The organism is Nocardia sputi (genome assembly GCF_023501985.1).
Map to the genome: position 1 here is coordinate 1 of NZ_JAMFLC010000018.1, position 224547 is coordinate 224547.

General features: G+C 68.5%; 205 protein-coding genes and 2 pseudogenes. 110 read left to right on the forward strand and 97 right to left on the reverse strand.

What is annotated here, in order from left to right; genetic code table 11:
- Window positions 1–184: 184 nt before the first annotated feature.
- Together M8859_RS22900 and M8859_RS22905 are read right to left on the reverse strand one after the other, a co-directional pair.
- A complete protein-coding gene (locus tag M8859_RS22900) occupies window positions 185–829 on the reverse strand; it encodes a DUF1003 domain-containing protein (protein ID WP_159920404.1) in 645 nt (214 codons plus the stop codon).
- A gap of 85 nt (window positions 830–914) precedes the next feature.
- Window positions 915–2195, reverse strand: a complete 1281-nt coding sequence (locus tag M8859_RS22905) for a magnesium transporter MgtE N-terminal domain-containing protein (RefSeq protein ID WP_159920406.1) — start codon at window positions 2193–2195, stop codon at window positions 915–917.
- 62 nt (window positions 2196–2257) lie between these two features.
- Between M8859_RS22905 and M8859_RS22910 the strand changes: the two genes are divergently transcribed.
- Genes M8859_RS22910 through M8859_RS22920 form a run of 3 tightly spaced genes read left to right on the forward strand, consistent with a single transcriptional unit; the run spans window position 2258 to window position 4304 of the window.
- Entirely contained in the window at window positions 2258–3214 is a 957-nt protein-coding gene (locus M8859_RS22910; protein WP_159920408.1) for an HpcH/HpaI aldolase/citrate lyase family protein, read from the forward strand.
- A 12-nt stretch (window positions 3215–3226) separates the two neighbouring features.
- Complete coding sequence (locus M8859_RS22915; RefSeq protein ID WP_159920410.1) at window positions 3227–3718, forward strand: YflT domain-containing protein; 492 nt, start codon at window positions 3227–3229, stop codon at window positions 3716–3718.
- A gap of 4 nt (window positions 3719–3722) precedes the next feature.
- Window positions 3723–4304, forward strand: a complete 582-nt coding sequence (locus M8859_RS22920) for a suppressor of fused domain protein (protein WP_195069546.1) — start codon at window positions 3723–3725, stop codon at window positions 4302–4304.
- A 12-nt stretch (window positions 4305–4316) separates the two neighbouring features.
- On the opposite strand, the gene M8859_RS22925 is transcribed toward M8859_RS22920, so the two are convergent.
- A complete protein-coding gene (locus tag M8859_RS22925) occupies window positions 4317–5384 on the reverse strand; it encodes a magnesium and cobalt transport protein CorA (RefSeq protein WP_249644802.1) in 1068 nt (355 codons plus the stop codon).
- Between the two features lie 84 nt (window positions 5385–5468).
- Here M8859_RS22925 and M8859_RS22930 point away from each other — a divergent pair, with 84 nt between their 5' ends.
- The 4 genes from M8859_RS22930 to M8859_RS22945 all read left to right on the forward strand — a co-directional run bounded on the left by M8859_RS22930 (window position 5469) and on the right by M8859_RS22945 (window position 9882).
- Window positions 5469–6323 (forward strand): PHP domain-containing protein, encoded by an 855-nt coding sequence (locus tag M8859_RS22930; RefSeq protein ID WP_159920414.1) that lies wholly within the window; start codon window positions 5469–5471, stop codon window positions 6321–6323.
- Entirely contained in the window at window positions 6320–6586 is a 267-nt protein-coding gene (locus tag M8859_RS22935) for a hypothetical protein (protein WP_159920416.1), read from the forward strand. The genes M8859_RS22930 and M8859_RS22935 overlap by 4 nt, the downstream gene beginning before the upstream one ends.
- 51 nt (window positions 6587–6637) lie before the next feature.
- Window positions 6638–8179 (forward strand): FAD-binding protein, encoded by a 1542-nt coding sequence (locus M8859_RS22940; RefSeq protein WP_249644803.1) that lies wholly within the window; start codon window positions 6638–6640, stop codon window positions 8177–8179.
- Between the two features lie 506 nt (window positions 8180–8685).
- On the forward strand, window positions 8686–9882 hold the full coding sequence (locus M8859_RS22945; protein ID WP_159920420.1) for an NAD(P)-dependent malic enzyme: 1197 nt from the start codon (window positions 8686–8688) through the stop codon (window positions 9880–9882).
- A 16-nt stretch (window positions 9883–9898) separates the two neighbouring features.
- On the opposite strand, the gene M8859_RS22950 is transcribed toward M8859_RS22945, so the two are convergent.
- The 4 genes from M8859_RS22950 to M8859_RS22965 are packed head-to-tail and all read right to left on the reverse strand — an operon-like array spanning window position 9899 to window position 13331.
- Window positions 9899–10615 (reverse strand): ABC transporter permease, encoded by a 717-nt coding sequence (locus M8859_RS22950; RefSeq protein ID WP_159920422.1) that lies wholly within the window; start codon window positions 10613–10615, stop codon window positions 9899–9901.
- Window positions 10612–11277: an ABC transporter permease gene (locus M8859_RS22955; protein WP_159920424.1), complete on the reverse strand. Its 666-nt coding sequence runs from the start codon at window positions 11275–11277 to the stop codon at window positions 10612–10614. Before M8859_RS22955 ends, M8859_RS22950 begins: the two co-directional genes overlap by 4 nt.
- A gap of 9 nt (window positions 11278–11286) precedes the next feature.
- On the reverse strand, window positions 11287–12435 hold the full coding sequence (locus M8859_RS22960; RefSeq protein ID WP_249644804.1) for an ABC transporter ATP-binding protein: 1149 nt from the start codon (window positions 12433–12435) through the stop codon (window positions 11287–11289).
- A gap of 11 nt (window positions 12436–12446) precedes the next feature.
- Window positions 12447–13331, reverse strand: coding sequence for an ABC transporter substrate-binding protein (locus M8859_RS22965; protein WP_249644843.1), 885 nt, complete (start codon window positions 13329–13331; stop codon window positions 12447–12449).
- A 240-nt stretch (window positions 13332–13571) separates the two neighbouring features.
- Between M8859_RS22965 and M8859_RS22970 the strand changes: the two genes are divergently transcribed.
- The 3 genes from M8859_RS22970 (at window position 13572) to M8859_RS22980 (ending at window position 17112) form a co-directional block, all read left to right on the forward strand.
- Window positions 13572–14465: a glycine betaine ABC transporter substrate-binding protein gene (locus tag M8859_RS22970; RefSeq protein WP_195069541.1), complete on the forward strand. Its 894-nt coding sequence runs from the start codon at window positions 13572–13574 to the stop codon at window positions 14463–14465.
- A gap of 443 nt (window positions 14466–14908) precedes the next feature.
- Window positions 14909–15616 carry a PadR family transcriptional regulator gene (locus M8859_RS22975; RefSeq protein ID WP_195069584.1) on the forward strand — a complete coding sequence of 236 codons (708 nt, stop codon included), beginning with the start codon at window positions 14909–14911 and terminating at the stop codon, window positions 15614–15616.
- Between the two features lie 11 nt (window positions 15617–15627).
- Window positions 15628–17112, forward strand: a complete 1485-nt coding sequence (locus tag M8859_RS22980; protein WP_195069540.1) for a DHA2 family efflux MFS transporter permease subunit — start codon at window positions 15628–15630, stop codon at window positions 17110–17112.
- Window positions 17113–17154: 42 nt separating this feature from the next.
- Here the strand turns inward: M8859_RS22980 and M8859_RS22985 are convergent, their stop codons facing one another.
- The 6 genes from M8859_RS22985 to M8859_RS23010 all read right to left on the reverse strand — a co-directional run bounded on the left by M8859_RS22985 (window position 17155) and on the right by M8859_RS23010 (window position 24883).
- Complete coding sequence (locus tag M8859_RS22985) at window positions 17155–17781, reverse strand: Uma2 family endonuclease (RefSeq protein ID WP_195069539.1); 627 nt, start codon at window positions 17779–17781, stop codon at window positions 17155–17157.
- A gap of 100 nt (window positions 17782–17881) precedes the next feature.
- Window positions 17882–19495, reverse strand: coding sequence for a molybdopterin-dependent oxidoreductase (locus tag M8859_RS22990; protein ID WP_195069538.1), 1614 nt, complete (start codon window positions 19493–19495; stop codon window positions 17882–17884).
- Between the two features lie 171 nt (window positions 19496–19666).
- Window positions 19667–21460 carry an AMP-dependent synthetase/ligase gene (locus M8859_RS22995; protein WP_159920440.1) on the reverse strand — a complete coding sequence of 598 codons (1794 nt, stop codon included), beginning with the start codon at window positions 21458–21460 and terminating at the stop codon, window positions 19667–19669.
- 118 nt (window positions 21461–21578) lie between these two features.
- Window positions 21579–22496 (reverse strand): alpha/beta hydrolase, encoded by a 918-nt coding sequence (locus M8859_RS23000; protein WP_159920442.1) that lies wholly within the window; start codon window positions 22494–22496, stop codon window positions 21579–21581.
- 12 nt (window positions 22497–22508) lie between these two features.
- Window positions 22509–23357 carry an SDR family NAD(P)-dependent oxidoreductase gene (locus M8859_RS23005; RefSeq protein ID WP_195069537.1) on the reverse strand — a complete coding sequence of 283 codons (849 nt, stop codon included), beginning with the start codon at window positions 23355–23357 and terminating at the stop codon, window positions 22509–22511.
- Entirely contained in the window at window positions 23354–24883 is a 1530-nt protein-coding gene (locus M8859_RS23010; protein WP_195069536.1) for a flavin-containing monooxygenase, read from the reverse strand. The genes M8859_RS23005 and M8859_RS23010 overlap by 4 nt, the downstream gene beginning before the upstream one ends.
- A gap of 70 nt (window positions 24884–24953) precedes the next feature.
- Between M8859_RS23010 and M8859_RS23015 the strand changes: the two genes are divergently transcribed.
- The 6 genes from M8859_RS23015 (at window position 24954) to M8859_RS23035 (ending at window position 33824) form a co-directional block, all read left to right on the forward strand.
- On the forward strand, window positions 24954–25586 hold the full coding sequence (locus tag M8859_RS23015) for a TetR/AcrR family transcriptional regulator (RefSeq protein ID WP_159920448.1): 633 nt from the start codon (window positions 24954–24956) through the stop codon (window positions 25584–25586).
- 111 nt (window positions 25587–25697) lie between these two features.
- The gene (locus M8859_RS23020) at window positions 25698–27818 is read left to right on the forward strand and encodes a nuclease-related domain-containing protein (protein ID WP_249644844.1); all 2121 of its coding nucleotides are present in this window, start codon (window positions 25698–25700) and stop codon (window positions 27816–27818) included.
- 346 nt (window positions 27819–28164) lie between these two features.
- On the forward strand, window positions 28165–28299 hold the full coding sequence (locus M8859_RS36935; RefSeq protein ID WP_255466127.1) for a hypothetical protein: 135 nt from the start codon (window positions 28165–28167) through the stop codon (window positions 28297–28299).
- A gap of 763 nt (window positions 28300–29062) precedes the next feature.
- Window positions 29063–31747: an ABC transporter permease subunit gene (locus M8859_RS23025; protein ID WP_195069534.1), complete on the forward strand. Its 2685-nt coding sequence runs from the start codon at window positions 29063–29065 to the stop codon at window positions 31745–31747.
- Complete coding sequence (locus M8859_RS23030) at window positions 31744–32520, forward strand: ABC transporter ATP-binding protein (RefSeq protein WP_249644805.1); 777 nt, start codon at window positions 31744–31746, stop codon at window positions 32518–32520. Before M8859_RS23025 ends, M8859_RS23030 begins: the two co-directional genes overlap by 4 nt.
- A gap of 32 nt (window positions 32521–32552) precedes the next feature.
- Entirely contained in the window at window positions 32553–33824 is a 1272-nt protein-coding gene (locus M8859_RS23035; protein ID WP_159920456.1) for an ABC transporter substrate-binding protein, read from the forward strand.
- A gap of 115 nt (window positions 33825–33939) precedes the next feature.
- Here the strand turns inward: M8859_RS23035 and M8859_RS23040 are convergent, their stop codons facing one another.
- From M8859_RS23040 to M8859_RS23065, 6 genes are all read right to left on the reverse strand, one after another.
- Window positions 33940–37671, reverse strand: coding sequence for a multifunctional oxoglutarate decarboxylase/oxoglutarate dehydrogenase thiamine pyrophosphate-binding subunit/dihydrolipoyllysine-residue succinyltransferase subunit (locus M8859_RS23040; protein ID WP_249644845.1), 3732 nt, complete (start codon window positions 37669–37671; stop codon window positions 33940–33942).
- A gap of 175 nt (window positions 37672–37846) precedes the next feature.
- Complete coding sequence (locus M8859_RS23045) at window positions 37847–41719, reverse strand: ABC transporter ATP-binding protein (RefSeq protein ID WP_249644806.1); 3873 nt, start codon at window positions 41717–41719, stop codon at window positions 37847–37849.
- A gap of 52 nt (window positions 41720–41771) precedes the next feature.
- Complete coding sequence (locus M8859_RS23050; RefSeq protein WP_159920462.1) at window positions 41772–42554, reverse strand: ABC transporter permease; 783 nt, start codon at window positions 42552–42554, stop codon at window positions 41772–41774.
- Entirely contained in the window at window positions 42551–43540 is a 990-nt protein-coding gene (locus M8859_RS23055) for an ABC transporter ATP-binding protein (RefSeq protein ID WP_159920464.1), read from the reverse strand. Before M8859_RS23055 ends, M8859_RS23050 begins: the two co-directional genes overlap by 4 nt.
- The gene (locus tag M8859_RS23060; RefSeq protein ID WP_159920466.1) at window positions 43537–44268 is read right to left on the reverse strand and encodes a hypothetical protein; all 732 of its coding nucleotides are present in this window, start codon (window positions 44266–44268) and stop codon (window positions 43537–43539) included. The genes M8859_RS23055 and M8859_RS23060 overlap by 4 nt, the downstream gene beginning before the upstream one ends.
- 125 nt (window positions 44269–44393) lie before the next feature.
- Entirely contained in the window at window positions 44394–45419 is a 1026-nt protein-coding gene (locus tag M8859_RS23065; RefSeq protein WP_159920468.1) for a glutathione S-transferase family protein, read from the reverse strand.
- A 38-nt stretch (window positions 45420–45457) separates the two neighbouring features.
- Here M8859_RS23065 and M8859_RS23070 point away from each other — a divergent pair, with 38 nt between their 5' ends.
- Both M8859_RS23070 and M8859_RS23075 read left to right on the forward strand, forming a co-directional pair.
- Window positions 45458–46252 carry an enoyl-CoA hydratase/isomerase family protein gene (locus M8859_RS23070; protein ID WP_159920470.1) on the forward strand — a complete coding sequence of 265 codons (795 nt, stop codon included), beginning with the start codon at window positions 45458–45460 and terminating at the stop codon, window positions 46250–46252.
- 92 nt (window positions 46253–46344) lie between these two features.
- Window positions 46345–47592: a class I adenylate-forming enzyme family protein gene (locus M8859_RS23075; RefSeq protein WP_249644807.1), complete on the forward strand. Its 1248-nt coding sequence runs from the start codon at window positions 46345–46347 to the stop codon at window positions 47590–47592.
- Window positions 47593–47599: 7 nt separating this feature from the next.
- Here the strand turns inward: M8859_RS23075 and M8859_RS23080 are convergent, their stop codons facing one another.
- Entirely contained in the window at window positions 47600–48346 is a 747-nt protein-coding gene (locus M8859_RS23080; RefSeq protein WP_195140943.1) for a tyrosine-protein phosphatase, read from the reverse strand.
- 414 nt (window positions 48347–48760) lie between these two features.
- Here M8859_RS23080 and M8859_RS23085 point away from each other — a divergent pair, with 414 nt between their 5' ends.
- Window positions 48761–49243 (forward strand): TetR family transcriptional regulator, encoded by a 483-nt coding sequence (locus M8859_RS23085; RefSeq protein ID WP_159920476.1) that lies wholly within the window; start codon window positions 48761–48763, stop codon window positions 49241–49243.
- 46 nt (window positions 49244–49289) lie between these two features.
- On the forward strand, window positions 49290–50468 hold the full coding sequence (locus M8859_RS23090) for an amino acid deaminase/aldolase (RefSeq protein ID WP_159920478.1): 1179 nt from the start codon (window positions 49290–49292) through the stop codon (window positions 50466–50468).
- Here M8859_RS23090 and M8859_RS23095 read toward each other — a convergent pair.
- Together M8859_RS23095 and M8859_RS23100 are read right to left on the reverse strand one after the other, a co-directional pair.
- Complete coding sequence (locus M8859_RS23095) at window positions 50438–53812, reverse strand: AAA domain-containing protein (RefSeq protein WP_249644846.1); 3375 nt, start codon at window positions 53810–53812, stop codon at window positions 50438–50440. The two genes, M8859_RS23090 and M8859_RS23095, sit on opposite strands and share 31 nt — an antisense overlap.
- Window positions 53813–53928: 116 nt before the next feature.
- Window positions 53929–55722: a DEAD/DEAH box helicase gene (locus M8859_RS23100; protein WP_159920482.1), complete on the reverse strand. Its 1794-nt coding sequence runs from the start codon at window positions 55720–55722 to the stop codon at window positions 53929–53931.
- 62 nt (window positions 55723–55784) lie between these two features.
- On the opposite strand from M8859_RS23100, the gene M8859_RS23105 reads away from it, so the two are divergent.
- Both M8859_RS23105 and M8859_RS23110 read left to right on the forward strand, forming a co-directional pair.
- The gene (locus M8859_RS23105; protein WP_223520998.1) at window positions 55785–56639 is read left to right on the forward strand and encodes a carbon-nitrogen hydrolase family protein; all 855 of its coding nucleotides are present in this window, start codon (window positions 55785–55787) and stop codon (window positions 56637–56639) included.
- Window positions 56640–56651: 12 nt separating this feature from the next.
- The gene (locus tag M8859_RS23110; protein WP_159920486.1) at window positions 56652–57275 is read left to right on the forward strand and encodes a phosphoribosyltransferase; all 624 of its coding nucleotides are present in this window, start codon (window positions 56652–56654) and stop codon (window positions 57273–57275) included.
- Window positions 57276–57281: 6 nt separating this feature from the next.
- Here the strand turns inward: M8859_RS23110 and M8859_RS23115 are convergent, their stop codons facing one another.
- Genes M8859_RS23115 through M8859_RS23135 form a run of 5 tightly spaced genes read right to left on the reverse strand, consistent with a single transcriptional unit; the run spans window position 57282 to window position 61149 of the window.
- Window positions 57282–57806, reverse strand: a complete 525-nt coding sequence (locus tag M8859_RS23115; protein ID WP_159920488.1) for a gamma carbonic anhydrase family protein — start codon at window positions 57804–57806, stop codon at window positions 57282–57284.
- 57 nt (window positions 57807–57863) lie between these two features.
- Window positions 57864–58679 (reverse strand): ESX secretion-associated protein EspG, encoded by an 816-nt coding sequence (locus M8859_RS23120; RefSeq protein WP_159920490.1) that lies wholly within the window; start codon window positions 58677–58679, stop codon window positions 57864–57866.
- Window positions 58676–59971: a WXG100 family type VII secretion target gene (locus M8859_RS23125; protein WP_159920492.1), complete on the reverse strand. Its 1296-nt coding sequence runs from the start codon at window positions 59969–59971 to the stop codon at window positions 58676–58678. Before M8859_RS23125 ends, M8859_RS23120 begins: the two co-directional genes overlap by 4 nt.
- Window positions 59964–60398 (reverse strand): hypothetical protein, encoded by a 435-nt coding sequence (locus M8859_RS23130; protein WP_159920494.1) that lies wholly within the window; start codon window positions 60396–60398, stop codon window positions 59964–59966. The genes M8859_RS23125 and M8859_RS23130 overlap by 8 nt, the downstream gene beginning before the upstream one ends.
- 34 nt (window positions 60399–60432) lie before the next feature.
- Window positions 60433–61149, reverse strand: coding sequence for an alpha/beta hydrolase (locus tag M8859_RS23135; protein ID WP_223521006.1), 717 nt, complete (start codon window positions 61147–61149; stop codon window positions 60433–60435).
- Between the two features lie 106 nt (window positions 61150–61255).
- On the opposite strand from M8859_RS23135, the gene M8859_RS23140 reads away from it, so the two are divergent.
- Window positions 61256–62167: an SMP-30/gluconolactonase/LRE family protein gene (locus M8859_RS23140; RefSeq protein WP_249644808.1), complete on the forward strand. Its 912-nt coding sequence runs from the start codon at window positions 61256–61258 to the stop codon at window positions 62165–62167.
- A gap of 102 nt (window positions 62168–62269) precedes the next feature.
- On the opposite strand, the gene M8859_RS23145 is transcribed toward M8859_RS23140, so the two are convergent.
- The gene (locus M8859_RS23145) at window positions 62270–63256 is read right to left on the reverse strand and encodes a helix-turn-helix transcriptional regulator (RefSeq protein ID WP_249644809.1); all 987 of its coding nucleotides are present in this window, start codon (window positions 63254–63256) and stop codon (window positions 62270–62272) included.
- Between the two features lie 97 nt (window positions 63257–63353).
- On the opposite strand from M8859_RS23145, the gene M8859_RS23150 reads away from it, so the two are divergent.
- A complete protein-coding gene (locus M8859_RS23150) occupies window positions 63354–64502 on the forward strand; it encodes an epoxide hydrolase family protein (protein ID WP_159920502.1) in 1149 nt (382 codons plus the stop codon).
- A gap of 179 nt (window positions 64503–64681) precedes the next feature.
- Here the strand turns inward: M8859_RS23150 and M8859_RS23155 are convergent, their stop codons facing one another.
- Window positions 64682–65374 carry a hypothetical protein gene (locus tag M8859_RS23155; RefSeq protein WP_249644810.1) on the reverse strand — a complete coding sequence of 231 codons (693 nt, stop codon included), beginning with the start codon at window positions 65372–65374 and terminating at the stop codon, window positions 64682–64684.
- Window positions 65375–65580: 206 nt separating this feature from the next.
- Here M8859_RS23155 and M8859_RS23160 point away from each other — a divergent pair, with 206 nt between their 5' ends.
- Both M8859_RS23160 and M8859_RS23165 read left to right on the forward strand, forming a co-directional pair.
- Entirely contained in the window at window positions 65581–66753 is a 1173-nt protein-coding gene (locus tag M8859_RS23160; RefSeq protein ID WP_195069525.1) for an acyl-CoA dehydrogenase family protein, read from the forward strand.
- 9 nt (window positions 66754–66762) lie between these two features.
- Window positions 66763–67887, forward strand: coding sequence for an acyl-CoA dehydrogenase family protein (locus tag M8859_RS23165; RefSeq protein ID WP_249644811.1), 1125 nt, complete (start codon window positions 66763–66765; stop codon window positions 67885–67887).
- A 40-nt stretch (window positions 67888–67927) separates the two neighbouring features.
- Here the strand turns inward: M8859_RS23165 and M8859_RS23170 are convergent, their stop codons facing one another.
- A complete protein-coding gene (locus tag M8859_RS23170; protein WP_195069524.1) occupies window positions 67928–68362 on the reverse strand; it encodes a hypothetical protein in 435 nt (144 codons plus the stop codon).
- Window positions 68363–68654: 292 nt separating this feature from the next.
- Between M8859_RS23170 and M8859_RS23175 the strand changes: the two genes are divergently transcribed.
- On the forward strand, window positions 68655–68936 hold the full coding sequence (locus tag M8859_RS23175) for a hypothetical protein (protein WP_159989276.1): 282 nt from the start codon (window positions 68655–68657) through the stop codon (window positions 68934–68936).
- A gap of 88 nt (window positions 68937–69024) precedes the next feature.
- A complete protein-coding gene (locus M8859_RS23180) occupies window positions 69025–69855 on the forward strand; it encodes a GNAT family N-acetyltransferase (protein WP_195069523.1) in 831 nt (276 codons plus the stop codon).
- Here M8859_RS23180 and M8859_RS23185 read toward each other — a convergent pair.
- The 3 genes from M8859_RS23185 to M8859_RS23195 all read right to left on the reverse strand — a co-directional run bounded on the left by M8859_RS23185 (window position 69852) and on the right by M8859_RS23195 (window position 74618).
- Window positions 69852–71555, reverse strand: a complete 1704-nt coding sequence (locus tag M8859_RS23185; RefSeq protein ID WP_308221225.1) for a serine/threonine-protein kinase — start codon at window positions 71553–71555, stop codon at window positions 69852–69854. The genes M8859_RS23180 and M8859_RS23185 overlap by 4 nt on opposite strands.
- Window positions 71556–71558: 3 nt before the next feature.
- Window positions 71559–73352 carry a serine/threonine-protein kinase gene (locus M8859_RS23190; protein WP_195140938.1) on the reverse strand — a complete coding sequence of 598 codons (1794 nt, stop codon included), beginning with the start codon at window positions 73350–73352 and terminating at the stop codon, window positions 71559–71561.
- Window positions 73353–73478: 126 nt separating this feature from the next.
- Window positions 73479–74618, reverse strand: a complete 1140-nt coding sequence (locus M8859_RS23195; RefSeq protein WP_236565278.1) for a serine/threonine-protein kinase — start codon at window positions 74616–74618, stop codon at window positions 73479–73481.
- A gap of 123 nt (window positions 74619–74741) precedes the next feature.
- Here M8859_RS23195 and M8859_RS23200 point away from each other — a divergent pair, with 123 nt between their 5' ends.
- The 8 genes from M8859_RS23200 (at window position 74742) to M8859_RS23235 (ending at window position 83388) form a co-directional block, all read left to right on the forward strand.
- Window positions 74742–75512, forward strand: a complete 771-nt coding sequence (locus M8859_RS23200; protein ID WP_159920520.1) for a deoxyribonuclease IV — start codon at window positions 74742–74744, stop codon at window positions 75510–75512.
- 442 nt (window positions 75513–75954) lie between these two features.
- Window positions 75955–76887, forward strand: a complete 933-nt coding sequence (locus tag M8859_RS23205; RefSeq protein ID WP_159920522.1) for a TauD/TfdA dioxygenase family protein — start codon at window positions 75955–75957, stop codon at window positions 76885–76887.
- A 130-nt stretch (window positions 76888–77017) separates the two neighbouring features.
- Window positions 77018–78238 (forward strand): CaiB/BaiF CoA transferase family protein, encoded by a 1221-nt coding sequence (locus tag M8859_RS23210; protein WP_159920524.1) that lies wholly within the window; start codon window positions 77018–77020, stop codon window positions 78236–78238.
- On the forward strand, window positions 78235–78402 hold the full coding sequence (locus M8859_RS23215; protein ID WP_159920526.1) for a hypothetical protein: 168 nt from the start codon (window positions 78235–78237) through the stop codon (window positions 78400–78402). The genes M8859_RS23210 and M8859_RS23215 overlap by 4 nt, the downstream gene beginning before the upstream one ends.
- A complete protein-coding gene (locus M8859_RS23220; RefSeq protein ID WP_195069522.1) occupies window positions 78399–79319 on the forward strand; it encodes a hydroxymethylglutaryl-CoA lyase-like TIM-barrel protein in 921 nt (306 codons plus the stop codon). Before M8859_RS23215 ends, M8859_RS23220 begins: the two co-directional genes overlap by 4 nt.
- 74 nt (window positions 79320–79393) lie before the next feature.
- On the forward strand, window positions 79394–80170 hold the full coding sequence (locus M8859_RS23225) for an ABC transporter ATP-binding protein (RefSeq protein ID WP_159920530.1): 777 nt from the start codon (window positions 79394–79396) through the stop codon (window positions 80168–80170).
- Between the two features lie 34 nt (window positions 80171–80204).
- Window positions 80205–82733 carry an ABC transporter permease gene (locus M8859_RS23230; protein ID WP_159920532.1) on the forward strand — a complete coding sequence of 843 codons (2529 nt, stop codon included), beginning with the start codon at window positions 80205–80207 and terminating at the stop codon, window positions 82731–82733.
- A 178-nt stretch (window positions 82734–82911) separates the two neighbouring features.
- Complete coding sequence (locus M8859_RS23235; protein ID WP_195069521.1) at window positions 82912–83388, forward strand: iron chaperone; 477 nt, start codon at window positions 82912–82914, stop codon at window positions 83386–83388.
- 42 nt (window positions 83389–83430) lie between these two features.
- On the opposite strand, the gene M8859_RS23240 is transcribed toward M8859_RS23235, so the two are convergent.
- The 4 genes from M8859_RS23240 to M8859_RS23255 all read right to left on the reverse strand — a co-directional run bounded on the left by M8859_RS23240 (window position 83431) and on the right by M8859_RS23255 (window position 91079).
- Entirely contained in the window at window positions 83431–84588 is a 1158-nt protein-coding gene (locus tag M8859_RS23240) for a VWA domain-containing protein (RefSeq protein ID WP_159920536.1), read from the reverse strand.
- Window positions 84589–84787: 199 nt separating this feature from the next.
- Window positions 84788–87115 carry a DUF5682 family protein gene (locus M8859_RS23245; protein WP_159920538.1) on the reverse strand — a complete coding sequence of 776 codons (2328 nt, stop codon included), beginning with the start codon at window positions 87113–87115 and terminating at the stop codon, window positions 84788–84790.
- The gene (locus M8859_RS23250; protein ID WP_159920540.1) at window positions 87112–88212 is read right to left on the reverse strand and encodes an ATP-binding protein; all 1101 of its coding nucleotides are present in this window, start codon (window positions 88210–88212) and stop codon (window positions 87112–87114) included. The genes M8859_RS23245 and M8859_RS23250 overlap by 4 nt, the downstream gene beginning before the upstream one ends.
- On the reverse strand, window positions 88209–91079 hold the full coding sequence (locus M8859_RS23255; RefSeq protein WP_249644812.1) for an SWIM zinc finger family protein: 2871 nt from the start codon (window positions 91077–91079) through the stop codon (window positions 88209–88211). Before M8859_RS23255 ends, M8859_RS23250 begins: the two co-directional genes overlap by 4 nt.
- Before the next feature lie 436 nt (window positions 91080–91515).
- Here M8859_RS23255 and M8859_RS23260 point away from each other — a divergent pair, with 436 nt between their 5' ends.
- The 4 genes from M8859_RS23260 (at window position 91516) to M8859_RS23275 (ending at window position 95421) form a co-directional block, all read left to right on the forward strand.
- Window positions 91516–93960, forward strand: a complete 2445-nt coding sequence (locus M8859_RS23260) for an AAA family ATPase (protein WP_249644813.1) — start codon at window positions 91516–91518, stop codon at window positions 93958–93960.
- 7 nt (window positions 93961–93967) lie between these two features.
- On the forward strand, window positions 93968–94456 hold the full coding sequence (locus tag M8859_RS23265) for a hypothetical protein (protein ID WP_249644814.1): 489 nt from the start codon (window positions 93968–93970) through the stop codon (window positions 94454–94456).
- A 281-nt stretch (window positions 94457–94737) separates the two neighbouring features.
- Entirely contained in the window at window positions 94738–95127 is a 390-nt protein-coding gene (locus M8859_RS23270; protein WP_195069518.1) for a YchJ family protein, read from the forward strand.
- A gap of 18 nt (window positions 95128–95145) precedes the next feature.
- Window positions 95146–95421: an Rdx family protein gene (locus M8859_RS23275; protein WP_159920550.1), complete on the forward strand. Its 276-nt coding sequence runs from the start codon at window positions 95146–95148 to the stop codon at window positions 95419–95421.
- Between the two features lie 22 nt (window positions 95422–95443).
- Here the strand turns inward: M8859_RS23275 and M8859_RS23280 are convergent, their stop codons facing one another.
- A complete protein-coding gene (locus M8859_RS23280; RefSeq protein WP_195069517.1) occupies window positions 95444–95671 on the reverse strand; it encodes an FmdB family zinc ribbon protein in 228 nt (75 codons plus the stop codon).
- A gap of 418 nt (window positions 95672–96089) precedes the next feature.
- On the opposite strand from M8859_RS23280, the gene M8859_RS23285 reads away from it, so the two are divergent.
- On the forward strand, window positions 96090–97685 hold the full coding sequence (locus M8859_RS23285; RefSeq protein ID WP_249644815.1) for a carboxylesterase/lipase family protein: 1596 nt from the start codon (window positions 96090–96092) through the stop codon (window positions 97683–97685).
- A 149-nt stretch (window positions 97686–97834) separates the two neighbouring features.
- Here the strand turns inward: M8859_RS23285 and manB are convergent, their stop codons facing one another.
- Genes manB through rfbD form a run of 3 tightly spaced genes read right to left on the reverse strand, consistent with a single transcriptional unit; the run spans window position 97835 to window position 100765 of the window.
- Window positions 97835–98914, reverse strand: a complete 1080-nt coding sequence (manB, locus tag M8859_RS23290) for a mannose-1-phosphate guanylyltransferase (protein ID WP_159920556.1) — start codon at window positions 98912–98914, stop codon at window positions 97835–97837.
- Window positions 98915–98960: 46 nt separating this feature from the next.
- Window positions 98961–99857, reverse strand: coding sequence for a glycosyltransferase family 2 protein (locus M8859_RS23295; RefSeq protein WP_195069515.1), 897 nt, complete (start codon window positions 99855–99857; stop codon window positions 98961–98963).
- A gap of 11 nt (window positions 99858–99868) precedes the next feature.
- Window positions 99869–100765: a dTDP-4-dehydrorhamnose reductase gene (rfbD, locus tag M8859_RS23300; RefSeq protein ID WP_195069514.1), complete on the reverse strand. Its 897-nt coding sequence runs from the start codon at window positions 100763–100765 to the stop codon at window positions 99869–99871.
- A gap of 148 nt (window positions 100766–100913) precedes the next feature.
- Between rfbD and M8859_RS23305 the strand changes: the two genes are divergently transcribed.
- From M8859_RS23305 to M8859_RS23315, 3 genes are all read left to right on the forward strand, one after another.
- A complete protein-coding gene (locus M8859_RS23305; RefSeq protein ID WP_195069513.1) occupies window positions 100914–102407 on the forward strand; it encodes an LCP family protein in 1494 nt (497 codons plus the stop codon).
- A gap of 3 nt (window positions 102408–102410) precedes the next feature.
- The gene (locus M8859_RS23310) at window positions 102411–103133 is read left to right on the forward strand and encodes a TIGR03089 family protein (RefSeq protein ID WP_195140615.1); all 723 of its coding nucleotides are present in this window, start codon (window positions 102411–102413) and stop codon (window positions 103131–103133) included.
- Between the two features lie 136 nt (window positions 103134–103269).
- Window positions 103270–104571, forward strand: a complete 1302-nt coding sequence (locus M8859_RS23315) for a cytochrome P450 (RefSeq protein WP_249644817.1) — start codon at window positions 103270–103272, stop codon at window positions 104569–104571.
- On the opposite strand, the gene M8859_RS23320 is transcribed toward M8859_RS23315, so the two are convergent.
- Both M8859_RS23320 and M8859_RS23325 read right to left on the reverse strand, forming a co-directional pair.
- The gene (locus M8859_RS23320) at window positions 104572–105276 is read right to left on the reverse strand and encodes a response regulator (protein WP_159920568.1); all 705 of its coding nucleotides are present in this window, start codon (window positions 105274–105276) and stop codon (window positions 104572–104574) included. It lies immediately after the preceding gene.
- Window positions 105273–106844 (reverse strand): sensor histidine kinase, encoded by a 1572-nt coding sequence (locus tag M8859_RS23325; protein WP_321212359.1) that lies wholly within the window; start codon window positions 106842–106844, stop codon window positions 105273–105275. The genes M8859_RS23320 and M8859_RS23325 overlap by 4 nt, the downstream gene beginning before the upstream one ends.
- Before the next feature lie 122 nt (window positions 106845–106966).
- Here M8859_RS23325 and M8859_RS23330 point away from each other — a divergent pair, with 122 nt between their 5' ends.
- Window positions 106967–108331, forward strand: coding sequence for a cation:dicarboxylate symporter family transporter (locus M8859_RS23330; RefSeq protein ID WP_159920570.1), 1365 nt, complete (start codon window positions 106967–106969; stop codon window positions 108329–108331).
- A gap of 114 nt (window positions 108332–108445) precedes the next feature.
- Here M8859_RS23330 and M8859_RS23335 read toward each other — a convergent pair whose 3' ends face one another.
- Window positions 108446–108661, reverse strand: coding sequence for a DUF4287 domain-containing protein (locus M8859_RS23335; protein ID WP_159920572.1), 216 nt, complete (start codon window positions 108659–108661; stop codon window positions 108446–108448).
- A gap of 191 nt (window positions 108662–108852) precedes the next feature.
- Here M8859_RS23335 and M8859_RS23340 point away from each other — a divergent pair, with 191 nt between their 5' ends.
- The gene (locus tag M8859_RS23340) at window positions 108853–110322 is read left to right on the forward strand and encodes a phytoene desaturase family protein (protein ID WP_159920574.1); all 1470 of its coding nucleotides are present in this window, start codon (window positions 108853–108855) and stop codon (window positions 110320–110322) included.
- 47 nt (window positions 110323–110369) lie between these two features.
- Here M8859_RS23340 and M8859_RS23345 read toward each other — a convergent pair whose 3' ends face one another.
- The 7 genes from M8859_RS23345 to M8859_RS23375 all read right to left on the reverse strand — a co-directional run bounded on the left by M8859_RS23345 (window position 110370) and on the right by M8859_RS23375 (window position 116906).
- On the reverse strand, window positions 110370–111296 hold the full coding sequence (locus M8859_RS23345) for a cation diffusion facilitator family transporter (protein WP_159920576.1): 927 nt from the start codon (window positions 111294–111296) through the stop codon (window positions 110370–110372).
- Between the two features lie 75 nt (window positions 111297–111371).
- The gene (manA, locus tag M8859_RS23350) at window positions 111372–112592 is read right to left on the reverse strand and encodes a mannose-6-phosphate isomerase, class I (RefSeq protein WP_159920578.1); all 1221 of its coding nucleotides are present in this window, start codon (window positions 112590–112592) and stop codon (window positions 111372–111374) included.
- Window positions 112592–113794, reverse strand: a complete 1203-nt coding sequence (locus M8859_RS23355; RefSeq protein ID WP_159920580.1) for a tobH protein — start codon at window positions 113792–113794, stop codon at window positions 112592–112594. The genes manA and M8859_RS23355 overlap by 1 nt, the downstream gene beginning before the upstream one ends.
- Window positions 113795–113912: 118 nt before the next feature.
- On the reverse strand, window positions 113913–115289 hold the full coding sequence (locus M8859_RS23360; protein ID WP_195069507.1) for a phosphomannomutase/phosphoglucomutase: 1377 nt from the start codon (window positions 115287–115289) through the stop codon (window positions 113913–113915).
- Window positions 115290–115340: 51 nt separating this feature from the next.
- Window positions 115341–115721 carry a DUF3499 domain-containing protein gene (locus tag M8859_RS23365; RefSeq protein WP_159921259.1) on the reverse strand — a complete coding sequence of 127 codons (381 nt, stop codon included), beginning with the start codon at window positions 115719–115721 and terminating at the stop codon, window positions 115341–115343.
- A gap of 322 nt (window positions 115722–116043) precedes the next feature.
- Window positions 116044–116523, reverse strand: coding sequence for a metallopeptidase family protein (locus tag M8859_RS23370; protein WP_167477524.1), 480 nt, complete (start codon window positions 116521–116523; stop codon window positions 116044–116046).
- Between the two features lie 149 nt (window positions 116524–116672).
- A complete protein-coding gene (locus M8859_RS23375) occupies window positions 116673–116906 on the reverse strand; it encodes a WhiB family transcriptional regulator (protein ID WP_195069580.1) in 234 nt (77 codons plus the stop codon).
- Window positions 116907–117397: 491 nt separating this feature from the next.
- Here M8859_RS23375 and cofD point away from each other — a divergent pair, with 491 nt between their 5' ends.
- From cofD to lpqB, 13 genes are all read left to right on the forward strand, one after another.
- Complete coding sequence (gene cofD / locus M8859_RS23380; protein WP_159920584.1) at window positions 117398–118396, forward strand: 2-phospho-L-lactate transferase; 999 nt, start codon at window positions 117398–117400, stop codon at window positions 118394–118396.
- On the forward strand, window positions 118393–119739 hold the full coding sequence (locus M8859_RS23385; protein WP_159920586.1) for a coenzyme F420-0:L-glutamate ligase: 1347 nt from the start codon (window positions 118393–118395) through the stop codon (window positions 119737–119739). The genes cofD and M8859_RS23385 overlap by 4 nt, the downstream gene beginning before the upstream one ends.
- A 37-nt stretch (window positions 119740–119776) precedes the next feature.
- Window positions 119777–120295, forward strand: coding sequence for an NUDIX hydrolase (locus M8859_RS23390; RefSeq protein WP_195069505.1), 519 nt, complete (start codon window positions 119777–119779; stop codon window positions 120293–120295).
- Window positions 120296–120490: 195 nt separating this feature from the next.
- Window positions 120491–121738: an alkane 1-monooxygenase gene (locus M8859_RS23395; protein WP_159921263.1), complete on the forward strand. Its 1248-nt coding sequence runs from the start codon at window positions 120491–120493 to the stop codon at window positions 121736–121738.
- Window positions 121735–121908: a rubredoxin gene (locus M8859_RS23400; protein ID WP_159920590.1), complete on the forward strand. Its 174-nt coding sequence runs from the start codon at window positions 121735–121737 to the stop codon at window positions 121906–121908. Before M8859_RS23395 ends, M8859_RS23400 begins: the two co-directional genes overlap by 4 nt.
- On the forward strand, window positions 121905–122087 hold the full coding sequence (locus M8859_RS23405) for a rubredoxin (protein ID WP_249644818.1): 183 nt from the start codon (window positions 121905–121907) through the stop codon (window positions 122085–122087). The genes M8859_RS23400 and M8859_RS23405 overlap by 4 nt, the downstream gene beginning before the upstream one ends.
- A 40-nt stretch (window positions 122088–122127) precedes the next feature.
- Window positions 122128–122748: a TetR/AcrR family transcriptional regulator gene (locus tag M8859_RS23410; protein WP_159920592.1), complete on the forward strand. Its 621-nt coding sequence runs from the start codon at window positions 122128–122130 to the stop codon at window positions 122746–122748.
- 191 nt (window positions 122749–122939) lie between these two features.
- The gene (locus M8859_RS23415) at window positions 122940–124076 is read left to right on the forward strand and encodes an alkane 1-monooxygenase (protein ID WP_223521076.1); all 1137 of its coding nucleotides are present in this window, start codon (window positions 122940–122942) and stop codon (window positions 124074–124076) included.
- 55 nt (window positions 124077–124131) lie between these two features.
- Window positions 124132–125616, forward strand: coding sequence for an adenosylhomocysteinase (gene ahcY, locus M8859_RS23420; RefSeq protein ID WP_159920596.1), 1485 nt, complete (start codon window positions 124132–124134; stop codon window positions 125614–125616).
- Between the two features lie 145 nt (window positions 125617–125761).
- Window positions 125762–126409: a dTMP kinase gene (locus M8859_RS23425; RefSeq protein ID WP_195069504.1), complete on the forward strand. Its 648-nt coding sequence runs from the start codon at window positions 125762–125764 to the stop codon at window positions 126407–126409.
- A 78-nt stretch (window positions 126410–126487) separates the two neighbouring features.
- The gene (mtrA, locus tag M8859_RS23430; RefSeq protein WP_159920600.1) at window positions 126488–127165 is read left to right on the forward strand and encodes an MtrAB system response regulator MtrA; all 678 of its coding nucleotides are present in this window, start codon (window positions 126488–126490) and stop codon (window positions 127163–127165) included.
- Entirely contained in the window at window positions 127162–129189 is a 2028-nt protein-coding gene (gene mtrB / locus M8859_RS23435) for an MtrAB system histidine kinase MtrB (RefSeq protein ID WP_372492934.1), read from the forward strand. The genes mtrA and mtrB overlap by 4 nt, the downstream gene beginning before the upstream one ends.
- Window positions 129186–131009 carry an MtrAB system accessory lipoprotein LpqB gene (gene lpqB, locus M8859_RS23440; RefSeq protein WP_159920602.1) on the forward strand — a complete coding sequence of 608 codons (1824 nt, stop codon included), beginning with the start codon at window positions 129186–129188 and terminating at the stop codon, window positions 131007–131009. The genes mtrB and lpqB overlap by 4 nt, the downstream gene beginning before the upstream one ends.
- Window positions 131010–131117: 108 nt before the next feature.
- On the opposite strand, the gene M8859_RS23445 is transcribed toward lpqB, so the two are convergent.
- Both M8859_RS23445 and M8859_RS23450 read right to left on the reverse strand, forming a co-directional pair.
- Entirely contained in the window at window positions 131118–131504 is a 387-nt protein-coding gene (locus tag M8859_RS23445) for a VOC family protein (RefSeq protein WP_195069577.1), read from the reverse strand.
- Window positions 131504–131800: an ArsR/SmtB family transcription factor gene (locus M8859_RS23450; RefSeq protein ID WP_195069503.1), complete on the reverse strand. Its 297-nt coding sequence runs from the start codon at window positions 131798–131800 to the stop codon at window positions 131504–131506. The genes M8859_RS23445 and M8859_RS23450 overlap by 1 nt, the downstream gene beginning before the upstream one ends.
- A gap of 163 nt (window positions 131801–131963) precedes the next feature.
- Between M8859_RS23450 and M8859_RS23455 the strand changes: the two genes are divergently transcribed.
- Entirely contained in the window at window positions 131964–132608 is a 645-nt protein-coding gene (locus M8859_RS23455; RefSeq protein WP_201295149.1) for a ComF family protein, read from the forward strand.
- Window positions 132609–132790: 182 nt separating this feature from the next.
- A complete protein-coding gene (gene hpf / locus M8859_RS23460) occupies window positions 132791–133522 on the forward strand; it encodes a ribosome hibernation-promoting factor, HPF/YfiA family (protein ID WP_370523772.1) in 732 nt (243 codons plus the stop codon).
- Window positions 133523–133685: 163 nt separating this feature from the next.
- Here the strand turns inward: hpf and M8859_RS23465 are convergent, their stop codons facing one another.
- The 3 genes from M8859_RS23465 to M8859_RS23475 are packed head-to-tail and all read right to left on the reverse strand — an operon-like array spanning window position 133686 to window position 135407.
- Complete coding sequence (locus tag M8859_RS23465) at window positions 133686–134210, reverse strand: zinc metalloprotease (RefSeq protein ID WP_159920610.1); 525 nt, start codon at window positions 134208–134210, stop codon at window positions 133686–133688.
- A gap of 47 nt (window positions 134211–134257) precedes the next feature.
- Window positions 134258–134695 (reverse strand): hypothetical protein, encoded by a 438-nt coding sequence (locus tag M8859_RS23470; RefSeq protein ID WP_195069501.1) that lies wholly within the window; start codon window positions 134693–134695, stop codon window positions 134258–134260.
- Between the two features lie 10 nt (window positions 134696–134705).
- Entirely contained in the window at window positions 134706–135407 is a 702-nt protein-coding gene (locus M8859_RS23475; RefSeq protein WP_159920614.1) for a helix-turn-helix domain-containing protein, read from the reverse strand.
- Window positions 135408–135714: 307 nt separating this feature from the next.
- On the opposite strand from M8859_RS23475, the gene M8859_RS23480 reads away from it, so the two are divergent.
- Complete coding sequence (locus tag M8859_RS23480; RefSeq protein ID WP_195069500.1) at window positions 135715–137007, forward strand: acetyl-CoA C-acyltransferase; 1293 nt, start codon at window positions 135715–135717, stop codon at window positions 137005–137007.
- Window positions 137008–137071: 64 nt separating this feature from the next.
- On the opposite strand, the gene M8859_RS23485 is transcribed toward M8859_RS23480, so the two are convergent.
- The 7 genes from M8859_RS23485 to M8859_RS23515 form a co-directional block, all read right to left on the reverse strand.
- A complete protein-coding gene (locus tag M8859_RS23485; protein ID WP_159920618.1) occupies window positions 137072–137242 on the reverse strand; it encodes a hypothetical protein in 171 nt (56 codons plus the stop codon).
- A gap of 145 nt (window positions 137243–137387) precedes the next feature.
- Complete coding sequence (gene bluB, locus M8859_RS23490; RefSeq protein WP_249644849.1) at window positions 137388–138008, reverse strand: 5,6-dimethylbenzimidazole synthase; 621 nt, start codon at window positions 138006–138008, stop codon at window positions 137388–137390.
- A 115-nt stretch (window positions 138009–138123) separates the two neighbouring features.
- Entirely contained in the window at window positions 138124–139380 is a 1257-nt protein-coding gene (locus tag M8859_RS23495; protein ID WP_195069499.1) for a fatty acid desaturase family protein, read from the reverse strand.
- A gap of 99 nt (window positions 139381–139479) precedes the next feature.
- Window positions 139480–140916, reverse strand: coding sequence for a fatty acid desaturase (locus M8859_RS23500; protein WP_249644819.1), 1437 nt, complete (start codon window positions 140914–140916; stop codon window positions 139480–139482).
- A 45-nt stretch (window positions 140917–140961) separates the two neighbouring features.
- Entirely contained in the window at window positions 140962–142119 is a 1158-nt protein-coding gene (locus M8859_RS23505) for a ferredoxin reductase (RefSeq protein WP_159920626.1), read from the reverse strand.
- A gap of 124 nt (window positions 142120–142243) precedes the next feature.
- Window positions 142244–142819 (reverse strand): DUF6912 family protein, encoded by a 576-nt coding sequence (locus tag M8859_RS23510; protein WP_195069575.1) that lies wholly within the window; start codon window positions 142817–142819, stop codon window positions 142244–142246.
- Window positions 142820–142829: 10 nt separating this feature from the next.
- Window positions 142830–144248: a WS/DGAT/MGAT family O-acyltransferase gene (locus M8859_RS23515; RefSeq protein ID WP_159920629.1), complete on the reverse strand. Its 1419-nt coding sequence runs from the start codon at window positions 144246–144248 to the stop codon at window positions 142830–142832.
- Between the two features lie 952 nt (window positions 144249–145200).
- Between M8859_RS23515 and secA the strand changes: the two genes are divergently transcribed.
- Both secA and M8859_RS23525 read left to right on the forward strand, forming a co-directional pair.
- A complete protein-coding gene (gene secA, locus M8859_RS23520; RefSeq protein ID WP_159920631.1) occupies window positions 145201–148065 on the forward strand; it encodes a preprotein translocase subunit SecA in 2865 nt (954 codons plus the stop codon).
- A gap of 115 nt (window positions 148066–148180) precedes the next feature.
- The gene (locus tag M8859_RS23525) at window positions 148181–148558 is read left to right on the forward strand and encodes a YybH family protein (RefSeq protein WP_159920633.1); all 378 of its coding nucleotides are present in this window, start codon (window positions 148181–148183) and stop codon (window positions 148556–148558) included.
- Between the two features lie 6 nt (window positions 148559–148564).
- On the opposite strand, the gene rsgA is transcribed toward M8859_RS23525, so the two are convergent.
- The 3 genes from rsgA to M8859_RS23540 form a co-directional block, all read right to left on the reverse strand.
- Window positions 148565–149446, reverse strand: a complete 882-nt coding sequence (rsgA, locus tag M8859_RS23530) for a ribosome small subunit-dependent GTPase A (protein ID WP_195069498.1) — start codon at window positions 149444–149446, stop codon at window positions 148565–148567.
- A gap of 116 nt (window positions 149447–149562) precedes the next feature.
- Window positions 149563–150855: a 3-phosphoshikimate 1-carboxyvinyltransferase gene (gene aroA, locus M8859_RS23535; RefSeq protein WP_159920635.1), complete on the reverse strand. Its 1293-nt coding sequence runs from the start codon at window positions 150853–150855 to the stop codon at window positions 149563–149565.
- 218 nt (window positions 150856–151073) lie between these two features.
- Window positions 151074–152582: an aldehyde dehydrogenase family protein gene (locus M8859_RS23540; RefSeq protein WP_159920637.1), complete on the reverse strand. Its 1509-nt coding sequence runs from the start codon at window positions 152580–152582 to the stop codon at window positions 151074–151076.
- Between the two features lie 166 nt (window positions 152583–152748).
- Between M8859_RS23540 and M8859_RS23545 the strand changes: the two genes are divergently transcribed.
- The gene (locus M8859_RS23545) at window positions 152749–153549 is read left to right on the forward strand and encodes an SOS response-associated peptidase (RefSeq protein WP_159920639.1); all 801 of its coding nucleotides are present in this window, start codon (window positions 152749–152751) and stop codon (window positions 153547–153549) included.
- Window positions 153550–153720: 171 nt separating this feature from the next.
- Here the strand turns inward: M8859_RS23545 and M8859_RS23550 are convergent, their stop codons facing one another.
- Window positions 153721–154035, reverse strand: coding sequence for a hypothetical protein (locus tag M8859_RS23550; RefSeq protein WP_159920641.1), 315 nt, complete (start codon window positions 154033–154035; stop codon window positions 153721–153723).
- 73 nt (window positions 154036–154108) lie between these two features.
- A complete protein-coding gene (gene ybaK / locus M8859_RS23555) occupies window positions 154109–154603 on the reverse strand; it encodes a Cys-tRNA(Pro) deacylase (RefSeq protein ID WP_159920643.1) in 495 nt (164 codons plus the stop codon).
- 296 nt (window positions 154604–154899) lie between these two features.
- Between ybaK and M8859_RS23560 the strand changes: the two genes are divergently transcribed.
- Window positions 154900–155532, forward strand: a complete 633-nt coding sequence (locus M8859_RS23560; protein WP_195069574.1) for a sigma-70 family RNA polymerase sigma factor — start codon at window positions 154900–154902, stop codon at window positions 155530–155532.
- A gap of 20 nt (window positions 155533–155552) precedes the next feature.
- Window positions 155553–155819: a mycothiol system anti-sigma-R factor gene (gene rsrA / locus M8859_RS23565; RefSeq protein ID WP_159921271.1), complete on the forward strand. Its 267-nt coding sequence runs from the start codon at window positions 155553–155555 to the stop codon at window positions 155817–155819.
- A 77-nt stretch (window positions 155820–155896) separates the two neighbouring features.
- Here the strand turns inward: rsrA and M8859_RS37710 are convergent, their stop codons facing one another.
- Window positions 155897–155971 carry a 50S ribosomal protein bL37 gene (locus M8859_RS37710; RefSeq protein WP_022597109.1) on the reverse strand — a complete coding sequence of 25 codons (75 nt, stop codon included), beginning with the start codon at window positions 155969–155971 and terminating at the stop codon, window positions 155897–155899.
- 90 nt (window positions 155972–156061) lie between these two features.
- Between M8859_RS37710 and M8859_RS23570 the strand changes: the two genes are divergently transcribed.
- Together M8859_RS23570 and M8859_RS23575 are read left to right on the forward strand one after the other, a co-directional pair.
- Window positions 156062–156277: a biotin/lipoyl-binding carrier protein gene (locus M8859_RS23570; protein WP_159920645.1), complete on the forward strand. Its 216-nt coding sequence runs from the start codon at window positions 156062–156064 to the stop codon at window positions 156275–156277.
- A gap of 22 nt (window positions 156278–156299) precedes the next feature.
- Window positions 156300–157814 (forward strand): sensor histidine kinase, encoded by a 1515-nt coding sequence (locus M8859_RS23575; RefSeq protein ID WP_159920647.1) that lies wholly within the window; start codon window positions 156300–156302, stop codon window positions 157812–157814.
- A gap of 554 nt (window positions 157815–158368) precedes the next feature.
- On the opposite strand, the gene M8859_RS23580 is transcribed toward M8859_RS23575, so the two are convergent.
- Window positions 158369–158623: a WhiB family transcriptional regulator gene (locus tag M8859_RS23580; protein WP_011211115.1), complete on the reverse strand. Its 255-nt coding sequence runs from the start codon at window positions 158621–158623 to the stop codon at window positions 158369–158371.
- 253 nt (window positions 158624–158876) lie between these two features.
- Complete coding sequence (locus M8859_RS23585; RefSeq protein ID WP_249644820.1) at window positions 158877–159821, reverse strand: diacylglycerol/lipid kinase family protein; 945 nt, start codon at window positions 159819–159821, stop codon at window positions 158877–158879.
- A 222-nt stretch (window positions 159822–160043) separates the two neighbouring features.
- On the opposite strand from M8859_RS23585, the gene M8859_RS23590 reads away from it, so the two are divergent.
- Window positions 160044–160436 (forward strand): hypothetical protein, encoded by a 393-nt coding sequence (locus M8859_RS23590; protein ID WP_249644850.1) that lies wholly within the window; start codon window positions 160044–160046, stop codon window positions 160434–160436.
- Here the strand turns inward: M8859_RS23590 and M8859_RS23595 are convergent.
- The 6 genes from M8859_RS23595 to M8859_RS23620 are packed head-to-tail and all read right to left on the reverse strand — an operon-like array spanning window position 160415 to window position 165891.
- The gene (locus M8859_RS23595; RefSeq protein ID WP_236565279.1) at window positions 160415–161122 is read right to left on the reverse strand and encodes an endonuclease V; all 708 of its coding nucleotides are present in this window, start codon (window positions 161120–161122) and stop codon (window positions 160415–160417) included. The genes M8859_RS23590 and M8859_RS23595 overlap by 22 nt on opposite strands.
- A 5-nt stretch (window positions 161123–161127) precedes the next feature.
- Window positions 161128–161646, reverse strand: a complete 519-nt coding sequence (locus tag M8859_RS23600; RefSeq protein WP_159920653.1) for a GNAT family N-acetyltransferase — start codon at window positions 161644–161646, stop codon at window positions 161128–161130.
- Window positions 161643–162248 carry an acid phosphatase gene (locus M8859_RS23605; RefSeq protein ID WP_159920655.1) on the reverse strand — a complete coding sequence of 202 codons (606 nt, stop codon included), beginning with the start codon at window positions 162246–162248 and terminating at the stop codon, window positions 161643–161645. Before M8859_RS23605 ends, M8859_RS23600 begins: the two co-directional genes overlap by 4 nt.
- A 48-nt stretch (window positions 162249–162296) precedes the next feature.
- Window positions 162297–162833, reverse strand: coding sequence for a nitroreductase/quinone reductase family protein (locus tag M8859_RS23610; RefSeq protein WP_159920657.1), 537 nt, complete (start codon window positions 162831–162833; stop codon window positions 162297–162299).
- A 40-nt stretch (window positions 162834–162873) separates the two neighbouring features.
- The gene (locus tag M8859_RS23615; protein WP_159920659.1) at window positions 162874–164103 is read right to left on the reverse strand and encodes an Rv3212 family protein; all 1230 of its coding nucleotides are present in this window, start codon (window positions 164101–164103) and stop codon (window positions 162874–162876) included.
- Window positions 164104–164130: 27 nt separating this feature from the next.
- Window positions 164131–165891 carry a DEAD/DEAH box helicase gene (locus tag M8859_RS23620; protein ID WP_283779985.1) on the reverse strand — a complete coding sequence of 587 codons (1761 nt, stop codon included), beginning with the start codon at window positions 165889–165891 and terminating at the stop codon, window positions 164131–164133.
- A gap of 461 nt (window positions 165892–166352) precedes the next feature.
- On the opposite strand from M8859_RS23620, the gene M8859_RS23625 reads away from it, so the two are divergent.
- From M8859_RS23625 to M8859_RS23635, 3 genes are read left to right on the forward strand one after another with little or no spacing between them, the layout of a single operon-like run.
- Complete coding sequence (locus M8859_RS23625) at window positions 166353–167210, forward strand: SCO6745 family protein (protein ID WP_223521108.1); 858 nt, start codon at window positions 166353–166355, stop codon at window positions 167208–167210.
- Window positions 167211–167267: 57 nt separating this feature from the next.
- On the forward strand, window positions 167268–168323 hold the full coding sequence (locus M8859_RS23630; protein WP_195069491.1) for a polyhydroxyalkanoate synthase family protein: 1056 nt from the start codon (window positions 167268–167270) through the stop codon (window positions 168321–168323).
- Window positions 168324–168350: 27 nt separating this feature from the next.
- Entirely contained in the window at window positions 168351–169043 is a 693-nt protein-coding gene (locus M8859_RS23635; protein ID WP_249644822.1) for a ferritin-like fold-containing protein, read from the forward strand.
- A 6-nt stretch (window positions 169044–169049) separates the two neighbouring features.
- Here the strand turns inward: M8859_RS23635 and M8859_RS23640 are convergent, their stop codons facing one another.
- Window positions 169050–169886 carry a helix-turn-helix domain-containing protein gene (locus M8859_RS23640; RefSeq protein ID WP_159920665.1) on the reverse strand — a complete coding sequence of 279 codons (837 nt, stop codon included), beginning with the start codon at window positions 169884–169886 and terminating at the stop codon, window positions 169050–169052.
- A 102-nt stretch (window positions 169887–169988) separates the two neighbouring features.
- Between M8859_RS23640 and M8859_RS23645 the strand changes: the two genes are divergently transcribed.
- Entirely contained in the window at window positions 169989–170528 is a 540-nt protein-coding gene (locus tag M8859_RS23645; protein ID WP_159920667.1) for a YceI family protein, read from the forward strand.
- A gap of 275 nt (window positions 170529–170803) precedes the next feature.
- Window positions 170804–171031, forward strand: coding sequence for a DUF3107 domain-containing protein (locus M8859_RS23650; protein ID WP_159920669.1), 228 nt, complete (start codon window positions 170804–170806; stop codon window positions 171029–171031).
- 79 nt (window positions 171032–171110) lie between these two features.
- Here the strand turns inward: M8859_RS23650 and fasR are convergent, their stop codons facing one another.
- Window positions 171111–171776 carry an HTH-type transcriptional activator FasR gene (gene fasR / locus M8859_RS23655; RefSeq protein ID WP_159920671.1) on the reverse strand — a complete coding sequence of 222 codons (666 nt, stop codon included), beginning with the start codon at window positions 171774–171776 and terminating at the stop codon, window positions 171111–171113.
- 464 nt (window positions 171777–172240) lie between these two features.
- On the opposite strand from fasR, the gene M8859_RS23660 reads away from it, so the two are divergent.
- The 4 genes from M8859_RS23660 (at window position 172241) to M8859_RS23675 (ending at window position 177092) form a co-directional block, all read left to right on the forward strand.
- The gene (locus M8859_RS23660; RefSeq protein WP_236565305.1) at window positions 172241–173230 is read left to right on the forward strand and encodes a DUF3152 domain-containing protein; all 990 of its coding nucleotides are present in this window, start codon (window positions 172241–172243) and stop codon (window positions 173228–173230) included.
- Window positions 173231–173456: 226 nt separating this feature from the next.
- Window positions 173457–174641: an adenylyltransferase/sulfurtransferase MoeZ gene (gene moeZ / locus M8859_RS23665; RefSeq protein WP_159920675.1), complete on the forward strand. Its 1185-nt coding sequence runs from the start codon at window positions 173457–173459 to the stop codon at window positions 174639–174641.
- A gap of 91 nt (window positions 174642–174732) precedes the next feature.
- Window positions 174733–175584 (forward strand): TIGR02569 family protein, encoded by an 852-nt coding sequence (locus M8859_RS23670; RefSeq protein WP_249644823.1) that lies wholly within the window; start codon window positions 174733–174735, stop codon window positions 175582–175584.
- 341 nt (window positions 175585–175925) lie between these two features.
- Window positions 175926–177092: a CHAP domain-containing protein gene (locus tag M8859_RS23675; RefSeq protein ID WP_159920679.1), complete on the forward strand. Its 1167-nt coding sequence runs from the start codon at window positions 175926–175928 to the stop codon at window positions 177090–177092.
- Window positions 177093–177382: 290 nt separating this feature from the next.
- Here the strand turns inward: M8859_RS23675 and M8859_RS23680 are convergent, their stop codons facing one another.
- The 4 genes from M8859_RS23680 to M8859_RS23695 all read right to left on the reverse strand — a co-directional run bounded on the left by M8859_RS23680 (window position 177383) and on the right by M8859_RS23695 (window position 180291).
- Complete coding sequence (locus tag M8859_RS23680; protein WP_249644824.1) at window positions 177383–178582, reverse strand: Cmx/CmrA family chloramphenicol efflux MFS transporter; 1200 nt, start codon at window positions 178580–178582, stop codon at window positions 177383–177385.
- Window positions 178583–178859: 277 nt separating this feature from the next.
- Window positions 178860–179402, reverse strand: a complete 543-nt coding sequence (locus tag M8859_RS23685) for a hypothetical protein (protein WP_195069488.1) — start codon at window positions 179400–179402, stop codon at window positions 178860–178862.
- A gap of 152 nt (window positions 179403–179554) precedes the next feature.
- A complete protein-coding gene (locus M8859_RS23690; RefSeq protein WP_249644825.1) occupies window positions 179555–179884 on the reverse strand; it encodes a hypothetical protein in 330 nt (109 codons plus the stop codon).
- Between the two features lie 5 nt (window positions 179885–179889).
- Window positions 179890–180291, reverse strand: coding sequence for a hypothetical protein (locus M8859_RS23695; protein ID WP_249644826.1), 402 nt, complete (start codon window positions 180289–180291; stop codon window positions 179890–179892).
- Window positions 180292–180453: 162 nt separating this feature from the next.
- On the opposite strand from M8859_RS23695, the gene M8859_RS23700 reads away from it, so the two are divergent.
- Both M8859_RS23700 and M8859_RS23705 read left to right on the forward strand, forming a co-directional pair.
- Window positions 180454–181329, forward strand: coding sequence for a helix-turn-helix domain-containing protein (locus tag M8859_RS23700; RefSeq protein ID WP_249644827.1), 876 nt, complete (start codon window positions 180454–180456; stop codon window positions 181327–181329).
- Window positions 181326–181535, forward strand: coding sequence for a DUF397 domain-containing protein (locus M8859_RS23705; RefSeq protein WP_195069484.1), 210 nt, complete (start codon window positions 181326–181328; stop codon window positions 181533–181535). The genes M8859_RS23700 and M8859_RS23705 overlap by 4 nt, the downstream gene beginning before the upstream one ends.
- A 133-nt stretch (window positions 181536–181668) precedes the next feature.
- Here M8859_RS23705 and M8859_RS23710 read toward each other — a convergent pair whose 3' ends face one another.
- Window positions 181669–182091: a hypothetical protein gene (locus M8859_RS23710; protein WP_195069483.1), complete on the reverse strand. Its 423-nt coding sequence runs from the start codon at window positions 182089–182091 to the stop codon at window positions 181669–181671.
- A gap of 238 nt (window positions 182092–182329) precedes the next feature.
- On the opposite strand from M8859_RS23710, the gene M8859_RS23715 reads away from it, so the two are divergent.
- From M8859_RS23715 to M8859_RS23740, 6 genes are all read left to right on the forward strand, one after another.
- Window positions 182330–182845, forward strand: coding sequence for a DUF3558 domain-containing protein (locus tag M8859_RS23715; protein WP_249644828.1), 516 nt, complete (start codon window positions 182330–182332; stop codon window positions 182843–182845).
- Window positions 182846–182859: 14 nt separating this feature from the next.
- Window positions 182860–183243 (forward strand): hypothetical protein, encoded by a 384-nt coding sequence (locus M8859_RS23720; RefSeq protein WP_249644829.1) that lies wholly within the window; start codon window positions 182860–182862, stop codon window positions 183241–183243.
- Between the two features lie 291 nt (window positions 183244–183534).
- The gene (locus M8859_RS23725) at window positions 183535–184047 is read left to right on the forward strand and encodes a DUF3558 domain-containing protein (protein ID WP_249644830.1); all 513 of its coding nucleotides are present in this window, start codon (window positions 183535–183537) and stop codon (window positions 184045–184047) included.
- Window positions 184048–184062: 15 nt separating this feature from the next.
- Window positions 184063–184446 (forward strand): hypothetical protein, encoded by a 384-nt coding sequence (locus M8859_RS23730; protein ID WP_249644831.1) that lies wholly within the window; start codon window positions 184063–184065, stop codon window positions 184444–184446.
- Window positions 184446–185780, forward strand: a complete 1335-nt coding sequence (locus tag M8859_RS23735) for a hypothetical protein (RefSeq protein ID WP_249644832.1) — start codon at window positions 184446–184448, stop codon at window positions 185778–185780. Before M8859_RS23730 ends, M8859_RS23735 begins: the two co-directional genes overlap by 1 nt.
- A gap of 11 nt (window positions 185781–185791) precedes the next feature.
- Window positions 185792–186559 (forward strand): ESX secretion-associated protein EspG, encoded by a 768-nt coding sequence (locus M8859_RS23740; RefSeq protein WP_249644833.1) that lies wholly within the window; start codon window positions 185792–185794, stop codon window positions 186557–186559.
- Window positions 186560–186723: 164 nt separating this feature from the next.
- Here M8859_RS23740 and M8859_RS23745 read toward each other — a convergent pair whose 3' ends face one another.
- Window positions 186724–188205: an MFS transporter gene (locus M8859_RS23745; RefSeq protein WP_159920711.1), complete on the reverse strand. Its 1482-nt coding sequence runs from the start codon at window positions 188203–188205 to the stop codon at window positions 186724–186726.
- 179 nt (window positions 188206–188384) lie between these two features.
- On the reverse strand, window positions 188385–189056 hold the full coding sequence (locus tag M8859_RS23750; RefSeq protein WP_159920713.1) for a FadR/GntR family transcriptional regulator: 672 nt from the start codon (window positions 189054–189056) through the stop codon (window positions 188385–188387).
- Window positions 189057–189121: 65 nt separating this feature from the next.
- On the opposite strand from M8859_RS23750, the gene M8859_RS23755 reads away from it, so the two are divergent.
- The 6 genes from M8859_RS23755 (at window position 189122) to M8859_RS23780 (ending at window position 197182) form a co-directional block, all read left to right on the forward strand.
- Window positions 189122–190375 carry an MFS transporter gene (locus tag M8859_RS23755; protein ID WP_236565282.1) on the forward strand — a complete coding sequence of 418 codons (1254 nt, stop codon included), beginning with the start codon at window positions 189122–189124 and terminating at the stop codon, window positions 190373–190375.
- Window positions 190376–190728: 353 nt separating this feature from the next.
- Complete coding sequence (locus M8859_RS23760) at window positions 190729–192192, forward strand: nitrate/nitrite transporter (RefSeq protein ID WP_159921285.1); 1464 nt, start codon at window positions 190729–190731, stop codon at window positions 192190–192192.
- 28 nt (window positions 192193–192220) lie between these two features.
- Window positions 192221–194746: a nitrite reductase large subunit NirB gene (nirB, locus tag M8859_RS23765; RefSeq protein ID WP_195069479.1), complete on the forward strand. Its 2526-nt coding sequence runs from the start codon at window positions 192221–192223 to the stop codon at window positions 194744–194746.
- A gap of 64 nt (window positions 194747–194810) precedes the next feature.
- Window positions 194811–195212 carry a nitrite reductase small subunit NirD gene (nirD, locus tag M8859_RS23770; protein WP_159920717.1) on the forward strand — a complete coding sequence of 134 codons (402 nt, stop codon included), beginning with the start codon at window positions 194811–194813 and terminating at the stop codon, window positions 195210–195212.
- 6 nt (window positions 195213–195218) lie between these two features.
- Window positions 195219–196460 carry a uroporphyrinogen-III synthase gene (locus tag M8859_RS23775; RefSeq protein WP_159920719.1) on the forward strand — a complete coding sequence of 414 codons (1242 nt, stop codon included), beginning with the start codon at window positions 195219–195221 and terminating at the stop codon, window positions 196458–196460.
- The gene (locus M8859_RS23780) at window positions 196457–197182 is read left to right on the forward strand and encodes a sirohydrochlorin chelatase (RefSeq protein ID WP_159920721.1); all 726 of its coding nucleotides are present in this window, start codon (window positions 196457–196459) and stop codon (window positions 197180–197182) included. The genes M8859_RS23775 and M8859_RS23780 overlap by 4 nt, the downstream gene beginning before the upstream one ends.
- A 181-nt stretch (window positions 197183–197363) precedes the next feature.
- Here M8859_RS23780 and M8859_RS23785 read toward each other — a convergent pair whose 3' ends face one another.
- Complete coding sequence (locus tag M8859_RS23785) at window positions 197364–198128, reverse strand: SDR family oxidoreductase (protein WP_159920723.1); 765 nt, start codon at window positions 198126–198128, stop codon at window positions 197364–197366.
- A 468-nt stretch (window positions 198129–198596) separates the two neighbouring features.
- On the opposite strand from M8859_RS23785, the gene M8859_RS23790 reads away from it, so the two are divergent.
- The gene (locus tag M8859_RS23790; RefSeq protein WP_249644834.1) at window positions 198597–201452 is read left to right on the forward strand and encodes a TIR domain-containing protein; all 2856 of its coding nucleotides are present in this window, start codon (window positions 198597–198599) and stop codon (window positions 201450–201452) included.
- Window positions 201453–201491: 39 nt separating this feature from the next.
- On the opposite strand, the gene M8859_RS23795 is transcribed toward M8859_RS23790, so the two are convergent.
- Window positions 201492–202505 carry a GlxA family transcriptional regulator gene (locus M8859_RS23795; RefSeq protein ID WP_249644835.1) on the reverse strand — a complete coding sequence of 338 codons (1014 nt, stop codon included), beginning with the start codon at window positions 202503–202505 and terminating at the stop codon, window positions 201492–201494.
- 141 nt (window positions 202506–202646) lie between these two features.
- Here M8859_RS23795 and M8859_RS23800 point away from each other — a divergent pair, with 141 nt between their 5' ends.
- Entirely contained in the window at window positions 202647–203558 is a 912-nt protein-coding gene (locus M8859_RS23800; RefSeq protein WP_159920729.1) for an NAD-dependent epimerase/dehydratase family protein, read from the forward strand.
- A gap of 22 nt (window positions 203559–203580) precedes the next feature.
- On the opposite strand, the gene M8859_RS23805 is transcribed toward M8859_RS23800, so the two are convergent.
- Window positions 203581–204462, reverse strand: coding sequence for a sigma-70 family RNA polymerase sigma factor (locus M8859_RS23805; RefSeq protein ID WP_159920731.1), 882 nt, complete (start codon window positions 204460–204462; stop codon window positions 203581–203583).
- A gap of 239 nt (window positions 204463–204701) precedes the next feature.
- On the opposite strand from M8859_RS23805, the gene M8859_RS23810 reads away from it, so the two are divergent.
- From M8859_RS23810 to M8859_RS23825, 4 genes are all read left to right on the forward strand, one after another.
- Window positions 204702–205874 carry a serine hydrolase domain-containing protein gene (locus tag M8859_RS23810; RefSeq protein ID WP_249644836.1) on the forward strand — a complete coding sequence of 391 codons (1173 nt, stop codon included), beginning with the start codon at window positions 204702–204704 and terminating at the stop codon, window positions 205872–205874.
- Window positions 205875–205908: 34 nt separating this feature from the next.
- Window positions 205909–206355 (forward strand): DoxX family protein, encoded by a 447-nt coding sequence (locus M8859_RS23815; RefSeq protein ID WP_249644837.1) that lies wholly within the window; start codon window positions 205909–205911, stop codon window positions 206353–206355.
- Between the two features lie 49 nt (window positions 206356–206404).
- Window positions 206405–206914, forward strand: coding sequence for a carboxymuconolactone decarboxylase family protein (locus M8859_RS23820; RefSeq protein ID WP_195140637.1), 510 nt, complete (start codon window positions 206405–206407; stop codon window positions 206912–206914).
- Between the two features lie 271 nt (window positions 206915–207185).
- Window positions 207186–208163: an alpha/beta hydrolase gene (locus M8859_RS23825; RefSeq protein ID WP_159920739.1), complete on the forward strand. Its 978-nt coding sequence runs from the start codon at window positions 207186–207188 to the stop codon at window positions 208161–208163.
- Window positions 208164–208181: 18 nt separating this feature from the next.
- Here M8859_RS23825 and M8859_RS23830 read toward each other — a convergent pair whose 3' ends face one another.
- Window positions 208182–210362 carry a hypothetical protein gene (locus M8859_RS23830; RefSeq protein ID WP_195069468.1) on the reverse strand — a complete coding sequence of 727 codons (2181 nt, stop codon included), beginning with the start codon at window positions 210360–210362 and terminating at the stop codon, window positions 208182–208184.
- A 508-nt stretch (window positions 210363–210870) separates the two neighbouring features.
- Between M8859_RS23830 and M8859_RS23835 the strand changes: the two genes are divergently transcribed.
- A complete protein-coding gene (locus M8859_RS23835) occupies window positions 210871–211200 on the forward strand; it encodes a TfoX/Sxy family protein (protein WP_195069467.1) in 330 nt (109 codons plus the stop codon).
- Window positions 211201–211206: 6 nt separating this feature from the next.
- Here M8859_RS23835 and M8859_RS23840 read toward each other — a convergent pair whose 3' ends face one another.
- Together M8859_RS23840 and M8859_RS23845 are read right to left on the reverse strand one after the other, a co-directional pair.
- On the reverse strand, window positions 211207–212910 hold the full coding sequence (locus M8859_RS23840; RefSeq protein ID WP_249644838.1) for a metallophosphoesterase: 1704 nt from the start codon (window positions 212908–212910) through the stop codon (window positions 211207–211209).
- Window positions 212911–213098: 188 nt separating this feature from the next.
- The gene (locus tag M8859_RS23845) at window positions 213099–213797 is read right to left on the reverse strand and encodes a TetR/AcrR family transcriptional regulator (protein WP_223521163.1); all 699 of its coding nucleotides are present in this window, start codon (window positions 213795–213797) and stop codon (window positions 213099–213101) included.
- Between the two features lie 194 nt (window positions 213798–213991).
- On the opposite strand from M8859_RS23845, the gene M8859_RS23850 reads away from it, so the two are divergent.
- The 3 genes and pseudogenes from M8859_RS23850 to M8859_RS23860 all read left to right on the forward strand — a co-directional run bounded on the left by M8859_RS23850 (window position 213992) and on the right by M8859_RS23860 (window position 216276).
- The gene (locus M8859_RS23850) at window positions 213992–214450 is read left to right on the forward strand and encodes a nuclear transport factor 2 family protein (protein WP_159920747.1); all 459 of its coding nucleotides are present in this window, start codon (window positions 213992–213994) and stop codon (window positions 214448–214450) included.
- A gap of 164 nt (window positions 214451–214614) precedes the next feature.
- Window positions 214615–214911: pseudogene (locus M8859_RS37895) on the forward strand (transposase); the annotation flags it as partial.
- Between the two features lie 933 nt (window positions 214912–215844).
- Window positions 215845–216276, forward strand: a complete 432-nt coding sequence (locus M8859_RS23860; protein ID WP_159920751.1) for a nitroreductase/quinone reductase family protein — start codon at window positions 215845–215847, stop codon at window positions 216274–216276.
- Here M8859_RS23860 and M8859_RS23865 read toward each other — a convergent pair.
- Together M8859_RS23865 and M8859_RS23870 are read right to left on the reverse strand one after the other, a co-directional pair.
- Complete coding sequence (locus M8859_RS23865) at window positions 216262–216708, reverse strand: hypothetical protein (protein WP_249644839.1); 447 nt, start codon at window positions 216706–216708, stop codon at window positions 216262–216264. The genes M8859_RS23860 and M8859_RS23865 overlap by 15 nt on opposite strands.
- A gap of 264 nt (window positions 216709–216972) precedes the next feature.
- The gene (locus M8859_RS23870; RefSeq protein ID WP_195069464.1) at window positions 216973–217626 is read right to left on the reverse strand and encodes a TetR/AcrR family transcriptional regulator; all 654 of its coding nucleotides are present in this window, start codon (window positions 217624–217626) and stop codon (window positions 216973–216975) included.
- 74 nt (window positions 217627–217700) lie between these two features.
- On the opposite strand from M8859_RS23870, the gene M8859_RS23875 reads away from it, so the two are divergent.
- The 4 genes and pseudogenes from M8859_RS23875 to M8859_RS23895 all read left to right on the forward strand — a co-directional run bounded on the left by M8859_RS23875 (window position 217701) and on the right by M8859_RS23895 (window position 221949).
- Window positions 217701–218294 carry an ester cyclase gene (locus M8859_RS23875; RefSeq protein WP_159920757.1) on the forward strand — a complete coding sequence of 198 codons (594 nt, stop codon included), beginning with the start codon at window positions 217701–217703 and terminating at the stop codon, window positions 218292–218294.
- Between the two features lie 18 nt (window positions 218295–218312).
- Window positions 218313–220940, forward strand: coding sequence for an AAA family ATPase (locus M8859_RS37320; RefSeq protein WP_372492935.1), 2628 nt, complete (start codon window positions 218313–218315; stop codon window positions 220938–220940).
- Between the two features lie 26 nt (window positions 220941–220966).
- Window positions 220967–221149: pseudogene (locus M8859_RS23885) on the forward strand (transposase); the annotation flags it as partial.
- A gap of 353 nt (window positions 221150–221502) precedes the next feature.
- Window positions 221503–221949 carry a cupin domain-containing protein gene (locus M8859_RS23895; RefSeq protein ID WP_159920761.1) on the forward strand — a complete coding sequence of 149 codons (447 nt, stop codon included), beginning with the start codon at window positions 221503–221505 and terminating at the stop codon, window positions 221947–221949.
- Between the two features lie 56 nt (window positions 221950–222005).
- Here the strand turns inward: M8859_RS23895 and M8859_RS23900 are convergent, their stop codons facing one another.
- Genes M8859_RS23900 through M8859_RS23910 form a run of 3 tightly spaced genes read right to left on the reverse strand, consistent with a single transcriptional unit; the run spans window position 222006 to window position 222734 of the window.
- Window positions 222006–222215, reverse strand: a complete 210-nt coding sequence (locus tag M8859_RS23900; RefSeq protein ID WP_159920763.1) for a hypothetical protein — start codon at window positions 222213–222215, stop codon at window positions 222006–222008.
- Window positions 222212–222454 (reverse strand): hypothetical protein, encoded by a 243-nt coding sequence (locus M8859_RS23905; protein ID WP_195138886.1) that lies wholly within the window; start codon window positions 222452–222454, stop codon window positions 222212–222214. The genes M8859_RS23900 and M8859_RS23905 overlap by 4 nt, the downstream gene beginning before the upstream one ends.
- On the reverse strand, window positions 222447–222734 hold the full coding sequence (locus tag M8859_RS23910; protein WP_249644841.1) for a hypothetical protein: 288 nt from the start codon (window positions 222732–222734) through the stop codon (window positions 222447–222449). The genes M8859_RS23905 and M8859_RS23910 overlap by 8 nt, the downstream gene beginning before the upstream one ends.
- 470 nt (window positions 222735–223204) lie before the next feature.
- Here M8859_RS23910 and M8859_RS23915 point away from each other — a divergent pair, with 470 nt between their 5' ends.
- From M8859_RS23915 to M8859_RS37325, 3 genes are read left to right on the forward strand one after another with little or no spacing between them, the layout of a single operon-like run.
- Window positions 223205–224089, forward strand: coding sequence for a helix-turn-helix domain-containing protein (locus M8859_RS23915; protein ID WP_236565285.1), 885 nt, complete (start codon window positions 223205–223207; stop codon window positions 224087–224089).
- A complete protein-coding gene (locus M8859_RS23920; protein ID WP_195069462.1) occupies window positions 224079–224285 on the forward strand; it encodes a DUF397 domain-containing protein in 207 nt (68 codons plus the stop codon). Before M8859_RS23915 ends, M8859_RS23920 begins: the two co-directional genes overlap by 11 nt.
- A gap of 37 nt (window positions 224286–224322) precedes the next feature.
- Window positions 224323–224460, forward strand: coding sequence for a DUF397 domain-containing protein (locus M8859_RS37325; RefSeq protein ID WP_249644842.1), 138 nt, complete (start codon window positions 224323–224325; stop codon window positions 224458–224460).
- Window positions 224461–224547 lie beyond the last annotated feature (87 nt).

The window sequence follows — 224547 nt, forward strand, 5'->3', positions numbered from 1 at the left end:
CGGCGCCGACACCCCCACCGGCGACTGCACCCCCGAACCACTCACCACCACACCAGCAACAACCAAAGCCGACACCGTTATCGGAGCAGATACACGCATTCGGCCACACCCAATCCCTCGACGTCGTGGGAGCGGCCGTCCGGGACATCCCCTGTCCGGGCCGCTCTGGACAACGTTGTCCAGGTTACCCACCAGTCAGGTCGTTGTTCGGTATTTCCGGTTGATCACTGGTTACCGAAGGGGGAATAGGTGCTGTAGCGGGCTTTCTGCCGGAGCTTTTTTTGCGGCCGCCCTTTCCGGAGCTTTCGATCTCGTGAGCCGGGGATTCGGCGGACTCGATCCGGTCCAGAATCCCTTTCAGCTCTTCCAATTCCCGGCGCAGGTAATCGCGGGTGGCCACTTCGCCGACCGCGATGCGTAATGCCGCCAGTTCGCGGGCCAGAAACTCGGTGTCCGCCTTGGTTTGAGCGGCCCGCATCCGGTCCTCCTCCAGGGCGACCCGGTCCCGGTTGTCCTGCCGGTTCTGCGCGAGCAGGATCAGTGGCGCCGCGTAGGCGGCCTGGGTGGAAAAGGCCAGATTCAGCAGGATGAACGGGTACGGGTCCCAGCGCAGCGCGACCACGAAGACGTTCAACAGGATCCAGACCAGCACCAGGATCGTCTGGACCGCCAGGTACCGCCCGGTGCCCAGGAATCGCGCCACCCGCTCGCTGCTGCGGGCCAATGCCTCGGCGTCCCACTCGAACCGGAACCGGCCTTCCACCGGCGTCTCCAGACGCTGGCGCGCCCTGCTGGGACCGAGCCGCCCGCCCGGGTCGTTCTCGGTCATGCTCCGTCCTTCCGGGCGCGAGCGCTCCTGTGGGCCCGGCCGCTCACACTGTGCCGTCCGGGGGCGTGCGCGGGGTCCCGCGTGGTCATGCCGAGCCCCTCTCGTCGGTCTCTGCCTGGTCGCGCCAGTCCTCGGGCAGCAGGTGGTCGAGGACGTCGTCGACGCTGACCGCGCCGAGCAGGTGGTTCTCCTCGTCCACCACCGGTCCGCAGACCAGGTTGTAGGTCGCGAAGTACCGGGTCACCGCGGCCAGCGGAAGTCCGGGGCGCAGCGGCGACAGGTCGGTGTCGAGGATGCCGCCCACCAGGTGGGCCGGTGGTTCGCGCAGTAATTGCTGGATGTGCACCGAACCCAGATAGCGCCCGGTGGGCGTCGCGGTGGGCGGACGGACCACGAACACCATGGAGGCCAGCGCGGGGGTCAGGTCCGGGTTGCGCACCCGCGCCAGCGCCTCGGCCACCGTGGTGGACGGTGTCAAGATCACCGGCTTCGGGGTCATCAGGCCGCCCGCACTGTAAGGAGAGTGCTCGAGCAACCTGCGCACCGGTTCGGACTCCTGCGGGTCCATCAAGGCGAGCAGCGATTCGGCCTCGCCCTCGGGCAACTCGCCCAGCAGGTCGGCGGCGTCGTCGGGGTCCATCGCCTCCAACACGTCGGCGGCCCTGCGCACCTCCAAGTGGCTGAGCAGTTCGACCTGCTCGTCGTCGGGGAGTTCCTGCACCACGTCGGCCAGGCGCTCGTCGTCCAGCGCGACGGCCACCTCGATCCGCCGCTTCTCCGGCAGCTCGCGCAGTTGTTGCGCCACGTCGGCCGCGCGCATGCCCTCGAACTGTTCCAGCAGCTGGGTGACGTCCTGCCCCGGCCGGTCGATCTCGTTGGGCGTCAGGCCGGACACGACGGTCCAGTCCACGACGTGCACCGTGCGCCTGCGGCCGAGCCTGCGGTGCCCGCGCACCGCGACCCGGGTGACCAGCCAATCCCGGGACCGGGTCTGTTCGATGCCCAGATCGGTCACATGGACGTCCACGCCCGCCAGATCCGGCAGGTCGGGGTCCTCGACCCGCACCATCGAGTCGACGATCTGCGCCAGAGCGAGCATCTCGCCCGGTCGCTGGGTGAAACGTCGCAGGCTGACCGTCCCGGTGTTCAGCGTGACCACCCCGGGTTCGATCGCCGTGACCCGCAGGATCGGCACGAAAATACGCCGCCGGGTGAGCAATTCGACGACCAGGCCGTGCACGCGGGGCTGCCGGCGATCGGAGCGGACGGCCACGACGACGTCACGTATCCGGCCGATAGACTCGCCGTCCGGTCCCAGCACCGCCAACCCGGCCAGCCTGGCGACGTACACCCTGGTAGCTGCCATGCTGCCAGGCTAGAGGTTCGCGGGCGGGTGTTCGCACCCCGCCACGATCGACGGGAGTGATCATGAAGCTGCGCCGTTCGGTGCTCGCCTGTCCGGGCAGCAACCCGAAGATGATCGAGAAGGCCAAGACGTTGCCCGTCGACGAGGTGTTTCTCGATCTGGAGGACGCGGTCGCGCCGGTCGCGAAGGCGCAGGCGCGGGCGAACATCGTCGCGGCGCTCAACGACTCCGGGTGGGGAGCGCAGCTGCGCGTGGTCCGGGTGAACGACTGGACCACCGAATGGACTTACGCCGACGTCATTTCCGTGGTCGAGGGCGCGGGCGCGGCGCTGGACGCGATCCTGCTGCCCAAGGTGACCGACGCGGGCCAGGTGCGCGCGCTGGACCTGCTGCTGACCCAGCTGGAGAAGGCCTGCGGCCTGGAGGTCGGCCGGATCGGTATCGAGCCGCAGATCGAGAACGCGCTGGGGCTGCGCAACATCGACGCGATCGCCACCGCCGCCTCCCGGGTGCAGACCCTGGTCTTCGGCCCGGCCGACTTCATGGCCAGCATCAACATGCGCACCCTCGTGGTCGGCGAGCAACCGGAGGGCTACGACACCGGCGACGCCTATCACCACATCCTGATGACCATCCTGCTCGCCGCCCGTGCCCACGGCCTGCAGGCGATCGACGGCCCGTACCTCCAGATCCGGGACGTGGAAGGCTTCCGGCGGGCCGCCGCGCGCACGGCCGCGCTCGGGTTCGACGGCAAGTGGGTGCTGCACCCCGGGCAGATCGAGGCGGCGAACGAGATCTTCAGCCCGCGCCAATCGGACTACGACCGGGCCGAGGAGATCCTGGACGCCTACGCCTTCCACACCTCCGCGGCGGGTGGCGCGCGCGGCGCGGTGATGCTCGGCGACGAGATGATCGATGAGGCCAGTGCCAAGATGGCCCAGGTGATCGCGGAGAAGGGTCGAGCCGCCGGAATGACGCGCACCACGCGTTTCACACCACCGCGGGTTGCGTCGGAATAGCAGAATGGAACCATGACGAATCCCTTGGGGAACTCGAGCCGTGCGCGGCAGGGCCTCCCGACGCCCCCTTCGGGCTGGCCGGTCGGCTCCTACCCGACCTATGGCGAGGCGCAGAAGGCGGTCGACTATCTGGCCGACAACCAGTTCCCGGTGCAGGACGTGACCATCGTCGGCGTCGACTTGATGCAGGTCGAGCGGGTGCTGTATCGGCTGACCTGGGGCAAGGTGATCGGCGGCGGCGTGGTGTCGGGCGCCTGGCTCGGCCTGTTCCTGGGTCTGCTGCTGAGCCTGTTCACCACCAGCGGCGCGTTCGGCCCACTGCTCGTTGGCCTGGTCGGCGGCATCATCTTCGGCGTCATCTCGACCTCGATCCCGTACGCGGCGACCAAGGGTCAGCGCGATTTCGCGTCCACCATGCAGTTGGTGGCCGGCCGCTACGACGTGCTGTGCGATCCGAAGTCGGCCGAACAGGCGCGGGATATGCTCGCGCGGCTGGCGATCTGACGCAATGGAAGTGCTGGAGAAGGTCCGCACCGAGGTGCTGGGCCATTTCGGCGTGGACGCCGCGAGTGTCGACGCCGCGTCGGTCACTTTCCTGGGCTTGGAGCCGATCGAGATCTTGCGCATCGTCGACGGCGACCTGGTGCATTACGTGACACTGGGCGGCAGTAGGCATCCGATGGGCGATCCCACCGCCGTGCACGCCGATCCGGTGCGCGGCCCGCGCGCGGAACTGATCCTGACGCTGCGGTCGGGCGTCGGCGCCAATTCTGGCCTGGCCAAGTCGCTCGGCGTGCTCGCCGCCGCGCCGGTCGTGGAAGGTGTTGTGCTGCAAGCGGACGCGTTGATGGACCTGGGCGAGCCGATGTGGCGCGACGCGCCGTTCACCGCGGTTCTGCTCGGCGACAGCGACATCCCGGCCGTGGCGCTGCCCGAACCGGCCGAGCCGGTGCGGTATTTCGCGGTGACGCCGGTGACCGCGACGGAGGCGGCATGGGTACGGGTCCGCGGCGCGCAGGCGTTGCGGGAGGCCTGGCAGGAGGCGGGAATCGACGTGCGCGACCCGAGACGCGGCGCCGCCAGCCTGTGATCCGTCGCCCGGCTACAGCCACTTGTTGCGGCGGAAGGTGAAGAACAAGCCCGTGCAAATGGCGAGGATGATCAGCCACACCGCGGGATAACCCCACACCTGATGCAATTCGGGCATGTGGTCGAAGTTCATCCCGTAGATGCCCGCGATCATCGTCGGCACCGCCGCGATCGCGACCCACGCCGAGATCCTGCGCATGTCGGTGTTCTGTTGCACGCTGATCCGGGCCAGAGCGGCGCTGATCAGCGCGCTCAGCGCCTCGTCGAAGTCGTTGATCCGTTCCGCCACGGCGGCATGCTGCTCGGCGACGTCCCGTAGATAGCGCCGGACCTCCTCGGGCACCGGCAGATCGAGTTTGTGACCGAGCTGTTCCAGCGGCACGGCGAGCGGATTCACCGCGCGCCGCAACTCCACGACCTCGCGCTTGAGCTGGTAGATGGATTCCACGGTGACACTGCCGCGCGGGGTGAAGATCTCCTCTTCCATCTCGTCGATGTCGTCCCCGACCGACTGGGCCACCTCGATGTAGGAGTCCACCACCCGGTCGGCGATCGCGTGCAGCACCGCACTGGGGCCGAGCCCTAGTTGCGCCGGGCTGGCCTCCAACGCCTTGCGCACCTCGGCGAGCCCGGAGTGCTCACCGTGCCGGACTGCGACCACGAACTCGGGCCCGGTGAACACGATGATCTCGCCGGTCTCCACGATCTCGCTGACGCTGTCCCGTTCGTGCTCGACATAGCTGACCGTGCGCAGCACCAGCAGCAGCGAATCGTCGTAACGTTCCAGTTTCGGCCGCTGGTGCTGCTCCAAGGCGTGTTCGGTGGCCAGTTGGTGCAACCCGAGCGCGTCGGCGATATCGGCCATCTGCGTGCGGTCCGGGTCGTGCAGCCCGATCCAGACGAATCCGTTCTCCTCCCGGGCCCTGGCGAGGGCCGCCTTGTGGGTGAACCTCCCCGGCAGGCACTCGCCGTCCACGTACACCGCGCAGTCGACGATCGCCTGCGCCGTCGGAACCGGGATGAACCGCTGCTCCGGCCGCGATGGCGTCCGGCCGGACCCGCGAAGCGAAAAGGACGGCACGCTGACGATGCTACGTCGCAGCAGGATGCGGGATCATCGCCTGCGCGTGCGGGAGTACCTCGCCGCACTGTAAGACTTGAAGGCGTGCGCATCGACCTGCATACCCATTCGACCGCGTCCGACGGCACCGACACTCCGGCCGAACTCGTGCGGAACGCGGCCGCCGCGGGCCTGGACGTCGTCGCGATCACCGATCACGACACCACGGCCGGATGGGCGGAAGCGGTCGAGGCGCTCCCGAAGGGGATGACGCTGGTCCGCGGTATGGAGATGTCCTGTGTCGGCCTGGGCGAGGACGGCTGGCCGGTGCCCGTGCATTTGCTGGCCTACCTGTTCGATCCGACCCACCGCGGCTTCGCCGAGGAACGCGAGCGGCTGCGCGCCGAACGAGTGGAGCGGCTGCGCGCCATGGCCGAGCGCATGGCGGCCGACGGACTGCCGATCGATCCTGATGCCGTGCTGGCCTCGGCCGGACCCTCCGCGGGCCGCCCGCATCTGGCCCGTGCGCTGGTCGCCGCCGGTGTGGTGCCGAGCGTGGACGCGGCGTTCGACGAATTGCTCGCTCCGCACGGCCGCTACTACGCCGAGAAGGCCGACACACCGTTGCGTCGTGCGGTGCGGATGATCGCCGGCGCGGGCGGGGTCAGCGTTCTGGCGCACACCAGGGCGCGCAAGCGGGGCAGGCTGCTGGCGCTCGACGACATTCGCGAGCTGGCCGCGCTCGGACTCGGCGGCCTGGAGATCGCGCATCCGGACCACTCCGCGGCCGACCGCGAGCTGCTCACCGATCTCGCCGCCGAACTCGGCCTGCTCACCACCGGTTCGTCGGACTACCACGGCGCGAACAAGACCATCCGGCTCGGTGAGTTCACCACCGAGCAGGCGCAGTTCGAGAAGCTGGTCGGCAAGGCATCGGGCGTGCCGGTGATCGCCTCGTGAGACTGGTGCGCGGACTCAGCGGCATCGTCGCCGGGGGCACAGTGGTGGGCACGCTGGTGGTGGTCGGCGCCGCCGTCGTCGCGGACCGGCGCGGGTTCCCGGGCCCGGGCGGCGAATCGGTCGCCTGGCATGTGGCCGCCGCGGTGGTCGCCCTCGCGGCGCAGATCTATTCGGATCGACATCGGGGTTCGGCCGCTTTTATCGGATCCATGGTTGTTTTTCTGGCTGCTGGACTTTTGCTGTGGACGCAATGGTGGAGCTGACAATCCCGCTTTGGTTGCGGACGGATGAATTGTGGCCGAACATTTTTCTTTGTGACTGAAATCGAGACGGACGTACTGGTTATCGGCGGTGGTCCCGCCGGTATCCAGGCGGCCGTCTCGGCCGCTTCGACGGGTGCCACCGTCGTGCTGGTCGACAAGGCGCGATGCGGGTCGAGCGGACCGACCGCGTACAACACGATCTCGTTGTGGCACATCCCGCCCGGCCCCGCCCGGGAGGAGGCGGTGCGGCGCGGGCACGCGCACGGCGGCGGGCTGGGCGACCCGGACATGATGCACCGCGTGCTCGAGGAGACCCACCAGCGCGTCGAGCAATGGGCGCGGTGGGGTTATCGGATCGCCGGTGATCCCAAGCTCCCGGCGGCGCGGCGAATCTGTCTGGACGGCCCCGCTCACCTGCGTCGCATGCGCCGCAGGGTGCGCGAAGCAGGGGTGCGTGTGCTCGATCACCATCCCGCCTTGCGGTTGCTCGTCGACCGCGACGGTGTGGTGGCGGGCGCCGCCGGGCTGAGCAGTCAGGACGGGTTCCGGCGCTGGACCGTGCGTGCCGGCGCGGTCGTGGTCGCCACCGGGGGCTGCGCGTTCCTGTCCGGCGGCGCCGGCACCGACGTGGACACCGGCGACGGTCTGTTGTTCGCCGCGGAAGCGGGCGCCGAACTGTCGGGGATGGAGTTCTCTTGTGCCTACAGCTTGATCGCGCCGGGGAAGCCCGAGGCGACCGCACTGCGGAGTCTCGCGCTGCGCTTCGCCACTCTCTACGACGAATCCGGCGCCGAGCTGCCGGGACATCGCTCGGCGGCGCTCGCGGCCGTCGCCGAAGGTCGCCGGGTATTCGCCGCACTGGACGACGTGCCGACCGCCGTTCGATCCCGGCTGGCGCGTCACGGACTCGCCGACCGCGCCGAGCGGGTGCCGCTGCGTGCGGTGCTGGACGGCACCGTGCGCGGCACCGGGGGACTGCGCGTCACCGGACCGGAGTGCGCGACGACCGTCGCGGGCCTGTTCGCCGCGGGGGACGTCGCCAGCCGCGAGTCGGTCACCGGCGCGGTCAGCGCCTACGGCGGGCTGGGCGCGGCGTGGGCGATCGCCTCCGGCGTCTGGGCCGGTACGAGCGCCGCGAAGTTCGCCCGCGCCGCAGATCAGCGCGCCCCGGCCCGCGAGGTGCCGGGAGCCGGGCTCGACGCCGTGGCCCGGATCGATCCGCGGGCGGTGATCGGTCTCGTGCAGGAGCACACCCTGCCGCTGCGACGCAGCTATTGGCGCAGCGCGGGCAGCCTGCGCGACAGCATCGGCGAACTCGACGGGATGTGGCCCGGCGCGGAATTCGACCTCGGCGGCAGCGGTGCCGACCTGCTGTATGCCCGGCAGGCCGCCGCCCTGCTCGCGGTGGCGCGATGGACGAAATACAGCGCGTTGATGCGCACGGAGAGCCGCGGCATGCACCGCAGGACCGATCATCCCGGCCCGACCGACCGCTGGCGGGTGCGACTGGTATCGGGCGGCGTGCGCAACGTGTGGGTGCGCCCGGATGTACCGTGGACGACGCCGGAGCAGTCCCGCGATATCGTCGCGTGAGGACGGGCCTACGCAGCGTAGCCGCGACCAGGTCTCACACCCTCGATGTCACAGGCCGTGCGACTGCTCACCGTTTGGCGCCCGTGAGCGGCGAGTTTCCCCTTACGTGAAGGTAATTCCGGCCCCCTAACGTTGGATGATGGAGCGCGACACGGCCCAGCGGGTAACCGGTTTGGCAACTCGCCCACCGGGCTGGCAGAATGTGTCGGATTCCTTACCTCCGCCACCGCCGGGTGAGGGAATCACGGAGGTCTCCAACTCGCCGACGTACCGTCGCGACCCACGAGATCACACCGCTTGTTCTATCCGGGCCCACCCGTCCGGTTCTGCTCCGCGGATCAGTGCCGCGCCCCGCCGTCGAGATATCGGCAAGCCGTGTTCGCTCGCTCGCAGCCGCCTCGAAACACACCGGTCAGCGCACTCGATGAGCGTAGTGAAACGACTTATACCCATTACCCGGTGGTAACCGTCCCCCGGTTTAGCCCGACCCGAGCAGGAGTGAAATCGTGTCACCTGTGACTGACGCACCGAATTCCACCGCAAGCCTGTCCGAAATCACAAACGACGAAATCTTCGCGGGACATCTCGGCGGCAAGCTCTCGGTCGAACTCAGTGCGCCCTTGGAGACCCAGCGCGACCTCTCGATCGCCTACACCCCGGGGGTCGCACAGGTCAGCCGCGCGATCGCGGAGGACGAGGCGCTGGCCAAGCGCTACACCTGGACCGATCGGCTCGTGGTCGTGGTCAGTGACGGCACCGCCGTGCTCGGCCTCGGTGACATCGGCCCGCGCGCCTCGCTGCCGGTGATGGAGGGCAAGGCGGCGCTGTTCAAGAAGTTCGCCGGGCTGGATTCGATCCCGATCGTGTTGGACACCAAGGACGTCGATGAGATCGTCGAGACGCTGATCCGCCTGCGCCCGAGTTTCGGCGCGGTGAATCTGGAGGACATCTCCGCGCCGCGCTGCTTCGAGATCGAGAAGCGCGTCATCGAGGCGCTCGACTGCCCGGTGATGCACGACGACCAGCACGGCACCGCCATCGTGGTGCTCGCGGCCCTCAACGGCGCCGCCAAGGTGCAGGGCCGCGGCATCGAGGGGCTGAAGGTCGTGGTGTCCGGCGCGGGCGCCGCCGGTGTCGCGTGCACGAACATCCTGCTCGCCGCGGGCGTCCGGGATGTCACCGTGCTCGATTCGAAGGGCATCGTCAACTCCGAGCGCGGCGACCTCAACGAGGTGAAGGCCGAGCTGGCCACCCGCACCAACCCGCGCGGTCTCGCCGGTGGCGCGGCCGAGGCGCTGGCGGGCGCCGATGTGTTCCTCGGCCTGTCCGCCGGTCTCATCGCCGAGGAGCTCATCGCCTCGATGGCGCCGGAGTCGATCGTGTTCGCCATGTCCAACCCGGACCCGGAGATCCACCCCGAGGTGGCGCGCAAGTACGCCGCGATCGTCGCCACCGGCCGCAGCGACTTCCCGAACCAGATCAACAACGTGCTGGCGTTCCCCGGCGTCTTCAAGGGCGCGCTGGACGCGGGCGCCCGGCGGATCACCGAAGGCATGAAGATCGCCGCCGCCGACGCCATCCTGAGCGTCGTCGCCGACGAACTCGGTCCGGACAAGATCGTCCCCAGCCCGCTGGACCCGCGGGTCGCCCCGGCCGTCGCCGAGGCGGTCGCGGCCGCCGCCCGTGCCGAGGGCGTCGCGTAACGTCACCGCACAACGATCAGCTGAAAGGCGCCCGCTCTGCCTCGAGCGGGCGCCTTTTCGGTTCGATGAGCCGCAACCGACCGGTTCCCGGTGCGCAGGCCCACACGGCGAACGCCAGCAGGCCGTCCAGCACCATCGCCAGCATCGCAACCAGCAGCGCACCCACCAGCACCCGGTCGTACCGGTAGAGGCTGATGCCGTCGAAGATGTACCGGCCCAGACCGCCGAGGTTGACGTAGGCGGCGATCGTCGCGGTGGCCACCACCTGGAGGGTGGCACCGCGCAGGCCGGTGAGCAGGATGGGCAGCGCGTTGGGCACCTCCACCCGGAACAGGATCTGTCGCTCGGTCATGCCCATGGCGCGTGAGGCGTCCACGACATCGGCGGGCACGTTCGCGATTCCGGCGTACGCGCCCGCCAGCAGTGGGGGAATGCCCACCGTGACCAGGGCCAGCAGTGGCGGGATCAGGCCGAGGCCCAGCAGCAGCACCAGGAACGTCAGCAGACCGAGGGTCGGCAGCGCGCGCATGGCGTTGGCGAAGCCGACCAGCACCGCCGCTCCGCGCCGGGTGTGCCCGATGACCAGGCCGAGGGGGACCGCGATCACCGCCGAGACGGCGATGACCAGGAAGCTGTACCACAGGTGCTGGGCGATGCGGGTCCCGATTCCGGACGGACCGCTCCAGTTGGCGCCGTCGGTGAAGTAGTGCCAGGCGTCGAGGAAAAGATTCATGCGGCGCCTTTCGCCTTCGCGCTCTCGGCACCCGCGCGCACCCACGGCGTCGACCAGCGGCCCACGGCGTACACCGCGCGGTCGGCGACCAGCGCGAGTGCGAGCGTCACGATGATGCCCGCGATGATCTCGTCCGGGTAGTCACGCTGGTAGCCCTGGGTGAACAACTTGCCAAGTCCGCCGACGCCGATCAGCGCGCCGACCGACACCATCGCGATATTGGTCACCACCACCACGCGCAGGCTGGACACGAAGACCGGCACGGCCAGCGGCATGTCCACGGTGAGGGTGCGCCGCAGCGGCCCGTAGCCGACCGCGTCGGCGGCGTCGAGCACCGCGGCGGGCACCGCGTCCAAGGCGGCCGGGACCGCGATCACCAGCAGCGCCGTCGAATAGATGGTGAGCGCGATGATCACGTTCAGCGGATCGATGGCCGAGATTCCCACCAGCGGAGGAATGATCACGAACAGCGCCAGCGACGGAACGGTGTAGGCCAGGCTCGCGGCGGTCACCGTGACCCGCCGCAGCCACGACACCCGCCGTACCAGCGCGCCGACCGGGATCGCGATCACCAGAGCCAGGAGCAGCGGCGCCAGCGCGAGATAGAGATGGGTCGCGGTGAATCCCATGATCTCCGGGAAATTCTCGACGAGATATCGCATCGCACTCGCTCACGTCACTTGTTCTTCGAAGAAGTGCCGGTTGCGTTCGGCGTCTTCGCGCGCGCGTTGCCCGGCCAGCTGCGCGAGCACCTCGGTGGCCAGCACGCCGCCACGGACCGCGCCCTCGTCGTCCACGGCTACGCCGATCCCCGATGGGGAGGAGATCGCGGCGTCCAGGGCCTGGCGCAGGTCACCGGTCGGGGTGAACAGTGAGCCGCCTGCCGACATGCTGTCGGCCAGCGCGCGACCCGCGCGCAACCCCTCGACCCCGGTGACGTCCATCCACCCGACCGGCTTGTTCCGCGCGTCCACCACCAGCACCCACTCGCCCGCGTCCAGCCGCATCCCGCGCACTTCGTCGGCGAGGGCCGCCCGGATCTCATGCAACGGAACATCGTTCGCGGTTCGGAAGGACAACCCGCGGTAACCGCGGTCACGGCCGACGAAGTCGGCGACGAAATCGGTGGCAGGCTGCGCCAGCAGGCGTTGCGGCGGATCGTTTTGCTGCAGCACACCGCCGCGACCGAACACCGCCACGCGATCGCCGAGCGTGATCGCCTCATCGATGTCATGGGTGACGAACACGATGGTCTTGTGCAATTCGGCTTGCAGCCTTTGCATTTCGACCTGCAATTCGGCCCGCACCACCGGGTCGACGGCACTGAACGGTTCGTCCATCAGCAGGACCGGCGGGTCCGCGGCAAGCGCGCGGGCCACGCCGACGCGCTGCTGCTGACCGCCCGACAGCTGTGCCGGGTATCGCCCGGCCAGCGAGCGGTCCAGACCTACCCGGTCGAGTACCTCGAGCGCCGCGGCGCGGGCCGCTCGGCGGGAGTCCCCACGCAGCACAGGCACGGTCGCGACATTGTCCACGACCGTCCGGTGTGGCAGCAGGCCGCCGCTCTGGATGACGTAGCCGATCCCGAGGCGCAGCCGGACCGGGTCGACGGTCGAAGTGTCTCGTCCCGCGATGGTGATCGTTCCCGAGGTCGGGACGATCATGCGATTGATCATCCGCATCGAGGTCGTCTTCCCGCAGCCGGAGGGGCCGACGAACACGGTGAACGATCCCGATTCGATGCGCAGATCGAGGTCGGTGACGGCGTGGGTGCCGTCCGGATAGATCTTGCTGATACCGGAGAACTCGATATCGGACAACGAATTTCCTCCTAGGCCACCGGCTTGTTCAGCCCTTTGGCGGCGACCCAGGCCGCGGCGGCGGCCTTCGGCTCGGTCTTGCCCGCGCCGGAGACCGCCTCGTTCAGTTCGATCAGCTCGGCGGTCGTGAGCTGGGCCGATACCGCGTTCAGCGCCGCGAGCAGCTTGTCCGACTTCTTGCTCGCGTTGAACAGCGGAACGACGTTCTGCGCGGGGAAGTTGTGCTTCGGGTCTTCCAGCACCACGAGGTCGTTCTGCGCGATGGCGGGGGAGGTGGTGAAGATGTTGGCCGCGGTCACCTGGCCCTCGACCAGCGCGCGCACCGTGGCGGGACCGCCGCCGTCGGCGATCGGCACGAAATTGTTCGCGGCGATGGCGAGGTCGTAGTTCTTCTTCAGCCCGGGCAGTCCCCCTGCCCGCTCCTGGAATTCGGCGGGCGCGCCGAACTTCACCTCTGCCGAGTGCGGGGCCAGATCCGCGATCGTGCGCAGGTTCCAGCGCTGGGCGGTGGCGCGGGTGACCACCACGGCGTCCGAATCCTGCCCGGGCGCGGGTGTACCGATGGCGAGATCGGAACCGAGCGCCTTGCCGAGCGCGCTGTCCACGTCGGCCGCGCTGGTCGCGGTGGCGTTCTTGTCCAGGTACTGCAGCAAGTTGCCGGTGTACTCGGGGATCACCGAAATGGCGCACTTCCGCAATGCCGGTATGTAGGCTTCGCGGCTGCCGATGTCGAGCTTGGTGTCGACGGTGAATCCATTGGCGCGCAATACCTCCGCGTACACGTTGGCCACGGTCTCGGACTCCGGGAAGTTCGCCGAACCGACGATCAATCCGTCCCCCGAACAGCTGCCGCCGGTGGCGAGCGGATCGGAAGTGCCACAGGCCGAGAGGACCATCGCGACGGCGAGTGCCGAGGAGGCGGCGAACACTCGGGCGGCGCGCAGCGTCACGCGCAGAGCGGGGCGCCGGGGCGCGGCGGCGGCGGTGCGGGTGGATTTCACGGCAGTCCTTCCGACATGACGGCGGTGCGCGATCTCGGCTCCGCACGGCCGCCGGTACATTCTGGGTGTCCATACTGCCCGCTTGCGGGTCTTTGTGTCGGCCGTGTCGATTCGTCGGAGAGGTGGTGGCGCCGGATGGTGTCGGCCCCGTCACAGCGGGTTCTGGCTCGCTTGCTGGTCGTCGCTTCCGTCGCGCTGGTGGTGTCCTGCGGGAACGACGAATCGCCCGCGCCGTCGATCACCGTCGGCGCGGGCGATTCGGTGGAGTCCTCGGTGCTCGCCGAGATCTATGCGGGCGCGCTGGCGCGTACCGGCGCGCGCACCGCGGTCGCTCCCCGTCTCGGCGGCCGGGCGGACTACCTCGCCGCGCTCGACGCCGACCGGGTCCAGGTGGTCGGTGAGCACGCCGGGGCGTTGCTGGCCCACTTCGACGAACACGCGTCGGTTCGCCTGCCGAAGGAGGTGGCGAGCGCGGTGAGCGCCGCACTGCCCGAGGGGCTGGTGGTCTCCGACCTCGCCGACGGCGCCGATCTGCGGCCGCGGGTGCTGCTCACCGCGCAGGCGGCGGCGCACGACAAGGTGCGTTCGGTGGGCGATCTCGCGCCACACTGTGGTGCGCTGACCGTCGGTGTGGCAGCCACGCCGGGCCTGCTGCCGTCTGCGGGCAAGGATCGCGTCACCGGATGCGACTTCGCTGCCACCGTAGCGTTCCCCGACCCGGCTGCGCTGCGAAAAGCGCTGCTGGCCGGTGAGGTCCAGGCCGGTTTGCTGAGCGGTCCACTCGAACTGGCGCCCGGCGCGGCGGACGGTCTGACCGTGCTGTCCGACGATGGTTATGCCGTGCGGGCCGAGAACGTCCTGCCGCTGTTCCGCAAAGGTCTGCTGGACCAGCGACAGATCAAGAAGCTGAACTATGTGGCGGGCGAGCTGACGACGGACGAACTGGCAGCCATGATCCGTCGTGTCCGGGACGAGGGCGCCGCGCCGGGGGACGTCGCGCGCGCCTGGTTGGATGACCACGCGTTGTAGATGTTCGTCACCCGGCCGACTCGCCCTCGATGGGGGCCGGGTATTTACACCGGCCGCCGAGGCGAGTGCTGTCGGAAATCGAGCGATAGATGTCGCATGCGACAATGCCGCTGACCTGAGGCTGGGCATAGTGTTCTCACTGGGTTCGTAGACGGCCCGGTGACATCCTCGCCCCGCTCCCGCACCGGCAATGGCGCCGATACGGGTCGCCGACGTTGTCGACCTTGCGACGGGGCGGATCGAGAGGCCATCGAGAGATCACACCTCGATGGCCTCTCGTCGTTTGTGTGTGCACTATCACCGGTCGCACAGCCTTGTCCGGCGGTTGTTCCGCACCGTATATTCCGCGTGGAATATTTCGCACGGAGCATGCCGGCGTCGCCCGCTGATGTCCGGGCAGCGAGCAGGCTCGGCGCTTGTCGAGACCGAGAGGTGATCAGGTGATGGGGCAAGGGCAGGAGCATTCGACGGTGACGCCGTTGGGTATCGCCGTGCTCGCGCTGCTCGAGGAGCGGCCCATGCATCCGTACGAGATGTTCCAGACGCTGATCGCGCGGCGGGAGGACAAGCTGGTCAAGGTACGGCCCGGTTCGCTGTATCACACCGTGTCCCGGCTGGCCGATCAGGAACTGGTCCGCGCCGAGGGCGTCGATCGAGCCGGAAACCGGCCCGAACGCACCACCTACCGGATCACCGGGCGCGGCAAGGACGCGCTGCGTAACCGGATCGCCGAGATCGTGCGACGACCCGTGCCGGAGTACCCGATCTTCCCGGTGGCGCTGGGTGAATTGCACAACCTGCCCAAGCCGGAGGCGATGGCGCTGCTGCGGGAACGAATCGGCGTATTGGAAATCGAACTGGCCGACACCGACATGCTGAGCGCGTGGGCCGAAGAGCACGCCGTTCCCCGCCGCTACTGGATCGCGCTGCCCTATCTGCGGGCGATGCTCGCCGCCGAACTCGCCTGGGTCGTCCAGTTCACCGGCGAGTTGGACAGCGGCGCACTCGAATGGGAGGACTTCGCCCCGGCGACCGGCGCCCGCTCCGACGACGGCGACACCGGGTCGGTGGCCGGATCCACCGCATCGCGGTCGGTGCCGGGCGGCGCCGAGGCGAACTCCGTGCAGAGCTTTTCGAATAATCCGAGTTAGGAACGAACTACATGTCCACCCAACGCAATCCGTGGCCGGCGCTGCTGGCGCTCGTCGTCGGCTTCTTCATGATCCTGCTGGACATGACGATCGTCGCCGTCGCCAATCCCGCGATCATGACGAGCCTGCACGCCGACATCTCGCAGGTGATCTGGGTGACCAGCGCCTACCTGCTCACCTACGCGGTGCCGCTGCTGGTCACTGGGAGGTTGGGTGACCGATTCGGGCCCAAGAACATCTATCTGATCGGCTTGGCGGTGTTCACCGCCGCGTCGCTGTGGTGCGGATTGTCCGGCAGCATCGGCATGCTGATCGCCGCGCGCGCGGCACAGGGCATCGGCGCCGCGCTGATGACACCCCAGACCATGGCCGTGATCACCAGGACCTTCCCGCCGGACCGGCGCGGCGCCGCCATGGGTCTGTGGGGCGGCGTCGCGGGGCTGGCGACACTGGTCGGCCCGATCCTCGGCGGTGTGCTGGTGGACGGTCTCGGCTGGGAGTGGATCTTCATCGTCAACGTTCCGGTCGGCATCGTCGCCTTCGCGTTGGCGGTCTGGCTGGTGCCCGCGCTGCCGACCCATGAGCACAAGTTCGACATCGCGGGCGTGCTGCTCAGCGGCATCGGCATGTTCCTGCTGGTGTTCGGTATCCAGGAGGGCAACAGCTACGACTGGTCGTTGCGTATCTGGTTGCTGATCGGCGCGGGCATGGTCGTGCTCGCGGTATTCGTGGTCAACCAGGCCAGGAACAAGGGGGAGCCGCTGTTGCCGCTGAGCCTGTTCCGCGACCGCAACTTCGCGCTGTCGAATGCCGCGATCGCCGCGATGGGCGCGGCGGTGACCTCCCTGATGGTGCCGACCTACTTCTACCTGCAGGCCGTGCGAGAGATGTCACCGACCGAGTCCGCGCTGGTCTTCGCGCCGATGGCGATCGTGACCGGCGTCGCGGCCCCACTGGTCGGCAAGTTCGCCGACCGGCTGCACCCGAGGACCGTGCCCACCATCGGCTTCGGTCTGTTCGCGCTGTCGGTGTTCTGGTTCGCGGCGCTGATGCGACCGGACTCGTCGCTGGCGTGGTTCTTGGTGGCCGCAGGGCTGGCCGGCTTCGCCAACGCCTGCATCTGGGCTCCGCTGGCGACCATCGCCACCCACAACCTGCCGGTCCAGCAGGCCGGCGCCGGCGCCGGCGTCTACAACACCACTCGTCAGGTGGGCTCGGTGCTCGGCAGCGCGGCGATCGGCGCGCTGGTGGCGGCCCGTATGACGGCGAACGGGCTGGGCGGCGGCCCGGTCGCCGAGGGCGGCGCGGGGCAGGGCCCGATCCCGGAGGTCGTCGAAGTTTCCTTCAGCACCGCGCTCAGCCAGTCGACCCTGCTCCCGGCGGCCATCCTGCTCCTCGGCGTCGCCGCCTCGGCCCTGTTCATCCGCCACGGCGCGTCCGCTCGCGCCGGTGCACCGGGCTCGGTGAAACCGGTCGAGGCCGATCTCAGCAGTTGAGCCGTCGATGATGCCCGTCCGGAGGATGTCTCCGGGCGGCCATCAGCGTGCCAGCACTCCGAGTCTGCCCCAATCGATTTTTATCTCGATCGGTACATCGATGACAGTCGGTGTATCGGTCGGCTCCAGCTTCATATGCGGTCGATACTGACCGAGTACATGGTCGAGCACGTAGACCTCGATCGAATCGACGCGATTGTTCGACACCCAGGCGATCCAGTACCACGGGATCCCGGCCAGCGCATACTCCGCGAGCTTGTCGGCCGTGTCCACACGCTCGGTGCCTGGGGAAACAACTTCGATCACCAGCTTGACCAGCGAAGCGGGCAACGGCCGAAGTTCGGGCGGGGCACACTCGAACAGTGCGATGTCCGGCCGCCGAATCGTCACCCTCGGCAGCTCCCACAGCAGCACATCGAAATCCATATCGACGTCCAAGCAGCCATCACGGTATCGGTTGACGTGAGCTTCGGCAGCGGTCTCGACGAAGTCGGCTATCCGGCGAGCGGACTTCTGATGCGGCCGCGTAGGCGCCTCCGCGCGCACGGCTTCCCCGTTCACCACCTCGACCAAACGGCAGAAATTCTCGGGAAGCTTCTTCCAGATCTCCAACGTGATCGGCGCCGGCTGCAGGTTCTCTTCACGAGCCCAATCCAGAATCTCGGACAATGCCCCCTCCTCGAACGGCCGACGACTACCGGACCCGCTCGATCCTATCGGGTCCATGAGCGTTCACTGCCTGTCACTACGGACCATCCCGCGATCCGAGTCAGCCCACGCTGACCGTGACCGAGGGGTGGCCGGTGGCGCCGTCAGGAATCACGTCGCGGCGTTCGGCGGTCTGGGTTTCGCCGGTCGCGTCGGTGGCGCGGGCGCGGATGGTGTGCGGGCCGGAGGTGGCGTCCCAGTCGAAGACCCACTGGCGCCAGGTATCGGTGGATTGTTCCGCGGAGAGACGAGCCTGCTGCCAGGGGCCGTTGTCGATCTGAACTTCGACCGCGCGGATGCCGCGATGCTGTGCCCACGCGACACCGGCGACCGGAACGCGGCCGGGCTGGAGGCGACCGCGGGCGCGGGGGGTGTCGATGCGGGTGCCGGTCTTGATCGGGCCGAGCGCCGACCAGCCGCGACGGGTCCAGTATGCGGTGGCGCGGTCGAAACGGGTGACTTCCAGTTCGGTCACCCATTTGGTGGCCGAGACGTACCCGTAGAGACCGGGCACGACCAACCGGGCCGGGTAGCCGTGCTGCACCGGCAGGGGTTCGCCGTTCATGCCGATCGCGAGCAGAGCATCGCGTCCGTCGGTGAGCGCCGCCAGCGGAGTGCCCGCGGTCCACCCGTCGGCGCTGCGCGAGAGCACCATGTCGGCGTCGGGGTGCGGCCGGGCCTCGGCGAGCAGTTGATCCACGCGGTAGCCGAGCCAGCGCGCGTTGCCGATCAGGTCGCCGCCGATCGGATTCGACACGCACGCCAGCGTGACCATGCGCTCCTCGATCGGGCGGCTCGCCAGATCCGCCCAGCTCAACCGGATTTCGCGGTCGACCATGCCGTGGATGCGCAGCTCCCAGTCGTCCTTGGACACCTGCGGAACGATCAGCGCGGTATCGATCCGGTAGAAGTCGTCGTTCGCGGTGAGATACGGCGTCAGTCCTGGGAGACGAAGATCCACGCCGGGCGCGAGAGGCTCGCTGGGGGCGGTCGGCTCCGGCAAGCGCACGGCGGCGCGCTCACCGGAAACGTCGCCGCGCCGCGCGCCGAGCATTCGTCCGCCGACCCCGGTGACCACAGCCAACCCGCCGGCCACCAGCAAACCCTGCAGGACCTGCCTTCGTTCCGGCGACCGACGCTGCGATGTGCCGATGACGGACGAGGCGTGGTCCCGGCCCGGTCCTGTCGGCGCGGCTTCGTCCACGGCGAGTTCGCCTCCGTCCGAGCGGGTCTCGGCAGATGACTCTTCGATCGCCACGTCGATGCGACGGGTCAGCGCCCGCAGCGCATAGATGCCCACGGCGACGCCGACGACAGTCGGCAGCGCGGCGGACAGACCGCCGCGCGCGACGGCCGCCCACACCGCGACCACCCCGAAGACGACGAACAACCACGACCCGGCGGCGCGGGTTGTCCGTTCGATCGCTCCTGCCACTGCGGCGACCAGCACCGCGATAGCACCCATGACCAGGTACAGCACGGCCTTGTCGTTCGTGCCGAACGTGGTGATGGCCCACTCGCGCAACCCGTCGGGCGTGTGGTCGACCACCGCCGAGCCGAGCGCGTTGAGCGGAGCGCGGTCGGGGCCGGAGAAAGCCGCGAACAATTCGGCCACGCCCAGCGCCAGTCCCGCCGAGACGACCCCCGCCACCACGCGCAATCGCAGATCGGCCATGGAATCGAGACTACTGCCGGTCGGCCCCCGCGGCCGATGCCCGAAGGACGATCACCACGTCGGTTACCGTCCCGTTCCGGCGCCCGATCTCTTCGGATGCGGCTGTGGCACCTCCGCACACGCGAAAGGCGCTGTCCGCGAACAGTTCGCCGACAGCGCCTTCGGCGTTGCTCAGTGGTAGATGCTCGCCACGTCGTCGGCGTGCTGCTTCATCACGACCGCGCGCTTGAGCGACATCTTCGGGGTGAGCTCGCCGGTCTCCTGGGTCCAGTCGATGGTCAGCAGACGCGTCTTCTTGATCTGCTCGGCGTGCGAGACCTTCTTGTTGGTCTCGGCCACCGCCGCGTTCACCTCGGCGAGCAGATCCGGGTTTTCGATCAGCTTCTCGATCGGGGTATCGGCGGGCAGGTTGTGGCGTTCCTTCCAGCCCGGCAGCGACTCCGGATCCAGCGTGATCAGCGCGCCGATGAACGGCTGGCCGTCGCCGACCACCATCACCTGGCTGATCAGCGGATGCGCGCGCAGCGAGTCCTCCAGCAGCGCGGGGGAGACGTTCTTGCCACCGGCGGTGACGATGATCTCCTTCTTGCGGCCGGTGATGGTGATGAAGCCGTCGCCATCGATCGCGCCGAGGTCACCGGTCTTGAACCAGCCGTTCTCGAACGCGTCCTCGGTGGCCTCCGCGTTGCCCCAGTAGCCGCTGAACACGACCGAACCGCGCAGCAGCAGCTCGCCGTCCTCGGCGATCTTGGCGGCGTGGCCCTCGATCGGCCGCCCGACCGAGCCGACCCGGATGTGTTCCGGGGTGTTGACCGCGATGGCCGCGGTGGTCTCGGTGAGACCGTAGCCCTCATAGATGGTCACGCCGACGCCGCGGAAGAAATGGCCGAGCCGCGCACCGAGCGGACCGCCGCCGGAGACGGCCGCCTCGCACTGGCCGCCGAGCGCCGCGCGCAGCTTGCTGTAGACCAGCTTGTCGAACAGGGCGTGCTTGAGCTTGAGGCCGACGCCGGGGCCGCCGTTGTCGAGCGACTCGCTCCACGCGATCGCGGTAGCGGCGGCTGCGTCGAAGATCTTGCCCTTGCCGCCGTCGTGCGCCTTCTGTTTGGCGCTGTTGAACACCTTCTCGAACACCCGGGGCACCGAGAGGATGAAGTGCGGGCGGTAGCTGCCGAACTGCTCGACCAGGGTGGACCAGTCGGCGGTATGCGCGACGATCACCTTCGCGTCGAACGCGGCCAGCGCGACGGCGCGGGCGAAGACATGCGCCAGCGGCAGGAACATGAGGGTCTTCTTGCCCTCGGTGACGTACTTGTGCAGCGCGATCCGGTCGGACTTGGACTCCGCGTACAGGTTCGCGTGGGTCAGCATGACGCCCTTCGGGCGGCCCGTGGTGCCCGAGGTGTAGATCAGGGTGGCCGGCGACTGCGCGCCGACCTGAGCGCGACGGTCGTGCACGGCCTGGTCGTCGGTGTCGGCGCCGCGGCCGATCAGTTCGTCCAGCGCGCCCTTGTCGATCTGCAGGATCTCCCGCAGGTCCGGCAGCGACCCGGATTCGATCTCGTCGATCACCTTGCGGTGCTTGTCGCTGTCGAGGATCAACAGCTTGGTGGCCGAGTCCTGCAGGATCCACTTGGCCTGCTCGGCGGCGGAACTGTCGTAGATCGCGACGGTGCAGCCGCCCGCGGCCCAGATGGCGAAATCGAGGACGGCCCACTCGTAGCGCGTGGGGGCCATGATGGCGACGCGATCACCGAGTTCCAGACCCGAAGCGATCAGGCCTTTCGCCACGCCGGTAACGGTTGCCGCGAACTCGGCGGCGGTGACATCCCGCCAGCCGCCACTGCCGTTCGGCACGTTGAACAGCACCGTGTTCGGCGACTGCTCGGCATGGCGGAAGACGTTGTCGGAATTGTTCGCGTCATCCGGAATGGTGTAAGAAGCCGGGACTTCGAACTCTCGCATCAGTGCCCTTCCACGTGGGTTTACTCGCCAGTAATCTACGACACCTGCGCCGGGGCCGTGAGGTCGACCACCGAAATCGCCTCCGTACATCACCGCAGGGTAGGGACCCGCACGGGTCTCATCCTAGTTCGCGCAGGTCCGCCGGTTGAATCGCTTCGCGAAGGAACCCGGCGAGTTCGCCCAGCGCGGCCGCGGCGGGCGCCGCCAGGGCGGCCTGCAGCTGTGCGACGTGCCACAATCCCTTGCTCTCGGTGAAGCGGACGTGCACACCCGCCGCGCGCAGTGCGGCGACCAGTGCGACGCACTGGTTGTGCAGCAGTTCGCTGACGTCCACCTGCACGTAGGTCGGGGGCAGGCCACGCAGCTCGCCGGTCAGCGGGGCGTAAGCCGGATCGGCCGAGTCGCCCTCGCCCAGGTAGGCGGCAGCACAAGCGCGTGACCACGGCTTGTTGATCACCAGGTCGCGTTCTCGCTCCGGGATCTCGTTGGGGTCGGCCCACGGTGCGATCAAGCCGAGAGCGGCCGGGGTCTGCCCGTGCCGGGCGATCAGGCGTTGCGCCAGCGCGAGCGACAGGCCGCCGCCCGCGGAATCGCCGGAGACGGCGATCCGGCCCGGCTGCAAGCCCGCGCTCGCCACCAGTTCCAGGAATGCCGCCTCGGCGTCGTCCAGGGCCGCGGGAAACGGGTGCTCCGGCGCGAGGCGGTAGTCCAGCACGTAGACCGCGTAGCCGGTGTCTCGCGCCAACCGGGCGGCCAGCGAGCGGTGCGTCGCCAGTGAGCCGACCGCGTAGCCGCCCCCGTGGAGATAGAGGACCGCGCCGTCGTCGGACGTGTCCGCGAAACCGATCCGCTCGGCGGGCCTACCGCCCAGCCGCAGCGGCCGCACGACGGCGCCCGCGGGCAGCAACTGCGCCCGCGAACTCACGTCGAGTAGCCTGCGCTGCATCGGAAACGGCAACCGCTTGTTCAGCGTGACCCGGAAGATCGGATTCAACACCGCCCGCGCGAGGGGCAGCGGAAGGTTCATGTCTCGCATCGCCGTTCCTCGTCAGGGCAGGAAGCGGCGTTCGACGTTGGCCGCGATCCGCTGGTAGCCCGACGCGGTCACCCGCACGAACAGATCCAGCAGCTTGGCCTCCCAGCCGATCAGCACGCGGCCGTGCCCCTTGCGCACGCCCTCGGTAATGGTCTGCGCCGCCATCTCGGCGGTGTGGATGGCCAGTTTCTTGTCGAACATCGAGGCGGCCGACTTGCTGTCGATGCCCTCGGCGTAGGTGGCGTTGCGCGCGACCGCGGTCTTGATGCCGCCGGGGTGCACACAGGTGACCCGCACCGGATGCCGCGCGACCAGCATCTCCTGGCGCAGCGACTCGGTGAAGCCGCGCACCGCGAACTTCGCCGCGTTGTAGGCGCTCTGGCCGGGGATCGCGATCAGGCCGAACAGGCTCGACACGTTGACGATGTGGCCGTCGCCGGACTCGATGACCATCGGCAGGAACGCCTTGGTGCCGTTGACGACACCCCAGAAATCGACGTCCATCACGCGCTCGAAGTCCTTGTACTCCGAACGGATGACCTCGCCGTGGTGGGCGATGCCCGCGTTGTTGTAGACCTGGTGCACCGTGCCGAAGTGCGCTTTCACCGCGTCGGCGTAGAGGATGACCGCTTCGCGTTCGACCACGTTCACGCGGTCGGACTTCACCTGCGCGCCGAGCTGCTCGCAGCGGCGCGTGGTCTCGGCCAGGCCCTCGACGTCGATATCCGACAACGCCAGTTTGGCGCCGCGCCGGGCCAGATTCACCGCCAGCGCGCGGCCGATCCCGGAGCCCGCTCCGGTGATCACACAGACCTTGTTCTTGAAGTAAGCGTCGTTCTTGAAGTAAGCGTCACTGCTCACGATGCCACTGCTTTCAAATCGGCTCGGGAAATGGAGATGTCATACGCCGCCACGTCGAAAGTCCTGGTGAGCCTGCGGAATTCGAAGGTCCAGTCCGGCCACAGCGTGGTGTTGTTGCCGTGCTTGTCCAGGTACCAGCTCGAGCACCCGCCGGTCAGCCAGACGCTTCCGGCCAGCTTCGCCTGCAGTTCGGAGTTGTAGGCATCCTGCACGTCGCGGCGCACTTCCACGGTACGCAGGTCCAGGCGGTCGATGGTGGCCAGTGCGTCGGCGATGTAGTTGATCTGCGATTCGATCATGTACACCATCGAGGTGTGCCCGAGGCCGACGTTCGGACCGAGCAGGAAGAACAGATTGGGGAAGTTGGCGATCGAGGCGCCCTTGTAGCCCTGCTGGCCGATCTCGTCGAACACCTCCGACAGCGTGCGGCCGTCGCGGCCTGCGATCGTGTCGTAGGTCGGCGAATCGGTGACGTGGAAGCCGGTCGCCACGATCAGCGCGTCGATCTCGCGCTCGGTGCCGTCCTCGGTGACGATCGAGTTCTTGCGCACTTCGGCGATGCGATCGGTGACCACGTCGACATTGGGTCGTGTCAGCGCGGGGTAGTAGTCGTTGGAGATCAGCATTCGCTTGCAGCCGATCCGGAAGTTCGGCGTGACCTTGGCGCGCAGTCGCGGATCGCGGATCTCGTAACGCAGCTTGGCCTTCGCGATCGCCTCGAACAACTGCATGAACGCGGGGAACTTGGCCAGGCCGACCACTTGGGTCTCCCGTGCGGCATAGATCGCCGCGCGAGATAGTCGCTGCAGACCCGGCACGTGCTTGAAGGCCAGTCGCTCGGCCTTCGTGTACGGGCGGTCCAAACGCGGCAGCAGCCACGGCGCGGTGCGCTGGTAGACGTCCAGATGGCCGACCTTCGGGGCGATGGCGGGCACGATCTGGATGGCCGACGCGCCGGTGCCGATGATGGCGACCCGCTTGCCGGTGAGGTCGGCGTCGTGGTTCCAGCGGGCGGAGTGGAAGATCTCGCCTTCGAACTCTCCGATGCCCTTGATGTCCGGCAGCGCGGGCTCGCACAGCGCGCCGACCGCCGAGACCACCGTGTTCGCGGTGAAACTGCCCTTGCTCGACTCGATCTCCCAGAGCGCGGTCTCGTTGTTCCAGCGGGCGCTGGTCACGTCACAGTCGAAGATGTGCTTGTCGCGCACGTCGTAGCGCTTCGACGCGTCCTGGATGTACTGCTGGATCTCACCTTGGCGGGAGAACGACCGCGACCAGTCCGGGTTCAGCGCGAACGAGTACGAGTACAGGTGCGAGGGAACGTCGCAGGCCGCGCCGGGGTAGGTGTTGTCGCGCCAGGTGCCGCCGACATCGCTGCCGCGTTCCAGCACGAGGAAATCGTTGCGACCCTGCTGGGTCAGCCGGATGGCCAGACCCAGACCCGCGAACCCACTGCCGATGATGATCGTCCTGGCGTGGCGCGTGGGTCGACTGGCGACAGCTTTGTCTGTGACCTTGCGACTCATATAAAGCAGCCTACGGCGCTATTGAGCACCAGTCAACAGTGTATTGACTTCCGTTCAGTAGGATGGGCCGGTGACCACAACCCAGCCAGACGCCCCCAAGCGCACGCGGCTCAGCCCCGAGGAGCGCCGGGAGCAGCTGATCACTCTGGGTGCCAAGATGCTCGGTGAGCGCGCCATCGAGGACATCTCGGTCAGTGAGATCGCGGCCCAGGCCGGCATCTCCCGCGGGCTGCTGTTCCACTACTTCCCGACCAAGCAGGATTTCCAGCTGGCGATCGTGCACCACGCCAACGCCGAGCTCCTCGAACGCGTCGCCCCCGACCCGAGCCTCGGTCTGTTCGAGATGCTGCGCGACTCCATCGAGCGCTACATCGAGTACGTCACCGAGAACCGCACCTCATATCTCGCGCTCCTGCGTGGCCCCACCAGCGTCAGCCCCGAGCTGGCTCCGTTGGTCGACCAGACGCGCGACGCCATCATCGGCATCATCCTCGCCGAAACGCCGGTGCCCGTCTCCGAGTCCGACCATCCCCGCCTCATGCTCGCCATGCGCGGCTGGATCGCGTTCGTCGAGGAGTCCACCCTCACGTGGTTGCGCACCGAGCCGATTCCGCGTGAACAGCTCATCGATCTCTTGGTCGAATCCTTGATCGCCATAGCGTTTTCGGTCGACCCCGCTTTGGCGGCGGCATTGCGCAGCTGACCGCGGGCCTTCGGCCCCGGCTTACGGCGAAGTGAGCCGTGGTGGGCCGAGGGTGAGCCCCGTCACCACCCTCTGTCGCCACGCTGTCCGTAGCATGCCCTTTTGTCGCCAATGCCCTGCTCTTACAGTGCCTTTCGATTTTGTACCGCGTGCACGGGCGCATACCTTTGGGTGGTCGATGGTGTGGGACGGCGATGGAGGCCGCCGATGTTGGTCATCAATGAGCGAACGACGGCGCCGCGCTCCGAGCAGCGTGTGCTCCACTGGATGCGGAACTGGACCGGACAGTACGTCATTGTGGGCCTGGCGATCTCCGGGTGCTACTTACCCGACCGCGACCGCAAGGGCGAGACGCAGGAAGCCGATCTGGTGGTGATCACACCGCGGGCCGCGGTGGTGATCGAGGTGCGCGACACCGTGCCGGAAGCCACCACCGGCGTCCTCTCGGTACAGGCCAACGGACGGTGGCGACTGTCCGGCTTCGCGGGCGACCCGATGCGGGTGCGCGACAACGACAGCAGCCCGTTCGATCAGGTGACCAGCAACGTCGTCAACCTGCAGGCGCTGGTCCGCAAACACCACGCCGAAGCTTCCGTCGACGGGTTGATCGTCGTGGTTCCGCCCGACGAATCGTCCCTCACGCTGAACATCGAATCGCGTCGCCGCGGTTGCGGAGTAGTGCTCGGAGCCGGCGCCGTCGACCTCCGTGCCTGGTTCCACCGCACCGCCGGACGCAAACTCGTCTGGACCGCCGAACGCACGCACACCCTGCTCGCCGATTTGAACCTGGGCGATCAGGTGACCGTCGATGATCTGGTGGCGGACGGTTTCCCGCCGGAACAGAAGTTGCGGGCCGGGACGCTGGCGGCGCTGGACAGCGTCACGCGCAGGACGCGTGCGGTCGACGGCAGCCATTCTGTCGGGATCTCGGAAAAGGCTGAGGGACCGGAAAGTTCGGACGCGCCGTCAACGGAAAGCGTTCTCGAGTCGTCGGACGTGGCACCCCTTGCTGCGCAACCGACAGCATCCGAGCACTCGGAGCGCGATGTCGAGCCGGACGAAGTCGATCGAATAGCATCGGGGCCAGAACGATCGACGCCGCCGTTGTCTGCGATGCCCGCGCGGCCGCGAACCGACGCTTCGGAGCCCGACGCCTCGGAACCTGATATCAAGGAACCCGAAGTCTTGGAGCCCCTGCCGCCGACGCAAGGCAGTGCGCAAAGCGGACAGCACGTGAACGGATCCTTGTCGACGGCTCAGCAGTCGGTCGAATACGTGGACGTGCCCGACGACACCGCCGAGGTGGCCACGGCACATCCCGCGCAGATTTCGCCCGATGCGCGGACACGACCGGCCGAACCGGACCCTTTCGCACCGGAATTCCTCGCGCCGGAACCCGCAACGTCGGAGCCCGCGTTGCCGAGTACGACCGTCCACCCCGATCTGGACGATCGCGAAGAAACGCACCACTCGTCGTCCTCTCCGGAGCATGCGCAGCCGCGCGGATCCGTGGAGGTGCCAGAAGATGACCACGCGCAATGGACAGCGAAGCCGCCTCGCTTCGAAGGCAGGCTCGCGGTGCGACCCGCGCGAGAGGAACCTGTCGAGCCCGAATCCTATGCACCGGAACGCTCCGCAACAGGATTCGTAGCGTCGATACGGCCCGTCGCGGCCGAGCCCCACGCACCGGAACCAACAGAATCCTCGCCCTCCGGCGAGGCACTCGATCCGGCTGCACAATCAGCGCCCGAACCGTCGTCGTTCACGGATAGCTGGTCGTCGTGGATCGAACCCGCTCCCGATCGACCACTTCCCCCGCGCCCCACACCGGCACCTCCGCCGAACCGCCCCCCATCGTGGTCCACGCCCAGTCCCCAACCTGAGCCATTGCGCCGCCCCTCGCCAACCACTGTCCTCGAGCGCCGCCCACGAATCGCGGACCTCCGACGCATAACCACCCTGCCCGCACGTACCCCCGGCCGCCCATCCGAGAAACCGCAGTCACGCGGCCACCGCTCTCAACAGATCGCCGCGGTGGCACTGATCGTGCTCGTCATCGGCACCATCTGGGTACTGGCCGCCTCCTGCTCGACCCCGACAGGCGGCGCTGTACGACCGTCACAAGCCCCCGTGCCCATCACAGAGGAAGTTCCTCCACCGCCGACCGCCACGGAAACCCCGGGCCGCATGAACCTGCTGCCTTTGTGTACCCCGCTCACGCCCAAGTGCTGACTTCTGTTGCCGGGCACGCGGGGCCCATGCTTCTCCATCACGATCTTGGCCTGCTCGCTCGCGCCATCGGCGTCACCGAGCGCGGTGGCGATCGGTGAATCCCGCAAAGACTCGAGGCAGTCCGCGGCCTCCGGACGTGGCGTCTTCACTGGATCCTTGACGTGATCCGATACGCGGCCCACGCGCGGCGGTACCAGGCGAAGCCGGAGGCTGATGAGGTGACCGCGCTGCTCCGCGCCTTCTCGGACTCGTCGGTTCCCGTGCCGCGCGCGACTGAGTTCCAGTATTGGTCGGTCAGTACCGGGACCTGCGGCGGCAAGCGCCGTTTTGTGTGAGTGTCGGTGCGATGGAGGTATTCGTCGTCTCCGACGACCTGTCGGGCTTTCTCAATGTCCGCCGCAGCCTGCTGATTCCCACCGCGGAGGCGCAGCGTGAATTCCTGCGGCGGCATACTCCGCCACGAAAAGCGCTGGCACCGTAGCGTAGCCGCCTGGGTTTCAGGACGGCACCGAACCTTTGGATGATGCGGGCGTCGGTTACGCTGCGCGAAGGCGCCCTCGTAGCGTCGCCGCGCTCGGAACTGTGCACAGAGGTCGGTTTCACATCGGAAAGCCGTGCGAGGAAACGGCCATAGACGACGCACTTCTCCGCCGTGACAGTTCGGCCCAGTCAGGCGTGAACGGTCGTGCTCCGGAAACGTGAAGCCGGGCCGAACCACTCCGCCGGAGGGAGTGATCTGGCCCGGCTTTCGGATCAGGGACTACCAGTTGGCTCGAACGCTTCGGCGATGATCTCCACCTGTTCCACCGTGGACCTTGCTGGCCCCCGGGGAGCGGGGCGACATGGGCGCGGCGGGAGATACGGCACGCAGTTGGCCGTTCGGCAGATAGCTGAACTCGGCGGCTGAACCATCGACCTCGCCTTCCGACTTACGTTTTGGTCCTGTCGAATTCTGTTGCGAGGCAGAAGCCAGGGGATTGCCTGGCGTGGCGCGGGACAACGATCAACACTGACTGGCACGCGTTGACCCCAGTGCGTGTCATCTGTTCATCGAACACCGGAGACGGCATGAACAAGTCGATCGTCCAGTTGCTCCTCGATAGGGCCATTTATACCAAAGAGCGCTGACACCCCTTTCGTGTGAGGTGGTCACGCGATAAGCAGCCGACCCGGTCGGGCCGGACTGCGCCGACGCCTCCGCACGGTCTCGCCGTGTCGATGATCAGCGAAAATTGGAGTACATCATGGCAGATCTCTTGCCGTTCGTGATCGCGGGAATCGTATCCGGCTCGGTCTATGGACTGGCCGCGGTGGGTTTGGTGCTCACTTACAAGACGTCGGGAGTCTTCAACTTCGCCCACGGTGCCATGGCTACGGTGTCGGCGTACGCGTTCTACACATTGCACGTTGTCAATGGCGTCGCCTGGCAGCTGGCCGCCGCGATCTGTGTTCTCGGCGTCGGTCCGGCCTTGGGGTTGGCGCTAGAGTTGCTGGCCCGTGTCGTCGACCGGGCGACAGTGGAATTGCGAATCGCCGCGACGGTCGGCATTCTGCTGGTTGTCGAGGCGGGGGTGACGCTGTTCTACGGGCGGACGACGACACGCATCGTTCCGATCTTTCTGCCGCAGGGCGGATTCGCCGCCTTCGGTGTGCGGGTGCAGTGGTCGGATGTCACCACGTTCGGGGTCGCGGTAGTCGCGACCGCCGCGTTGTCGGCCGCGCTGCGGTTCACGCGACGCGGCATCGCCATGCGTGCGGTCGTGGGGAATGCGGCCTTGCTGGACCTGGCCGGAACCAGCCCGGCCGGCACGCGACGATGGGCCTGGTGTGTCGGCACGGGGTTGGCGTCGCTTTCCGGCGTGCTGTTCGCGCCGTTGATTCCGCTCGATCCCATGCAGTTGACGTTGCTGGTCGTCCAGGCGTTCGGAGCGGCGGCCATCGGCCGATTCACCAGTTTGCCATGGACTTTCGGCGGAGGACTGCTCATCGGGGTGCTGGCCGCGCTGGCCACTCGCTACTTCACCACCGGGCTCGCTGCGGGAGTTCCCGCCGCATTGCCGTTCTTGGCGCTGTTCCTCGTATTGCTGGTGATGCCGCGTCGGTACCTGGTGGACCGGGACCGGGCAGTCCGGCGGATCCGATCCGGCTGGACTGCTCCGCCACTGTTGCAATCCGTTGGCGGGGCCATGGTGTTCGTGGTGCTCGCGCTGGTTCCCTCATTCGCGGGCATCCACCTGACGGATTGGACCGTGGCCCTGGCGATGACGCTCGTCCTTCTGTCGCTCGGCCTGCTGGTCCGGACGTCTGGCCAGGTCTCGCTGTGCCACGTGGCGTTCACCGCGATCGGCGCCTGCGCGTTCTCGCACTTCGCTGTCGATTGGGGGTTGCCCTGGCCGCTCGCGCTCATCGGTTGCGGACTCGTCGTCGTGCCGATCGGTGCGGTGTTGTCGATTCCAGCCATTCGCCTCAGTGGCCTGTATCTGGCGTTGGCGACCTTCGGATTCGGCGTCGTGCTGCAAGTGATGTTCTACTCCCAGCCCTATATGTTCGGCACCAGTGGTCTCGGCCTGAAGATGCCGCGCCCCAGCGTATTCGGGCTCGACTCCGACCCGGCGTTCTACCGGCTCGTGCTGGTGCTGGCCACGGTGGGCACCCTGCTGATAGTGGCGCTGGACAAGAGCAGGCTGGGACGATTGCTCCGGGGTCTGGCCGAATCGCCGACCGCCTTGCGGACCAACGGTGTCACGATCGAAGTCACGCGCGTTCTCGTCTTCTGCGTTTCGGCATTCCTAGCGGCGTTGGGAGGCGCACTCGCCGGAATGGCCCGCACCACCGCCTCGGCGATCGATTACCCGCCGCTGCTGTCGGTCACCTATTTCGCGGTCATCGTCATCGTGGTGGGCCGGGAGCCGTGGTATTCGCTGCTGGCCGCGGCGGCGCTGGTCCTGGTGCCGTCCTATGTCGCGGTCGCCGGGATGTCGCAGTGGCTCCAGGTCGTGTTCGGCATCCTGGTGGTGCTTCGTGCCGCCACCGCGAGCCGCCTGGAGGTACCCGGACCGATCCGGTCCTGGCTGGACAGCGCGTTTCGCCGCGATCGGTCATCGGCGGTCGTCGCGGCGGAAACATCCACCGCGCAGCCCGCAGCGGAGCTGGCGGTTCGCGATCTTTCGGTCCGCTTCGGTGGTGTGGTAGCCGTCGACGGCTTCTCGTTCGCGGCACGCACCGGGCGGATCATCGGGCTCATCGGCCCTAACGGGGCGGGCAAGACCACCACGTTCGATGCCTGCACCGGACTCGTCCAGGCCAGCGGCGAGGTGCGACTGCAGAACCGGGTGATCAGCCGAGCGTCGACCGCACACCGGGCGCGGCTCGGCATCGGGCGAACCTTTCAGCGGACAGAGCTGTTCGATTCCCTTACCGTCGCCGAGAACGTCGCGATAGGAGCCGAAGGCCCACTTGCCGGGGCGAACCCGCTGGCCCAATTGGTCGCGGCCCCTGGGCACTACCACAAGACGCGCACCGCCGCGGCCTCCGCCATGGCGTTGTGCGGTATCGAATGCCTCGCGCATTCTCGTGTCGGCGCACTGTCCACCGGGCAGCGAAGACTGGTGGAACTCGCCCGATGTCTTGCCGGGCCGTATCGGATCCTGTTGCTCGACGAGCCGAGTGCGGGCCTCGATCGTTCGGAGACCGCGCTCTTCGGGCAGATCCTGCGGCATGTCGTCGCCGCACGCGGCGTCGGAATCGTCCTGGTCGAGCATGACATGTCGCTGGTGCTCGAGATCTGCGACGAGATCTTCGTACTCGACTTCGGTCACCTGATATTCCGGGGCTCGCCCGCGCAGGTCCGGGCTTCGGAGGTGGTGCAGCACGCCTACCTCGGCGAGCCGGTCACCGTCGAGCGCAGGCTGGAGGAACCCGTAGCATGAGCGGCACCGATTTCGCACTCGAATTGCGTTCGATCACAGCCGGATACGGCTCCACGATCGTCCTCAATGACGTCGACCTGGCCGTTGCGCCTCGGTCGGTCGCGGCGTTGCTCGGGCCGAACGGCGCCGGAAAGTCGACGCTGCTGCGGGTGGCCTCGGGGCTACTCCGAGCTCGATCGGGGACTGTGGCGATCGGCGGGACCGACCTGACCCGCGCTCGCCCTGCGCGCCGTGCCCGCGCGGGCCTGTGCTTGATCCCCGAGGACCGAGGGATATTCGCGGACTTGACGGTCCGGGAGAACCTTCGCCTGCTGACACCTCCGTGGCGCCGAGGTGGCGCCGACGAGGCTCTCGATGTCTTCCCGGCGCTGCGGAGGACGCTTGATCAGCGGGGAGGCTCGTTGTCGGGCGGGCAGCAGCAGATGCTGGCACTGGCTCGCGCCTGGCTGGCCGATCCGGCGGTCGTCCTGCTCGACGAGGTGTCCATGGGCCTGGCTCCGCTGGTCGTGGACGAGATCTTCACGGCGCTGCGCGAACTGCGTACCACCGGCGCGGCGATCGTGTTGGTCGAGCAGTACGTCGACCACGCCCTGACGATGGCCGACCACGTGGTTCTGCTCAGCCGCGGCACGGTCGCGTTCGCCGGACCCACCGCGGACATCGACCGAGATGCCGTGCTGCAGAGCTATCTCGGCATGGACGGCGAACGCACAGACTTGCCGGCATCGCCGGCGGGACACCCACCCGGAACTGTTGCCGGGCCATGGGCGTAGCGAACATCCGGTATCCACAGAGGAGTGGAGCAATGAAGAAGAGAAGGTTTCTGTGGTGCGTGGCGCCGGTGCTGGCGGCAGCGCTCGCGCTCACGTCGTGTTCCGCCGACTCGACGAACGACGGGTCCACATCCATCGGCCCGGTGAAGGTGTCCGACGGCGGGCTCACGGGCGACCCGATTCTGATCGGGTCGATTTGCAGCTGCACCGGCCCGGCCGCCGGATCAGTGGGACGCGCCGGCGACGTGCTGCAGTCGTGGGCGTCGTGGGTCAACGATCGTGGTGGAATCAATGGGCACCCGGTCAAAGTCATCTCCTACGACGACGAGCAGAATCCGGCCACGGCGCTGGCCGTCGCGAAGAAACTGGTCGAACAGGACAAGGTTGTCGCCATCGTCGGCCAAACCAGCCTGGTCAGTTCGAGCTGGCAAAGCTACGTCGCCGGCAAGGGCATTCCGGTGATCGGCGGTCAGCCGGTCGATGCCCCGTTCATCACCGATCCGAACTTCTTCGCCTCCGGCACCACGCTGCCGGTGCTGATGCTGGGCGAGGTGGCCCAGGCAAAGAAGGCGGGCGCGAAGACCCTCGGCGTCTTCTATTGCGCCGAGATCCCGGTCTGCGAGCAACTGCCGCAGATGCTCGAGCCGATGGCCGAACAGGCTGGTCTGGGATTCGCAGCGGAGAAAGTCGCGATCGCCGCGCCGAACTACATCGCTCCCTGCCTGACATTCAAAGACAAGGGTGTCGACGCCTTGTTCTCCGCTGTCTCGGTCGAGGCGATCTCGCGTATCGCGGCATCGTGTGCGCAGCAAGGTTATAAACCGGTGCAGGCTCCTCTCGGCACGGCCCTCCAGAAAGGGTGGGCGAAGGACCCGAATTTCGAGGGCAGCATCTTCGCGAGCTCCAACGCGCTGTACACCGACGAATCCATCGCGGCTGTCAAGGACTTCAATGACGCCCTCGACAAATACATTCCGGGGCTTCGGGATAGCGCGGACTTCAGCTCACCGCTGCTGTGGCCGTGGGCAGGCGGGCAGTTGTTCCTGGCTGCGGCAAAAACCGCCAACCTCTCCCCGTCTTCGACGAGCGCGGATGTGATCAAGGGGCTGCGCGCACTGCGCGACGAGACTCTCGACGGTCTCGCTCCGCCACTGACCTTCCCGGAAGGCAGACCGGCGTTCCCGTTGTGCTATTTCACCGGAAACACCAAAGGCGGTGCATTCCATTCCGACAACGGTGGTAAGCCGACGTGCATCGACGAGGCTACTGCCGCTGCGCTGATGAAAGCGCTCGCGCCGTCCTGATCGTCGGAACTGGCCAGGCCCCGGCTTTCAGGCCGGGGCGTGGACTCCTTGGAAACGCGAAATCGGGCCGAATCGCTCTGTGGAGAGTGATTCGGCCCGATTTCAGGGTCAAGGACTACGCCGTCGGTTCGAACGCTTCGGCGATGATCTCCGCCTGCTCCACCGCGTGGACCTTGCTGGACCCCGAGGACGGGGCCGACATGGCGCGGCGGGAGATGCGGCGGAGTTTGCCGAGGCGGTCGGGGAGGACTTCCGGGAGGTTGAGGCCGAAGAACGGCCAGGCGCCCTGGTTGGCCGGTTCCTCCTGGACCCAGGCGATGTCGGTGGCGTTGGGGTAGCCGCCGAGTGCCTCGTTCAGGCGGTAGGTGGGCAAGGGATAGAGCTGTTCGACGCGCACGATGGCCACGTCTTCGCGCTTCTGCTTGGCCTTTTCGGCGGCGAGCTCATAGTAGAGCTTGCCGCTGGTCATCAGGATGCGCTTGACCTTGGCCCGGTCGCCGATGCCCTGCTCGTAGGCCGGCTCGTCGAAGACGGAGCGGAACTTGCTCTCGGTGAAGTCCTTCAGATCCGAGACCACGGCCTTGTTGCGCAGCATCGACTTCGGGGTGAAGACGATCAGCGGGCGGCGGATGCCGTCCAATGCGTGGCGGCGCAGCAGGTGGAAGTAGTTCGCCGGGGTGGACGGCACCGCGACGGTCATCGAGCCTTCCGCGCACAACTGCAGGAAGCGCTCGATGCGGCCGGAGGTGTGGTCCGGACCCTGCCCCTCGTGGCCGTGCGGCAGCAGCAGCACGACGTCGGAGAGCTGGCCCCACTTGGCCTCACCGGAGGAGATGAACTCGTCGATGATCGACTGCGCGCCGTTGACGAAGTCACCGAACTGCGCTTCCCACAACACCAGGGCGTTGGGGTTGCCCAGCGAGTAGCCGTATTCGAAGCCGACGGCGGCGAATTCGCTCAGCGCCGAGTCGTGCACGGCGAACCAGCCCGGGTTCTCGCTGCCGATGTTGTGCAGCGGGGTGTACTCCTCGGCGGTCTTGCGGTCGATGATCACCGCGTGCCGCTGGGTGAACGTGCCGCGGCGAGAGTCCTGACCGGTCAGGCGCACCGCGCGACCCTCGTCGATCAGGGTGCCGAACGCGAGCAGCTCGGCGAAGGCCCAGTCGACCTTGCCCTCGTAGGCCATCTCGCGGCGCTTCTCCAGCACCGGCTTGACGCGCGGGTGCACGTTGAAGCCCTCGGGCACGTGCAGGAACGCGTCGCCGATGCGCTGCAGGATGTGCTTGTCGACGGCGGTCACCACGGACGCGGGCACCGGCTGGTCGCCTTCGACCGATTCGCTCGGTCCCGGTGAGTATTTCTCCAGCTCACGAACCTCGTTGAACACCCGCTCCAGCTGGCCCTGGTAGTCGCGCAGCGCGTCCTCGGCCTCTTTCAGCGAGATGTCGCCACGGCCGATCAGGCTCTCGGTGTAGGCCTTGCGGACCGAGCGCTTGGTGTCGATGACGTCGTACATGTACGGCTGGGTCATCGAGGGGTCGTCGCCCTCGTTGTGTCCGCGGCGGCGATAGCAGATCATGTCGATGACGACGTCCTTGCGGAACTTCTGCCGGAAGTCGACCGCCAGGCGCGCCACCCAGTCGCACGCCTCGGGGTCGTCGCCGTTGACATGGAAGATCGGCGCGCCGATGAACTTCGCGATGTCGGTGGAGTACTCGGTGGAGCGGCTGTTCTCCGGCGCGGTGGTGAAGCCGATCTGGTTGTTCACCACGATGTGGATCGTGCCGCCGACCCGGTAGCCGCGCAGGCCACCGAGGTTCAGGGTCTCGGCGACGACGCCCTGACCGGCGAACGCGGCGTCACCGTGCAGCATCAGCGGCACGACCGAGTAGCCCTCCGGCCCGTCGCCCTTGTCCAGCAGATCCTGCTTGGCGCGGACCAGGCCCTCCAGGACCGGGTCGACCGCCTCCAGGTGCGAGGGGTTGGCGGTGAGCGAGACCTCGATCTCGTTGTCACCGAACATCTGCAGGTAGGTGCCCTGCGCGCCGAGGTGGTACTTCACGTCGCCGGAGCCGTGGGTGGCGGCCGGGTTCATGTTGCCCTCGAACTCGGTGAAGATCTTCGAGTACGGCTTGCCGACGATGTTGGCCAGCACGTTGAGCCGGCCGCGGTGCGGCATGCCGATGATGACCTCGTCGAGGCTGTGCTCGGCGCACTGGTCGATCACCGCGTCCATCATCGGGATGACGGCCTCGGCGCCCTCGAGCGAGAAACGCTTCTGCCCGACGTACTTGGTCTGCAGGAAGGTCTCGAAGGCCTCCGCGGCGTTCAGCCGGTTCAGGATGTACTTCTGCTGCGCGACGGTGGGCTTGGCGTGCTTCTGCTCGACCCGCTCCTGGATCCACTGCAGCTGCTCGGGATCGAGGATGTGGGTGTACTCGACGCCGACGTGGCGGCAGTACGCGTCGCGCAGAATCGACAGCACGTCGCGCAGCTTCATCTGCTCCTGGCCGTGGAAGCCCGCCACGTTGAACGTGCGGTCGAGGTCCCACAGGGTCAGGCCGTGCTGGGTGACGTCCAGGTCCGGGTGGCTGCGGAACTTGTCCTTGACCAGCCGCAGCGGATCGGTGTCGGCCATCAGGTGGCCGCGGTTGCGGTAGGCCGCGATCATCTCCAGCACGCGCGCGCTCTTGTCGACGCCGCGTTCGCGGATGTCCTTGCGCCAGCGGACCGGCTCGTAGGGCACGCCGAGACCGTGGAAGATCTCATCGAAGAAATCGTCGGAGATCAGCAGCTGGTGGATGGTGCGCAAGAAGTCGCCGGACTCCGCGCCCTGAATGATGCGGTGGTCGTAGGTGGAGGTGAGCGTCATCAGCTTGCCGACGCCCAGTTCGGCGATGCGCTCGTCGCTCATGCCCTGGAACTCGGCGGGGTACTCCATCGCGCCCGCGCCGATGATCGCGCCCTGACCGTTCATCAGGCGGGGCACCGAGTGCACGGTGCCGATGGTGCCCGGGTTGGTCAGCGAGATGGTGACACCGGAGAAGTCCTCGGCGGTGAGCTTGCCGTCGCGGGCGCGGCGGACGATGTCCTCGTAGGCGGTGTGGAACTGGCCGAAGGTCATCGCTTCGCAGCCCTTGATGGCCGCGACGACCAGCGACCGGTTGCCGTCCTTGCCGGGCAGGTCGATGGCGAGGCCGAGGTTGGTGTGCGCGGGGGTGACCGCGTGCGGCTTGCCGTCGACCTCGGCGTAGTGCCGGTTCATGTTCGGGAAGGCCTTGACCGCCTGCACGATGGCGTAGCCGAGCAGGTGGGTGAAGGAGATCTTGCCGCCCCTGGTGCGGGCGAGGTGGTTGTTGATGACCAAGCGGTTGTCGATCATCAGCTTGGCCGGGATGGCGCGCACGCTGGTCGCGGTGGGAATGCTCAGCGAGGCGGCCATGTTCTTGGCCACCGCGGCGGCGGCGCCACGCAGCACCTTGGATTCGTCGGCAGCGGTGTCGGCCTGCTTCGGGCCGGAGGTCGGCGCGGCGTTCGACGTCGGCGCCGGGGTGGTCTGCGGGGTGCGCGCGGTCACCGCGGCCGGTTTGGCGGGGGCGGGCTTGGCAGCAGCCGGGGCGGGCGCTTTCGGGGCCGCGGGTGGGGCGGGCTTGGCGTCGGCGGGCTTGGCGTCGTTGCGCGTGGCGGCGGGCTTGGTGGCCGTTGGAGCCGGTGCGGGAGCGGCAGCCTGCGCGGGCGCGGGCTGGCTGTTGCCGGAGTCGCCACTCGCGTCAGGCGTGTAGTCGGCCAGGAACTCGTGCCAGCTTTCGTCGACCGAGGATGGGTCTTGCTTGAACTTCTGATACATCTCGTCGACTAGCCACTGGTTCTGTCCGAACTGGGAAGTTGAGCTGCTCACAGCAGGTGTTCGCCTCTTTTCGTTCTTCGCGCTGCGACGTTTGTGACGTGCCCGGCACGGGGATCAGCGGATTGCGCGCCGATGCGCCCTATCTGAGGATAGGCCCAGCAGCAAATCGGCGGATTCACTGACCACCCGACACCCCCGACCCTATTGGTGATGACCCGGCGTCACCCGAGAATATTCCCTCCGACGACTGCGCCGCTGCCCAGAGCCGGGCATACGGTCCACCCGCCTCGAGCAACTCCGCGTGGCAGCCGAATTCCACGATCCGCCCGTGGTCGACCACGGCGATCCGGTCGGCCCGCGCGGCCGTGCCGAGCCGGTGCGCGACGATCACCGTGGTCCGGTCCCGGCTCAGCGATCGGCTCGCTGCCAGCACCGATGCCTCGGTGTCCGGGTCGAGCGTCGCGGTGGCCTCGTCGAGCAGCAGCAAGTCCGGAGCGACCAGTTCCGCGCGGGCCAGCGCGATCAGCTGCCGCTGCCCCGCCGACAGGCCGCGGCCTCGCTCGCCGACCGGCTGGTTCAGCCCGAGCGGGAGGGCGGCGATCATCTCCGTCGCACCCACCGCGGCGGCCGCGGCGGTGATCTCCTCGGGGGTCGCGGATGGTTTCCCGAATGCAATGTTGCTCGCCACGTCCCCGGTGAACAGGTGAGCTTCTTGCGGGACGATGCCCAGCCGGGAGCGGTAGTCGGCGAGGCGGTAGTCGCGGACGTCGGCGCCGTCCACGCGGATCGCGCCGTGGTCACTCGCGATCACCGAGGCTCTGTTTTTCGCCATCGCGGGACCCAGCGGGTCCGGTACGGCGAGATTGCCCGGCTTCCCGGGATGCCCGCCGGGCTCCCGTGGCAGGTCGTAGAGCCGCGCCAGCAACTTGACGACGGTCGATTTGCCCGCGCCGGTCGGCCCGACCAGAGCCAGGGTGGAACCGGCCGGGATGCGCAGCGAGACTCCGTCCAGCGCCGGGACACGACTGCCCGCGTAGTGGAAACGGACATCGTCGAAGCCCACGTCACCGCGCAGTCCCGCGGCGATCGGCACCGGGTGGGCCGGATCGGCGGCGATCGAGGACGGCGTGCGCAGCAGGTCCCCGATCCGGCGCAGGCCGACCCTGGCCTGCTGGTAACTGTCGAAGACCTGGGACAGCTGCAGGATCGGCACGAACAGCAGCTGTAGATACAGCACGAACGCGACGAGGGTGCCCGCGCTGGTCGCGCCGGTGGCGACCTCGCGCGCGCCGAAGAACACCACCACCGCCAATGCCACGTCCGCCCATCCGACGACGAACGCGAAGTACGACGCGATCGCCCGTTGGGCACGCAGCCGGCTGTTGCGATACCGCTGTGAATACTCGGCGAAGCGACGGGCGGCGCGCGGCTCGTGCCGATTGGCCTGCACCGCGCGCAAACCCGTCACGTTCTCCTGGAAGTCGGCGTTGACCGCCGACACATGCTCCCGCGAGACGGTGTACGCGGTGGATGACACCCGCCGGAACAGCACGGTCGCGACCACGAGGGCGGGCACCGTCGCCAGCACGGCGATGGCCAGCGAGACATCGATCACCAGCAACGCGACCGTGATGCCGACCAGCGTCAGCAGGCCCACCAGGCTGGTGGCGACGCCGGTCTGCAGGAAGGTCGACAGCGCGTCGACGTCGGTGGTCATCCGGGTCATGATCCGTCCGGACAGCTCGCGTTCGTAGTAGTCCAGACCGAGCCGTTGCAGGTGTGCGAAGCTGCGGACCCGCAGGGCGAACAGCACCCGCTCCCCGGTGCGCGCGGTGAGCAAGGTGGTGGCCGCTGCGACCGCCCAGCCCGCGGTGACCAGTACCGCGCCGAGCAGCGTCGCGCGGACCAGCGCGGCGGCGTCGTCGTCCAGCACGCCGCCGTCGATCGCGTAACGCACCAGCGGCGGGAAGGCGATCGCGATCGCCGCGTCCGCGGCCAGCAGCGCCATCACCGTGAGCACCAGCCTGCGGACGGGACGCAGCAGGCGGGTCAGCCGGAAACGCGGATCCGGCTCGCGCAAGCGCCGCGCGTCCTGGGCCGGTTGCTCGGTGGCGGGTGGCAGCGCCTCGATGATCCGGCGCAGTTCGGCCGTCTCGCTGATGTCGGCCGCCGCGGCGCCGAAGCGACGACCGGCGGGACCATCGCCGGCCCGGCCGTTCGAGACTGCGATCGCCTCCGGCTCGGGAGTGGGGTGCGCGGCGGGAGCGGATAACCGGATAACCCGGTCGGCGTGGGCGAGCGTCGACTCCCGATGCGCGAGGATCACCGTGGTCCGTCGGCCGTCGCCGGGCAGCGCTTCCAAGATCGCGGCCTCGGTGACCGCGTCCACCGCCGAGGTGGCGTCGTCGAGCACCAGGATGCGCGGACGCGCCAGCAATGTCCTGGCCAGCGCGATGCGCTGGCGTTGGCCGCCGGAGAGCGTGAGACCGCGTTCGCCCACCACCGTGTCGTAGCCGTCCGGCAATTCGGCGATGAATTCGTCGGCCGCCGCCTGGACGGCCGCCTGCCTGATCTCCTCGTCGGTCGCGTCCGGTCGCCCGAGCGCGATATTGGCCGCGATCGTGTCGGAGAACAGGAAAGGATCGTCGAAGACGACGCCGATGGCGGCGCGCAGGTCGGCGGCGCGCATGTCGGCGATGTCGACGCCGACGGTCTCGGCGGTGCGGGTTGTGGCGCGCGAACTCTCGTGGGCGCCGGTGAACGCGTCGGCGGTGTCGGCTCGCGAGGCCGCGTACGCGGGGACGTCGTCGGTGAACAGGCGGATGCTGCCCGAGTCGGGCGCGTAGAACCGGGGGAGCAGCAGGGCGAGCGTGGACTTGCCCGAGCCCGCCGGGCCGATGACCGCCACCGTCTCGCCGGGCCGCACCCGCAGGTCCAGTTCGCGCAGAACGGGCCGGTCGGGATCGAAACCGAAGCTCACCGCGTCGATCTCGATGCCGAGCGGTCCGTCCGGCAGCTCGACCGGGCGATCGGGGTCGGCGATGACCGGCGCGGTGTCGATCACTTGGAACACCCGCTCGGCCGCTGCCCTGGTGAGCTGAGCCATGACGATCACCGAGGAGAGGATGCGCGCGGTGCCGGTCATCACGGCGACGTAGGCGGCGAACGCGACGAAGGTGCCGATGCCGATGCTGCCGTGCAGCGCGAGCAACCCGCCGATCGCGATGACCGCGACCATCCCGATCTGGGGAATCGTCGCGACGGTCGGTGCGAATCGGGTGTCGATCCGCGCGGCGCGCATTCGCTCCGCGAACAGCTCGCGGCCGTGCCGCTCCAGCTGGTCGACCATCCGCGCTTCCTGGCCGAAGCCTTTGACCACCCGCACCCCGGTGACCGTCTCCTCGACGTGCTGGGCGAGATCGGCGGCGCGTTGCTGCGCGGACCAGGTGGCCGCGTGCAGGCGCGGTCGCATGCGATAGACCACCAGGCCGATGGCGGGCACCACCAGCAGCGCGACCGCGGCGAGCGGAGGGGACAGCCAGATCATCACCGCGGCGGCGAGACCGAATTCCAGCAACGCCATACCCGACAGCGGCACCATCGCCATCAGGCCTTGGACCAATTGGAGATCGGTGATGGATCGCGACACCACCTGGCCGGTGCGCAGGGTGTCCTGCTTGACGCCGTCCAGCCGCTGCAGGGAGCCCAGCAGGTTCACCCGCAGCGCGTGCTGTACGTCCAGGGAGAGCCGCCCGGCCAGCCAGCGCCGCCCGAATCCGGCCGCGGACCGGCTCACGGCCAGTATCAGGAGCAGGCCCGCGACGGCGCTGATGGCCCCCGTGTCACCGATCCCCGCCGCGTCGATGGCGCGTTTGGTCAGCAACGGTCCCGCGGTCTCGATGACCGCTCCGCCGAGCACCGCCGCCCCGAGGCCGGCCAGCACCGCGCGGTGCGGCAGGCATTCGGCCCACAGCCTGCGGATCCATCCCGGTCTGCGTCCCCCGTCCACGTCGCCTGTTCGCCCCCTCTGTCGTACCGCGTTCGTCATCGACGGTACCGACACCGACCGACAGCCCGTTGTTCCCGGCTGGGCTTTCGGGTCACAGGTCGCGGGTGCGCAGGCTCCACCAGCTCGCGGCGCCCAGCCCGATGGTCCACAGGAGCAGGACCACGACGGCGGCAGGGGTGGGCGCGAGGAAATCACTGTCGGGATAGGAGCCGACGGCCACGGTGCCGACGGTGGCGGAGACGGGCAGCACGGTGACCACGCCCGGGATGCCGAGACCGCGCGCGATCAGCCAGATCAAGGGTTCCGCGAGCAGGATCCAGCCGAGCAGTGAGGTCACTGCCCGAGTCGAGGAGCGCAGCAGGATGCCCGCGCTCGCGCCGATCAGCGACCAGCAGACCGCGGCGAGCAGTCCACCGCCGAGCACCGCGAACAACTCCCCGGTGACGGCGACCTTGCCCCGTCCGACGCCGAACAGCGCGCCGAGGGAGACCAATTCCACCGCCACCGCGGCCGCCAGCGCACAGCATCCGATGACCAGGAATTTCGCTGCGGCGAGCCGGTCGCGGTCGGCGGTGAACAGCGCGGTCACCGCCATGCTGTGGTACCGGTACTCCGACCCGGCGGCCACCGCGCCGAAGACCGTGGCCGCCAGCACGACCATGGCGAGGCCGATGTACAGCCCGATGGTCGACGCGCCGGTGGCCGGCTCGCCGCGCGGATTCGGCGGTCCGGCCAGGGCCGCCGAGGCGATACTCGCCAGCAGCGCCACCGCGACCAGCGCCCCGGCCAGGATCGGGCCGCGCGGCATCGTGACGAGCTTGCGGACCTCGGAATTGACGTTCGGCACCAGGTCCGCGGGCAGGATGGTGATCATCGTGGAATCCCGTAAGGCATCGGCGAGGGTTGCTGGAATCCGGGCGTCGCGAGACCCGGATACTGCGGAGCGGGCGCGGCCGTGGCTCTGGTCAAGGACGCGAGTACGCGATCGGGATGAATCGGGTCGGGAACGATGCTGTCGATCCGCACCTGCGCCGAGAGCGCCGCCGCCCGGATCTGCGCTTCGCTCGCCTCGGCGACGGCGAGGCGACCGTCCGGCCGGATCACCGCGTCGGTGAATCCCTGCGCCGCGAGCATGGTGGCCAGCGCGATGGGAGTGGAGGCCGCGACGACCAGTCGGTCCGGATGCCCGCGCCGCAACCGCGCCGGGGTGCCCTGGTAGACCACCGCACCCTGGCTCAGCACGATCAGCTGGTCCGCGCCCGGCAGAACGGCGCCGAGGCTCTCGCTGGTGAGCAGGACACTGCCGCCGCGGCGGGCGTGCTTGCGCAGGAAATCGTGCAGCCAGCCGCGTTCGGCGGTGTCGAGCCCCTCCATCGGCTCGTCGAGCGCCAGCAGCGGTGGGTCGCCGAGCAGCGCCGTGGCCAGGGCCAGCCTGGTCTGCTGCCCGATCGACAGAGCGCCGATCTTCGTCGCCGCGTGCTCGTCCAAGCCGACCAGCTCCAGGACGTCCGTCACGCGGCTGTCGAGGACTCCCGCCGCGGCGGCGTAGATCCATAGGTGGTCTCGTGCGGTACGGACCGGATGCAACCCACGTGGGGCGAGGACGCCGCCGATCACACTCGCCGAGCCCGCGGCGTCCCGCCGGGAGCCGGGGCCGCCGACGGACGCCGATCCGGCGGTGGGGACGAGCAGCCCGAGCAGCGCCCGCACGATCGTGGTCTTACCCGCGCCGCGCGGACCCACCAGCGCGGCGACGGCGCCGGCGGGCACGGTGAAGCTGACGTCCGTCACGGCGGTCGCCAAGTCGTACTGCTTGGTCAATCCCCGGACCGCGAACGCGATCGGCCGCGCCCCGCTCATCGTGGCGTGGCCGGGGGTCGCGGCTTCGCCGGGTCGATCGCGGTGAGCGGATCGGCGTCGATGACCATGTGCCGGTCGGCGGGCCAGGTGGTCGGCGCCGTCCCGAATGCCTTGCGCGCGTTGTTGATCGTGGCCTTGCCGAGCGCGCGGTTGCCCGCACCACCGATCACGGCGCCGATGCCCGCGGGTAGCACTTTGCCCGCCATCAGCGCGGCGCGCTTGGTGATGAACCGGACGATGAACCGCTTCAGCAGCGAATCGTTCATGCTCGACAGGCCGGGAATCCGGTTGGCGAAGGCCGTGCCCCAGTTCTTCGCCGAGGTGCCGACGCTCTTCTGCACGATCTGCATGCCGCTCTCGCCGAGCACGACGGCCAGCACGAGTGCCCTGCGCTGTTCCTGATCTTCCGGCGATATGCCGTGCACCGAGGCCACCGCCAGGGTGAAGACCGCCGAAGCCTCCATGAAGAAGGTGGTCTCGGCGCTGACCGCGGCGATGGCCGCGACGGTGCCGACGCCGGGGAACGCCGCGGTCGCGCCGACGGCGCTGCCGCTGCCGGTCACCGCGAGCAGGTACTGCTTCTCCAACCGCTCGATGATCTGCGCGGGACTCTCCTCGGGGTGGGAGCGGCGGATTCGGTCCACGTACTTGGCGACCGCGGGGGCCTGCAGGCGGGACCCGGTGTCGAGCAGTTCGACCACCGTCTTCTCGAACGCGCCTTTGAGCATCGGCGGCATCCTCCTCTTCCGGTCTGCTGGGTAGAACTGTATGGCACCGGTTGCCGTCAGCTCGTCATGACAACGAAGTACCCAGCCGGATCGGTTCCACCGGCGGCTGCCCGAGTTATGACCGGCTACGCGGGGGTGTGGACCGCGGGCACGCGTTCGGCCGACGGCGGAGGGGGCGGCGGGGTTCCGTCGCCGAAGGGCCTGCCGCCGAGTGTTTCCCGGCCGTGCGGGGTCTGCCAGTTCTCCAGGTCCGGGCCCTTGGGAACGATGCCGGTCGGGTTGATGTCGCGGTGCACCACGTAGTAGTGCGTCTTGATCTGCCCGAAGTCGATCGTGTCGCCGAAACCGGGAGTCTGGTACAGATCGCGCGCGTACGCCCACAGCACCGGCATCTCGGCCAGCTTGGACCGATTGCACTTGAAGTGCCCGTGGTACACCGCGTCGAAGCGGACCAGCGTGGTGAACAGCCGCACATCGGCCTCGGTGATCGTGTCGCCGACCAGATAGCGTTGTGTGGCAAGGCGTTCCGACAGCCAGTCCAGGCGGCGGAAGAGCCGGTCGTAGGCGGCGTCGTAGGCGTCCTGCGCGCCGGCGAACCCGCAGCGGTAGACGCCGTTGTTGACATCGCGAAACACCGCGAGGTTGACCTCGTCGATCTCCGCGCGCAGCGGTTCGGGGTACAGCCGGGGTGCGCCGGGCCGGTGGTGATCGGTCCACTCGGTGGAGAAGTCGAGCGTGATCTGCGCGTAGTCGTTCGTGACGACCTGCCCCGTCGGCACGTCGACGATGGCGGGCACCGTGATGCCCCGGGGGTAGTCCGGGAAGCGCGCCAGGTAGGCGTCGCGCAGCCGGGGTATGCCGAGTACCGGGTCGACGCCACCGGGGTCCAAGTCGAAGGTCCAACTGAGCTTGTCGTGCGTCGGACCGCACAGGCCCAGCGAGAGCACCGGTTCGAGCCCGAGCAGACGCCGCACGATCAGCGTGCGGTTGGCCCACGGGCAGGCGCGCGCCGCGACGAGCCGGTAGCGTCCCGGCTCGACCGGGTAGCCGTCGCGGCCGTCGGCCGTGATGCGGGTGGTGATGTAGTTCGTGTCCCTCTTGAACTCGCCGGGCTCGACGTAGGAACCGCTTGCGCTGGCCGACTTGGTCACAAGGACAGTCTTCCAGATCGACCTCGTACGCTGACCGGATGAGTGACACGAAGGCCACGCGCCTGGAGCGCGAGTTCACCGACGGCGGCGCGGAGGTGGCGACCCTCACCCTCGCCCATCCGCCGCTCAACCTCTTCGATCGGGCGATGCTGGACGCGCTGACCTCGGATATCGCCGAGCTGTCGGCGCGGCCGCCGCGCACGGTGCTGCTGCGCGCCGAGGGCAAGGTGGTCTCCGGCGGCGTCGACGTGCACGTCTTCGACGGTCTGACACCGGAGCAGGGAGCCGATTTGTGGCGCACCCTGTTCGCGCGGATCATCCATCCGCTGGAGGCGCTGCCGTGCCCGGTGGTATTCGCCGCGCACGGGCTGACCCTGACCGCCGCCTTCGAGATCGCGCTCGCCTGCGACATCCTGCTCGCGGCGCCGAAGGCGAAGTTCGGGTTGGTGGAGATCGTGGTCGGGCTGACCCCGTCGATGGGTGGCCCGCAGCGCCTGGCCGAACGAGCGGGCTCGGGTCGGGCTCGCGAGTTCGTGATGACCGGCGACCTCTACGACGCGGCGACCATGGCCGAGTGGGGGGTGGTGAACGCCGTGCACGACGACCTCGACACCGCGGCGCGAGCGCTGACCCACCGGCTGGCCGAGGGCCCGACGAAGGCTCACGGGGCGACCAAGAAGATCATCGAGGCGTGGCGTTCGGGCGGTGTGGCACATGCGGATTCGGTGACGCCCGAAGTGTCCGGCGCGCTGTTCGACACCGAGGACCTGAAGGGCGGTGTGCGCAGCTTCCTCGAGACCGGTCCGGGGAAGGCGCGCTACGCGGGGCGGTGACAGCTGGGACACGTTCATCGCCTATTCCAGCGAAGTTGTGACATGCGTCATATAGTCGCAGTGCCTGATACCTCGAGGCATGCGGAGGACGAATGTCGCAGTTGCTCGTCGAATATCCCCTCACCAGCCCGCACGCCTGGGACAACCCGCTAGCCCGGGGCGCCGACGGGGTGCTGCGCTACGGAAACCTCACACCCGCGCTGACCGAACTGCTCGATCTACAGGTGCACGCCTTCGGCACTCGCGAAGCCGTGGTGGAGGTCGGCGGCCCGCGCCTGACCTACCGTGAGCTGTGGCACTCCGCCTCCCGCATCGCGGGCGGCCTGCAGGAGCACGGCATCGGGTACGGCGACCGGGTGGTCATCCGCATGCCCTCGGGCGCTCGCTGGGTGCAGGCGTTTCTCGGCGCCTTGCTCAGTGGCGCGGTGCCGGTGCTGGTGCACGACAGGCTGCCCGACGCCGTGGCCGAGCGCGTGATCGTCGACAGCCGTGCGGATTTCGTGCTCGGCCCCACAAGCGTCGAGACCGAGTTGCCCGACGGGGCCGCCTACATCGATGACGGTGCGGCGCTGGGCGACCTGGCGCTGCTGTGCTACACCAGCGGAACCTGCGCGCCCAAGGGCGTGGAGTTGACCAACGAGAATCTGCTCTCCGCCGTGCGCTCGGTGGTCGCGGCGCTGGATCTGCCGACCGACGGCTTGCGCAACCTGGTGCTGCTGCCGTTGGCGCACGCCAGTGGCTGCGTCGATCAGCTGTTGCCGACCTTCGCGGTGGGCGGCACCGTGGTGCTCACCAGGGACGCCCGCGGCTTGGCCGAAGCCATCACCGCCGAGCGGATCGACATGGTCTGCGCGACGCCGCGGACTTTCGCGGACCTGTTGCCCGAACTCGTGGAACTGCGCGCCGAGGGATTGTGCACCGAGGGCATCGCGCGGATCAGCAAAGCAGGCCATCGCTCCGCGTCCCCGGTCGCGCCGGTCGACCTCACGGCCGGCCTGCGTGGCGTGTTCCCCGCGGCTCGGCAATGGTCGGTGTGGGGCGCGACCGAGACCAGCGGCATCGGTCTGGCAGTGGACGACGCCGAGCGGGCGGTGGACCCGTCCGAGGCTGCCGCGGTGCTCGGTTTCCCCTTCGGCGGAACGGAATTGGCGCTGTGGGGCCCGAAGGCGACGACGGGTCACGGTGAACTGCTGTGCCGCGGGCCGAATGTCACCCCGCGCTACTGGAACGACCCCACCACGACCGCGGCGCGCTTCACCGGAACCTGGTTCCACACCGGCGACCAGGTGACCATCGGCGCCGACGGATTGGTGCGCAAGGAAGCGGCGCCGGTCGAGTGATCCGCTCTCACTCGAGCATTCGTTCGCGCAGCCGCGCGAGCAGCGCGGGCGTCAGCCCGACGGTCGCGAGATAACCGTGCAGGTCGCCGTGCGCCTCGCGCATCGACGCGGTGGCGATGTCCAGGTACTCCTCGCGCACGCCGAGCAGGTCGACCGAGATCTCCTCACCGCCGAGCAGTTTGGTCGTCATGATGGCGCGCAGCGCGGGGATGGCCCCGTTGCTGAGCATGTAGTCGGCCTGTATGTCCGCCTCGGTGACACCGACCGCGCGCAGCAGCGTCGCGACGGCCCAGCCGGTGCGGTCCTTGCCCGCCGCGCAGTGCACCAGCACGGCGCCTTCGCCGCGCACGATGGACTCCGCGAGCGAGGCGATGGCGGCGTGCGCCTCGGGCAGTGCCGGGAACATCCGGTAGACCTCGAGCATGTGCGTATAGGCCGTCTGCGCGGTCGCCTCGTGCGGCGGCGCCTCGGCCATACGCGAGTCGAACGGGGTGACGGTCAGCCGGACGTCCGTGGGCAGCAGGTCTGCGCCCATGTGGTCGATCTCGCGCTGTCCGCGCAGGTCGTGCACGTCGCTGACGCCCAGTTCACGCAGCGCGGCGTGGCCTGCCTCGTCGAGTCCGCTCAGCTGGGCCGAGCGCAGCAGGACGCCGGGACGAACCTTGGCGCCGTCGTCGGTGCGCAGCCCGCCGGTGTCGCGGAAGTTGAACGTGCCGGAGAGAAAGTACTGATCGGCGGGGGGCGAGAGAGTCACCGATCCAGGCTATCGGTCTCGCGGAACGAAAAGGTGTCGATAGCGGATCGAACCCCCCACGGTAAGCGTGCCCGATTCGCCTGATTAAGATGTGGCATTCGCCACAGAATTTGGGCAGCCCGCGGCTCGAACCGTACCGTAGTCCACGGTCTGCCGAGCGTCGGGTGGCGCCGAGATCCACCGTCATAGCGGGATTTTAGGGTGATACGGCCTGATCGCAGCCCGATCCCGGTTGGGTAACAAAACATTCTTTCAGTCCGGAAATACCCATCGAAGCCGTTCTCAAACCCCGGAAACGCTCTACCATTGGTGATCGTTGGACCGGGCAGCCCAGGTGTTTCCCGATGTTGCCCGCCCTGTTCAGCGAGTCGCGCCGTCGGAGGTGCGCGAGTTCTTTCGCCGAGGGAGTCGTCGTTGAGCGCACGAGGAGAAGTAATAACAGAAATCCGGCTACGGCCGGCTGTCACCGAGGCTGTCGAGGCCGCGGCGGCCACGCTCGATTACCGGGGTCTGCGCGCGCTGCGGGTGCTGCTGCATGCCGGGGTCAGTGCCTACTGGCCGCTGGTGAAGGCCACTCCGGACAAGCAGATCAAGTCCTATGAGATGACGCTGCAGGCGTTGCGCGCGCGGTGGAACGGCGAGCGTGACTGCTTCCCGGACCCGATCGCGACGGAGTTCTACCGCGACAAGGACGCGGAGGTCACCGCGTTCCTGCGGTTGTGCGCCGAGCGTTCGGGAACGCAGTGGCTGGAACCGGTGGAGGCGATCGCGTGCAACGTCGTCTCGATCGTCCAGGGCACAGTCTTGCGCTGGCTGGCCGATTGCAATGACGAGACCATGCTGGTGGTGCTCGATGAGATGGTGAGCGGACTGGCCGCCAAGGCCACGGAACTCTGAACCGAAATACTGGACGTTTGACCAGTTTGGTGGTTGAGTTGTCCTGGTGACCGAGACGTCGCCGATCGCGGGGCTGCACGCGGCCACCGCGGAACTGGACCCGCCGCTGGCCGCCCTCGACCTGTCCACCCTGCGTGCGAACGCCGCCGACCTGGTGCGTCGAGCTGCGGGCACTCCGGTGCGCGTGGCCAGCAAATCCGTGCGCTGCCGCGCCGTCCTCGCCGAAGTCCTCGGCGCCGACCTCACCGCCGCGGGCGGCTTCGCGGGCATCATGTCCTACTCCCTGCGTGAGGCCCTGTGGCTGGTGCGCCACGGTGCGCGCGATGTCCTGCTCGGCTACCCGAGCGTGGACCGTGCGGCACTGGCGGAACTGGCGGCCGACGACATTCTGCTGCGCTCGATCACGCTGATGATCGACGACGCCGCGCAACTCGATCTGATCCGTTCGGCCGTCGGCACCGACCGGGTGCGGCCCCGGGTATGCCTGGACGTGGACGCTTCCCTGCGCATCGGCCCGCTGCATCTGGGCGTGCGCCGTTCCCCGGTCCGCACTGCGCTACAGGCGGCGAGCCTGGCGAGCGAGGCACTGCGGCGTGGCTTCGACGTGGTGGGCGTGATGACCTACGAGGCGCAGATCGCCGGGCTGCCGGACTCGAATGTCGCGGTGCGTTTGGTGAAGCGCGCTTCCGCGGGGGAGATCCGCAAGCGCCGGGCCGAAGTGCTCGACGCGGTCCGCTCGGTGACCGGCCTGCTCCAGATCGTCAACAGCGGGGGCAGCGGGTCGATCGAGGTCAGCGTCGCGGATCCGGACGTCACCGAGGTGACCGCGGGATCCGGGCTGTACGTGCCGACGCTGTTCGACCACTACCGGTCGTTCACCCCCAGGCCCGCGCTGTATTTCGCCACGCCCGTGCTGCGACGGCCCGCTCCCGGTATCGCCACCGTCTTCGCGGGCGGCTACATCGCTTCCGGCCCCGCCGGGCAGTCGCGGGTGCCCAAACCGGTGTGGCCGCGCACGGTGAAGCTGCTCGGCACCGAGGGCGCGGGCGAAGTACAGACCCCGCTGTCGGGCGCCGCGGAACTCCGGATCGGCGACCGGGTGTGGTTCCGGCACGCGAAGGCCGGTGAACTGTGCGAGCGGTTCGAGACGGTGCACCTGGTCGACGGGGACGGCTCCCGAGTCGCGGTGCCGACCTATCGGGGCGAGGGCGTCTGCTTCGGCTGACCCGCGTCGGCCAGCCGTAGGAACGCCGCGAGATCGGTGAGCTCGTCCGGGGTGCCGGGCAGGTACTCGGTGAGCAGCGGGGAGCGGATGACGATCGCCTTCCACATTGCGCGGCACAGCACGTGGCTCGAGCTGCGCGACAACAGCGACGGCATGCCGTAGGGAGCGTCGGCGGGACTGGAGGTGGCCATCGACAGCAGCACCACCGCCGCCTCCCGGCCGCGGAACCGATCCGGCGTGCCCACCAGGACGTCCTCGATTTTCGCGCGGGCCAGCAGGGTGCGGATGCGCCCGACCTGAGCGGCGTACGGCGCGACCACGAAGATGTCGTGCGGGTGCAGCCTGCGGGTGGTCGCTCCGATCGTCCAGGACATGCCGAGCAGCGCGCGGACGCGGCGCACCACTTCGCGTGCCTCCGCCGGTGACTCGGTGGCGTTGCCGTAATGCTCCACCAGGACGGTCTGGACGCCGGGCTCCTCGCCGTCCAGACGCCGGGCCAGCGTGACGGTCTCGTTGGCGCGCAGGCGGCCGTCGTAATACAGGCGGGAGACGGGGTCGCACACCGCGGGATGCATCCGCCAGGTGCGGTCGAGGAAATAGCCGCGCTCGGCGGGCAAGGTTTGGCGTCCCTCGGCGAGCCAGCCGAGCACGGAGTCACCGACCGGGGCCGGGTGGACGCCGCGAGCGGCCGACGGCGCCGGGTCGCCGAGCAGCAACAGGTTGCGCGCGCACGCCGCGACGGACACGGTCTCGGCCAGCGGGAAGCGGCCCGCGTCGGCGACCACGAGCAGGTCGAGGGAGATGTGGGGCACCAAATCCTCGTTCGCGAAATCGGCCGGGTCGCCGCCGAGGACGCAACCGCTGATCGCGTTGTCCAGGAATCGCGGATAGCGGGCGGCGTCGATCACGACCCACTCCGGGGCGAGGGTCGCCGCGTCCTTCTTGGCGACCAGTTCCGGCAGCACGCCCGCCCGCACGATCGCGTCGAGCAGGTTCTCCACGATCGATGGTTCTCGCGCGACGATGCCGATCCGCCATTTGTTGCGAGAGATCAGCCGCTCCAGCACCCGGGCGGCGGTCGCGGTCTTCCCGGTGCCCGACGGGCCCTGCACCGCGACGTAGGAGTGGTCGAGGGCGCACAGCGCGGCGGTGATCGCCGCGGCGTAGTCCCCGTGCACCTCGGGCAAGCGGACGTCGCCGAGAAGCCGGGGCGGGCGGCGCGCGAGGATGTCGAAGACGGCCGCGCGCGGCGTCTCCGGCAAGGTCATCAGCAACTGCTGCGCCGCGAGTTCGATGGCCGCTTCGGCATTCTCGTCCCAGGCCGGGAGGCCGGGCGCGATCGCGGAGGGCAGTTCGTCGTAGGGCTCGCAGCCCGCGGGCAGCAATTCCTCCAGCCGGACGGTGTCGTCGAATTCGGTGTCCACCGAGCAGCCGAGCACCGTCGCCTTCGCGGTGGCCCGCCGACCCGCGCCGGTGGCCATGCCTGCCGCTGTCGGCCGGTCGTAGAAGGTGTAGACGGTGGTGCCCGGTGTCAGGGCGCTCGGGCCGGGGGCGCCGCTGGGCCCGGTTCCGATCCGGCCGGTCAGGGTCAGATAGCGCCGCATCGTCGGGCGGTCGGGGCGGCGGTGCCACTTGGTGTCGACCGTGCCCCAGTCGGCGACCAGAACCCCCGGCGCGTCAGCCCATTCCTCCACCGGATGGCTGAGCCGGTCGGCGTGCGCCCACCACAGCGGCTGCCGCTCACGGCGGTGATAGCCGAGCGCTGCGGCCATCAGCGCGGCGGGATGCAGCGGATCACCTTGCGCGGCAGCGTATTCCGCGAGGGCAGCCTCCAGCGACGACGGCCGGGACGAGGGGACCGGTTCGGGCTCGCCGGGGACCGCCGCGGTGCACCACGTGTCCGTCCGGCCCGGCGGGCGGATGGCGATGCGCTGCTCGGCCGCGCGGTCGAGCAGCCAATCGCGCAGCCGCAGCACGGTGTGACAGTCGTGTTCGGCGGCGGCCGAACCCGTCGCGGCGGGAATCAGCCGTCGCAGCCCGCTCAGACGGTAGGACGACTCGCCGACGAGCAGCGCGCCGCGGACGATCGGATACAGATCGACGAGCACGCCTCCGCACAGCAGCTCGTCCACGAGTTCCTCGTTGACGCCGTGCCGTCCGGTGCAGCGCAGCAGCGCCGTCCGCACGGTTGCGGAGTAGTGGTAGACGTGCAGGTCCGGGTAGATCCGGCGGCGCTGCGTCAGATAGTCCAGCACCTGCTCGAGCACGCGGCGTTCGCCGGCGGCCCGCCCGGATCCGCTCGAGCCGACCGGCCCGCGCAACGACAGATGCACGGTGTCCGGCCCACCGACCTCGATGGTGAGCGGAGTGCCGCCGCCTCCCTCGACGGTGAGCGAGAGATCGCCGGGGGAGGGCGTGGGCAGCGCCGCGAGCGCGTCCGCGTCGAGCAGTGCGTACGTGGGCTCACCCGAAACTTCCCGGCGCAGTTGGATTTCCGCTTGCCTGCGCAGCGCGGACACGGTGCGCGGCGACACACCGGGCGCCGTGACCTCGGTGGTGGACAGCCGATCGATGGTGTTCACACCCGCTTCGCGCAGCCGGGCCCGAGCCGCCGGCGGCATGCCGGCCACGAGCAGCAGGTCGCGCGCGGCCGACAGCGCGGGGACGCAGGCACGGCAGCGGCCGCAGGCCAGATATCGGGGATCACCCCACTGCACCGGCAGCAGTTCGCCGAGCTTCTCGTCCACGATGCGCTCCACCCGGCGCCTGCGCGCCCGATACAGCGGAAGCAGGTCGCTCAGCGCCCGTGCGCTGCTCTCCTCGCCCAGATGCAAACGGACCAGCGGCGCGGTGAGCGCGCCGGAGCGGTCCAGAGCGTCGGCGCAGGCGGCGAGTTCGAGCGCGGCGCCTACCCGGTCGGCGGTCGTGGACGCGACGCCGTGCACCGTGTAGCGGACCCGATGTTCCGCCCGCACCAGGAAGTCGCCGGAGCAATGGAAGCGGCCGTCGAAGAAGGTCGCGTTGCGCACCACGTGCGCGCCGGAGCGCAGAGCGGCGACCGTGCCGGTGTGCGCGGCCGTCAGTGCCGCGACTTGCCGTCCCGGATCGCCCGGTTCGTCCGGCGGCCGGTCGATCTCGGCCACCGCGCCGCCGAACCGCGTGCGGTAGTCGTCGAGAAGGCGTTGCCGTAGGTCATCGGTCCCCGGCTCGGGGGCCTGGTCGAAGTTTCCGGGTTCGGCCGGGATGGTGCCCAATTCGGCGTCGAGAGCGCGCAGCAACGCGAACTCGCAGTGCGCCGCGCGTACGAGATCGACGGTGCTGCAGACGACACGATCACCGAACACGAACAAACGCGGCCCTCCTGTGTCTTCGCGGGACACCCGCTACCGGCGTGCGCCGAATTACACACGGACGGCAACACTGTAGCTAGCGCGCCTGACCTCGGTGTGCCCTCCCCGGATCAGGAACGCGGCTTACGGCGCTCCAGTCGCTTGACGCCTTCGCGTTCACGGCGCGGACCGCGGCTGAACGGGCGCTGCTGCGGCGGCCCCTGATCCAGTTGCAGCTGGATGAGCACACCACTGATCCTCGTGCGCCGCAACGCCTCCAGCGTTTCCTCCGGCAGCTGCGCGGGCAGCTCCACCAAGCTGTGGTCGGGACGGATGCTGATGTGCCCGAAGTCGCTGCGGCGCAGGCCGCCTTCGTTGGCGATGGCGCCGACGATCGCGCCCGGCACCACGCGATGCCGCTTACCGACGCTGATCCGGTAGGTCGCCAGCTCGGTTCCGGTCGCCCGGTGGTGCGTGCCGCCGGCCTGGCGCTCCTCCTCGAACCGCCGTGGGGGACGTTCGCGCGGCGCGCGGTCGCGCTGCGGGCGCTCGACCGGCTCCGGCTCGGGTTCCATGAAGAAGTTGTCGCCGTCGTAGGAGCCGATGGCCAGCGCCGCGGCGATGTCGGCCAGCGGGATGTTGTGCTCGCGCTCGTAGTCCTCGATCAGCTTGCGGAACAGCGCGAGATTGGAGGAGGCGAGGTTCTCGGTGATGGTGTCGCCGAACTTGGTGACGCGCTGGGCGTTGACGTCCTCCACGCTGGGCAGCTGCATCTCGGTCAGCGGGTGCCGGGTGGCCCGCTCGATCGACTTGAGCAGGTGTCGCTCGCGCGGCGCGACGAACAACAGCGCCTCGCCGCTGCGCCCGGCCCGGCCGGTGCGGCCGATCCGGTGCACGTAGGACTCGGTGTCGTGCGGGATGTCGTAGTTGACCACGTGCGAGATGCGGTCCACGTCCAGCCCGCGTGCGGCGACGTCGGTGGCTACCAGGATATCGAGCGCACCGGACTTCAGCTGCCCGATGGTGCGCTCGCGCTGGTTCTGCGCGATATCGCCGTTGATCGCGGCGGCGGAGAATCCCCTGGCGCGCAGCTTCTCGGCGAGCTCCTCGGTGGCCTGCTTGGTACGGACGAAGATGATCATCGCCTCGAACGACTCGACCTCGAGCACCCGGGTGAGCGCGTCCAGCTTGCGCTGGTGGGAGACCTGCACCCAGCGCTGGGTGATGTTGGTGGCCGTCGAGGTCTTCGCCTTGACCGTGATCTCGACCGGATCGTGCAGGTACTGCTTGGAAATCTTGCGGATCGCGGCGGGCATGGTCGCGGAGAACAGCGCCACCTGCTTGTCGGTGGGCGTATCGGCGAGGATGCGCTCGACGTCTTCCTGGAAGCCCATCTTCAGCATCTCGTCGGCTTCGTCGAGCACCAGGTACTGCAGCTGCGACAGGTCGAGCGTGCCCTTCTCCAGGTGGTCGATCACCCGGCCCGGCGTGCCGACCACGACGTGCGCGCCGCGGCGCAAGCCGGACAACTGCACGCCGTAGCTCTGCCCGCCGTAGATGGGCAGTACGTGCAGGCCGGGGATGTGCGCGGCGTAGCGGCCGAACGCCTCGGCGACCTGGATCGCGAGTTCACGAGTCGGCGCGAGCACGAGGGCGCGCGGGCTGCGGCCCGTGGGCTGCAACCCCATAAGGATCGGGATGGCGAACGCGGCGGTCTTGCCGGTGCCGGTCTGCGCGAGACCGACGACGTCGGCGCCGGAGAGCAACGGCGGAATCGTCGCGGCCTGGATCGGCGAGGGCGATTCGTATCCGACATCGGCGATGGCCGCCAGGATGCGGTCATCGATCCCCAGATCGGCGAAAGACGGGCCGTCAATGTCCCTGTCGTTGTCGCCAGGAACGCTGTCGACCTGATTGGTGCTCATTGACCAGGAGTTTACTGCCTCGTGCTGGCCGTCCCGGTCACCGCCCCAATACGGTGAGACCTATGCAACTGGACAACGCGCCCGCGCATCGAGACGCGACGCCGAATCGGCTGGACGTGGCGGTCGTCCAGTTCGCCCCCTCCACCGACCCATCGGCCAACGTCGCCGCGGTCGCGCGACACGTGCGCACGGCCCGCGAGCGCGGCGCGCGCGTGGTCGTCGCGCCGGAATACTCGATGTTCGCCGTGACCCGCCTCGACGAGCGGGTCGTCGCCGTCGCCGAACCGTTGACCGGCCCATTCGTCACCGGTCTCGCCGATATCGCGCGCGAGTCCGAAGTGTTCCTGGTCGCCGGAATGGTGGAGCAGGTCGCGCCGGGCAGCGACCGCATCCGCAACACGCTGGTAGTGCTCGGCCCCGACGGCTCCCTCGTCACCCGCTATCGGAAGGTGCACCTCTACGACGCGTTCGGCCACCTCGAATCCGACGTGGTCGAGCCGGGCGCGATCGAGGCTCCGGCCACCTTCACGGTCGCCGATGTGACATTCGGCATGCAGACCTGCTTCGATCTGCGCTTCCCGGAAGGCGCGCGCCGGGTCGCCGCGGCGGGCGCGCAGGTGCTGCTGTTGCCCGCCCAATGGATTCCGGGACCGGCCAAGGTCGATCAGTGGACCACGCTGCTGCGGGCGCGCGCCATCGAGAACACCGTGTACGTCGCGGCCGCCGATCAGGCCGCGCCGCGGGGCGCGGGAGCGTCGATGATCGTGGATCCGACCGGCTCGGTGCTCGCCGAACTCGGCGACGAGCCGGGCGTGCTGACCGCCGGAATCGACCTGGCGTACCTGAACGAGGTGCGCACGAACAACCCGAGCCTCGCGTTGCGTCGATTCGCGATCACCGAGCGCGGACCGGAGTAGCGTTCGGAATCGATGGTCTACACCGATCGGACCTCGGCCGGTCACGCGCTGGGTGCGCATCTGGAACACCTACGCGCGTCGAACCCGCTGGTGCTCGGTCTACCGCGCGGCGGAGTGCCGGTGGCCGCCGCGGTGCGCGAGGTGATCGGCGGCGACCTCGACATCCTGCTGGTCCGCAAGCTGGGTGTGCCGTGGCAGCCGGAGCTGGCGATGGGCGCCGTCGGGGAGGACGGGGTGCGGGTCCTGAATCCGGACGTGTTGGCGCACACCGGGTTGTCCCCGAAGCGGGTGGACTCGATCGAGGCGCGGGAGCGCACCGAGCTGGAGCGGCGCAGGCAGGTGCTGCGCGGCGCGGTGCGCCCGATCCCGCTGGCGGGGCGCACGGTGGTGATCGTCGACGACGGCATGGCGACCGGCGCCACCGTCGTGGTCGCCTGCCGGGTCGCGCGGCTGCACGAGCCCGCACTTGTCGTGGCCGCGGTCCCGGTCTCCTCCACGGAGGCGATGCGCCGGGTCGCCGACGAGGCCGACGAGGTGGTCTGCCCGTGGGTGCCGCGCTCGCTGGGCGGCGTCGGCGGCGCCTACCGTGATTTCCACCAGTTGGAGGACGCCGAGGTCACCGCGCTGCTGTGCTGACGGCGGTCAGATCTCGGCGATGCCCTTGCGGTGGCGCTGTGCCAGTTCGGCGTAGAAGCCCGGGTTGAGCCGCACCCACATCTGCGCCTGGGTGCCCTCGATCGGGCGTTTCACCTCGGCGGGGGCTCCGGCCGCGAGCACGCCGTCGGGGATCTCGGCGCCCGGCGGGACCAGCGAGTGGGCGGCGATCATGCTGCCCGCCCCGATCTTGGCCAGGTCCAGCACCGTGGTCCCGTTGCCGACGATGGCCTCCGCGCCCACCGCGGCCCCGTGGAACACCACGCTGTGCGCGATCGTCGCGCCGGGACCGATCTCCATCGGCACGTCCGGCGGCACGTGCAGCACCGCGTTGTCCTGGATGTTGGCGCGTTCCCGGATGACGATCGGCGCCAGGTCCGCGCGCAGCACCGCGCCGTACCAGATCGAGGCACCCGCCTCGACCCGGACGTCACCTATCAGGGTCGCCGTCGGTGCGACGAACGCCGTCGGATCGACCTGCGGCCGTTTGCCTTCGAATTCGTAGAGTGGCATTCGTACACCGTATCGGTGGTGCGCAGGCCCCACACCCGCGGTGACCCGCCGTGCCGTTCAATGCCCGGCGTAGGCCGTCGACGTGCGGGCGGCCGCGGTGACGAGCGGGCGCAGGTGGGCGGCGAGGCTTTCCGCGGTCACCGCGACGACGTCGACGTCGGTGCCGGTTCGTATCGCGTAGCGGCCATCGGCGATGACGTCGATCCAGCACAGCACGCCGAACGGACGCAGCTCGCCCTCGCCGCGGCGGGCGGAGACCACCATCTGGCCGATGCCTTCACGCGGTTGCTTGAGCAGTCTGCGGATCCGGGCCGGAGTGGACGGCCCGGCGACCGGAACGGTGACCAGGTTGCGGCTGTCCTCGCCGACCTGGGCCAGGGGAGCGGTCAGCCGCGGGAGAGTGCCCGGGGTGTTCTCCGGAAGCATCGAGACGATCCGTGCGCAGAGGCTTTTGGAGCTGCCCGCGAACAATCGCACGTCGCCGCCGCGGTCGATCGTCGCGCCGGAGCGTTGCGCCGCGACCACCGCGATGTTCCCGGCGGCGGCTCCGAGGATGCGGATCGGGCGTGCCACCTCGCTCTGCGCCGTAGGGAGGACGAGCGGCCCGCCGTTCCCGCACGGTGCCGGGTCGGGCGCCGCGTCGCGCTGACCGAACACCTCGATCCGCAGGTCCGGCTGCGCGAGAACGCGTAGCGCCGCTTCCAGGTCCGCGTCCAGTACCTGATCGCACCAGCGATCGAGCGCCGGAAGTTGCGCGGCGCGTTCGCCGGTGTCGCGCGCCGACAGGCGCACGGCGAGTGGATATGGGATGCGATCACCGTCGGTGCGTGACCAGGCCAGCGCGAACTGGTCCGGGGTCAGCGTCCAGTTCACTCGTACTCGGTCCACTCACCGAGCACGGGTGGCGTGGTCGGATCGAGTGACCCGATGAGTTCGCCGCCGTCGTCGGAGGGCTCGAGGAAGGTGAGATCGTCGAGGTCGTATTCGTCGTCCTCGTCATCGATCGGCGCCGTGCGTGCGGTCGCCGCGCCCGCGGCCACGCTCGAACCGGCGCGCGGGGTGTCGACGGCGGCCAGCGCACCGCCCATCAGACCGCCCATCGCGCCGGCGCCGAGACCGGTGACCGCCGCGTCGCCGCTGTCGTCGTTCTTGCGCCGCTCGTCGCGCTTGCGCTGTTCCTCGGGCGGAACCTGGCCGCCCACGCCGGGCACCGTCGGCACGATCGTCGGCTGGCCGGCCGACGCGGGCGTGGTGGTCGGCCCCGACGCGCTCGCGGACGGCGCGGTGCGCAGAACGGAGGCGGCCGCCACCGTCGGAAGCGGGGCCGCGGCGGGTGCGACCCCGGGCGCGGTGGACGCCGGTATTTCGCCCGGGACCGTGGCGCCCGCGGGTGTGACAGCGGCGGCGGAGGTCTCGGGGCTGTCCGTGGTGGGTGTCTGATCGGCGGGCGCAGCGCTGACGTGCTGCTCCGCCGCCCCGCTCGGCTCCTGCGGGTGCGTGCCGAGCGGCATCGGCGGTGCGTCCGGCGCGGCCGGAGTGGTTCCGGTGATCTTGCTCGTGGGTGTGGCGGTGGGCGCTGTGGCTGCCTGCTGGTCCGTCTCGTCGGGGAAGGCGGGCACGTCGGTGCCGGTCTGGACGAATACGCCCGCGTAGATGTCGTTCATCGCGCGCACGACGTCCTGGCGTGCGTGCTCGCTGGCCTTCTGCCCCTCGACATTGCTCGTCGCGCGGGACGGATCCAGCAGCGCTCCCGCCAGATCCGGTGCGTCCGCCGAAGGCTCGGACACTGCGGCCCGCAGCGCTTCCGCCGCGTCGCTCGCCTGCCCGAGGCGCTGGGAGACCACCGCGAACACGTCGGCGAGGTCTTGACCGCTCTGCTCGAACACGCGCACCACCGCGTCCGCGTTCTTCGCCGCGGAGCCGCGCCAGCCGTCGGCGATGGCCGCGCGGATGCCGGTGTGCGCTTGGAATATGGCGTCGGCGAGGTGCGCCGCGGCATCGCTCCAGGCCTGCTTGCCGCCCGCGAGCACCGCCGGATCCAGCAGCTGTACCTTGGCGTGGATCTCCGTGTGTGTGAGGTTGTCGAACATCTCGACGTTCGGCGCGTAAGCGGGGTCGGTGCGCCGGTGGGTGGCCCGCTCGCCGGCGCGCGGCATCTCACGCATGCGCGGCTCCCGTCACGTCGATCCGTTCGACCGCCAGCGCGAGCGCCTGGTCGGCCTGCTGGTAGGCGGCGGCCGCGGCGCGGAAGGTCTGGGCGAGTTCCCGTGCCGCGGTGGCGTATTCGCTCAGCCGCGCGATCGCGCCGTCGGCCTTGCGTTCGAAACCGGCGCGCAGCGCGTCGCCGGAGGCGAATCCGCCGAAGCCGGGCAGCGAGGTGGCGGCGCTCAGGACGCGGATCTGTTCCTCGACCCGATCGGCGAGCAGCTCGTACTGGCGGGCGCATCGTTCGTGCGCGCCGTCGGCGACCAGCAGGCCGTCGATCCACAGTGAGCCGTCGTCGACCGCTCGGTTCAGCGCGGCGATATCGACATCGGGTGCGGTGACCTCCGCGGGTGGCTCTCCGCCGAACCCGTTCTCCTGCGATGGCATATGCGCCGTCCCCCTTCCTCGTCCGAAGAGCGGTTCACGGATGTCGTGCCAACCCCACGACGACACCCTGCATCCAATCCGCGATGTCGGCAGTGACCCGCGCGTGCACCGGCTCGTGCAGCAGGTCGTGCCCTGCGTCGGTGTACTGCCGTAAATCTACCGATTCGTGGCGGCTAGTCCAGACCCTGATCGCATCGATCGGCGCGCGCCGGTCGTCTACGCCGTGCACGGCCAGCACCGGAAGTTCGCGCGGCAGCGGCGTTCCCGGCGCGCCGGGCGCACCGCCGCCCAGCGCGCGCGGCGGGACGCCCGACAGCACCAGGCCCGCCAGCGTGTGCACGGGCAAGGCGGGCCGCAGCGGGTAGTCGCGCTCCAGAACCATCGAATCCGAGGTGGCAACGGACGAATCCGGCACCGCAGCGCCGAGTATGCCCAGCGCGGTGACCGCGCCGAGCGAGTGGCCCATCAGGATCAGCGGTAGGCCGGTACCGGCCAACTCGACCAGCCGCACCGCGTCCGCCACCAGCTCGGCCAGGGTGCCGGGCCGGTGCGGATCGCCCTCGCTCAACCCGTGCCCGGAGGTGTCCAAGGCCCACACCTCCGCCCCCGCGGGTTTCAACGCGCGGGCGAACCGGTGGTAGTGGCTGCTGTGCTGACCGGTTCCGGGCAGCAGAACCACGGTGTACAGGGGACTTTCGATCGGCCACCGCCGATAGTGCATCCGGCCGCGCCTGCCGTCGAAAAATGGCATGCACCGATAGTGCCAAAGATCGCCTCCCGAATGGGACCGCACGATTTCGTGTCGAGAACAGTTAAGATGCGCGGCGACCACCCAGACCGAGCCCGAGGTGCCCGCGTTGCGAAGACTCCGCCGTCGAGGCGCCTTTCTCTTGCCCGCCGCGGCGCTGGCCTTCACCGGCGCACTCGCGCCGGTCGCAGCCGCCACGCCGCCGGTCGCCGCCTGCGACCCCGCCTCGGCGGTCACGGCGGTTCCGGCGCAGGCGCCCGTGCTCGACTGGTCGGAGAACCTCGGGTACGACGCCCAGGGCAACCTGTGGGTCTCCCGGCTCTACCGCAACGAGGTCCAGCGCTACGACGCCTCGGGCGCGCTGACCGCCACCGTCGCGGTGGAGTTCCCCGGCGCGGTCCGGCTCGGTCCCGACGGACTGCTGTACGTCGTCTACGGCGACGCGCCGGTCAGTGTCGTCCGTCCCGGCGGCGTGATCCGGTTCGATCCGGCGGCGGCCGTGCCGAAGCCGGAGGTCTTCGTCTCCGGCTTCACGATGCCCAACGGCGCGGCGTTCGACCCGAGCGGCAACCTGTACGTCGCGACCTTGTCCGGCGTGGTGAAGGTCCGTCCCGACGCGTCCATCGATGCCGCGTGGGGAGCGCCGCTGGCCGGACTGGCCGCCAACGGCGCGGCGGTGCACGACGGCACGCTCTTCGTCACCGCCAACGGTGGCCCGCTCGGCCGCATCGTGCGCATCCCGCTCACCGCGCCCGCGTCCCGCAGCACCGTCGCCGACCTGTCCTCGCGGCTGCCCGGTCTGCCGGATTTCGCCGACGACCTCCTGATCGACCCGGCCGGAATCCTCTACGTCACCACCCTTACCGGCCAATTGGTCCGCGTGGACCCCACCACCGGCGCCGCTTGCTCGGTCCTGAGCACTCAACCCCTGACCGCCGTCGCCGCCGTCCCCGGCCATTCGGACCAACTGATCGCCACGACCGAATCCGGCGCTCTCCTGCGAATCGACCTTTCCCGCTGACCTGTCCCGTACCCACTGCGCGGTGGTGCTCCCGCATAAGTGGTCAGGTGGGAGCTCCCCAGGTCAGGTGACTGCCCGAAATATTCTGAGCGCGGCTTCGACTCAGGTGCCGGTGTTGTCGCCGGGGTCCGTGGGGATCGCACGCTCGGCGCGGCGGGCGATGGCGCGCACGTGGTCGATCAGTTCCGGCGGCTCGTGAACCCGGAATTCCGCTCCCAGCCCGAGGAGCCGGTGCGCCAGCCATTCCAGCGCGTCGTCCCGTAGGACATCGATCCGGCACGTGCTCGCATCGATCGCGACGACCTCGTCCGGGCCGTCACCGAGGCGTCCCGCGACCCGGTCGGCCGAAGCGTGGATGGTCACGCGAAGCCGGAGGGCCGGTGTGCCCCAGTCGGTGCGGCGGCCGGTCACGTAGGCGGCGGCGTCTGCGGCGGGCAGGGGGCGCGGGGTGAATCTGGCGGCGGTGGGCTGCGGGCTGTCGATCCGGTCGACGCGGTAGACGCGCCAGCCGGCGCGGTCGAGGTCGTAGCCGACCAGATACCAGCGCCGCCGGGCGGGAACCAGGCCCACCGGCTCGGTATTGCGCCTCGTCTCCGTGCCGGCCTCGTCGCGGTAGACGAATCGCACACGCTCGCGGTTGGTGACGGTCGCCGCGAGCGTGGCGAGCATTTCGGGGTCGACGGCGGGTCCGTCGCCGGTGAGTGGGGTGAGCGCGGCGCCGAGCACCCGTACCCGGCGCCGCAATTTCGCGGGCAGCACCTGCTCCACCTTGGACAGCGCCCGGACCGAAGCCTCTTCGATCCCGGCCACCGCCGAGCCGGCGGCGGCGCGCAACCCGACCGCGATGGCGACGGCCTCGTCGTCCTCCACCAGCAGCGGCGGCATCGCCGCGCCCGCCACCAAGCGGTACCCGCCCGTCGCCCCGAGCGTCGCGGTCACCGGATAGCCGAGTGCGCGTAACCGGTCGATGTCGCGGCGCACCGTGCGGTCGGTGACGCCGAGGCGTTCGGCCAATTCGCTGCCCGGCCATTCCCTTGGGGTCTGCAGCAGCGACAGCAGACGAAGCAGTCGCGCGGGAGTGTCGTTCACGCTGTCCAGAGTCGCAGACATCTAGGACCTGGTTCGTCCTAGATGACTCTTACCGTCGTTGTCGTACCGCAGGACCGACCGGCAAGGAGCCGAAGCCATGACCGACAGCTCGACCGAAATCCGCCCGTTCCGCATCGAGATCCCGCAGGCCGATCTGGCCGATCTGCACGACCGGCTCGCCCGCGCCCGCTGGTCTGCCCAGCTGCCCGGCGCGGGCTGGGATCGCGGCGTGCCGGTCGACTACCTGCGCGAGCTGGCCGAGTACTGGCGGACCGGATTCGACTGGCGTGCCCAGGAAGCGAAGCTCAACGCGTTCCCGCAGTTCAAGACGCGTATCGACGGCCTCGACGTGCATTTCCTGCATGTGCGTTCGCCGGAGCCGGACGCGACGCCGCTGCTGCTCACCCACGGCTGGCCGAACTCGTTCGTCGAATTCACCGAGACCATCGGCCCGCTGGCCGACCCCCGCGCGCACGGACTCGATCCGGCGCAGGCCTTCCACGTGGTTGTGCCCTCGATTCCGGGGTTCGCGTTCTCCGAAGGGCCGCGTGAGCCCGGCATGACGCCGGGAAAGGTGGCCCGGATGTGGCTGACGCTGATGGACCGGCTCGGCTATCACCGCTTCGGCGCGCAGGGCGGCGACCTCGGCGCCTATGTGGCGCCCGAACTCGCCATCGCCGCGCCGGACCGGGTGATCGGGGTGCACCTCGACGGCGGGATCGGGCTGCCGAGCGAGGCGGATGTGCCCACCATGACGCCGGACGAACGCGCCGAGTGGGACCTCATGCAGCAGTGGATGAGCGGCGGGGTGGACCACCACGTCCTGCTGCGCGACGCCCCGCAGACCTTCGCCCACGCCTGGACCGACTCACCCGTGGGTCTGCTCGCCTGGATGATGCAGAAGTTCACCGAGTTCGCTCCGCTCGCCGACCGCGTCGAGGACGTGATCAGCCGCGACCATCTGCTGACCAACATCAGCCTGTACTGGTTCACCGACACCGTGGCCGAGTCGTCCTGGCCGATGTACAACGGCCTCGGTGACGGTGGATTCGCCTGGCCGAAGGGGCAGAAACTGGTGCCGACCGGCACCTACGGCGGCGGCTCCGCGCTGATGCGGCGCCTGGCCGAACGGGACAACACCATCGTGCACTGGCCGGAGGGCAACACCGGCAACCACTTCGTCGCCATGGAATGCCCGGAGGCGCACGTCGCGGACATCCGCGCGTTCTTCGCCGGGCTGCGGTAAGGGGCGCGCTCCTGCGGCTCGGCGCGCCCGTCGCACGCAGTCACGGCGTTGCGGGAAGGCCTGTGCAGGGACCGGTATCCGGGCGTGGTCTCTGCGGCACACCAGCCGCTACCCACTGTCCGGACCGGCTCGAACTGCTCGAGGCCGGTCGGGCGCCGCGCAAGTGTGCGCGGCGACTCTCAAGGGGTCGGTTCCCCGGAGCCACTCGGGGCCGGCGCCGGTGCAGGCGCGGCGGGCGGCGGGACCGGGTGGTCCGGGACGGTGAACAGGCCGACGGTGGGAGTCATCACACAGTGTGCGAACGGGTAGTCGATGATGCCCCACATGGAGGCGAGCACCGTGCCGTGTCCGCTCGCGACCGTCTTGGACAGCGACGGCAGGCGGTACTCGGTGACATCGTCGAGCGGGTCGATGCCGCTGGCTCCGGTGTTGACGTTCACCCACGCGACGACGAGCCCGGAGGCCAGCGGCGCACCGGAGTGCGAGGGGGTCGCGCTGAACCGCAGCTCACCGGGCCCGACGTTCAAGTCGCGGCCGTTGCCCGTCCCGTCGGTGGTCGCGGCCGCGATGATCGTGGTGATCGGCCCGTTGCTGCCGCAGCCGAAGGTGGGCGCGGCGTAGGAGAACGGGGTGAACACGCTGGAGACCTCACGCAGGTGCGCGGCGTCGATCAAGCCGGCGTATCGCGTGAGCGCGGCCACGCCCTCCTGTGCGGTCGGGTCGGCGCCGGCGATTTCGGTCAGATGAGCCAGGCCGGAGTCCACCGGCGCTTGGGCCTGCTCGGCGGTGGCCGGTGCGGAGAAGGTCAGGGCCGCGCCGATGCCGAGGGATGCCGCGGCGGCCGCGGCGCGTGCGATGGTCCTGCCGTTCACTCGTTCTCCTCGATACCGAACCTGGTGGGGCCCCGACCCACGTGCAGCAACGTACCAGCTCGCCGCTACCGCCGTCCCGGGGAGCGGCGCCCTTTTCGGCGTCGCGAACGGCATCGGCCGCCTGTCCGTTGTGATCCAGTCGACAATGGAGGATTACCGAGGGGTAGGTTTGACTCGGAAGTTACGAGACACGCAGGGAGATGCGTATGAAACTATCCTTGTCCCCCGACGACGTCGCCTTCCGCGACGAACTGCGCACGTTCTATCGGACCGAGATCCCGGCCGACATCCGTGAGCGGGTCCGGGACGGCCGTGAGCTGTCCCGCGACGACATCGTCACCGCGCACAAGATCCTCAACGACCACGGTCTCGCGGTGCCGAACTGGCCCGTGGCGTGGGGCGGCAAGGACTGGACGCCGATGCAGCGCCACATATGGCAGGACGAGATGCAGCTCGCGTCGGTGCCCGAGCCGCTGACGTTCAACGCGCAGATGGTCGGCCCGGTGATCGCCCACTTCGGCTCGCAGGAGCTCAAGGAGCGTTTCCTGCCGCCCACCGCGGCGCTGGACATCTGGTGGTGCCAGGGCTTCTCCGAGCCGGACGCGGGCTCCGACCTGGCCTCGCTGCGCACCACCGCTGTTCGCGACGGTGATTCCTACATCGTCAACGGCCAGAAGATCTGGACCACGCTGGCCCAGTACGCGGACTGGATCTTCTGCCTGGTGCGCACCGACCCCAGCGCGCCGAAGAAGCAGGCGGGCATCTCGTTCCTGCTGTTCGACGTCAAGTCGCCCGGTGTCACCATCCGCCCGATCAAGCTGATCGATGGCGGGTACGAGGTGAACGAGGTCTTCTTCGAGAACGTCCGGGTTCCCGCCGACCAGCTGGTCGGCGAGGAGAACATGGGCTGGACCTACGCGAAGTTCCTGCTCGGCAACGAGCGCACCGGCATCACCGGCGTCGGCCGCACCAAGGTCAAGATCGGCGTGGCGAAGCAGTACGCGGCGCAGATCAAGTCGGGCGACGGCACTCTGCTGGAGGACCCGGTGTTCGCGGCGCGGGTCGCGGAACTGGAGAACGAGCTGCTCGCGCTGGAGCTCACTCAGCTGCGGGTGGTCTCCAACTCCGCGGACGGCAAACCGAATCCGGCCTCCTCGGTGCTGAAACTGCGCGGTTCCGAGCTCCAGCAGGCAGCCACCGAGCTGCTGCTGGACATCGCGGGGCCGGATGCCATCCCGGTGGGCTCCGGCGACATCGCCTCGCCCGGCTGGGCGCAGCGCAGCGGCCCCGCCTACCTGAACTACCGCAAGACAACCATCTACGGAGGCTCCAGCGAGGTGCAGCGCACCATCATCGCCTCCACGATCCTCGGATTGTGAGGCGCCACCATGGATTTCGATCTCACCGATGAACAGGTCATGCTCCGCGACACGGTCCGTGACCTGCTCACCCGCAACTACGACGCCGAATCGCGGCTGAAGGTCGTCGACTCCGAACTGGGTTGGAGTCGCGACGTATGGCGTCAGCTCGCCGACCTGGGCGTGCTCGGCCTGAGTTTCGCCGAGGAGGACGGCGGGGTCGGCGCCGGTCCGGTGGAGACCATGGTCGTGCTCGAGGAGGTGGGCCGCAGGCTCGCGCCGGAACCGATCCTGGACGCGGTGCTGGTGCCCGGCGGGCTGGTCGCCGCGGCGGGCAGCGCCGAACAGCGGCAGCGGATCCTTCCCGAGGTCGCCTCGGGCACGAAGCTGCTCGCCTTCGCCCATGCCGAGCCGGGAGTGCGCTGGCCGTCGACCGAGCAGGCCACCACCGCTTCGGTGCAGGGTGATTCGTACACGCTGACCGGTGTGAAGAACCCTGTCCCGCACGGCGACAGCGCCGAGGAGTTGGTGGTCAGCGCCGCGCTGCCGGACGGCGGTGTGGGGCTGTTCCTGGTCGCGCCGGACGCGCCGGGTGTGGTGCGCAAGCCCTACCGCACGGTGGACGGTCAGCGCGGCGCGCAGCTGGAACTGACCGAGGCGCCCGCCGAGCGGCTCGGCGAGGCCGAAGCCTCCGAGACGATCGCGTCGGTGCTCACGTACGCGCAGGCAAGCCTGTGCGCGGAGTCGATCGGCGCGATGGAAGAGGCGTTGCGGCTGACCGCCGATTACCTCAAGCAGCGCAAGCAGTTCGGCGTCACCCTGTCGAAGTTCCAGACGCTCACGCAGCGGGCGGCCGACATGTACGTCTCGCTGGAGCTGGCGCGCAGCATGAGCCTGTACGCCACGGCGTCGCTGGCGGACGGGGCCGACAACCCGGTGATCGCCTCACGCGCACGGCTGCAAGTGGGCCGCGCGGCTCGGCACATCGGGCAGGAGGCAATCCAGATGCACGGTGGCATCGGCGTCACCGCGGAGTACCCGGTCGGCCACTATGTTGCCCGGCTGACCGCGATCGAGCGCACCCTCGGTAGCGGACTCGAGCACCTGCGGGTGCTCAGCTCCCGGGTCGGCGAATACGAGCTGCCCGAACTGTAAGGGGTGCGGCGGTGGTGCGCGCGTGGCGCACCACCGCCTGTCACTCGTCTTCGTCGTCGGGGGTCGTCCGCAATTGCGGGGGCGCCTCTTCCGACGAATCGTTCGTGGGCGTCCGCGCGGCGGACGGTGGCCTCGGTTCCTCGGGCGGAGCGGCCTGCGAAGTGTCCTCGTGTGGGTTTCGCGGGGAGGGCTCGGCGGAGGTGCTGCTCATGAAACCCGCGAACGGGGTCGGCCGCTGCTGATTGGCGGGGGCTACCCGCCAGGTGGGCGAGGGCGGGATGACGACCTTGGGTGTCGTCGGGCCGGTAGTGCTTTCGCGGACCACGGGTTCGGCGTACTCGCCCGCCTTCAGCGGCGGTGGCGGCACGTAGGTGTCCTGTCTGCCGACGCCGCAGGCGCCGATCAGAATCAGCCCGATGGAAACCGCTCCGGCGGCGATTACCGGACCGGCGATCTTGGTCCTGCTGCTCTCCATCGGTGACGCTCCTCGTGTGTCTCGAGTGGACTCACCTTACTCGAGGCAGCTCGGCCGAGCGAGGCGAGTGGTCGCTGGGTATACGCCGGGACGGCGCATATAAAACGGTCCTCATTCAGATATCGAATTGGTCTCTTCGGCGTGTCGCGGGCACGTGTCGCTATCTTCCGGCGTCCCGGAGTCGTAGCGTGTGTGAGCAAAGTTACGCGTGAGACGCCGGTTTCAGGATGAGAGACACGTTGTGTGAGAACGTGATAGTGGTTCTCTGACCGGCGTCATCGAGGAGTAGATGATGGGAGCTTACTCGACAGCGGCGCAGCGTGGTTCATCCCACGCCGCAGAGGATGCGGTGTCGGCAACGGCGCAGCATCCCGCGTCGAACCAGCAGGCACGCACGCTGTCCACGATTCTGTCGCGGACGCTCGCCTGGTTGATCTTCATCGGCGGACTCGTCGGGGCGGTGCTCGGCATCGCCGGGCTGCACGTCGAAATCACTGTCGCCGGGCTCATTCTGGCGTGCACCGCGGGACTGGTCCTGCTCAAACTCCGCGCCGGAGGCAGCGAAGCGGACTGAGAAACCGGCCGGTCGCACTGGTGGCCGGTACGGTGCCTGGCGCGAGAAACGCGGACGCGCAACACTTCAGGCGCCTACCGTGATCCGCATGAGGATCGAGATCACCACCGACGCCGCCGAGTTCCGCTCGGTCGCGGGGTCGTTTCTGCTCCGCGATCCGCTGCGGCACACCGTGATCACCACGAGTGTCGCCAACCACGTCACGGGCATCGACGCCCCCTCCGAGGCATCGCGCTTCGTCTCGGTCCACGGCGAGGATGGCTCGGTCGTCGGCGCCGCCATGCGCGTGGCCGGCCGTGACGTGTATCTCGGCGCGCTACCGCCCGACGGCATTCCCGCGGTGGCTCGTGCGCTGGCCGACGTGGTGCCCCAGAGCGCGGGCGTCGAGGGCATCGTCGAGGACGCGACCGCTTTCGCCCAGCACTGGTCCGGACTGCGGGGTAAAGGCTTCCACCGGTCGTACGTCACCCGGCTGCACCGGCTCGGCGCGCTGCGGATCCCGGACGTGGCCGGAGCGCCCCGCCGAGCCGGGGATTCCGATGTCGCGCTGTGCCGAGACTGGTCGATGGCCATGAACCAGGAGTCCGGGACGCAGTCCGGGCTGGACGAAGCCGCTATCCGGCGCCGCGTGGAAACGGGCCGCTGGTGGTTGTGGGAACGAGATGGGGAACCGGTGAGCCTTGCCGCCCATCAGATTCCGATCCAGGGTTGGTCACGGATCGGGCCCGTCTACACCCCGCCGGACGCGCGCGGGCACGGTTACGCCAGTGCGGTCACCGCGCACGTCGCCAAGCTGCTGCGAGCCCAGAGCCTGGATGTCTGCCTGTTCGCCGACATCGCCAACGCCACGGCCAACCGGATCTACCGGTCGATGGGCTTTCATCCCACCCATGAGTTCGCCCACTACGTCTTCGACTAGCCCTCGGCCCGGACGGCCCCGCGGGGCCGCGGTGAACCGCGCGAACACCGGCGCGAGGCTCGGCGGGCGGGAACTCGATTCAGCGGCGCGGATTTCCACCAGTCCATGAACTCGGCGTGGGTGGCGATGAACCCGGTGCTGTACATCAGCATGGCCGCGCGGCCCGGGTCCGAGGAGAACGCGGTCACCATCCGCGGCCGGAGATTTCGGCTGTCGCGCAAGGTGTAGTTCGTATAGCTGTGGCCGCTGTCGTTGGTAGCGGTCGCGCGATCGTTGGCAGGCAAGGCATCGAGAACCGCCTGAGCGTCGGCGGGGGAGCCGTAGAGGTAGAAGTCGAAGGACGCCTTGTTCTGCCCGCCGAAGCAGCTCCACATCGCCACCCACGCGCCGAAGCCGGGGTCCTCGTGGTCGCTCGTCGCCGGGGAATCCGGTGCGTGGGCGAAACAGCCCGCTTTGTGGTATCCGGTTCCGGAGTGCACCAGGCGCTGGGCGGAGGTCTCCGGCAGCATGTCCGGGAACGCGGCGCTCAGCTCGGCCGCGCGGGCGCCTATCGTGGCTCGATCCGTGGTGGCGGAGACGGTCGTCGGCGGATGCCTGGTAACCGGTGGCGCGGTGGCGGCGGTGTGCTGCGGGCGCTCGGTCGTCGTCGGTCCGGCGGAGCTGGGGGAGCTGACGCTGCTGAAGACGACCGCGACGATGACGACGGTCAGGCCGAGCACGAACAGCAAACCGAGCCAGCCGCCCACCGAAGCGTGCCAGCGGGAACGCCGTGCCGGGCCGAGATAGGCGCGTGCGGGACGTTGCGGGATCTCCGCGTCGGTCCGCGGCGGCGGCCGGTTCGGCAGGGGCGGCGGCGGCCACGGCGCCGCGGTTGCGGTCAGGGCCTGCCACGCGGCGACGGCGAACTCGGTGCAGGAGTCGAAGCGATCTGCCGCGTGTTTGGCCATCGCTTTGGCCAGCACGGCGTCCAGCGCCGGCGGCAACCCGTGCCGCGACCTGCTGACCGGTGGCGGCGGTGCGCTGAGGTGGCCTTGGATCACCGCCACCGGATTGGTGGCGTCGAACGGCACGGTGCCGGTCAGTAACCGGAACAGCGTGCAGGCCAGCGAATACTGGTCGGCGCGGTGATCCAGCGGCGCGCCGGACAGCTGCTCCGGCGCGGCGTAGGCCAGTGTGGCGGTGAAAGTCCCGGTCTGGGTGAGCCGTCCGGTGTCGTCCCGGAATCGGGCGATGCCGAAGTCGCCGAGAAAGACGCGCTCCTCACCGCCCTCGCCGCGCTCGAGCAGAATGTTCGCCGGTTTCACGTCGCGGTGCAGCACGCCGCGGCTGTGCGCGAAGTCCAGCGCCTTGGCGGTTTCCGCGATGATCTGTACCGCCCGCAGCGGCGACAGCGTCCATGCGTCCAGCGCCGCGGCGTCGGTGCCGTCGATGTAGCGCATGGAGATCCACAGCCGATCGCCTTCGACGCCTCGGTCGAACACCGGGACGATGTTCGGGTGGTCCAGCCGCGCGACGAGATCGGCTTCCCGCTCGAAGCGGGTACGGATCTCCGTGTCGTCGAACAGCTCCGGGTTCAACAGCTTCATCGCCGTCAACCGGGGCAACCGCGGATGCCGCGCCAGGTACACCGATCCCATCCCGCCGCGGCCGAGCAGGCGTTCGATGGTGTATCCCGCGAAGACCTCACCGGTACGTAGCACGGGTCAGTTCAGCGGAGCCGAGCGCCACCAGCGCAGCAGCTCGTCGATGGTGGTGTGGCTGAAGCCGTCGGTGTACATCAGGTATTGGGTCCGATCCGGATCACTGGTGAACGCGGTGACCATCTTGGCGCCGTCGTCCACGTACTTGTAGTTGGTGTAGGACTTTCCGCCGTTGGTGTCCGTCGACTTGGTGGCCGAGGAGGGCAGGCCCTTCAGCACCGCCTGCACGTCGGCCGGGGTCTTGTAGGCGTAGATGCGGTAGTACGGATCCTCGTTGTTGCCACCCTTGAAGCAGCGCCACTGCGCGGCCCAGTCGCCGAAATCCGGCTCGCCCTTGGACGGCGACGGTGGCGAACTCGATGAGGCCAGCCAGCATTCGGCGCCGTTGTACCCGACATCCTCGGTCTTGGAGGCGGGCACCATCCGCGGGAACTCCGCGCTGACCGACTCCGGGGTCGCCTCGACCAGGTTCGGCTTCACCGCCGAGGTGGTCGTGGCGCCCGCGTTGTTCGACCCCGAATCCGAGGTCGCGCCGATGATGCCGAGCACAACCAGGATCAGCACGACGACGCCCACCGCCGAACCGACGATCAGGCCGGTGTTCTTCTTGGGCGGTGATCCGGCCGAGGGATAGGTGTGCGCACCGTGCGGCGGCGCCGGCGGGGCGCCGAAGGCGGAGAACCCGGATTGCTGGTGGGAGTAGGGGTTGGTGGCCGTCGGGTGCGGCCCGGAGTTCACCACCGGAGTGGGCGGTGCGGGCGCGGCCGACGCGGCGAGCGAGGTGGGCCCGCTGGTATGCGGAGCGTGCGTCTGGTGCCCCGGGCCGCTGACGTAGTGGCCCACCGGATACGGCGACCCGGTAGTCGGGATCTGCGGCCCCGTGGTCGGGCGCGGCCCGGTGGTCGGGTGCGGTGGACCGGTGACCGGGCGGGGACCGCCCACCACCGGCATCGATGGCGCGCTCGACCCGGTCAGCGCCTGCTTGGCGGCTGCGGCGAACTCCGCGCAACTGCCGTACCGGTCGTCGGGCCGCTTGGCCATCGCCTTGGCCAGGACGCCGTCCAGGGCGAACGGCAGTCCCGGCCGGACACTGCTCAGCGCGGGCGGCGCTCCTTGCAGATGTCCTTGGATGACCGCGGCGGGGTTCGTCGCGGAGAAAGGGCCCGTGCCGGTGAACAACCAGAACAGCGAGCAGGCCAGCGAGTACTGGTCGGAGCGGTGATCGAGTGAGACGCCGGTGAGCTGTTCGGGCGAGGCGTAGGCCAACGTCGCGGTGAAGGTGCCGGTCTGCGTGAGGTGACCGGTGTCGTCGCGCAGCCGGGCGATGCCGAAGTCGGTGAGGTAGACCCGCTCACCACGACCCGCGCTGGAGCGGGCCAGCAGGATGTTGGCGGGTTTCACGTCACGGTGCAGCACCCCGCTGCCGTGCGCGTAGTCCAGCGCGTCGGCGGTCTCCTTGATGATCTGCACCGCGCGTTCGGGCGGCAGCGATCTCGGTTCCACCGAGGCGGCGTCGATGCCGTCGATGTACTGCATCGAAATCCACAGCTGCTCGTCCTCGAGGCCACGGTCGTAAACCGTGACGATGTTGGGGTGATCGAGCTGGGCGACCAGATCCGCCTCCCGTTCGAACCGCGCCCGCACCTCCTTGTCGAAGAACATCTCCCGATTCAGCAGCTTCAGCGCGGTCATCCGCGGCAGCCGCGGATGTTTCGCCAGATATACCGAACCCATGCCACCGCGCCCGAGTTGCCGCTCGATGACATAGCCGGCGAAAACGTCACCGCTGGCCAGCATGACTGCTCCACTTCCCGCCGCGCGCCGGGACCCACCGGCGAACAGGCGTACAGCATAAGAACGCGCGGTCCGGGATGGGCCCGACCACGGAAAACATCGAAACCATAGCAGTAGTCGCGCCCCCGCCTATCGGTCGTCGAGTGTGGTGACGCGCGGGCGATCGACGGAAACCGGCCCGCCCGGCGGGGGCCGGGGGTCCGGCGGTTGCTGGTGTGGCCGCACCGCCGATCCCGGGCGTATGGGCAGATTCGGCAACTCGATGAGGCCGGGATGAACGGGGCGGCGCGGCGGCGGAAAGCTCGGGCGCGGGGTAGGCGGCGGAGGTGGTTGGGGCCTCGCACGGGGCTGCGCGGGCGGCATCCGGTGCATCGGCGCGGGCGGGTGCCCTTCGGGGTGGATGCCGTGCAGCGGTGTCGCCCGGTGCCCGCCGGGATATCCGTGAAGGGCATGCTTGGCCGCGGCGGCGAACTCGGCGCAACTGGTGAAGCGATCCGCGGGCCGCTTGGCCATGGCACGTGCCAGCACCGGATCCAGCGCGGGCGGCAGGCCCGGACGCATCCGGCTCAGCATCGGGATCGGCGCGTGCAGATGGTTGTCGACCACGGCCGCCGGATTGGTGCCCGGATACGGCGGCGCGCCGGTGAGCAACCAGAACAGCGTGCACGCCAGCGAGTACTGATCGGCGCGGTCGTCCAGCGGCTGACCGATCAGTTGCTCCGGCGCGCCGAAGGCGAGGGTCGCAGTGATCGTGCCCGCCGAGCTGATCGTGGTCTCCGCGCCGCGGATACCGGCGATACCGAAATCGGTGAGCAGCACCCGCTCCGGCTGCCCGATCGGCGCCTTGGCCAGCAGGATGTTGGCCGGTTTCACGTCGCGGTGCAGCACCTGGTTGGCGTGCGCGTAATCGAGCGCCGCGGCGGTGTCGGCCACGATCTGCACCGCGCGTCCGGGAGCGAGCACGTCGACGTCCGCGCAGGAGGCGTCCGAGCCGGGCACGTACTGCATGGAGATCCACAGTTGCCGGTCCTCCGCGCCGCGATCGAACACCGTGACGATGTTCGGGTGGTCGAGCCGCGCGACCAGATCGGCCTCGCGCTCGAATCGGCGGCGGCTGTCGGCATCGGCGTACAGATCCCGTTGGAGCAGCTTCAGCGCCGTCATGCGGGGCAGCCGAGGATGCCGGGCCAGGTACACGGTGCCCATACCGCCATGGCCGAGGACGCGTTTGATGACGTAGCCCGCGAACACATCGCCGGTCTGCAACACCGTTACACCCCCTTGTCGAGTGAATCGCGCGGACACTATCCATGTATCTCGCCGAACCGTCGGGATGCAACAGTCGCAGCGCAACCTCGATGGTTGTCGGTAGCAGCCAGTACTGTGGCGCGCATGCGCATTGGAGCACATGTCCGGCTCGACAGCGACCCGATCGGTTTCGGGGAGAAGCTCGGCGCCGACGTCATCCAGATGTTCGTGGTCGATCCGCAGAGCTGGGACAAACCCACCCCGCATCCGCGGACCGAGGAGATCCTCGCGAGCCCGATCGAGGTCGTGGTGCATTCCTCCTATCAGATCAACGTCGCTAGCCTGAACAACCGGCTGCGCATGCCCTCTCGCAACGCGGTCGCGCAGCAGGCGAAGGCAGCCGCCGAACTCGGCGCCTTCGGCCTGGTGGTGCATGGAGGGCACGTGCGTTCCGACGCCGAACTGGACACCGGAATCGACAACTGGCGCAAGTTGTTCGAGCGGCAGCAGGACAAGGGCGGTTTCGCGGTGCCGATCCTGATCGAGAACACCGCGGGCGGCAATCACGCCATGGCCAGGCATTTCGACTCCATCGCCCGGCTGTGGGACGCGGTCGGCGACTACGGCGCCGGTTTCTGCCTGGACACCTGCCACGCCTGGGCGGGTGGTGAGGAACTGGTCGGCGTCGTCGACCGGATCAAGGCGATCACCGGACGGATCGACCTGGTGCACCTGAACTCCTCCCGCGACGAGTTCGACTCCGGCGCCGACCGGCACGCCAACTTCGCCGATGGCACCATCGACCCGCAACTGCTCGCCGAGGTGTGCCGGACGGCGGGCGCCCCCGTGGTCCTGGAAACCCCGGCCGACGGACTCGCGGAGGATCTGGCGTATCTGCGCGAGTGCTGTGTTTGATGTGCAGCGCCTGCGGCGCATGCGCTTCGGTCGCTGGGACGCGAGACGGGCCGCGAACAGCGCTCGTAAGACTCGCACCCGACGGGGCTGGGTCTGCTTCGGTTGTATCGAGTCTGTGGGCCGGTGCGGCGGGGAGCGGTCTTGCGGTGCTGTGCGCGGTGTCGCGGGTGGGATGAACGGTGCTGGTACGGCTTGTACTGGACGGGGCTGGGTCTGCTTCGGTCGTCTCGAATCTGTGGATCGGTGCGGCGAAGACCGATCTCCCGGCGCTGTGTCCGATGTGCGGTGGGTGAACGGTGCTCGCGGGACTCGCGCTGGACGGGTCCGGGCTGCTCCGCTCGTCCCGTGTTGTGATCAGTGCGACGAAAACCCTGGTCGGCGGGGTGGTTTCGGTGATGTGCTCCAACGAGCAGTAACCGATCTCGACAGCGAAGGTGATCTTATGACGGTCGCACCCGCCACCCCATCCACAGCCTCGGTGACCAGGCTCGGCGCCCGTATCGGCGCGCGAATCGACAACGTCCGGCTCGGTGGCGATCTGGACCCGGTCACAGTCGAGGTGATCCATCGCGCGCTGCTGGAGCACAAGGTCATCTTCTTCCGCGGGCAGGATCACCTCACCGAGGACGGGCAATACGAGTTCGCCCAACTGCTCGGCTCACCCACCACCCCGCACCCGACGGTCACATCGCACGGTGTGAAGAGCCTGGCGATCGATTCCGAGCACGGCCGCGCCAACAGCTGGCACACCGACGTCACCTTCGTCGACCGCATTCCGAAGGCGTCCGTCCTGCGCGCGGTTCAGCTGCCGCCCTATGGCGGCGCCACCACCTGGGCTTCCACCGTCGCGGCCTACGAGTCGCTACCGGAGCCGCTCGAGCGCCTCGCCGAGTCTCTGCGAGCCGTACACACCAACGTGTACGACTACGCCGCGCGCACCGGGGAGCAGCCGCAGCCCAACGCCGCCGCCTACCGCGCGGAGTTCGAGTCGACCTACTACGAAACCGAGCACCCTGTGGTGCGCGTGCACCCCGAGACCGGCGAGCGGGCGTTGCTGCTCGGCCACTTCGTCAAGCATTTCGTCGGGCTCTCCAGCGCGGAGTCGCACGCCCTGTTCCGGCTGTTCCAGGACCGGGTGACCCGTCTGGAGAACACCACCCGCTGGAACTGGGCGCCCGGCGACGTCGCCATCTGGGACAACCGCGCCACCCAGCACTACGCCATCGACGACTACGACGACCAGCCGCGCAAGCTGACCCGCATCACCCTGGCCGGCGACGTCCCGGTCGGCGTCGACGGCTCGCCGAGCACCGTTATCGCGGGCGACGCCGAGCACTACTCGATCATCGAGGACACGCGGCTGGTCGCGTCCTGAGCGGGGCCCGCATGGTTGCCGGGCGCGAGCCCGGCTATTGAGGGGCCATGCGGTGTCCTGGATCCAGCCGCGAACACGCAGCGCCGCGGGCGCTGCAAAAACCAGCACAGCATGGTCCACACTTGTTGCCATGAGTATTCGGCCGCTGGACGGGGTGCGCGTCCTGGAACTCGGCAACTACATCGCCGCGCCGACCGCCGGGCGCATCCTCGGCGACTTCGGCGCCGAGGTGATCAAGGTGGAACGCCCGAAAGCCGGGGACGAGCTGCGCAACTGGCGGCTCTACGGCGGTGACACCTCGATGCTCTTCCGGACGATCAACCGCAACAAGAAATCGATCACGCTGGACCTGCGTACCGAGGCGGGACGTGGCATCGTGCTCGACCTGATCCGGCGCTGCGACGTGCTGCTGGAGAACTTCCGGCCCGGGATGCTGGAGAAGTGGGGCCTGGGTCCGGAGGTGCTGAACGAGGCGAACCCGGATCTGGTGATCACGAGGATCTCCGCCTACGGGCAGACCGGCCCGCTGTCGGATCGTCCCGGTTTCGCGGCGGTGGCCGAGGCCGTCGGCGGCCTGCGCGAACTGGTCGGCGACCCGGACCGTCCGCCCGTACGGACCGGTGTCTCGATCGGGGATTCCATCGCGGGCATCTACGCCGCGTTCGGCACCGTGATGGCCCTGTTCCAGCGCGAACGCCGCGCCGAGGGGGACGCGCCGGTCCCGCTGCCCGAACGGCTGATCGACGTGGCGCTCAACGAGGCGATCCTGTCGGTGATGGAATCGCTGGTGCCGGACTATCTGGCCTACGGGATCCAGCGCGAACGCGTCGGCGGACGGATGGAGGGCATCGCCCCGAGCAACGCCTACCCGTGTTCGGACGGGACCAGCATCATCATCGGCGGCAACGGCGACGCCATCTTCCAGCGCTACATGGCGGTCATCGACCGGCCCGATCTGGCAGCCGACCCCGAACTCCAGGACAACGCGGGTCGCTGGCGCCACCGCGAACGCCTGGACGCGGCCATCGGCGAGTGGACGGTGCGCCATACCCGAGCCGAAGCGTTGAAGCTGCTGGAGGCCGCCGGGATCCCGTGCGGCCCGATCTACACGGCGGCCGACATCGTGGCCGACGAGCAGTATCGAGCGCGCAACATGATCCAGCCGTTCGCTGTGGACGTCGGCGCACCGGAGCCGAAGGTCGTCGGCTTTCCCGGCATCGTCCCGGTGATCGGCGAGCAGTCCCTGCCCATCCGCTCCGTCGGCCCCGACCTGGGGGAGCACACCCGGGAGGTGCTGACCGGGTTGCTCGGCATGAGCGAGGCCGAGATCGATGCGTTGGAGGCGCGATGAGCACGCAGCCGCACGACCGCAGGCGACCGGAGGGCCGTAGTGCCCGGGAACCGCGCACGCCGGGCAGCAGCAGGCCCGCCGTGCAACCCAATCCGACCGGGGCCGGGGAGAAGCCGTGGGGCGGCGTGATGTGCGGCCACCACCGAGCGCGGGAGCAGCGATGACCGCGCCGGTGCTGCGCGACGTCACATTGCGCGACGGCCTGCAGCTGACCGGCAAAATGCTGCCGGTGCAGCGCAAGGTGGACATCGCGCGCCGCCTGCTCGCGCTGGGTGTGCCCGCACTGGAGATCGGCTCGATGGCGCGCCCGGACCTGGTCGCGCCGATGGCGAACACCATGGAACTGGTCGCCGCGCTGACCCCGGAGGAACTGCGCCACTGCTGGGTGTGGGTGGCGACGCCGCGCCACGTCGAGAAGGCAGCCGCGGCGGGGGTGCGCAACTTCCAGTACTGCTTCTCGGTCTCCGACGCGCACAATCGGGCGAACATCGGACGCGACACCGAGGACAGCGTCGCCGCCATGCCGGACGCGGTGCGACTGGCCCGGGAGGTGCACGGGTCCATCCAGCTGTGCTTGGCAACGGCTTTCACCTGCCCCTTCGACGGTCCGGTCGACCCGGAGCGAGTACTGGCCATCGCGTGCGACCCACGCACCGAGGGCGCCGACGACATCGTCCTGGCCGACACCCTCGGACAAGCTCATCCCGGCCAGGTCGCGGCGCTGGTCGCCGCGGTGCGGGACCGGACGCCCCCGCGCCGCGTCGTCTTCCACGGTCACGACACCTGGGGAATGGGCGTGGCCAACACCCTCGCCGCGGTCGCGGCGGGCGCGGACATGGTCGACGGCGCGCTCGGCGGGCTCGGCGGCTGCCCCTTCGCACCGGGAGCGAGCGGCAACACCGCCTCTGAGGACATCCTGTTCGCCACCAGGCCGGAATGGTTCACCCCCGCGACGCTGGCCGCACTGGTGAACATGTCCGAGGAGTTGCTGGCCGAACTCGGCGAACCCAACCGTTCGCGCGCACTCGAAGGCGCCCGCTCGAAAGCCTCGGCCTTCGAGTGGGTCGTGGGTGAGGCCTGATCAACCCAGCTCCGAATCCAACACAGGGTTTTCCCTGATGGCATGTGGACGCGAAGCCGGTAAGACTGGACGGCATGACTTCGCAAGCCTTGGGCGCAGATACCGCGGACATCGCGGCACCGACCGATGTCGCGGCCCACGCTATCGACCTGACCAAGGTCTACGGATCGGGTGACACGCAGGTCAGGGCATTGGACGGAGTGTCGGCCGAGTTCGCCAAGGGCGAGTTCACCGCGATCATGGGCCCGTCCGGGTCGGGCAAGTCGACCCTGATGCATTGCCTGGCCGGGCTCGACAGCGCCAGCTCCGGCGCCGTCCGCATCGGCGACACCGACCTGACCACCCTGTCCGACAAGCAGATGACGCGCCTGCGGCGGGACCGGATCGGGTTCGTCTTCCAGGCGTTCAACCTGGTGCCGACGCTCACGGCGCTGGAGAACATCACGTTGCCGCTGGACATCGCCGGGCGCGAGCCCGACCAGGAGTGGCTGGACACGGTGTTGAAGCGGCTCGGGCTGATCGATCGGCTCACCCATCGTCCCAGCGAGCTGTCCGGCGGACAGCAGCAGCGGGTGGCCTGCGCCCGTGCTCTCGCGGGCAAGCCCGAGATCATCTTCGGTGACGAGCCGACCGGCAATCTGGACTCCCGGTCCTCGGAAGAGGTGCTGTCGATCCTGCGGGCCGCGGTGGACGAGTTCGGGCAGACGGTGGTGATCGTCACGCATGAACCGCACGCGGCCGGGTTCGCCGACCGGGTGGTGTTCCTGGCGGACGGGCGCATCGTCGACGAGATGCGTGATCCGACCGCCGACACCGTGCTCGACCGGATGAAATCGTTGGAGCAGGCGTGACCAGGGGTTCGCGGAAGTTTCGGGGGCAGGCGTGATGGCCGGGAGCCCGATGCGCAAAGTCGCGCTGCGCAATCTCGCCGCGCACAAAGTGCGGCTCGCGCTGACCTTGTTGTCGGTGGTGCTCGGCACCGCGTTCATCGCGGGCTCGTTCGTGTTCACCGACACGCTGCAGCGCACCTTCGACGGCATCTTCGCCAACGAGGCCAAAGGCGTCGATGTCCGGGTGAGCCCGAAAGAGCGCCAGGCCCAAGGTATTCCGAACAATGTGGTGGAGGAGCTGGCGAAGTATCCGGGCGTCCGCACCGCCGCCCCCAGCGTGAACGGACCGGTGGTCCTGCTCGATCCGGCGGGCAAGAAATCCGTCCAGACTGGTGGTGCGCCCACCCTCGGCACGTCGTATCTGCCTCCGGAGAAGGCTGTCGCGGAACCGGAGAAGTTCGTGCAGGGCGCGCCGCCCGCCCGGCCGGGCGAGGTCGCGCTGAACACAAGCGGGGCCGAGCGGGCCGGGCTGAAGATCGGCGATCGGACCAAAATCCTCATTCCTTCCCAGCCCGATCCCATCGACGTGACCCTCACCGGGATCTACGAAGGATCGTCCGACGCGGGCGGTTTCATCGGAGTGCTGTTCGAGGACACACAGGCGCGCAAGCTATTCACCGACGGCCTGCACGTCGCGTACGTCGACCTCGCGGCCACCGGCATCCCCGGTGACGAACTGCGCGACAACCTGGCCACGCAGCTGCCGGGCTACAAGGTGCAGAACGGTGATCAGGTGCGCGCGGACCTGAAGAAGGAAGTCTCCAACGCGCTCAACTTCATCAACTACTTCCTGCTCGCCTTCGGCGCGATCGCGCTGATCGTCGGCACGTTCATCATCTACAACACCTTCTCGATGATCGTCGCGCAGCGTTTGCGGGAACTGGCGCTGCTGCGCGCGGTCGGCGCGAGCAGGCAACAGGTCGGCCGGTCGGTGGTGGCCGAGGCATTCGTCATCGGCGCGATCGGCAGTGTGATCGGACTCGCGGGCGGCGTCGGACTGGCGTTCGGGCTGTCGGCGGCGCTGAACGCGTTCGACCTCGGGTTGCCGACCGGATCGATGGCGGTGCGGCCGCGCACCATCGTGGTCGGACTGCTGGTCGGTCTCGCGGTGACCGTGGTGAGCGCCTACGCGCCCGCGCGGCGCGCCTCGCGGATTCCGCCTGTGCAGGCCATGCGCGAGGAGTTCGCGTCCGCCGGGGAGTCGCTGCGCGTGCGCACGATTTCCGGTGTGGTGCTCGCCGTGCTCGGCGTGGGACTCGTGGTGCTGGGTGCGCAGCGCACCGGCGGGACGGCGGCCGCCACGGTCGGGGTCGGCGCGCTCGGCTTGATCTTCGCGGTGCTGCTCGCCGCGCCCGCGTTGTCGCGGCCGGTGGTCGGTGGACTCGGGGCGCTGGTGCGCCCGTTCGGGCCGATCGGCCGGATGGCCCGCAACAACGCGGCGCGCAATCCCCGCCGCACCGCCGCCACCGCCTTCGCCCTGACGCTCGGGTTGATGCTGGTCTCGGCGATCGGCATGCTCGGCGCCTCGGCGAAAGCCAGCGTCGGCGTGCTCGTGGACAAGGGCGTGCGAGCCGATTACGTGCTGGCGGGTCCACAGCTGCTCGGCGTGCCGTTCGGCGCCGCCGACGCCGCGCGTACCGAGGCGCCCGGCGTGGAGCAAGCGGTGGGTATGCGGGGCGCCCCCTTCAAGATCGGCGACGAGCAGGTGTTCGCCACATCGGCCGACGGTCCGCTGGGCGGCGTGCTGAACTATGAGATCGTGCGCGGCACCGACACGCTCGGCGCCCGCGACGTGCTCGTGTCGGAGGACGAGGCCGGTGAGCGCGGGTGGAAGGTCGGCGACCAGGTGACTCCGACCAGCGTCGACGGCAAGAAGGTCCCGCTCACGGTGACCGGTCTGTACAAGAAGAATCCGCTGCTGGGTCCGATGGTGGTGTCGCAGACGGTCTACGACGAGGTCGTCCCGCTCAACTTCCGGACCAACTTCCTGGTACTGATCAAGGCGCGACCTGGCGCTGACCTCACGCAGATGCGCGGCGACCTGGAGAAGGCGACGGAGCAATTCGTCGTGGTGCAGGTGCAGGACCGCGAGGAGTTCAAGGGCGCGCAGGGCAAGCAGATCAACACTTTGCTGGCCATCCTCTACGGCCTGCTCGCCTTGGCGGTGGTGATCGCGATCCTGGGCATCGTGAACACGCTCGCGCTGTCGGTGGTGGAGCGACGCAGGGAGATCGGCATGCTGCGCGCGGTGGGGATGCAGCGCGCCCAGGTGCGCCGGACGATCTATCTGGAGTCGATGCTGATCGCGGTGTTCGGCGCGATCGTCGGCATGGTGCTCGGGCTGGGGTTGGGCATCGGGTTCCTGCGGACGCTGCGCGACCTCGGGCTCGACCAGATCGCCATCCCGTGGAACCAGCTGGTGCTCGTCCTGGTCAGTTCGGCGGTCGTCGGAGTGCTGGCCGCCCTGTGGCCCGCCGTGCGGGCGGCACGCACGCCGCCGCTCGCGGCGATCGCCGACCTCTGAAACAGGTGCGCCGCGATGCAGCCGACCCGATCCCTGTGACAGCTCGGCCGAGTGGGGCTCGCCGTACGCGTTTGCTGTGGTATCACCTTCGCGACGATTGATCAGTTTTGAAGAAGCCTTCGCCGCGGCAGCTTCATAGCATGAGAGACGTCGTCATCGAGACCGGCAGGAAGAACTCATGAAGAACGCGCAGAAGTCCGCCGACGAAGCCATCGCGAAGAACAAGTCCTCTGTCGGATTCACCGACGAGGAACGAGCCGCGATGAAAGAGCACGCCCAGGAGTTGAAGACGGCCGCACGCCGCGGCTCGCGCGCGAACAAGGCGGACGGGGAGAAAGACGTGCTCGCGAAGATCGCCGAGATGTCGGAATCGGATCGCGCCATGGCCGAACGGCTCCATGCCGTCGTCAAAGCCAGCGCACCGGACCTTACGCCGAAACTCTGGTACGGCATGCCCGCCTACGCCAAGGACGGCAAGGTCGTCTGCTTCTTCCAAAGTGCCGCGAAGTTCAAGGCGCGGTACGCGACGTTCGGCTTCAACGACATCGCGAACCTCGACGAAGGCACCATGTGGCCGACCGCTTTCGCGATGACCGAGTTGACCGCCGCCGACGAGGCGAAGATCGGTGAGTTGGTGAAGAAGGCCGTGAGGTGAGGCAGGGGCAGTGACCTGGGAACGCGGCATGGGGCAACGCCACTAGTGGTGTGCGGCGTTGGCGTTTGCCCAGGATTGGACGTCGCCGCGATCGAGTGCCACGGCCAACAGGGTGGGGAACTTGTCGGGGGTGCAGGCGAAAGCCGGTATGCCCAGTGCGGCGAGGGCCGCGGCGTTTTCGTGGTCGAAGGCGGGGGCGCCGTCGTCGGACAGGGCGAGCAGCACGACGACCTGCACACCGGACTCCTGCATCGAGCGGACGCGGCGCAGCATCTCGTCGCGGATGCCGCCCTCGTAGAGGTCGGAGATCAGGACGAACAGCGTGTCGGCCGGGCGGGTGACCAGGGACTGACAGTAGGCGAGGGCGCGGTTGATGTCGGTGCCGCCGCCGAGCTGCGTGCCGAACAGCACGTCCACCGGGTCGTCGAGTTTGTCGGTCAGGTCGACGATCTCGGTGTCGAACACCACCAGCGAGGTGCGCAGCGACCGCATCGAGGCCAGCACCGCGCCGAACACCGACGCGTACACCACGCTGGCGGCCATCGAACCCGACTGGTCGATGGCCAGCACCACGTCGCGCCGCACCGCCTGGGCCTTGCGGCCGTAGCCGACCAGGCGTTCCGGTACCACCGTGCGATGCTCGGGCAGGTAGTTGGCGAGATTCTTGCGAATAGTGCGGTCCCAGTCGATATCGCGCGATCTCGGCCGCGTGACGCGCGCGGCGCGGTTCAGCGCACCGGAGACCGCGGCGACGGTTTGCGCCGCGATGCGCTGCTCGATCTCCCGCACCACCTTCTCCACCACCATCCGCGCGGTCGCCTTGGTCGTCTCGGGCATCACCCGGTTCAGGCTCAGCAAGGTGCCGACCAGGTGGACGTCCGGCTCCACCGCTTCGAGCAGTTCCGGCTCCAGCAGCAACTGGGTGAGATCGAGGCGCTCCACGGCATCGCGCTGCATGACCTCGACGACGGTGGCGGGGAAGTAGCCGCGAATATCGCCGAGCCAGCGGGCCACGCGCGGCGCCGAACCTTGCAAACCGCCGGTGCGCTTGCCCGGCGACGTCTCGTCACCGGTGTTGTACAGCGCCGACAGCGCCCGGTCCATGGCCGCGTCCGAGCCGGAGCCCAGCGCGCCGAGCCCGTCCTCCGCGGCCGCGCCGAGCACCAGTCGCCAACGCCGGGACTGTGCTTCGTCGGTCATGCCGTGTCCTCCCCGGAACGAGCGAGAGTCTCGCCCGTGGCCTGATCGCTCGTGCTGTGTTTGATTTCGGTATGAGCGGGGCCCTGCGTGGTCACGCTGCGCTGCCGCCTCCGGGCCTGACCGCTCGTGCTGTGTTTGATTTCGGTATGAGCGGGGCCCTGCGTGGTCACGCTGCGCTGCCGCCTCCGGGCCTGACCGCTCATACCGTGACCCCCAGGATCTCGGCCGCGGTGCGCACGGCGGTCGTCGCTCGGTCCGCGTCGATGCCCGCGATCGCTGATGTGGCGGAGACGGACCCGCCGTCGCGGACCGCCTGCCCGATCGCGCGGCGCTCACCCGATTCGAACGCGCCGAAGGTCCGGCGCAGCAGCGGCAGCGTCTCGACGAACGTGTCGTCGCCGAGCCCGCGCAACCAATCGTCGATGAGCCGCAACAACTCTCGATCGTGGACCAGCAGCAGGCCGCGGCCGCCGAGGAACCCGTCGATCCACGCCGCCTTGGCCGCGGCGGTGGCGCCCACCGACAGGGCCGCGGACAGTCTGCGCGCGGATTCGGTGTCGTCGATGCGGCCCGCGTCGGCGAGCAGGCGGACGGCTCGCCCCACCAGCGCGCCGTGCACGTCGTCGCGGTCGGCGACGCGGCGCAGGGCGGCCAGCCACTCGCCGGTCGCCCAGCCGTCGTCCCTGGTGTGGATGGCGGTGTGCGCCGCGTCCAGCAGACCGCGCAGCTCGGTGGCGGCGTCGGTGTCCAAGCCGGTGACCGCCGCGGGCAGGCCCGCGCAGATGCGCACCAGCAAGCCGTCGGCGACGTGGGCCAGCGCTTTGGTGTCGGTGCCGCGCACGTCGCCGTAGCGCAGCGTCCGGATCAGGCCGGGCAGCGCGGCGAGCAGGTGGGTGACGTCGTGGTCGAGGGCGGCGGTGGATTCCAGCCGGGCGATCAATCCATCGGTGGCGCCACCGAGATCGGCGAGCAGGGCGACCTCCAGCGCGGCGGTCAATTCGCCGACGGTGCGGTCGGTGCGGTTGGCGGTGTCGAGGATCTTCGCCTCCGCCGCGGTGCGGATGGTGGTGCCCCAGCGCGAGGCCTCGATGATCGAGATGGCGTACTCGGGATGCCACCGCAGCGTCCACGTTTCCCGGAAGGTGCCGGTGCTGCGGACGTCGCTGGTGGTGAGCGTGCCCCAGTCGACCCCGAGCACCCGCAGCCGGTGCAGCAGGCGCGAGCGCTCGACCTCGCGCTCCTTGCGCAGATCCAGGTCGACGGTGCGGGCCGAGGGCTCCTGCTTCATCCGCAGCGATCGGATGGTGGCGCGCAGGTCGGCGTCCAGCGGCACGGTCGGCGTCTGCTCCGGAACGGCGCCGAGCGCCTCACCGACGACGAGTTCGCCGATCACCAATTGCAGCATCGTCTCGTCTCCGCCGCACAGGACCGACCGCGTGGCCTCGGTGACCTCCGACAAACCGGCGAGCGGTCGGCCGCGCAGCGCGGCGAGTGCGTCGGCGAGCCGAACGGCTTCGATGACGTGCGCGCTGGAAACGGGTAGGTCGTGGGCGCGCAGCACACCGGCCACCTTGGTCAGCCAGCGCGCGATCGGTCGCTCGGTCGCGGTGAACAGATGGTGATACCAACCGGGTGAGGTGACGCCCGCGCCGTAGCCGGAGGACGTGGACAGCCGCGAATGCGTCCACGGAACCCAGGTGAGCCGGGCCTTGGTCTTCGGCAGCCCCTTGAGCAACCGGGCGTCCGGAGCGGCAGGCCCGAGCGCGCCGGTGAGCGCGGGTGCATGCCAAGCACCACACACCACCGCGAGCCGTGTCGCTCCGTCCTTCAGCGCTTTGCGCATGGTCTGACGCATATAGGCTTCGCGCCGCAGGGTGTGGGCATCGATCACGAGTGGCTCGGGTGGTAATTCGCGCACGGGAGTTTCATCGACCGCCTCCGCGACCGAATCGACCTCCGGCGCCGGGTCGTCCGCAGATGGGTCGATGGCCGGCGTCGTGTGGCCTCGCCGCGCGGTGTGCTCGGCTGATTCCCGCAGCGCGCCCATCGCCTCGGTGATCGGGTCGAACGCGTCGGCGTCGGGCACGGATTCGACGACGGCGTCCCACCAGCGTTCGGCGTCGTCGTATCCGCCCGCCTCGGCCAGCGCGGCGAGAGGATCGAATCGGTCGCCGGGTTCGTCCTCCGTCGCCAGCGCGATCGTGGCGGGCAGATCGCAGAACCGCACGGGCACGTCGTTGTCCACGGCGTAGCGCAGCGCCTGCCATTCGGGGGAGAACACCGCGTAGGGCCAGAACGCGGCCTTGGCGGGCGCGTCGGGAACGTACGCCAGCAGCGCGACCGGCGGAGTCATCCCCTCGGCCGCGACGAGACCCACCAGCGGGTCGGCGTCCGCGGGCCCCTCGATGAGGATCATGTCGGGCCGGAACGCCGCCAGGGCCAGCCACAGCGAGCGCGCCGAACCGGGACCATGGTGGCGGATGCCGAAAACCTTGGTCGTGGGCGTCGTTCCGGCGCCGGAGGTCACCCGGTGACCTCGCGGCAGGCGCGGTAGAAATCCGCCCAGTCGGGCCGCTCGCGGACCACGGCCTCCAGGTACTCCGTCCACACCACCGCATCGGCCACCGGATCCTTGATCACCGAGCCGAGCACCGCGCCGGCGATGTCGGATGCGCGCAGCACGCCGTCTCCGAAGTGTGCCGAGAGCGCGATTCCGTTGGTGATCACCGAGATCGCCTCGGCGGTGGACAGCGTTCCGGACGGCGACTTGAGCTTGGTGCGGCCGTCGGCGGTGCTACCGGAGCGCAGCTCGCGGAAGACCCGCACCACCCGCCGCACCTCCTCGGCCGCCGCGGGCACGGTGGGCAGTTCCAGTGCGGAGCCGAGCTGCTCGACCCGCCTGGTGACGATGGCGACCTCCTCGTCCTCGCTGGCGGGCAGCGGCAGCACGACCGTGTTGAACCGGCGGCGCAAGGCGGAGGACAGCTCGTTCACACCGCGGTCGCGGTCGTTGGCGGTGGCGATGACGTTGAAGCCCTTGGCCGCTTGCACCTCGGTGCCCAGTTCGGGTACCGGCAACGTCTTCTCGGACAGGATGGTGATCAGCGCGTCCTGCACGTCGGAGGGGATGCGGGTGAGCTCTTCGATCCGGGCGATGGAGCCGGCTCGCATGGCGGTGAGCACCGGTGACGGCACCAGCGCCGCGTCGCTCGGTCCTTCCGCGAGCAACCGCGCGTAGTTCCAGCCATAGCGGATCGCCTCCTCGGCCGTGCCCGAGGTGCCCTGTACCAGAAGGGTCGACGCACCGCTGATGGCGGCGGAAAGATGTTCCGACACCCAGGTTTTTGCGGTGCCGGGCACACCGAGCAGCAGCAGCGCCCGGTCGGTGGCAAGCGTCGCGACCGCCACTTCCACGAGCCTGCGCGGGCCGACGTACTTCGGGGTGATCACGGTGCCGTCCGGGAGGGCGCCGCCGAGCAGGTAGGTGACCACCGCCCAGGGCGACAACCGCCAGGACGGCGGGCGGGGCCGGTCGTCGGCGGCGGCGAGGGCGCGCAACTCGTCGGCGTATGCCTGTTCGGCGTGCGGGCGCAGCAGAGCCGGTGTCGGGTCGGTGGTGGTCACTGCAACTCCTCGAGCATCATCGAGCGGTGGTTGAGGTCGTGGGCGAGCTGGTCGAAGGCACGCTCCCAGGCGGGGTCGTCGCATCGGCGGGCCATCGCGGACAGCGTGCCCGCGGCGGTGTCGGGGAGGTGGACGGCCGCCGCGGCCAGCAGTGACCGGTGCGCGTTCGGCGACGCGCCGTGCGCCTCCGGGCGCCGCGCCGCGGCCCGCGCCCGCTCGAACAGCAGCCCGACCACGTGCTGGGCCAGCGCTTCCGGCCACGGATGCCCCATCGCGGGCAGCAGGGCCTCGATCTCCGAGAGCCACGAGCCGTCCAGCCGCACCAGGTGCGCGGTCCGATCCGGTAGCGGTAGCAGCGCGAACAGCTCGCGCCTGCGCAACATCGCCAAGTCGGTGGGCACACCCGCTTCGAAAAGCGCTCGCGCCCAAGCCGAATCACGTTGAGCCAGAGCGGCGTCCACCCAACCGTCGAAGACCGGCTGCCGGAACCGGTCCTCGATCGTGGCGCGCACCGCCTGCTGCGGTGTGCCGAGCACACCGGCCCAATGGATCAGCGGCGTCGCGGCGACCACTTGCCGGAGCCGGGCGGCGTGCACGTCGGGCGCGCCGTTCCAGCGGTAGGCGAATTCGACGGTGCGGTCGGTGATCCCGTCGCGCTGTGCGGCAGCGTCGAGCGTATCCGGAAGTGTGAGAACCACGTTCGTGTGCAGCATCCGATGCTCGGCGCGGATCCACGCGCGGGCCCGGTCGCGCATCCGCCGCGTGAACGCCGATTCCGGCAGCAGCGCGAGCAGTCCTGCGGCGGTGCGGCGCACGTCCGCGCGCCGGTCGTCCAGCGCCGTCTCCAGCAGGGGCTCGTCTTCGGGGCCGAGGCCCTCGGCGAGCAGGGCCAGCAGTTCTGCCTTCAGCGGCCCGGATTCCTTCGGCCATGCCGCGGTGAGCGCCGCCCTGGCCGCGTCGGCGTCGCTGCGCCGGAGTTCGGCGAGCCAGTCGCGCCGCTCGGTCGGTCGGCCGAACAACCAGGTGTCCGTGGAGCGTTCGGATGGGCCGGACGGCTGCCGTACCAGGTCGTGCCAATCCGGATGCCGGGCCGCCAGCCAGCTGCCCCGGGCGCCCGCCAGGCGCAACAGCGGCTCACGCAAGGCGGCATTGATCTTCGCGTGTTCGAGCAGTTGCTCGCAGAGCGCATCCGGCGCCCGGTAGTCGTGCGGCTGCGCCGCGTCGATCCATTCGGGCAGGAAGGCCGAGCGCTCCCGCAGCATGCGCGCCAGGCGTGCCGCCGCGGGGCGCGGCAGCGACAGGCGGGGATCGTCCGCTGCGGGCTCGGGCGCCTCGGCGGTGGCGGGTACGACACCGCCGCGCGTGAAAAGGTCTTGTAGCGCGGCCGATTCGAGCAGCCGCGTCGCTGGGTCGCTCGGCAGCCGGCCGGCGGCACGCGCGATGGGGGGCGCCAGCACGGCGAGATCCGGCGCGCGGCGGGCGGTGCCCAGCAGTGCGACCGACGTGAGGTCCGCGCCGGCTACCGCCCCGGTGGACGGACGAGGCGCGTCCCGGGCGAAGGTTTCCGTGCGCACCAGATCGATCACCTCGCCCGCGGTGAACACCGAGATCGGCGTCAGCCCGTCGGCGCTCCACTCGCCGACCACCGTCACCGGATGACCACCGGAGACGGCCAGCAGCGTCCACGGTTGCTCACCCGGCCGGATCGGCAGCGCCGTGCCGTCGGATTCGGTGACATACCAGCCTTGTTCGGTGCGGGAGGGCGCCACGTCGACCAGCAGCATCGGCCACGAACGCAACCACGGATCGGCGCCGAGCGCGCAGGCGTGCGCAGCCAGCGCCGCGGTGATAGTGGCGGGCCTGCCTGCGTCCTCGGGTAGCGTGGTGAAGGGTTCGGAGGCGCTGTGCTGTTCGCCCCAGAGCGCGCGCAGCGGCGCCGCGCCCGGATAGAAATGCAACTGTGCGTCGGCCAGTCGCCCGAGCGCGGGAACGTCGGCGGGGAAGCCGGGGGAACCGAAGGAATGGTCGACCACCAGCGCCCAGCGCCCGGTTTCCCGTCCGTACAGCCAGGTTCGCCGGGTGTAGAGGCGCTCCTCCTCGGTGATCTGCGAACCGAACACCATCCAGCGATCCCGGACCGGAGGTTCGGCGCGCACCGTCTCGGCCGGGGTGGGGTAGCCGACATGGGTCCGGATGCTGGCGCCCAGCGCGTGCGGCACCGCGTCGAGCTGCCGGTGCGCGGCGACCAGCAGGTGCATCCGCGCGTACTCGCGCAGCACCACGTCGGGCCAGTCGGTCCGCGTGGCCACGGCGGCCGGGAGCCGGCGCAGGGTAGCGGCGATGCCGGGGGCCTGCGCGTCGACCATGCGCGCGGCCACGGCCTCGAACGCGCGATACGAGCGATCGGCCTGCGCGAGCCCGGTGCGTACCTGGTCGCCGAGCCAGACGTCGAGTTCTTCCAGCCCCGCGGTCACCCGCAGCCGCCGCTGCTCGGCGGTGGCCGGGTTCGCGGTGCGGGCCCGGTCCGTGCTCGCGGCGGCGCGGGCCGCACGGCCGCCGATCCACGAGGCCGCGTAGTCCGCGGTCTCCGCGACGGCGGCGACCTCGCCCGCCGCCCAGCGCAGCAGCAGTGACAGTGCGTGTTTGCAGGGGAATTTGCGGCTCGGGCAGGAGCACCGGTACGCCGGACCGGACAGTTCGACGATCGTCTGGTACGGCGTGGCGCCGCTGCCCTGGCACCGCCCCCACAATGCCGTGCCGTGGTGCCCGCACTCATGCCAGCGGCCCATCAGCTTGCGCGCCGCGGACAGCGAATTCGCGTCCGGCGCCAACGCCGTGACCTGGTCTTCGGTCCACGGCGTCGTCATCGGGCGGCTCCAGCTCGGTGCTGCCTCATCGCCTTCCTTCGTTCCTCGGTTGAGGACGATTTCTACCCCAGCGCACCGACAGGTGCCGCCACCGGTGCCACCCCGCATACGGAACCGCTTGTCCCGGTGCCGTATTCGCCATCCGGCAAATGTTGCGCCGATCGGGGTGCTCTGGCATTCTGTCCTGTTCGGCTCGGCCGAGCCACCCGAAACGGGTGTTGACACCATCGAGCTGCCCGCCGGGGTTGGCACGAGGGGTGGACATCGAGACGCGGCGCAGGCTTTTCGATGACCATATCCATCCCCGCGGGCAGATTCGCATGGGAGCGGTGGGCGATTCCGGCGCCATCGGGTAGCGTTTCGCACAGCTTCGACAAGGCGCCGCGCACGGGGTCGGAGGACGTGTGGCGGCTCGATGGTGGAGGGGATTTTTCGCATGCGCCTGGATCCCGACGCTGTCCAGGCCGCCGGTTCCACGGACGCCGCGCCCCGGCTCTCGGAGGTGGTGACGAGGCGCCTCGCCGAGGACCCAGCGGTAACGCCCTCGGTCACGCGGACCGTGTTGCGCGCTCTCGGCGCCGCCGAATCGGACGACGCCGCAACGGCATTCGATCACTCCGGGATCTTCCTGAGCGTCATCCGGGTGCGCGGTTTCCGAGGCATCGGGCCGGAGACGACGCTCCAGCTGCCGCCCGGCCCCGGTCTCACGCTCGTGGTCGGGCGGAACGGTAGCGGTAAATCCAGTTTCGCCGAAGCCGCCGAAATGGCCCTGACCGGCGGGAACCGCCGGTGGGACGGTCGATCGGCGGCGTGGCGCGAAGGCTGGCGCAACCTGCACGACGGCACGGCCGCCCGTATCGAGTTGGAGTTGCTCACCGCGGGTGACGCCACCCGGCTCACCATCACCAAGGAGTGGGCGGCTGAGGCGGACCTGCCCGACGCGCACTGGACCCAGCGGTATCCGCCCGCGCCGCCGACGGAGTTCGACATGGACCGGTGGGCGGCCCAGCTCGAGCTCTACCGTCCCTTCCTGTCCTACAGCGAACTCGGCGCGCTGGTGGACGGCAAGCCCAGCGACCTGTTCGACGCGCTGCACCAGCTGCTGGGGCTCGACGAACTCACCCTGGCGCAGGAGCGGATCCGCATGCGCCGCCTGGAGCTGGAACGCGCTGTGCGGGATTCGCGTCAGGAGCGGCTGGAACTGCTGGACCTGCTCGCGTCGGTGGCCGACGACCGCGCGGTCCGGGTCGCCGGGTTGCTGCGGCCCGCTCAGCCGGATCTCGCCGCCGTGGGCCGTGAAGTGCTGGGCGTGGTGGACGACCCGGCCGGACCGGACGGCTTGCGCGCGATCGTGCGGCTCGCGCTGCCCGATGACACCGAAGTGGAAGCCGTGGCCGGCCGCCTCGAATCGTGGGGCGCGGCCCTCGCGGAGGGCGCTACCGCCGACGCCGAAGCCGATCTGCGCGTGCTCGAGCTACTGCGCAAGGCGCGCGAGCATCAGGCGGCGAGCGGGAGTTGCCCGTGTCCGGTGTGCGGCCGCGGCGCCTTGGACGAGGACTGGTTGCGCGAGACCGACGCCGCCATCGAGCGGCTGTCCGCCCGGGTGAACGCGCTCACCACCGCCCGCAGGGAGTTCGGCAACGCCGTGCGGGCCGCGCGGGCGCTTCCCGACCTCGTCCCCGCCGAACTGGATTTCGATCCGCGCAACCCCCCGTCGGTCGACACCACGGCGGTGCGCGAGGCATGGGCCGACTGGGCGGCGCTGACCACCACCGAATACACCCCGGACCTGCCCGACCGGCTGCGCAGCGCGCACGCGCGACTGGTCGACGAACTGGACCTGTTGCAGAAGGGCACCCGCAAGGAGCTCGACCGCTTGGACGAGGTGTGGACGCCCCTGGTGCCGCGCATCGTGGCCTGGCTGGACGGCGCGCGCGAGGTGGCCGCGCACGCGGCGGAACTGCGGACGGTGAAGAAGGCCGAGGACTGGTTGAAGTCGGCCACCGCAGGCCTGCGCGGCGAGCGGATGACGCCGCTGGAGACGACGGCTCGCTGGGTGTGGCGCACGCTGCGGCAGCAGAGCAACGTCGAGCTCGGCGCGATCCGTTTGCAGGGCAACGCCGGCACCGCGCGCCGCGTGCTGCTCGACGTGACCGTCGACGAGGTCGACGGGGCCGCACTGGGCGTGATGAGCCAAGGGGAGTTGCACGCGCTCGGTCTCTCGCTGTTCCTGCCGCGAGCCACGGTGGAGGACAGTCCCTTCCGGTTCGTCATGATCGATGACCCGGTACAGGCGATGGACCCGGCCAAAGTGGACGGCCTGGCCCAAGTGCTCGCCACGGTCGCCTGGACCCGTCAGGTGGTGGTCTTCACCCATGACGAGCGCCTCGCCGAAGCGGTGCGGCGGATGCAGCTCGACGCGACCGTGCTCGAGGTCCAGCGCCGCGACCGCTCGGTGGTCGAGGTGCGAGTGTCCAGCGACCCGATCCGCCGCTACCTCGACGACGCCCGCGCTCTGGTGCGCACCCCGCAGTTGCCCGCGGCGATCGCCGATGAACTGGTGGCCACCTGCTGCCGTTCCGCAGTGGAGGCGGCCAGTCTCGCCAGAGCGCGCCGTACCCTGCTCGCCGCGGGCATGAACCACCGCGAGGTGGAACGCCACATCGATGCCGCGCACTCCACCAGGGCGAAGGTGGCGCTGGCGGTGTTCGGCGTCGGCAGCAAGGTCGACGACCTGAACAAGAACCTCATCGCGTTGGAAGGACGGTGGGTGGTGGACGCACTGCGCGACGCGACGGCGGGCGCGCACGTGCCGATCGGGCGCGACATGCGCGAGCTGATCGGTGAGACCGAGAGATTCGTCGCGTGGCTGGCCCGGTGAAGCGCCGATGAGCGGGCGGCGCCGGCCGGTCGGCGCACGCCGTGGGCCTCAGGGCGGCGAGGGCGCGCCCCGGCACGGGCAACGCGGGCGCAAGAACGGCGCGCACCGCTCGCGACCGAATCGGCCGTCGATCGCCGAACGGCTGGAAACCGTCGACCTTCTGCTCGCCGGCTCGGTGACCGACGCGGGCGGGTTGTGGTCCAGGGCCACCGCCTGGATTCTGCGGATCGCCCTGGAACAGGCCGTGGACGAGTTGTGGCTGCGACTGGCGCCCGCGCTGGTCCGCTGTCCGATGCGGGCGCAGCTGATCGCGCTGCGCGCGTTCGCGGGACCGGAGGAGGCGGCTCGGGTGGCCGTGCTCTGGGCGGCGCTGTCGCGCGCCGCTCACCACCACGACTACGAACTCGCACCGAGCGTCACCGATCTGCGGCGCTGGCGGGAGCAGACCGTCGCCCTGGTCGCGGACTTGGTGGCGGTGGCCGCGCACCGGGAATGACGCCAAGCGATCGGCGGCACTTGCCCCTCGATCTACCTGATGACGGGAGGGCCCGGCATGAGCGACCAGGATCGAATTCTGCGGCGCGGCGTGACCACGGCGGGCTGCGCTCCGGGCCGGAGCCGGGACGGCGTGAGTTCTCGGGTTTGCCGGACGCACTGCGCCACGGCGATCATGAGGGACCCCCGAGCACGGACGGGAGATGGCATGACCCGCTCCCACCGAGGTGGTCGCACCGGCACGACCACGACGGGTCGCGCTCGTACCGGAGAGGAGACAGCATGAGCGGAGCACAACGGTGCCCGTGCGGGCGGGGTGACACATACGACGAGTGCTGTGGTCCGGTGCTGCGCGGTGAGCGCCCGGCGGCGACCGCCGAAGCGCTGATGCGGTCGCGCTACACCGCCTTCGCAGTGGGTGACGCCGACTATCTGCTGCGTTCCTGGCATTCGCGCACCCGCCCGCGCGAGGTGACCCTCGATCCGGCGCAGCGCTGGCTGTTCCTGGAGATCTCCCGCACCGAGCGCGGTGGACCGTTCGACGACACCGGCACGGTGGCGTTCGTCGCGCACTACCGGGACGCGGATGGTCGCGGCGCGCTGCACGAGATCAGCAGGTTCGCCCGGTCCGACGGCGTGTGGGTCTACCTGGACGGCGCGCACGACGCCTGACCGGTAGCGTCAGCGGGCATGGCACGCGTCGCGATCGAGTACTGCACCCAATGTCGCTGGCTGCTGCGGGCGGGCTGGATGGCGCAGGAATTGCTCAGCACGTTCGCCACCGATCTGGACGAAGTCGCGCTCATCCCGGGTTCGGGCGGGGTCTTCCGAATCACCGTCGACGGCGAACAGATCTGGGAGCGCAAGGCCGACGGCGGCTTCCCCGACATCGCGGTGCTGAAGCAGCGCGTGCGCGACCGGGTCGCACCGGAGCGCGACCTCGGTCACGTCGACCGGCGCGACTGAACCGCACCGGCCGGACCCGAAGTCATCCGCAGCAGCCGCCACCGCAGCAGCCGCCGCCCGCCGGGGGCGCGGCGGGGCTCGGCGCGGGAGCGTTCCCGCCGCCCCGGGAGACGGTGGCGAAGGTGGTCAGCAGTTTGACCGTGTCGTCGTGGCCGATCGGGCAGGTCGCCGGCGCCGACGACTCCGCCATCGGACGGGAAACCTCGAACGTGTCGCCGCAGCTGCGGCACCGGTAACTGTAACTCGGCATCCGCTCAGTTTAGGTCCTCCGCCGCCGAAGTGTCCGCATCGGACTTCGGCGAGATGTCGCGGCCCGTCAGGTTGGCGCGGCGATGAAGGGCAACGGGCACGCACGCCGGTGCTCGCCCAGGATCGGTCGTACTCCGAGTCGTGGGCCGCGTAGCTCGGCGGGGACCGGCTCCGGTCGCGGAGCGGTATCGGGATCGCGACCTGGCGAACGGCCCTTGTCCGGGCCGCGGCGGCACCCTTTCGGCAATCGGGGCAGCAAAGGGCTGGTCGCGGCCACCGTGACCGATTCGACACCGCACCCGTGGGCACGGGCCTGAACAGCGGATGAACAGCGTCCGACGCAGCAATGTCTCGGCATCGAAACGTTGCCGTACTGATCTTCGACGTACTCTCGAAAAAGAAGTATGAGGAGGTCTGCGATGCGCGCTCAGTTCTCCGAGGCGGTGCCCGGTCCCGACGGTTTCGCCGAGTCCATCGCGCGGACGGCGCACGGCGACGTGCGGGGCGTGCGCGAGGGTTCGATTTCCGTCTGGCGCAGCATTCCCTACGCGGCCGCCCCCGCAGGCCCGGCCCGATTCGCCCCGCCGGAGCCCCCGCAGCCTTGGGAGGGAGTGCGCGACTGCACCTCTTTCGGGCAGATCGCGCCGCAGACGATGGGCACCATGGTCCCCATCGACTCCGGCCTGACCATGGGCGAGGACTGTCTTTGGCTCAACGTGTGGTCACCTCGGCCCGAGCGCGCCGATGTCGCCCGCGCCTCGGGAACCGAACCCCGCCCGGTGCTGGTCTGGCTGCACGGCGGCGCGTACTGCCTCGGCACCGCCGCGCAGCAGATCTACGACGGGCGCAGGCTGGCCGCGGCCGGTGACGTCATGGTCGTCGGGGTCAATTATCGGCTCGGCGCACTGGGCTTTCTCGACCTCTCCTCGCTCGGCGACGACTTCGCGCCGAATCTCGGCCTGCACGATCAGATCGCCGCGCTGGAGTGGGTGCGCGACAACATCGCCGCGTTCGGCGGCGATCCCGGCAACGTCACGCTGTTCGGCGAGTCCTCCGGCGCGGGTTGCGTCACCGCGCTGCTCACCGCACCGCGCGCCGCGGGCCTGTTTCACAAGGCGATCGCGCAGAGCCCGCCCGCGACCACGGTGTTCGGACCGGAACGGGCGGCCACGGTGGCGCAGCGGTTCCTCGAGCTGATCGAACTGCCCGCGACCCGGGCGAAAGAACTGCTGGAATGTCCCATCGAGCGGATCGTAGCGGCGGCGGGCGTCCTGCTCGACGAGATCCCGCTGAAGGAGCCGGGCAGGCTGGCGGCCGCGCCGGTGGTCGACGGGGACCTGCTGCCGACCTACCCGATCGACCGGTTCCAGCGCGGGGGATCGCACCGGGTGCCGTTGATCATCGGCACCAACAAGGACGAGGCGTCGCTGTTCCGGCTGCTGCGCTCGCCGATCATGCCGGTGACGCCGGACGCGGTGAACGCGATGCTGCGCGACGTCGCGGCCGGCCACCCGGAGATGTCGGCGGAGCGGATCGCCGAGATCACCTCGGCCTACCCGGATCTGAACAAGGCTCGCGGTGCGTTGGCGATGTCCACCGACGCGGCGTTCCGGATGCCGGCGCACTGGGTGGCCGACGGTCACGCCCAGCACTCGCCGACCTGGATGTACCGCTTCGACTACGCCACCCCGATGCTGCGGGCGGCCCGGGTCGGCGCGGGGCACGCCACCGAACTGCCCTATGTCTTCGGCAATTTCGGCACGCTCAACCTCGACCCCACCTTCTGGCTCGGCGGTCGCAAAGCGGCCATGGAGGTCTCCGGCCGCATGATGCGCCGCTGGCTGGCCTTCGCCGCCCACGGCGTTCCCGCCGCACTCGACGGCTCCAAACACTGGCCGCCGTATCGCCTCGCGGCCCGCGCCACGCTGCTCATCGACAGCATCGATCGAGTGGTCGACGACCCGGACCGGGACCTGCACACCGCCTGGGGCCAGCAAGCCGTCGGCTTCTCCTAGGGGCGCAGTTCGACCCGCCGGTGCCGCCACCGACTTGAACACTGGTGACGGCGCGGTCGGTGGCGCCGGAACCAAGTTCCCCCACGCCGACCCTGCGGATTTGTCGATGACCTCCGGATCTTCGTGCGCGGGGGCGAGCGGAACGCGCCTCAGACGTCGGTCGAGAAGCGAATGCCGCCGTCGGGGATCTCCACGCCCGGCCACACCCGCGCCCCGCGCAGGAGTTCGCAGCGGGCGCCGATGTGCGCGCCGTCGCCGATGACGCCGTCGCGGACGAGTGCGCGCGGGCCGATGCGCGCGCCGAAGCCGATGATGGTGCGCTCGACCGTGGCGCCTGCCTCGATCACCGCGCCGTCGAAGACGACCGCGCCGTCCAGCCGCGCGCCCGCGCCGATCTCGGCGCCGCGCCCGACGACCGTACCGCCGATGAGCACCGCTCCCGGGGCGACGCCCGCGCCGGGGTGCACCAGCGATTCACCGCGCTGACCGGGCAGTGCGGGGGAGGGGGCGATACCGCGGACCAGGTCGGCGGAGCCGCGGACGAAGTCCTCGGGAGTGCCCATGTCGCGCCAGTAGGAAGCGTCGACGTGCCCCTGGAGGCGGGCGCCCTCGGTCAGCAGCGCGGGGAACACCTCGCGCTCCACCGAGACCGGACGACCGGCCGGAATCTTCTCGATGTACTCGCGGCGGAAGACGTAGCATCCGGCGTTGATCTGGTCGGTCGGCGGGTCCTGGGTCTTCTCCAGGAACGCCGTGACCCGGCCGTCCTCGTCGGTGGGCACACAACCGAACGCGCGCGGGTCGCTGACCCGGACCAGATGCAGCGTCACGTCGGCGCGGGTCGACTCGTGGGTGTCGAGCACCGCGCCGAGGTCGGTGCCGCCGAGCACGTCGCCGTTGAACACCATCACGTTGTCCGCGCGCAGCTTGGGCAGCACGTTGCGGATGGCGCCGCCGGTGCCCAGCGGCTCGGTCTCGGTGACGTACTCGATCTCCAGGCCGAGGTCGGAGCCGTCGCCGAAGTGCTCCTCGAACACTTCGGCCTTGAACGACGTGCCCAGCACCACATGGGTGATCCCGGCCTCCGCGATGCGGGCGAGCAGGTGGGTCAGGAACGGCAGTCCGGCCGTCGGCAGCATCGGCTTGGGCGCCGAAAGGGTCAGCGGACGCAACCGCGTGCCCTGTCCGCCGACCAGGATCACCGCGTCGGTGCCTGCATTTCCTGCCATCAAGCTCCCCTGTTCACAAGGTTCGTTTCTCGCCTTGCGCCGCCGGCTACCCGGCGTCGCGCGCCTGTCGGCGCAGGGCAGATCGAACCGCAATCCGCGAGCGGACCGCAAGTCCGGCCCGCAACGCCAGCCGCAGCGGAGCCTGCCACCAGTGCGGATGCCGGTCGGCCTGGAACCGGTAGGCGCTGGCGTGATGGGCGGGCAGCATCACTTCGGGGTGGCGGCCTGCCGCGTGTCCCTTGGCATGGGTCACCTCGGCGTCGGGGACGAACACGTTGTGCCAGCCCGCCTTGCCCATCCGGTCGCCGAAGTCGACGTCCTCCATGTACATGAAGTACCGCGAGTCGAAACCGTCGATCGAGTCGAACGCCGCGCGCCGCACCAGCAGGCACGACCCCGACAGCCAGCCGACGGCCCGCTCGGAGATCTCCTCGTTCTCCTGCCGGTACCGGCGGGTCCACGGGTTGGACTTCCACACCGTGCCCAGGACCGCGTGCCCGGCGCCGTCGAGGAGGCCGGGGACCCGGCGGGCCGACGGGTACACGCTGCCGTCCGGTTCGAGCACCAGGGGCCCGAGCGCACCGGCGCGCGGCCAGCGCTTGGCCGCGGCGAGCAGTTTGTCGATGGAATCGGTGCCCCAGCGGATGTCCGGGTTGGCGATCACGACGAACTCGATGCCCGGATCGAGCTCCGCGACCGCCCGGTTGATCGCGCCGCCGTAGCCGATGTTGCCGCCGGTGCGTAGCAGCCGCACGTGCGAATTGGCCTCGGCGACCAGCTCGGGCACACCGTCCACCGACCCGTTGTCGGCGAGGATCACCTGCGGTTTCTCCGCGGTGGCCCCGGCGAGGGTGGAGATGAAGTGCTCGAGGTGCTCACCCGGCGAGTAGGTCACCGTGACGACGGCCAGGCCCGCGGGCGCGGCGGAATCGGAATCACTCACGGCAGTCAACCCTAGTCGGACCGCCGAGCCAGCGCGTCCCCCAGTGCGGTCCGCCAATCCCGCAGCGGTCTCAGCCCGGCGTCGTTCCAGGCCCGCGGCGACAACACCGAATATCCCGGTCGCCGTGCGGGTCTGGGAAACGCCGACGAGTCACACGGCCGGACGCGCCCGGGATCCGCCCCGACACCCGCGAACACCGCGCGCGCGAGCTCGAACCGACTGGCCCGGCCCGCATTGGTGACGTGCAGCAGCCGCGGCGCGTCCGGCCGTCCCGCGAGTTCCAGCAACGCGGCGGCCAGATCGGCGGCGTAGGTGGGCGAGCCGACCTCGTCCTCGACCACGTCCACGGTGTCGCGTTCCCGCTCCAGCCGCAGCATCGTCGCGACGAAATCGCCACCGCGCCCGGTGTATACCCATGCGGTGCGCACCACGTGCGCGTCCGGGCAGCGGCTGAGCACCGCCTGCTCGCCCGCGAGCTTGGACTCGCCGTAGACGGACGTCGGCCCGGTCACATCGGTGGTGTCGTACGGCCGATCCTGGGTACCTGGAAAGACGTAATCGGTGGACAGATGGATCAGCCGGGCACCGATGTCAGCGCAGACTTCGGCGAGCACGGCCGGTCCCGTGGCGTTGCCCGCGTATGCCGCCTCGGTCTCGGCTTCGGCCTGGTCCACGGCGGTATAGGCGGCGCAGTTGAGCACCACGTCGCCGGGCGCGAGTACCGCGCGCACGGCGAGGGGGTCGGTGATGTCGAGTTCGGCGCGCCCGTAGCCGCTGGCGGCCGGAGCGAGACGCCGCAGTTCCCGGCCCACCTGTCCGTGCGCCCCGGTGACGACGAGGCGGGCGGGCGCGGTGGGATCGGGCGCGGTGGGGTCGGTCACGGGCGCAAGTCTGGCACGCCGCCACATCCACGGTTGCGGCCGTTCGCAATAACCGTTCGTTAGCCTTGAGTCATCGGGGGATCCCGAAACCGGGCGGGGCGAGCAGGAACCGTGGTGGCGGATCAGTTGCGCACGTGTCGCCAGGAGAGGCGAGTTTCGGCGAGAGGATGCACACTTGTCGCGTTGGAGGGGCACATCGGCGTCGCCGCGTCCGGCCGGGTCCGGCGACCGGTCGTTCGGGCCGCTGCGTTCGCTGGCCGCGGCCGCCGCCGTGATCGTGCTGGCGCTTACCGGTTTCGCCTGGCACAGCGTCGACTCGCTGGTCGCCGACATCGAGCGCATCGGCGATCTCGGTCTCGGCGGCAGCCGGGACGGCGCGGTGGACATCCTGCTGGTCGGTGTGGACAGCCGCACCGACGCGCACGGCAATCCCCTGTCGAACGCCGAGCGAGCCATGTTGCACGCCGGCGACGAGATCGGCACCAACACCGACACCATCGTGCTGCTGCGCGTGCCCAACGACGGACGCTCCGCGACCGCGATCTCGATCCCGCGCGACTCCTACGTCAGCATTCCCGGCCTGGGCATGGGCAAGATCAACTCGGCCTACGGCGCGACGAAGGCCAACCAGTTCCAGAAACTCGTCGACCAAGGCGTCGCGCACGCCGACGCGGAGCGGCAGTCCACCCAAGCGGGCAGGCAGGCGCTGATCAAGACGGTCGCCAACCTCACCGGCCTCACCGTCGACCACTACGCCGAGGTGAGCCTGCTCGGCTTCGCGCTGCTCACCGATGCCGTCGGCGGGGTCGAGGTGTGCCTGAAGAATCCGGTCGACGAGTGGATGTCCGGCGCCCGGTTTCCCGCGGGCCGCCAACGCCTGGACGGGCCGCGCGCGCTGAGTTTCGTCCGTCAGCGCCATGATCTGCCCCGCGGCGACCTCGACCGCATCGTGCGCCAGCAGGTGTTCATGGCGCAACTGGTGCAGCAGCTGCTCAGCGCGAAGACGCTGGCCAATCCGGCCAAGTTGCAACAGCTCAGCGAGGCGGTCGGGCGGACGGTCGTGCTCGACGAGGACTGGGACGCGCTGGCGTTCCTGCAACGGCTGAAGGACCTGTCCGGTGGCCAGGTGAAGTTCGAGACCATTCCGGTCGCCGACCTCAACGGTGAGACCAGCAGCGGGGAATCCGTGGTCGAGGTCGAGCCGAAGGCCGTCAAGTCCTATATCGCCTCGCTGGTGGGCGACGCGACGGTCACGCGGAACGCCGAGCCGGGCTTCGATCCGGCGACGGTCACCGTCAGCGTCTACAACGCAGGCGGCATCGGCGGACTCGCGGCCGAGGTGGCGCAGACGCTGAGCGCCAAGGGATTCCGGCAGGGCGTGGTGACCAACTACACCGGCAACCGCGTCACCAGCAGTCGCGTGCTCGCCGCGGACACCTCGAGCCCGAAGGCGCAGGCGGTGGCCAAGGCGCTGGGCGGGCTGTCGGTACTCGCGGATCCGGCGCTGTCCCCGGATTCGGTGAGCGTCGTGCTGGCGAGCGACTATTCTGGTCCGGGCTCGTCGGCGAGCCGGGTGTTCGACCTGTCCGGAACGTCGACTTCCGCCACACCAGTCCCACCCGCTCCACCGATCGACGCAGGCCAGAACGGACCGAAATGCGTGAACTGAACCATGCGTGACATCGACCAGGTACACACTCTCACCGAAGCGGTACTCGATCCCATCCTCGCCCGCGAACCCGCGGGTCCGCGCGTCACCTATTACGACGACGCCACCGGGGCGCGGATCGAACTGTCCGGCGCGACGCTGGCGAACTGGGCGGCCAAGACCGCCAATCTGATTCGCGACGAGTTCGGTCTGAGTCCCGGCGCCCGTGTCGCCGTCCTGCTCCCGGCGCACTGGCAGACCGCCGCTGTGCTGCTGGGCTGCTGGTGGGCGGGCACCGAGGTGGTGCTGCACCCGGACGAGGACGCCGATCTGGCGCTGGTGACCCCGGATCGCCTGGACGACGCCGACGGCGGGGGTGAGATCGCCGCGCTGTCGCTGGACGCCATGGGCGCCCCGGTGCGCGACCTGCCGGTGGGCGTCACCGATTTCGCCACCTCGGTGCGCGTGCACGGCGACCAGTTCCTGCCCCGCGGCGCCGGTGTCGCGCTGGATGGCATGCCGGTCGCCGAAGTGCTCGCCGAGGCGCGGAAATCGGCTATGCGCCAGGGCTTCGCCGAGGGTGACCGGGTGCTGTCCAGCACGCCGTGGGACACGCCTGCCGAACTGATCGACGGATATCTCGCGGTGCTCGCCGCGGGCGCCTCGCTGGTGCAGGTGGTCAACCCCGATCCGGCGCTGCGCGACCGGCGCATCGCGTCGGAACGGGTGACCGCGCAGCGCGGATGAGGGATGTCCGAAAGCCGCGGCCACCATTCGGAGGCGGCTCCTACCACGGTATAAGCGCCGCATCCGACCTGAGGACGTTCCAGAAGCCCGCGGCGTTCCGTACGGTGGTGTCATCGCACGACGACGGGGTTGCACTATGAAGCCGCATTATTGGTTCCGCTGGTTGTCGGTGCAGGGCGCGCCTCGTCTCGCCCTGCGTCTGCAGGCACGCCGCGGTGACCCGTTCGCCGAATTGATGGGCGGTCCCGCAGGCTTCGACGATCCCTACCCGCTGATCGAGCGGTTGCGCGGGCAGGGCAGGCTGCTGCGCACCTCGATCGCCTGGGCGACCTTCGATCACGAGCTGTGCCGTTCCATCCTGCGCGACAGCCGTTTCGGCGTGCGCACCACCGAGAGCTTCAACATCCCCAAGCCGCTGCAGAAGCTGGCCGAGCGGTTTCCGTTGCCGCCGAATCCGGTCGAGCCGCCGTCGATGCTGGTGATCGATCCGCCCGAACACACGCGGATGCGCAAACCGGTCGCCTCGGCGTTCACCCCGCGCGCGATCCGCAGACTGCGCGACCGCGTCGAGTCGGTCACCGAGGAACTGCTGGTCGCCCTGCCCGCCCACGGTTCGGCGGATCTGATCGAGCAGTTCGCCGCCCAGGTGCCGATCGCGATCATCTCCGAGATGCTCGGCTTCCCCGACGAGGACAAGGCGATGTTCCTCGACTGGGGCGATCAGATGACACCGCTGCTCGACGTCGGCATCCCTTGGCGCGCACACCGTAGGGCACTGCTCGCGATGGAGCTGATGAACGACTATCTCGGGCGGCACATCGAGCGGTTGCGCCGCGAACCGGGCGAGGACATTCTCAGCAGCCTGGTCACCGCGGGCGAACTGGACACCGACGCGCTCAAGGCCACCGCGAGCCTGCTCATGGGGGCGGGCTTCGAGACGACCGTCAACCTGATCGGCAACGGCGTCGCGCAACTACTGGCCCATCCGGATCAGCTGGAGCGGCTGCGCGAGGAGCCGCAGCTGTGGCCAAACGCCGTCGAGGAGATCCTGCGCTTCGACTCCCCGGTGCAGACCACCGCGCGGACCGCGCTCACCGATGTGGAGATCGACGGCATCCGGTTGCGCCAGGGCAGCACGGTGGTGCTGTCGCTGGCAGGCGCGAACCGCGACCCCGCCGTGTTCGCCGATCCACAACGGTTCGACATCGGCCGCGACAACGCCAAGGACCATCTGTCCTTCAGCAGCGGCGTGCACGTCTGCCTCGGAGCCAGCCTGGCCAGGATGGAAGGCGTCTACGCGCTGCAGGCCCTGTTCGAGCGGTTCCCCGGTCTGCGGCTGGACGGTACGCCGAAGCGGCGCGCGCTGTTCACCCTGCACGGCTACGAGCGGATGCCGGTGCGCCTCGATCAGCGCGCGCCCACGCCGGAGCCGGTCTGATCAGCTGGTCGTGGACTTCCACACATAGCGGGTCTTCGGCCGCCCCGCCCTGCCGTAGTCCGAGCGCCGCAGGACCAAACCGTCGTCGGCCAGTTTCTCCAGATAGCGCCAGGCGGTGATACGCGAGACGCCGATCGAGGTCGCGGTGTCCGCGGCCGTCACGCCCTCGGCCTCGGCGGCGCGCACGGCGCGGGAGATCTCGTCGAGGGTTTGCGGCGCGACGCCCTTGGGTGTCGCGGCGCGCTGGTCGGGAGTGCGCAGCGCGCTCAACGCACGGTCGATGTCGTGCTGGGAGATGGCGCTTTCGCCGGCGGGAAGCGCGGTGCGGAACTCGCGGTACCGGTCCAGCTTGTCGCGGAACGCCGCGAAGGTGAACGGCTTCAGCAGATACAACACCACGCCGTGCGACACGGCGGTGCGCACCATGGCCAGATCCCGCGCGGAGGTGATGGCGATGACGTCCGGGCGCGGCGCCAACCCGGTCAGCGCGGCGGCGACGTCGAGGCCGCTCGCGTCGGGCAGGCCGATGTCCATCAGCACCAGGTCGATCGGCGTGCCCTCCGCCGCGGCGTCGGCCGCCGCGCGCATCGCCTCACGTCCGGTATGGGCGACACCGACGGGCGTGAATCCGGCGATGCGCTCCACGTAGGCGCGGTGCGCCTCGGCGATCAGCGGCTCGTCCTCGACGATAAGCACACGGATCATCGTGCTTCCTTTCGTGGAATCGTCACGGTCACCGCGCTTTCGGGATCCCGTTGCGTGCGGATGCTTCCCCCGTGGCGGGCCACCAGACGGTGGACCAGTGCGAGACCCAGCCCGTGGTGGTCGGCTTTGGTCGAATAGCCGCGCTGGGACGCGCGCGCGAACATCTCCGCCGACATGCCCGGGCCGCTGTCGGCGATCCGGATGTAGAGCACCGACTCCTCCCGGGCGTCCACCCGCTGGTGGCGCAGGGTGACTTCCACCCAGCCGGACGCGCTGCCCGCCGCGGCATCGATCGCGTTGTCGACGAGATTGCCGACGAGCGTGACCGTTTCGTGCGGGGACAGCGGGTCCACCGAGTCCAGCGCGGTGTCGTCGGTGATCGTCAGCTCGATGCCGCGTTCGGCCGCCTGGTTCACCTTGCCCAGCAGCAAGGCGGCCAGGGCGGGCGCGCCCACCGCGGCGAACAGCCGATCGATCAGCGCCTGCGACAGCTCGAGCTCCGCCGTGGCGAACTCGACGGCCTCCTGGTGGCGGCCCAGTTCGACCATGGTGACCACGGTGTGCAGCCGGTTGGCGGACTCGTGCGCGTGTGCCTGCAACGACTCGGCGAAGCCGCGCACGGAATCGAGTTCGCCCATCACCGACTGCAATTCGGTGTGATCGCGGATGGTCATCACCGTGCCGATCGGCCTGCCCTCCCACTCCACGGTGTCCTGGTTGACCAGCAGGATCCGGTCGGTGGTCACGTGCATCTCGTCGCGCACGGTGCCCCAGCTCATCCGCTGCAGCGACAGCGGGAGGTCGCTGCGGCGCACCTCGCCGGGGGGCAGGTCGAGCAGGCGGCGCGCTTCGTCGTTGACCACCTCGGCATCCTCGCCGGAGGCCCCGAACACGACCAGTCCCTCGCGCACCGAGTGCAGCACGGCGTCGTGATGTTCGTACATCGCGCGCAGCTCGTCGGGCGCCAAGCCGTGGGTCTGCCGTCGCAGTCTGCGGCTGAGCAGGAACGATCCTCCGGCGGCAAGCAGGAGACCGGCTCCCGCGACGCCGAAGATCACCGAGAGCTGGGTGGCCACCTGGTCGCTGATCTTCGCGCGGGTCACGCCCGCGGAGACCAGAGCCACGATCCGTCCGTTGTCGTGGACGGGGGTGACCGCCCGGATGGAGGGGCCGAGGGTGCCGGTGAAGGTCTCGGTGAAGGTCTCACCGGCCAGCGCGCGATCGATGGTGCCGCTGAACGGCCGCCCGATCATCGCCGGATTGGGGTGGGTGTAGCGCGTCCGGTCCGGCGCCATCACCACGATGAAATCCATGCCGGTCTCGAGCCGGATCTCCTCGGTCACCGGCTGCAACAGCGCCGTCGGGTCCGCGCTGCGGACCGCCTCGATGGTGGAGGGCGCGTCGGCCACGCTCACCGCGACGTCGGTGACCTCCCTGGTGGTGGTGACGTCGCTGTCGTGCCTGGCGTCCAGCACCGCGAGCACCACGCCGATCGCGATCATCACCGCGAGTACGACCAACTGGAAGACGAATGCCTGACCGGCGAGGGAGAGCCGACCGCGTCTCACAAGCTCTTCCTCCGCTGAACGTAATGCACCAAACAGTGACCGGCATCACCCGGCCGACCATCATTCTGCCTGGGGTGCGTGAGCCACCTCACTTCGGTACCTCTCGAAGGGAAATCCTCGCAATGAGCGACTCGACTCGAACGCGGCGCGACCGCACCCATTGGCTGTATCTGGCCGTCATCGTGGCGGTGGTCGCGGGCGTCCTCGTCGGCTGGCTGGCGCCCGGCGTCGCGCAGTCGTTCGCCCCATTGGGGACCATCTTCGTCAACCTCATCAAGATGATGATCGCTCCCGTCATCTTCTGCACCATCGTGCTCGGGATCGGCTCGGTGCGCGCGGCGGCCACCGTCGGCAAGGTCGGCGGGCTGGCCATCGGCTACTTCCTGGTCATGTCGACGATCGCGCTCGGGATCGGCCTCGTCGTCGGCAATCTGCTGCAACCGGGCACGGGACTGAACATCGCCAAGTCGACCAAAGCCGGTCACGACCTGGCCGACACCGCGCACAGCGCGGGCGGCACCTGGGAATTCCTCCAGAACATCGTCCCGTCGACGCTGCTGTCCTCGCTCACCACCGGCAATGTGCTGCAGGCGCTGTTCGTCGCGCTGCTGGTCGGTTTCGCGGTCCAGGCCATGGGCACGGCGGGTGAGCCGATCGTGCGCGGCGTGGCGCTGCTGCAGAAACTGGTGTTCCGGATCCTGGTGATGATCCTGTGGCTGGCGCCGATCGGCGCGTTCGGCGCGATCGCGAACGTGGTCGGCAAGACCGGCCTGGACGCGGTGGTGAAGCTGGGCACGCTGATGCTCGCGTTCTACCTCACCTGCCTGGTGTTCGTTTTCGGCGTGCTCGGCGTGCTGCTGTGGAGCGTCTCACGCGTGTCGATCTTCAAGCTGGTCCGCTACCTGGCGCGGGAGTACCTGCTGATCGTCGCGACCTCGTCGTCGGAATCGGCGCTGCCACGGCTGATCGCCAAGATGGACCATCTGGGCGTGGAGCGCACCACCGTGGGCGTCGTCGTGCCGACCGGATACTCGTTCAACCTCGACGGCACCGCCATCTACCTGACCATGGCGTCGTTGTTCATCGCCGAGGCCATGGGCAAGCCGCTGTCCATCGGCGAACAGCTGGGACTGCTGCTGTTCATGATCGTCGCGTCCAAGGGCGCGGCGGGCGTCACCGGCGCGGGCCTGGCCACCCTGGCGGGCGGGTTGCAGAGCCATCGCCCCGAACTCCTCGACGGCGTCGGCTTGATCGTCGGCATCGACCGCTTCATGTCCGAGGCGCGGGCGCTGACCAATTTCTCCGGCAACGCGGTCGCCACGGTGCTGATCGGCACCTGGACCAAGACGGTCGACGTGGACCGGGTGCGCGAGGTGCTCGATCGCGAGTTGCCCTTCGACGAGCGGACCATGGTCGACGACGACCATGGGACGCAGGGCGTACCGCTGACGCAGGAGGCCGAGACCATAGACCTGGTCAAGGCATAAAGCGCAGCCGGACGAAGCCCGTCCGCGCCGGGCGGAACTCCGCCCGGGGCAGCGGGCCGGACGGTGAACGACGAAGGGCCCGCAAGATCTGCGGGCCCTTCGTGGCGCCCGGGCTCAGGCTGCCCACTTCTCCGGGTGGAGGTGGTGCTGGGTGAGGGCGGTCGCGTGGCCGTGCCCGAAGCCGTGCTCGGTCTTCAGCCACTCGACGAGTTCTTTGTGCGAGGTCAGTCCGCTGTCGCGCATGGCGGTTTTCCACTCCTCGATTGCGCGGCCGTACTTGGCCTCGATGGAGGGGAAGTAGGACGCGGGGCCGTGCGGCTTGGTCGCCATGGTCGATCTCCTTGCTGGTCGTGCGTTCCATGGAGATGACGAAGCGAACCTCCGAAACTCGTCGGCGGTCCCGCCCATGGGTCCGGATCACCGATCGGCCGGGTTCCGGTACGGCTCCGCTCGGCGTGTCGGCGGCGCGGTGGTGGTGTCGGCGAGCAAGTCGGAGGTCGGTCGGGCGGTAGCGTGGGGATATGGCTGATGTGGTGGTGGTCGGCTCCGGACCGAACGGGCTCGCCGCAGCGGTGATCCTGGCAAGGGCAGGGCTCGCGGTGGAGGTCTACGAGGCCGAGGCGACGGCTGGGGGTGGGTCTCGCACGGCCGAGCTGACCTTGCCCGGCTACCGGCACGACGTGTGCGCTGGCGCGCATCCGATGGCGGTGGCCTCACCGTTGTTCCGGGCGTTCGACCTGTCCGCGCACGGCGTGGAACTGCTCGCGCCGGAGGTCTCCTACGCACATCCGCTCGACGGGGGTGTGGCCGGACTGGCCTGGCGGGACCTGGAACGGACGGTCGAATCCCTCGGTCCCGACGGCCGGGCGTGGCGCAAGTTGTTCGCGCCGCTGGTGCGGCACTGGGCGGACGTGGTCGACGTCGCGATGTCGGATCTGCGGCGCATCCCCTCCGGGCTCGCGACCGCGATCCGTTTCGGCATGCGCACCTTGGAGCAGGGCTCGCCGCTGTGGGATATCAGGTTTCGCGAACAGGTCGCGCCGGCCCTGCTGACCGGCATCGCCACCCATGCGATCATCCCGCCGCGCGCCATCACGGCCGCGGGCGCTGCGTTGATGCTCGGCACGCTGGCCCATGTCGACGGCTGGGTGATTCCGCGCGGCGGCAGTCAGGCGATTCCCGACGCGCTCATCGCCGAACTCGAACGTCTCGGCGGCCGGGTGCACACCGGGCGCCGGATCGACTCGCTCGAGGAGTTCACAGGCGCTCGCGCCGTTCTGCTCGACCTCGCCCCTGCCGAACTGCTGCGTATCGCCGAGCACCGGTTGCCCGCGCGATACGCGAAGCGGCTGCGCCGTTTCCGTTACGGCGGCGCGGCCTGCAAGATCGACTTCGCGCTCTCCGGACCGGTGCCGTGGCAGGCCCAGGGCTGCGCGCTGGCCGGGACGGTGCACGTCATCGGCACCCGCGCCGAGGCCATGGCGGCCGAGCACGCCGTGGCCATGGGGCGGCACGCCGAACGGCCCTACGTGTTGTCCATCCAGCCCGGCGTGGTCGACCCCACCCGCGCGCCCGCGGGCGGCCACACCTTCTACACCTACGCCCACGTGCCCAACGGCTCCACCCGCGACGTCAGCGCGGAAGTGATCGCTCAGGTGGAGCGATTCGCACCGGGCTTCCGGGATCTGATCGTCGCCGAGAACGTGATCACCGCCGCCGAAATGCCCGCGCACAACGCCAACTACATCGGCGGCGACATCTCCGCGGGCGCGATGACGCTGCGCCAGTTCGCCTTCCGTCCCGCACCGCGCTGGAATCCCTACGCCACACCGATTCCCGGTGTCTATCTGTGCTCGTCGGCCACCCCGCCCGGCCCCGGTGTGCACGGCATGAGCGGGCTGCACGCGGCCCGCCACGTCTTGCGCGACCGCTTCGACATCCGCACCGATCCCCTCGACCTCCTACGCACCCCCGCTGTCCAGCGCCGCTGAGTACGTGCGCCTCGCACGGCTCGCGAGCCGTGCGAGGCAACGCCGGACTAGCCCTTGGCGGGTTCGGTGCGGTAGAGGTCGGGTTCGAGGTAGATGACGCGCGCCGCCGGGACCGCCGCGCGGACGCGGGACTCGGCGTCATCGATGGCGCCCGCGATCGCCGCGAGGTCCAGACCGGGAACTACGCCGATCTTCGCCGCCACGAGCAGTTCCTCCGGGCCTAGGTACTGGGTCTTCAGATGGATCACTCGGTCGATGCGGGTGTCATCGACCAGGTTGGCGCGGATCTTCCGGTTCTCCTCCGGAGTGGCACCCTCACCGATCAAAAGGCTTTGCATCTCGATGATCAACACGACGGCGATGACGCCGAGCAGCCCACCGATGGCCAGCGTGCCGACGCCGTCCCAGATCGGGTCGTGGGTGATCATGGTCAGGCCGACGCCCGAGAGCGCCAGGATCAGGCCGACCAGCGCGCCGGTGTCCTCCAGCAGCACCACCGGAAGTTCCGGGCTGCGCGAATTGCGGATGAACTGCCACCAGCTTGCGTCACCTTTCAGCGGCGTGGACTCGCGCACCGCCGTGGTGAAGCTGTAGACCTCCAAGGCGATCGCGATCACCAGGATGACGACCGCCACGATCGGCGAGGTCAGCTCCTCCGGGTGCTGGATCTTGTGGATGCCCTCGTAGATGGCGTAACCGGAGCCGAGGGTGAACAGCACCAGCGCCACGATGAACGAGTAGAAGTAGCGGTTGCGCGCGTACCCGAACGGGTGCAACTCGGTCGCTTCCTTCGCGGCGCGGCGCTGCCCCAGCAGCAGCAGTCCCTGGTTGCCCGTGTCGGCCACGGAGTGCACGGCCTCGGCGAGCATCGACCCCGAGCCGGTGATCGCCGCACCGACGAACTTCGCCGCGGCGATCCCCGCATTCGCGGTCAACGCCGCGATGATCGCCTTCTTGCCACCGCCAGCAGACATGGAAGCATGTCCTCTCTGTTTTCAGTGATACTCGCGAACAGCCTAGGGCACCTACGGCCGGGTGTTCCGGATCGGTCAGCAGCCGGCGCCCACGCACGCGCAGAACAGCTGGACCTGCCCGTCCACCGCCTGCGCGCGGATATCGGTGTCGGCGGCGGAAATCCACGCCGCGCCACCCCGGCCGAGTTCCAGCGACGAGCCGTTCTGGAACAGGCGCACCGTACCCGCCGTGCACAGCACGATCCCGGGCCCCGCCGCGGTCAGCGGCACTCGCGCGGAACCGGCGACCAAGTCGAATCGGCGCAGCGCGAACTCGGGGGCGGGCGTGCGATAGCGCACCGATCCGTCGCCGCCGGGTTCCGGCAGCACAACGGGCAGGTCGATCGGCTCGAAATCCAGTACGCGCAACAGTTCCGGCACGTCGACGTGTTTGGGGGTGAGACCGCCGCGCAGCACGTTGTCGGAGTTGGCCATGATCTCCACGCCCAGCCCGCGCAGGTAGGCGTGCAGATTCCCGGCCGCGAGGAACAACCCCTGACCCGGCTCCAAGGTCACCCGGTTCAGCAGCAGCGCCGCCAGCACGCCCGCGTCGCCGGGGTATGCCTCGGCCAGTTCGAGGGTGGTGCGCGCCTCGTTCGTGAACTCGCGTGTGCCTTTGCCGGACAGGTACCGCACGCAGCCGTCGAGCACCGCGGGCAGCAACGTGTGCAGCACGTGCTGCGGCAGCGTGATCCAGGTGGTGAACAAGGTGCGCAGGCCCGCCGAATCCGGCTGGGCGGCGAGGAGTTCGCAGTAGGAGCGCAACTCCTCCACCGCGAGCGCGCGCAGCAACGCGACCGTGCGGTGCGGCTCGCGGAAGCCGGCCAGCGCCTCGAACCGCTCCAGCGCGACGACCAGCTCGGGCTTGTGGCTCTCGTCGCGGTAGTTGCGCAGCGGGGAGTCCAAGGGCACCTTCGCCCGGTTCTCCCGGTCGAAGCCCGCGCGCGCCTGCTCCGTACTCGGGTGCGCCTGCAGCGACAGCGGCTCCTCGGCGGCGAGGATCTTGAGCAGGAACGGCAGCCGTCCGTCGAAATCCGCGGCGGCGGAGCCCAGTTCCCGGTCCGGGTCGGCGGCGACCAGCTCCAGCAGCGAGGTGCTGCGGTCACCGATCTTCACGTACGCCGGGTCGGCGGGGTGGGCGCCGAACCACAATTCGGCCTCCGGATGCGCCGAGGGGACCGGTCTTCCGCACAGCTGAGCCAGCGCGGTGCGCGAGCCCCAGGCATACGAGCGCAGCGCACCAACGAGTTCGTGCACTAGAAGCTTCCCCCGTACTGCCCCTGGCTGTCGGAAGCGGTGGTGCGCGAACCGATCAGCCGCAGGTAGGCGGCGGCCATCTCCAGTCGCAGCGCGAGCACCGCGAGCTGTTCGAGTTCGGTGCTGTCGGCCTGCGCGGATTCTTCGGCCCTCGACTGCGCGGGCGCGGCGGGATCGGTCATGCCGGTGTGCAGCAGGTCGACGTCGGCGTTCACCAGATCGGCGTCCACCAGGTTCGATCCCTCGGCGCCGAAGACCGCGATGCGGCGGCGCGCTGCCGCTCGATCGCGATCGGCGCTGAGCACGAACACCCGGATGCGTTCCACCGGCGCGGGGCCGTCGAGTTCCTCGTCGTGGAACAGTGGATCGAAGTCTGGCGCGGATTCGCCTGCCGCCTCGGCCATCCGGGTCCGCGCGGCGACGGCCTCGGCCAGATCCACCGCGGTGGCCACCTTGCCCGCGGATTGCAGCAGCACTTCGGCGCCGTGCTCGGCCAGCTCGGCGGCGGCCGGTGAATCGCCCGCGAGCACGATGCCCCGCTGCTGCATGCGCGCGGCCAGCGTCTTGGCGGGGTTGTGGAAGACCTCGTTGTGCGGGCCGTCGCGCAGCGCCTCCGCGTCCAGCACGTCGGCAAGGTGGGTGAGCTCGGGTACGGCGGCGCCGGTGCGCTGGGGGTCGACCGCGCGCAGCACCGCGATTCCGGCGGCCAGGAAGCGCAGCAGGCGGTTGTGCCCGAGGACTTGGACCCTGGGCTCCAGCACGGCGGCGCGTCCGGCGGCGGCGGCGCGCAGCGGCCCTTCGTGCGGCGCGGCGACGACCACCTCGGCGCCGCGGCGCAGGGCTCGATCGACGGCGTCGGTGAGGCGCGGATCACCCGCGTCGTCGCCGGAGACCAGGACGACGTCCAGCGGCCCCACCCACGGGGGAAGGGCGGCGGCAGGCACGACGGGTAGGCCCGCACGGTCGCCGAGCGCGGCCACGAGCAGTCCGGCGGCCCGTGCGGCACGTCCGGCGCCGGCTACCAGCACCACGCTGCGTGGTCGCAGATCGGCTAGTCGAGCGAGCGCCTCCTCACCGACGGCCGCCGCGGTAGCGCGCACCTGGGCGCCGCCGGAAGCGGCCGAGCGAAGGGCGCCGCCTGCGTCGGCGGCCTCGAGTGAAGCGGCATCGTCGAGGTCGAGCACCGGTGTTCCAGCGATCATCGGGCGTCCCACCTCCCCTCATCGCGCTGTGTCTTTTCCGCCCCCGCGCCCATTCGGTCCAGCTGCCACACCGAGACCGAGTCGGGCGAATCCAAGGCCTGTGATTCCACTATTCCAGTCAGGAGCGCACGATGCTCAGGATCTCGGTCACGAGTGCGTCTACTTCCTCCGCCGACCGGGCCTCCACGTTCAGCCGTAGCAATGGCTCGGTATTCGACGCGCGCAGGTTGAACCAGGCGTTGTCGGCCAGCTGCACGGTCACCCCGTCCAGCCGGTCCACCGAGTGCGCCCGGCCCGCGAAGGCCTCTACCACGGCCATCGTGCGCTCCTTCGCGTCGGCGACGGTGGAATTGATCTCGCCGGAGGCCGCGTAACTGGCGTACGAGGCCATCAGATCCGACATCGGCCGGTCTTTCTCGCCGAGCGCGGCCAGCACGTGCAGCGCCGCGAGCATCCCGGAGTCGGCGCCCCAGAAGTCGCGGAAGTAGTAGTGCGCGGAGTGCTCGCCGCCGAATACCGCTCCGGTGGCGGCCATCTCCTGCTTGATGAACGAGTGACCGACCCGGGTGCGCACCGGCGTTCCGCCCAGCTCGTGCACCAGTTCCGGCACCGCGCGGGAGGTGATCAGGTTGTGGATGATCACCGCGCCCGGCTCTTTGGCCAGCTCGCGCTCGGCGACCAGGGCGGTGATCGCCGACGGCGACACCGGGTCGCCGTGCTCGTCGACCACGAAGCAGCGATCGGCGTCGCCGTCGAAGGCCAGGCCGATGTCCGCGCCGGATTCGCGGACCAGCTTCTGCAGGTCCACCAGGTTCGCGGGGTCGAGCGGGTTGGCCTCGTGGTTCGGGAAGCTGCCGTCCAGCTCGAAATACAGCGGCACGACCGTCACCTGGGGCAGGGTGCCCAGCACCGCGGGCACCGTGTGCCCGCCCATGCCGTTGCCCGCGTCCACCGCGATCGTGAGCGGGCGCATGCCACCGAGATCGACCAACCCGCGCAAGAAGTCCGCGTACTCGGCGAGCAGGTCCAGTTCGGTCGCCGCTCCGCGCGAGCCTCCGTACACGGGCACGCCCTCGATCAGCTCGCTCTTGATGGTGGCCAGACCGGTGTCCTGCCCGACCGGAAGGGCTTTGGCGCGGCACAGCTTGATGCCGTTGTAGCGGGCCGGGTTGTGGCTGGCGGTGAACATGGCGCCCGGGCAGTCCAGGTGGCCGGAGGCGAAGTACAGCTGGTCGGTCGAGGCCAAGCCGATGTGCACCACGTCGAGGCCCTGGCCGAGCGCGCCGTCGGCGAAGGCGGCCGACAGCTCGGGCGAGGAGTCCCGCATGTCGTGTCCGATGACGATCCGGCTCGCGCCCTCGGCGCGCATCAGCCGGGCGAAGGACGCGCCGACATCCCTGACGAATTCCGCGTCGATCTGATCACCGACCACGCCGCGAACGTCGTAAGCCTTGATCACCGCGTTCACGAATTCGGCAGAGCGGGCGACTGTCATGCCCAACACCCTAGTGGTTGTGCCGGACGGGTCCGACATCGTCCCGGTCGATCAGGACGGTGGGTCGGGCAGGACGCGCAGATGGCCCCGGCGGCCCGTTCGCGTGGTTCGCGGCGGCGGGGGAGCGTAGTCGTGGTAGCCGCGCTGCTCGCGCTCCGGGGGGCGGCGGCGCAGCCCGGCTTCCCGCACCGCCTCGGCGAGCGCGGTCAGATCATCGTCGTCCGGTGTGCTGGAGGAGAATCCACCTTCGTGGCGAACCAGCTCCCAGCCCTTCGGAGCGGTGATTCGTGAGCCGTGCGTTTCGCAGAGATCCCAGGAGTGCGGTTCGGCGACCGTCGCGAGTGGCCCGACCACCGCCGTGGAGTCCGAGTACACATAGGTGAGCGTCGCGACGGCCGGATTCTTGCAGCCTGGTCGGCAGCAACGACGCATGGGAATCACGCCGATGAGAGTAACCCCCCTGGCGCGCCGATGGGGACAGACACGCTTGAAGAATCTCGGTCCGTGCGTCGCGAAACGAGGGCAGCACGCGATGCCGCCGGGTGCGCGGAGCCTCCGGCGGTGTTCTGGACGACCTACCCGGACGCGCGGACAACGGTCTCCCACGGGCAGGCCCGGGGGACGTGTGCGGCGCGAACGGTTCGTCGCGAAGTGGGAGTAGCGGGATACCCAGCCGGGAGCGACCTACACGTGCTCTCCGGCGTCCTGCCCCGCAACGGCATTCGAGGACCGCCGCCGCGTGGATGGGTGCGACTTACTCGGCTTCCGGATCGATCACGTCCGGGTCGACGCCGAGATAGGTCGCGACCTGTTGGACCAGCACTTCGCGTAGGAGATCCACCAGATCGTCGGGATCGCTGGCGCGCAGCTCGAGCGGCTTGCGGAACAGCACCACCCGCGCCCGGGTCGCCGCACCGTGCCGGTCAACGCCCGCCGGGATGAGCCTGGAGAGGGGAACCGGGCCGTCGGCGACCACCTCGTCCGGCCAGGTGACCGAATCCGGGTGCAGCGGACGGATCTTCGGGACGTCGTCGACCGCGATGTCGAGTTTGGTGAGCCGGTCGTGCCAGCGGGTGTCCAGTGGTGCGAACGCCTCCAGCACCAGCCGGTCGAATTTCTGACCTCGGGTCCGCCAGGCGGGCACGGTGGGCGGCAGCATCGGCCCGCGGACCCCGCGGCCGCGGCGTATCACCGACCGTGCGGTCGGCGGTCGACGCTTACGGGAACGTGCCATGACACAAAATCTAGGCCAGCCGGCTCCGGCGGTCCGCATCGAGGCGGTGGAGAACTGTCCGGTCGTGTCGCGCGTGCCCGGAGCGCCCTGGTGGCGGGCCGCTCCGGGCACGGCTGGGTCTATCAGGTCTATCAGGTCTATCGGGTCTGTCAGCCGATGCCGCGCTTGAGGCGGCGGCGCTCCCGCTCGGAGAGGCCGCCCCAGATGCCGAAGCGCTCATCGTGCGCGAGCGCGTAATCCAAGCACTCGTCACGTACCTCGCAGCCCATGCAGATCCGTTTGGCCTCACGGGTGGAGCCGCCCTTCTCGGGGAAGAACGCCTCCGGATCGGTTTGCGCGCACAGTGCGCGCTCCTGCCACTGCTCCTCGATGGACTCGAACATCTCGTCGAAGCCGGTCACGACCAGGTTGAGCCGGGGCGCCGTGACTCCGTCACCCCCCTCTTGGTCGTTCCAGCCGCCGTTGTCTGCGCAGACGCCACGTGCTGCGCCTGCTGTGGAATCGGTCGGCGAGACCATCTCGTTGGCCACGCTCCGCCTCCTCACTGTGTGTTAGCGCAGAATGATTCTTTCCGTCGGACCAACACTCGCACCGACGGCCATACCCCGCGACGTTGTCCCGCGGACGTCCCCGAGCTTGTCATACCGATGCGAACATCTGTTCGAAAAGCGGTTCGCGCGTGGAACTCTCGCGCGAACCCGGAATGACATGTCTGTGATTAGACACGCCGGACGCGGCGATGGTCAAGCCGCCGTCGCTATTCCGTTACTATCCGCAGCCCCATTCCGAGCTGATCTTGTGATGTGCAATAGCAAATAAACAGCAAATTTGCCGCGAACGGGAGCCGCCACGCCAGCGCATAGGCTGTGCGGATGTGACTGGACAACAAGCGGACGCCACGCCCGCCAACGGGCCCCGCATCGCCGTGCTGGTCGGCGGGGTCGGTGGCGCGCGTTTCCTACAGGGCGTCCGGGAACTGCTGCCCGAGGCGGACGTTTCCGCGATCGTGAACGTCGGTGACGACGTGTGGATGCACGGCCTCCGGATCTGCCCCGACCTCGATACCTGCATGTATACCCTCGGCGGCGGAATCGATACCGAGCGGGGGTGGGGCCGGGTCGGCGAAACCTGGCACGCCAAGGAGGAGCTCGCGAAATATCACGCACAGCCGGACTGGTTCGGCTTGGGTGACCGGGATATCGCCACGCATCTGATCCGCACCGAAATGTTGCGTGCCGGGTACCGGCTCTCGGCGGTCACCGAGGCGCTGTGCAACCGGTGGCAGCCGGGCGTGAAACTGATCCCGGCAACCGACGATCGCTGTGAAACGCATGTCGTTGTGACCGATCCGGACAACCCTGGCGAACGGCGCGCGATCCATTTTCAAGAGTGGTGGGTTCGCTACCGGGCGAACATCGACACCCACGGATTCGCCACAATTGGCGCCGATGAAGCCAAACCGGCGCCAAATGTGATCGATCTCATAGAATCCGCCGATGTGGTTCTCCTCGCGCCGTCGAACCCCGTTGTGAGCATCGGCGCCATCCTGGCCGTGCCCGGAATCCGCGGCGCGCTGCGCACCACCGCGGCCAAGGTGATCGGCGTTTCCGGCGTGATCGACGGCAAGCCGCTGCGCGGTATGGCCGACGAGTGCCTGTCGGTGATCGGAGTGGAGACCACGGCCGAGGCGATCGGCCGGTACTACGGCGCCCGCTCGGCCACCGGCATCCTGGATGGCTGGCTGATCCACAGCACCGACACCGCCGACGTGCCCGGGGTGGAAGTGCGTAGCGTGCCCTTGCTGATGACCGATCCGCCGACCACCGCCGAAATGGTGCGTCAGGCGCTGGATCTCGCCGGAGTCGCCCTGTGACCACACCGACCGATCACGCGGCCGACGAGCTGCGCATCCTGCCCGTCACCGGGCTGCCCGAATTCCGCCCGGGCGACGACCTCGCCGAGCACATCGCGCGGTGCGCGCCGTGGCTGGCCGACGGTGACGTGCTCGTGGTCACCAGCAAGATCGTCGCCAAGGTCGAGGGGCGCATCGTGGAAGCGCCGCTGGACCCCGAGGAGCGCGACGCCGCCCGGCGCAGGCTCATCGATCAGGAGGCGGTGCGGGTGCTCGCCCGTAAAGGCCGCACCTTGATCACCGAGAACAAACTCGGGATCGTGCAGGCTGCCTCCGGTGTCGACGGCTCGAACGTCGAGCGAGGCGAGCTCGTCCTGCTGCCCACCGACCCGGATGCCAGCGCCAAGGCGCTGCGCGCCGCGCTCGCCGAACGCTTGGGCGTGACGGTCGCGGTGGTCGTCACCGACACGATGGGCCGGGCTTGGCGCAACGGGCAGATCGACGCGGCGATCGGCGCCGCGGGCTTGCGGGTGCTGCACGACTACGCGGGTGCGGTCGACGGCCAGGGCAACGAGTTGTTCGTCACCCAGGTGGCCGTGGCCGACGAGCTGGCCGCCGCCGCGGACCTGGTCAAGGGCAAGCTCGGCGGCGTCCCGGTCGCCGTCGTGCGCGGGCTGCCGATCGCCGACGACGGCTCCGGGGCCGCCGATCTGCTCCGCGGCGGCACCGATGACCTGTTCTGGCTGGGCACCGCGGAGGCGATCGAGCGCGGCCGCAAGGAGGCGATCCTCCTGCGTCGTTCGATCCGCCAGTTCTCCGACGCGCCGGTCGACCCGGAACGCATCCGCTCGGCGGTCTCGGTTGCGCTGACCGCGCCCGCTCCACACCACACGCGCCCCGTGCGGTTCGTGTGGCTGCGCAAACGGGATCTGCGCGCTCGGCTGCTGGAAGCGATGGCGCAGAAGTGGCGCGCGGATCTGACCGCCGACGGCCTCCCGCCGGAACGGATCGAGCGCCGGATCGCGCGCGGGCGCATCCTGTTCGACGCGCCCGAGGTGATCATTCCGTTCTGCGTGCCGGACGGTGCGCACGACTATCCGGACGAGCGCAGGCGAGCCCACGAGCGCACGATGTTCACCGTCGCGGTGGGCGCCGCCGTACAGGGTCTGCTGGTCGCCCTGGCCACCGAGGGCATCGGCAGCTGCTGGATCGGGTCGACGATCTTCGCCCCTGAGGTCACCCGCGACGTGCTCGGCCTGGCCGAGGACTGGAGCCCGCTGGGCGCCGTCGCCATCGGCCATCCGCTCGAGGAGCTGACCCCGCGGCAGCAGGCAGGCGCGGGCTCCGGGCTGGTCGAGCTGTGAGCGGACCGAGCGCCGCCGCCGTCCGGGCGGGTCGCCGGTGAGCGCGGAGTCGTTGCGCGCTTCGGCCACCGAGTTGCTCGAAACGTGGTGTCCGGCCACCGATCCCGAGCGATCACTGCGCGAGGCGATGCTCGCCTTCCTCGGTTCGGCCCCGCGTGGCTGTCTGCGCGAGCACGCGCCGGGGCACATCACCGCCTCCGCGGTCGTCTTCTCCCACGACGGACGCGAGGTGCTGCTCACCTTGCATCCGCGCGTCGGCCGCTGGATCCAGCTCGGCGGCCATTGCGAAGAGCGGGACGACACGGTCGCGGGCGCCGCGTTGCGCGAAGCGATCGAGGAGTCCGGCATCGCGGACCTGCGGCTGCTACCGGGGCTCTACGGCGCGCAGGCGCATCCCATCACCTGTTCGCTCGGCGTGCCCACCAGGCACCTGGACCTCCTGTTCCGCATCACCGCTCCCGTGGGCGCGATCCCGGTGCGCAGTCACGAATCCACCGACCTGCGCTGGTGGCCGGTGGACGATCTGCCCGCAGACGCCGACGTTCTGCTGCGTTGAGTCAACCGGTTCGCTGACCCTTGCCGAGGCCGAGCCCCGGCCGGATGCCACATCCGGCCGGGGCTTTCCTCGTTCGATTCCCGGGGTCTTTACAAATTAGGTTATTTGTATAGACAAGCGACAAAGAGCGCTATATCGTCCATCATTGAGGTAATGCGCGTCACATCTGGCGTGCCGTTCGGAATGGAGACGACGATGTCGACGTACGCCGACATGCCCGCGCAGCCGGTCGAGGTGCCGGCTTGGCGGGACCGCAAGCGTTATATGTGGCTGTGGGGGTTGTTCGCCCCGACCGGTCTGTTCACCATCGGGTTGCCGCTGATCTGGGCGTTGAACGAACTCGGCTGGCACGGCCTCGCGCAGGTGCCGTTCTGGCTCGGGCCGATCCTGGTCTACGTGCTGATCCCGATCGCGGACGTCTTCTTCGGCCCGGACGGCGACAACCCGCCCGACGAGGTGATGGAGTACCTGGAGAACGACAAGTACTACCGCTACCTCACCTACCTGTACCTGCCGTTCCAGTACGCAACCCTGATGATCGCGGCCTATCTCATCACCGCCGACGAGGTGAGCTGGCTCGGCTTCGACGGCGGGCTGCACGTGGTGGACAAGATCGGGCTGGCGATCACCGTCGGCATGATCGGCGGCATCGGCATCAACACCGCGCACGAGCTCGGCCACAAGAAAGTCGACCTGGAGCGCTGGCTGTCGCGCATCGCGCTGGCCCAGTCCTTCTACGGGCACTTCTACATCGAGCACAACCGCGGCCACCACGTGCGCGTCGCGACGCCCGAGGATCCGGCCAGTTCTCGGGTGGGGGAGACGTTCTGGGCCTTCTGGCCACGCACGGTGTGGGGCAGCCTGAAGTCGTCCTGGAAGCTGGAGAAGGCTCGGCTGGACCGGCTCGGCAAGAAACCGTGGAACCTGCGCAACGAAGTGCTCAGTGCGTGGCTGATGTCAGCGGTGCTGTTCGCGGGATTGGTCGCGGTGTTCGGCGTCGAGTTGCTGCCGTACCTGGTTCTGCAGGCCGTGGTCGGCTTCAGCTTGCTCGAGGCGGTCAACTACCTGGAGCACTACGGCCTGGTGCGGCAGCGCACCGCGAGCGGGCGGTACGAGCGGCCCGCGCCGGTGCACAGCTGGAACAGCGACCACATCGTCACCAACATCTTCCTGTACCACCTGCAGCGGCACAGTGATCACCACGCCTACCCGACCCGGCGTTACCAGACGTTGCGCAGCTGGGACGGCGCGCCGAACCTGCCCAGTGGCTACGCCAGCATGATCCTGCTCGCGTATTTCCCCCCGCTGTGGCGCCGCGTCATGGACAAACGGGTGCTCGCGCACTACGACGGCGACATCACCCGCGCGAACATCGATCCGGCGAAGCGAGAGAAGGTGCTGGCGCGCTACGGCTCCGCTCAGGCCGCGAAGGGCACAGCGTGAGCGCGTATCGCTGCCCCGTCTGCGACTACGTCTTCGACGAGGCGAAAGGGGCGCCGCACGAGGGTTTCCCGCCGGGCACGTCGTGGGAGACGGTGCCGGACGACTGGTGCTGCCCGGACTGCGGCGTACGGGAAAAGATCGATTTCGAGCCGATGGGAGCTGGAAAATGACGGAGTACAAGCTGTATCAATGCATCCAGTGCGGCTTCGAATACGACGAGGCCGAGGGCTGGCCGGAGGACGGCATCGCGCCGGGGACCCGCTGGGACGACATCCCCGACGACTGGACCTGCCCGGACTGTGGCGCCGCCAAGGCGGACTTCTACATGATCGAAATCGAACGGTCGTGAGATTTTGACTGCGGCAGGCGCCCGTGACAGTGTCGCGGGTATGCCGCGCAACGGAACCAGGATTCCCTACCAGGAGGCCGCGCGGGAACTGCTGCGGACGTCGGTCCTGGACGCGATGCGCGAACTGCTCACCGAGCGTGACTGGTCCAAGATCACGCTCGGTGACGTCGCGGCCAGGGCCGGCGTGAGCAGGCAGACGCTGTACAACGAATTCGGCTCGCGCAGCGGACTCACCCAGGCCTACGCCCTGCGCCTGGCCGACTTCCTGGTCGACCACGTCGACGCCGCGATCAACGGCAACGTCGGCGACGTCCGCGCGGCCTTCCGCGACGGGGTGGCCAACTTCTTCTTCGACGCCGCGTCCGACCCGCTGGTGCAGTCGCTGGTCGCGGGCGAGGTGAAGCTGGATCTGCTGCGCCTGATCACCCTCGACGCCGGGCCGTTGCTCGAGCACGCGACCGAGCGGCTGTCGCGCGCCTTCCAGCACAGCTGGGTGGCGGCGTCGCCCGCGGAATCGGACGTGATCGCGCACGCGCTGGTGCGAATCGCGCTCAGCTACATCCCCACTCCGCCCGGCCCCGGCCGAGACGCGCCCGCGGAGTTGAGCGCCCTGCTGAGTCCCTACGTCGAAGCGATCCTCGCCCAACGAGTGCAGAGCTGAGCTCGTGCGGGCAACCGATTCGCGACCCGGCGTACCTGTAGCACATTGAAAACAGACTGCCCGGCTTCTGATAGCGATCACATCTCAACCGACCGCAGGGGTGTAACGGACACCAAGTCGCCGAGTATTCTCATGCGACGGTGTTCGGGTCTTCTTTGAGTGGGGCAAAAGTGCAAACGGTTGGCAAACCAGTGGGATCACCTGATCCCAAACGCCATCTGTGGGTTCTCGGCTTGCTCGCGCCTTCGTCCGCCTTGCTGCCGTCGCAGCTGGTGCTGCACACCGGCGCCGAGGTCTTCTGGTGGATCGGGCCGATCATTGTGCTGATCGTCATCCCGGTGCTGGACTGGGCGATCGGCGTGGACGGTACCAATCCGAGGGACGAGGATTACGAGCTGCTGTCCAACGACCGGTACTACCGGTGGTGCACCTACCTGATGCTCCCGGTCCTGCTGATCGGCCTGGTGATCGCGAGCCGCATGTGGGCCGGTGACGAACTTAGCGTGGTCGACAAGCTCGGTTTGGCCGCCACTCTCGGATTCGTCAGCGGTATCGGCATCAATGCCGCCCACGAACTCGGGCACCGGGTCGAACGTTCGGAGCGCTGGCTGGCGAAGATCGCGCTCGCCCAGTCCGGCTACGGGCACTTCTTCGTCGAGCACAATCGCGGCCACCATGTGCGGGTGGCGACGCCGGAGGATCCGGCCAGTGGCCGACTAGGCGAGTCGCTGTGGGAATTCCTCCCCCGCAGCGTTTCCGGGAGTTTCCGTTCCGCGCTCGTCCTCGAGCGCGAGCGGCTCGCGCGCAAGGGCAAGGGCTGGTGGAGTGTGCACAACCACATCCTGCAAGCCTGGTCGATGACGCTCGTCCTGTTCGGCGCCCTGGTCGCGGCGTTCGGTTACCAGGTGCTGCCCTGGCTGCTGCTGCAAGCCGTCATCGGTATCGGCCTGCTGGAGACGGTGAACTACGTCGAGCACTACGGACTGCTGCGGGCGCGCCGCCCGAACGGCACGTACGCCCGCTGCTCGCCGCGCGACAGCTGGAACAGCGACCATCTGGTCACCAACATCTTCCTGTTCCACCTGCAGCGCCATAGCGATCACCACGCCAACCCGGGCCGCCGCTACCAGACGCTGCGCAGCTCGGATCAGGCTCCGCAACTGCCCGCGGGCTACGCCGCCATGATCGTGATCGCGGCCATCCCGCCGTTGTGGCGCCGGGTGATGGACGGGCGCGTGCTCGCCCACTACGGCGGCGACCTCACACTGGCGAACATCCAACCGCGCAAGCGGCGGCGCATCCTGGCGGCCCGCGGGGTGACCGCCTGAAAGCGTTCGGGAGCGACTAGCCTTGCCTCGGTACTTGCCGAACCAGGAGAGGCCGATGACCACCTCAGAACTTCCCGCACGCACGTCGTTGACCGCCGATGTCCGCAACGGCATCGACTACAAGGTGGCGGATCTGTCGCTGGCCGATTTCGGCCGCAAGGAGATCCGTCTGGCCGAACACGAGATGCCCGGTCTGATGGCGCTGCGCCGCGAGTACGCCGAGGTGCGGCCGTTGCAGGGCGCGCGCATCTCCGGCTCGCTGCACATGACCGTGCAGACCGCGGTGCTGATCGAGACCCTGACCAGCCTCGGCGCCGAGGTCCGCTGGGCCTCGTGCAACATCTTCTCCACCCAGGACCACGCGGCCGCCGCCGTGGTCGTCGGCCCGCACGGCACCGTCGACGAGCCCCAGGGCACCCCGGTGTTCGCCTGGAAGGGCGAGACCCTGGAGGAGTACTGGTGGGCCGCCGAGCAGATGCTCACCTGGCCGGGCGAGCCGGCCAACATGATCCTCGACGACGGCGGGGACGCCACCATGCTCGTGCTGCGCGGCGCGCAGTTCGAGAAGGCGGGCGTGGTGCCGCCGGAGGACGAGGACCACTCGGCCGAGTACAAGGTGTTCCTGAACCTGCTGCGTGAGCGGTTCGAGACCGACCGGGGCAAGTGGAGCAGGATCGCCGAATCGGTCCGCGGCGTCACCGAGGAGACCACCACCGGCGTGTTGCGGCTCTACCAGTTCGCCGCGGCGGGCGAGCTGGTGTTCCCCGCGATCAACGTCAACGACTCGGTCACCAAGAGCAAGTTCGACAACAAGTACGGCACCCGGCACTCGCTGATCGACGGCATCAACCGCGGCACCGACGTGCTGATCGGCGGCAAGAAGATATTGATCTGCGGCTACGGCGATGTCGGCAAGGGCTGCGCGGAATCGCTTGCCGGACAGGGCGCCCGGGTGCAGGTCACCGAGATCGACCCGATCAACGCGCTGCAGGCGCTGATGGACGGCTACGACGTGGTGACTGTGGAGAAGGCGATCGGCGATGCCGACATCGTCATCACCGCGACCGGCAACAAGGACATCATCACCCTCGATCACATGAAGGCGATGAAGGACCAGGCCATCCTCGGCAACATCGGTCATTTCGACAACGAGATCGACATGGCCGCGCTGGAGCGTTCCGGTGCAACGAAATTGAACATCAAGCCGCAGGTCGACCTGTGGACGTTCAAGGAGAGCGGCCGCTCGATCCTGGTGCTGTCGGAGGGGCGGCTGCTCAACCTCGGCAACGCGACCGGCCATCCGTCCTTCGTGATGTCGAACAGCTTCTCCAACCAGGTGATCGCGCAGATCGAGCTGTGGACCAAGCCGGAGGAATACGACAACGAGGTCTACCGGCTGCCGAAGCACCTGGACGAGAAGGTGGCCCGCATCCACGTCGAAGCGCTCGGCGGCGAGCTGACCAAGCTCACCAAGGACCAGGCCGAGTACATCGGCGTCGACGTCGAGGGCCCGTTCAAGCCCGACCACTACCGCTACTGAGCGCACGGCCGCGTGTCCCGCCGCCGTTCGCGGGCGGGACCGCGGCCCTTCGGGCACGTCGTCCGCGCACCCGGCGGCAGGCGCGGTATCCGCGCTGGTCAGCCGGTGTGAGCGCGGGGCAGGAGGCGGAGTATTCTCCCTGGTCATGGGAGTGCTGATAGCGGTCGAGGGCCTCGACGGCGCGGGCAAGCGGACGCTGATCGATCGAGTCGTCGCCGATCTGCGTGACCGTGGGCTGCGCGTCGCGACGACGGCTTTCCCGCGCTACCGCGTCTCGGTGCACGCCGACCTGGCCGCCGAGGCGCTGCGCGGCGCGCACGGCGACCTCGCCGAGTCGGTCAACGGCATGGCGCTGTTGTTCGCGCTGGACCGCGCGGGCGCCGCCGACGAGCTGTCGAAGCTGTTGGCCGACAACGACGTCCTGCTTCTGGACCGCTACGTCGCCTCCAACGCCGCCTACTCGGCCGCCCGGCTCGGGCAGTCGGCCGACGGCGAAATCGTGGACTGGGTGGGCGAATTGGAATTCGGCAGATTCGCCCTGCCGACGCCCGCGCTGCAAGTGTTGCTGGACGTGCCCACCGAGCTCGCGGCCGAGCGTGCCCGCAGGCGTGGCGAACTCGACGCCGAACGCGCGCTCGACGCCTACGAGCGTGACGGCGGCCTGCAACACCGCACCGGAGCCGTGTACCGTGAGCTGGCCGAACGCGACTGGCGCGGGCACTGGTGGACACACCGATCCGACGACGGCCCGGCTACGCTGGCCGCGCGGATCGCCGAAATCGTTGGTCGATAAGGTTGGCTGTGCCGTGGGTTCGCACCAGTGTTGGCGTGGCGGCCCGATCCTGGCCTGGGAGATGACAACATAGTAGTTATGAAGCCGAAGATTCTGGTCGTCGACGACGATATGGCACTCGCTGAGATGCTCACGATCGTCTTGCGCGGGGAAGGGTTCGACCCGCATGTGGTCGGCGACGGCACGCAGGCCCTGGCGGCGGTGCGCGAACTCCGCCCCGACTTGGTGCTGCTGGACCTGATGCTGCCCGGCATGAACGGCATCGATGTGTGCCGTGTGCTGCGGGCCGATTCCGGGGTCCCGATCGTGATGCTCACGGCGAAGACCGACACGGTCGACGTCGTGCTGGGTCTGGAATCGGGCGCCGACGATTACATCGTCAAGCCCTTCAAACCGAAGGAGCTCGTGGCTCGCGTGCGGGCCCGGCTGCGCCGCACCGAGGAGGAGCCCGCCGAGCTGCTGTCGATCGCCGATATCGTGATCGATGTGCCCGCGCACAAGGTCAGCCGCGGTGGCGCGCAGATTTCCCTGACGCCCCTGGAGTTCGACCTGCTCGTCGCCCTGGCCCGCAAGCCGCGCCAGGTGTTCACCCGTGAGGTCCTGCTCGAGCAGGTCTGGGGCTACCGGCACGCCGCCGACACCCGCCTGGTGAACGTGCACGTGCAGCGGTTGCGGGCGAAAGTGGAGAAGGATCCCGAGAACCCGGAGATCGTGCTGACCGTCCGCGGTGTGGGTTACAAGGCCGGACCGCCGTGATCCATGGCGTCTTCGCGCGTCTGGAACGATCGCTGGTTCCGGTGGTGGCCTGGTTCCAAGCGGTCGGCATTGCCTTAGGTCACCTCTGGCGCCGCTCGCTGCAATTGCGCGTCATCGTGTCGACGCTGACGCTGTCGCTGATCGTCATCACGATCCTCGGCGTGGTGCTGACCAGCCAGATCACCGACCGGCTGTTGGACGCCAAGATCAACGCCGCGGTCGAGGAGATGGAGCGGGCGCGCAACACGGTGGAGAGCCAGCTGGCCGGTGTGCACGACATCGGCGCCCAGCCGCAGCGACTGGAAGAGGCGCGCAACGCGCTGTCCAACCGCGGCGGCACCGGCCGGTCCACCGGCGCGGCAGGAAGTTTCGATTCGGCGCTGAGCGTCATCGGCGGGATGCCGCCGCAGCAGATCGCCTCCGGCCCGATCCAGGAGGTGCCCGACGAACTGCGGCGGTTCGTGCAGCGCAACCAGGTCAGCTACCAGTTCGCCACGGTCGGCGACGCGGATGGATACCGCGGTCGCGCGCTGATCATCGGCAGTCCGAGCGCGGAGATCCCCACCCTGGAGACCTACCTGATCTTCCCGCTGGCCAACGAGGAGCGCAGCCTGTCGCTGATGCGCGGCACCATGCTGGTCGGCGGCATCGTGCTGCTGGTGTTGCTGGCCGCGATCACCGCGCTGGTCACCAGGCAGGTGGTCCTGCCGATTCGCTCCGCGGCCCGGATCGCGGGCCGGTTCGCCGACGGCAGGCTCAAGGAACGCATGCTGGTGCGCGGTGAGGACGACATGGCCCGGCTGGCCCAGGCGTTCAACGAGATGGCCGAGAGCCTGTCCAACCAGATCACCCAGTTGGAGGAATTCGGCAATCTGCAGCGCCGGTTCACCTCCGATGTCAGCCACGAGTTGCGTACCCCGCTCACCACCGTGCGCATGGCCGCCGACCTCATCCACGGCAGCAGCGACGACCTCGATCCCGCCCTGGCCCGCAGCGCCGAATTGCTGGTCAACGAGCTGGACCGGTTCGAAGGCCTGCTCAACGACCTGCTGGAGATCAGCAGGCACGACGCGGGCGTCGCCGAACTGCAAGTCGAATCGTTGGACGTGCGGATGTGCGCGCGGGCCGCGATCTCGACCGTGCGGCACCTGGCCAAGGACGCCGGTGTCGAGGTGATCAGCGACATGCCCGACGAGCCGCTGGTCGCCGAGGTCGATCCGCGCCGCGTGGAGCGCGTGCTGCGTAATCTGCTCGCCAACGCGATCGACCACAGCGAGGGCAAGCCGGTGCTGATCCGGATGCGCGGCGACGTCGAGGCCAACGCCGTCGCCGTCGTCGTGCGGGACCAGGGGATCGGCCTGCGGCCCGGCGAGGAGAAGCTGGTCTTCAACCGGTTCTGGCGCTCGGATCCGTCCCGTATGCGCCGCTCCGGCGGCACCGGCCTCGGTCTGTCGATCAGCGTGGAGGACGCGAACCTGCACGAAGGCAGGCTCGAAGCCTGGGGTGAGGTCGGGATCGGCGCCAGCTTCCGCCTGACGCTGCCGCTGGTGCGCGGCAAGAAGCTCGGGCCGAGCCCGCTGCCGCTGGAACCGGGGCGCAAATCGTTGCGCGTGGTCGAGCCGGAGCTGCCCGCCGAGTCCGGACCGGATATGGCCGCCGCGGAGGGGCGCGAAGTGCTGGAGCGGGCGGCCGGACAAGACGGCTTCGAACCGGGCGGCGACAGGGCGGAAGCCGTGGACGCGGAAGGCATCGGTACGACACCGGTGCGAGACGAGGTCACGGCGTCCGAAGCCACGCCGGCGCACAAGGACGCCGCCGAGCCCGCCCACGAATCCGAGGCGACATCAGCGCCGGGCTCGGAGCCGAGCGGCGATGATTCGCACGAAGTGGCCGATGGCACGACGCCGACGGACGGCGCCTCGACAGAGGAAGCGCATGCGTCGGGAGCGAACGGATCGCGAGCGTCCGAGTCGGCGCAGACCGGGGGCGGCGAGTCGCGCGAATCGGGGGACGTACAGTCATGAGAATGCGTGTCGGGTCCGGGCGAATGCCGCGACTGACCGTGCTGTCGGCGGCGGTCCTTGCGGTCGTGGTGCCGCTCACCGCGTGCGCCAGCCTGCCCGAATCCTCCGCGCCGGAGGCGCTGGGCACCATCAACCGGGAGCCGACCACCGAGGGGCCGCCGCCACCGGTCGCCAACCGCGATCCCGATCTGCTGCTGCGTGACTTCCTCCAGGCCACCGCCGATCCGGCGAACCGGCATCTCGCCGCCCGGCAGTACATGACCCCCGCGGCCTCCACCCAGTGGGACGACGCGGCGGGCACCGTCATCCTCGAGAAGCCGGACACCCTGCGGGAATCGCGCTCGGGTGACAAAGCCAACTACTTGATCCGCGCGCGCAAGGTAGGCGAGCTGTCCGCCGATGGCGGGTATCGGCCCAGCGACGATATCCCCATCGTCGAGAACAAGATCGAGCTGACCAAGGTCGACGGCGAGTGGCGCATCGACGAATTGCCCGACGGCGTGGTCATGGACTCCACCGCGTTCTTCAAGTCCTACCGCCGCTACGCGCTGTACTTCATCGATCCCGGCGGCAATACCGCCGTGCCGGATCTGCGCTGGTTCTCGGTGCCGAAGGCGCAGCTGACCCAGCGGCTGCTCAGCTCGCTGATCGAAGGGCCGCAGCCCGCGCTGGCATCGGTCCTGCGCAATGAGCTGACGCCGCCGATCGCGCTGCGCGGGACGATCACCAAGGCCAACGGCGACCCCGACGGCGTCGGCATCGGGCTCGGTGGCGTCAGGATCGACTTCGCGGGAGCGTCTGTGCTGAATCCGCGCGAGCGCGAACTACTGGCCGCACAGGTGGTGCTCACCTTGTCCAGCGCCGACATCCTCGGGCCCTACCAACTGCTCGCCGACGGCAAGCCGTTGGACGAGCGGTTCGCCGCGGACGGATGGAACGTGGCCGACGTACAGCAGTTCAATCCGGCTGCCGCCGCGCGCAACCAGGCCGGACTGCACGCGTTGCGCGGCGGCGGGCTGGTGCAGATCGCGGGCAACGGCGGCATCACCCCCGCACCCGGCTACTTCGGCGGGGTGAGCAACCTCCAGTCGGCGACGCTGTCGCCGGACGGTCAGCTCGTCGCCGCCGTGGCGCAGGCGGGACGTCCCTCGGGAGAGCCATCGAACACCTTGATGGTCGGGACTTACGGGGGCAACGCTTTTCCGGTGGCCGAGGGCGTCACCGTCACCCGGCCTTCGTGGACTTCCGACGGCAGCGCCGCATGGGCGGTGGTCGACGGGGCGCGGGTCATCCGCGCGGTCACCGATCGGGGCACCGGCAACGTGTCGGTGCAGAACGTCGACATCTCGGCGTTGACGGCCGCCTCCTCGGCCACCGCGCCCCGGCTGCCGATCACCGAACTCCGGATCTCCCGGTCCGGGGTACGGGCCGCGATGATCGCCAACGGCAAGGTGTACGTCGCGGTGGTGGTACCGCAGCCGGACGGGAAGCTGACCCTGACTTCGGCGCTGCCCGTGGCCGTCGACCTCAGCACGGCCGCGGTGTCGGTGGACTGGCTGGACGCCGACACGATCATCATCGCCCGCGAGGGCAATGTCGACCCGGTGAGCACCGTGTCGGTCGACGGCTCCGAACCCACCCCGCTGACCTCGCAGAATCTGACGGCGCCGGTGCGCTCGGTGAGCGCAAGCGCCGATCATCAGTACGTCGCCGACTCGCGCGCGGTGCTCGAGCTGACCACAGCTCCGGGGCAGGGCCAGCCCTACTGGCGTGAGGTCCCCGGTCTGGGCGCGAACGCGATACCCGTTCTTCCCGGCTGAGATCGGCCTTCCGCCCGCGCCCCGGTGTCGGGTGCGGGATGGGCTCGGCTGGCGTCGCTCACCGGCACGCGCAGGCGGCGTCGAACCAACTGGTCCGATGGCGACCGACTACTTCATGGCGGCGATCTGGATCAGGTTGCCGCAGGTGTCGTCGAAGACGGCTGTGACCACCGGTCCCAAATCCGTCGCGTCCTGCGTGAATTCGACGCCCACCCCTTTGAGCCGCTCGACCTCGGCGTACACGTCCTCGACGGCGAACTGCGTGAACGGGATGCCGTCGGTGACCAGTGCCTTCTTGAACGGGCCTGCCGCGGGATGGCCGTCCGGCTCCAGCAGCAGCTCCACGCCGTCCGGGTCGGCGGGGGAGACCACGGTGAGCCAGCGGGCCTCGCCCGCGGGCACGTCGGTCTTCTTGATGAACCCCAGCTTCTCGGTGTAGAAGGCAAGCGCCTTGGCTTGGTCGTCGACGAACACGCTGGTGATGTTGATGCGGATCACGGGTTTGGTTCCTCTCGGTCGATGGGCCACCGCTCGACGATCGAGCGCAGCGGGCTCGTGTCGATGTGGTGGAACTTGTACCGGCCCTGCCGCCGGGTGTGCACCAGGCCGGCCTGTTCGAGCACCGCGAGGTGCTGCGAGATGGCTTGGCGCGAGGAGGCCAGGCCGTGCTTCATGGTCAGCCGACCGCAGATCTCGAACAGCGTCTGACCGTCCTTGTCGGTCAGCTCGTCCAGGATGATGCGTCGCGTCGCGTCGCCGATGGCCTTGAACAGGTCGGGGTCTGCCTCCACGTACCCAGTTATATGCAAGTCACCACTTGCCTGTCAAGAGTGGGAGACCGCGGCCGCACCGCCGGAGTGGCGCAAACAGTTCCGCGGCAACGAAACCGGCGTTCTGCCGCGATCGCCGTAGCGGTCGAGCGAACTTGTCGGCCGGTGGACGCACACTCGGTTGATGCGAACCCTGCTCGATCTGGTGCTGCCCGCCGCCTGTGCGGGTTGCGGACGTCCTGGAGCCGGTTGGTGCGCCGAATGCGCACTCGCTCTGGCCGGTCCGCCGGTGCGGGTGTGGCCGCGCACCGACCCGGGCGTCCCGTGCTGGGCGCTCGGGCCGTACGCGGGTCCAGCGCGCCGCGCGGTGCTCGCCGTCAAGGAGCGAGGACGGCGGGATCTGGCGGAACCACTCGGAGTGGGGCTCGCGGGAGCGCTCGCCGAGCTGCGCTCGCCACGTCTTCCGCTGGTCCTGGTGCCCGCGCCGAGCAGGGGGGTGGCGGCGCGGCGCAGAGGCGGCGATCCGGTGCTGCGTGCGGCCTCGGTAGCTGTGCGATGGCTGCCGAACAGCCGGATGTTGCCCTTGTTGCGAGTGCGGCGCGGAGTGCGTGATTCGGTGGGCTTGACACCCGCACAGCGGACTCGCAACCTGGCTGGGCGGGTGACCACGATTCCCGGTCGCGCCGCCGACTGGGGAGTACCGGCCGATGCCGAGGTAGTGCTGGTCGACGACGTGCTGACCACCGGTGCGACGGCCCGCGAGTCGATGCTCGCGCTCGAGCGGGCAGGGTTGCCGACACATGGCGTTCTCGTTACGTGTGCTGCTTGACTCCGGGAAATTTGCGTGAACACTGGCGATCAGCCCGTTGGCGGACTAGCGTCGCGGACACACACCCGAACCGCAAGTTTGGAGGTGGCGCCTCGGACAACTCGTGCCGGGTAATTGTCGCTCGGCACTGCTCATCCCGCCGCACTGGAATCGGTCGGTGCGGCCAGATCCGGGAGGTACGCGTGACGACTTCTTCACGACCTTCAGTGAATGATCCCGCTACTTCGGTGCTGGATTCCGGCACCCAGGAAGCATCAGAGCAACCCGCAGCGGAACGACCACGGGCGCCACGCGGCGACATCGTGGTGAAAGGCCGCAACGTCGAGGTGCCCGACCACTTTCGTGTTTACGTCGCGGAAAAACTCTCCCGATTAGAACGCTTCGATCCGTCGATCTTCCTGTTCGACGTGGAGCTGTTCCACGAGCGCAACCGTCGGCAGCGCAAGAACTGCCAGCGCGTCGAAATCACCGCGCGCGGAAAGGGTCCCGTCGTGCGGGCCGAGGCCTGCGCGGACAGTTTCTATGCCGCCTTCGAGTCGGTGACCGCGAAGATGGAGAGCCGGTTGCGCCGCACCAAGGATCGGCGCAAGGTGCATTACGGCGACAAGACGCCGGTCTCCGTCGCCCAGGCTACAGCCGCCCTGGTGGACGACTCCCTGTTCGAGCGGCTCGGGGAGTCCGGCGCCGCGCACGCGCACCCGGAGGAAGCCCCGGAGCCGGACTACGAAGCGGGTCCAGGTCATATCGTGCGCACGAAGGTGCACGCGGCGACTCCGATGTCCGTCGACGACGCCCTCTATCAGATGGAGCTCGTCGGCCACGACTTCTTCCTGTTCCACGACAAGGAGACCGACCGGCCCTCGGTGGTCTACCGCCGTCACGCCTTCGACTACGGTCTGATCCGTCTGGCCTGACGTAAACGAACCGCACTGCTCGTCTCCACTTCTCCGGGCATTCAGCTCACCGGCTGGATGCCCGGAGATCTGCGTCGAACGGCCCCGTGGCCATCGGCGTGCCGGCGCGACCAGCAGCCGCCGATCCGAGCCGAAATCCCGACGGCGCCGGGAATCGGCGACGTCACCGCCGCCGGTCGCGGAAGAACGTGCGGTGCAGCAGTGAGTCGCGGCGCGGCGGACGCATGGCGTGCAGCATCACCATGTCGGCGAAGGTCTCCGCGTCGCGCTCGCGGATGGTGCCGTAGTCGGTGCGGCCGAGCACGTGGGCGATCGACTCGGGCGAGATCGAGGGCAGCAGGTCGGCCACGGCGGCCACGGTCGGTGTGCTCGAGGACGGGTCACCGGGTTCGGACTGTTCCGGGCCGTGTCCGAGCAGCATGTGGCCGAGTTCGTGCGCGATGATGTGCTCGGCGTGCCATTCGGTGGTGTCGGCGCCGTAGACGATGACGTCGCTGTCCTGTTTCGCGATCCACAGGCCGCTGCCCGTGCCGCATCCGGTGCCCGCGAGCAGCGCGGTATCGATCGGCAACAGGCTGATGCTGCGGCCACGGTAGGCCGCGATGTCGTCGAGATAGGTCTGCAAATCCCATGGGTGGGGTATCGGGAGGTCCCGGGTCAAGCTCCGGAACCGGGCCTGGATGGCCATGCGATCGGTCTCCTACAAAAGCTCGGTGGCCCATGTAGGGAAGCATGCTACCGACTCGGCGGCATCGACCTTTCCGTGCTCCGGATGATCTCGGCCAGTATCGACCGATCGATGTTGGACCCGCGCAGCGCGATGCTGGCGACGTTCGCATCCCGCATGGTGGCGAGCAATTCGAGTTCCCGGTCGATCGCGTTCGCGGCGGGTCCACTGGTCAGCAGGTAATCGGCGGCCACGCCGAAGCCGTGCGCCACCGCGGCCAGGATCTCGACATCGACTGACGCCGCGGCGTTCTCGTCGTCGAACGCGCCGTCGCGCAGACGGGTCAGGTAGTCGGCGGGCACCGTGCGGCCGAGGAATTCGCTGACCTGCGCGGCGACGGATTCGGTGCTGCGCTCCGGCGCGGATCGCGGATGCACCACGGCGAACAGCCGATTGATCTTGTGACTCAATGCCGGGGCCGTGCCGTGCGGTCCGTCGTCGATCATTCCTGCCCCTTCACTCACCGCTTCGTGGCGCTGTCGTCGCCACGTTGGCCGCTAGCCAGCGTGCGCGGAATCGGGCTTCGGTCGCTGCATCGATATCCTCCGATCGACCGGCCAGCCAGCGGCGGTACCGGCGTTCCTGTAGCTCGCCGGAATCGCTCACCTCCGCGGGAACCGCGAGCAGATGCGCGAAGGCCATTTCCACCAGCGGGTGCAATTGCCTGCCAGGTCCGCCGTTGCGTTCGAGCATGGCGGTCGCGTACCGCGCGGACAGTTTGGAGACCACCCGGTTGAGTTCCGCGATCGCGGAGACCACCTGCGGGTCGGCGGTGCGACCGTTCTCGACGGCATCGGTGAGCCGCCCCGATGCCGCGAGAAGGCCGGTGAGGTCGGAGATCTCGAACCGGATCGCGTCCGGCCCGGCCACCACCGAGTCACCCGCGCCGCGTTCGCCGTTCGCGGGTTCGTCGGCGGCGGGGACGCCTCCCGCATAGGTGCGTGCGGCGCTGCCCGGAAGCCATCGCAGCGGGGCGTCGAGTTTGTTCAGCGTCTGCATGCTGATCGTCGCCTCGCCGTCTTCGATCTTCCGGATGGTCGGCGCCGAAGGTCCCCCGAGGTCGCCGATCTGTAGCTGGGTGAGGCCGAGCTCGTCCCGGCGTTCTTTGATGATTCGCCCGAATCTCTTCTGCCGCGACAGCTCCGAAGGGCTATGCATAGTGGGTTCATGGTAAGTCGCCGATAGCTCGGAGGCAAATGAATAGAAACTATTTGAAAACTGCGTCGAAAGTTTGTTACCGTTCTTTGCGTCGGATGGCAGCGGAGTCATGCGGTGGTTCCGGAGCGCGCAGGGGCGTCCGCCGGGACGGGCGTCTCCGGTCTGCCGCGCAACGGCGCGTGGCAGACCGGATCAGCGGCGGTGGAGGGGATCGTCGCTGGTCGGGTTCACCGTCGGCGAAGGGGGTCGACGGTGAACCTTACTTTGCAGTAAGTTTGGTGGTCCGAAGCTTTCGAAAGGAAATCGCATGGCCACCAGAGCTGCTCGCCGTGCTGTGATCGTGTCCGGTGCGCGAACGCCGTTCCTGCGAGCGTTCACCGGATACACCACCATGGACTCCATCGCGCTGGCCGACGCCGCGGTGCGCGGCTTGCTGGAGCGCACGGGGCTGCGCGGCGCGCAAGTGGAGGCGATCGTGTGGGGCGGCGTCATCCTGCCGAGCGCGGCGCCCAACATCGCGCGGGAGATCGCGCTGGACCTGCGGTTGGACCCGGGCTGTGAGGGCTACACGGTGACCAGGGCCTGCGCCTCGGGTCTGCAGGCGGTCACCTCGGCCGCGGCCGCCATCGAGCGGGGCGAGTACGACGTCATGATCGCGGGCGGCAGTGATTCCACTTCGAACGCCGAGGTGAAGCTGCCACAGAAGGTCGTGCACGCGGCAGCGCCGCTGGCACTGGGCAAGCCGAAGCCGAAGGACTACCTGTCCGCGGTCGCGCGCCTCGCGCCGTTCACCGACCTGCTGCCGAGCCGTCCCAGGATCGCCGAGCGCACCACCGGCGAGGTGATGGGGGAGTCGGCCGAGAAGATGGCGCGCATGCACGGCGTGAGCCGCGCCGATCAGGACGAGTTCGCCGCCCGCTCGCACCACCGCGCGGCGGCTGCCATCGAGTCGGGCCGATTCGACGACGAGGTGCTGCGAGTCCGCACGCCCGAAGAGGAGGACATCGCGCGCGACGGTCTGGTGCGCGCCGACACCAGCGTCGCGAAACTAGCCGCTCTGAAACCGGTTTTCGCCGCCGACGGCAGCGTGACCGCAGGCAACGCCAGCCCGCTCACCGACGGGGCCGCCGCGGTGCTGCTGATGAGCGAGGAGAAAGCGCATGCTCTCGGCTACCGGCCCCTGGCGGCGTTCCGGTCGTGGAGCTACGTGAGCGTCGATCCGGCCGATCAAGTGCTGATCGGCCCCGCCATCTCGATGCCGCGCGCGCTGGAGAAGGCCGGAATGTCGCTGGGCGACGCCGATCTCGTCGATATCCACGAGGCCTTCGCAGCCCAGACCTTGGCAGTGCTGACCGCGCTCGCCAGCGACGAATGGGCCAAGACCCGGCTCGATCGCGACACCGCCGTCGGCGAAGTGGACGTCGACAAACTGAACGTGCACGGAGGCTCGATCTCGCTCGGTCACCCGTTCGGCGCCACCGGTGCGCGCATGGTGACCAGCATGGCCAACGAGCTGGCGCGCACGGGCAAGAGCACGGCGTTGCTGGGTATCTGCGCCGCGGGCGGTATCGGCGCGTCGGCGGTGCTCGAACGCGTCTGACGCGGTGCCCCGCCGACCGGCTCCGAGTTCCGCGTCGGTCGGCGGGGCGCTACCGGCGGCGGCCTCAGGCCTTGCCCGTGGCGCCCCGCCGCTTGCGTCCCTCGTCGGCGATCAGCCGAAGACAGGTCTGGTGCTTGGTCTCGCCGGGGATGCCCTCCCGACGCAGGCGCAACATCGCCTGTGCCAGATCGATGCCCAGCTCGCTCGACAGCCGAACAGCATCGACATTGGCCATTGCACAAACCTCCTGGAACCGACGAACTAACGATCAAGCGCACTGCGTGCGAAGCAGTTTCGCCCTTGTCGTACCCGATCGGCATTCGATTGAACCATGAACGATCCACACATTTGGGTAACGATGCGCGGCCGGGCGAAGGAATTCAGCCGCGATAGGTTTCGCGGTGCACCGCGTCGGTCAACGGTCTCCCGGCGCGCCAGCCGAAGCGCTCGAGGTCTGGGACGCGCTGGATTTCGTGCACCGGCCCGACGCACAGCCAAGCGACCGGGCGGACGCCCTCCGGGAGGTCGATCAGGTCGGCCAGGAACCCGGGATCGTAGAACGACACCCAGCCGACGCCGATGCCTTCGGCGGTGGCGGCCAGCCACAGGTTCTGGATGGCGAGAACCGCGGAATAGATGCCGGTTTCGGGCACCGTGGCCCGGCCCAGTACCTGCGGCCCGCCGCGATCGTGGTCGTAGCAGACCACGATTCCGGTGCCGCTCTCGAGAATGCCCTCGATCTTGATCGGCTCGAAGGTCGCGGCACGCTCGGCTGGCAGCGCGTCCCGGAACTCGACGCGTTTGCCTGCCACGTGGTCGGCGAACTTGCGCAGTGTCACCGGTTCGCGGACCACCACGAAATCCCACGGCTGCGAATTCCCTACGCTGGGCGCCCGATGCGCGGCCTCCAGCAGCCGCCACAGTGTCGCATCGTCCACGAGTTCACCGGTGAACTCCGCGCGGACGTCGCGGCGGCGCCGGATGGCCTCGTAGACGCTCAGAACCTCAGCATGCACCGCCCGAGTCAATCAAACCCGGCGAGTCCACCGCGCACGGCGTCGGCGTCCGCGTTCCGATGTCCGTCGGCCCGGATCGCGAGATCCGAGCCGACGAGACTCAGCGGGCGGCGGAGGCGCTGCGCCGGGCGAGCCGCCGGCGTCCCTGGGCGAGCGCGGTGCGCAGACCGCGGCGCCGACCGGTCACCGGATCGATCGTGGCGGCGGTGCGGCCGCCGAACCTGCGTTCCGACGCGGTTTCGGGAGCATCGTCGGGGGTGGCCCGCAGGTACTTGTTCGGCAGCGCCAGCTTGAGGATGGTGCGCCACGCCTTGAAGTACTGCACCGGCAGCGAACCGGTGGTGTAGGGCAGGTCGTACTTGTCGGCCAGCTCGCGCACTCGCACCGCGATATCGGCGTACCGGTTGCTGGGCAGATCGGGGAACAGATGATGTTCGATCTGGTGGCTCAGGTTGCCGGTCATGAAGTGCATGACCGGGCCGCCGGAGATGTTGGCGCTGCCCAGCATCTGGCGCAGGTACCACTGGCCCTTGGTCTCGCCGTCGATATCGTCCCTGGTGAATTTCTCCGCGCCGTCCGGGAAATGCCCGCAGAAGATCACCGCGTTGGACCAGACGTTGCGGACCGCGTTGGCGGCCAGGTTGGCCGTCAGCGTGGAGAAGAACGCGGGGCCGGTGAGCGCGGGGAAGACCACGTAGTCCTTCAGGACCTGCTTGCCCATCTTGGTGAGCGCCTCGCTGCGCTTGCGCTCGAACTCGGCCCGCTCAGGGGAGCCCGGCTTGTACCGGCCCGCCGCCAATTTGCCCAGCTCCAAGTGCTGGATGGCAACGCCGTACTCGAAGAACAGCTGCAACACCAGGTTGTAGACCGGGTTGCCCAGGTTGAACGGCTTCCAGCGCTGGTCGCGCGTCACCCGCAGCAGGCCGTAGCCGATGTCGTCGTCCATGCCGAGCACGTTGGTGTACTTGTGGTGCAGGTAGTTGTGGGTGTGCTTCCAGTGCTTGGCCGCGCCGGTGTTGTCCCATTCCCATGAGCTGGAGTGGATTTCCGGATCGTTCATCCAGTCCCACTGCCCGTGCATGACGTTGTGCCCGATCTCCATGTTCTCGATGATCTTGGCCGTACCGAGCAGGGCGACGCCTGCCAGCCACGCGGCGCGCACCGGGCTGGCGAACAGCACCGCACGGCCGCTGATCTCGAGGACTCGCTGCAAGCGGATGACATTGCGGATGTACTTCGCGTCGCGCTCGCCGCGCGAGGCCTCGATTTCTCGCCGGATCGCATCGAATTCCGCGCCGAGCGCTTCCACGTCGGCCTCGGTGAGGTGGGCGTATTCCTTGACATCCGAGATCGCCATATGGGTTACCTTACCGTAAGTTACGAGAGCGTAGGTTACGAAGTTCACCGCGTGGCTGTGTCAAATACCCTATTGCGACTGGAGATGTGGGCTGGTAGTTTACCGTGCCTTTCGGCGGAAGCTGAAATGCCTGTCACGCATCGCCTTCTCGCGCAGCGCCGCTTGTTCGTGCCGGGCTCGCTCCTGAAGCGCGACCTTGGCGCCCCGCAGTACCTCTCGCTCGTGTTCGGCCTTCTCCTTCAGCGCCGCCTTGGCCTCACGCAGCATCTCCTTCTCCTGTCGCGCCTTGTCCTGCAGCACGACCTTCGCCTCGTGCAGCGCCGAACGCAGGCCCCGCCGCTTGCCGGTCTCCGGATCGACGCGCAGCCAATGCGTGGACTCCGTGCCGAGCGTCGGCAGCGTGATACCGGCGAACTTGCGTTCCGACGAGGTCTCCGGCGCGTTGTCGGCGGTCGCCTTGAGGAACCGGTCCGGCAGTGCCAGCTTGTGGATGGTGCGGAAGGCGAGCAGATACTGCTTGGCCAGCGACCCGGTGGTGTAGGGCAGGTCGTACTTGTCGCACAGCTCGCGCACCCGCACCGCGATCTCCGGGTACCGGTTGCTCGGCAGATCGGGGAACAGATGATGCTCGATCTGGTAGCAGAGGTTGCCGCTCATGAACGCCATGGCGGGCCCCGCCTTGAAGTTCGCGCTGCCGAGCATCTGGCGCAGGTACCACTCGCCGCTGGTCTCGTTCTCGAGCTGCTCGACGGTGAACTTCTCCGCGCCGTCGGGGAAATGACCGCAGAAGATCACCGCGTACGCCCACAGGTTGCGGACCAGATTCGCCGTCGCGTTCGCCTTCAAGGTCTGCTTGAACGCCGGACCGGTGAGCGCGGGATAGAACAGGAAGTCCTTGGCCACCTGACGGCGGATCTTGCGGCCGAACGCCACATTCGGCTCCGACATCAGCTGCCAGGGCGGGGTGCCCGCGAGCTCCTTCTCGATGCTCCAGTCGTGCAGGGCGATGCCCCACTCGAAGGTCGCGGCGAGCAGCAGGTTCGCCAGCGGTTGCACCAAATGGATCGGTCGCCACGGCTCGTCGCGGGTCATACGGAGGATGCCGAAGCCGAGATCCTCGTCCTTGCCCAGGACATTGGTGTAGGTGTGGTGGGAATAGTTGTGCGCGCGGCGCCACTGCGCGGAAGGGCCGGTCATGTCCCACTCCCACGATGTGGAGTGGATCTCCGGGTCGTTCATCCAGTCCCATTGCCCGTGGCTGACATTGTGCCCGAGCTCCATGTTCTCGATGATCTTGGCGACCGAGAGCAGCGCGGTGCCGGTCAACCAGGCCCAGCGGTTACGGCTGCCGAACAGCACGGCGCGGCCCGCTACTTCGAGGCCGCGTTGCGCCGCGATCGCGCGCCGGATGTACTTGGCATCACGCTCGCCACGGGACAGCTCCACCGAACGCCGGATGGAATCGAGTTCCTGCCCCAGCGTCTCGATATCGGTCGTGGTGAGGTGGGCAAACGCCTTGATGTCGGTGATGGCCACCGGGGTCCTTTCCCTACTCGATTCACATCGAGGGTACCTGCCGGACTACACGTCCAGGGTGCAGTCGCCCGCCGCTACCGAGATGCAGGTCTGCACTTTGTCGCCTTCCCGGTGCTCCTCGCCGTTGCGCAGATCGCGCACGTGGCCGGAACTCAAGGTGACGACGCAGGTCTGGCAGATGCCCATCCGGCAGCCGAACGGCATCTGCACCCCGGCGGACTCGCCGGCTTCGAGCAGGCTGGTCGCACCGTCCGCCTCGACGGTGCGGCCGGTCTTGCCGAAGGTGACCGTGCCGCCCTCGCCGACCGCCGAGCGCTCGATCTCGAAACGTTCCACGTGCAGCCGGTCCGACAGGCCCGCCTCGCGCCAGTGGTTCTCGATCTCGTCGAGCATCGCGGCCGGTCCGCACGCCCAGGTGTCGCGTTCGCGCCAATCCGGGAACTCGGTGTCGAGATCGGCGAGAACGAACTTGCCCTGCTCGGCGGTGAGACGCAGGCGGGTGTCGAAGCCCGGGTTGCGCTCGTGCAGTTCGTGCAGCTCCGCACCGAACATCACGTCGTCGGCGGTGCGCGCCGAGTGCAGGTGCGCCACGTCCGTGAACGACTCGCGGCGGTCCATCGCGCGCAGCATGGACATCACGGGTGTGATGCCGCTGCCCGCGGTGAGGAACAGCACCTTCTCCGGCGGCGGGTACGGCAACACGAACCCGCCCTGTGGCGCGGCGAGCCGGACGACGGTGCCGACCGGCACGCCGCCGACCAGGTGGCTGGACAGGAAGCCTTCGGGCATGGCCTTCACGGCGATGGAGATCAGCCGCTTACCGCCGTGGCCGGGCACGGACCAATCCGGCGGACAGGTCAGCGAGTACGAGCGCCAGTGCCAGCGTCCGTCGACCAGGAGGCCGATGCCGATGTACTGGCCGGGCAGGTATTTGAAGTCGAAACCCCACCCCGGCTGGATCACCAGCGTCGCGGCGTCGGCGGTCTCCTTGCGTACCTCCACGATGCGTCCGCGCAGCTCGCGGGCCGACCACAACGGGTTGGCCAGATGCAAGTAGTCGTCCGGCAGCAACGGCGTGGTCACTCGCGCCACGGCGCCGCGCAACACGTTCAACTTGCCGCCGCGCTCGGCGACGCTCGCGGCGGGCGCCTCCAGCCACGCACGGACGCCTCGCACGGAGAAGCTCCCTATTTTCGAACCCATCGCTGCCGTTGGTCTCCCTGTCGTCGGATGCGCAAGGCCGCCGTCTCCCCGATCGGATGCCTCGCCGCAAGGTTACGGCATCGTAGGTTATGGCGGGGGACGAGTCCGCGCACGGCGGCGCGGGTCAGAGCAGTTCGAGCAGGAACGGCAATTCCTGTGCGGCGTACCAGGCCAGTTGATGATCTTCGGCGTCCCCGAGCACGAACTCGGCGTCGGTGTCGCCGAGATCGGCCGCGTCGACCACATCGACGGCCTTGGCCACCTGCGGCTCGGCGTCGGCCAGATCGACGTGCACAGAGGCGATCTGCTGGTAGCCGATCGGACCCGTCAGCCGGACCACCGCGTCGTCGAGGTCGGGTCGCAATTTCGCGCCGGTCACGTCGGCGGCGATCACCGCGCGGCGGTACACCGGCCCGCCGCCGGTGACCGGCGCGGCCTCGTCGGAGTCGGGGTCGGGGTCCGAGTCGGGGTCGGAGTCCTCCGACGACCCGATCGCCTCGCGTTCGGCGGCGAGCAGTCGCAGCGAGGCGCGGGCGGCCTCGTTCATGGCGACCTCGCCGAGCTCTTCCTCGTCACCGGAGGCGTAGGCCTCGCGCAGCGCGGGCGTCACCGCGAAGGCGGTCCCGCTGACCGGCGTCAGTTCCCTGCGCTCGACCAGCTCGCGCAGCATCGGCACCGTAGCCGGGATGTAGACCCGCAGCTTCTTCTGATCAGACGCAGGCACCGAGCATCTCCTCCATGGAATCGCGCACCGCCGTGGCGAGCACGCCGATGTCGGCCATCGCGTCGCGGTCGGCGTTGAGCCCGTAGAACACGCGCCCGTCGTAGGACGTGATCCCGATACTCGACGCTTGATTGCGCAGCAGTGGCGACACCGGGTACATCTCCAGCATCCGCGCGCCGCCGATGTACATCGGCGCTTGCGGACCCGGCGCGTTGGTGATCACCAGATTGAACGTGTGTTCTGCGAAGGTACTCGCCGCGCGCACACTCATCGCGTGCAGGCTGGCCGGAGCGAATCCGGCCAGGTGCACGAGGGTACGCGCGCGGACGCCGCGCCGCTGCCGCCCGTTGGATTCGGTGGCGTGCGCGATGTGCGACAGCCGCATCACCGGATTCGGCTCGCCGACCGGCAGATCGATCAGGAACGAGGACACCTCGCTCGCCGATTGCGCCTGGCCGTCGGTCCCCTCGACATACACCGACATCGGCACCACCGCCCGCAGCGTGGTCGACTCGCTGAGCGCTTCGCCGCGCGACAGCAGCCAGTTGCGCAGGGCGCCGGTGACCACCGCGAGGATCGCGTCGTTGATCGAACAGCCGAAACGCTTGCGGATCGTGCGGTAGTCGGCCAAGTCGGTGCGCACCACGGCGAAGCGCCGATTGCGCGAAGTGCGGGTGTTCAGCGGGCTGTCGGGTGCGCCGGTCGCGGCGGTGCGCACGGCGGCGACCACCGACTCCACCGCCTTGCCCGCCGTTCCGAGCACCGCGAACGCGTTGGCGCTCGCGTCGCGGGCCACTTCCAGCGCCCGGCGCGGCTGCGCGGCGAGCTGGCCCAGCGCGCTCACCAGCAGTTCCACTTCGCCGGGTTCGCGTGGCGCGATCCAGTCGTCGCCCGCGAACTCGCGTGGCGCCGGCCCGGCGTCGAGGATCACGTGACCGATCTCGAGTGCGGTGTCCCCGTCCACCAGCGCGGAATGGGTCTTTGTGAAGATCGCGCAGCGGCCCTCGGACAGCCGTTCGATCAGGTACATCTCCCACAGCGGCCGGGCCGGGTCCAAGGGGTGGGAGGCGAGCCGGGCGACCAGGTCGTGTAGTTGTTCGTCGGTGCCCGGACCGGGCAGCGCCGAGCGCCGGATGTGATAGGTGATGTCGAACCGGCTGTCCTCGACCCAGACCGGCCGCCCCAGCGACAGCGGGATCTCCCGCACTTTGCGCCGGTACCTCGGCACCAGCGCGAGCCTGCTCTCGACCAGGTCGATCAGCCGGTCGTAGTCCAGGATCGGCAGGCCGGAGCCGTCGCCCGATTCGGTGTTCTGCACGATCGCGAGAGAGCCGATGTGGATCGGATTGCTGCTCGACTCGAGCCGGTAGAACGCCGTGTCCTGCGGCGTCAGTCTCGTGATCACGCTGCCCGGTACTCCTTTTCCCGATGCCGCCCCCGCTTATTGTGCTGCCGCACCAACCGTTACCCCGGCCTTTGCGGCATTTTCCGACGAATTCGACGCACCACCCGAACCCCGAGGCCGCGACACGCCCCCCTACGAGCTCGGCAACCTCGATTCGATCACAGCGCGAACCGCGATGCACGGCCGCAGCGTCCGGCCGCCCACGTGTCGAAGCATCACCGCGCCACGCTGCCGGACCCGGGCGGGTAGTCGCGCATGTGACGAAGTCGCCAGCGGCTCCGCCGGCGACCCTCCCTTCGCGACGAGTCGAGCGCCGAGTAGCGCGGGGACCACATACGGCCCGTTTCGACCCGGCCACCGGTTCAGCGTGAGGTGAAGCACTACCGTTGTGCTCGGTCCGCGTCCGGGCCGCGTGCCGTGCATGTGCCGAGGTCACTACGGGCCCCGTTGGACCTGCCACCTACGTGTTCAGCATCTTCAGGTGGTGCCGTACCCACTGCGAGACCACGGAGGCCCGCCACCGGTTCGGCGTGAGATGATGCATCAAGTTGGGCTGACCCGTGCGCGGGCGATAGTCCCACATGTGACCAAGTCGCTACTGCTCCCGCTGGAGCTGCCACCTGGCGTGTCGAGCATTTTCAGGTGGTGCCGTGCCCACTTTGCGTGACCACACAGGCCCGACCACCGGTTTCGAGCGAAGCGAGACCGAGCATTGTCCGTTCGCGGCCCGGCTCGCGTCCGAGTGGCCGCCGCGTCCGCGACGAAGTCGCCAGCGGCGGTCGCTCGGACGCGAGCCACCAGGGGGCCGCGAACACGCAGCGCCGCAGGCGCTGCAAATCAGACAGAGCATTACCATGAAGCATGCAGCGGATTCCGCGCAACCGCGTGGGCCCGCACCGGCCCGGGGGCCGACGACAGATTTGACACACCGACCAGAGGACTGACGAGACCCGTGCCTGCGCTGACACTGACGAGGTTGCTTCGGATTGGTGAGGGTCGCATAGTCAAGCGGCTCTCGAATTTCGCCGACCAGGTCCTCGCCCTCGAGCCGGATTACGAGGACCTCAGCGACGCCGAGTTGCGGGCCAAGACCGACGAGTTCCGCGAGCGTTACGCCGAGATGGTCGAAGAGGGCGAGAGCGATCCGCTCGGCCAGCTGATGGCCGAGGCGTTCGCGGTCGCGCGGGAGGCGTCCTGGCGGGTGCTCAGCCAGAAGCACTACAAGGTGCAGGTCATGGGTGGCGCCGCGCTGCACACCGGCAATATCGCCGAGATGAAGACCGGTGAGGGCAAGACCCTCACCTGTGTGCTGCCGGCCTACCTGAACGCGATCAGCGGTGATGGTGTGCACGTCGTCACGGTGAACGACTACCTGGCCAAGCGTGACGCCGAGTGGATGGGCCGCGTGCACCGCTTCCTCGGTCTCGAGGTCGGCGTGATCCTGTCCGGCATGAGTCCCGCGCAGCGGCGGGTGGCCTACAACGCCGACATCACCTACGGCACGAACAACGAGTTCGGCTTCGACTATCTGCGCGACAACATGACCCACTCGCTGGACGACCTGGTGCAGCGCGGGCACAACTTCGCCATCGTCGACGAGGTCGACTCCATCCTGATCGACGAGGCCCGCACCCCGCTGATCATCTCCGGCCCGGCGGATGCCTCGTCGAAGTGGTACGCCGAGTTCGCGCGCATCGCGCCGCTGCTGAAGAAGGATCTCCACTACGAGGTCGACATCAAGAAGCGCACCATCGGCGTGCACGAGGCGGGCGTGGAGTTCGTCGAGGATCAGCTCGGCATCGACAATCTTTACGAGGCCGCGAACTCGCCGCTGGTGAGCTACCTGAACAACGCCATCAAGGCCAAGGAGCTCTACACCCGCGACAAGGACTACATCGTCCGCGACGGCGAGGTGATCATCGTCGACGAGTTCACCGGCCGCATCCTGGTCGGCCGCCGCTACAACGAGGGCATGCACCAGGCGATCGAGGCCAAGGAGGGGGTGGAGATCCAGCCGGAGAACCAGACCCTGGCCACGATCACGCTGCAGAACTACTTCCGCCTCTACGACAAGCTGTCGGGCATGACCGGCACCGCCGAGACCGAGGCCGCCGAACTGCACCAGATCTACAACCTCGGCGTGGTCCCGATCCCGACGAACAAGCCGATGATCCGGGCCGACCAGTCCGACTTGATCTACAAGACCGAGGAGGCCAAGTTCTCCGCAGTGGTCGACGACGTCACCGAGCGGCACGAGCGGGGGCAGCCGGTGCTGATCGGCACGACCAGCGTCGAGCGTTCGGAGTACCTGTCCAAGCAGTTCACCAAGCGCGGTATTCCGCACAACGTCCTGAACGCGAAGTTCCACGAGAAGGAAGCCGAGATCATCGCCGAGGCCGGCCGGCCGGGCGCGGTGACCGTCGCGACGAACATGGCGGGCCGCGGTACCGACATCGTGCTCGGCGGCAACCCCGACATCATCGCCGATATCCTGCTGCGCAAGCAGGGTTTCGACCCGGTGGAGACGCCGGAGGAGTACGAGCGCGCCTGGCTGCCCACGCTCGATCAGGTCAAGGCCCAGACCGCCGAGGACGCCGACGCGGTGCGTGACGCGGGCGGCCTCTACGTGCTCGGCACCGAGCGGCACGAGTCGCGTCGCATCGACAACCAGCTGCGCGGCCGCTCCGGTCGTCAGGGTGACCCGGGCGAGTCCCGCTTCTACCTGTCGCTGGGCGACGAGCTGATGCGGCGGTTCAACGGCGCCGCGCTGGAAGCGATCATGACGCGGCTGAACCTGCCCGACGACGTGCCGATCGAGGCGAAGATGGTGTCCAAGGCCATCAAGAGCGCGCAGACGCAGGTCGAGCAGCAGAACTTCGAGATCCGCAAGAACGTCCTCAAGTACGACGAGGTGATGAACCAGCAGCGCACCGTCATCTACGGCGAGCGCAACCGGATCCTGCGCGGTGAGGACATGGAGGGCCAGGTCCAGGAGATGATCACCGACGTGATCACCGCCTACGTGGACGGCGCCACCGCCGAGGGCTACGTCGAGGACTGGGATCTGGACAAGCTGTGGTCGGCGCTGAAGACGTTGTACCCGGTGAGCCTGGACTACCGGGACCTGACCGGCGAGACCGAGGTCGGCGAGGCGGGCGAGCTGACGCGCGAGGAGCTGCTCGAAGCGCTGCTGGACGACGCGCACGACGCCTACGCGCGGCGCGAGTCCGAGATCGATGGCCTCGCGGGCGAGGGCAGCATGCGCAATCTGGAGCGGCAGGTGCTGCTGTCGGTGCTCGACCGCAAGTGGCGCGAGCATCTCTACGAGATGGACTATCTCAAGGAGGGCATCGGCCTGCGCGCGATGGCGCAGCGCGACCCGCTGGTGGAGTACCAGCGCGAGGGCTTCGACATGTTCACCGCGATGCTCGACGGTCTCAAGGAGGAGTCGGTCGGCTTCCTGTTCAACCTGCAGGTCGAGGTGCAGCAGCCGCAGCCGGAAGGCGTCGCCGTCAGCCCCGGTCTGCGTTCCCCGGTCGGTACGGGGGCCGCGCCGCGTCCCCTTCCCACCGAGGAGGCTCCCGTCGCGAACGGGCACGGTGCGCCCGCGGCTCTGCGCGCGCGGGGCATCGATGACACCGCCCCGCGTGGTTTCAGCTACTCCGGCCCCGACGAGGGCGGCCGGGCCGCGGTGCACAGCGACGCCGAGGAGTACGGCGCCGACGGTGGTCCGCAGCCCACCCGCCGTGAGCGCCGCGAGACGGCCCGGGCGGAGGCGAAGGGCCGGCGCGGCCCGAAGTCCCGCCGCCGCCACTGATCCGCTGAACCGCGAAGGCGGTCAGGGTTTTCCTGGGCGCCTTCGTCGTGTTCGGACAGCCGGCAGCCGCGCCGAACTCGCACATCAGCCGGGTGAACCGGAGTATCTTCCTGGCGTGGACCGCGCAGCTGTCGAAGCATGGGTCGCCGGATACGAGCGAGCCTGGCGGTCGGCGGGCACGCGGCAGCTCGCCGACTTGTTCACCGCGGACGCCGGGTACCTCGTCTCGCCGTGGGCCCAGCCACTGACCGGTCTCGGCGCGCTCGCGGACTTCTGGGAAGCCGGCCGGGACGGGCCCGGCGAGCCGTTCACCATGCGATCGACGATCGTCGCGGTGGAGGGGGACACCGCGGTGGTCCGGGTGGAGGTGGAATACGCGCGAGACACGCCGGCACGGTGGCGAGACCTGTGGATCCTGCGCTTCGACGATGCGGGCCGCTGCGAGTGGTTCGAAGAATGGCCGTTCGCGCCCGGACAGCCGGACGGGCACTGATCCGGGCTACCAGGAATCGTTGGAGTTCAGGGCGACGAGCAGGCGGCGAATGGCGGCCACCCGGTGTTCCTTGCCGGTGATCTGGTCCAACGCGCACTCGGGGTCGGCGGGCGGACCGAGATGGGTACAGCCGCGCGGACAGTCCTCGATGGCTTCGGCGAGATCGGTGAAAGCGGCGATGACGTCGTCCGGGGTGATGTGGGCCAAGCCGAACGAGCGCACGCCCGGTGTGTCGACGACCCAGCCGCCGCCCGGCAGCGGCAGCGCGACCGACTGGGTGGAGGTGTGCTTGCCCTTGCCCACCCCGGAGACCTCGCCCACCGCCCGCTCCGCATCCGGCACGAGACGATTGACCAGCGTGGATTTACCGACGCCGGAGTGGCCGATCAACGCGGTGAGGTGATCGGTGAGCAGATCCAGCACCGGATCGAGCGGGTCATCGATGCCGCCGTAGACGATGGTGAGGTCGAGATCCTCGAAGGCGGCGGCGAATTCGGATTCGGCGGCCAGATCGTGCTTGGTCAGGCACAGAACCGGTTGCAGCCCACCGGCATACGCGGCGACCATGGCGCGCTCCACGAAGCCGGTGCGCGGGGGCGGATCGGCGAGCGCGACCACGATGAAGAGTCGTTCCGCGTTGCCGACGACGATTCGCTCGAACGGATCGGTGTCGTCGGCGGTGCGGCGCAACACCGTTCGGCGGTCGGTGACCCGAACGATGCGGGCCAGGCTGTCCGGTCGCCCGGACAGGTCGCCGACCACATCCACCCGGTCGCCGACCACGATCGGGGTGCGGCCCAGCTCCCGCGCCCGCATCGCGACGATCCGGCGTTCCGGATCGCCGCCGAGGACACACCCCCAGCGGCCCCGGTCGACCGCGACCACCATGGCCGACTCGGCGTCGCTGTGCTGCGGCCGGGTCTTGGTGCGGGGACGGGAACTACGCCCCGGACGAACCCGGACGTCGGATTCGTCGTAGCTGGCCGTGGATCGTCGCCCCTTCGTCAGCGCGCCGCTCCTTCGTCGGATAGCGCGGGTTCGAGCATCCGCTCCCACAGGGCGACGAAGTTCGGCAGGGTCTTGGCCGTGGTCCCGATGTCCTCGATCTCGATGCCGGGTACCCGGAGGCCGAGAATGGCTCCGGCCGTGGCCATCCGGTGGTCGGCGTAGGAATGCCACTTGCCGCCGTGCAGTTCGGTGGGCACGATCTCCAGTCCGTCCTCCGTCTCGGTCACCTTGCCGCCGAGACGGTTGATCTCGGTGGACAGCGCGGCCAGCCGGTCGGTCTCGTGCCCGCGCAGGTGGGAGATGCCCCGCAGCACGGAGGGGGAGTCGGCCAGCGCGGCCAGCGCGGCGACGGTGGGGGTCAGCTCGCCCACGTCGTGCAGGTCGATGTCGATGCCCGCCAAGCGGTCGGGGCCGTGCACGGTGAGTACGCCGTCGAAGATGCGCGCTTCCGCGCCCATCCGCACCAGGATCTCGCGGATCACGTCACCAGGCTGGGTGGTCAGCCGCGGCCAGTGCGGGATGCTGACCTCGCCGCCCGTGATCGCGGCCGCGGCCAGGAACGGGGTGGCGTTGGACAGGTCCGGCTCGATCTCCCAGTCCACCGCGCGAATCGGGCCGGGCTCGACGGTCCAGGTCTGTGCTGTGAAGCTGTCCGCGGGCGCCTGCACCCGCACGTCGGCGCGGCGCAGCATCTCCACGGTCATCTCGATGTGCGGCATCGAGGGCAGCGCCTTGCCGTCGTGGCGCACCACCAGGCCCTCGTCGAAGCGCGCGGCCGACAGCAGCAGGCCGGAGACGAACTGCGAGGAGCCGGAGGCGTCGATCGTCACGCTGCCGCCGCGCAGCGCGCCCGTGCCGTGCACGGTGAACGGCAGCGCGTCGCCGTCGATATCGGCGCCGAGCGCGCGAAGTGCGTCCAGGATGGTGCGCAGCGGGCGGATCCTGGCCTGTTCGTCCCCGTCGAAGGCGACCTCGCCTGCCGCGAGCGCGGCGACCGGCGGCAGGAAGCGCATCACCGTGCCCGCGAGCCCGCAGTCGACCGTGCCGCCGCCCAGCGGCGCCGGGGTGACGGTCAACGTGTCGCCTTCGCCCTCGATGTTCGCGCCGAGCGCGCACAGCGCCGCGATCATCAGGTCGGTGTCCCGGCTGCGCAGCGCGCCGGTGATCGTGGAAGGGCCGTCGGCCAGGGCAGCCAGGATGAGTGCCCGGTTGGTGATCGATTTCGACCCGGGCAGGGTCACGGTCGCGTGTACGGGGACTTCGACATGGGGCGCTGGCCAGAAGTTCACTCGTCCATCATCACACGCGGGGAAGTAACCGCCGGATCGGATGCCGCGGCGCGGCCGCGTGGTTGTGCGCCCGAGTCCTGTTTGCGCGGTTCGGGCGCGGACCATGTCCTCGCGATCAGCGTCGCGGAGTCCGTTCGCCGGGGCCGGATCGCTCTACTACCACCTGATATGGGGCCGGGTAGTCGACCAAGTCGAGTGTCCGGCCCCACGCGGGTTCCTTACTTGTTCCGCCCGTGCAGGAACGGAACGAGCTTGCGCAGCAGCTTCATCGTGGCGTCGGTGCGGCTGTAGCTCAGCAGCGCCATGCCGGGAACGGTGAAGCGCTGCACCGCGATCGAGTGCGGGCGGGCGAACTCGCGCAGACCCGGTTCGCCGTGGATGCGACCGATGCCGGAATCGCCGACGCCGCCGAAGGGCAGGCCGGGGATGGCGGCGAAGGCCAGCACGGAGTTCACCGAAGTCGCGCCGACGCGCAGCCTGCGTGCGATGTCCAGGCCGTTCTTCTTCGAGTAGACCGCCGAGGACAGCCCGTACTTGGAGTTGTTGGCCAGCTTCACCGCCTCGTCCACGCCGTCGACGGTGCGGATGGTGATGGTCGGGCCGAAGGTCTCCTCGGCCACCGCCTCGGAATTCTCGTCGGTGTCGACCAGCACGACCGGTTCGATGAACGGCGCCTTGACCGATTCGGGCCCGCCGAGCACCGCGGTGCCGCCGTTCTTCAGCGCGTCGTCGATGTGGCGGCGCACGATGTCCACCTGGCTCGGCATGGTCATCGGGCCGTAGGCGGCCTTGTCGTCGGAACCGGGCTTGATGTCGCTGAGGATGCGCTTGACCTCGGCGACGAACTCCTCGCGCACCGAGCGGTCCACATAGACCCGTTCGACGCCCGCGCAGGTCTGGCCGCTGTTGGCGGTGGCGCCCCAGGCGACCGCGTCGGCCGCGGCTTTGACGTCGGCGTCGGCGGCGACGATCACCGCGTCCTTGCCGCCGCATTCCAGCAGCACGGGGGTGAGCCGCTCCGCGGCGGCCGCCATGATCCGCTTGCCGGTGGCGGTGGAGCCGGTGAACGCGATCTTGTCGACCTCCGAACGCACCAGCGCCGCGCCGGTGGCGCCGTAGCCGTTGATCGTGATGAAGACGCCCTCGGGCAGTTCTGGATTGGCCTCGGCGAAGGCATCGGCGAGGAAGTTGCCGATGCCGGTGGAGAATTCGCTCGGCTTGAACACCACGGTGTTACCCGCGGCCAACGCGTAGGCGATGGAGCCGTTGGGCGTGTAGACCGGGTAGTTCCACGGTCCGATCACGCCGACGACGCCGAGCGGGCGCTGCTCGAGCCGGGCGCTGAAGTTCGACATGAGCGCGCCGGGGGAGACGCGCTTGGGGCCGAGCACCTTCTTGGCGTTCTTGGCCGCCCAGGAGATGTGCTCGAGCGCGAGCATCAGTTCCAGGAAGGCGTCGTCGCGCGGTTTGCCGTTCTCGGCGTGGATCAGCTCGCAGAACTCTTCCGATTTCTGCACCAGCTTGCTCGACCAGCGCAGCAGGTGCGTGCGCCGCTCGTCGAAACTCAGCGCGCCCCAGGTGGCGGCCGCGGCGCGGGCCTTGGCGACCGCGGCGGCCACCGCGGCCTCGTCGGCGATGACGTGCGTGCCGATCACCTCGCCTGTCGCCGGATTGACCGACGTCAGTGCCGTGTCGTGGTCGGCCGGTTTGGTGTCGGTTGATGTCACAGTGGGTCTCCTCTTGCCGTCTGCGGTGGACGGTCGATGCGGCGCGTCTGGGTGGACGGGCGACCGCCCTTCCGATGAGAGAATGCTATGCCACAACTCTCAACAGGTCATCAGCTATGCGTCAATTGTCTCCGACACTGTCGGTGGCGGGTGGGACTATCGGGATATGTGCGGACGATATGCGACCACGACCAACCCTGGCAGGCTGGCGGTCGAGTTGGATGCGATCGACGAGACCGAGACCGAGACCGAGACCGCTGAGGAGAGCTCTTTCGCCAACTACAACGTCGCTCCGACCACCCAGGTCCTGACCGTCGTCGAGCGGCACGACCAGGGCCACACCGACGACGACCCGAAGCGGCGTATCAGGCGCATGCGCTGGGGATTGATCCCGGTGTGGACCAAGGCCGCCGAGCCCGGCGTCCCGGTCAAGGGCAAACCGCTGTTCAACGCGCGCGCCGACAAGGCCGCCACCACGCCGTCCTTCCGCGACGCGGTGAAGTACCGGCGCTGCCTGGTGCCGATGGACGGCTGGTACGAGTGGATCGTCGAGCCGAACGCCGAGAAGGGCGGCAAAGGCAAGGTAGCCAAGCATCCGTACTACATGGCCAACGCGGATGGTTCCCGTCTCTACATGGCCGGACTGTGGTCGGTCTGGCGCGACCGGTCCCAGCCCGAGAGCGAGCCGCTGCTGTCGTGCACCATCCTGACCACCGACGCGGTCGGCGACCTGACCCGCATCCACGACCGGATGCCGCTACCCATGCCGCGGGAGCACTGGGACGCGTGGCTGGACCCGGACCATCCCGCGCCGGCGAGCCTGCTGGAGACCCCGTCCGAGGACGTGGTCGCCGCGATCGTGCCCAGGCCGGTACCACCGCTGGTCAACAGCGTGCGCAACAACGGGCCGGAACTGCTTGCCCGAGTGGACGAGCGAGAACAAGCCGAGCAGATCAGTCTTCTGTGACCGTCCGCGCGCATCGCCCATCTCGAGCGAGACCGGTGCGCGGCCCGGCTCGCGTCCGAACGGCCGCCCGTCGGCGACCGAGCAAAGTGGCGACCGCCCGGACGCGAGATCGTTGTGAACAACCAGCGCCGCATGCGCTGGAGAATCAATACAGCGGCGAATTCGACTCGCCTACAGTGAGCACTTCACGCTCGGCGAGGCGATATTCAGCCCGCACTTGATGATTCCGGCGACGAGGTCGATCAGTTTGGTGGTGACGTTGCCGCTGAGTTTCTCGGCTTTCTCGGCCCTGTCGTCGTCGTCATCGTCGTCGCTTCCGCCGTTGCCGTCGAAGTCGAAGACGCTGTCGTCGTCGACGTGGGTCACAGGCGGGGTGCCCGGTGCGGCGGCGGCGACGGGGGCTAGCAGGGTTACCGAACCGAGAGCCAAGACGAGAGCTCCGAACAACGCGACGATCATGGTGCGCATACGCTGGTGCGCGGACATTCGCATCACATCCTCGAGTCCGATGGATCTGGCACGTTCAAGTTACGCACAGATCGCGGTGGCAGTGGCTGAATTACGCGGATGTCACGGGCGCGGTCACCGCAGCGGTCAGCCGGATCAGGTCGGCGGGCGCCAACTCGATCTCCAGGCCGCGCCGTCCCGCGCTGCACAGCATCCGGTCCCAGGTCAACGCGGAGTCGTCGATCACGGTGGGCAGCGGTTTGCGCTGCCCGAGCGGGGAGATGCCGCCGAGCACGTACCCGGTCGTCTTCTCCGCCCGCGTCCTGTCCGCCATGCTCGCCTTCGACGCGCCGAGTGCCGCGGCGGCGGCCTTGAGCGACAACGTGTTCGGCACCGGGAGCACGGCCACCGCGAGCGAACCGGTGGCCAGCTCGATGACCAGCGTCTTGAAGATCTGCTCGGCCGCGACGCCGAGTTCGGCGCCCAGCGCGTCGACCGCCTCGGTGCCGTAGGAGTCGGCGCGCGGATCGTGCTTGTAGGTGTGCACGCGATGGGGCACTTTCGCTTGGGTCAACGCGCGGATCGCCGGTGTCGCACCTGCTGCCATGGGCCGAACTCTAACGGCGGCCGCGGCGCGATCCGCAAGTGATTTCCCCGTGGACTCGCCGCGAGCCCAAGGAGGCGGGAACACCGGGAGGGCCGGGCATGTTGTAGCCGGTACACAGCGCTCGGATTGATTTCCACCGCGTGAGCAGGCCCTATGAAGACGTGAAGGAGATGCCTGTGCCCGTGCTGCTCGACGACCGTCCGGTAGGGACCGAGGTGTCCCCGACCGAAGGCGGATTCTTCTTCGATATGCCGAAGCCGGTAGATTTGGCAGGTACGGCGATCGAAGGGACAGGTGTGACGAGCGACGATGACGTGGCGGCCGACGATGTCGGCACCGTCGACGATGCCGAGCTGGCACAGCGGTTCGAACGGGACGCGCTCCCGTTGCTCGACCAGCTCTACGGCGCCGCGCTGCGCATGACCAGGAATCCGGCGGACGCCGAGGACTTGGTCCAGGAGACCTATGTCAAGGCCTATCAGGGATTCAAGTCGTTCCGGGAGGGCACCAACCTGCGTGCCTGGCTGTACCGGATCCTGACGAACACCTACATCAACTCCTACCGCAAGAAGCAGCGCCAGCCCGCGCAGTACCCGACCGACGAGATCACCGACTGGCAGCTGGCCGCGACCGCCGAGCACACCTCGCAAGGACTGCGTTCGGCCGAGGTCGAGGCGCTGGACGCGTTACCGGACGACGACATCAAGGCCGCGCTGCAGGAACTCCCCGAAGAGTTCCGTATGGCGGTGTACTACGCCGACGTCGAGGGCTTCCCGTACAAGGAGATCGCCGACATCATGGGCACCCCCATCGGTACGGTGATGTCCCGGCTGCACCGCGGCCGGAAACAACTGAAGGGTCTGCTCGCCGATGTCGCGCGCGAGCGTGGTTTCAACCGTTCGGGGGAACGCCAGGAGGTCAAGCAGTGAGTACCGAACGGGACCCCGACATGGAGCTCGACTGCACGGCGGTGCTCGCCGACGTGTGGTTGATGCTGGACGGGGAATGCGACGAGGCGACCAGGGCCCGGTTGCAGCACCACATGGAGCATTGCAGTCCTTGTATCGAGGCCTACGGCATCGAGGAGAAGGTCAAGAGCCTGCTCAGCCGCAAGTGCGGCGGCGACCGCGCGCCCGAGTCGCTGCGGGAGCGGCTGACCATCGAAATCCGCCGGGCGGTCGTCACCAAGGAGACCTCGGTCGAGACCTCGGAGTGACCGGTTCGTGAAACGCGAGCGGCACGCCTTCCTACGGGAAGTGCGTGCCGCTTCGTGCTTGCGGGCCGAGCGTCGCCTCAGGCGTTGGGCCGCTTGCCGTGGTTGGCCGCATTGCCCTTGCGGCTACGCTTCTTACGTCCGCGCTTACCCATGAGTAGTCTCCCTTCTGGTTGAAGGCCATTCTTTCACGTGTGGTTGGCTGTACCGTCAGCGGATACAGGGCAACGAGTGAATGGGGTGCCATGGCTGAGGAAGTGCTCGCCGAGTTGGTGTCGGTCGTCTACCAGGTGGTCGTGCAAGAGGGCGACGCGGTGCGGGAAGGCGACACCTTGGTGATCCTCGAGTCGATGAAGATGGAGATCCCGGTGCTCGCGGAGTCCAGTGGCACGGTGACTTCGATCGGTGTCAAGGAAGGCGACGCGATCAAGGCGGGCCACCTGATCGCCGTCATCTCCTGATCGATTACGGCGGTAGATCTGCATGGCGACCCTGAGCGAGCTGCTGGCCGAGCACACCGACCTACCCGGCGTCGCCGTGGATCATCTGCAGCGGGTGGTCGGGGATTGGCAGCTGCTGGCCGATCTGTCCTTCGCCGATCTGCTGTTGTGGGTCGGTGCGGGCCCGGTGACGGAAGGCGCGGACATCGTGTGTGTCGCGCAGTGCCGTCCCACCACCGCGCCCACCGTGCACCAGGAGGACATGGTCGGCACCCTGGCTCTCCGGGCCGACCATCCGCAGGTGTTCGAGGCCCTGATGTCCGGCGACATCGTGCGAGCCGACAGCGACGTCGAGACATCCGGCGTCTACCACCCGCGCCCGGTGCACGCGATTCGTGAGGCCGTCCCGGTGCGCTGCGGCGACGACGTGATCGCGGTGCTGAGCCGGGACACCGAAGGGCAACGTTCCCGGGTACGCAGCCAGTTGGAGAGCGCCTACGTGGCGTGCGCGGACGATCTGTGCCAGATGATCGCCGACGGCACCTTTCCGACCACCGAGGATCGCGCGGCCACCCATTCCAGCCCACGCGCGGGGGACGGCTTCATCCGGCTCGACACCGAGGGCATAGTCGTCTACGCCAGTCCGAACGCGCTGTCGGCCTACCATCGGATGGGCTTGCAGGCCGACTTGGCCGGGCAGGATCTCGCGGTCACCACCCGCTCCTTGATCACAGACCCGTTCGACGCCCAGGAAGTGGTCGGCGACATCCAAGCCGCGCTGGCCGGGCGGACCGGGCGGCGGATGGAGGTCGAGGCGCGCGGCGCCACCGTGCTGCTGCGCACCCTCGTGCTGCGCCCGCACGGGGAACTGGCCGGCGCCGCCGTGCTCGTCCGCGACGTCACCGAGGTCAAGCGCCGCGATCGCGCGCTGCTGAGCAAGGACGCCACCATCCGGGAGATCCACCACCGGGTCAAGAACAACCTGCAGACCGTCGCCGCGCTGCTGCGCCTGCAAGCCCGCCGCACCGAGAACGAGGAGGCGCAGGTGGCGCTCACCGAGTCGGTGCGCAGGGTCACCTCCATCGCGTCGGTGCACGAGATGCTGTCCATGTCGGTGGACGAAGAGGTCGATCTGGACGAGGTGGTCGACCGGCTGCTGCCGATCATGGCTGACGTGGCTACGGTGCACACCGCGCGGATCAAGGTCCGCCGGGCGGGCTCGCTCGGCGTCTTCTCCGCCGAACGCGCCACCCCGCTGGTGATGGTGCTCACCGAACTGGTGCAGAACGCCATCGAGCACGCCTTCGATTCGGGCGAAAACGGCACGGTGACAATACGTTCCGAGCGTTCGGCCCGCTGGCTGGACGTGATCATCAGCGACGACGGCCGCGGTCTGCCGCCCGGTTTCAGCCTGGAATCCTCTGATCGGCTCGGCCTCCAGATCGTCCGCACCCTGGTCACCGCCGAACTCGGGGGCTCCATCGGGCTGCATCCCGGCGCCGATATCGGCACCGACGCCGTCCTGCGCGTCCCGCTGGGCCGTCGTTCAGGTCGCTGACCGTTCTCGGACCCGGTCGGCATCGTCGGAGGACCGGCGCGCACTGCCTCCGCCCCGGGCTCGGGAGCAGGTCGGCTCCGGCGGCGGTTTCGTTCCACTTCGCGCTATCGACAGTGGTGTCGCATCCACCGGTTCGATCGCGCGGGACCTCCGACGACCTGTTGCTGGGATGTCACCAGCGGCTGCGACGGGACGCGGTTTCCGGCTTGTGGCGGAATGGCCGCCGGAATGTCCGAATCGAGCGGAATGCGAGGTGTCAACCGGATTTGCGGCCGTCTCGACCTGCTCGGCAACCAATCTTTTTCCCATGCCTCGCGATCATCCGCAAGTCGAGACCGCATCGCGGGGACAGCCTGATGCGCGCTGCCGTTATTGCCGTCCCACGCAAGCCCATTGGCCTCGTTCCCGTTTCCCGGCGAAGCGAGACCGGCCATTTCCAGTTCGCGTCGGAGGTGCGAGAACTACGAAAACAACACAGCCCGGCACCTTTGGGTGCCGGGCTGAAATGCGTTACCGGGCCGGGCTGAATGGCCCGGTAAAGCCGGTCGTCTCGATCAGACGACGGTGCGGGTGCGGGTGCGTGCGTTACGACGCTTGAGCGCCCGGCGCTCGTCCTCGCTCATACCTCCCCACACGCCGGCGTCTTGTCCGGACTTCAGGGCCCAGGACAGGCAGTCGGCGGTTACGGGGCAGCGAGCGCAGACCAGCTTGGCATCGGCAATCTGTGCGAGCGCCGGACCACTGTTACCCACCGGGAAAAACAGCTCGGGGTCCTCATCGCGACAGATGGCCTTGTGGCGCCAGTCCATTCCTCTGCTCCTTTGCTGGGCGCCGCGCAGTGGCGCCTTTGGTTTGTGGATCGTTCACTTGTGCGACTCGAATGTTTCCGCACGGTTGCTTGTGAATGCTTTCACGAACACCGTAGATGTCAATAGGCACGCGGTGCACCGTGGGGAAGCTCACGCTCTGAAGGCCCCCGCATGGGGAGCCTGCCCGGTCCTTTGTACTCGCTCCACCTGCTTTTCGCAGCACAACCGCGATGTTTTCCGCGGCGTTTCGCCCTCAGAGCGGCCGTGGCGCCACGACCGCGAGGACGTCGGGCACCGCCGTGAAATCCACCACGTTGCGCTTGCCGATGAAGTCGCCATCGATTTGCAGGCCGATGGGTTCTTTGGACTCGATTCGTACGGTGGGAACGTCGTCTGCTCGAAATAAATTGCGCGACTTGGGGTTTCCGTTGGACGCCAGAAGTTGCCGCGCGAGTAGGAGTGTCGGGAGCACGGCCATGGAGCGCACCGCGAACACCCCGAGGCCCGTTTCGAACCGGGTGCCGGGGTTGGTGTGCACCGGCGTGGCGTTCAGATAGGTCCAAGGTGTGGTGTTGGTAACGAACGCGTAGTGCACCCCGTCCACGGGCTTGCGGCCCGGGATCTCCACCTGAACGCCGGGTTCCTTGCGCTTGGCCCGGAAGAATTGTCGCACGGTTGTTCGAACGTAGCGTGCCGGGGTCGCGGTGCGGCCGCGCGCGCGACTGGCATCGATCGCCTCGCACACGTCGGCGTCCAGTCCGACGCCCGCGCTGAAGCAGAACCAGCGGTCGTCGGCGAGCCCGAGGCCGATGCGGCGGTCGGAGTCCCGCGTGAGCAGGTCGATGAGCTGGTTGGTGGCGGTCACCGGGTCGGAGGAGATCCCCAGCGCCCTGGCGAAGACGTTCGCCGAGCCGCCCGGGATCACGCCCAGGCGCGGCAGCCAGGCCTGGCCGTCGTCCAGGACCGGCAGCGGCAGGAACCCGTTGATGGTCTCGTTGACCGTCCCGTCGCCGCCGTGCACGACGATCAGGTCCATCTCGTTGGTCGCGGCCCACTGGGCCAGTTCCGCGGCGTGACCGCGGTGCTGGGTGTGCGCAACGGTCAGTTGGGTGCGGCTCTCCAGAGCGTGCGCGAGTAGGTCCCGGGTCGCCGGCGTTGTGGAGGTGGCATTCGGGTTCACGATCAGCAGCGTCCGCACGAGGGCAGCCTAGTTGGCGGCCGGCCCGCGCCGGAAAAGCGGCGAGCGTGGCCCGTGCGTCGTTCTCCCGGCACAAGCCAGGGCGATGGCGCGGTCGGGTGAGTCGTAGGCTTGCCGCGTGAACGAGCGTCATCGAGGGAAGCGGGGACACCGTGCGCTGGCGCGCACGACGGAGCCGAGTGCGGGCGAGGCGCGGTCGTGAGCGACAAGGGTGCGACGGGAATGGCGCCGACGACGGTGCGGGTGGCCGGCGCTCTGGTGACGCTCGAAGGCGTCGTCGCCGTGGGTGTCGCGATCGTGCTGGTGGTGCGCGGGCTGCTGGGTCACGACCAGTCCGCGGCGAGCGGTTACGGCACGGCCGCCTGGTTCGGCATCCTCGGCGGCGCGGTGCTGGCCGCGGGCGTCGGGCTGCTGCTGGGGAAACGCTGGGGGCGCGCCATCGCCGTCATCGCTCAGCTGCTGCTGCTCCCGGTCACCTGGTCGCTGCTCACCGACTCTCATCAGCCGGTCTACGGCGCTGCGCTCGGAGTGGTCGCGATCGCGGCGCTCGTGCTGTTGTTCGCGCCGCCGTCGACGCGCTGGATGGCGCACGACTACGGGGTCGAGCCGGAATAGTCCCCGGTCGCCGTGCGCAGCGCCGACCGGCACAGGTGGTCGGCGTGCCGGGTGGTTTCCGGTAGCCGGTAGTTCGGGGTCAGGGCGAGCACCTGGGCGCAGGCGGTGTCGAGGTCGATGCGGTGCCCCACGGAGACGAAGACCGGTTTGACGCCGGTTCTGGTGCGCAGCGCACGCCCGACCACCGCTGCGTCGATGGTGATGTCGGTGGCCGCGCCGCGTTGCGGACCCGGCTCGGTGTAGTCGCCCCACACTGTCTTCGCGACGCCGATCGTCGGCACCCCGGTGAGCAGCCCGAGGTGGCAGGCGAGGCCGAAGCGCCGTGGATGGGCGAGTCCTTGCCCGTCGCAGACCAGCAGATCCGGTGCCGCGTCGAGCTTTTCGAGCGCGGCGAGGGTTGCCGGGATCTCACGGAAAGCGAGCAGTCCGGGCACGTAGGGGAAGGCGGCGGTCGCGTGCGCGACGGCCGAAGCGACCGGGCGGAGGGTGTCTGCCGCCAGGACGACTACCGCGGCGGCTACGGCGCTGTTGTCGCCATAGGCGGAGTCGAGTCCGGCGACGGTGCGGAACCGGGTGCCCGGTGGGGTGACCGGGGAAACCAGCGGCCGCAATTCGTCCTGCATCGCCATGGCCGATTCGGCGGTGGTGGGCCAGGACTCGCGATCGAGCGGCGGGAACCAGGGCACGCGCGCTACCGTGTTTCGGCGGCCAGCTTGCCGAGCGCGTCGCCTGCCAGCCGATAGCCCGCCCATTCGTCCTGGGCTACGGCGCCGATCGACTCGTAGAAGTCGATCGAAGGCTGGTTCCAGGTCAGCACCGACCAGGCCACGCGGCTGTAGCCGTGGTCGACCGCCTCCTTCGCCAGGGCCGTGAGCAGCGCCTTGCCGTAGCCCTTGCCCCTGGTTTCCGGTTTGACGTACAGATCTTCCAGGTAGATGCCGTGCACGCCGTCCCAGGTGGAGAAGTTGAGGAACCAGATGGCGCAGCCGAGCAGACCCGACTCGTCCGCGACCACGTGCGCGAACAACTTGGGCTCCGGCCCGAACAGCGCGGAGTGCAGCTGTGCGGTGGTGACCGTGCACTCGTGCCGCGCCTTCTCGTACTCGGCCAGGTCGTAGATCAGGTCGACCAAGGCGGGCACGTCCGATGCGACGGCGCGGCGCAGGACGGCGTCGCCGAGGTCGACGACGGGGGAGTCGGTTCGGGTCACAGTGACGCTCCGTTGGGTACCAGATTGTGCGCGCGGATCGCGCGCACGTCGTGTTCGTAGCCGAGGACGGTCAGCGCGCCGGTCGACATGGCGAATCGGCGGCCCTCCCGGACGTCGAATTCGGCCCAGCGGGCGATCAGCGCGCGGGAGAAGTGGCCGTGCCCCACCAGCACGATATCCCGCTCCGGCAGCACCGGCGCCACGGCGGCCAGTACCCGGTCGGCGCGTTCGCGAACCTGCCGCGCGGTCTCGCCGTCCGGGACCGGGCCGGTCCAGACGGTCCAGCCGGGCACGGACTCGCGGATCTGCGGGGTGGTCAGGCCCTCGTAGGCGCCGTAATCCCATTCGGCGAGGTCGTCGTCGACCACGGCGTCGGTGAGTTCGGCCAGCTCCGCCGTGCGCATCGCGCGTAGCCGAGGGCTGGTGCGCACCAAAGGGTTTCGCAGTCCCAGCGTGGCGAGCAAGACGCCCGCGGCCCTGGCCTGCTGCTCGCCGCGCTCGGTGAGCGGGAGGTCGGTGCGGCCGGTGTGCCGCCGCTGTGTGGACCAGCTGGTCTCGCCGTGGCGAAGCAGCACAACGCGGGCGTCGTCGAGTGCGGACATGTCTCCATGATGGTGCACCGATGATCATGGTGCGCCACGCGCCGTGGATCAGGCGTTCGACGCCGTGCCCGCGACCGGGCCGAGCGGTTCACCGATCTCGAGCACCACCAGCGGCAGCGGTCGCGAAACCTTGGCCTGGTATTCCGCGAGCAGCGGATTGTTCGCTGCCACCCAGCTCGCGAATTCGTCGTACTCGGCGCCCTCGAGTGCCCGCGCCGTGCCTCGGTACACGGTTTGCCCGAACTCGATGGTGACGTTCGGATCGGCTTTCACGTTGTGGTACCAAGCCGGATATCTGTCCTCGATGAACGAACTCACATACAGGGTTTCGCCGCGGCGCAACACGCCCAGTGGTACGAGGTGGCGCTTGCCGCTCTTGGCGCCTGTGGTGGTGAGCAGCACCAGTTCACCGCCTTCATAGGCGCCGCCGACCTTGCCCGCGTTGTCGCGGAACTCCTGGATCACGCCGTCGTTCCACCTGGCGATCTCTTCTTCGGAGTACTCCCGGTTCCACGGCGCGTCCGGATCGTCGTAGGACGCGGTCGCGGGCTTCGATCCGTCCGCGGTGGCTTCGATTTCGCTCATTCCCTCAGTCTGCCTCGAGGCACCGACAGATTCGGCGGCGTCACCCCAACGCGTGCAGTTGTGCGTCGCGAAGTTCGAGCACGGTGTTCCCGACCACGGTGAGGGAGATCGGACTGCCGGTGTAGCCGGGCCGCTCCACCGGGATGCGCCCTGCTTCGGCTCCGGTGGCCGGGTCGAGGACAGTGAACGCGCCCGCGGTGGGCAGCAGCAGTTTTCCTGCCATGAGCGCCGGTGATCCGAGGGCTCGGCCCGCGGTCCACAGCGGGTCGAACGTGCTGCCGTTCAACGCGATCACGCTGTTCCCGGTGAAGACCAGATAAGCGGACCCGATGCGGGTGGTGGTCGCCGCGCTGCTCAGCGGCGCCGAAAGCTGATGCGTCACAATCGGATTGCCGTTGCCGTCGTAGACGGCCAGGCGCGGCGGAAGCGGTTCGGCGCCTGCCGCGATACCGGGGAAGTAGAGCACGATCCGGCTGTCGGACACCGCGACCACCCTGGCCTCGGCGGAATCCGCTCCGGGACCGGTCAATACGTGCGAGCCGTGCTCCTCGGGCACCGTATTGTCCTTGGGCGCCGGGTTGAGCACGGTGAGCCGGGCGGCCGGGTCGGCGGGGCAGCGCTCCAGCACGGCGAGCCGAGACGGGCTGGAGCCGGACGACAGCAGTGTGCAGCCTTTGCGCGGCTGGGTCTTGACGTTCACCGGTGCGTCGACGAAGCCGTACTCCACGGTGCGCACCAGGTCCGAGCGCCACATCTCCAGCCGCTGCGCTCCCTGCGCCAGGAGGTAGGTGCCGTCGACCGACAGCCGCACGTCCTGGTCCATGTAGCTGCTACGAGCTGTGCGACGGGCGCCGCTGTCGCCGGCCAGCATCGTGGCCTGGCTGCAGCCGCGCTCGTCGCGGTAGACCGCGATCACCATGCCGTATTGGCCTTCGACACCGCACAGCGGCAGGTCGCGCCGGTATTTCCAGAGCTGGTCGCCGGTGCGCGGATCGCGGCCGGTGACCGTGTGCTCGTCGCCGGTCACCGCGACGCCGCCGGACACGAGCGCTCGCGCGCTCGCGCCGTCCGGCGCCCGCCACAGTTCACGCAGCGAGGTCGGCAGCTGATCGGCCGCCGCCGGAGTTGGCACCGTGGACGACGCGGTCACCGATTCGGTGCCGTGCGCGTCCCCGCGCACCCACACCACGAGCCCCGCGATCACGACGAGAACCGCGATCGCCACTGCGGAGATGATGTCGGCGCGCGTCCGCCGCTCGGGTGCGAGCACGAGTGCGAGACTAGCCGATCCGGGCGATCAGGCCGATGCGGCCGTCGCGGGCTCGGCCGCGCTCCCGGTGTCCTCGGCCGCCGCTTCGCCTTCGCCGGAGCGACGGCGCCTGCGCCGACGGCGAGCGGGCCGGTCGGCCGATCCGGTCTCGTCCGCGTCGTTGTGGTCCTCGTTGTTGCCGCCGGCGTTGTTGCCGCTGGCGTTGTTGCCGCTGGAGTCGTTCCTGTCGGCGTCGTTGTCGCCCGAGGCGTCGGTGCTCGACTCGTCGGCGGCGGTGTTGTCCGTCGCGTCGTCGGTCGTCTTGCGCCGCCTGCGCCTGCGGCGGGCGGGCTTGTCGGCCTCGTCGGCTGTCTGCTCCGGGCCCGTCGCCTCGTCACCGGCGGGAGTCTCGGTGTCGGCCGTGTCGGTGGCGTTCACCGCGCCGTCGATCGGCTGACCGCCACGGGTGCGCCTGCGATTGCGCTTGCGCGGAGTGCGGGCGGGGCGTTCGACGACGACCGCCTCCGGGTCGCGTTCCGGCTTCGCCGTGCGCACGACACCGGTCACGCCCTCGGGAATACCGAGATCCGAGTACAGGTGCGGTGAGCGCGAGTACGTCTCGACCGGCTCGGGGATGCCGAGTCCGAGCGCGCTGTTGATCGCCGACCAGCGGTTGAGCTCGTCCCAGTCGATCAAGGTCACCGCGACGCCGGTGCGTCCGGCCCGGCCGGTTCGCCCGATCCGGTGCACGTAGGTCTTCTCGTCCTCCGGGCACTGGTAATTGACGACGTGCGTGACGTCATCGATGTCGATGCCACGCGCCGCGACGTCGGTCGCGACCAGCACGTCGATGGCGCCCTTGCGGAACTTGGTCAGCGCCTTCTCACGGGCGATCTGCCCGAGGTCGCCGTGCACCGCGCCGACCGCGAACCCGCGCTCGGCGAGATCGTCGGCCACTTTCTGCGCGGTGCGCTTGGTGCGCGTGAAGATCATCGTGGCGCCGCGGCTCTCGGCCTGAAGTATCCGGGCGATCAGCTCGCTCTTGTCCAGGGCGTGTGCGCGATAGACGAACTGCGCGGTGCGGTCGTGCACCGCCGAATCGTGCGGCTCCTCGGCCCGGATATGCGTCGGGCGGGACAGGAAGGTGCGCGCCAAGGTGATGATCGGACCCGGCATGGTCGCCGAGAAGAGCATGGTCTGGCGCTTGTCCGGGACCATGCCGAGGATGCGTTCGATATCCGGGAGGAAGCCCAGGTCGAGCATCTCGTCGGCCTCGTCCAGCACGAGCACGCCGACCTTGCCGAGGATCAGGTGCTGCTGATCGGCCAGATCCAGGAGGCGGCCGGGCGTGCCGACCACCACGTCGACACCGGAGCGCAGCGCCGCGATCTGCGCCTCGTAGGGGCGGCCGCCGTAGATGGAGGCGACGCGCAGCGGTCCCTGGTGGTTGGTCAGGTACTTGCTCGCGTTCTCCAGATCCTTGGTGACCTGGATGCACAGCTCGCGCGTCGGCACGATGATCAGCGCTCGCGGCGTGCCGTCCAGCGGTGTGGTGCCGGTATCCGCGGTCGCGATCCGGTGCAGCAGCGGCACGCCGAATCCGAAGGTCTTACCCATGCCGGTGCGGGCCTGACCGATGAGATCCTCCCCCGCGAGCGCCAGCGGGAGGGTCAGTTCTTGAATGGCGAAAGTACGTTCGATTCCCATCTCGCCGAGGGCGCGGACGATTTCCGCGCGCACGCCCAATTCGGCGAAAGTCGGGGCGGTATGCGTTGCGTCCAGTTCGGCCGTCAACAGGGTCTCCGCCAGTCCCGGTTCCTGATCGACTGTGATCTTGCTCAGGTTCGTGCCTTCCTCGTAATCACGTCCCGCGCGCACGAGGTGGGGCGGACCGGGCGGTCCACGACGACCACGACTCCGCAGGCGATACTCCACCCGGCCACGCTCCGGATGCCGGGCGCCTGCCCCGAAAAGCGGCGGCTACCTCGCAAAACATCGGCGCGGCGCACTGGTGACGCGGATCTGGTGCGCGCACATTTTCCTGTCCAACGAAAACTTCGCACTCGAAACCGGTCGGCGGTCGTAGCGGCGTCCCCGCGGTGTGCGTGAGCGCGACGTCCGGCAACTCCGTCGAGCGAAACTTTCGTTGTCCGAGGTGATTGTAGCGTGATATTGTTCCTCGCTCGAATTGCCACCGCGGCGCGCTGTGGAAAATCGTGATTCCCGCACCTCGCTTTCGCCGCGCCGGGCGCCGACGTACGCTGCGCGACATGGCAATTCATCCGGCGCGTCAAATCTGGGCGACGCTCGAACCGTTACACGATGTCGTCTATTTCGGAACCGGCGTCAAGGAGGCGGGCCTCGGCATCGGCTTGCGCGGCTACTGGCAGACCTACTTCGCGTTCCGCGCCGCGCCGCTGGGAGCGGTGACGCCCGCGACGGTGCGGGCGGCCTTCGCCGGATTCCACCCCGACATGGTGCATCGCGCGCTGCCGGAGGCGTGGCAGCGGGCGACGCCGCAGCAGTGTCTGGACGCCCGGCTCGAGCTGGCCACCGGGTTGCTGCGTGGCGTCGGCGCGGGTGACGCGGTGTGCGCTCGGGCGGTCGAGCTGCTCGCGCCGGCGCAGCGTGCCGCCGATCCCACCGGGCGGGTGCTGTTCGCCGCGAACGCGGACCTGCCGCTGCCCGCCGATCCGGTGGCCGCGCTGTGGCAGCTGGCCACCTCGCTGCGCGAACATCGCGGTGACGGTCATGTCGCGGCTCTGGTCACCCACGGCCTGACCGGGCGTCAAGCGCTGGTCGCGCAGGTGGCCGCGGGCAAGGCGCCGGAATCGGTGATGCGGCCCGCGCGCGGGGTGTCGGAGGCGGAGTGGGCGGATGCTTTCGACGAGCTGCGCGCTCGGGGCGCGGTCGGCGGAGAGCCGGTCACCCCGACTCTCACCAGCAGCGGGGCCGCATTGCTGGCCCAAGTGGAGGCCGAGACCGACGAAGCGGCGTGGACCGGCGCGCTCGCGACGCTGTCGGCCGACGCGATCACGGAGCTGACCACATCGCTCGAGCCCCTGGTGCGCAGGGTGCAGGAGGCGGTGGTGCCGCCGCTCAACCCGGTCGGCATGGGGCCGCGGTAGCGCGGTCGGCGGAGTTGCCTGTTACCGGCGGTACCGGCATGTGCGACTCTGTTCGGTGTGAGCCTTGCCGACACTGTCACCCTCGCCGCACGCAACGCGTGGGCACTGACCTTCGGCTCCGGCATCGAGGCGCCGGACCCGACTCCCACGACGGTGCTGTGGGACCAGCCGCACCGGCAACTGCGACGGTTCGAGCGAGCGGACGCGCACGCACCGCACGACGATTCGGCCGTCCTGCTGGTTCCGCCGCTCGCCGCGCCCGCCACCTGTTTCGATCTGCGGCCCGATCAAAGCCTGGCACGTTTCCTGCTGGAGATCGGCCGCCGCCCGTACGTGGTCGACTACGGCGAGATCACCTTCGCCGACCGGCGCATGGGCTTCGAGGACTGGACCGACGACATCCTGCCGGAGGCGGTGCTGCGCACCAGCGCCGATCGCGACGGAGGTCCGGTCGATCTGGTCGGCTGGTCGCTCGGCGGCACGCTGTCCCTGCTGACCGCGGCGGCCCACCCGGAGCTGCCGATTCGATCCATCACGGCCGTCGGCTCGCCGCTGGACTACGACCGGATGACCGGCGTTCCGCAGTTGCGCGCGGTCGCGAAGCTCACGGGCGGCCGGGCCACCTCGACGGTCGTCCGCGCGGCCGGTGGCGTTCCTGCGACACTGACTCGAATCGGCTACAAAGTCACCGCCTGGGATCGCGAACTGACCCGGCCGTGGTTCGTCGCGAGCAATATCGCGCGCACCGAGGCGCTGGCGAAGATGGAGACGATCGACCGGTTCATGGCCGCGATGCCCGGGTATCCCGGCCGTTTCTACGGGCAGTTGTGGGGACGGTTCATCCTCGCCAACGACATCGGGCGCGGGGTCGTCCAACTGGGCGGACGCCGGATCGAGCTGGCGAAAGTGACCGCGCCGGTCCTGCTGGTCGGCGGACCCTCCGACGTGATCACCCCGGCTCCGGCCGTCGAAGCGGGCGCCGGTGTGCTCACCGGAGCGGCGGCCGTTCGCTACGAGACCGCGCCCGGCAGCCACCTGGGCATCCTGGCCGGACCGACCGCGCGTGACACGACATGGAGTTACCTGGAGAAGTTCCTGGCCGAGCCCGCCTGAGCCACGGTGAGTATTACGCTGGGGCCCATGGGAGCACAGTCACCTGCCGCGTTAGGTGTTTCGTCGACCGACCCAGCAAGCCTCTCCATCCCCGCGAGCCATCCCGGTGTGACCGATCTGTTCGCTGTGCTCGCGTACGGCGAGATCTCCGCGTTCTATCGGCTGGCGGAGGAGGCCAAGCTGTCGCCGACCCTGCGGGGCAAAGTGGCGGTCGCAACCATGGCCGCGGCCGAGATGGAGCATTTCAAGACGCTGGAGTCCGCGCGCGGCGCCGATGTCTTCGACGCCATGGCGCCGTTCGTGCGGGCGCTGGACGACTACCACGCCTCCACCGACCCCTCCACGTGGCTCGAGTCGATGGTGAAGTTCTACGTCGGTGACGGCATCGCCGCGGACTTCTACACCGAGATCGCGGGCGCGCTGACGCCCGACGTCGCGGCGGTGGTGCGCGACGTGCTCGCCGAGACCAGCCACTCGGAGTTCGTCGTCGAGGAGGTCCGCCGAGCGGTCACCGAGAGCCGCTCCGAACGCGACCGGCTCACCCTCTGGGGAAGGCGGCTGCTGGGCGAGGCGATCACGCAAGCCCAGTTCGTGATGGCGCAGCGCGACGAACTCACCGATCTGGTCCTCACCGCCACCGGTGATCTCAACGGGATCGCGGCGCTGTTCGAGCGGATGCAGGACAGTCACGCCGAGCGCATGGCGGTACTCGGCATCTGAGCGCGGCTACGCGTTCGCCGCGCGATCGGTGACCAGCCGCAGGCCGGGCGCGTGCATGTTCGCCTTGTCGGCCAGCCAGACGATGATGCTCTGATCCCGGTCGGCTTCCAGGGTCTCGAACGACACCTCGACCATGCCGTGCGCGGGATGGTCGAGGTGCAGCGTGCCCGAACCGGGAGCGCCGACCCGGTGCGGTTTCCAGCGGTCCGCGAAATCCGGGAGGCCGCGCAGCGCCTCGATCGTGGCCCGTAGCGAATCGTCGCCCGGCCAGTGCAGCTTGGCGCGGCAGAGCGCGGCCGTGAAAGTATCGGCGGCCTGCTCCCAGTTGCGCACGACCCGCCGGGCGGCCGGGTGCGTGAACGTGTACCAGGCGAGGTTGGGCTGATCGGGTCCGTCCAGTAGTCCCAGCGGAGCGACGAAATCGGCCCAAGCCCGGTTCCAGCCCAGCACGTTCAGCCGTCGGCCGACCACGAAGGCCGGCGTGGGCTGCAAGGCGTGCAGGATGGTCTCGATCGTCGGGGCGAGCCGCTCCTCGGCGGATTCGTTACCGGGGCAGCGGGATTCGTTGCCGGAGGCCAAGGCGAGCATGCTGAAGTACTGCCGATCGTCGCCGCGCAACAGCAGCGCGTCGGCCAAAGCCTCGATCACCGCGACCGACGGGTTGGTGTCGCGCCCCTGCTCCAGCCGGGCCAGGTAGTCGGCGCTCACTCCGGCGCGGACGGCCACCTCTTCACGGCGCAGGCCCGGTGTGCGGCGGCGTCCGCCCTCGGGCATGCCGACGTCCGACGGCCGCAACTCGGCGCGCCGGGCGATGAGGAACTCCGCGAATCCGTTACGAGCCATGCGTCCCATCGTGCCCGGTCCGGGCACGATTATCCGCGCCCTGTCAGGTCCAGGATAACGGCGGTCTGGCTACCGGACCGAGGTCCGGTCATTGTCGGAGGTATGACATCCACCTCGGAATCCACCACGCTGAAAACCGGTTCGTGGGCGCTCGACGCCGCGCACTCCTCGGTCTCCTTCTCCATTCGTCATCTCGGCATCTCCAAGGTGCGCGGCGGATTCACCCGGTTCGAGACCGAATTCGTGGTCGACGAATCGGGCGCCGCCACCATCGGCGCGACGATCTACCTCGACTCCTTCGACACCGGCAACCCGGACCGGGACGCGCACATCCGCACCGCCGACTTCCTCGACGTCGCCAACCGCCCCACGCTGACCTTCCGCGCCACCGAACCGGTGGTCGTCGCGGAGTCCTTCGAGGTGCAGGGCGAGGCCACGCTCGGCGCGATCACCAAGCCCGTCACGCTGGAGGTCGAGTGGGGCGGCGTGCAGGACTTCGGTCCGACGGGCGATCGGCACGCGGGCTTCTCCGCCACGGGCACCATCAAGCGCACCGACTTCGGCGTCGGCGGCGCACTGCCCGGCATGCTCAGCGACACGGTGAAGATCGAACTTGAAATCCAGCTCATCGAACCCAAGTAAGCGGCGCCAGACGGTGTTCGCGGAAGGCGAACATCGTCCCCGCCGCACGCTTCTACAGCGAACGCACCGACTGATGTCGCAAGTACATGGGTAACTCCTCGGGTACGCCCAGACCAGGAGAGGTGCGAGAACGCAGGACCTGAACGAATCCCGCGCGTCACCTGACTGGTATGGCCTGAAGATGCGGAGAGGCGGGGGAGCCTGAAAACTCGGAGAGGCGGGGGAGCACTAGCCTGGACTCGACAGCACAGGACTCTCAGGTTCGGAGGTTGGCCGTGGAGGTCAAGATCGGTATTTCGGATAGCCCGCGCGAGCTGGTGATCAACAGCGCGCAGACCCAGGACGAGGTCGAGAAGCTGGTGTCCGGTGCGCTCGGCAGCGACGGTGGCGTCTTGGCGCTCTCCGACGAGAAAGGCCGCAAGTTCCTGATCCAGGCGTCGAAGGTCGCATATGTCGAGATCGGCTCGACCACCGGCGGCCGCGTCGGTTTCGCCGCGGTCTGATCCGGCTCCGGCCACCTACGCATCGAGCCCCCGCCCCCGATCACTCGGGGGCAGGGGCTCGTTTCGCGTTGTGCCGCGTTCAGTCGATCGGGTGCAGGGGGACGTGCTTCAGGCCGCCCCACGCGAGCGAGACGGTGGTGTCGACCGCCTCCTCCTTCGGGATCGGCCGATCGGCCTCCAGCCAGTAGCGCGCGGTGAACTGGCTCGCGCCGACCAAGCCGACGGCCAGGATGCGGGCGCGGTAGGGGTCCAGGCCCGAGTCGTGCGCGACCAGATCAAAGACCGCGTCCACGCAGGCCTCGGTGGCTTGCTCGACCCGGCGCTGCACCTGCGGCTCACTGGTGAGGTCGGACTCGAAGACCAGCCGGAAGCCCTGCATTTCGTTGTCCACGAAATCGAAGTACGCCTGCACCGCCGCGCGCACGCGCTGCTTGTTGTCGGTGGTGGAGCGCAGCGCCTGGCGCACGCTGGACACCAGCATGTCCACGTAGTTCTGCAGCACCGCGAGGTAGAGCTCCAGCTTGCTGCTGAAGTGCTGGTACAGCACCGGCTTGCTCACTCCGGCGCACTGTGAGATCTCGTCCATGCCCGCGGCGTGATAGCCGCGCTGCACGAAGACCTCGCTTGCCGCCGCGAGTAGCTGAAGACGTCGCTCGTCGCGTGGAAGCCGCGTACCGCGTTTGGCGGGCGCCACGGCCTCGGACGACGATCGACGGGACGTCATCCGGTCCACGAGGTCAGTCATTTTCGGCTCTCCCAGTCGATTCCCCGGCGAAGGGGTGTGCACCGGGTCATCTCATGAACGATACCCGGTTGTCGCCCGCCCGCGGATCGCGGCCGGACAACTGGTGCCACCCGCGCAGAATTGTCGCACTTCCGGGACCGCGCATGTGCCCGTGAGTGGGGAATCGCGGCTGTGAGACGCTGGTGAACGTGACCGACCGACCGGAAAGACCACCCGGTGGGCGGCGTGGTGCGCGGTACCCGGCTGGCTCCGGCGCGCCCGGTTCCGTAGGGTCGGACGACGTGGCGAGAACCTGGCCAGTGGCGCAATCCGGTGGTGCGGCTCGGACCGGCGCAGCCAAGCGGTCCGGGGCAGGCGGCGGGTCACCCGGTCGCGGGCGGAAGAAGCGCAAGAACGCCGAAGCGTCCGAAGCCCCTGCGCGACAACCCGATTCCGACCAGCAGCATGACCGGGACGGTGTCGAGATATACGATCCGCTCGGGCTCTACTCCCACAAGGCCGACCGGTCCCACCAACCGCTGCGCGCTCGCTGGGATCCCACCGCCCCCGACGAGGGCAGGGCCAGGGCCCGCCCGGAGCGGGACGCCAAGAAGCAGAGCGCGCTCGGCAGATTCGTTTCGACCTATGGCTGGCGGGCGTATGCCTTGCCGGTCTTGGCCGTGATCACCGTTCTGGTCGTCGTCGACGCGATCCGCGCCACCCGCACCGGCGATATCGTGGGTCTCGATCCGGCGCTGGGGCGACTCAGTACGGCCACCGCGACCGCGGGCATCATCGGCGCTCCACCGGGCGACGGGCACTTCCCCACCGATCTACCCACCGGGGCACTGCCGGAGGGCGGCGCGTTCGCCGAGACCGGCGGCGGCGCGTGGCACGTGGTACCCGGCACGACGGCTCAGGTCGGCGCCGGAACCGGCACCGTCTTCCGCTACACCGTGGAGATCGAGAACGGCGTGGACACCTCCGGCTTGGGCGGTGACGAGGCCGTCGCCAAGATGATCGACTCCACCCTCGCCAACCCCAAGAGCTGGGCACACGACCCCAAGTTCGCGTTTCGCCGGGTCGACCAGGGTGACGCCGACTTCCGCATCTCGCTCACCGCACGCGGAACCAGCCGCAAGGAATGCGGTTTCGACATCCCGATCGATACGTCCTGCTACAACGCCGACAGTCGCCGCGTGGTGCTGTCGGAAGTCCGCTGGGTGCGCGGAGCGCTGGCCTTCGACGGCGACATCGGGTCCTACCGGCAGTATCTGATCAACCACGAGGTCGGCCACGCCATCGGCTACCACCAGCATCAGGCTTGCGAGAACGACGGCGGGCTGGCGCCGGTGATGATGCAGCAGACCTTCGGAACCAAGAACGACGACATCGCGGCCCTCGATCCGCACGGCGTGGTGCCGATGGACGGCAAGCGCTGCCGGTTCAATCCCTGGCCCTACCCGCGCGGCTGAAGGGTCGTATTCGTGGCGGGTGGCGCTCGATCCGGGCGGTTGCCGGTGCGGTCGTGTGGGAGGGGCAGCGGTCGCCGGACGGCAGGGCGGTTGTCGCGGTGGGGCGGTGATACGGAACGATGGGCCGGGAAGAACGGTCCGATTGTCGGTGTTGCACAGGTGAGCAGCCCGCGAAGGGCGCCATACCGCCGCAGCGATCGGCCTAGCGATTCGAGGAGTCCTGGACGTGTCATCACCCAAGTCCCTGCCGCCACTTGTCGAGCCGGCCGCGGAGCTGACCAGGGATGAGGTAGCCCGCTACAGCCGACACCTGATCATCCCCGATCTCGGCGTGGACGGGCAGAAACGTCTGAAGAACGCCAAAGTGCTGGTGATCGGCGCCGGTGGTCTCGGCTCGCCCGCGCTGCTGTACCTGGCCGCCGCGGGTGTCGGCACGCTCGGCATCGTCGAGTTCGACGAGGTCGACGCCTCGAACCTGCAGCGTCAGATCATCCACGGCGAATCCGACATCGGCCGCCCGAAGGCCGACAGCGCCCGTGACTCGATCCTGGACATCAACTCCGGCATCGACGTCCGGCTGCACAAGATCCGGTTGGAACCGGAGAACGCCGTCGAACTGTTCGGCGAGTACGACCTGATCGTCGACGGCACCGACAACTTCGCCACCCGCTACCTGGTCAACGACGCCGCGGTGCTCGCGGGCAAGCCGTACGTGTGGGGTTCGATCTACCGCTTCGAGGGCCAGGTCTCGGTGTTCTGGGAGGACGCTCCCGACGGGCGCGGCATCAACTACCGCGACCTGTACCCGGAGGCCCCGCCGCCCGGCATGGTCCCGTCCTGCGCCGAGGGCGGCGTGCTCGGCGTGCTGTGCGCGTCCATCGGCTCGGTGATGGTGACCGAGGCCATCAAACTGATCACCGGCATCGGCGAGCCGCTGCTGGGCCGGCTCATGGTGTACGACGCACTGGACATGAACTACCGGACCATCAAGCTGCGCCGGGATCCGGAGCGTCAGCCGATCACCGAGCTGATCGACTACGAGGCGTTCTGCGGCGTGGTGTCCGACGAGGGCCAGGCCGCCGCGGCCGGGTCCACCATCACCGCGCGTGAACTCGAGGAACTGCTGGCATCGGGCAAGGAGATCGAACTGATCGACGTGCGCGAGCCGGTGGAGTGGGACATCGTGCACATCGAGGGCGCCAAGCTGATTCCCAAGGACCGCATCCTGTCCGGCGAAGCACTGGCCGAGCTCCCGCAGAACCGCCCCATCGTGCTGCACTGCAAGACCGGGGTGCGCTCCGCCGAGGCCCTGGCCGCCCTCAAACGCGCCGGTTTCGCCGACGCCACTCACCTGCAGGGCGGCGTGATCGCCTGGGCCAACCAGGTGGATCAGTCGCTGCCGGTGTACTGATCCGGTCGACTGATCGTATTTTCCGTCCGAGAGGGCTGCGAACACGGCGCGCCGAAGGCGCGCCAAAACAGACACGACGTACCGTACGGCCGTGACTTCTGTGGAACCTCCCGAGCATGTGCGTGCCACGTTCGGTCTGCGCGAAGTGACCCCGGTTCCGCTCGGTGACTGGGAAGGCGGCTGGCGCTTCGGCGACGTGGTGCTCAGTCCGGTCGCCGATCACGCGCGCGCGGCGTGGTCGGCGAAGATCCGTGAGACGTTGAAGGTGGACGGACTGCGGCTGGCCCGCCCGGTGCGGGCGACCGATGGCCGTTATGTGGTGTCGGGCTGGCGTGCGGACACCTATTTGGAGGGTGCTCCCGAACCACGGCACGACGAGGTGGTCTCGGTGTCCTTGCGCCTGCACCAGGCGACGGCCGACGTGGAGCGGCCGCGCTTCCTCTCACAGCCGCCGGTCGTGCCGTGGGTGGACGTGGACGTGTTCGTCGCCGCCGATCGCGCCGCGTGGGAGCCGGTGCCGCTGCGCAGTCTCCGTGCCGGCGGAGTGTCGCTGTCGACCTCGCCGGACGGGCAGCGCAGCATCGAGCTGATCGGTCAGCTTGCCACGCTGCGCAAACCGGTACAGACGCCTCCGCAGCTGGTGCACGGTGATCTGTTCGGCACCGTGTTGTTCGCGGGTGCGCAGATCCCCGGCCTCACCGACATCACCCCTTACTGGCGGCCCGCTCCCTGGGCGGCCGGAGTGATCGTGGTGGATGCGCTGGCCTGGGGTGGCGCGGACGACGGGTTGCTCGAACGCTGGGCGGACCTGCCGGAGTGGCCGCAGATGTTGTTGCGCGCGGTCATGTTCCGCCTCGCGGTGCACGCTCTGCATCCGCGCTCGACGCCCCAGGCGTTTCCCGGTCTGGCGCGCACGGCGGACATGGTGCGCCTTACCCTCTGATTCGGAAGTCGTGCAGTGTGATTCGGCGCGACGAATTCGGCTCGGTCGGTCAGGGGTTGTTCGCCCCGCGTTCGGAAGGACTCACCATCAATTGCCAATGTCGGGAATGCCCGATACTCGGCGTTAGAGATGGGTGTGCCGCCGTACGTCCGGCGGTCTCTGCCGAGTGAGGTTTCGGATGGTGCTCGTTACGCCTGCCGGCATGCGTGCCCTGGGTCGGAGGAGGGTGCGCGCGTGGTGACGACTTGTTACGAGCTGATCGAGTTGGTCGGCGATCTGTCCATGCTGTGTACCGGCCTGCGAGGACCGGCTGCGTGCACCGTGCCGGGTGGAGGGCGTGCATGACGACCACGTTCCAAGACATAAAGATCGAGCCTTTTCCGCATCCCGCTCATGCCAGCCCCGGCCTCAACGCGATCATCGACGCGGCGCACGGGCATATCCAGAGTTCGATCGTGCTGTTCGCCTCCGGTTATGACGGCGGACAGCCGGACATGATCGGTCGGCTGGCAGATAAAGGACTGCTCAGCGAGCAAGGGCTCGAGTTCGACCAGCCCGGCGCCCAAAAGCTCGACCCGGCCTCGTCGGTGATGACCGGCAACTACGGGGATAGACGCGGTGAGATCCTGAACATGGCATCCGACCTGCGCATGCGGACCGACAATGTGAATGAGCGCGCCTTCGCAAGCTTCGACACCTCGAACAAAGCGTTCCAGGATGTGAAACGGATCGCGGACGGGCTGAGAGCCGAGTTGAGTGGCCAGCACGAGCTGACTCGGCTGCCCGACGGCAATTTGCACCTGACTCCCGCCGCGGAGAATCGGTTGCTGGTGCTGATCCTGGAGGCCGTGGACCGGGTGCACGACACGATCGAGGATTCCGACAGTGGTATGCGCAGGAACGCGGGCAACATCTACGAGATGATGCCGAACCTTCCCCGCAACCCGTACGGCAATGCGCCGGATGTCGGGTCTCGGAGTCCGTGGACGCCGACCGCGAGCAGCGCTACGTGGACCCGCGGGACCGGAACCCCGGATGACATCGTCACGAAGGCCCGGGAGCAGCTGGGACTCGGTGTTTCCGAGAGCGGCGGAAATAATGTCCCGATGTTCCGCGGCGCGGATGGCAAGCTCTACAAGGCCCCGTACAACATCAATGACGCATGGTGCGCGGCGTTCTCTACCTGGGCGTGGGATCAGGCCGGTTACAACGTCGACTGGACCAACAAGAATTACGTGCCGGCCATCTGGAACGACGCCAAGCACATGGGATTGGCGGCGAATATCTCGAGTGCCCAAAAAGGTGACATGATCATCTTCGACTGGGAGGGTGACGGAACCCCGGACCATGTGGGCATCGTGGAATCCGTGGATCCCAGAACCGGCCGGATCAACACCATCGAAGGCAATTCCAGCGATCGCTTGCAAACACAAAGCTATGCAATGAACGCTGGATCGCTCGTCGGTGTCGTCAAACCGCCACCCTCCGACAGCTCGACGAGAGTCTGAGGGTGCCGCTCGCGGTGTCGGCCGATCATCGGTCCGGACCGGCGTGGTGAGCTGGGGCAGAACTCGCTCGATGCCGACAGTGGGCCTTGCATCGACCAACGCATAAGGCGACGTGGCCGAAGTGATTGCCTTTCAACTATTCGGCGTGCGCCGCAACCACCCGAACCCGCGAAAGCGGATGCAATGTGGCGGCTTCCCGTTGGGCAACGGAGGTGAAGGTCGCCCGGCGAGAAGCCGCCGACTCGGCAGGCAGAACGCGCAACCCGCTGCGTTTTTCTGTTGCGCGAGGATTACCTGATCGGATCCTGTGCCATGGATTCTTCGGCCGACGTCTGGGATACGACCGAATTCCTGGATGTCCACACGACAGCCACCGCGGCGATGGTGAAGACCGCGCTGCACCACAACGCTTTCGCCGGCTGCCCGGTGTGATCGACCACCACAGCGGCGGCGACAGGACCGAGAACAGCGCCGATATTGAACGCGGTGGTCGCCAACGCGCCCGCGATACGTGGTGCGGCGGTCGCGGCGGTTTGCACGATCGTGGCGATCAGTGTCGATCCGACGCCGAACGCGACCGCGCCGGTCACCGCTGCCATGATCGACACACCGGCCGATGTGTGTGCGGTCAGAGCGGCCAGCAACCACACCGCGACGAGTCCGGTCGTTCCGATTTTGACGATTCGATGACGGTCGCTGTAGCGGCCCGTGAACGTCACGCCGAGGAACGAGCCGATGCCGAAGAAGGCCAGCACGACCGGAACCCAACCGCTACCCGCACCGGCGACAGCGGCGGTGATCGAGCCGAGGAAAGTGAAGCCCGCGAACGTCGCCGCGTTGACCAGGACCGCCACCACGACGGCGGTGCGGACCGGCCGCCTGCCGAGCACCCTCCATTCGCTCGACAGCGACAGCTCCTGTGCGCCGGGCCGATCACCGGCACGCACATCCCGAGGGACCATCGTCCACAGCGGGATAAGTACTGCCCCGCTGACTATCGCGACGGCCCAGAACGCCGCACGCCAACCCCAGACCTGTCCCAGCAGAGTCCCGGCGGGTACACCGGCGATGCAGGCCACTGTCACCCCGGATATCACCACCGAGGTGGCGCGCCCCACCACGGCCGGGCCGACCAATCGTGGCAGAGCGGCCAGCACGACAGCGAGGAATCCGGCGTTGGCGACCGCCGCGACGACCCGAGTCGCCAGCAACACCGGGAAATCGATGGTCACCGCACCGACGACGTGAGCCGCGCAGAACACCGCCAAGAACGCCGCCGCCGAATGCCTGACCGGCAATCGGCCCGCCGCCACCGCCATCGCGGGCGCGCCGAGCACCATGCCCGCCGCGAACAGCGAGGTCAGCAGACCGGCGGAACCCAGCGAGGCTCCGACGTCGACGGCGATCCGCTCCAGCAACCCCGACACCATGAATTCGGATGTGCCCTGCGCGAAAACCGCGACAGCCAGCACGAACACCACAATGGGCATAGAAGGACAACTCCCCGGATACAGGGCGCCAGGTTCACGACGCCCGAGATGGTCGCGGAATCGGGCGAACCATCGCCCGACCGCAGGGAAAACCAACATCGTCCGGCGTTGCGAAGAACCCGCCAGCCACTCGATGACCAGCGGTTCAGTCAGCTCACAACGCCGCCCAGCACAAATGCCGGGCGGCTACCGTCTGGACGACTCCGGAGAACTCACGCCCACACCGTAACAACGGACGCGGGCTCGGCCAACGCAATTACACCCGCGCCGAAGGGCTTCAGTGCGACCGCAACCGAGCTATGGCGACGTGGTTGGCGTGTGGATCCAGCGTTATCGCCGCCGCCCACACATGCGCCGCGACGGCACGTTGGTCGAAAAGGGTGACCCAGGTGTCGATGGATTCGCGGGTGTCCTTCACCCAGGTGGGCGTCGCTCCGAGTTCAGGCAGGTGGGTGTATGTCAGTGCCGTGTAGGCCTGGCCTCGGGCATCGAAAACAGTCGCCGCGCACATCGTGTCGGCAGTGGAGCGTTCGCTCATCCGGCCCGCCGCCGCGGCCTGTAGCGCGTCCCGTGGGACACCCTCGGCTGCGGTGAACACCTCGCCCACCGTCAGGTAGGCGAGCCCGAAACCCCAGATGCGGCCCGCGAAGCGGCGGATCAGCCATTCGGCCGAATCCAGTACGGGGGAGCGTTCGGCGTGGGGATCGAGGGCTATCGGGATGTGGGCGGCGTCCTGTGCGGTGGGGTTTTCGGTGCGGGCGAATCCCCAGAAGTGAATGGTGTCGGCGTCGGCGGCGTCTGCGCGGCGTTCGGACATCATCGCCGTGAGTATCGCGTCGATCGTGGCAGGGGGCGGGTATCGGATGGTGGAATTCGTCGGCTTCCGCGACTGGTGCCGCGGTCGATTGCGTCGCTTGGACATTTCCCTTTTCGGTTGCTGCCTGTACGGGTCGTGGATGCGGCCGGGAGTATTCACGGGCGCGGTGATCGCGGCGGGACGGGAAGATCGGTGGTGCGTGCCCCGCCTGCGGGCAGCAACACCTCCCAGAACTGGGCGCGCACCGCGTCCCACAACCGGAAATGGCGTGGGAACCATTCGCGAACCTGCGCCAAATCGGGGAGTGCGCGTTCGTCGAACGCGACAAATCCGTTCTGTCCTAATGGGATCGGCACGGTATCGCCGTTGTTGCGCAGGCGGTAGGCGGGTGTGGGATCGGAGTCGTCACGCAAGAACACGATCTCGATGCGACTCCCCACTACCTGCCATCCGGCCTGCACGGCTCCGATTGTGGTTCGATGCAACCGTTTCACCCCCGCATCGGTTCCGGTGGCGCGGCCAAAGCCGACAGCCGTTCCAGTACTTCCTGAAGCGTGTGCACATCGGGGCCGTGCCCGGCGCTACCGGGCTCATCAGATGACGGGAAGCGCATGCCACGCGCGGCGGCGCGTTCGCGGTGGCTCACCACCTGCGGCGTCAGCCGACCCGAGGACACCAGCGTGCGATAGGCCGCCGCCTTCCACGCACACCGCTCGATGCGGCAGGTCAGGTGCACCCGCATCTGCTCGTGAGCCAGTCGCACGTCGGTGTGCCCGCAGACTTCGGGCAGCACGAGCAGGGCATGTGTCGCGCTGTGACGCCCGCGCGTATCTCCCTCCACCGCTGCATAGTTCGTTACGGATTCGAGTTCTGTTCCGTGTTCTTCGGCCATGTGCATATGCTGCGCAGCGTGCCCACGATGGGACGCGCGAAACGTCCGGTGCCGAGCAACCGGTGCGTCCGCGCTGAGCGTCTCCCGAGTCGGGCGCACATTGATTCTCGCCGTGGGAAAAACCAGGCCACACCGTGGGAAGTAAGGGGAGGACACAGCGGAATGGTGGGTACCAAGTCGGACCCCAGCCGGACGACGCTCCCGCGTCGCCAGCTGGGCCGCGCACTGCGCGACGCGCGCCAGGCCAACGGCTACACGCTCGAGCAGGTAGCCGAGGTCCTGGAGATCAGCCGATCTTCGCTCGGACGGCTGGAGCTGGGGCAGAACGAGAAGGTGAAGGTTCGGGATATCGAGTTCGTCTGCCAGTACTACGGGCTATCCGAGGATCGAACCGAGTATTTGAAATCACTGGTGGTTCAGTCCAACGCCAAGGTCTGGTGGCAGGACTATCGCAGCCTGATTCGACCGGGATTCAACACATATCTTCAGTTGGAGTCAGCGGCAACAGAACTCCACTTCTTTCAGTCGCTCGTCATACCCGGACTACTGCAGACGGCCGAATATGCGCGGAACGTGGAGGCCTATCCGCCGACCAGCACCGTGGATGAAGTGGAGAGGCGAGTAGGCCTGCGGATGAGACGATCCGCGATACTGACGCGACGGCACAGGCCATTGCGGGCGGAGTTCCTGCTGCACGAGGCGGCCTTGCGGACCGTGGTCGGCTCCGACCGCACCATGGCTCTGCAACATCGCCATATCGCTGACTTGAGTACCCGAGACAACATATCGATCCGAATCGTGCCGTTCACCGCTGGCTTCCCTGCGGGCTCGGCGATACCGCCGTACATAATCCTCGACTTCTTGCGGGATGAGCCTTCGGTGGTCTACACCGAAGGTGCAATCGGCACGATGTTTTTCGAGGAAGTAGATGATGTCGCGCGATTTCGATACATCTTTGACGCCCTTCGTGGCGCTGCTTTGCAAGAGCAGCCGTCCCGAGACCTTCTGAGGACGATGGCAAGGAGACACGAACAGTGACCAGCGAGCTATCCAGCGCGAAATGGTTCAAGTCAAGCCATAGCGGCGGTGGCGAAGCGTGTGTGGAAGTTGGGTGGCTCGATGCTGTTCGGGTCGGCGTCCGCGACTCGAAGAACCCGACCGGCCCGGTGCTGACCTTCACGCCGGGCGGATGGGATGCCTTCACCGCGTGTGTCAGAGACGGCGCGTTCACAACGTCGCTCTGAAACTGTGAAACAGCGGAATTAGCGGAGAGCGGCCCGGACTCCGGCACCACAGCCGGAGCCGGAGCCGGACCGCAGTTATCTTGGTACGCGATCCGGCGTCACGCGCGATCGCGCGATACCGGGCTTGGCCGGTTCACCGGCGGCTGAGCCAGACCGCTGCCAGCGGGTACGGGACGATGATCGGGGTCCCAGCGATGTTCGCCGTTCCGGTCCAGATTCCCTGGCGAGGGTCGATGTCACGCAGGTCCAGTCCGAAGGGCACGTTGTCGAACGTCACGTAGGTCTCGTCCGGCCCTACTGGTGTCTGATACCCGCCCCGCCTCGAGGCCCCACAGATCAGCACCACCGACCGGCCGTCTGGAAAGACTTGCAGATCGCAGTTCTCGATAGGCGACCCGACGACATTGGAAGGCCCCCGCCCGATGTGATAGGTCCCAGCCGGGATGACACCGTTGCGCGGAAACTCCGGATCATCAGCAGAAGCAACAGCGGGAGCAACACTCACTGCGGCGGCGGCCAGCACTGCACCGGCCGCGATCTTCCCGAACTTCACCATTCCAGCTCCTTCGATCATCAATCGAACCCAGTGGTATGTCCTAGCTTTCGTCCAGCTCGTTACTGCACTCCCACGCTAGTTGCGGTTTCAAACCCGCCACGGCACAACACAAGAGGCGGCCTACGGCCCGACAGTGGCCCGGCCGTCCGTGCAGAGATACCGGCACAGGTCGTCTGCTAGTGTTGGCGAACCTGAGTCGTCGTCACAGGTCGAGAGGGTGGGGATGAGCCGTCGAATCATGTTGACGCTGCTCGTTGGCGCGTTGACGACCGGAGTCGTCGGGTGTGGGGGCACAACGAACGGATCGCGTACGACAGGTTCAAGCACCTCTGCGGCACAGTCTCTGTTCAACCCGTGCACCGGCATCCCGGACGAAGCTTTGCGAGCGGCTGGGGTCGATCCTGCAACTGAGGAGGTCGGTGTCGCCGGAGTGCCTCAGTCCGGCTGGGAGATCTGCAACTGGGAAGGCACTCGGTACTTCATCTCAATCTTTTCTACTGGACGTACGGTGTCTGAGTTCGAGAAGAAACCTGGAAATGTCGACTTCCGAGATGTAACGGTCGCTGGTCGTAAAGGGCGACAGTTCAAGGTTGAAGGCGCATCGAAGGACCTGCTCTGTGACGTTCTTTTCGCGACGAGTGGGGGATTGATTCAGCTGCGGGTCTCCAATAGGGCCTCGGTAGGTAGCCCTGAGGATCCTTGCGCAACTTTATATCGGGTTGGCGATTCTATCGTGCCGGTATTGCCGGCTTAATTGGGGGATTACGTATGAGCGAGGTCGACGCGGCGATCTGGAAGACACTGGCCGGGCAAGCTAGATCAGGTGAGCTTTACCTCGATGATGAAAACGCTGCATATCTGTGCGCGAAGGCATGCGATGACCGCCTCGCCGACCTGGATAAGCTCCTATTGTCGGCGCAAGGTGCTCAAAATGTCTCAGGCTTCGGCGATTTCGCTATGGCTGATGACTTGACCAAGAAGTTCTTGAAACAGGCTGCCGGGGAGCCTAATTCGATCGACCAGGTCATTCGAGAACACATCGAGACCGTGAAGAACATGCGTGAGGTCATGGCGATCTCGTTCAAACGCATCACCGGCACAGACATCGAGAACGCGGCCCCGATCGCTAACGCGACCGAGCAGATGCGCTGACTCTCAGCGGGTTCATCGTGTGGGGCGGCGGGGCTGCGTCGGTGTCGTGAGCGGGTCGCTGGGTCGGGAAGAGTCGAACTCGTGGGCCTGTCCCGGTGAGTCTGCGTCTCATCTTTCGGAAAATCAATCATGTGGCGCACCACCGCGTCTGGCGGCATCGGCGCTCGGCTTTCGGCTGGTTGGGTGGAGCATGGCCGGAGATATGAGCAAGTGAGATCGAGCTGCTCGTCTGCTAGTGTGGGCCAACCTGAGTCATCACAGGTCGAGAGGGTGGGGATGAGTCGTCGAATCATGTTGACACTGCTCGTGGGTGCGTTGGCGACCGGAGTCATTGGGTGCGGGGGCACCACCAACGGAGCTCCTACGACGGGGACCAGCACGACTACGCAGTCTCTCTTCAACCCTTGTACGGGTATTCCCGATGACGCGCTGCGCGCGGCTGGAGTCGATCCTGCCACCGAGGAGAAGGGTGTTGCGGGGGTGGACCAGTCGGGCTGGGAAATCTGCCGGTGGAAGGGTAGTCGCTACTCGATGACTGTGTTCTCGACGGGGCGAACCATAGCCGAGTTCGAGAAGAAGCCTGGGAATGTCGAGTTCCGGGATGTCACGGTTGCTGGTCGGGAAGGTCGGCAGTTCAAAGTTGAAGGCGCTTCGAAGGGTCTGCTGTGCGACGTTCTTTTCCGCGCGGCTCGAGGTGTCGTTCAATTGCGAGTATCCAACTTGGCAGGTCTCGACAATCTCGAGGACCCGTGTGTGACCTTGTATCGGGTTGGGGAGTCGGTCGTACCCGTTCTACCGAATTGATCAGGGAGGGGATGGATGAACGAGGACAGCGCAGGGTTGTGGAGTCGGCTTGCTGGACAAGCCCGCGCAGGGGAAATATACCTCGACAACCAAGAAGTCGCATATGCGTGTGCGAAAGCATGTGATCAACGTATGAAGGATCTCCAAGATCTGGCAATCGCCACGCAAGATGTCCAGAACGTTTCTGGTTTCGGTGACTTCGAAATGGCCGACGACTTGGTCAAGAAGTTCCTGAAACAGGCGACCGGTGAAGACAATTCGGTCGACAAAGTCATCCTAGAACACATCGAGACCGTGAAGAACATGCGTGAAGTCATGGCCATATCATTCAAACGCATCACCGGCACAGACATCGAGAACGCGGCCCCGATCGCGAACGCTACCGAGCAGGTGCGCTGATGGTTAACCCGTTCTACAATATGAGCCTGGGGTTTCCCGACTACCCCCAGCTCGGTTCGACTATCCTGCGCAATTTCACCAACTGGATGTCCGGTGAAGAGTTGCAGCCCGATATCGATCCGGCCGCGGTGCAGGACAAGTACAACCAGCAGCGCGACGGTGTGCGCAGCCGGGCTGCCGGTGTCGGTTTCCAGGGCGAGTTCCGGCCGAGGGAAGTTCTCGACGCGGATGAGTTCGAGCGGCACGGCGTCGCGACGCTGCGGGAAAAGGTCGATCAGATCGATCTGAAGGCGGTCGGAGACTTGGTGTTCGCGTGGAACACGATCGCCGATCGGCACCAGACTTCGTTGGACAACTTCACGAAGGCGATGGCTCTGGCCACCGACGAGGGGGTGTGGCGGGGCGAGGCGCGCAACGCCGCCGCGACCGCGGTGGGCGACTACGCCGCCCAGGGGGCGCAGGTCTCGAACGCCGCGAGACTGACCAGCAGCAAGCTGTCCGAATTGTTGACGGGGTTGGAGCCGACCAAGCAACTCGTCCCGCATGCTCCGGAACATCGCAGCGGAATCGGCAACGCGCTCGCGTGGGCGGCGGGGCGCGGATGGCGCAATGACGACGTCGCCGAGTACAACGCGAAGACAGAGGCGTTGCGGGTACTGCGAACCGTCTACGCCCCGGTGGTGATGGAGTCCGACACAAACGTGCCCGTGATTCCTCGTCCGAACCCTGCTGCGAATCCGAATGGCGTCGACAACGGAAGCAATCCGCAGGGGCCGAACAGCGGGAACCCTTCGGGCACCCCGTCGTCGCCCAACTCGAATCCCACCGGTACGAATCCCACCGACGATTCGACCACCCCGTCCACCACCCAGCCCTCGGACACCACCTCTGGAACACCGGAGTCGACCAGTACCGATCCGTCGTCCACTACGCAGGATTCGACCTCACCGGCGTCGACCACGCCCGCCTTGACGACGCCTGCTCCGAGCACAGCGCCGAATACTCCTGGAAGTCCGGGAAGCCCACATCTCGGCATTCCCGGCAGTCCCAACGGGCCAGGTGCGCCGGGCGTATCGGTGTCGCCGCGAGCCACGTCGAACAACCCCAACGCGTCCCCGGCTGCTGCCGCGCGAACCGGCGCATCTCCCGGTCGCGCCGGTATGAGCGGGATGCCGGGCGGAATGGCCCCTGGTGCGCGCGGCGGCAAATCCGATGACGAGACGACCAAGGGCATTCCGGACTACCTGATCACTCAGGAACACGGCAACGAGCTCACCGGGCTCGACGACCTGCCGGGGACGGTGCCGCCGGTCATCGGTGACCACCCGCGATAAGGACCGCACACATGTCTGAAGCGCAGAGCTGGCGGTTCACCGCGCTCGAATTCCGGACCCTATGGGAGTCCACCGGCCGGGACGTACTGCCTTATCCCTTGCGGCACCAGTTCACAACGGAGTTCCGGTCGGAGAGCTTGCGGTTGCGGCAAGCGGCGGCGCAGACGCTGCGCCCGCGCATCGATGAAGATCTGTTGCGTGCGGTGGAAGTACTGCTCGCTCCGGAGGCACGGGTGGAAGTGGCCGGAGTGGCCGGCCGGACCCGCAAGCTGCGGGCGCACGCGGGGGTGCACTACCAGCACGGCGCGGTCGCGGTGCAGGAGCCGGGACCCGACCCGGAGCAAGGCGGCGATGTGGTGCTGACGTTGCTGCCCGCCGGTGAGGTGGCGCGAGCCGTGGTCGACGTGTTCCCCGCCTGCGGCCCCGGGCAGGGCAAGCAATTGCAGGCTTCGGCGGAGGAGCTGGCGCGGCCGAGACCGCCGGTCCGGGACGCCTGGCGGCCGACACCGCGAGAGGAATTCGAGCGGTTCTTCACTCGCGCGATGACTTTGATCGGTCACGTCGGTGTCTACGCGATGGGCAGCGTGGACAATCGGCATATCAACGGCCGTAAGGACTTCCAGCTCAACGATGTGGAAAACGACGGCCGTTACGTCACCTTCGGCACCGACGTGGTGACGATCAAACCCACCACTGCCGACCGAATCGCCGGTACGTTGCAACAGATGATGGCCCGCACCGTCACGGAAGTGCGCGAGGGCGTCCACCTACCGTACTGAACGGCCGAACGTCCGCCCATCGTCCCGGTGCAGGCCGGGACCCGTTGCCGGGCCTCGGTTCTCACCCAGGCGAGGGGCGGACGTTCGGTGGGCGGCTCCGCCGGAGGGGGACGGCGGCCGTCGCGCCCGTGTCCCGCGGGGTCCGGACCGCGGGACGTCGAGGGTCAGACGTTCGCGTACGCCAGCGACGGAACGCGCTGGATGGCGAACGAGGACCGCAGGTAGAACCACCAGGTGACGGTGGCCATCACCAGGAAGGTCGCGGCGTAGGCCCAGAACGCGGGAGCCATGCTGTGCAGGTGGGTGTTGGACAACCGCAGCGCCTGCTGCAACAGCCAGCCGCCGGAGGCGCCCACCGCGCCGATGACGCCGATCGCCGCGCCCGCCTGGCGCTTGGCCGAGGCGACGGCCTCTGTCATGTCGAGGCCGTGCTCGGCGGCGTACTTCTTGGACTCCGCGCTGAAGATGGTCGGGATCATCCGGTAGGTCGAGCCGTTGCCGATGCCGGTCAGCACGAACAGCAGCAGGAACGCCAGGAGGTAGAGCGGGAAGCTCTTCATCTCGAGTCCGACCATGATGAGCGCGACCGCGATCGCCATGCCGCCGAACACGTACAGGGTGATCTTCGCGCCGCCGACCTTGTCGGAGATCCAGCCGCCGAAGGGCCGGCTGAACGACCCGACCAGTGCCCCGAGGAACGCGAGGTTACCGAGCGTGGTGATCCAGCCGATCTTCGTCAGCTCCGGGAAGTTGGCCTTGATCAGCGTCGGGAAGGCGAAGGAGAAGCCGATGAACGAGCCGAAGGTACCGATGTAGAGGACGGCCATCACCCAGGTGTGGCGGTTGGTGAGGGCGCGGCGGTAGGACTTCCCGTCGGACTTGGCGGTGCTGATGCTGTCCATGTAACGCAGCGCGCCGAACGCGGCGGCCAGGATGAACGGCACCCAGACCAGGACCGACAGCGTGATGCCGAAGCGGTAACCCGCCGGGTCCTTCGCCATGAGGTGCGTGCCGAAGGTGATCAGCAACGGGAGCACCAACTGCGTCTGGGCGACGCCGAGGTTGCCGCCCGCGGCGTTGATGCCCAGCGCCGCGCCCTTCTTGCCCTCGGGGAAGAAGAAGTTGATGTTGGCCATGGAGGAGGAGAAATTGCCGCCGCCGACTCCGGCCAGCGCCGCCAGCAGCAGGAACACCCACATCGGCGTGCCGGGCTGGTTGACGAAGTAGGCCAGGCCGAGGGTCGGGATCAGCAGCATGGCCGCGCTGAAGGCGGTGAAGGCCCGCCCCCCGAACCGGGGGATGGCGAAGGTGTAGGGGATGCGCAGTGCGGCGCCGACCAGGGTGGGGGTCGAGGTCAGCAGCAGCGCGTTGCTCACCGCGGTCGGATTTCCTTGGCCGAGACCGGCGAGGAAGCCGAATCCGGCGGCGCCCATGCTGGTCACCACCGTGCCCCAGATGACCCAGACGCTGAAGCCGAGATTCTCGGCGAACACGGAGAAAAGCAGGTTCTTGCGCGCGGTTTTCGCACCGCCGGATTCCCAGAACTTCACATTGTCCGGATCCCAGTGGTCGAGCCAGCGTCCACGTTTCCGGTGTTCGAAAGTCGTTGTCGGCGACTGCTGGCCGGTGGCTGCTACGGCGGTCATCGGCTTCCTCTCGATTCGGCTCGACCGGCCCTCATCGCGGCGGTGTCGAGTGCCAAGCTACGGTCGAGACAAAGGTATGAGCCGCTTGTTGCGTCCCCGTGGCCCGCGGTGACGTTCCCGGCAATTCCGACTCACATCGCGTAAGTGCGGATGGTGACCACTCGGTTACCTCACGGCTTTCAGCGCGCGTCGGGATATTCCGCGATAAGAGAATTGAGGAAGCATCGCGTGGCCGAGGCGGCCCGTTCGGGATCGCCGTCGATCACCGCGTGCACCAAGGCGGCATGCTCCTCGGCATAGGACTCGTCGGACTTCGATGTCCGTGCGTGAATGACCTGCTCGATGATGGGCAGTAGCGAATCGTAGAACTCGAGATACACCGCGTTGTGGCTCGCGACGACGATCGCGCGGTGCAGCTGGACGTCGGCCTCGATCGCGGCGGCCCGGTCCTCGTCCCACCCCTTGTCTCGTTCGGCTAGCAAGCGCACCAAGTTCGCGATGTCGGTGTCGTCGCGGCGGCGGGCGGCCAGGGCGGCGGCGGTGGTGTCCAGCGCGAGGCGCAGTTCCAAGACATCGCGTTGCTCGGCGTCGGCGAAGTACTTGCCGAGGGTGCCACCGAGGTCGGATGCCGCGATGACATAGGTTCCGGAGCCTTGGCGACGTTCCAGCATGCCCGCGTGCACGAGAGCCTGGACGGCTTCGCGCACGGTGTTGCGGCCGGTGCCGGTGAGTTCTGTGAGCTCCGGCTCGGTGGGGATGCGGGAGCCGATGGACCAACGGCCGGAACGGATTTCGGCACGCAGCTGCTCGGTGACCTGGGCGATGAGGCTGGTTCGCCGGACGGGTTGCACCTCGACAGAGTACCGCCCATCACAAATCGTTGCCGCGCATCATCCGGTCATCCTATGATTTCTCGGTGACTGCGACTATTCCGGAAACAGCGCCCGGCCGGGAATCCGTCCTGGTCGAGCGCCGTCGACGTGCGTTGACCGAGGGCCGTCTGCTGGTTCTCACCGCCATCGTGATGTCGGCGCTCACCCTGCGGGTCGCGGTCACCGCGTACAGTCCGCTGGCCGAGCGGATCGGCGCCGAGATCGGTTACGGCGCTGCGGTCGTCGGCGTCTTCGGCATGATCCCCACCGCGATGTTCGCGTTGTCGGGACTGCTCACGCCGATCTTGGCGGTCCGGCTCGGGCTGGAGCGCACGGCGCTGACGGCCATGCTGATGGCCGGCGCGGGCATGCTGATCCGGGTGCTGATGTCGGGCACCGCCGAACTGCTCGTCTTCTCGGCCCTCGCGCTGGCGGGCATGGGCATCGGCAACGTGGTGATCCCGCCTCTGGTCAAGCGGTACTTCCCGGATCGACTCGCGGTGATCAGCTCGCTGTACATCGTGATGGTGCAACTCGGCACGGTCGTGCCCGCCTTCGCCGCGGTCCCGCTCGCGGATGCGCACGGCTGGCGCGTCTCGCTCGGTGTGTGGGGCCTGCTCGGCTTCGCCGCCGCGGTGCCTTGGCTGGCGGTGCTGCGCGGCAGACGCGGACATGACGGCGCGGACATGACCGCGCTGCCGGGACAAGCGCCGGATACCGGGCGCGTGTGGCGCTCACCGATCGCCTGGGGGATGGCGGGCATGTTCGGCATGACCTCGCTCACGACCTATGCGATGTTCACCTGGTTGCCGAAGATCCTGACCGAGGCGGGCGCGAGCGCCGCGTACGGCGGAGCCATGGTGGGGCTGTTCGCCGTGGTCGGCTTGGTCGCCGCCCTCACCGCGCCGACCCTTGTCGCCCGGTTCGGTAATCCGTTCCCGGTGGTGGTCGTGTGCGCCGTGCTGTTCTTCGTGGCGTTCGCCGGGCTGCTCACCGCGCCGATGGCCGCCCCCATCCTGTGGGTCGTCGTGCTCGGCCTCGGCCCGAGCACCTTCCCGATGGCGCTGACCCTGATCAACTTGCGCACCCGTACGCCCGCCGGGTCGGCGGCGCTGTCCGGCTTCACTCAGGGCGTCGGCTACGCGGTGGCCTGTGTGGGGCCGCTGCTGTTCGGGGTGCTGCGCACGGCCACCGGCGGGTGGCTCATCCCGTTCGGGATGCTCGGCGTCGCGGTGCTGGTGTTGCTCGCGGGCGCCTGGCAGGCGTGCAAGCCGCGCCTGCTCGAAGACACGTGGTGACATCCCGGCGCGATCGCGATGCGCGGGAATCTCACAACTCGGGTTGCGGGACTGTGCGAACCGGGTGAGGATGTGCGCATGAATTCGCGCCGCCAGTAGCGCGCGTCACACCTCACCGATCGCATTATTCGATATCGGCCTTTTTGTGACGGACGGAAACCGTTGTGTCACATGCCTGAAACATTCGATAGAAACTCACCCCGGTGCGGCGGTAATCGTGAGCAACCGTTGATTTCACGGTCATTTCACGCAGCATTTCGGCAATACCCATTTCCTACCGTGGGGCCAACCGACTTTGGGAGGCCCCGTTGAGCACGCTGACGCGTAACCGTCTGGAAGCGCTGGGACGGACTATGTTCCGCAGGCCGCGCATCGAGCACTGGGACGCCGAGGATGTCGCCGCCTGGGAAGCAGGCGGCAAGGACATCGCCAGGCGCAACCTGATCTGGTCGGTCTTCGCCGAGCACGTCGGGTTCTCGGTCTGGTCGATCTGGTCGGTGATGGTGCTGTTCATGCCCACCGACAAGTTCGGCATCGATCCGGCGGGCAAGTTCTTCCTGGTCGCGATGCCGACGCTGGTCGGCGCGTTCCTGCGGATTCCCTACACCGTGGCGACCGCGCGCTTCGGCGGGCGCAACTGGACGGTCTTCAGCGCGCTGATGCTGCTGATCCCGACCCTGCTCACGCTGTATTTCGTCAACCAGCCCGGCACCTCGTACACGACGTTCCTCGTGGTCGCGGCCTTCGCCGGCTTCGGTGGCGGCAACTTCGCCTCCTCGATGACCAACATCAACGCGTTCTACCCCCAGCGGCTCAAGGGCTGGGCGCTGGGCCTGAACGCGGGCGGCGGCAACATCGGCGTCCCGGTGATCCAGCTGATCGGCCTGTTCGTCATCGCGACCCTCGGCAACGAGTACGCCTCGTTGATCTGCGCGATCTACTTGGTGTTCATCGCGATCGCCGGCGTGGGCGCCGCGCTGTACATGGACAACCTGCCCAACCAGAAGGCCGACCTGTCCTACATGATCACGGCTTTGAAGGTGCCGCAGTCCTGGGCGATCGCGTTCCTCTACATCGGCACCTTCGGCTCGTTCATCGGCTACAGCTTCGCCTTCGGGCAGATCCTGCAGATCAGCTTCCGGGCGGGCGGCGACAGCGTCGCGCAGGCCACGCTGCACGCCGCGCAGATCGCCTTCCTCGGCCCGCTGCTCGGTTCGCTGGCCAGGCCGTATGGCGGCAAATGGGCCGACCGTATCGGCGGCAGCCGGGTCACTCTCTACGTCTTCGGCGCCATGATGGCGGCGGCCGTGCTGGTCACCGGGGCCAGCATGATGGCCGACAACAACAACGGCGTGGCCAGCGGCGCGGTGATGACCGCCCTCGTGGTCGGCTTCATCGCCCTGTTCGTGCTCTCCGGCATCGGCAACGGGTCGGTCACCAAGATCATCCCGTCGGTGTTCGAGGCCAAGTCCAGGAGCCTGGACGCCACCCCGGACGCGCGGGCGGCCTGGTCGCAGAACACCTCCGGCGCGCTGATCGGATTCGTCGGCGCCATCGGTGCGCTCGGCGGCGTGGCCATCAACTTGGTGCTGCGTTCCTCATACGCCTCGACCCAGTCGGCCACCACCGCGTTCTGGGTGTTCATGGCCTTCTACGTGGTCTGCGCCCTCGTGGTCTGGGCGGTCTTCCTGCGCCGTCCCGGCGTGCGCGGCGTCGCCACCGAGTCCGATGTCGTCACCGAAGCCGAGACGTTCGTCCTCGAAGCAGAAGCAGGCCGCTCCCAGTCCCCGTCCGCCGGCTCGTCGGCCCGCGCCTGACCCCCGATCCAGTCCAGGAGGACCCCAGATGAACCCCACAGTCGCTCGCAAGACCGCGGTGGTCGTCGGCCATGGCATGGTCGGGCACCGGTTCGTGGAGGCGCTGCGCTCGCGCGACACCGAAGGCCACTGGCAGGTGATCGTGCTCAGCGAGGAGCAGCTGCCCGCCTACGACCGCGTCGGCCTGTCGTCCTACGTCGGCGCCTGGGACGCGAGCGCGCTCGCGCTGCCCGGCAACGAGTACGCCGGTGACGAGCTGGTCGAGCTGCGACTGGGCCAGCGCGCCGAGTCGATCGACCGGGCGGCGCGCAAGGTGACCACGTCGGCAGGCGACATCCTCGCCTACGACGCGCTCGTGCTGGCCACCGGCTCCTACCCGTTCGTGCCTCCGGTGCCCGGTCACGACCGACCGGAGTGCTTCGTCTACCGCACCCTCGAGGACCTGGACGGCATCCGCGCCGCCGCCGAGGCCGCCGGACCCGGCGCGGCCGGCGTGGTGGTCGGTGGCGGACTGCTCGGCCTGGAGGCCGCGAACGCGCTGCGTCTGCTCGGGCTGACCCCGCACGTGGTCGAGTACAACACCCGGCTGATGCCCGCGCAGGTCGACGAGGGCGGCGGCGCCATCCTGGAGCGGCTGGTCACCGACCTCGGCCTGCACGTGCACACCGGCGTCGGCACCTCCTCGATCGAGGGGGCGGGCACGGGCGTGAAGGTCACCCTCTCCGACGAGACGGTGATCGAGGCCGGGCTGGTGGTGTTCTCCGCCGGTGTCCGCCCGCGCGACCAGATCGCCCGCGACGCGGGGCTGGAAGTCGGCCCGCGCGGCGGCATCATCACCGACCTCGGCTTGCAGACCTCCGACCCGAACATCTGGGCCATCGGTGAATGCGCCGCCGTTGAGGGCGTGTGCTACGGCTTGGTCGCGCCGGGCTACAGCACCGCCGAGATCGTGGCCGACCGCCTCCTGGGCGGCGCGGGCGAGTTCCCTGGTGCGGACATGTCGACCAAGCTCAAGCTGCTGGGTGTCGACGTGGCCAGCTTCGGCGACGCGCACGGCGTCACCGAGGGCGCGCTGTCGGTCGTGCTGCACGACGCGGCGAAGGGCACCTACGCCAAGCTGGTCGTCTCCGATGACGCGAAGATCCTGCTCGGCGGCATCCTGGTCGGCGACGCCACCGCCTATTCGGCGCTGCGCCCGCTGGTCGGCCGTCCGCTGCCCGCCGAACCGGCCGCGCTGATCTCGCCCGCCGGCGCGGAACTGGGCGCCGACGCGCTGCCCGACGACGCGCAGATCTGCTCGTGCAACAACGTCTCGAAGGGCGCGATCTGCGGGGCGATCGCGGACGGCGCCTGCGACGTCCCGGCGATCAAGAGCTGCACCTCCGCCGGAACCTCCTGCGGCGGTTGCGTTCCCATGCTCAAGAAGCTGCTCGAGCAGTCCGGCGTGGAGATGTCGAAGGCGCTGTGCGAGCACTTCGAGCAGTCGCGCGCCGAGCTGTTCCAGATCGTCCAGGTCACCGGCATCCGCACCTTCTCCGGCCTGCTCGCCAAGTACGGCAAGGGCGCGGGTTGCGACATCTGCAAGCCGACCGTCGCCTCCATCCTCGCCTCCACCTCGAGCGATCACATCCTCGACGGCGAGCAGGCCGCGCTGCAGGACACCAACGACCACTTCCTGGCCAACCTGCAGAAGAACGGCACCTACTCGGTGGTGCCCAGGATGCCCGGCGGCGAGGTGACCGCCGAGCAGCTGATCACCATCGGTGAGGTGGCCAAGGAATTCGGCCTGTATGTGAAGGTCACCGGCGGCCAGCGCATCGACCTGTTCGGCGCGCGCGTCGAGCAGTTGCCGCTGATCTGGAAGCGGCTGGTCGAGGCGGGCATGGAATCCGGGCACGCGTACGGCAAGTCGCTGCGCACCGTGAAGAGCTGCGTCGGCTCCACGTGGTGCCGCTACGGTCAGCAGGACTCGGTCGGCATGGCCGTGCTGCTGGAGAAGCGCTACCGCGGCCTGCGGTCGCCGCACAAGCTCAAGCTGGCGGTCTCCGGCTGCGCCCGCGAATGCGCCGAGGCGCGCGGCAAGGACGTCGGTGTGATCGCCACCGAGAACGGCTGGAACCTCTACGTCGGCGGCAACGGCGGCCTCACCCCGAAGCACGCGGTGCTGCTGGCCGGTGAGCTCGACGACGAGACGCTGATCAAGTACATCGATCGGTACCTGATGTTCTACATCCGCACCGCCGACCGTTTGCAGCGCACCGCCCCGTGGCAGGAGGCGCTGGAAGGCGGCATGGATTACCTCAAGCAGGTGATCTGTGAGGACAGCCTCGGCATCGCCGAGGATCTGGAGACGGCGATGGCCCAGCATGTCGCCGGCTACCGCGACGAGTGGGCCGCGGTGCTGGAAGACGAAGAGAAGCTGTCTCGCTTCGTGTCGTTCGTCAACGCCCCGGAGGAAGCCGATCCGACGATTTCCTTCGACGAAACCGGGGAGCGGAAGGTTCCCGTCCTGCTCGGACTGCCGGAAGTCCCGGTCGCCACGCAGGGGAAATGACCGCTTAACCGCTTGGAAACAGAACGTCGGTACCAATGAGTAAGGCGTTTGGAGGATGACACCGATGACCGTGATCGATACCCCCGGCATCGCCGCAGCTACCACCACAGGGTGGACGCAGGCATGCCGTCTCGACTACCTGATTCCCGGCCGCGGCGTTGCGGTGTTGCTGAAAGGCGGCCGTCAGGCCGCCCTGTTCCTGCTGGAGAACGGCATGCTGTATGCCGTCGGCAATATCGATCCGATCGGCCGGGCGGCGGTTATGTCGCGCGGGATCGTCGGCGATCGCGGCGGGGTGCCCGTCGTGGCCTCGCCGCTGCTGAAGCAGGCTTTCTCCCTGGTCGACGGGCGTTGCCTGGACGACGAATCGGCGATGCTGCCGGTGTACGCGGTGCGCGTGGACGACGGCATCGTTTCGATTTCCAACGAGCCGGTGTCCACCGCGCTCGCGTCCTCGGATGGATGAACGCCAATGACAACAGTTGACGCGGGCGAAAGCCTGGCCGGATTCACGGTGGGTATCACGGCGGCCAGACGGGCGGAGGAGTTCGCCACGCTGCTGGAACGGCGCGGCGCGACCATCGTCTCGGCGCCGGCCATCCGGATCATCCCCCTGTCCGACGACAACGAGCTGGAGCGGGTGACCAGGCAGCTGGTCGCCGATCCGCCGCAGATCACCGTGGCCACCACGGGAATCGGCTTCCGCGGGTGGATGGAGGCTGCCGAAGGCTGGGGCCTGGCCGAGGACTTGCGCGCGACGCTCGGGACCACCCGGATGCTCGCCCGCGGCCCGAAGGCCAAGGGCGCCATCCGCGCCGCGGAACTGCGCGAGGAATGGTCGCCCGCCTCCGAGTCCTCCGCCGAGGTGCTCGATCACCTGCTCGGTGAGGGCGTGGAGGGCGTCCGGATCGCGGTGCAGCTGCACGGCGCCACCACCGAGTGGGAGCCGGTGCCCGACTTCTGCGAGGTCCTGCGCTGCGCGGGCGCCGACGTCGTGCCGGTGCCGGTGTACCGCTGGGTGCCGCCGGAGGACCAGGGGCCGATGGACAACCTCATCGAGGCCATCGTCACCTCCGGCATGGACTGCGTCACCTTCACCAGCGCGCCCGCCGTGGCGTCGATGCTGATGCGCGCCAAGGAAACCGGGCTGCTGGAAGGGTTGCTGTACGCGCTGCGCGGTCGGGTGTTGCCCGCCTGCGTCGGCCCGATCACGGCGGCGCCGCTCGAGGAGCTCGGGGTGCCCACCTCGATGCCGGGCCGGGCCCGGCTGGGTGCGCTGGCCCGCCACGTCGCCGAGGAACTGCCCCGGCGCGCCAACCGGATTCACGCCGCGGGACACATCATCAGCGTGCGTGGCGCGTGCGTGGTGGTGGACGGTCAGGTGCGTCAGCTGGCGCCCGCCCCGATGGCCCTGATGCGCTCGCTGGCCCGCCAGCCCGGCCGGGTCGTCTCGCGTGAGGACTTGCTCGCCGCGCTGCCCGGCGGCGGGGATGACACGCACGCGGTGGAGACCGCCATCGCCCGTCTGCGCGCCGGACTCGGCACGCCGAAAGCGATTCAGACCGTGGTCAAACGCGGGTACCGGCTCGCGCTGGACCCGGCGGAATGTACCGACAACAACCCCAGGCCCACCGCGACAGGAGGACCGCAAGTGCCCGGCGTCGGAATTCCGACCCGGGCACCTCGGTACATCCAGGCTGCGGGGAGCTGGTGACCGCTCCCGCCCTGGTGCTGGTGGCCCACGGGACCCGCAGCACCAAGGGCGTGCAGATGATCGCGGCGCTCGCTGAAGCCGTGACGAAGCAACTCGGGGAGAGCCCGTGGGTGCGCACGGCATTCGTCGACGTGCTCGGTCCTTCGCCGTCGGAAGTGCTGCGCGATCTGGTGACGCCGACCGGGGAAACCGTTCCCGCCGTGGTGGTTCCGGCGTTCCTGGCCTCGGGTTATCACGTCTACCAGGATGTGCCGCGCGAGGTGGCCGACAGCGCCCATCCCGCCGTGGCGGTCACGCCCGCCATGGGGCCGGATCCGGCGCTGGCGCGGATCATGGCGATGCGGCTGCGCGCGGCGGGCTGGACGCCCGGTGACGCGGTGGTCTTCGCCGCCGCGGGCTCTTCGGACGCTCGTGCCCGCCAGGATGTCCGGCGCGCGGCCGCACTGCTGGCCGAGCGCCTCGGTTCCGCGGTACGTATCGGCTACGTCGCGACCGGTGCGCCGCGCGTGCCGGACGTGGTCGCCGAACTGCGCGCGGCGGGGGAGCGCCGGGTCTTCGTCGCCTCCTACCTGCTCGCACACGGCTTGTTCCAGCAGCGCCTGCGCGAGGCGGGCGCCGACGGCGTCGCCGAGCCCATCGGCGTGCACCCGGCGGTGGTCCGGTTGATCGCCGACCGCTACCGGGTCGCCGCGGGCGAGATGGTCCGGGCGCGGGCGCACTGAGCAGTACGCGTATGGGGCAAACGTGCCTCAGCGGAGGGTTGCAGGTGCGCGGGATCGTGGAGAGCGCCTGGCACTGCGGGCTGGACCGTCGCACCCTGGTGTGATTCGACCGTGGATGTCGCGATCGGCCTGGTGGTTCTCGTCGCGTCGGCATCCGGTGTGATGCGCCACGCCGATGCTCCTACTCGGCGGTGTAGGCGTTCGTGGGATTCGAAGCGACGAATTCCGCCCAGGTCTGCTCGCCATCGGGATGATCCGGACAGGTGTTCACCCCCGCCCGGAAAGCGCGCCCGACCCGTCCGGGCACCGGCAGCGCGACGATCCGGCGCGGACGCCGCCGGGCGTCCCGCCACACCCGAGCCAGCTGCGCCATCGTCAGCACCTCCGGACCCCCGAAGTCGGGAGCACGACCGAGCGGACCGCCCTCGACCAACTCGGCGATCCGCCCCGCCACGTCAGCGGCAGCGACCGGTTGGAAACGGAAGCTCGACGGCAACGGCGCCACGGGCCACCCTTCGACGGTCTGCAAGACGGCCCCGAGCAACTCGTGGAACTGGGTCGCCCGCAGGATCGTGTGCGGCACACCGCTGTCGATAATCGCTCGTTCGCAGGCCACCTTGTTGCGGTAATACCGGAACGGAATGTCATCGATCCCGACGATCGACACGTAGAGCAGGTACCGGACCCCGCGTGCGGCCCGGAGCAGATTCTCGGTCTGCGCTATATCCGGTCGGCCCATGCGACGGGAATCGGAGGCCGCGTGCACGACCACCTCGGTTCCGGCCACAGCCTCCGCCACGCCCGCGCCGCTGCGCAGATCCCCGATGTGTGTGCCCGCGCCCGAGCGACGTGAAAGCACCCGCACCTCGTGGTCCGCTTCACGCAACCGAGCGACCACGAGCCTGCCGAGCGCACCGGTTCCGCCGGTGACGAGAATTTCGGCCATGAACCATCATTACCGGTGACGCCCGGCGGCATGCGGGAGGTCGCTGTCACTGGTGAGTCGCTCGGAGCGTGATAGCCCAGCCGCCGAGGCGCTGTCTCGGTCGCTACCCTGCCAATTCGTGGTCGCGTGCCCCCCAATCAATTGGGGGATAGGCCCGAGACCCCCATTGCTGGTACCAAGTTGGGTGCGACAGTTGGATAGTCGCCACGGCGCCGCGGGAATCTCGACAATCGGGAGGGGGCCTTATGCCCGTGCAAGGACCGATTCCGCGTCGGGGGTCGGCTGAGACATCCGCAACGTGGGTGCTGGAGCTGCCGTGGGCACGGTAGCCGGAATATGCTCCGTCGCGCGGGCGCAAGGAAGTGCAGCGCCTACGTCGATGGATGCGACCGACCGCATTCCCGGTGAGCCGCGCCCAGGCGCGGTAGAGCGCGAGGCGAGTTCGTGAGCGTGCTGCGTCGAAGGCGAATGACGCGTTCGGACACCGGGTACGGGGCCTTCCTGTCCTACAGCGGTGACCGAGACCGGGCCTTGCTTCCCTCGGTACAGAACGCGATCGAGAAGCTGCCGCGACCGTGGTACCGCTTTCCGCGGATGCGTGTGTTCCTCGACTACAGCGGCGTCTCGATCGGTCCCGAACTGTGGGGCAAGATCGTCGCCGGTCTGTCGCGTTCGAAGTGGCTCGTCGTGATCGCGTCCCCCGAGGCTGCCCGGTCGGCGTGGGTCGACCGGGAGATCGAGTGGTGGCTGGCGAATCGATCTCCCGAGACGATCCTGCTGGTTCTCAGCGCCGGTTCTCTGGAGTGGGACGAGCAAGCAGGCGACTGGGACCGCGCCCGCTCGACCGCGCTGCCGCCGCGTCTGTTCGGGGCCTACGCCGCAGAGCCGGTATACAAGACGATCAAGTGGCGCGAGGGCGCGGACGGAGTCCCGTACCCGGACATCGACGCCATCGCGGTGAGCATTGCCTCGGTGGTCCGCGGCGTCTCCGAGGCGGACGTCAAGTCCGAGGGCTACCAGCAGACCAAGCACAACTTGCGCTGGGCGCAGGCCGCCATCGTCACGTTGGCCATGATGCTGGTCTCGGCGCTGGTCGCAGGGTTCGTTGCCTGGGTGCAGAGCAATCGCGCCGAGGAGCAGGCAGGGATCGCCACGGCCCGGCTCATGGCTTCTGTCGCCGACACCAGACTGACCACCGATGTTCGCGCGGCCCTGCTGCTGGCCGTCGCGGCATACCGTCTCGACCCGAGCCCGCGCCACCATGCCGCGCTGCTGCGGGCGAATCTGGCCAGTCCAGGCGTCGCCCGGTACGTTGCCGCGCCCGCGGACGTCGCTGTCCTGCGCAGCAGCGCCGACGGCCGAACCGTGGTCGCCGGACTCGCCGACGGGCAGGTGGTGACGTGGGCGCCCGGTGATCCGGCGACGACTCCCGTCGCGGGCTTGCCCGGCCGGATTCGGTCGGTGGCCGTCGCCGCGGACGGCCGGACCGTCATCGCCACCGATGGTGTGTCGACCACGTTGTGGCGCGGGGATTTCGGCCGACGCGATTTCGGCGCGCCGAATCAGCGCAGCGCCGATGTCGTCGCGATCTCCGAGTCCGGGAAGTTCGGCGCGGTCCACCGGAGCCATACCGACGCGGCCGGGCGCTTCGAAGGTGCGGTCGATGTCATCGACGCGCTGTCCGGAGGGGTTGTCTCCTCGCATCCGACCGGCCGAGAGATGCGGAGCATGGTATTTCCCGACGACACGACGTTGCGTCTGCTCGACACCGGCGGCCACGTGCGAGAGATCTCCCTGCGAGACGGGGCTGTCGCGGACATCTCACCCCTGGATGCGGACTACGTTTGCGGTGTCGGACAGAAGGTCGGAGAACTGTCGGCCGACGGGTCCTCGTTCACGTGTGGAGTCATGCCCGGCCTTCCGGTCCCGGTGTTCCGGCTGCGCGCGACCCCGGATGCTCCTCGCCCGGAGGACGGGTACGCCGGTGTCGCCATGCCCAGCCGCTGGTCGCCCGCCGTGCTCAGCCGCACGGGACGCACGGCAGCGGTGCCCAGCGACGGCCGTGGCTTCTATGTTGCCGACGTGACGGCCGGCATCAAGCCTCCGGAGCCGCCGCCGCTGATCACCGGCGCCGCCGTAGATTTCGACCGAGCGCTACTGCGGTTCCTCGGAACTTCCGAAACGCGGCTGGTGTCGGCCTCCGGGCCGCTGATCACCCTGTGGGACCTCGAGCAGCGTGACCGCCTGGCGAAATCCATCGCCGTGCCGATCGTCAAAGGATGCAACTCTTGTGAGCCCAGCTTGTCCCTCTCGCCGGACGGGCGCACCGCTGTGATCGAGGGTCAGCACAAGAATCCGGATACAGCCGTGCTGAACAGCGACGTGGTGATCATTCAACAACTCGGACCGGACTCGTCCCAGCAGCACCTCATACCAGGACTGTCCGCCACTCCCGCGTGGCGACCGGACGGCACCGTGCTGGCTCTCGCCGCGAATCCCGTCTCCGGCGCGGAACGTCGCGTACCCGCGCGCAAGCCAGAGGTGTCAACGCCGTTCGAGGTGGCGGTCCTGTCCTCTCCGCCCCCGTATCTACGCGTCCGCGCGGCCGGAGTATCGCCCTCTTCGCCCACCGCGGTGTCGATGGACAGCAGCGGCAGGGTGTACGTGCACAATTTGGCGACCGGCGGTATCGAGACGGAATCCCTGCTGGCAGGCGGCGCGGTCGACTCCGACGAGGCTCAGGAAGCGGTGATCGACGCGACCGGTGAGTGGCTGGCTGTGCGCGATGCCGACCACATCTCGGTCTACGACTCGTCCGAACGGCAGAGTGCGCACGATCTCGAGGGCAAGGACGTGCAAGCGATGCTGTTCGCCGGACCGCATCTGCTGATCCGCAGACAGGACAGTATCGAAATCTGGGATCGGACCGGCTCCATCCGTGAGCGGACGATTCCCTTCCGCGGCACTCGGGGCGCGACCTCGCAGCTTTCCGCCGCGGCGGACGCGGCCGTGGTCGTCGCGACAGACCAGGCAGGCTACTCGACGCTTTTCGCGGCCGACGGCACGAATCTGGGGGAGATAGAGCCCGATTCCGTCTGGCACGTCCAATCCGCTGTCGCCTTGTCCCCTGATGGACGGCGTCTCGTGACGGTAAGCCCCGGTCCCGAATTCTCCGGGGGCGCCGATGGCACGCTGATCGAACGCGACATCTCGCCGGAGGGCTTGATTCGGACCGCTTGCGCGCATGCCGCCACCGATCTCGCCGACGCCGAGTGGGACGCCCTGATAGGGATCGCGCGTCCTGCCGAAGCCCGCTGTCCCTGAGGTGCACAGCCGTAGGTCTGAAGGGTGAAGCGACCCCGATCAGCTGCTAGGGGTTGCTCGTGGGAGGTCGGGCTCAGCGGACCATTTTTCTTTCGTGTTCTGGTGCGCCGGTGAGCGGGTGAAGGACGCGCGATAGCTGCTCGGCGGCACTCCGACATGTCGAATCATGTGCTGGCGCAACGACTCCGCCGAGCCGATGCCGCTGTGCCTGGCCACCTGGTCCATCGGCAGCGTGGTGGATTCGAGCAGTTCCCTGGCGCGTTGCAGGCGCTGGAGCAGCAACCATCTCTGCGGGCTCATACCGGTCTCCTCGTGGAAGCGGCGAGTCAGCGTTCGGACGCTGGTGCGCGCGTGTCCGGCCAGGTCGTCCAGCGACAACGGGGTGTCGAGTCGTCGCAGCGCCCATGCGCGGGTGTTGGCCAGGGTCACGCCCTTCTCCGGGGGTATGGGCGCGTCCACGAACTGAGCTTGCCCGCCGGGGCGCACCGGGGTGACGACGGCGGCTCGGGCGGCGGCGTTCGCCACCGTCGCGCCGTAGTCGGCGCGGATCAGGTGCAGGCACAGGTCGATCCCGGCCGCCGCGCCCGCGGCGGTGGTGATCGGGCCGTCCTCGACGAACAGCATGTCGCTGCGGACCGACACGTCCGGATGGTTCGCCGCCAGTTCGTCGGCCAAGGCCCAATGCGTGGTGGCGGTGCGGCCGGACAGCAGGCCGGCTTGCGCCAGGACGAAGGCGCCGCTGCAGATCGAGGTGACGCGTTTGCCCGCGGCCACTGCGCGACGCAGGGCGGTGAGCGTGGCGACGTCGGCATCGGCGCGGCTGCCGGTGCTCGGCACGATGACGGTGTCCGCTTCCTCGATCGCTTCCAGGCCGCGGGAGACCACCACGTCGAATCCGCCCAGGCCCGCGGGCAGTACGCCGGGCACGGCCGTGCACACCACGATGCGGTAGCCGGGTCGGCCGTCCACCATGGCCGCGCCGAGCACCGTTTCCGGCATGGCGAGGTCGAAAGCCTTGACCGGGGGAACCGCGACGACGGCGACAGTCTGCATGGCCTGATCCTTGGAATAGTTGGCAATCCGGCCAGTAGCCTACCCGACCGCGCGGCGGCAGGCTGAGTAGCACGCGATCAGCGAACGGTATGCGCTCCGGCGCTGGTCGTGTGAATGCTGTTGTAGTAGAGAGGAATTCGCATGCGTTCGCATGTCATCGTCGGTCGCGGAGCTACCGCTTCGGCCACCGCGAAGCTACTCGCCGAGTCAGGCGACCGGGTACGCATGGTCAGTCGCAGTGGCGCGGGCCCCGAGAACCCGAGCATCGAGCGCGTGGCGCTGGACGCGGTCGACACGGCCGCGCTGGCCGCACTCGCCGAGCAAGCCGACACCGTGTTCAACATGGCCATGCCCGCGTATCACACTTGGCCGCAGACCGTTCCGCCGCTGTTCGGGTCCATTCGCGCCGCCGCGGAACAGGTCGGCGCGACTTACGTGATGTTGGGCAACCTGTACGGCTACGGTCCCGCCGACGGCCCGCTCACCGAGCAGTCGCCGCTGGCGGCCACGGGACCGAAAGGCCGCGTACGTGCCCGGATGTGGCAGGAGGCCGAACGGGCCCACCGCGCGGGTCGCGTGCGCGCCGTCGAAGTGCGGGCCGGGCAATTCGTGGGCGCCGGCGCCGCCTCGCTGTTCTCGATACTGGCCGAGCCGAATATCCGTGGCGGCCGGTTGGCGTTGCTGCCCCAAGCGCTCGACCTGCCCCATGCCTACACCGCGATCGGCGACGCCGCGGCGGCCGCCGTCGCGGTCGCGCGCGACGAACGCGCCTGGGGGCGCGCCTGGCACGCGCCCACCATCACCGCGACCGTGCGCGAGCTGGCCGGACGATTCGCCGCGGCGGCCGGTGCGCCCGAGCCGCAGCTGGCGGTCATGAGCGATCGCGAGCTGGCGCTGCTGGCGATCACCGACCCGTTCTGGGGCGAGCTGTTCGAGACCTACCACATGTCGCACGCGACCTTCACCGTCGACGACTCGGCCATCCGCGACACGTTCGGCTTGAAGGCGTCCGACCCGGACGAGGTGTTCGCGGAGGTCGTGCGCGCCGCTTGACCGATCGAACAGCCGATTCGCCTTATCCGAGGACTGCGGTCAGGTCCAGGTGCGCGAGTCGGTCGTGGTCGGCGAGGATGTCGATGGCGGTGATACGGCCGCCGACGACAGTGAAGCTCATGATCGAGAACGGGGCGCCGTCGAGGGTGTTGACCAGTCCGGCGACGCCGTTGACGACCGCCGGGTTGACGGTGCAGAGGGTGGCCATGCGCTGGAAGGTTTCGGCTTGCCCGGCGACGGCTGTCGCGCCCCGGATCACGCGCATCGCCTCGCCGGCGTCGGCGCGCAACACCACGTCGGGGTCGAGCATTCGCAGTAGTTCGTCGAAATCTCCACCGCGTGCGGCGGCGAGGAAGGCATCGACGACGCGGCGTTGCCGGGACAGGTCCGGGTCGGGGCCCGGTGTCGCGCCTCGGACCCGGCGCCGCGCCTGGCTGGCCAGCTTCTTGGCGGTTTGCGGCGTGCGATCCACGATGGGCGCGATCTGTTCGTACGGCATGGCGAACATGTCGTGCAGGACGAAGGCGAGTCGCTCGGCCGGGCTCAGCGATTCCAGCACTATGAGCAGCGCCAGTCCCACCGAATCGGCGAGCAGCGCTTGTTGTTCCGGGCCGGGCGTGGTCTCGCTGGTGATCACCGGGTCGGGTAGGTGGTGGGCCTCTAACGGTTCCTCGTGGCGGCTCTTGCGTGCCCGCAGCATGTCCAGGCAGACCCGTCCGACGACCGTGGTCAGCCAACCGCCCAGGTTGCCGACGCCGGCGGCGTCGGTGCGGGCCAGGCGCAGCCATGCCTCCTGAACCGCGTCGTCGGCTTCGGTGAGCGAGCCGAGCATCCGGTAGGCGACCGACCGCAGGTGTGTGCGGTGCTCTTCGAACCGGTCGGCCAGGAACTGCTCATCGTGCACGGGATCCTCCTCGATTTCTTCCCGAACCGATGACGAACCGGCGACGGAAAACGTGACCCTATCCCTTCGCCGGTCCGTCGTGCGGCCTGGCCGACCCGTCGGCGAGATGCGCGGCCGAAGGGCTCGCCAGCGCTTCGACCAGGAGTTCTCCGTGCTGCGGTCACAGTCTGTTCCCGCTGTACGTCAGTGCACCGGAACACGATCCGCAAAGCCGGGCAACTGTCGAAGGGAACAACACTGTGAACGCGATCGAAGTACACGGCACCGTCGCCGAGGGCTACGAACAGGTGCGTGCCGAGTTCGCCACCGTGGTCGCCGAGGAGAACGGGGAATCGGGCGCGCAACTGGCCGCGTTCGTCCGCGGCCGCCAGGTGGTGGACCTGTGGGCGGGCGCGGAGGTCACCGGGACCACACTCACCGGCCTGCACTCATCTACCAAAGGGGCCGCGGGCCTGGTGATGGCGCTGCTGATCCAGGACGGGGCTCTCGACGTCGACAAGCCGGTCGCCCACTATTGGCCGCGGTTCGCAGCCGCGGGCAAGGAGCGCATCACGGTGCGAGACGTGCTCGTGCACCGAGCCGGGATCATCGGGGTCGACGGTGGTTGCACCGTCGCGGAACTGGCTGACGAGCAGATCATCGCCGAGCGGCTGGTGGAGCAGCGGGCCTACTTCGCGCCGCGCACCGTGCACGGCTACGGCGGGTTCGTCATGTACGCGATCCTGGGTCAGGTGGTGCGCGCGGTCACCGGAAGCACCATTCAGAAACTGTTCGAGCAGCGCGTCCGCGCCCCCTATGGGCTGGACGTATACCTGGGTCTGCCCGAGGAACTGGATCACCGGTACCTGCCGATCCTGCCGTGGCGGGCGACGCCGGAGATGGAAGCGGCCTTCGCCGCGAACTCACCGAACCCGCACAGTATGGCCGGGATCTCCTACAACCTCAACGCGCGCGGCTTCACCGCCGCCGACGTCATGGCGCTGCCCAACGACACGAAAGTGCGCCGCCTCGGGCAGGGTTCGGCCGGCGGCGTCGGCAGTGCGCGCGGCCTGGCGCGGATGTACGCGGCGGCCACCACCGGCGTCGACGGACGGCCACCGCTGTTGTCCCTGGAAACCATCGCCACCATTTCCGCAGTCCATTCCAGCGGCGCGGACTTGGTGCGCGGGAACCGCGCACCCTACACGTTGGGATTCGAGGCCAAGAGCCTTCTGCATCCGTTCCTCGGCGTACACGCCTTCGGGCACACCGGCTCCGCGGGCTCGGACGGATTCGCCGATCCGCACAGCGGTCTCACCTACGGCTACACCCGCCACCGCGCGGCGTTCGCGTTCAACGCACCCGAGAACGGACGGCTGGCCGCCGTCCTGCACCGCGCCGTGACCGACACCGACTTCGCGTCGGCCGCCTGACTCCCCTCCATCGACCATCAGGAGCGACACGAACATGTCCACTCACACCACCTCGAAAATCCGCACCCGCGGCATGAAACTCGCGCGCTGGGTTCCCGTGGCCGCCGTGCTGGCCGAGACCGCGGTCGGCGCGTACTGGGACCTCGCGCGGATCTCCTATGTCCGTGAGTCGTTCGACCACCTCGGCTACCCTATGTACTTCGCGACCATCCTCGGCGTCGCCAAGACCGCGGCGCTCGCGGCGATCCTCACGCCCGGCCATCCCCGCACCAAGGAATGGGCCTACGCCGGACTGGTCTTCGTCTACGGCGGCGCCGCCGCGTCCCACGTAGCCGCCGGTGACGGCCCGGACAAGTGGGCGATGCCGCTGTTCTTCGCCGTCGCCACCTTCGCCGCGCGCGCCTGGCTGCCGCAGGGCGGCTCCACCACAGCCGCCCTGCGCGCACTCGGCGGCTCCCGACGCCGGCCCCAGTACGCCTGACTGATCACACCAACCACAGATTCACCCCGAGAGATAAGGAAACCGGACCATGAACGCGAACACCACCACCCAGCAGCGCAGCGGCTCCCGTCTGCCCAACCCACAGCAGCTCGTCCCGGCACTGGGAGAGGTCGGCGCGGCGCTGTTCAAGGCCACCGGCACCGGAGCGATCCCGCCGGCCACGGTCAGCCTGGTCCAACTGCGCGCCGGCCAGATCGTCGGCAGCACCTACCTGGCCATCCTGCACGCGGGCAACCTGCGCACCGCCGGTGAATCCGAGGAACGCATCGCCGCGGTGGCGACTTGGCGTGACGCCCCGTATTTCACCGAGCCAGAACGCGCCGCGCTCGCCTTGGTCGAGGCCGTTCTGCAACCCGCACCGCTCGGCGAGCGAGTGCCCGACGAGCTCTACGCCCGCGCGGCCGAGTACTACGACGACAAAGCCCTGGCCACGCTCGCGATGGCCATCGGCCAGGTGAACTTCTTCGTCCCGCTGGCCCTCATCGGCAAGCCGCTGCCCGGTCGGCCGCAGGCCGAGCAGTGGACCCCCGTCTTCTGACGGTTCGACACCACCGGCCGCGGGGGCCGGGTCACCCGCCCCGGCTCCGCAGCGGCGCCGTCCCTCCCCAGGTCACCGACCGCGAACGGCCGAGGACGTGCCGACGGCCGTACCGGGGCCACATCAACTGTCGTTGCTGAACAATAGCTAGATTTGAGAAAATCGCCGAGTCTCCGCTGTTTATCCCACTTCAAATGCGAATTCGTGAGCATTCGGTAACATGCTGGATGGATGCCTCAAGGGCTTGGGCGGGCGTGATAGGAACTCATTCATGTACCGGCTCCTGCGATGCCTGGTTCCACTTCTCGCGGTATGCGCCGCCTTCGTCCCGCCCACGACAGCCGCCGCCGCTCCCGGCGCTCGCATCATCGATGTGCGCTCGCTGGGCGGGCGGGAATTCGAAGTCGTAGTCCATTCGGGAGCGATGGATCGCCCCATCACGCTGTGGGTCTCGCATCCGGGTTCCGGCGCACCCGCGCTGTACCTGCTCAACGCCGTGGACGGGGGTGAGGAGGGCGGGCCGTGGCCCCGGCGCACCGACGTTGCGGCGTTCTTCGCGGACAAGCCGGTCAACGTGATCGTGCCCATGGGCGGGCGCGCCAGCTACTACAGCGATTGGTCGCGCGACGACCCGGTGCTCGGCCGGAACAAATGGACGACGTTCCTGACCAGGGAACTGCCGCCGCTACTCGCGGCCAGGTTCGGGATGAACGGCCGCAACGCCGTCGCGGGACTGTCCATGTCGGCGACCTCCGCGTTGAACCTCGCGATCGGCGCGCCCGGCCTGTACCGGGCGGTGGGCGCGTACAGCGGGTGCCCACGCGTCAGCGATCCGATGGGCCAGGCGATCGTCGCGGCGCAGCTGGCGGTGTTCGGCGCGGACCCGGCCAATATGTGGGGTCCGCCTGGTGACCCGGCCTGGTCCGAACACGACCCGATGGTGCAGACAGAGCGGCTGCGCGGTGTGGCGCTCTACATCTCGGCGGGCACCGGCGTGCCGGGACCCCACGAGACGCTCAGCGATCCGGGCATCGACGGCAACCCCGGCCGGCTGGTCGACCGGCTGCTGGTCGGCGGGGCCATGGAAACGGTGATCAACGGCTGCACCCGGGCGTTCCTGGACCGCTTGAATGCCCTCGGCATCCCGTTCACGGCGAATCTGCGCCCCGTGGGCACGCATGCCTGGACGTACTGGCAGGACGACGTGCACGAGTCGTGGCCGATGTTCGCCAGTGCGCTGGGGGTCTGACCGGGCAGCCTGTCTCCGCTACGGATTCCAGGGGTCGAGCCCCCCTTCGGGATCGAGGTGGTCGAGGTTGGCCACCCGCCTGGCCGAGCGCATCAGGGCTTCGCGGTTGATGTCGGTCGGGTTCTCGTAGTAGGCCCGAGCCGCCTCCTGATGCATGGTCGCGACCCGGTGGCCGATCGCCCAGCGGGTGTCACGGCCCGCGCCGTCCCACTCGTCCGGGGTGATCGCGGCGCGCAATGCCCGGTCCGAATGCCAGTTCTGCTCCACCCGCTGCACGAACGCCTGGTCGATCGCGGCGCCGGGGGCCGGTGCGTTGCTGTGCCGGACGAAGCTGTCCGCCGAGATGACCGCCTGGGCGGCGAAGGCGTCGTGTGCCTCGTGGCCGACGTGATTGTCCACCGCCCATGCCGCCGCGATCGCCTTCTGCAACGGTGCGAAGCTGTACGGATTCTGCGATGCGGTCGATTCCTGGACGGAGTACGCCGTCAGCGCGTGCGTGACCCGCTCGTTGGTGGCGCCGGAGGAGAGCAGGACGGAATGGATACGCGAATCGGGAACCTTGTTGTCGCGCAGCACTTTCAGAGCGCGAGAGACGCCCAGTTGGGTGTGCATGCCCCCGGCCTCCGTGGCCGCGGCGACCGCGACACCTCGCCAGTTGGTGCGGGCGAGCTGATGCTCGATGTATCCCTCTTCGCGGCTGGTCAAGATCCTGTTGGTGGAGCGTTCGATCCTGCGTCGTGCGCCGGCCAGCGGATTCAGCGGATTGACCCTTCCGCCGGCGAGCCAAGCCGTCACCGGCGAGGTGTTGATGGCGCTGAGCGTGGTGAGCGTGTTCATCAGCCCCATGCCGGGCGAGGTCTTCCCAGTGCCGCCACCACCCATGCCGAGGGCTGTGCCGCTGCTGCCGGCCGCCTTGCTCGAACTGCCCTGGATCGCGAGACCGAATCGGTTGGCGATCCAGTCGTTGCCGCGGGTCAGGCCGTTGCTGAGGCGTCTGAGCTGGAATATGGCGACGATCTCGACGGTGCCCGCGATGACGATCACCGCCATGACCTGGCCGCGAGCCTGCGCGAACAGGTTTCCCATGAAAAGAATGTAGACACCGAGAAATATGGTGTACGCCGTCATTCGCGCCGCGGCGACGAAGCTGTCCACGACATTGCGGACCAGAAATGTCTGCGTGGGGCCGTACACGAACCCGCCCGCGGCGAAGCCGAATATCGACATGATTCCGTGGTAGATCGTGTCCAGCGCGGCCTTGATGACCTTGAGCCCCAGGTACATCGCGAAGATCAGCAAGATGCCGCCGCAGGTCAACAGCATAAATCCGGTGGCGACCTGCCCCATGGACGGATTCTGGGCCTTCGCTTGCGCGGCGGCGTCTCCGCATGCCTTCATGCCGCTGATCACCCGGGCGTCGTCACCGGCCGACACCCCGGCCGACCATGCCGACCGGCAGGCGGGCCGCTGGTCGACCGTATGCCCGAAATTCCACACTTGCAGCGGCTGCCGGGCGAAGTTGTCGGCCAGATCGCTCTGCATCGTCGCCACCAGTTGGGTCGGATTCGGGTCGGAGTTCCCGTTCAAGCCCGCCGCCACCGAGATGCCCAGATCACGGCCCTGGGCAAGCAAACCGTCCGAGGACAGCACATCCGCCAGTGGCTCGGCGAGGAACAGCGGCCCCAGCAACGCCACGCCCACCATCGTCACCACCTGCATGGTGGCCTTCGCGTGATAGCCGCGCACGATGAACCACCCGACGAAGAACGCACCGATGCTCGCCGCGGTGACCAGCATGAGCGGCGTCGCGATCTGACCGGCCAGAGCATCGGCCACGCCACGCAACGCCGCGCTGAACATGTCCAGCCACCGGAAGCTCAACGCGTAGCCGATCAGCCAGATCGCCGTCGTCACGATGGCTATGTAGCCGATGAACTCCAAGCCCAGCACGGCCCACAGGATGGTGGCGCGCGGCTTGAACAGGCTTTCGTCACCGGTCGCGAAGCGATAATCCGACAGCGCGATCCCCGACGAGTCGCGAACGTTCATCCAGCTGAGTCCGTCGATCTCGGATGTCTCCGCCGTGGCGCCCGCCGCGTCCTGGGCGACGGCAAGCGCGCCGATGAAACCGGGGAACACGAATAGCGCGAATGCGGTCAGGCCGAACCAGATCGCCCTTCGCCGCCAAGGACTCGCCATGACGAGTGACCGCAGGCCGGGCCCGCCGCCGTGGATATGCCGGATTACGCGGAACTCGCGGGGGACTCGGACCGGAAGCCGTTCGGACGAGCTACGGCTGACAGTGCGGGATCGCACCGCTGGGGAGCAGATGTGCACGGAAGAGTCCTTCGTCCCGTCTTCGGGGGCGCGGTCGACTGCGAATGCTGAAACCGGTTGCACGCGAGCTGTAATGACAGTTCCCACCCGCGTCTCATGCCCTGTATTACAGACAGGTACGGAAACATCCGCTTGAACGGTCAATGACATCCAGACGGCTCGGGGGTGTACGTACGTACCTGGAGGAGCACGTTGGAGACAGTGCGAAATGCACTGGCATACAGCTGTTTTCGGTAACCGATGGCTACTCGTTCGGCGGGCGGGAGCCTGTGCAGACCGTCTCGACCTCGCAGAAGTGCGACAGAGGACACGTGAACGGCCGGGATCGCGAAATCACCGCGTTGTCGTACTCCGGGCGGACAATGCCGCTATGGCATACGACGAAGAGTTGGCCGAGCGAATCCGGGAGCTGATCGCGCCCGGCCCCGAACTCACCGAGCGCAAGATGTTCGGCGGCCTGAGCTTCCTGATCAGCGGAAATATGGCGGTGGCGGCCAGCGGGCAGGGTGGGTTGCTGGTGCGGGTCGGTCCCGACGAAGGTGAGCGGCTACTCGGTGACGCCGCGCGGCCCATGGTCATGGGCGGGCGCGAGATGGTCGGCTGGCTGCTGGTTACCGATGTCGACGACGACGAAGTCCTGCGGGAATGGGTCGAGCGCGGCGTCGCCTACGCTCGCGCGCTCCCGCCCAAGAAGAAGTAGGCCGGCTCAGGGCCGCACCTGGCGCCGGAAGAGCACGCGGTCGAATTCGCGGCCGTACTCGTCCACCGCGACCACGTCCATCTCGCTGGCGAAGACGCCCGGCCGGACGTCGACGCGCAGGAACGAGTAGTTCCGGAAGCGGACCCGCGACCACGGCGCGGCTTCGTCCTGCTTGCCGCCGCCCGGCGTCCAGACGTAGCTGTTCGGCACCGTCGTGTCCGATAACTCGTTGCCCCGGAACGATTCTCGTGATTCGGGCTGGAATTCGTAGCGCGGGCGTCCGCCACCGCCCACGGTGTAGTAGACGGTCCCGTCGGTCTCCGGATAGACGATCGAGTTGTCGCCCGCGACCTTCGTCGCTTGCCCGCCGCGGATCGGATCGGTGCGTTCGTAGACGTGATTGTGGCCTTGCAGCACCAGATCCACGTGGTAGCGGTCGAACAGACCGACCCACGCGTCCCGCACGCCGCCGTCGCTGGCGTGCGCTTCGGTGGTCGAATACGCGCAGTGGTGGAAGAAGCAGACGATGAAGTCGATGCCGGGGTCGGCGCGGTAGGCGGCCAGCGTGCGCTCCACCCAACTCGTCTGGGCTCCACCGGAATAGCCGGTGTTCGCGCGGATCTCGCAGGAGACGTCGTTGGCGTCCAGTGAGAGCACCGCAACGTTGCCGTAGGTGAACGAGTACGCCGCCGGGCAGCCCGCCGGACCGTTGCCGGGGAAGTCCAGGCGCGCGAGATGACCGCCGTAGCCGTGTTCGCCGTACGTCGCCTCCATGTCGTGATTGCCGGTGGCGAACATCCACGGCGTCTGCGCGGCGCTGGGCTCGATGGCGTGGAAGTAGGCGTCCCAGACGTAGGGGTTGTACTTGTCGAACCCGCTCGCCGGCCGCGCTCCGTGCCGGACGAACTGTCCGGGTTTGCCCGCGCCGGAGGGGTCGGCGTAGGCGATGTCGCCGGCGAGGATGTGGAAATCGGGCCGGGCCGCGGCGATCTGGCGCAGCACATTGCTCGCGTGCGGCGCGGCCGGATCGTTGTCGGCCTTGTAGTACTTGTCGTCGTAGTCACCGGGCGCGATGCCCTCCGGCAGCGCCGGAGTCTCGTCGGTGCCCTGGTCGCCCATCATGGTGAAGCGGAACGGAAGGATCGCGGCGCGTCCTGTGGGCATCGCGGGCGCGGCGGCACGGATGTCGCCGACGAATCCCTCGGAGGTCCGCCATCGGTAGAAGTGCGGCACGCGACCGGGCAGCCCGTCCACCGGGGCGTGGACGTAGAACTGTTCGGCAGCGAGCACTCCGCCGTCGGCTGTGGGTACCTGGGTGAGCAGGTTGCGCACTTCGGCCTCGACCGTCCCGCCCAGCGCCGGCGTAGGTCCGTGGTCGAGGTACACCGTCGCGCCCGCCGGGCGTCGCGACAACTGCGCCGCGAAACGCAACTGGCTCGCCGCATCCGCACCGAAGGCCACCCGCCGTCCACCCACCGCCAGCTGCGACTCCTCGGCGTAGGCGCGCCCGCCGAACGGCGCGGCGCCGACCGCGGCGACGGCTGCGGCCGCTGCCGCGCCCCGCAGGACATTGCGCCGCGACACCGGATGACGGCGCAGGTAGGCGCGATGCCAGTCGTGCTGCTCGGCCATGGTCATGTCGGCAGCGAGATGGCCGGGAATCCCGGTGTCCGGAACGTCGCCTGCTGGATTCAGCGGTGTGGACGGCATACCGCAGATGCTGTACCGGCCGGGCGTACCTGATCAATTCGGACACCGCACCGCGGGCGGGAATACCGTCGCGACAGCCGGACTCGCCGTCGTGATCGGCGCACGGTGCGGGGCTGAACCGCCTCGGCCTTCGTCCGGGGCGGCACCGGCGCGTGTGATCGATCCCTCCCGTAGGTATGCGTGACCTACTACGTCGGCGGCTGATCCGGGGTGTCCGGTGGCTGTGCTGGGTCGGCGGGAGGACCGGGGGAGAACGGGGAGACGATCGAAGGATCCCAGGGGAAAGTCCCAGCACCGTCGGTCCGCCGCGCGGTGGGCGCGGCCAGCGGTTCGTTGTTACCGGTCAGCCTGCGAACAGTCCGCTCGAGTGCGGGCAGGATCTCGGTGATGTCGAGATCGGCGTGCGCGAATCGGCCGATCAGCGCGTACGTCATGTGGGTGAGCACGAGCGCGATGTCCGCGGTGTACTCGGGATCGATATCGGCGAAGAGGGCGCCCACCGCGGGCAGCACGGCGTCGAAACCCTGTGCGTCCAGTCGACGGCCCGCCGGGCTGGATCGCACGCGATAGTAGGCCTCCAGCATCCGAGGATTGCGCTCCCACGGTTCGAAGACGTACCGCAGCAGACGAAGCAGACCATCGGTCAGCGACTCGCCCTCGAGCGTCGGAGCGGGGGCCGCATAGGTGTTCGTGGCCATCCACCGCTCGACCGCGGCGAGCATCAAATCGTCCCGGGTGGGGAACTGCTTGTAGACCGTGGCGAGGGAGACGTGCGCACTTCGGGCGACTGCCCGCAGTTGGACCGCGTCGTAACCGTCCGACTCCAGCATCGACACCACGGCGTCGATGATCTTTGCCGCCGAATCCCTTTCGTCTGACCTGGCCACGTACGTACCGTAATCCAGTCGCCGGATTCCGGACACTCACGCCGCGTACCGCCACGACCGTGGCGTCGCCGGGTCGCGGAGAGCGCGGCGGCACAATTGTGGACGGCTGCGGACGCTCCGGTCGGCGCACTGACGCAGATGATCTTGTCTGTTTTCCGCTAGCCTGCCGCGTGGGACATTTGTACTGTGGGTCCATGACCACCGACAACCGGGCTATCGTCCAGGCCGCGTGGCGGGCGTTCGCCAGTCACGACGCCGAGCGGATCGCACCGTTTTTCACCGAGGACGCCGAATGGCTCGCCCCAGCGGACAACGCCACCGCGGTCGCGCTCGACATCCCCAGTCACATGATCGGTCGGCAGGCGATCACCGACTTCCTCGCCCACGAGTACACGAAATTGTTCGTCAGTGACGTCACTGTGGACTTTCGCGGCTTCTACCTGGACGGAGACCGGGTGATCGTGGAGGAAACGATGAGTGCCACGTTGGCGAACGGAAACGCCTACAGCAATGACTACTGCTTCGTCTTCGAGTTACGGGACGGCCTGATCCACAGGGTTCGCGAGTACATGGACACTGCGCGCGGGCACCGCGACGTCTTCGGAGGTGCTGCCGTAGCTGGTAGCGCCGAAACCGAGGCCGCGCACTCATAGATCAGGTGAGTGGGTGGCCGCGGCGGTGGCATTGTGCGGCGTCGTCGCCAGCGTGATCAGGCCAGAATGATAAGTACCAGTGGTGGCGAGCCGACCGAACACAGGACACCGTTGCCGCTCTTGGCCGGTTCTCGCGCCGATCGTGGTCAGCCGGAGCAGATCCGCGTGTGGAGCCGCGGACGCGGGCCAGGGAGTATGTGTCGGGCCTGGTCGCGGGTCTGGAGCGCAAGAACGGGTGGACGGTGGCCGAGCATGCCGGTGCGGTGCGGTGCGTCCGGACGGGATCCAGCGGATGCTGCGCATGGCGGACTGGGACGTCGACGGGGTTCGTGACGATGTGAGGGCCTATGTAGTGGAGCAGTTGGGTGATTCCGAGGGGGTGTTGATCTGCGACGAACGGGTTCGTCAAGAAGGGCACTCGTTCGGCGGGGGTTCAGCGGCAGTATTCCGGCACCGCCGGGGCTCGTCGGTAAATTACTGTCAGAGTTATCTTTGGGGCGAAGTGTGGGGTGACGGCGGGAAACTTGGGTATGTGTCGTCTGCGAGATTGTCGATCCGCTGCTGAGTTGCGGGTCGAGTTCGATCAATTCCTGCCGCATCTGGATGAACGCCGTCGTCGGCTCTACCTCGCCAGCGAGGCGATGGCGATGGGCCACGGGCGGGATTTTCGAAGTTCCGAACCTGGCTCGAGCGGCGGCGGATCGGGTATGTGGTGGCGGTGCCCAGTAGCGCGCCGGTCGTCATGTCGCTTGCCGGTAGCAGCCGCGCCGGCCAGATCGTGGCCGACGCGCCCCCGCAGGCGTGGAAGCGCCGTAGCTGCGGAAACGGCGCGAAAGGCCCTCGGGTGTTCGACTGGGCCGTCGCCACGGTGCCGACCGTGAGCGAGGCCGGACCCGGCTGGGGACGCTGGCTGCTGGCTCGTCGGTCGCTGACGCCAAAGGCGAACTCGGAACGGCCTACTACATGGCACCCACATACCTTGCTGTGACAGCCGCCAGCTCCCCAAAAGCATTGGCAGCGACCTCATTCCACTCACGGTCGGTGAGATCAGACGTCTCCTGGCATACCTGACCACACCGTCACCGAACCTCACCACTGCGTTGCACTGGTCGACCTGGCGCAGGCGCCACCAGCACCAGGCAAAACAGGCCCACTACCAGCGACGACGCCGGTTACATCACGAAGTGATGCTGGAGTACTGATGGGTTGAACAACCATCAGCCCTGTCGCGAGCCAGCTTGGTCTACCCAGCGATCCGGCGAGATGAACTGATGAACGCTCGCTTGTTGGTTCAGGGTCTCCTTCGAAGCCGCCGAATATGCCACGGGCTGGGAAGCCGGTGGGACGGTCGGGTGATTAGGCTGAGTGTCCTGTGACAGCATGAAAGGTGATCCATGCCTGGTGTCTTCGCGCATGTCCTAAAGGTGCATCAGTGGGTCTACGAGCACAGTGGTGGATTCGTCGGGCATCGGACGCTGCTCGGGAAGCCGACGCTGCTGCTACGGACGGTTGGACGCAAAACGGGGCATTTGCGGACCTCGGCGTTGGTTTACGGACGGGACGGCGAGGACTATCTGATCGCTGCGTCCAATGGCGGTTCGCCGCGACCGCCGGGGTGGCTGGCGAATCTGAAGTCGCAGCCGGCGTGCGAAATTCAGATCGTACGGCGGCGGATACGGGTGGTGGCACGTGCGTTGTATCCAGGCGACCCGCACTACACGCGCATGTTCCAGATCATGGACAAGGTTCTCGACGGACAATATACGGCCTACCAAAAACAGACGACGCGACCGACCGCCGTGGTAGTGCTGTCACCTCTCGACTGACGCCGACAGATTCGAAAGAGCTGAATACGGCAGGGCACAGTCGGGCGCTGTCCAATTTATGTCCTGCCGGATTCGTCTCGGTTTGTCACGGCTCGCCCCAGGAAGTCCTACTCGATCAGTCGATGACAGGCTCCAGCTCGTCGTCTGCGACGGCACAATTTCTGCGAGCCGAACGGCAACGGAACCCAGAAGTTTGTCCAGTTCTATGTCCAGGTCGGTGACCAACCGATCGATTTCGCCGAACTTTTTCGCAAGCTCGAAGAATACCGGTTCTCGAAGAGCAGCGTCTGCCTGCTCACGCAGGTGTGGATTATTGCGATCGGCGATGACGTTACCTGGGTAGAAAACAAGCGGATCGGTGTTCTTTGCGATCACCCGGCGAATGAGCAACTCTTCTGCGTTCGCCAGCCATATACCCAGTGTGGGAGTCACCGACTATGACTGTGAGCATGCTGGAGCCGATTGCACACCTTCCGTGCAGGCTCAGTCGCCCGACAATCCAGCGGTCTGACTGCCATCCACCGGGACGGCGACGGCCGGACAGGCAGCGCCGACCCCGACGCGAAGGCGCAGCCTCCGGGGACCACTCCATTGATCGGGGACCGCCGCTGGTCCCTGGGCACGCTGCGCAAACGCATACATCACGGATCCCATATCCGCATAGATAGCGATCCAGCGCGTGCGTGGAACCGCTTCCTACGACCGCCGCGCCGACTCCGTACACTGCTGGATGAGGGTTGCTGCGAGCCATTCTTCGTAGCGGTCGGATGTCCAGCCTGCTTTGCGGACCAGGAGGTCGTACACCTCGGGGCCGGATAGGGCGTACACGACGGTGACGTATGAGTCGAGGTCGGCGATGGGGGCTGCGGCTCTGGCCGCTGCTGCTTCGCCGATCATGCGGAGCCCGGCCTGCCGCTGCTGGTGCGACTCGGCGTGCAGGTCGCGCAGCGTCGGCTCGACGTCGCCCGCCGCGGCGAGCACCAGCTCCAGACCCGCCTCACGGTCACAGATCATCCGCATGTTGCGCGCGTGGAGTCGCAGGACCTGTTCGGTGCTTTCGGCGTCCAGGGCCTCGCGGAACCAGGGGCGTTCCAGCATCGGAATCGGCTCGTCGTCACCAACAAGTCGCATGTCCCGCAACGCCTTCAGGATCTCCACCTTCGATCCGCACGCGGTGAACACGGTCGCGCGGGCGACGTTCGCTTCCTCGGCGATGGCATCGACCGAGGTCGCCGCGTAGCCGCGGGCCAGAAACAGGGTTTCGGCCGCGTTCAGGATGTCGATCCGTGTCGCGGCTGCCTGTAGCTGACGGCGGGTGGAGCGATGTCGGGCTTTGACTTCGCCGGTCATGGGTTCACATTATCCGTGATACTCGCTAGCATACCAGTCTAGTAATCATACTGATGGTCCGCAGGGAGCTGCTCATGGATGCGCGAGAGATCGTCGAGAACGAGTTCCGGATGCTTGCCACGGGTGATGTCGAACTCGCTCACCGTGTGATCAGCCCGGATCACGTCAACCACATGGCGCTCGACGAACCGCCCGCCTGCCGCGTGCCCGGCGTGCCCGGCATGCTGGCCACCGGCGTCTGGCTGCGTACCGCGTTCTCGGACCTGCGCTGGGACATCCTCGACTTCATCGAGTCCGGCGATCGCGCCTGCGCCTTCACCGAAATGTGCGCCGTCCACACCGGGCCGTTCATCGTCTACCCGCCCGGCGCGAAGCCCAAGGTATTCCCGGCGACCGGGCGCCCCATCCGGGTACGGCAAGCCCACATCGACACGTTCAAAGGCGGAAAGACCAACAGCCACATAGCCGTTCGGGACGACCTGGCGATGATGACCCAGCTCGGCTATCTACCACCCAACCCGCGGGCGATGTTCCGGCTCGCCAGGCACGAACTTCTCGGCCGCAACCGGCGGGCGGTTCGCGAGGTCACCCGCGCCGCTGCCGACGCCGCCGACGCCGCCAGCACGACCAACCACAACAGACATTCGGCTCGTCGATCACTCGACTGAACACAGAGAGGACCTGCGGTGCACTGGATCGGTAGCACGCATGAGGTCACTAGTGCACTCGCGACAGTTCCTCAGCCACATTCGGCCGGCCAGTTATCGGCATTCGAGAACGCCTCGAAAAGTTCTGATTTCGTCGGTCGAGAGCGCGAACTCTCGACTATCGCGACGCTGCTGCTCGGCTCCACTCGGCTGATCACCTTGGTCGGCGCGGGCGGCATCGGCAAGACTTCCCTGGCGCACGAAGCGATCCGCAGATATCAGAAGGCACGACGGATTCCCCACTTTTGGGTGCGACTGTCGAGGTTGTCCAAGGATTGCGGTGTGACCGCCGTCGAGGAGGAATTCGCCAGAGCCGTTGTCGACGCGGACTTTTCGGGACGGTCAGCCTGGGACACACTGGTCGAGACGCTGACCGACCGAACGGGCGGAGGGCGGGCCGGGCAGTCGATCGTGGTGGTGGACAACTGCGAGCATGTGCTGCTCGCAGCGGGCCAAGTGATCACGAATCTACTGGCGGCGGCACCAGATGTGACGATCCTGGCGACCAGCCGAAAGCCGATCGACTGGACCGACGAGCGACTACTCCCTGTTCCGCCGCTCACGGAGGGACAAGCCCTCGCATTGTTTCGCGCTCGTGCCGAGCTGGCCGGGCATCCGATCGTCCACCGCGAACAGGTTCAGCAGGCGGTGTCGATCTGCACGCGAGTGCACAACAATCCGCTCTATATTCGGCTTGCGGCGGCTCGGCTGCACCGGCAGCCGCTGGCGATGCTGCTGCGCGACTTGACCGGAGAATCTGGTGATCGCCGCCTGCGTTGGTCGGGCGGACCCCGGTTCGGCGTCGAGGAACGGCATCGCCGCATCGCCGACGTCATCGCCTGGTCCTACGACCTCTGCGACGCCAAGGAGCGGCTGCTGTTCGAGCGGCTCGCGATCTTCGCCGCCGGGTACGACACCGCGTCCGAAGACGACGCGGGCTTCGCCGACCGGGACGGGGGCGCCGATCTGGAGGCGATCGAAGCAGTATGTGCCGATGAGCATTTCGACGGCACCGCTGCGGTCATCACGCGAGCGGAGATAGCCGATCTGCTCGATCGCTTGGCCGACCACTCGCTGGTTTCACTGCACCTGACACCGACAGCGGTGCGCTATTCGCTGGTGGAGAGCCTGCGGATCTTCGCCGCCGAGCGGCTGCACGAGCGCTCGTCCACCGAGTGGCAGCGGTTGGCCGCGAAACACCGAAACTACTACTGCGGCAAAATCGTTCGAGCGCAGGCCGAATGGTTCGGCCCGGCCGAGCAGGAACTGCTGCACTGGGCTCGGCTGGTCTGGCCCAACCTGGTGCGCGCCATCGACGAGAGTCTGCACTCGCCCGAAACCGCCGTCGAGGGCCTGCGGATCGCCGTCGGCGTCGTCACTATTCGCCTGCCGATCCTCAATGGCTCATTGCGCGAGGCATATTCACTGATCGAACGGACCGTGACGCTCGCGGAGCATTCGGCGCAGTTGCCGATGGCGTTGCGGATCGAAGCGAAAGCGCTGATGACCTGGCTCAGTCTGATGCGCGGCGCGAACGCGGATGCCGCACGCGCACTTGACGAATGTGTCGCACTATGCCTACCGGACCAGGCGGATCGAGCCCGTTGGCGTACGAACCCCGAACACGATCACGGATTGCCCGCATGGGTCGACCTCGCACACGGCGTCGAGCTACTGCTGGCGCGCGGAGACGTGCGAGCCGTCGCGGTGCTGCAGCGGGCACGGGAAAAGTTCACCGCGGCAGGAGATCTCGGCGCCTCGGCCACCAGCGAGCTGACCGGGGCATTGGCGGCGGCCCTGCTCGGCACCGCCGCGCAAGCACTCGACAGCGCACGCGACTACCTCGACCGAGCCACCCGCGCCGGGGCCCAGTGGGCGACGTCGTGGGCGCAGTTCGTGCTTGCGCTCGCGCTCACCATCCACGACGATCCGCGCGAGGCAATGCCGCTGGGTCGCCTGGCGCTGCGAGCGCACCTCGACATAAACGACCGCTGGGGCGTACTACTCGGCACCCACCTGCGCGCCTGGACCCTCGCCAAGTCGATCGTCATCGCACGCACCGAGAGCCGTCCAGTCCGCCGGGAACAGCTCGTCGAATGGGCAACCGAGATCGCACACCTACTCGGCGGCAGCAGCGAACTCCGCAAACGCATCCCCGCCGAACACACCAACCTAGGCCCTTTCGTGGCCGCGACCGACGCGGCCACCGAGGCCGCTCGCTCCGTGCTCGGCACACGCTTCGCCGCAGCGTACCGTTCGGGCGCGACGCTGCGAGCCGAACATCACGAAGCGGCACGGCTGGCACTCGGCGACATGCCACTCGGCCAGTCATCGATCCACCTCCCCGCTCGCAACCAGCCCTATACGCACTGGCAAGAACTTTCCGCCGCCGAACAACAGGTCGCCGTCCTCGCGGCCGCAGGCTGGACCAACACCGCGATCGCGGCCCGACGCGGCACATCGACCAAAACCGTTGACGCGCAGATGGCCTCGATCTTCAACAAGCTGCTGATCAACTCCCGCACCCGCATCGCCGCCCTGATACCGCCCGAGGTGCGCCCCCAGGTCACAGAGGAGGCAACCAAGCTCCCCCGGCGCGCCTGGTAGGACTTTGTCAGGTGGGTTGGGATGCTCACCAGCAGCTCCAGCAGTTCGTGACCACCTCGACCTGGGACCACACCGAGGTGAGGGCCCGGTTGACCGGGTGGGCGGCGAGGTTGATCGATCCGGACGCCCTCGTGGTCGATGACACCGGTATCCCGAAGGACGGGACGAACTCTCCTGGTGTGGCGCGGATGTATTGCGGGGCGCTGGGGGCTTGTCCGTAAATCACTGTCGGAGTTGATTTTTGGGGCGGGCGGTGGAAGTGACGTTGGAAGGCCGCCTCTGCCAGGGCGTCCCAATACGGTTCCGAGACCGCGACCAGGTGCGCGAAGTCCGCTCGAGACATGCCGGTCAGAGTCGGATCGGTGAGCATTTCGGTCACGGCGGGATCGAGCGTGCGGTGGGTCGGGGCTTGCTCGGGCGGGTGTGGTGCGCAGGGGGCCACGGTGTAGTTCCAGTCGCCGTGGAAGGCGTCGGGTGTGATCGGCAGGGCGTGGAACTTAACGAACTACAACTGTCGTGCAAGCGGAGGTGCGAGGCGACCCGGTGGGATTAAGCTGTCAGGATGACGCTCTCACTCCGCGTCGCAGTAGCGCCCGTCGTGCTCGCCGGTGCGCTGGCGGGTGCCGCGCCCGCCCATGCGACACCCGGTAGCGACATCACCGCGGTCACCCTCGGCCAAGCGCAGATCCCCGCCGGCCTGCTCCCGTTCGTCGCGGGCACCGACCTCGTCGTCCGCGAGATCACGATCGGTCCCGGCGGCTCCACCGGTTGGCATTACCACGACGGCCCTGTCTTCGGCTTCGTCCGATCGGGCACGCTCACCCACCCCGGTCCCGACTGTGCCGCGCCCGTCTACCGCACCAGCGAGTTCATCTATGAGCCCGCGGGCGAATGGAACGTCCACGTCGGCCTGAACCTCGGAATCGAACCGCTCGTCCTCGACGTGGTCTACGCCCCACCCACCGGCAAGCCGCTGTTCGTCGACGCACCCGCCCCACCCTGCGCGTAGACGCTACCGGCGGCTGGAACGAGCCATACGTCGCTCGTGCCCCGCAGCAAGTCGACTCACGGCTCCAAGAAGAGGCGTTCGTTCGGTAGGCGGCGTAGGCCGGTGGTGTCGGTCAGGGCCACGGTCACCGCGTCGGTGTAACGCTGGGTCTGGTGTTCCTGGAGGAAGAGCAGGGCGGCGGTCAGGCAGGCGGCGAAATCGAATCGAGTGCCGTGCAGGAACACCGACAAGCGGACGTCGGGTTCGTCGGGACGTGGGGATGTCACGGCGTCTCCGGTGCGCGGTCACGGAAGTAGCGGAAATTGTCGCGGCTGACGATCACGGCGGCGACGAAGGTGGAGCAGGTGCTGTAGTCGCAGTCGCAGTGCAGGTCGAGCGCTCGTATCGCGTTCTTGCGGCTGGACACCGGCCAGTGCGGGTTGTCGTGGGCGAACCGGGATCGCAGCGGGCCTCGTCGGCCGGCGCCGTCGGAAGGGAACAGCCAGGTGACGCGGTCATCAGGCACGGGACACCATCTGGCGGCCGCGAGGGTGATTCGGCATCTGATCAGCCCAGGCCCGGATACCTTCGAGCAAGACGCCGCCGGACGGCCGGTACGGGCCGCGCGGCGGCACGATCCAGTGGCGGATCGCGCCGGAAGAAGCGGTGGGAGAGGGCAGCGCGATCGTCGCCCCGGACCGGGCCACGCTCACGTCCAGCCGGAACAACTCGGCGAACAAGCGGTCGTCGTCCGGCAGGTCCGCCTTCGTCAGAAAGGTCCATCTATCCGAACGAGGATGTCCCACAACCGGTCCCGGTTGCCCTCTCCGGACTTGAATATGGGCTTTGACAGCTTGGCCCAATCGGGTCGGCATCGTAACGCCGCACACGTACCCGGCACGCAGGACGATCCGCCCCAACTCGGGAGGGTCGATCACAGCGGGCAGATCGCACTCGCGGCGGTAGTAGTGACACCTGGATTGCGGTGTGTCTCCGAACGATTGCATCTCCATCTGCGCTCCCCTCAGATTTGTTGCTGGTAGGTGCGCCGTGTCCCGGCCCGACCTTTTGCACAGAGGACGGGGAAAAGTTCGGGGCGCTCCGAGCAGCCTCCGACTAGGCGCCCCCCAAGGAGAACGCTCGAGGTCAGCTTCCTGCAAGCCCGCCATGGGTTTTCATGAAGAGTTTTCGCAAATCCCCAGACGCATTGCCGTGAGTACTCGAGACTTTTCCCATCACAGGAATCGCCCACGGGCGCAACGGGAAGCGAGGGAGCGTGTCCGACGACATCGAGACGACACTGCCCAGACGTCAACTCGGTCGGTACTTACGGGAGGCTCGGCAAGCCGCGAATCTGACACTCGAACAAGTCGCGCCGATGATGCAGTGGTCGACGAGCAAGCTTCAACGTGTGGAGAAGGGGCAGTCGCCGAAGGTGCGGGAACTCGATGTCGAGGCGCTATGCCGTATCTACGATGTGGCCCCGGACCTGACAACTGCGCTCAAAGGGCTGGCGCAGCAGGCTACGGTCAAGTCGTGGTGGCACGCGTTCGATGACCTGATCGAAGGCAACTTCAACCTCTATGTCGGCCTCGAGTCCAGCGCGCACCGTCTAACCCTGTACCGGCCCGATATCGTCCCGGGCATACTTCAGACTCCGGACTACGCACGTGCACTGGACCGTGCATATTTCCCAGACGAGCCGGTGGAAGATCTCGAGCGACGCGCAGAGTTGCGACTCAAGCGTCAAGCCTTGATTCACCGTAAAACCAAGCCCGCGAGCGCCGCGTTCATCTTGAATGAGGCGGCCCTTCGATACGTTGTCGGCGGACCAAAGGTCATGGATGGTCAACTACGGCATTTGGCGAACATGCCGCCGAACGTGACGATACGCATCCAACCATTCTCTGCGGGCTTCCCGCTCGGCATCGCCCCAGGGCCGTTCGTGATCCTGGACTTCAGTCTGGATACGAAGGGCCGCGAAGTCGCGCCCAGCGTCGTCTACGTGGAGTCATACGCAGGTGACATGTACCTCGAACGGCCGAAAGACGTCGGCAGGTATCGTCAGGCTTACAACGTCATCCAGCAATCCACCCTGGATGTGCCGACGAGTAAGAGCCTGATGCGACAGGTAGCAAGGGAGTACGACAGTGGACGTTGACCTGTCCGGGGCGAAGTGGTTCAAGAGCAGCCGCAGCGGTGGGGGCAAGGAATGCGTGGAGGTCGCTCACCTGGAAGGCGGTCTGGTCGGCGTTCGGGATTCCAAGAACCCGACCGGCCCGGCGTTGATCTTCACGCCCGGCCAGTGGGACGCCTTCACCTCTGGTGTCGCGAAGGGTGCATTCGAGCGCGCGTAGCAATTTGTCGAGTGACACGTGATGAGGGAGCAAGTTCGTGAAAGTTGACCTGTCCGAGGCGCAGTGGCGTAAGAGCAGTCACAGCGGTGGGGGCCAGGAGTGTGTGGAGGTCGCTCATCTGGCAGGCGGCCTAGTTGTACTGACCACGGACGTTGGTAGCGGCGTGTCGGGCTGACATGGCGAAGACCTCCGGGTGAAGTGCGAGCTGTCTAGGAACGCATTCACCTGCCGGAGGTCTTCGTGTCCCACCGTAATGCCCCGC

Coding starts and splice junctions, on each gene's coding strand:
- M8859_RS23465 (WP_159920610.1), bottom strand. CDS start 134,210: ATGGCCATCCAGGCCCGGTTCCGGAGCTTGACCCGGGACCTCCCGATA.
- M8859_RS23175 (WP_159989276.1), top strand. CDS start 68,655: ATGGGAGCTTACTCGACAGCGGCGCAGCGTGGTTCATCCCACGCCGCA.
- M8859_RS23505 (WP_159920626.1), bottom strand. CDS start 142,119: ATGGGTTCGAAAATAGGGAGCTTCTCCGTGCGAGGCGTCCGTGCGTGG.
- nirB (WP_195069479.1), top strand. CDS start 192,221: ATGAACCCCACAGTCGCTCGCAAGACCGCGGTGGTCGTCGGCCATGGC.
- M8859_RS23075 (WP_249644807.1), top strand. CDS start 46,345: ATGTCGCAGTTGCTCGTCGAATATCCCCTCACCAGCCCGCACGCCTGG.
- M8859_RS23640 (WP_159920665.1), bottom strand. CDS start 169,886: ATGGCTCGTAACGGATTCGCGGAGTTCCTCATCGCCCGGCGCGCCGAG.
- M8859_RS23580 (WP_011211115.1), bottom strand. CDS start 158,623: ATGGACTGGCGCCACAAGGCCATCTGTCGCGATGAGGACCCCGAGCTG.
- M8859_RS23260 (WP_249644813.1), top strand. CDS start 91,516: ATGCGCCTGGATCCCGACGCTGTCCAGGCCGCCGGTTCCACGGACGCC.
- M8859_RS22915 (WP_159920410.1), top strand. CDS start 3,227: ATGACGAATCCCTTGGGGAACTCGAGCCGTGCGCGGCAGGGCCTCCCG.
- M8859_RS23035 (WP_159920456.1), top strand. CDS start 32,553: ATGAAGAAGAGAAGGTTTCTGTGGTGCGTGGCGCCGGTGCTGGCGGCA.
- M8859_RS23815 (WP_249644837.1), top strand. CDS start 205,909: ATGTCCACTCACACCACCTCGAAAATCCGCACCCGCGGCATGAAACTC.
- M8859_RS23045 (WP_249644806.1), bottom strand. CDS start 41,719: ATGACGAACGCGGTACGACAGAGGGGGCGAACAGGCGACGTGGACGGG.
- M8859_RS23480 (WP_195069500.1), top strand. CDS start 135,715: ATGGCCACCAGAGCTGCTCGCCGTGCTGTGATCGTGTCCGGTGCGCGA.
- M8859_RS23645 (WP_159920667.1), top strand. CDS start 169,989: ATGACATCCACCTCGGAATCCACCACGCTGAAAACCGGTTCGTGGGCG.
- lpqB (WP_159920602.1), top strand. CDS start 129,186: ATGAGAATGCGTGTCGGGTCCGGGCGAATGCCGCGACTGACCGTGCTG.
- M8859_RS23170 (WP_195069524.1), bottom strand. CDS start 68,362: ATGGAGAGCAGCAGGACCAAGATCGCCGGTCCGGTAATCGCCGCCGGA.
- M8859_RS23485 (WP_159920618.1), bottom strand. CDS start 137,242: ATGGCCAATGTCGATGCTGTTCGGCTGTCGAGCGAGCTGGGCATCGAT.
- M8859_RS23345 (WP_159920576.1), bottom strand. CDS start 111,296: ATGTCTGCTGGCGGTGGCAAGAAGGCGATCATCGCGGCGTTGACCGCG.
- M8859_RS22900 (WP_159920404.1), bottom strand. CDS start 829: ATGACCGAGAACGACCCGGGCGGGCGGCTCGGTCCCAGCAGGGCGCGC.
- M8859_RS23040 (WP_249644845.1), bottom strand. CDS start 37,671: ATGTATCAGAAGTTCAAGCAAGACCCATCCTCGGTCGACGAAAGCTGG.
- M8859_RS22905 (WP_159920406.1), bottom strand. CDS start 2,195: ATGGCAGCTACCAGGGTGTACGTCGCCAGGCTGGCCGGGTTGGCGGTG.
- rsrA (WP_159921271.1), top strand. CDS start 155,553: ATGGAGCTCGACTGCACGGCGGTGCTCGCCGACGTGTGGTTGATGCTG.
- M8859_RS22920 (WP_195069546.1), top strand. CDS start 3,723: ATGGAAGTGCTGGAGAAGGTCCGCACCGAGGTGCTGGGCCATTTCGGC.
- M8859_RS23550 (WP_159920641.1), bottom strand. CDS start 154,035: ATGTCCGCGCACCAGCGTATGCGCACCATGATCGTCGCGTTGTTCGGA.
- M8859_RS23610 (WP_159920657.1), bottom strand. CDS start 162,833: ATGAGCGAAATCGAAGCCACCGCGGACGGATCGAAGCCCGCGACCGCG.
- M8859_RS23850 (WP_159920747.1), top strand. CDS start 213,992: ATGACCACCGACAACCGGGCTATCGTCCAGGCCGCGTGGCGGGCGTTC.
- M8859_RS23055 (WP_159920464.1), bottom strand. CDS start 43,540: ATGAGCGGGGCGCGGCCGATCGCGTTCGCGGTCCGGGGATTGACCAAG.
- M8859_RS23470 (WP_195069501.1), bottom strand. CDS start 134,695: ATGATCGACGACGGACCGCACGGCACGGCCCCGGCATTGAGTCACAAG.
- M8859_RS22970 (WP_195069541.1), top strand. CDS start 13,572: ATGGTGTCGGCCCCGTCACAGCGGGTTCTGGCTCGCTTGCTGGTCGTC.
- M8859_RS23240 (WP_159920536.1), bottom strand. CDS start 84,588: ATGACCGACGAAGCACAGTCCCGGCGTTGGCGACTGGTGCTCGGCGCG.
- M8859_RS23825 (WP_159920739.1), top strand. CDS start 207,186: ATGTACCGGCTCCTGCGATGCCTGGTTCCACTTCTCGCGGTATGCGCC.
- M8859_RS23255 (WP_249644812.1), bottom strand. CDS start 91,079: ATGACGACGCCGTGGACCGAAGACCAGGTCACGGCGTTGGCGCCGGAC.
- M8859_RS23685 (WP_195069488.1), bottom strand. CDS start 179,402: ATGATGTCCGAACGCCGCGCAGACGCCGCCGACGCCGACACCATTCAC.
- M8859_RS23875 (WP_159920757.1), top strand. CDS start 217,701: ATGGATGCGCGAGAGATCGTCGAGAACGAGTTCCGGATGCTTGCCACG.
- M8859_RS23545 (WP_159920639.1), top strand. CDS start 152,749: ATGTGCGGACGATATGCGACCACGACCAACCCTGGCAGGCTGGCGGTC.
- M8859_RS23230 (WP_159920532.1), top strand. CDS start 80,205: ATGGCCGGGAGCCCGATGCGCAAAGTCGCGCTGCGCAATCTCGCCGCG.
- M8859_RS23130 (WP_159920494.1), bottom strand. CDS start 60,398: ATGCCATCGCAGGAGAACGGGTTCGGCGGAGAGCCACCCGCGGAGGTC.
- M8859_RS23370 (WP_167477524.1), bottom strand. CDS start 116,523: ATGGCACGTTCCCGTAAGCGTCGACCGCCGACCGCACGGTCGGTGATA.
- M8859_RS23720 (WP_249644829.1), top strand. CDS start 182,860: ATGAGCGAGGTCGACGCGGCGATCTGGAAGACACTGGCCGGGCAAGCT.
- M8859_RS23590 (WP_249644850.1), top strand. CDS start 160,044: ATGGCGCCGACGACGGTGCGGGTGGCCGGCGCTCTGGTGACGCTCGAA.
- M8859_RS23635 (WP_249644822.1), top strand. CDS start 168,351: ATGGGAGCACAGTCACCTGCCGCGTTAGGTGTTTCGTCGACCGACCCA.
- M8859_RS23220 (WP_195069522.1), top strand. CDS start 78,399: ATGACCGCGCCGGTGCTGCGCGACGTCACATTGCGCGACGGCCTGCAG.
- M8859_RS23335 (WP_159920572.1), bottom strand. CDS start 108,661: ATGGCGACCAAGCCGCACGGCCCCGCGTCCTACTTCCCCTCCATCGAG.
- M8859_RS23210 (WP_159920524.1), top strand. CDS start 77,018: ATGAGTATTCGGCCGCTGGACGGGGTGCGCGTCCTGGAACTCGGCAAC.
- M8859_RS23405 (WP_249644818.1), top strand. CDS start 121,905: ATGACGGAGTACAAGCTGTATCAATGCATCCAGTGCGGCTTCGAATAC.
- M8859_RS23320 (WP_159920568.1), bottom strand. CDS start 105,276: ATGATCCGTGTGCTTATCGTCGAGGACGAGCCGCTGATCGCCGAGGCG.
- M8859_RS23360 (WP_195069507.1), bottom strand. CDS start 115,289: ATGACAGTCGCCCGCTCTGCCGAATTCGTGAACGCGGTGATCAAGGCT.
- M8859_RS23860 (WP_159920751.1), top strand. CDS start 215,845: ATGCCTGGTGTCTTCGCGCATGTCCTAAAGGTGCATCAGTGGGTCTAC.
- M8859_RS23710 (WP_195069483.1), bottom strand. CDS start 182,091: ATGGTGAAGTTCGGGAAGATCGCGGCCGGTGCAGTGCTGGCCGCCGCC.
- M8859_RS23265 (WP_249644814.1), top strand. CDS start 93,968: ATGAGCGGGCGGCGCCGGCCGGTCGGCGCACGCCGTGGGCCTCAGGGC.
- M8859_RS23340 (WP_159920574.1), top strand. CDS start 108,853: ATGGCTGATGTGGTGGTGGTCGGCTCCGGACCGAACGGGCTCGCCGCA.
- M8859_RS23820 (WP_195140637.1), top strand. CDS start 206,405: ATGAACGCGAACACCACCACCCAGCAGCGCAGCGGCTCCCGTCTGCCC.
- M8859_RS23215 (WP_159920526.1), top strand. CDS start 78,235: ATGAGCACGCAGCCGCACGACCGCAGGCGACCGGAGGGCCGTAGTGCC.
- M8859_RS22965 (WP_249644843.1), bottom strand. CDS start 13,331: ATGGTCCTCTCGGCCTGTGGCACTTCCGATCCGCTCGCCACCGGCGGC.
- M8859_RS23795 (WP_249644835.1), bottom strand. CDS start 202,505: ATGCAGACTGTCGCCGTCGTCGCGGTTCCCCCGGTCAAGGCTTTCGAC.
- M8859_RS23730 (WP_249644831.1), top strand. CDS start 184,063: ATGAACGAGGACAGCGCAGGGTTGTGGAGTCGGCTTGCTGGACAAGCC.
- M8859_RS23115 (WP_159920488.1), bottom strand. CDS start 57,806: ATGCCACTCTACGAATTCGAAGGCAAACGGCCGCAGGTCGATCCGACG.
- M8859_RS23020 (WP_249644844.1), top strand. CDS start 25,698: ATGCCCTGCTCTTACAGTGCCTTTCGATTTTGTACCGCGTGCACGGGC.
- M8859_RS23105 (WP_223520998.1), top strand. CDS start 55,785: ATGCAACTGGACAACGCGCCCGCGCATCGAGACGCGACGCCGAATCGG.
- M8859_RS23375 (WP_195069580.1), bottom strand. CDS start 116,906: ATGTTCGAGTCCATCGAGGAGCAGTGGCAGGAGCGCGCACTGTGCGCG.
- M8859_RS23570 (WP_159920645.1), top strand. CDS start 156,062: ATGGCTGAGGAAGTGCTCGCCGAGTTGGTGTCGGTCGTCTACCAGGTG.
- M8859_RS23150 (WP_159920502.1), top strand. CDS start 63,354: ATGACCGACAGCTCGACCGAAATCCGCCCGTTCCGCATCGAGATCCCG.
- M8859_RS23870 (WP_195069464.1), bottom strand. CDS start 217,626: ATGACCGGCGAAGTCAAAGCCCGACATCGCTCCACCCGCCGTCAGCTA.
- M8859_RS23205 (WP_159920522.1), top strand. CDS start 75,955: ATGACGGTCGCACCCGCCACCCCATCCACAGCCTCGGTGACCAGGCTC.
- M8859_RS23725 (WP_249644830.1), top strand. CDS start 183,535: ATGTTGACACTGCTCGTGGGTGCGTTGGCGACCGGAGTCATTGGGTGC.
- M8859_RS23395 (WP_159921263.1), top strand. CDS start 120,491: ATGTCGACGTACGCCGACATGCCCGCGCAGCCGGTCGAGGTGCCGGCT.
- M8859_RS23785 (WP_159920723.1), bottom strand. CDS start 198,128: ATGGCCGAAATTCTCGTCACCGGCGGAACCGGTGCGCTCGGCAGGCTC.
- M8859_RS23110 (WP_159920486.1), top strand. CDS start 56,652: ATGGTCTACACCGATCGGACCTCGGCCGGTCACGCGCTGGGTGCGCAT.
- M8859_RS23180 (WP_195069523.1), top strand. CDS start 69,025: ATGAGGATCGAGATCACCACCGACGCCGCCGAGTTCCGCTCGGTCGCG.
- M8859_RS23740 (WP_249644833.1), top strand. CDS start 185,792: ATGTCTGAAGCGCAGAGCTGGCGGTTCACCGCGCTCGAATTCCGGACC.
- M8859_RS23235 (WP_195069521.1), top strand. CDS start 82,912: ATGAAGAACGCGCAGAAGTCCGCCGACGAAGCCATCGCGAAGAACAAG.
- M8859_RS23800 (WP_159920729.1), top strand. CDS start 202,647: ATGCGTTCGCATGTCATCGTCGGTCGCGGAGCTACCGCTTCGGCCACC.
- M8859_RS23840 (WP_249644838.1), bottom strand. CDS start 212,910: ATGCCGTCCACACCGCTGAATCCAGCAGGCGACGTTCCGGACACCGGG.
- M8859_RS23735 (WP_249644832.1), top strand. CDS start 184,446: ATGGTTAACCCGTTCTACAATATGAGCCTGGGGTTTCCCGACTACCCC.
- ybaK (WP_159920643.1), bottom strand. CDS start 154,603: ATGGCAGCAGGTGCGACACCGGCGATCCGCGCGTTGACCCAAGCGAAA.
- M8859_RS23365 (WP_159921259.1), bottom strand. CDS start 115,721: ATGCGTCGTTGCTGCCGACCAGGCTGCAAGAATCCGGCCGTCGCGACG.
- M8859_RS23680 (WP_249644824.1), bottom strand. CDS start 178,582: ATGCCCATTGTGGTGTTCGTGCTGGCTGTCGCGGTTTTCGCGCAGGGC.
- rfbD (WP_195069514.1), bottom strand. CDS start 100,765: ATGTGGCGGCGTGCCAGACTTGCGCCCGTGACCGACCCCACCGCGCCC.
- nirD (WP_159920717.1), top strand. CDS start 194,811: ATGACCGTGATCGATACCCCCGGCATCGCCGCAGCTACCACCACAGGG.
- M8859_RS23675 (WP_159920679.1), top strand. CDS start 175,926: ATGACGACCACGTTCCAAGACATAAAGATCGAGCCTTTTCCGCATCCC.
- M8859_RS23135 (WP_223521006.1), bottom strand. CDS start 61,149: ATGCCATTTTTCGACGGCAGGCGCGGCCGGATGCACTATCGGCGGTGG.
- M8859_RS22955 (WP_159920424.1), bottom strand. CDS start 11,277: ATGCGATATCTCGTCGAGAATTTCCCGGAGATCATGGGATTCACCGCG.
- M8859_RS22995 (WP_159920440.1), bottom strand. CDS start 21,460: ATGCGAGAGTTCGAAGTCCCGGCTTCTTACACCATTCCGGATGACGCG.
- M8859_RS22980 (WP_195069540.1), top strand. CDS start 15,628: ATGTCCACCCAACGCAATCCGTGGCCGGCGCTGCTGGCGCTCGTCGTC.
- M8859_RS23000 (WP_159920442.1), bottom strand. CDS start 22,496: ATGCGAGACATGAACCTTCCGCTGCCCCTCGCGCGGGCGGTGTTGAAT.
- M8859_RS23895 (WP_159920761.1), top strand. CDS start 221,503: ATGACGCTCTCACTCCGCGTCGCAGTAGCGCCCGTCGTGCTCGCCGGT.
- M8859_RS23605 (WP_159920655.1), bottom strand. CDS start 162,248: ATGTCCGCACTCGACGACGCCCGCGTTGTGCTGCTTCGCCACGGCGAG.
- M8859_RS23225 (WP_159920530.1), top strand. CDS start 79,394: ATGACTTCGCAAGCCTTGGGCGCAGATACCGCGGACATCGCGGCACCG.
- M8859_RS23410 (WP_159920592.1), top strand. CDS start 122,128: ATGCCGCGCAACGGAACCAGGATTCCCTACCAGGAGGCCGCGCGGGAA.
- M8859_RS23330 (WP_159920570.1), top strand. CDS start 106,967: ATGAGCGACTCGACTCGAACGCGGCGCGACCGCACCCATTGGCTGTAT.
- M8859_RS23050 (WP_159920462.1), bottom strand. CDS start 42,554: ATGATCACCATCCTGCCCGCGGACCTGGTGCCGAACGTCAATTCCGAG.
- M8859_RS23575 (WP_159920647.1), top strand. CDS start 156,300: ATGGCGACCCTGAGCGAGCTGCTGGCCGAGCACACCGACCTACCCGGC.
- M8859_RS23760 (WP_159921285.1), top strand. CDS start 190,729: ATGTTCCGCAGGCCGCGCATCGAGCACTGGGACGCCGAGGATGTCGCC.
- M8859_RS23125 (WP_159920492.1), bottom strand. CDS start 59,971: ATGCGTGAGATGCCGCGCGCCGGCGAGCGGGCCACCCACCGGCGCACC.
- M8859_RS23070 (WP_159920470.1), top strand. CDS start 45,458: ATGAGTGACACGAAGGCCACGCGCCTGGAGCGCGAGTTCACCGACGGC.
- M8859_RS23495 (WP_195069499.1), bottom strand. CDS start 139,380: ATGGCGATCTCGGATGTCAAGGAATACGCCCACCTCACCGAGGCCGAC.
- M8859_RS23190 (WP_195140938.1), bottom strand. CDS start 73,352: ATGCTGGCCAGCGGTGACGTTTTCGCCGGCTATGTCATCGAGCGGCAA.
- M8859_RS23280 (WP_195069517.1), bottom strand. CDS start 95,671: ATGCCGAGTTACAGTTACCGGTGCCGCAGCTGCGGCGACACGTTCGAG.
- M8859_RS23310 (WP_195140615.1), top strand. CDS start 102,411: ATGCGTGACATCGACCAGGTACACACTCTCACCGAAGCGGTACTCGAT.
- ahcY (WP_159920596.1), top strand. CDS start 124,132: ATGACCACCTCAGAACTTCCCGCACGCACGTCGTTGACCGCCGATGTC.
- M8859_RS23700 (WP_249644827.1), top strand. CDS start 180,454: ATGGTGGGTACCAAGTCGGACCCCAGCCGGACGACGCTCCCGCGTCGC.
- manB (WP_159920556.1), bottom strand. CDS start 98,914: ATGGCAGGAAATGCAGGCACCGACGCGGTGATCCTGGTCGGCGGACAG.
- M8859_RS23625 (WP_223521108.1), top strand. CDS start 166,353: ATGGCAATTCATCCGGCGCGTCAAATCTGGGCGACGCTCGAACCGTTA.
- M8859_RS23790 (WP_249644834.1), top strand. CDS start 198,597: ATGACGCGTTCGGACACCGGGTACGGGGCCTTCCTGTCCTACAGCGGT.
- M8859_RS23775 (WP_159920719.1), top strand. CDS start 195,219: ATGACAACAGTTGACGCGGGCGAAAGCCTGGCCGGATTCACGGTGGGT.
- M8859_RS23025 (WP_195069534.1), top strand. CDS start 29,063: ATGGCAGATCTCTTGCCGTTCGTGATCGCGGGAATCGTATCCGGCTCG.
- M8859_RS36935 (WP_255466127.1), top strand. CDS start 28,165: ATGGAGGTATTCGTCGTCTCCGACGACCTGTCGGGCTTTCTCAATGTC.
- M8859_RS23455 (WP_201295149.1), top strand. CDS start 131,964: ATGCGAACCCTGCTCGATCTGGTGCTGCCCGCCGCCTGTGCGGGTTGC.
- M8859_RS22990 (WP_195069538.1), bottom strand. CDS start 19,495: ATGGCCGATCTGCGATTGCGCGTGGTGGCGGGGGTCGTCTCGGCGGGA.
- M8859_RS23275 (WP_159920550.1), top strand. CDS start 95,146: ATGGCACGCGTCGCGATCGAGTACTGCACCCAATGTCGCTGGCTGCTG.
- mtrA (WP_159920600.1), top strand. CDS start 126,488: ATGAAGCCGAAGATTCTGGTCGTCGACGACGATATGGCACTCGCTGAG.
- M8859_RS23835 (WP_195069467.1), top strand. CDS start 210,871: ATGGCATACGACGAAGAGTTGGCCGAGCGAATCCGGGAGCTGATCGCG.
- M8859_RS23475 (WP_159920614.1), bottom strand. CDS start 135,407: ATGCATAGCCCTTCGGAGCTGTCGCGGCAGAAGAGATTCGGGCGAATC.
- M8859_RS23715 (WP_249644828.1), top strand. CDS start 182,330: ATGTTGACGCTGCTCGTTGGCGCGTTGACGACCGGAGTCGTCGGGTGT.
- M8859_RS23745 (WP_159920711.1), bottom strand. CDS start 188,205: ATGACCGCCGTAGCAGCCACCGGCCAGCAGTCGCCGACAACGACTTTC.
- M8859_RS23160 (WP_195069525.1), top strand. CDS start 65,581: ATGAAACTATCCTTGTCCCCCGACGACGTCGCCTTCCGCGACGAACTG.
- M8859_RS23010 (WP_195069536.1), bottom strand. CDS start 24,883: ATGAGTCGCAAGGTCACAGACAAAGCTGTCGCCAGTCGACCCACGCGC.
- M8859_RS23270 (WP_195069518.1), top strand. CDS start 94,738: ATGAGCGGAGCACAACGGTGCCCGTGCGGGCGGGGTGACACATACGAC.
- M8859_RS23060 (WP_159920466.1), bottom strand. CDS start 44,268: ATGCTCAAAGGCGCGTTCGAGAAGACGGTGGTCGAACTGCTCGACACC.
- rsgA (WP_195069498.1), bottom strand. CDS start 149,446: ATGGTGGTCGCGGTCGACCGGGGCCGCTGGGGGTGTGTCCTCGGCGGC.
- M8859_RS23030 (WP_249644805.1), top strand. CDS start 31,744: ATGAGCGGCACCGATTTCGCACTCGAATTGCGTTCGATCACAGCCGGA.
- M8859_RS23830 (WP_195069468.1), bottom strand. CDS start 210,362: ATGGCGAGTCCTTGGCGGCGAAGGGCGATCTGGTTCGGCCTGACCGCA.
- M8859_RS22975 (WP_195069584.1), top strand. CDS start 14,909: ATGGGGCAAGGGCAGGAGCATTCGACGGTGACGCCGTTGGGTATCGCC.
- M8859_RS23285 (WP_249644815.1), top strand. CDS start 96,090: ATGCGCGCTCAGTTCTCCGAGGCGGTGCCCGGTCCCGACGGTTTCGCC.
- M8859_RS22910 (WP_159920408.1), top strand. CDS start 2,258: ATGAAGCTGCGCCGTTCGGTGCTCGCCTGTCCGGGCAGCAACCCGAAG.
- fasR (WP_159920671.1), bottom strand. CDS start 171,776: ATGACTGACCTCGTGGACCGGATGACGTCCCGTCGATCGTCGTCCGAG.
- M8859_RS23355 (WP_159920580.1), bottom strand. CDS start 113,794: ATGATCGCTGGAACACCGGTGCTCGACCTCGACGATGCCGCTTCACTC.
- M8859_RS23695 (WP_249644826.1), bottom strand. CDS start 180,291: ATGGCCGAAGAACACGGAACAGAACTCGAATCCGTAACGAACTATGCA.
- M8859_RS23165 (WP_249644811.1), top strand. CDS start 66,763: ATGGATTTCGATCTCACCGATGAACAGGTCATGCTCCGCGACACGGTC.
- M8859_RS23315 (WP_249644817.1), top strand. CDS start 103,270: ATGAAGCCGCATTATTGGTTCCGCTGGTTGTCGGTGCAGGGCGCGCCT.
- M8859_RS22950 (WP_159920422.1), bottom strand. CDS start 10,615: ATGAATCTTTTCCTCGACGCCTGGCACTACTTCACCGACGGCGCCAAC.
- M8859_RS23425 (WP_195069504.1), top strand. CDS start 125,762: ATGGGAGTGCTGATAGCGGTCGAGGGCCTCGACGGCGCGGGCAAGCGG.
- M8859_RS23100 (WP_159920482.1), bottom strand. CDS start 55,722: ATGAGCACCAATCAGGTCGACAGCGTTCCTGGCGACAACGACAGGGAC.
- M8859_RS23200 (WP_159920520.1), top strand. CDS start 74,742: ATGCGCATTGGAGCACATGTCCGGCTCGACAGCGACCCGATCGGTTTC.